Source organism: Alcaligenes sp. SJTW-7, assembly GCF_047716895.1.
Taxonomy (GTDB): Bacteria; Pseudomonadota; Gammaproteobacteria; order Burkholderiales; family Burkholderiaceae_B; genus Alcaligenes; species Alcaligenes ammonioxydans.
The window spans coordinates 3,551,915-3,782,600 of the sequence record NZ_CP136682.1; the positions used below are offsets into that span (position 1 = coordinate 3,551,915).

Annotated in this window: 199 protein-coding genes, 4 tRNA genes and 1 pseudogene (2 of these 204 cut by a window edge); 67 read left to right on the plus strand and 137 right to left on the minus strand. The window is 56.4% G+C overall.

The annotated features are described in order from the left end of the window. A protein-coding gene (gene proP / locus RSQ48_RS16100; protein WP_003805648.1) for a glycine betaine/L-proline transporter ProP crosses the window boundary here: on the plus strand, nucleotides 1–956 show its 3' portion. The gene continues 577 nt to the left of window position 1, outside the view; the window shows 956 of its 1,533 coding nt (coding positions 578–1,533); the start codon falls outside the window, past its left edge; its stop codon occupies nucleotides 954–956. 186 nt (nucleotides 957–1,142) lie between these two features. Here proP and fabG read toward each other — a convergent pair whose 3' ends face one another. The 3 genes from fabG to RSQ48_RS16115 form a co-directional block, all read right to left on the minus strand. Next, on the minus strand, nucleotides 1,143–1,883 hold the full coding sequence (fabG, locus tag RSQ48_RS16105) for a 3-oxoacyl-ACP reductase FabG (RefSeq protein ID WP_059318118.1): 741 nt from the start codon (nucleotides 1,881–1,883) through the stop codon (nucleotides 1,143–1,145). Nucleotides 1,884–2,117: 234 nt separating this feature from the next. Next, on the minus strand, nucleotides 2,118–2,744 hold the full coding sequence (gene ycaC, locus RSQ48_RS16110; RefSeq protein ID WP_240209097.1) for an isochorismate family cysteine hydrolase YcaC: 627 nt from the start codon (nucleotides 2,742–2,744) through the stop codon (nucleotides 2,118–2,120). Nucleotides 2,745–2,900: 156 nt separating this feature from the next. Then, nucleotides 2,901–3,779 (minus strand): pirin family protein, encoded by an 879-nt coding sequence (locus RSQ48_RS16115; RefSeq protein WP_003805643.1) that lies wholly within the window; start codon nucleotides 3,777–3,779, stop codon nucleotides 2,901–2,903. A 108-nt stretch (nucleotides 3,780–3,887) separates the two neighbouring features. Here RSQ48_RS16115 and RSQ48_RS16120 point away from each other — a divergent pair, with 108 nt between their 5' ends. After that, on the plus strand, nucleotides 3,888–4,793 hold the full coding sequence (locus RSQ48_RS16120; RefSeq protein ID WP_415301988.1) for a LysR family transcriptional regulator: 906 nt from the start codon (nucleotides 3,888–3,890) through the stop codon (nucleotides 4,791–4,793). A gap of 120 nt (nucleotides 4,794–4,913) precedes the next feature. On the opposite strand, the gene RSQ48_RS16125 is transcribed toward RSQ48_RS16120, so the two are convergent. The 6 genes from RSQ48_RS16125 to glmS form a co-directional block, all read right to left on the minus strand. Then, a complete protein-coding gene (locus RSQ48_RS16125) occupies nucleotides 4,914–5,111 on the minus strand; it encodes a CsbD family protein (protein WP_003805639.1) in 198 nt (65 codons plus the stop codon). 54 nt (nucleotides 5,112–5,165) lie between these two features. Continuing rightward, a complete protein-coding gene (locus RSQ48_RS16130; RefSeq protein WP_003805637.1) occupies nucleotides 5,166–5,510 on the minus strand; it encodes a BON domain-containing protein in 345 nt (114 codons plus the stop codon). 470 nt (nucleotides 5,511–5,980) lie between these two features. Next, nucleotides 5,981–7,798 (minus strand): NAD(P)/FAD-dependent oxidoreductase, encoded by a 1,818-nt coding sequence (locus RSQ48_RS16135; protein WP_003805635.1) that lies wholly within the window; start codon nucleotides 7,796–7,798, stop codon nucleotides 5,981–5,983. A 158-nt stretch (nucleotides 7,799–7,956) separates the two neighbouring features. Further along, nucleotides 7,957–9,909 (minus strand): sigma-54-dependent Fis family transcriptional regulator, encoded by a 1,953-nt coding sequence (locus RSQ48_RS16140; protein WP_003805634.1) that lies wholly within the window; start codon nucleotides 9,907–9,909, stop codon nucleotides 7,957–7,959. 250 nt (nucleotides 9,910–10,159) lie between these two features. After that, complete coding sequence (locus RSQ48_RS16145) at nucleotides 10,160–10,480, minus strand: DUF6616 family protein (protein WP_039944128.1); 321 nt, start codon at nucleotides 10,478–10,480, stop codon at nucleotides 10,160–10,162. 526 nt (nucleotides 10,481–11,006) lie between these two features. After that, complete coding sequence (gene glmS, locus RSQ48_RS16150) at nucleotides 11,007–12,833, minus strand: glutamine--fructose-6-phosphate transaminase (isomerizing) (RefSeq protein WP_003805630.1); 1,827 nt, start codon at nucleotides 12,831–12,833, stop codon at nucleotides 11,007–11,009. A gap of 201 nt (nucleotides 12,834–13,034) precedes the next feature. Here glmS and RSQ48_RS16155 point away from each other — a divergent pair, with 201 nt between their 5' ends. Next, on the plus strand, nucleotides 13,035–13,511 hold the full coding sequence (locus RSQ48_RS16155) for an Lrp/AsnC family transcriptional regulator (RefSeq protein WP_003805628.1): 477 nt from the start codon (nucleotides 13,035–13,037) through the stop codon (nucleotides 13,509–13,511). Nucleotides 13,512–13,695: 184 nt separating this feature from the next. Here RSQ48_RS16155 and RSQ48_RS16160 read toward each other — a convergent pair whose 3' ends face one another. The 4 genes from RSQ48_RS16160 to RSQ48_RS16175 form a co-directional block, all read right to left on the minus strand. Next, nucleotides 13,696–14,817, minus strand: a complete 1,122-nt coding sequence (locus RSQ48_RS16160; RefSeq protein WP_415301989.1) for a glycosyltransferase family 4 protein — start codon at nucleotides 14,815–14,817, stop codon at nucleotides 13,696–13,698. Between the two features lie 108 nt (nucleotides 14,818–14,925). Then, complete coding sequence (glmU, locus tag RSQ48_RS16165; RefSeq protein ID WP_003805147.1) at nucleotides 14,926–16,296, minus strand: bifunctional UDP-N-acetylglucosamine diphosphorylase/glucosamine-1-phosphate N-acetyltransferase GlmU; 1,371 nt, start codon at nucleotides 16,294–16,296, stop codon at nucleotides 14,926–14,928. A 26-nt stretch (nucleotides 16,297–16,322) separates the two neighbouring features. Continuing rightward, a complete protein-coding gene (locus RSQ48_RS16170; protein WP_301606097.1) occupies nucleotides 16,323–17,204 on the minus strand; it encodes a PhaM family polyhydroxyalkanoate granule multifunctional regulatory protein in 882 nt (293 codons plus the stop codon). Nucleotides 17,205–17,248: 44 nt separating this feature from the next. After that, complete coding sequence (locus RSQ48_RS16175) at nucleotides 17,249–18,076, minus strand: NUDIX hydrolase (RefSeq protein ID WP_003805151.1); 828 nt, start codon at nucleotides 18,074–18,076, stop codon at nucleotides 17,249–17,251. A 275-nt stretch (nucleotides 18,077–18,351) separates the two neighbouring features. Here RSQ48_RS16175 and coxB point away from each other — a divergent pair, with 275 nt between their 5' ends. From coxB to RSQ48_RS16200, 5 genes are all read left to right on the plus strand, one after another. Further along, nucleotides 18,352–19,512, plus strand: coding sequence for a cytochrome c oxidase subunit II (gene coxB, locus RSQ48_RS16180; RefSeq protein WP_301606100.1), 1,161 nt, complete (start codon nucleotides 18,352–18,354; stop codon nucleotides 19,510–19,512). Between the two features lie 75 nt (nucleotides 19,513–19,587). Next, complete coding sequence (gene ctaD / locus RSQ48_RS16185; protein WP_003805154.1) at nucleotides 19,588–21,195, plus strand: cytochrome c oxidase subunit I; 1,608 nt, start codon at nucleotides 19,588–19,590, stop codon at nucleotides 21,193–21,195. Nucleotides 21,196–21,211: 16 nt separating this feature from the next. Beyond that, nucleotides 21,212–21,325, plus strand: coding sequence for a cytochrome oxidase small assembly protein (locus tag RSQ48_RS16190; protein WP_219235321.1), 114 nt, complete (start codon nucleotides 21,212–21,214; stop codon nucleotides 21,323–21,325). A 1-nt stretch (nucleotide 21,326) separates the two neighbouring features. Next, a complete protein-coding gene (locus RSQ48_RS16195; RefSeq protein ID WP_003805158.1) occupies nucleotides 21,327–21,551 on the plus strand; it encodes a DUF2970 domain-containing protein in 225 nt (74 codons plus the stop codon). Nucleotides 21,552–21,602: 51 nt separating this feature from the next. Next, nucleotides 21,603–22,478, plus strand: a complete 876-nt coding sequence (locus RSQ48_RS16200) for a cytochrome c oxidase subunit 3 (protein ID WP_131071057.1) — start codon at nucleotides 21,603–21,605, stop codon at nucleotides 22,476–22,478. 44 nt (nucleotides 22,479–22,522) lie between these two features. Here the strand turns inward: RSQ48_RS16200 and RSQ48_RS16205 are convergent, their stop codons facing one another. Next, nucleotides 22,523–22,729 carry a twin transmembrane helix small protein gene (locus tag RSQ48_RS16205; protein ID WP_003805161.1) on the minus strand — a complete coding sequence of 69 codons (207 nt, stop codon included), beginning with the start codon at nucleotides 22,727–22,729 and terminating at the stop codon, nucleotides 22,523–22,525. Between the two features lie 28 nt (nucleotides 22,730–22,757). Here RSQ48_RS16205 and RSQ48_RS16210 point away from each other — a divergent pair, with 28 nt between their 5' ends. Genes RSQ48_RS16210 through cyoE form a run of 4 tightly spaced genes read left to right on the plus strand, consistent with a single transcriptional unit; the run spans nucleotide 22,758 to nucleotide 26,081 of the window. Then, nucleotides 22,758–23,540 (plus strand): SURF1 family protein, encoded by a 783-nt coding sequence (locus tag RSQ48_RS16210; RefSeq protein ID WP_131071058.1) that lies wholly within the window; start codon nucleotides 22,758–22,760, stop codon nucleotides 23,538–23,540. 1 nt (nucleotide 23,541) lies between these two features. Continuing rightward, entirely contained in the window at nucleotides 23,542–24,171 is a 630-nt protein-coding gene (locus RSQ48_RS16215) for an SCO family protein (protein ID WP_415301990.1), read from the plus strand. A gap of 4 nt (nucleotides 24,172–24,175) precedes the next feature. Beyond that, nucleotides 24,176–25,249 carry a COX15/CtaA family protein gene (locus RSQ48_RS16220; protein ID WP_336579987.1) on the plus strand — a complete coding sequence of 358 codons (1,074 nt, stop codon included), beginning with the start codon at nucleotides 24,176–24,178 and terminating at the stop codon, nucleotides 25,247–25,249. Further along, nucleotides 25,188–26,081, plus strand: coding sequence for a heme o synthase (cyoE, locus tag RSQ48_RS16225; RefSeq protein WP_059318100.1), 894 nt, complete (start codon nucleotides 25,188–25,190; stop codon nucleotides 26,079–26,081). The genes RSQ48_RS16220 and cyoE overlap by 62 nt, the downstream gene beginning before the upstream one ends. Nucleotides 26,082–26,126: 45 nt before the next feature. On the opposite strand, the gene RSQ48_RS16230 is transcribed toward cyoE, so the two are convergent. Then, nucleotides 26,127–28,736, minus strand: coding sequence for a cation:proton antiporter (locus RSQ48_RS16230; RefSeq protein ID WP_003805172.1), 2,610 nt, complete (start codon nucleotides 28,734–28,736; stop codon nucleotides 26,127–26,129). 271 nt (nucleotides 28,737–29,007) lie between these two features. Here RSQ48_RS16230 and RSQ48_RS16235 point away from each other — a divergent pair, with 271 nt between their 5' ends. Continuing rightward, a complete protein-coding gene (locus RSQ48_RS16235; RefSeq protein WP_003805177.1) occupies nucleotides 29,008–29,445 on the plus strand; it encodes a DUF2946 family protein in 438 nt (145 codons plus the stop codon). Nucleotides 29,446–29,543: 98 nt separating this feature from the next. Then, nucleotides 29,544–31,595 carry a TonB-dependent copper receptor gene (locus tag RSQ48_RS16240; RefSeq protein WP_336579989.1) on the plus strand — a complete coding sequence of 684 codons (2,052 nt, stop codon included), beginning with the start codon at nucleotides 29,544–29,546 and terminating at the stop codon, nucleotides 31,593–31,595. Nucleotides 31,596–31,852: 257 nt separating this feature from the next. On the opposite strand, the gene rpoH is transcribed toward RSQ48_RS16240, so the two are convergent. The 11 genes from rpoH to RSQ48_RS16295 all read right to left on the minus strand — a co-directional run bounded on the left by rpoH (nucleotide 31,853) and on the right by RSQ48_RS16295 (nucleotide 44,101). Further along, entirely contained in the window at nucleotides 31,853–32,749 is an 897-nt protein-coding gene (gene rpoH, locus RSQ48_RS16245; RefSeq protein ID WP_003805180.1) for an RNA polymerase sigma factor RpoH, read from the minus strand. A 286-nt stretch (nucleotides 32,750–33,035) separates the two neighbouring features. After that, complete coding sequence (fghA, locus tag RSQ48_RS16250; protein WP_003805182.1) at nucleotides 33,036–33,929, minus strand: S-formylglutathione hydrolase; 894 nt, start codon at nucleotides 33,927–33,929, stop codon at nucleotides 33,036–33,038. A gap of 125 nt (nucleotides 33,930–34,054) precedes the next feature. After that, entirely contained in the window at nucleotides 34,055–35,161 is a 1,107-nt protein-coding gene (locus RSQ48_RS16255; RefSeq protein WP_003805184.1) for an S-(hydroxymethyl)glutathione dehydrogenase/class III alcohol dehydrogenase, read from the minus strand. 154 nt (nucleotides 35,162–35,315) lie between these two features. After that, a complete protein-coding gene (clsB, locus tag RSQ48_RS16260; RefSeq protein ID WP_003805185.1) occupies nucleotides 35,316–36,557 on the minus strand; it encodes a cardiolipin synthase ClsB in 1,242 nt (413 codons plus the stop codon). Between the two features lie 47 nt (nucleotides 36,558–36,604). Next, entirely contained in the window at nucleotides 36,605–37,456 is an 852-nt protein-coding gene (locus RSQ48_RS16265) for an endonuclease/exonuclease/phosphatase family protein (RefSeq protein WP_003805186.1), read from the minus strand. Nucleotides 37,457–37,474: 18 nt separating this feature from the next. Next, nucleotides 37,475–39,262 (minus strand): aspartate--tRNA ligase, encoded by a 1,788-nt coding sequence (gene aspS / locus RSQ48_RS16270; protein WP_003805188.1) that lies wholly within the window; start codon nucleotides 39,260–39,262, stop codon nucleotides 37,475–37,477. Nucleotides 39,263–39,304: 42 nt separating this feature from the next. Then, nucleotides 39,305–39,964 (minus strand): DUF502 domain-containing protein, encoded by a 660-nt coding sequence (locus RSQ48_RS16275; RefSeq protein ID WP_003805190.1) that lies wholly within the window; start codon nucleotides 39,962–39,964, stop codon nucleotides 39,305–39,307. Nucleotides 39,965–39,975: 11 nt separating this feature from the next. After that, nucleotides 39,976–40,239: an FmdB family zinc ribbon protein gene (locus RSQ48_RS16280; RefSeq protein WP_003805193.1), complete on the minus strand. Its 264-nt coding sequence runs from the start codon at nucleotides 40,237–40,239 to the stop codon at nucleotides 39,976–39,978. 207 nt (nucleotides 40,240–40,446) lie between these two features. Beyond that, nucleotides 40,447–41,706, minus strand: a complete 1,260-nt coding sequence (locus tag RSQ48_RS16285) for a putative Na+/H+ antiporter (RefSeq protein ID WP_003805195.1) — start codon at nucleotides 41,704–41,706, stop codon at nucleotides 40,447–40,449. Between the two features lie 43 nt (nucleotides 41,707–41,749). Then, nucleotides 41,750–42,694 (minus strand): 4-hydroxybenzoate octaprenyltransferase, encoded by a 945-nt coding sequence (gene ubiA / locus RSQ48_RS16290; RefSeq protein WP_039944086.1) that lies wholly within the window; start codon nucleotides 42,692–42,694, stop codon nucleotides 41,750–41,752. Between the two features lie 210 nt (nucleotides 42,695–42,904). Continuing rightward, nucleotides 42,905–44,101 carry a PLP-dependent aminotransferase family protein gene (locus RSQ48_RS16295; protein WP_003805199.1) on the minus strand — a complete coding sequence of 399 codons (1,197 nt, stop codon included), beginning with the start codon at nucleotides 44,099–44,101 and terminating at the stop codon, nucleotides 42,905–42,907. 294 nt (nucleotides 44,102–44,395) lie between these two features. On the opposite strand from RSQ48_RS16295, the gene RSQ48_RS16300 reads away from it, so the two are divergent. Genes RSQ48_RS16300 through RSQ48_RS16310 form a run of 3 tightly spaced genes read left to right on the plus strand, consistent with a single transcriptional unit; the run spans nucleotide 44,396 to nucleotide 47,652 of the window. Beyond that, a complete protein-coding gene (locus tag RSQ48_RS16300) occupies nucleotides 44,396–45,001 on the plus strand; it encodes a HutD family protein (protein ID WP_240209098.1) in 606 nt (201 codons plus the stop codon). 3 nt (nucleotides 45,002–45,004) lie between these two features. After that, nucleotides 45,005–46,234 carry an imidazolonepropionase gene (gene hutI / locus RSQ48_RS16305; protein WP_240209099.1) on the plus strand — a complete coding sequence of 410 codons (1,230 nt, stop codon included), beginning with the start codon at nucleotides 45,005–45,007 and terminating at the stop codon, nucleotides 46,232–46,234. Further along, on the plus strand, nucleotides 46,231–47,652 hold the full coding sequence (locus tag RSQ48_RS16310; RefSeq protein WP_240209100.1) for a formimidoylglutamate deiminase: 1,422 nt from the start codon (nucleotides 46,231–46,233) through the stop codon (nucleotides 47,650–47,652). Before hutI ends, RSQ48_RS16310 begins: the two co-directional genes overlap by 4 nt. Nucleotides 47,653–47,859: 207 nt before the next feature. Here the strand turns inward: RSQ48_RS16310 and hutH are convergent, their stop codons facing one another. Then, the gene (hutH, locus tag RSQ48_RS16315) at nucleotides 47,860–49,395 is read right to left on the minus strand and encodes a histidine ammonia-lyase (protein ID WP_240209101.1); all 1,536 of its coding nucleotides are present in this window, start codon (nucleotides 49,393–49,395) and stop codon (nucleotides 47,860–47,862) included. An 18-nt stretch (nucleotides 49,396–49,413) separates the two neighbouring features. After that, a complete protein-coding gene (gene hutU / locus RSQ48_RS16320) occupies nucleotides 49,414–51,144 on the minus strand; it encodes a urocanate hydratase (protein ID WP_240209102.1) in 1,731 nt (576 codons plus the stop codon). A gap of 280 nt (nucleotides 51,145–51,424) precedes the next feature. Here hutU and hutC point away from each other — a divergent pair, with 280 nt between their 5' ends. Continuing rightward, nucleotides 51,425–52,156 (plus strand): histidine utilization repressor, encoded by a 732-nt coding sequence (gene hutC / locus RSQ48_RS16325; RefSeq protein WP_003805211.1) that lies wholly within the window; start codon nucleotides 51,425–51,427, stop codon nucleotides 52,154–52,156. 178 nt (nucleotides 52,157–52,334) lie between these two features. On the opposite strand, the gene RSQ48_RS16330 is transcribed toward hutC, so the two are convergent. Next, nucleotides 52,335–53,189 (minus strand): AraC family transcriptional regulator, encoded by an 855-nt coding sequence (locus RSQ48_RS16330; protein ID WP_003805212.1) that lies wholly within the window; start codon nucleotides 53,187–53,189, stop codon nucleotides 52,335–52,337. Nucleotides 53,190–53,321: 132 nt separating this feature from the next. Here RSQ48_RS16330 and RSQ48_RS16335 point away from each other — a divergent pair, with 132 nt between their 5' ends. Next, nucleotides 53,322–53,876 carry a GNAT family N-acetyltransferase gene (locus RSQ48_RS16335; protein ID WP_003805221.1) on the plus strand — a complete coding sequence of 185 codons (555 nt, stop codon included), beginning with the start codon at nucleotides 53,322–53,324 and terminating at the stop codon, nucleotides 53,874–53,876. Between the two features lie 256 nt (nucleotides 53,877–54,132). Here the strand turns inward: RSQ48_RS16335 and RSQ48_RS16340 are convergent, their stop codons facing one another. Next, a complete protein-coding gene (locus RSQ48_RS16340) occupies nucleotides 54,133–54,267 on the minus strand; it encodes a DUF2938 family protein (protein ID WP_003805223.1) in 135 nt (44 codons plus the stop codon). A gap of 410 nt (nucleotides 54,268–54,677) precedes the next feature. Between RSQ48_RS16340 and cml the strand changes: the two genes are divergently transcribed. Further along, entirely contained in the window at nucleotides 54,678–55,877 is a 1,200-nt protein-coding gene (gene cml, locus RSQ48_RS16345) for a CmlA/FloR family chloramphenicol efflux MFS transporter (protein ID WP_003805225.1), read from the plus strand. 173 nt (nucleotides 55,878–56,050) lie between these two features. Here cml and RSQ48_RS16350 read toward each other — a convergent pair whose 3' ends face one another. Genes RSQ48_RS16350 through RSQ48_RS16360 form a run of 3 tightly spaced genes read right to left on the minus strand, consistent with a single transcriptional unit; the run spans nucleotide 56,051 to nucleotide 58,226 of the window. Further along, complete coding sequence (locus RSQ48_RS16350) at nucleotides 56,051–56,539, minus strand: GNAT family N-acetyltransferase (RefSeq protein ID WP_003805227.1); 489 nt, start codon at nucleotides 56,537–56,539, stop codon at nucleotides 56,051–56,053. 19 nt (nucleotides 56,540–56,558) lie between these two features. Beyond that, nucleotides 56,559–57,590 (minus strand): LLM class oxidoreductase, encoded by a 1,032-nt coding sequence (locus tag RSQ48_RS16355; RefSeq protein WP_415301991.1) that lies wholly within the window; start codon nucleotides 57,588–57,590, stop codon nucleotides 56,559–56,561. A 12-nt stretch (nucleotides 57,591–57,602) separates the two neighbouring features. Further along, on the minus strand, nucleotides 57,603–58,226 hold the full coding sequence (locus tag RSQ48_RS16360; RefSeq protein ID WP_415301992.1) for a glutathione S-transferase family protein: 624 nt from the start codon (nucleotides 58,224–58,226) through the stop codon (nucleotides 57,603–57,605). A gap of 145 nt (nucleotides 58,227–58,371) precedes the next feature. Between RSQ48_RS16360 and gcvA the strand changes: the two genes are divergently transcribed. After that, nucleotides 58,372–59,256: a transcriptional regulator GcvA gene (gene gcvA / locus RSQ48_RS16365; RefSeq protein ID WP_131071074.1), complete on the plus strand. Its 885-nt coding sequence runs from the start codon at nucleotides 58,372–58,374 to the stop codon at nucleotides 59,254–59,256. A gap of 265 nt (nucleotides 59,257–59,521) precedes the next feature. Here the strand turns inward: gcvA and RSQ48_RS16370 are convergent, their stop codons facing one another. Together RSQ48_RS16370 and RSQ48_RS16375 are read right to left on the minus strand one after the other, a co-directional pair. After that, nucleotides 59,522–60,739, minus strand: coding sequence for an FAD-binding oxidoreductase (locus RSQ48_RS16370; RefSeq protein ID WP_131071075.1), 1,218 nt, complete (start codon nucleotides 60,737–60,739; stop codon nucleotides 59,522–59,524). Between the two features lie 5 nt (nucleotides 60,740–60,744). Next, the gene (locus tag RSQ48_RS16375; protein WP_003805239.1) at nucleotides 60,745–61,788 is read right to left on the minus strand and encodes an aromatic ring-hydroxylating dioxygenase subunit alpha; all 1,044 of its coding nucleotides are present in this window, start codon (nucleotides 61,786–61,788) and stop codon (nucleotides 60,745–60,747) included. Between the two features lie 184 nt (nucleotides 61,789–61,972). On the opposite strand from RSQ48_RS16375, the gene RSQ48_RS16380 reads away from it, so the two are divergent. Beyond that, nucleotides 61,973–62,923, plus strand: coding sequence for a LysR substrate-binding domain-containing protein (locus tag RSQ48_RS16380; protein ID WP_003805243.1), 951 nt, complete (start codon nucleotides 61,973–61,975; stop codon nucleotides 62,921–62,923). Nucleotides 62,924–63,161: 238 nt separating this feature from the next. Here the strand turns inward: RSQ48_RS16380 and RSQ48_RS16385 are convergent, their stop codons facing one another. After that, nucleotides 63,162–64,355 carry an aromatic amino acid transaminase gene (locus RSQ48_RS16385; protein WP_415301993.1) on the minus strand — a complete coding sequence of 398 codons (1,194 nt, stop codon included), beginning with the start codon at nucleotides 64,353–64,355 and terminating at the stop codon, nucleotides 63,162–63,164. 462 nt (nucleotides 64,356–64,817) lie between these two features. Between RSQ48_RS16385 and RSQ48_RS16390 the strand changes: the two genes are divergently transcribed. Next, nucleotides 64,818–65,567 carry a tyrosine-protein phosphatase gene (locus tag RSQ48_RS16390; RefSeq protein ID WP_003805247.1) on the plus strand — a complete coding sequence of 250 codons (750 nt, stop codon included), beginning with the start codon at nucleotides 64,818–64,820 and terminating at the stop codon, nucleotides 65,565–65,567. Here RSQ48_RS16390 and RSQ48_RS16395 read toward each other — a convergent pair. The 8 genes from RSQ48_RS16395 to RSQ48_RS16430 form a co-directional block, all read right to left on the minus strand. After that, nucleotides 65,564–66,664: an MBL fold metallo-hydrolase gene (locus tag RSQ48_RS16395; protein ID WP_415301994.1), complete on the minus strand. Its 1,101-nt coding sequence runs from the start codon at nucleotides 66,662–66,664 to the stop codon at nucleotides 65,564–65,566. The genes RSQ48_RS16390 and RSQ48_RS16395 overlap by 4 nt on opposite strands. 348 nt (nucleotides 66,665–67,012) lie before the next feature. Continuing rightward, a complete protein-coding gene (locus RSQ48_RS16400; protein WP_059318084.1) occupies nucleotides 67,013–68,119 on the minus strand; it encodes a hypothetical protein in 1,107 nt (368 codons plus the stop codon). Between the two features lie 26 nt (nucleotides 68,120–68,145). Next, a complete protein-coding gene (locus RSQ48_RS16405; RefSeq protein WP_059318325.1) occupies nucleotides 68,146–69,168 on the minus strand; it encodes a Nif3-like dinuclear metal center hexameric protein in 1,023 nt (340 codons plus the stop codon). Between the two features lie 249 nt (nucleotides 69,169–69,417). Continuing rightward, nucleotides 69,418–69,768, minus strand: a complete 351-nt coding sequence (locus tag RSQ48_RS16410) for a hypothetical protein (RefSeq protein ID WP_003805256.1) — start codon at nucleotides 69,766–69,768, stop codon at nucleotides 69,418–69,420. A 42-nt stretch (nucleotides 69,769–69,810) separates the two neighbouring features. Beyond that, complete coding sequence (locus tag RSQ48_RS16415; protein ID WP_219235340.1) at nucleotides 69,811–70,755, minus strand: ornithine cyclodeaminase family protein; 945 nt, start codon at nucleotides 70,753–70,755, stop codon at nucleotides 69,811–69,813. A 12-nt stretch (nucleotides 70,756–70,767) separates the two neighbouring features. Further along, the gene (locus RSQ48_RS16420) at nucleotides 70,768–71,046 is read right to left on the minus strand and encodes a 2Fe-2S iron-sulfur cluster-binding protein (protein WP_003805258.1); all 279 of its coding nucleotides are present in this window, start codon (nucleotides 71,044–71,046) and stop codon (nucleotides 70,768–70,770) included. A gap of 11 nt (nucleotides 71,047–71,057) precedes the next feature. Beyond that, nucleotides 71,058–71,402: a hypothetical protein gene (locus tag RSQ48_RS16425; RefSeq protein ID WP_059318082.1), complete on the minus strand. Its 345-nt coding sequence runs from the start codon at nucleotides 71,400–71,402 to the stop codon at nucleotides 71,058–71,060. Beyond that, entirely contained in the window at nucleotides 71,402–71,710 is a 309-nt protein-coding gene (locus tag RSQ48_RS16430; RefSeq protein ID WP_003805261.1) for a 2Fe-2S iron-sulfur cluster-binding protein, read from the minus strand. Before RSQ48_RS16430 ends, RSQ48_RS16425 begins: the two co-directional genes overlap by 1 nt. Before the next feature lie 200 nt (nucleotides 71,711–71,910). Between RSQ48_RS16430 and RSQ48_RS16435 the strand changes: the two genes are divergently transcribed. After that, on the plus strand, nucleotides 71,911–72,102 hold the full coding sequence (locus tag RSQ48_RS16435; protein WP_003805263.1) for a hypothetical protein: 192 nt from the start codon (nucleotides 71,911–71,913) through the stop codon (nucleotides 72,100–72,102). On the opposite strand, the gene RSQ48_RS16440 is transcribed toward RSQ48_RS16435, so the two are convergent. From RSQ48_RS16440 to RSQ48_RS16465, 6 genes are all read right to left on the minus strand, one after another. Further along, nucleotides 72,099–73,133: a 2Fe-2S iron-sulfur cluster-binding protein gene (locus RSQ48_RS16440; RefSeq protein ID WP_415301995.1), complete on the minus strand. Its 1,035-nt coding sequence runs from the start codon at nucleotides 73,131–73,133 to the stop codon at nucleotides 72,099–72,101. The two genes, RSQ48_RS16435 and RSQ48_RS16440, sit on opposite strands and share 4 nt — an antisense overlap. 20 nt (nucleotides 73,134–73,153) lie before the next feature. Then, nucleotides 73,154–73,633: a GlcG/HbpS family heme-binding protein gene (locus RSQ48_RS16445; protein ID WP_415301996.1), complete on the minus strand. Its 480-nt coding sequence runs from the start codon at nucleotides 73,631–73,633 to the stop codon at nucleotides 73,154–73,156. Nucleotides 73,634–73,664: 31 nt separating this feature from the next. Continuing rightward, nucleotides 73,665–75,125 carry an aldehyde dehydrogenase family protein gene (locus tag RSQ48_RS16450; RefSeq protein WP_059318080.1) on the minus strand — a complete coding sequence of 487 codons (1,461 nt, stop codon included), beginning with the start codon at nucleotides 75,123–75,125 and terminating at the stop codon, nucleotides 73,665–73,667. Nucleotides 75,126–75,185: 60 nt separating this feature from the next. Next, a complete protein-coding gene (locus RSQ48_RS16455) occupies nucleotides 75,186–75,920 on the minus strand; it encodes a TenA family transcriptional regulator (RefSeq protein ID WP_003805271.1) in 735 nt (244 codons plus the stop codon). Nucleotides 75,921–76,044: 124 nt separating this feature from the next. Continuing rightward, the gene (locus RSQ48_RS16460; RefSeq protein ID WP_301606159.1) at nucleotides 76,045–77,517 is read right to left on the minus strand and encodes a gamma-glutamyltransferase family protein; all 1,473 of its coding nucleotides are present in this window, start codon (nucleotides 77,515–77,517) and stop codon (nucleotides 76,045–76,047) included. 5 nt (nucleotides 77,518–77,522) lie between these two features. Further along, nucleotides 77,523–79,040, minus strand: coding sequence for a hypothetical protein (locus RSQ48_RS16465; protein ID WP_003805276.1), 1,518 nt, complete (start codon nucleotides 79,038–79,040; stop codon nucleotides 77,523–77,525). A gap of 170 nt (nucleotides 79,041–79,210) precedes the next feature. On the opposite strand from RSQ48_RS16465, the gene RSQ48_RS16470 reads away from it, so the two are divergent. Next, the gene (locus tag RSQ48_RS16470; protein WP_059318078.1) at nucleotides 79,211–79,951 is read left to right on the plus strand and encodes a TSUP family transporter; all 741 of its coding nucleotides are present in this window, start codon (nucleotides 79,211–79,213) and stop codon (nucleotides 79,949–79,951) included. Between the two features lie 95 nt (nucleotides 79,952–80,046). Further along, entirely contained in the window at nucleotides 80,047–80,754 is a 708-nt protein-coding gene (locus RSQ48_RS16475; protein ID WP_003805280.1) for a GntR family transcriptional regulator, read from the plus strand. 320 nt (nucleotides 80,755–81,074) lie between these two features. On the opposite strand, the gene RSQ48_RS16480 is transcribed toward RSQ48_RS16475, so the two are convergent. After that, the gene (locus RSQ48_RS16480; protein ID WP_059318077.1) at nucleotides 81,075–81,623 is read right to left on the minus strand and encodes a ferritin-like domain-containing protein; all 549 of its coding nucleotides are present in this window, start codon (nucleotides 81,621–81,623) and stop codon (nucleotides 81,075–81,077) included. Nucleotides 81,624–82,167: 544 nt separating this feature from the next. Here RSQ48_RS16480 and RSQ48_RS16485 point away from each other — a divergent pair. Together RSQ48_RS16485 and RSQ48_RS16490 are read left to right on the plus strand one after the other, a co-directional pair. Further along, entirely contained in the window at nucleotides 82,168–82,710 is a 543-nt protein-coding gene (locus tag RSQ48_RS16485; RefSeq protein ID WP_415301997.1) for a Chromate resistance protein ChrB, read from the plus strand. Further along, nucleotides 82,694–83,917 carry an MFS transporter gene (locus RSQ48_RS16490; RefSeq protein WP_003805288.1) on the plus strand — a complete coding sequence of 408 codons (1,224 nt, stop codon included), beginning with the start codon at nucleotides 82,694–82,696 and terminating at the stop codon, nucleotides 83,915–83,917. Before RSQ48_RS16485 ends, RSQ48_RS16490 begins: the two co-directional genes overlap by 17 nt. Before the next feature lie 250 nt (nucleotides 83,918–84,167). Here RSQ48_RS16490 and ssb read toward each other — a convergent pair whose 3' ends face one another. Beyond that, entirely contained in the window at nucleotides 84,168–84,680 is a 513-nt protein-coding gene (ssb, locus tag RSQ48_RS16495) for a single-stranded DNA-binding protein (RefSeq protein ID WP_059318076.1), read from the minus strand. A 258-nt stretch (nucleotides 84,681–84,938) separates the two neighbouring features. Continuing rightward, entirely contained in the window at nucleotides 84,939–86,150 is a 1,212-nt protein-coding gene (locus RSQ48_RS16500; protein ID WP_003805292.1) for an MFS transporter, read from the minus strand. Between the two features lie 111 nt (nucleotides 86,151–86,261). On the opposite strand from RSQ48_RS16500, the gene uvrA reads away from it, so the two are divergent. Further along, a complete protein-coding gene (gene uvrA, locus RSQ48_RS16505; RefSeq protein ID WP_415302362.1) occupies nucleotides 86,262–89,225 on the plus strand; it encodes an excinuclease ABC subunit UvrA in 2,964 nt (987 codons plus the stop codon). Nucleotides 89,226–89,347: 122 nt separating this feature from the next. Here uvrA and RSQ48_RS16510 read toward each other — a convergent pair whose 3' ends face one another. From RSQ48_RS16510 to RSQ48_RS16520, 3 genes are read right to left on the minus strand one after another with little or no spacing between them, the layout of a single operon-like run. Next, nucleotides 89,348–90,472: a deoxyguanosinetriphosphate triphosphohydrolase gene (locus RSQ48_RS16510; RefSeq protein ID WP_059318073.1), complete on the minus strand. Its 1,125-nt coding sequence runs from the start codon at nucleotides 90,470–90,472 to the stop codon at nucleotides 89,348–89,350. Between the two features lie 5 nt (nucleotides 90,473–90,477). Further along, the gene (gene aroB / locus RSQ48_RS16515) at nucleotides 90,478–91,566 is read right to left on the minus strand and encodes a 3-dehydroquinate synthase (RefSeq protein WP_003805299.1); all 1,089 of its coding nucleotides are present in this window, start codon (nucleotides 91,564–91,566) and stop codon (nucleotides 90,478–90,480) included. Then, entirely contained in the window at nucleotides 91,567–92,172 is a 606-nt protein-coding gene (locus RSQ48_RS16520; RefSeq protein ID WP_003805300.1) for a shikimate kinase, read from the minus strand. Between the two features lie 119 nt (nucleotides 92,173–92,291). On the opposite strand from RSQ48_RS16520, the gene RSQ48_RS16525 reads away from it, so the two are divergent. The 4 genes from RSQ48_RS16525 to RSQ48_RS16540 all read left to right on the plus strand — a co-directional run bounded on the left by RSQ48_RS16525 (nucleotide 92,292) and on the right by RSQ48_RS16540 (nucleotide 99,387). Beyond that, a complete protein-coding gene (locus RSQ48_RS16525; protein WP_003805303.1) occupies nucleotides 92,292–94,739 on the plus strand; it encodes a penicillin-binding protein 1A in 2,448 nt (815 codons plus the stop codon). A 96-nt stretch (nucleotides 94,740–94,835) separates the two neighbouring features. Further along, nucleotides 94,836–94,970: an LPS translocon maturation chaperone LptM gene (lptM, locus tag RSQ48_RS16530; RefSeq protein WP_003805306.1), complete on the plus strand. Its 135-nt coding sequence runs from the start codon at nucleotides 94,836–94,838 to the stop codon at nucleotides 94,968–94,970. A 41-nt stretch (nucleotides 94,971–95,011) separates the two neighbouring features. After that, nucleotides 95,012–96,280 (plus strand): diaminopimelate decarboxylase, encoded by a 1,269-nt coding sequence (gene lysA, locus RSQ48_RS16535; RefSeq protein WP_003805308.1) that lies wholly within the window; start codon nucleotides 95,012–95,014, stop codon nucleotides 96,278–96,280. Between the two features lie 194 nt (nucleotides 96,281–96,474). Then, nucleotides 96,475–99,387: a putative bifunctional diguanylate cyclase/phosphodiesterase gene (locus tag RSQ48_RS16540; protein WP_003805310.1), complete on the plus strand. Its 2,913-nt coding sequence runs from the start codon at nucleotides 96,475–96,477 to the stop codon at nucleotides 99,385–99,387. A gap of 564 nt (nucleotides 99,388–99,951) precedes the next feature. On the opposite strand, the gene ccsB is transcribed toward RSQ48_RS16540, so the two are convergent. The 3 genes from ccsB to RSQ48_RS16555 form a co-directional block, all read right to left on the minus strand. Next, on the minus strand, nucleotides 99,952–101,310 hold the full coding sequence (gene ccsB / locus RSQ48_RS16545; RefSeq protein WP_240209110.1) for a c-type cytochrome biogenesis protein CcsB: 1,359 nt from the start codon (nucleotides 101,308–101,310) through the stop codon (nucleotides 99,952–99,954). Between the two features lie 12 nt (nucleotides 101,311–101,322). Beyond that, entirely contained in the window at nucleotides 101,323–103,365 is a 2,043-nt protein-coding gene (locus RSQ48_RS16550) for a cytochrome c biogenesis protein ResB (protein ID WP_240209111.1), read from the minus strand. A 222-nt stretch (nucleotides 103,366–103,587) separates the two neighbouring features. Then, a complete protein-coding gene (locus RSQ48_RS16555) occupies nucleotides 103,588–104,292 on the minus strand; it encodes a c-type cytochrome (protein ID WP_051010476.1) in 705 nt (234 codons plus the stop codon). 157 nt (nucleotides 104,293–104,449) lie between these two features. Between RSQ48_RS16555 and yihA the strand changes: the two genes are divergently transcribed. After that, a complete protein-coding gene (yihA, locus tag RSQ48_RS16560) occupies nucleotides 104,450–105,073 on the plus strand; it encodes a ribosome biogenesis GTP-binding protein YihA/YsxC (RefSeq protein ID WP_003805318.1) in 624 nt (207 codons plus the stop codon). Further along, the gene (gene hemB / locus RSQ48_RS16565) at nucleotides 105,070–106,089 is read left to right on the plus strand and encodes a porphobilinogen synthase (RefSeq protein ID WP_003805319.1); all 1,020 of its coding nucleotides are present in this window, start codon (nucleotides 105,070–105,072) and stop codon (nucleotides 106,087–106,089) included. The genes yihA and hemB overlap by 4 nt, the downstream gene beginning before the upstream one ends. Before the next feature lie 118 nt (nucleotides 106,090–106,207). Here hemB and dsbD read toward each other — a convergent pair whose 3' ends face one another. The 31 genes from dsbD to RSQ48_RS16720 form a co-directional block, all read right to left on the minus strand. Continuing rightward, a complete protein-coding gene (dsbD, locus tag RSQ48_RS16570; RefSeq protein ID WP_336580011.1) occupies nucleotides 106,208–108,133 on the minus strand; it encodes a protein-disulfide reductase DsbD in 1,926 nt (641 codons plus the stop codon). A gap of 37 nt (nucleotides 108,134–108,170) precedes the next feature. Continuing rightward, entirely contained in the window at nucleotides 108,171–108,557 is a 387-nt protein-coding gene (gene cutA / locus RSQ48_RS16575; RefSeq protein ID WP_081050051.1) for a divalent-cation tolerance protein CutA, read from the minus strand. Between the two features lie 47 nt (nucleotides 108,558–108,604). Beyond that, complete coding sequence (locus tag RSQ48_RS16580) at nucleotides 108,605–109,579, minus strand: AraC family transcriptional regulator (RefSeq protein WP_003805326.1); 975 nt, start codon at nucleotides 109,577–109,579, stop codon at nucleotides 108,605–108,607. Nucleotides 109,580–109,702: 123 nt separating this feature from the next. Further along, a complete protein-coding gene (locus RSQ48_RS16585; protein WP_003805328.1) occupies nucleotides 109,703–110,248 on the minus strand; it encodes a flavin reductase family protein in 546 nt (181 codons plus the stop codon). Nucleotides 110,249–110,369: 121 nt separating this feature from the next. Then, entirely contained in the window at nucleotides 110,370–111,455 is a 1,086-nt protein-coding gene (locus RSQ48_RS16590; RefSeq protein ID WP_003805331.1) for an LLM class flavin-dependent oxidoreductase, read from the minus strand. A 532-nt stretch (nucleotides 111,456–111,987) separates the two neighbouring features. Next, the gene (rplQ, locus tag RSQ48_RS16595; RefSeq protein ID WP_003805334.1) at nucleotides 111,988–112,374 is read right to left on the minus strand and encodes a 50S ribosomal protein L17; all 387 of its coding nucleotides are present in this window, start codon (nucleotides 112,372–112,374) and stop codon (nucleotides 111,988–111,990) included. Between the two features lie 204 nt (nucleotides 112,375–112,578). Beyond that, nucleotides 112,579–113,562 carry a DNA-directed RNA polymerase subunit alpha gene (locus RSQ48_RS16600; RefSeq protein ID WP_003805337.1) on the minus strand — a complete coding sequence of 328 codons (984 nt, stop codon included), beginning with the start codon at nucleotides 113,560–113,562 and terminating at the stop codon, nucleotides 112,579–112,581. Nucleotides 113,563–113,714: 152 nt separating this feature from the next. Then, nucleotides 113,715–114,338 (minus strand): 30S ribosomal protein S4, encoded by a 624-nt coding sequence (gene rpsD / locus RSQ48_RS16605; RefSeq protein WP_003805341.1) that lies wholly within the window; start codon nucleotides 114,336–114,338, stop codon nucleotides 113,715–113,717. 11 nt (nucleotides 114,339–114,349) lie between these two features. Further along, entirely contained in the window at nucleotides 114,350–114,748 is a 399-nt protein-coding gene (gene rpsK, locus RSQ48_RS16610; RefSeq protein WP_003805343.1) for a 30S ribosomal protein S11, read from the minus strand. A 14-nt stretch (nucleotides 114,749–114,762) separates the two neighbouring features. Next, nucleotides 114,763–115,128, minus strand: coding sequence for a 30S ribosomal protein S13 (rpsM, locus tag RSQ48_RS16615; protein ID WP_003805346.1), 366 nt, complete (start codon nucleotides 115,126–115,128; stop codon nucleotides 114,763–114,765). 36 nt (nucleotides 115,129–115,164) lie between these two features. Next, complete coding sequence (rpmJ, locus tag RSQ48_RS16620; RefSeq protein WP_003805360.1) at nucleotides 115,165–115,278, minus strand: 50S ribosomal protein L36; 114 nt, start codon at nucleotides 115,276–115,278, stop codon at nucleotides 115,165–115,167. A 32-nt stretch (nucleotides 115,279–115,310) separates the two neighbouring features. Then, on the minus strand, nucleotides 115,311–115,529 hold the full coding sequence (infA, locus tag RSQ48_RS16625) for a translation initiation factor IF-1 (protein ID WP_003805361.1): 219 nt from the start codon (nucleotides 115,527–115,529) through the stop codon (nucleotides 115,311–115,313). 9 nt (nucleotides 115,530–115,538) lie between these two features. Next, the gene (gene secY, locus RSQ48_RS16630; RefSeq protein ID WP_003805363.1) at nucleotides 115,539–116,864 is read right to left on the minus strand and encodes a preprotein translocase subunit SecY; all 1,326 of its coding nucleotides are present in this window, start codon (nucleotides 116,862–116,864) and stop codon (nucleotides 115,539–115,541) included. Between the two features lie 12 nt (nucleotides 116,865–116,876). After that, the gene (rplO, locus tag RSQ48_RS16635; RefSeq protein WP_022983333.1) at nucleotides 116,877–117,317 is read right to left on the minus strand and encodes a 50S ribosomal protein L15; all 441 of its coding nucleotides are present in this window, start codon (nucleotides 117,315–117,317) and stop codon (nucleotides 116,877–116,879) included. A gap of 11 nt (nucleotides 117,318–117,328) precedes the next feature. After that, complete coding sequence (rpmD, locus tag RSQ48_RS16640) at nucleotides 117,329–117,514, minus strand: 50S ribosomal protein L30 (RefSeq protein WP_003805366.1); 186 nt, start codon at nucleotides 117,512–117,514, stop codon at nucleotides 117,329–117,331. A gap of 3 nt (nucleotides 117,515–117,517) precedes the next feature. Next, nucleotides 117,518–118,039: a 30S ribosomal protein S5 gene (gene rpsE / locus RSQ48_RS16645; protein WP_003805367.1), complete on the minus strand. Its 522-nt coding sequence runs from the start codon at nucleotides 118,037–118,039 to the stop codon at nucleotides 117,518–117,520. A gap of 12 nt (nucleotides 118,040–118,051) precedes the next feature. Then, nucleotides 118,052–118,405 carry a 50S ribosomal protein L18 gene (gene rplR / locus RSQ48_RS16650; protein WP_003805368.1) on the minus strand — a complete coding sequence of 118 codons (354 nt, stop codon included), beginning with the start codon at nucleotides 118,403–118,405 and terminating at the stop codon, nucleotides 118,052–118,054. Nucleotides 118,406–118,426: 21 nt separating this feature from the next. Next, nucleotides 118,427–118,960: a 50S ribosomal protein L6 gene (gene rplF / locus RSQ48_RS16655; RefSeq protein ID WP_003805369.1), complete on the minus strand. Its 534-nt coding sequence runs from the start codon at nucleotides 118,958–118,960 to the stop codon at nucleotides 118,427–118,429. 12 nt (nucleotides 118,961–118,972) lie between these two features. Further along, the gene (gene rpsH, locus RSQ48_RS16660; protein WP_003805370.1) at nucleotides 118,973–119,368 is read right to left on the minus strand and encodes a 30S ribosomal protein S8; all 396 of its coding nucleotides are present in this window, start codon (nucleotides 119,366–119,368) and stop codon (nucleotides 118,973–118,975) included. An 11-nt stretch (nucleotides 119,369–119,379) separates the two neighbouring features. After that, entirely contained in the window at nucleotides 119,380–119,685 is a 306-nt protein-coding gene (rpsN, locus tag RSQ48_RS16665; RefSeq protein WP_003805371.1) for a 30S ribosomal protein S14, read from the minus strand. 10 nt (nucleotides 119,686–119,695) lie between these two features. Continuing rightward, nucleotides 119,696–120,235 (minus strand): 50S ribosomal protein L5, encoded by a 540-nt coding sequence (rplE, locus tag RSQ48_RS16670; RefSeq protein WP_003805372.1) that lies wholly within the window; start codon nucleotides 120,233–120,235, stop codon nucleotides 119,696–119,698. Between the two features lie 12 nt (nucleotides 120,236–120,247). Next, nucleotides 120,248–120,568: a 50S ribosomal protein L24 gene (gene rplX / locus RSQ48_RS16675; RefSeq protein WP_003805373.1), complete on the minus strand. Its 321-nt coding sequence runs from the start codon at nucleotides 120,566–120,568 to the stop codon at nucleotides 120,248–120,250. A 13-nt stretch (nucleotides 120,569–120,581) separates the two neighbouring features. Beyond that, entirely contained in the window at nucleotides 120,582–120,950 is a 369-nt protein-coding gene (gene rplN, locus RSQ48_RS16680) for a 50S ribosomal protein L14 (protein ID WP_003805375.1), read from the minus strand. Nucleotides 120,951–121,229: 279 nt separating this feature from the next. Further along, nucleotides 121,230–123,170: a LapD/MoxY N-terminal periplasmic domain-containing protein gene (locus RSQ48_RS16685; RefSeq protein ID WP_131071089.1), complete on the minus strand. Its 1,941-nt coding sequence runs from the start codon at nucleotides 123,168–123,170 to the stop codon at nucleotides 121,230–121,232. A gap of 105 nt (nucleotides 123,171–123,275) precedes the next feature. Next, nucleotides 123,276–123,908 (minus strand): transglutaminase-like cysteine peptidase, encoded by a 633-nt coding sequence (locus RSQ48_RS16690; protein ID WP_219235345.1) that lies wholly within the window; start codon nucleotides 123,906–123,908, stop codon nucleotides 123,276–123,278. 455 nt (nucleotides 123,909–124,363) lie between these two features. After that, the gene (locus RSQ48_RS16695; protein WP_415301998.1) at nucleotides 124,364–134,395 is read right to left on the minus strand and encodes a retention module-containing protein; all 10,032 of its coding nucleotides are present in this window, start codon (nucleotides 134,393–134,395) and stop codon (nucleotides 124,364–124,366) included. A 175-nt stretch (nucleotides 134,396–134,570) separates the two neighbouring features. After that, a complete protein-coding gene (locus RSQ48_RS16700) occupies nucleotides 134,571–135,185 on the minus strand; it encodes a response regulator transcription factor (protein WP_003802989.1) in 615 nt (204 codons plus the stop codon). Between the two features lie 108 nt (nucleotides 135,186–135,293). Beyond that, nucleotides 135,294–136,580 (minus strand): HlyD family type I secretion periplasmic adaptor subunit, encoded by a 1,287-nt coding sequence (locus RSQ48_RS16705; RefSeq protein WP_230406343.1) that lies wholly within the window; start codon nucleotides 136,578–136,580, stop codon nucleotides 135,294–135,296. A 71-nt stretch (nucleotides 136,581–136,651) separates the two neighbouring features. After that, nucleotides 136,652–138,835 carry a type I secretion system permease/ATPase gene (locus tag RSQ48_RS16710; protein ID WP_240209116.1) on the minus strand — a complete coding sequence of 728 codons (2,184 nt, stop codon included), beginning with the start codon at nucleotides 138,833–138,835 and terminating at the stop codon, nucleotides 136,652–136,654. Continuing rightward, entirely contained in the window at nucleotides 138,819–139,040 is a 222-nt protein-coding gene (locus tag RSQ48_RS16715; RefSeq protein ID WP_003802992.1) for a hypothetical protein, read from the minus strand. The genes RSQ48_RS16710 and RSQ48_RS16715 overlap by 17 nt, the downstream gene beginning before the upstream one ends. A gap of 41 nt (nucleotides 139,041–139,081) precedes the next feature. After that, nucleotides 139,082–140,623 (minus strand): TolC family outer membrane protein, encoded by a 1,542-nt coding sequence (locus tag RSQ48_RS16720; protein WP_080584989.1) that lies wholly within the window; start codon nucleotides 140,621–140,623, stop codon nucleotides 139,082–139,084. Between the two features lie 825 nt (nucleotides 140,624–141,448). Between RSQ48_RS16720 and RSQ48_RS16725 the strand changes: the two genes are divergently transcribed. From RSQ48_RS16725 to cysG, 12 genes are all read left to right on the plus strand, one after another. Next, nucleotides 141,449–142,876, plus strand: coding sequence for an NAD-dependent succinate-semialdehyde dehydrogenase (locus tag RSQ48_RS16725; protein ID WP_415301999.1), 1,428 nt, complete (start codon nucleotides 141,449–141,451; stop codon nucleotides 142,874–142,876). Between the two features lie 106 nt (nucleotides 142,877–142,982). Continuing rightward, a complete protein-coding gene (locus RSQ48_RS16730; RefSeq protein ID WP_003802995.1) occupies nucleotides 142,983–143,636 on the plus strand; it encodes a TetR/AcrR family transcriptional regulator in 654 nt (217 codons plus the stop codon). Between the two features lie 270 nt (nucleotides 143,637–143,906). After that, complete coding sequence (locus tag RSQ48_RS16735) at nucleotides 143,907–146,252, plus strand: acyl-CoA dehydrogenase (RefSeq protein WP_415302000.1); 2,346 nt, start codon at nucleotides 143,907–143,909, stop codon at nucleotides 146,250–146,252. Beyond that, complete coding sequence (locus RSQ48_RS16740; protein WP_003802997.1) at nucleotides 146,249–147,544, plus strand: acetyl-CoA C-acetyltransferase; 1,296 nt, start codon at nucleotides 146,249–146,251, stop codon at nucleotides 147,542–147,544. Before RSQ48_RS16735 ends, RSQ48_RS16740 begins: the two co-directional genes overlap by 4 nt. Beyond that, nucleotides 147,541–149,484, plus strand: a complete 1,944-nt coding sequence (locus tag RSQ48_RS16745) for a 3-hydroxyacyl-CoA dehydrogenase NAD-binding domain-containing protein (protein ID WP_415302001.1) — start codon at nucleotides 147,541–147,543, stop codon at nucleotides 149,482–149,484. Before RSQ48_RS16740 ends, RSQ48_RS16745 begins: the two co-directional genes overlap by 4 nt. A 125-nt stretch (nucleotides 149,485–149,609) precedes the next feature. Continuing rightward, nucleotides 149,610–150,935, plus strand: coding sequence for an OmpP1/FadL family transporter (locus RSQ48_RS16750; RefSeq protein ID WP_003802999.1), 1,326 nt, complete (start codon nucleotides 149,610–149,612; stop codon nucleotides 150,933–150,935). A gap of 9 nt (nucleotides 150,936–150,944) precedes the next feature. Further along, complete coding sequence (locus RSQ48_RS16755) at nucleotides 150,945–151,463, plus strand: DUF4442 domain-containing protein (protein WP_003803000.1); 519 nt, start codon at nucleotides 150,945–150,947, stop codon at nucleotides 151,461–151,463. Between the two features lie 19 nt (nucleotides 151,464–151,482). After that, complete coding sequence (locus RSQ48_RS16760; RefSeq protein WP_003803002.1) at nucleotides 151,483–152,055, plus strand: chalcone isomerase family protein; 573 nt, start codon at nucleotides 151,483–151,485, stop codon at nucleotides 152,053–152,055. A 23-nt stretch (nucleotides 152,056–152,078) separates the two neighbouring features. Continuing rightward, on the plus strand, nucleotides 152,079–153,743 hold the full coding sequence (locus RSQ48_RS16765; protein ID WP_003803003.1) for an AMP-binding protein: 1,665 nt from the start codon (nucleotides 152,079–152,081) through the stop codon (nucleotides 153,741–153,743). 154 nt (nucleotides 153,744–153,897) lie between these two features. After that, a complete protein-coding gene (locus tag RSQ48_RS16770; protein WP_059318603.1) occupies nucleotides 153,898–155,730 on the plus strand; it encodes an assimilatory sulfite reductase (NADPH) flavoprotein subunit in 1,833 nt (610 codons plus the stop codon). A gap of 11 nt (nucleotides 155,731–155,741) precedes the next feature. Then, nucleotides 155,742–157,451, plus strand: coding sequence for an assimilatory sulfite reductase (NADPH) hemoprotein subunit (cysI, locus tag RSQ48_RS16775; protein ID WP_003803008.1), 1,710 nt, complete (start codon nucleotides 155,742–155,744; stop codon nucleotides 157,449–157,451). 1 nt (nucleotide 157,452) lies between these two features. Next, nucleotides 157,453–158,907, plus strand: coding sequence for a siroheme synthase CysG (gene cysG, locus RSQ48_RS16780; RefSeq protein WP_240209118.1), 1,455 nt, complete (start codon nucleotides 157,453–157,455; stop codon nucleotides 158,905–158,907). Nucleotides 158,908–159,282: 375 nt separating this feature from the next. Here the strand turns inward: cysG and RSQ48_RS16785 are convergent, their stop codons facing one another. The 5 genes and pseudogenes from RSQ48_RS16785 to RSQ48_RS16805 all read right to left on the minus strand — a co-directional run bounded on the left by RSQ48_RS16785 (nucleotide 159,283) and on the right by RSQ48_RS16805 (nucleotide 163,740). Then, nucleotides 159,283–160,032, minus strand: a complete 750-nt coding sequence (locus tag RSQ48_RS16785) for an ABC transporter permease (RefSeq protein ID WP_003803013.1) — start codon at nucleotides 160,030–160,032, stop codon at nucleotides 159,283–159,285. A 77-nt stretch (nucleotides 160,033–160,109) separates the two neighbouring features. Continuing rightward, nucleotides 160,110–161,306 carry an ABC transporter substrate-binding protein gene (locus RSQ48_RS16790; RefSeq protein WP_131071095.1) on the minus strand — a complete coding sequence of 399 codons (1,197 nt, stop codon included), beginning with the start codon at nucleotides 161,304–161,306 and terminating at the stop codon, nucleotides 160,110–160,112. Between the two features lie 10 nt (nucleotides 161,307–161,316). After that, entirely contained in the window at nucleotides 161,317–162,126 is an 810-nt protein-coding gene (locus RSQ48_RS16795) for an ABC transporter ATP-binding protein (protein WP_059318601.1), read from the minus strand. Then, the gene (locus tag RSQ48_RS16800) at nucleotides 162,123–163,214 is read right to left on the minus strand and encodes an acyl-CoA dehydrogenase family protein (protein ID WP_003803020.1); all 1,092 of its coding nucleotides are present in this window, start codon (nucleotides 163,212–163,214) and stop codon (nucleotides 162,123–162,125) included. Before RSQ48_RS16800 ends, RSQ48_RS16795 begins: the two co-directional genes overlap by 4 nt. Beyond that, nucleotides 163,199–163,740, minus strand: a pseudogene (locus RSQ48_RS16805) (carboxymuconolactone decarboxylase family protein). Before RSQ48_RS16805 ends, RSQ48_RS16800 begins: the two are co-directional and overlap by 16 nt. Before the next feature lie 129 nt (nucleotides 163,741–163,869). Here RSQ48_RS16805 and RSQ48_RS16810 point away from each other — a divergent pair. Continuing rightward, the gene (locus RSQ48_RS16810) at nucleotides 163,870–164,838 is read left to right on the plus strand and encodes a cupin domain-containing protein (protein ID WP_415302002.1); all 969 of its coding nucleotides are present in this window, start codon (nucleotides 163,870–163,872) and stop codon (nucleotides 164,836–164,838) included. Nucleotides 164,839–165,167: 329 nt separating this feature from the next. Here the strand turns inward: RSQ48_RS16810 and rpsQ are convergent, their stop codons facing one another. The 17 genes from rpsQ to rpsL form a co-directional block, all read right to left on the minus strand. Beyond that, on the minus strand, nucleotides 165,168–165,443 hold the full coding sequence (gene rpsQ, locus RSQ48_RS16815) for a 30S ribosomal protein S17 (RefSeq protein ID WP_003803027.1): 276 nt from the start codon (nucleotides 165,441–165,443) through the stop codon (nucleotides 165,168–165,170). Between the two features lies 1 nt (nucleotide 165,444). Further along, a complete protein-coding gene (gene rpmC, locus RSQ48_RS16820; protein ID WP_003803032.1) occupies nucleotides 165,445–165,636 on the minus strand; it encodes a 50S ribosomal protein L29 in 192 nt (63 codons plus the stop codon). A gap of 9 nt (nucleotides 165,637–165,645) precedes the next feature. Further along, nucleotides 165,646–166,062 carry a 50S ribosomal protein L16 gene (gene rplP / locus RSQ48_RS16825; protein ID WP_003803033.1) on the minus strand — a complete coding sequence of 139 codons (417 nt, stop codon included), beginning with the start codon at nucleotides 166,060–166,062 and terminating at the stop codon, nucleotides 165,646–165,648. 2 nt (nucleotides 166,063–166,064) lie between these two features. Continuing rightward, nucleotides 166,065–166,838: a 30S ribosomal protein S3 gene (gene rpsC, locus RSQ48_RS16830; protein WP_003803035.1), complete on the minus strand. Its 774-nt coding sequence runs from the start codon at nucleotides 166,836–166,838 to the stop codon at nucleotides 166,065–166,067. A 9-nt stretch (nucleotides 166,839–166,847) separates the two neighbouring features. After that, a complete protein-coding gene (gene rplV, locus RSQ48_RS16835) occupies nucleotides 166,848–167,177 on the minus strand; it encodes a 50S ribosomal protein L22 (RefSeq protein WP_003803038.1) in 330 nt (109 codons plus the stop codon). 3 nt (nucleotides 167,178–167,180) lie between these two features. Further along, nucleotides 167,181–167,456 (minus strand): 30S ribosomal protein S19, encoded by a 276-nt coding sequence (gene rpsS, locus RSQ48_RS16840; RefSeq protein WP_003803039.1) that lies wholly within the window; start codon nucleotides 167,454–167,456, stop codon nucleotides 167,181–167,183. 12 nt (nucleotides 167,457–167,468) lie between these two features. Further along, on the minus strand, nucleotides 167,469–168,296 hold the full coding sequence (gene rplB / locus RSQ48_RS16845) for a 50S ribosomal protein L2 (RefSeq protein ID WP_003803041.1): 828 nt from the start codon (nucleotides 168,294–168,296) through the stop codon (nucleotides 167,469–167,471). Between the two features lies 1 nt (nucleotide 168,297). After that, complete coding sequence (gene rplW / locus RSQ48_RS16850; protein WP_003803043.1) at nucleotides 168,298–168,594, minus strand: 50S ribosomal protein L23; 297 nt, start codon at nucleotides 168,592–168,594, stop codon at nucleotides 168,298–168,300. Beyond that, nucleotides 168,591–169,211: a 50S ribosomal protein L4 gene (gene rplD, locus RSQ48_RS16855; RefSeq protein WP_059318600.1), complete on the minus strand. Its 621-nt coding sequence runs from the start codon at nucleotides 169,209–169,211 to the stop codon at nucleotides 168,591–168,593. Before rplD ends, rplW begins: the two co-directional genes overlap by 4 nt. 3 nt (nucleotides 169,212–169,214) lie before the next feature. Continuing rightward, on the minus strand, nucleotides 169,215–169,889 hold the full coding sequence (gene rplC / locus RSQ48_RS16860) for a 50S ribosomal protein L3 (RefSeq protein ID WP_003803046.1): 675 nt from the start codon (nucleotides 169,887–169,889) through the stop codon (nucleotides 169,215–169,217). Between the two features lie 240 nt (nucleotides 169,890–170,129). Next, on the minus strand, nucleotides 170,130–170,972 hold the full coding sequence (locus RSQ48_RS16865; RefSeq protein WP_131071097.1) for a quaternary amine ABC transporter ATP-binding protein: 843 nt from the start codon (nucleotides 170,970–170,972) through the stop codon (nucleotides 170,130–170,132). Then, on the minus strand, nucleotides 170,969–172,903 hold the full coding sequence (locus RSQ48_RS16870; protein ID WP_415302003.1) for a glycine betaine ABC transporter substrate-binding protein: 1,935 nt from the start codon (nucleotides 172,901–172,903) through the stop codon (nucleotides 170,969–170,971). The genes RSQ48_RS16865 and RSQ48_RS16870 overlap by 4 nt, the downstream gene beginning before the upstream one ends. Before the next feature lie 272 nt (nucleotides 172,904–173,175). Further along, nucleotides 173,176–173,487 carry a 30S ribosomal protein S10 gene (gene rpsJ / locus RSQ48_RS16875; RefSeq protein ID WP_003803053.1) on the minus strand — a complete coding sequence of 104 codons (312 nt, stop codon included), beginning with the start codon at nucleotides 173,485–173,487 and terminating at the stop codon, nucleotides 173,176–173,178. A gap of 146 nt (nucleotides 173,488–173,633) precedes the next feature. After that, nucleotides 173,634–174,824: an elongation factor Tu gene (gene tuf / locus RSQ48_RS16880; RefSeq protein ID WP_059318443.1), complete on the minus strand. Its 1,191-nt coding sequence runs from the start codon at nucleotides 174,822–174,824 to the stop codon at nucleotides 173,634–173,636. Nucleotides 174,825–174,901: 77 nt separating this feature from the next. Continuing rightward, a complete protein-coding gene (fusA, locus tag RSQ48_RS16885) occupies nucleotides 174,902–177,004 on the minus strand; it encodes an elongation factor G (protein ID WP_003800876.1) in 2,103 nt (700 codons plus the stop codon). A gap of 17 nt (nucleotides 177,005–177,021) precedes the next feature. After that, nucleotides 177,022–177,492 carry a 30S ribosomal protein S7 gene (gene rpsG, locus RSQ48_RS16890; RefSeq protein WP_003800875.1) on the minus strand — a complete coding sequence of 157 codons (471 nt, stop codon included), beginning with the start codon at nucleotides 177,490–177,492 and terminating at the stop codon, nucleotides 177,022–177,024. Nucleotides 177,493–177,631: 139 nt separating this feature from the next. After that, nucleotides 177,632–178,003, minus strand: coding sequence for a 30S ribosomal protein S12 (gene rpsL, locus RSQ48_RS16895; RefSeq protein ID WP_003800872.1), 372 nt, complete (start codon nucleotides 178,001–178,003; stop codon nucleotides 177,632–177,634). 420 nt (nucleotides 178,004–178,423) lie between these two features. Between rpsL and RSQ48_RS16900 the strand changes: the two genes are divergently transcribed. From RSQ48_RS16900 to azu, 6 genes are all read left to right on the plus strand, one after another. Then, a complete protein-coding gene (locus RSQ48_RS16900) occupies nucleotides 178,424–179,128 on the plus strand; it encodes a response regulator transcription factor (protein WP_131071099.1) in 705 nt (234 codons plus the stop codon). A gap of 10 nt (nucleotides 179,129–179,138) precedes the next feature. Beyond that, the gene (locus RSQ48_RS16905) at nucleotides 179,139–180,230 is read left to right on the plus strand and encodes a FecR domain-containing protein (RefSeq protein ID WP_219235362.1); all 1,092 of its coding nucleotides are present in this window, start codon (nucleotides 179,139–179,141) and stop codon (nucleotides 180,228–180,230) included. Nucleotides 180,231–180,249: 19 nt separating this feature from the next. Continuing rightward, nucleotides 180,250–182,217 carry a CHASE2 domain-containing protein gene (locus tag RSQ48_RS16910; RefSeq protein ID WP_415302004.1) on the plus strand — a complete coding sequence of 656 codons (1,968 nt, stop codon included), beginning with the start codon at nucleotides 180,250–180,252 and terminating at the stop codon, nucleotides 182,215–182,217. Continuing rightward, a complete protein-coding gene (locus tag RSQ48_RS16915) occupies nucleotides 182,207–183,001 on the plus strand; it encodes an AraC family transcriptional regulator (protein WP_415302005.1) in 795 nt (264 codons plus the stop codon). Before RSQ48_RS16910 ends, RSQ48_RS16915 begins: the two co-directional genes overlap by 11 nt. A 103-nt stretch (nucleotides 183,002–183,104) precedes the next feature. Continuing rightward, the gene (locus RSQ48_RS16920) at nucleotides 183,105–183,743 is read left to right on the plus strand and encodes a LysE family translocator (protein ID WP_415302006.1); all 639 of its coding nucleotides are present in this window, start codon (nucleotides 183,105–183,107) and stop codon (nucleotides 183,741–183,743) included. Nucleotides 183,744–183,999: 256 nt separating this feature from the next. Then, on the plus strand, nucleotides 184,000–184,446 hold the full coding sequence (gene azu, locus RSQ48_RS16925) for an azurin (protein ID WP_003800857.1): 447 nt from the start codon (nucleotides 184,000–184,002) through the stop codon (nucleotides 184,444–184,446). Between the two features lie 153 nt (nucleotides 184,447–184,599). Here the strand turns inward: azu and rpoC are convergent, their stop codons facing one another. The 17 genes from rpoC to mnmG form a co-directional block, all read right to left on the minus strand. Beyond that, a complete protein-coding gene (gene rpoC, locus RSQ48_RS16930; RefSeq protein WP_003800854.1) occupies nucleotides 184,600–188,862 on the minus strand; it encodes a DNA-directed RNA polymerase subunit beta' in 4,263 nt (1,420 codons plus the stop codon). Then, the gene (gene rpoB, locus RSQ48_RS16935) at nucleotides 188,862–192,974 is read right to left on the minus strand and encodes a DNA-directed RNA polymerase subunit beta (protein ID WP_003800853.1); all 4,113 of its coding nucleotides are present in this window, start codon (nucleotides 192,972–192,974) and stop codon (nucleotides 188,862–188,864) included. The genes rpoC and rpoB overlap by 1 nt, the downstream gene beginning before the upstream one ends. Before the next feature lie 162 nt (nucleotides 192,975–193,136). Beyond that, nucleotides 193,137–193,514, minus strand: a complete 378-nt coding sequence (gene rplL / locus RSQ48_RS16940) for a 50S ribosomal protein L7/L12 (protein ID WP_003800851.1) — start codon at nucleotides 193,512–193,514, stop codon at nucleotides 193,137–193,139. Nucleotides 193,515–193,593: 79 nt separating this feature from the next. Continuing rightward, the gene (gene rplJ / locus RSQ48_RS16945) at nucleotides 193,594–194,118 is read right to left on the minus strand and encodes a 50S ribosomal protein L10 (protein ID WP_003800845.1); all 525 of its coding nucleotides are present in this window, start codon (nucleotides 194,116–194,118) and stop codon (nucleotides 193,594–193,596) included. Between the two features lie 230 nt (nucleotides 194,119–194,348). Then, nucleotides 194,349–195,044 carry a 50S ribosomal protein L1 gene (rplA, locus tag RSQ48_RS16950; protein ID WP_003800844.1) on the minus strand — a complete coding sequence of 232 codons (696 nt, stop codon included), beginning with the start codon at nucleotides 195,042–195,044 and terminating at the stop codon, nucleotides 194,349–194,351. Nucleotides 195,045–195,047: 3 nt separating this feature from the next. After that, complete coding sequence (gene rplK, locus RSQ48_RS16955; RefSeq protein WP_003800842.1) at nucleotides 195,048–195,482, minus strand: 50S ribosomal protein L11; 435 nt, start codon at nucleotides 195,480–195,482, stop codon at nucleotides 195,048–195,050. A gap of 67 nt (nucleotides 195,483–195,549) precedes the next feature. Next, nucleotides 195,550–196,083 carry a transcription termination/antitermination protein NusG gene (gene nusG, locus RSQ48_RS16960; protein WP_003800839.1) on the minus strand — a complete coding sequence of 178 codons (534 nt, stop codon included), beginning with the start codon at nucleotides 196,081–196,083 and terminating at the stop codon, nucleotides 195,550–195,552. A gap of 9 nt (nucleotides 196,084–196,092) precedes the next feature. Then, nucleotides 196,093–196,473, minus strand: coding sequence for a preprotein translocase subunit SecE (gene secE, locus RSQ48_RS16965; protein ID WP_003800836.1), 381 nt, complete (start codon nucleotides 196,471–196,473; stop codon nucleotides 196,093–196,095). Between the two features lie 45 nt (nucleotides 196,474–196,518). Further along, a tRNA-Trp gene (locus RSQ48_RS16970) sits at nucleotides 196,519–196,594 on the minus strand. A gap of 95 nt (nucleotides 196,595–196,689) precedes the next feature. Then, nucleotides 196,690–197,880 (minus strand): elongation factor Tu, encoded by a 1,191-nt coding sequence (tuf, locus tag RSQ48_RS16975; RefSeq protein WP_059318443.1) that lies wholly within the window; start codon nucleotides 197,878–197,880, stop codon nucleotides 196,690–196,692. A 43-nt stretch (nucleotides 197,881–197,923) separates the two neighbouring features. Further along, nucleotides 197,924–197,998: transfer RNA gene (locus RSQ48_RS16980), tRNA-Thr, on the minus strand. Nucleotides 197,999–198,036: 38 nt separating this feature from the next. Next, a tRNA-Gly gene (locus RSQ48_RS16985) sits at nucleotides 198,037–198,110 on the minus strand. A gap of 56 nt (nucleotides 198,111–198,166) precedes the next feature. Next, a tRNA-Tyr gene (locus tag RSQ48_RS16990) sits at nucleotides 198,167–198,253 on the minus strand. A gap of 529 nt (nucleotides 198,254–198,782) precedes the next feature. Then, complete coding sequence (locus RSQ48_RS16995; RefSeq protein ID WP_059318442.1) at nucleotides 198,783–199,721, minus strand: ParB/RepB/Spo0J family partition protein; 939 nt, start codon at nucleotides 199,719–199,721, stop codon at nucleotides 198,783–198,785. A 29-nt stretch (nucleotides 199,722–199,750) separates the two neighbouring features. Continuing rightward, nucleotides 199,751–200,566, minus strand: coding sequence for a ParA family protein (locus tag RSQ48_RS17000; RefSeq protein ID WP_003800818.1), 816 nt, complete (start codon nucleotides 200,564–200,566; stop codon nucleotides 199,751–199,753). A 2-nt stretch (nucleotides 200,567–200,568) separates the two neighbouring features. Beyond that, nucleotides 200,569–201,240: a 16S rRNA (guanine(527)-N(7))-methyltransferase RsmG gene (gene rsmG / locus RSQ48_RS17005; RefSeq protein ID WP_003800816.1), complete on the minus strand. Its 672-nt coding sequence runs from the start codon at nucleotides 201,238–201,240 to the stop codon at nucleotides 200,569–200,571. After that, nucleotides 201,237–203,153 (minus strand): tRNA uridine-5-carboxymethylaminomethyl(34) synthesis enzyme MnmG, encoded by a 1,917-nt coding sequence (mnmG, locus tag RSQ48_RS17010; RefSeq protein WP_415302007.1) that lies wholly within the window; start codon nucleotides 203,151–203,153, stop codon nucleotides 201,237–201,239. Before mnmG ends, rsmG begins: the two co-directional genes overlap by 4 nt. An 826-nt stretch (nucleotides 203,154–203,979) precedes the next feature. On the opposite strand from mnmG, the gene RSQ48_RS17015 reads away from it, so the two are divergent. Continuing rightward, complete coding sequence (locus RSQ48_RS17015) at nucleotides 203,980–205,149, plus strand: methionine aminotransferase (RefSeq protein ID WP_003800812.1); 1,170 nt, start codon at nucleotides 203,980–203,982, stop codon at nucleotides 205,147–205,149. A 1,167-nt stretch (nucleotides 205,150–206,316) separates the two neighbouring features. Here the strand turns inward: RSQ48_RS17015 and RSQ48_RS17020 are convergent. Further along, the gene (locus tag RSQ48_RS17020; protein ID WP_415302008.1) at nucleotides 206,317–207,375 is read right to left on the minus strand and encodes a metallophosphoesterase; all 1,059 of its coding nucleotides are present in this window, start codon (nucleotides 207,373–207,375) and stop codon (nucleotides 206,317–206,319) included. A 1,541-nt stretch (nucleotides 207,376–208,916) separates the two neighbouring features. On the opposite strand from RSQ48_RS17020, the gene RSQ48_RS17025 reads away from it, so the two are divergent. From RSQ48_RS17025 to RSQ48_RS17035, 3 genes are all read left to right on the plus strand, one after another. Then, nucleotides 208,917–210,284: a diguanylate cyclase gene (locus RSQ48_RS17025; protein ID WP_003800809.1), complete on the plus strand. Its 1,368-nt coding sequence runs from the start codon at nucleotides 208,917–208,919 to the stop codon at nucleotides 210,282–210,284. A gap of 219 nt (nucleotides 210,285–210,503) precedes the next feature. After that, entirely contained in the window at nucleotides 210,504–211,352 is an 849-nt protein-coding gene (asd, locus tag RSQ48_RS17030; RefSeq protein ID WP_415302009.1) for an archaetidylserine decarboxylase, read from the plus strand. 108 nt (nucleotides 211,353–211,460) lie between these two features. Further along, a complete protein-coding gene (locus RSQ48_RS17035; protein WP_039943142.1) occupies nucleotides 211,461–212,462 on the plus strand; it encodes a DUF4105 domain-containing protein in 1,002 nt (333 codons plus the stop codon). A 210-nt stretch (nucleotides 212,463–212,672) separates the two neighbouring features. Here the strand turns inward: RSQ48_RS17035 and RSQ48_RS17040 are convergent, their stop codons facing one another. Next, nucleotides 212,673–213,590, minus strand: coding sequence for a pyridoxal-phosphate dependent enzyme (locus RSQ48_RS17040; protein WP_059318439.1), 918 nt, complete (start codon nucleotides 213,588–213,590; stop codon nucleotides 212,673–212,675). A gap of 561 nt (nucleotides 213,591–214,151) precedes the next feature. Between RSQ48_RS17040 and RSQ48_RS17045 the strand changes: the two genes are divergently transcribed. From RSQ48_RS17045 to RSQ48_RS17060, 4 genes are all read left to right on the plus strand, one after another. Then, complete coding sequence (locus RSQ48_RS17045; RefSeq protein WP_003800802.1) at nucleotides 214,152–214,505, plus strand: hypothetical protein; 354 nt, start codon at nucleotides 214,152–214,154, stop codon at nucleotides 214,503–214,505. A 260-nt stretch (nucleotides 214,506–214,765) separates the two neighbouring features. Beyond that, nucleotides 214,766–215,554, plus strand: coding sequence for a PhzF family phenazine biosynthesis protein (locus tag RSQ48_RS17050; RefSeq protein ID WP_131071106.1), 789 nt, complete (start codon nucleotides 214,766–214,768; stop codon nucleotides 215,552–215,554). A 305-nt stretch (nucleotides 215,555–215,859) separates the two neighbouring features. After that, nucleotides 215,860–216,735, plus strand: coding sequence for a hypothetical protein (locus RSQ48_RS17055; RefSeq protein ID WP_415302010.1), 876 nt, complete (start codon nucleotides 215,860–215,862; stop codon nucleotides 216,733–216,735). Between the two features lie 279 nt (nucleotides 216,736–217,014). Continuing rightward, on the plus strand, nucleotides 217,015–217,764 hold the full coding sequence (locus RSQ48_RS17060; RefSeq protein ID WP_059318436.1) for a DUF4880 domain-containing protein: 750 nt from the start codon (nucleotides 217,015–217,017) through the stop codon (nucleotides 217,762–217,764). 27 nt (nucleotides 217,765–217,791) lie between these two features. On the opposite strand, the gene RSQ48_RS17065 is transcribed toward RSQ48_RS17060, so the two are convergent. Next, on the minus strand, nucleotides 217,792–221,094 hold the full coding sequence (locus RSQ48_RS17065; protein ID WP_415302011.1) for an autotransporter domain-containing protein: 3,303 nt from the start codon (nucleotides 221,092–221,094) through the stop codon (nucleotides 217,792–217,794). A 200-nt stretch (nucleotides 221,095–221,294) separates the two neighbouring features. Here RSQ48_RS17065 and RSQ48_RS17070 point away from each other — a divergent pair, with 200 nt between their 5' ends. Continuing rightward, nucleotides 221,295–221,795 carry a hypothetical protein gene (locus tag RSQ48_RS17070; RefSeq protein WP_301606231.1) on the plus strand — a complete coding sequence of 167 codons (501 nt, stop codon included), beginning with the start codon at nucleotides 221,295–221,297 and terminating at the stop codon, nucleotides 221,793–221,795. Nucleotides 221,796–221,918: 123 nt separating this feature from the next. On the opposite strand, the gene RSQ48_RS17075 is transcribed toward RSQ48_RS17070, so the two are convergent. From RSQ48_RS17075 to RSQ48_RS17085, 3 genes are all read right to left on the minus strand, one after another. Then, entirely contained in the window at nucleotides 221,919–222,308 is a 390-nt protein-coding gene (locus tag RSQ48_RS17075; protein ID WP_003800789.1) for a DUF6180 family protein, read from the minus strand. A 268-nt stretch (nucleotides 222,309–222,576) separates the two neighbouring features. After that, nucleotides 222,577–223,950, minus strand: coding sequence for a tRNA uridine-5-carboxymethylaminomethyl(34) synthesis GTPase MnmE (gene mnmE, locus RSQ48_RS17080; protein ID WP_003800786.1), 1,374 nt, complete (start codon nucleotides 223,948–223,950; stop codon nucleotides 222,577–222,579). Between the two features lie 290 nt (nucleotides 223,951–224,240). Further along, the gene (locus RSQ48_RS17085; RefSeq protein WP_230406229.1) at nucleotides 224,241–224,843 is read right to left on the minus strand and encodes a helix-turn-helix domain-containing protein; all 603 of its coding nucleotides are present in this window, start codon (nucleotides 224,841–224,843) and stop codon (nucleotides 224,241–224,243) included. Between the two features lie 108 nt (nucleotides 224,844–224,951). Here RSQ48_RS17085 and argE point away from each other — a divergent pair, with 108 nt between their 5' ends. The 4 genes from argE to RSQ48_RS17105 are packed head-to-tail and all read left to right on the plus strand — an operon-like array spanning nucleotide 224,952 to nucleotide 229,164. Next, nucleotides 224,952–226,148: an acetylornithine deacetylase gene (gene argE, locus RSQ48_RS17090; protein WP_003800783.1), complete on the plus strand. Its 1,197-nt coding sequence runs from the start codon at nucleotides 224,952–224,954 to the stop codon at nucleotides 226,146–226,148. A gap of 32 nt (nucleotides 226,149–226,180) precedes the next feature. After that, nucleotides 226,181–227,155, plus strand: coding sequence for a threonine/serine dehydratase (locus RSQ48_RS17095; protein WP_003800781.1), 975 nt, complete (start codon nucleotides 226,181–226,183; stop codon nucleotides 227,153–227,155). Between the two features lie 2 nt (nucleotides 227,156–227,157). Next, nucleotides 227,158–228,162 carry an ornithine cyclodeaminase family protein gene (locus RSQ48_RS17100; RefSeq protein ID WP_003800779.1) on the plus strand — a complete coding sequence of 335 codons (1,005 nt, stop codon included), beginning with the start codon at nucleotides 227,158–227,160 and terminating at the stop codon, nucleotides 228,160–228,162. 30 nt (nucleotides 228,163–228,192) lie between these two features. Beyond that, nucleotides 228,193–229,164 carry a tripartite tricarboxylate transporter substrate-binding protein gene (locus tag RSQ48_RS17105; protein WP_415302012.1) on the plus strand — a complete coding sequence of 324 codons (972 nt, stop codon included), beginning with the start codon at nucleotides 228,193–228,195 and terminating at the stop codon, nucleotides 229,162–229,164. A gap of 66 nt (nucleotides 229,165–229,230) precedes the next feature. On the opposite strand, the gene RSQ48_RS17110 is transcribed toward RSQ48_RS17105, so the two are convergent. Further along, a complete protein-coding gene (locus RSQ48_RS17110; RefSeq protein ID WP_003800776.1) occupies nucleotides 229,231–229,620 on the minus strand; it encodes a VOC family protein in 390 nt (129 codons plus the stop codon). A gap of 105 nt (nucleotides 229,621–229,725) precedes the next feature. After that, nucleotides 229,726–230,686, minus strand: the 3' portion of a protein-coding gene (locus RSQ48_RS17115; RefSeq protein ID WP_219235382.1) for a catalase. Its footprint extends 482 nt past the window's final position; only the last 961 of its 1,443 coding nucleotides appear in the window; the start codon falls outside the window, past its right edge — the gene reads right to left on this strand; it ends in the stop codon at nucleotides 229,726–229,728.

The window sequence follows — 230,686 nt, forward strand, 5'->3', positions numbered from 1 at the left end:
CCCTGAGCGAAGCCAGTTTTCAGGACTGGGGCTGGCGCATTCCCTTCCTGATAGCCGGCCCACTGGGCATTTTGGGCCTGTATCTGCGCCATGCGGCCGAAGAGACGCCAGCCTTTACCGAGCAACTGGAAAAGATGGAAAAAGAGGACCGTGCCGCCCTGCAAGAGCGCCCGACGATTTCCTTTGGCGAGATCTTCTCCAAATACCGTAAAGCCCTGCTGATCTGTATTGGCATGGTGCTGGTCACCAACATTACCTACTACATGTTGCTGACCTACATGCCGACCTATCTGTCCAGCAGTCTGGGCTATGCCGAAGAACACGGTGTCTTCATTATTGTGGTGGTGATGATCGGGATGCTGTTTGTGCAACCGGTGGTGGGCTTTGTCAGCGACAAGATCGGGCGCAAGCCCTTCTTGCTGGCCGGCAGTCTGGGACTGCTGATCTTTGCCATTCCCGCCTTCCACTTTATTGGCAGCGACAGCAATGTGCAGATCTTTCTGGGACTGCTGATTCTGGCCGTTTTACTGAACTGCCTGACCGGGGTCATGGCCTCTACCCTGCCCGCCCTGTTCCCGACCCGACTACGCTACAGTGCCCTGGCCGCCTCTTTCAATATTGCGATTATTGTGGCGGGCCTGACACCAACCATCGCTGCCTGGCTGGTGGAGCAAAGCAATAACCTTCTGATCCCTGCCTATTACCTGATGTTTGCCAGTGTCATCGGTTTGATTACGGCCGTGTTCCTGCCTGAAACGGCTAACCGCCCCTTGCGCGGCGATACGCCGACCGCCTCCAACCCCAAGGAAGCCAAAGAACTGCTCCAACAAGCCTACGATCACATCGAGCAAAGCGTCCAGGAGGTGGAAGAAGCCATTGCCAAGGCCGAGGCCGAGTTGGAAAGCCTGAAACAGAAACGCCAAGGTCTGGTGGACCGTCACCCCGAGTTGGATTAAATCCTGTCTCTGCTGCCAAGCCCGTTGGCGCGGGCCGGGAAATCGGCAAACAGTTCTCACGCCGCGGCATCCCCGCTGAAAGCCTGCATCAAAAAACCCGATCCCGTATCCAGGCGGGATCGGGCTTGTAACTTACGCTCCAGGCCTTGGCGGGGCCCCGATTCAGGCGCCGCTGCAGACGCAACATCAAATCGTCAGGCCACCTGATACTTCTAAGGTCGTGCCATTGATAAAGCTGGCCTCGTCCGAAGCCAGGAACGCGTATACATTGGCCACTTCCTCCGGCTTGCCCATACGGCGCAGCCAGCAATGATCGCGAAAGCCTTGCAGCACTTTTTCAGGGATGGATTTCAAAATGTCCGTCTCGATGAAACCAGGGCAAACGGCATTGACGCGAATCCCTTTGGGGCCCAGTTCACGGGCCCAGGTCTTGGTAAACCCAATCACACCAAACTTGCTAGCCGCGTAATTGGTCTGACCATAATTGCCATACAGCCCCACCACACTGGACGCATTGAGGATAGCGCCGCTTTCCTGCTCCAGCATCACCGCGGCCACTGCCTGAGTGAAATTGAATACCGCTTTCAAATTGACATCAATGACATCGTCAAACTGCTGTTCCGTCATGCGCAGCAGCTTGGCGTCTTTGGTGATCCCGGCATTGTTCACCAATACATCGATACGGCCGAACCGGTGCTTTACATCCGCCACCATCGCATCAATCTGGGCACGGTCGGTGACATCCACGGTATAGGCCACGACTGTCACGCCCGGGGCGTGCAAGGACTGTGCGGCCGACTCAAGGGCTTGGGCATCCCGGTCACACAAGACCACCACCGCGCCTTCCTGGGCAAACTTTCTGGCCGTTGCCAAACCTATACCGGCTGCCGATCCGGTTACAAGCGCCACCTTATCTTTCAATCGCATTCCAGCTACCTTTTAAAAATCGCTCCACGCTGTCATGCAAACCCAGGTTTTTACCGCATCCACACAGACCATGGTCTATTTACCCGTTCACACCAGCACCTGGTTTTTTACTCCGTTCGTCCGCCTTCCGCCAGTCAAGATGAGCAAATTTTATCCATGTCTGCCTGCTCCTCGCGGGCGACGAAAACGAAAGAAATGCTGCCCATCAAGCTGGGCAGCAGGGCAAACAAACGCTTACTTGCCAGAAGTAAACTTGCTGTGACTGTGGATCAGATTGCGATAGTCAGGAATATGGGCAGAGAACAAGGCACCCAGACCTTCCACATCGTTACGCCAATCGCGGTGTAGCTCGCAGGCCACCCCAAACCAGGTCATCAACTGCGCGCCAGCCGCCGACATGCGATCCCACGCTGAGTGGCGGGTAATTTCATTGAATGTCCCCGAGGCGTCAGTTACCACAAACACATCAAACCCGGCTTCCAGGGCCGACAGGGCCGGAAATGCCACGCACACTTCCGTGACAACTCCCGCAATAATCAGTTGCTTCTTGCCGCTTGCCTCGATAGCCTTGACGAACTCGTCGTTGTCCCAGGCGTTGATCTGACCAGGACGTGCGATGTAAGGCGCATCGGGAAAAATTTCTTTCAGTTCGGGAACCAAGGGGCCATTAGGGCCTTCTTCAAAGCTGGTAGTCAAAATCGTGGGCAGCTTGAAGTACTTGGCCAGATCAGCCAAAGCCAGCACATTGTTCTTGAACTTGTCCGGATCAATATCACGGACCAGAGACAGCAGCCCGGTTTGGTGATCGACCAGTAATACAGCGGCCTGGTCTTTATCAAGACGTTTATAAGGCGTAGTCATTTCAGTTCTCCTTAAGAATGAGTAAGAAAGGGTGGGTGCCAATCCGGCACCCGGCACGGCTAAAGCGCTTCTGGGAAATCGCGCTGCAAAAACAAAGCGTTGAGCTGTTTCAACCCAGCCAGTGAGAGCGGACCGGCCCGCCTTCACCGACCAGCCTTAGGAAGTCGCGCCAGAAGGCATGGAGCCAAAGCGGCCATTGTTAAAATCGTCCATCGCCTGCAAGATTTCCTGCTGGCTATTCATGACAAACGGCCCATGACCCACGATGGGCTCATCAATCGGTTGACCACTGATCAGCAAGACCACAGCATCGTTATTGGCTTCCACCATGAACTGGCTACCGGCGCGATCCAGCACTACCAATTGCCCTTCACGCGCCACACTTTGCCCATTGACCAGCACCGTGCCATGCAGGACCACCAAGGCGGCCGTCCAGCCTTGCGGACTTTCCAGCTCGACAATCCCCCCCTGATTCAGGCGCAAATCCCATACATTCATGGGGGTGAAGGTTCTGGCAGGGCCTGTAGCGCCGTCTTTTTCACCGGCAATAATGCGCACCTTGCCGGCAGCATCGGGCAGAGGCACGACAGGGATCTGCTTGTCAGTAATAGCCTGATAACCGGCAGGCGTGCCTTTGTCTTTGGCTGGCAGGTTGACCCACAACTGCACCATCTCCAAGGTGCCGCCCGAACGGGCAAAGGCATCAGAGTGGTACTCCTCGTGCAAGATGCCCGAACCCGCCGTCATCCACTGCACATCGCCCGGTCCGATCGTGCCCCCCTGGCCGGTGGAGTCGTGGTGCGACACTTCCCCCTTGTAGACGATGGTGACCGTTTCAAACCCCCGGTGCGGATGCTGACCTACACCGCGCTTGTGCTCGCTGGGCGCGAACTCGGCCGGGCCGGCATAGTCAAGCAACAGAAAAGGACTCAGCTGTTTTGCGTGCGTGTGGTACGAAAACAGGGAGCGAACGGGAAAGCCGTCGCCCACCCAATGGGGACGGGGCGCACTATAAATACCAAGAATGTTCTTCATGTCCATCTCCTTGTTTCAACATAGGAGACAGAATAAACTCGGAACGATGAAGTCAGTAGCCCCCTAAAACGGTCATCTCTGTTCCATTTATGGAACGATAAAAGCGCTATGCACGATTTAAATGACTTGTACTTTTATGTTCAGATTGTGGATCACGGCGGCTTTGCCCCGGCCGGTCGCGCACTGGGCTTGCCCAAATCCACCCTGAGCCGCCGACTGGCCGCTTTGGAAGAGCGCCTGGGGGTTCGGCTGATACAACGTTCTACCCGGCGCTTTACGGTGACCGAAATCGGCCAGACCTATTACGAACACTGCAAGGCCATGCTGGTAGAGGCTGAAGCGGCACAAGCCGCCATTGAAATGACGCATGACGAGCCACGTGGCGTGGTACGTCTCAGTTGCCCCATCACCTTGCTGAACGCGCATGTCAGCACGATGTTGGCTGATTTCATGGTCCGCTATCCGCATGTGACGGTTCAGCTGGAGGCCACCAACCGGAAGGTGGATCTCATCGGAGAAGCACTGGATATCGCAATCCGCGTCCGCCCCCCGCCCCTGCAGGACAGTGATCTGGTGATGCGTGTTTTATCCGATCGTAGCCAATGTCTGACAGCCAGCCCGGCGCTGATTGCCCGTTACGGAATGCCCGGTTCGCCGGCGGATCTGGCCGACTATCCCAGCCTGGGCCTGGGTGTGCCTCAGCAAACCCATACCTGGACCTTGTTCGGACCCAATGGAGCGCAAGCCGTACTGCACCACACACCCCGTCTGATCACGACGGACATGACCGCCCTGCGCGCCGCGGCCCTGGCTGGAGTGGGAATCGTCCAACTGCCTACACTGGTGGTTTGCGATCAATTGGCACAAGGCGCTTTAGTCAAACTGATCCCGGACTGGGCGCCGCGCCGCGAGATCATTCATGCGGTGTTTTCCTCGCGCCGTGGTCAAATGCCCGCCGTACGGGCCCTGCTGGACTATCTGGTCGAACGCTACCAAGCCATGGACGAGGACTAAGCGCCATTCTGAGCCTGGCAGGTTTAGAAACCCGGTCATGGAGTGTGCGATCGGTTTCAGAAAACAAAAACGCCCTGCATATGCAGGGCGTTTTCTCTGAACGGGCCATCAAGCCGGGGATCAGATGCCGCGATTAAAATCGTGAACCTGCTTTTCAGCCTCTTCACGTGCAATACCGTAGCGCTCCTGAATCTTACCGACCAGATACTCGGTATTGCCCTCGGCAACATCCATATCGTCATTGGTCAGCTTGCCCCATTTCGCCTGGATTTTACCAGTCAGCTGCTTCCATTTGCCTTTGATCGTATCTTCATTCATAGTCGTTCTCCTATTTACAAAGGAATTTCATTACAGAGATTGATCAGGGAATAATTATTCCGGCTTCACTTTCAATCCCGACGAGTCGACTTTCACAACACCTTTCACGCTTTCGGTGGCTGCCACCGCTTTTTTAAGCTCGATTTCGCTAGGCACGGTACCGGTCAATGTTGCAACCCCGTTATTGGTCTCAACAGAGATATCCGTGCTCTTCAAATCCTTGGTACTGGCCAGATCAGCCTTGATCTTGGTGGTAATCCAGGTATCGCTGACGGCTTCGCCCGCTGTTGCGGAATGATCCTGATTAACGGCAGGCTCATTAGCCAGTGCGCCGCCTTGCAGGCCAAAACTCAAAGCCGAGGCCATTAGAAAACTGGATAGGATGGCGGATTTTTTCATAGATTTTCTCCAATATCAGAAAGAGTATTTTTAGAATTAAAAATTCCCTTATCCCTGCTATTAAAAGGAGTCCAATTCAATCAACAAAAATTTCGTTGTTTGCAATGGATGGTTCCACCGTAACATTCCCGACCAGGGCGACAACTACGAAATGCTACAAGCAATTTCCTTATAATAATTTCCCTTCAAATTGCTCAAGGCAGCTTCTTCGACCTGAATAAGCAGATGTCCCTGACCCTGTTTTTCTGACCCTGTACCAGTTGGCCCCAAACCGCCCTACCCGGCATCGAGACTGGTTTTCACGTAGGGGACAACGTTGACCAGAAGGCTGTTCGCACGAGCAATAATTTACCCAAGGGCCGGGACGACCACAGACCCTGTCCTGCCCATGAAGAGGCAAGACAGGGCGGATACATAAGGTAAGAAATTTAGCAGTGCCACTAACAAACGCGACACCGTGAGCCGGTCAATTACCGCAAATGATGCACTTGCTGCAGCCCATAGACCTGCACCGGCAAACCCGCTTGACGCGCTTTCAGCTGCAAGGCCAGATATTGTGAGTAATGCCGCGACTGATGCAGGTTGCCGCCGTGAAACCACAGATTTGGCTGCTGGGTGGGTTTCCACATATTGCGCTGCTCGCCCTCCCATGGCCCCGGATCTTTCGTGGTTTCCGAACCCAGGCCCCAGCATTTACCCACCCGGTCCGCCATTTCCTGGCCGGCCAGATCCGCTACCCAGCCGTTCATGGAACCGTAGCCCGTGGCGTACACCACCAGATCCGCAGGCAATTGCGTGCCGTCTGTCAGTACCACAGCGTTCTCGGTCAGATGGCTGATGTCGGTCCGGGATTTCAGCTTGATGCTGCCGTCGATGATCAGCTCGCAAGCGCCTACGTCGATGTAGTAGCCCGAAGCACGTCGCAGGTATTTCATGAACAAGCCCGAACCATCGTCACCCCAATCCAGCATGAAGCCTGCCGCCTCCAGCTTCTGGTAGAACTCTGCATCACGCTCGCGGATCTTGTCGTACACAGGAATCTGGAAGTCCGCCATGATGCGATAGGGCAGGGACGCAAAGAGCAAGTCTGCCTTGCGCGTGGTGACTCCCGAAGCCAGCGCCCGTTCAGAATACAGATCTCCCAAGCCGATCTCCATCAAGGAGTCGGATCGCACAATATGGGTGGACGAACGTTGCACCATGGTGACGTCCGCCCCCGCCTCCCACAACGCCGCGCAAATATCGTGCGCCGAGTTATTGGCCCCGATCACGACTACTTTCTTGCCCGCATACGCTTGCGGCCCAGGGTGCTGCGAGGAGTGCTGCTGCTCACCCTTGAACACCTCCTGTCCCTTGATACTGGGCACATTCGCCTTGCCGGACATGCCCGTGGCAAAGACCAGTTGCTGTGGCCGTAGCGTCATGGGCTTGCCATCACGCTCGATCTCCACTTCCCAGGTCTGGCTGGGCTCGTCGTAGCGCACCTTCTTGCACACGGTGCTGCTCCAGTAATTCAGCTCCATCACCTTGACGTACATTTCCAGCCAGTCGCCAATCTTGTCCTTGGGCGCAAAGACAGGCCAGTTGTCGGGGAAAGGCATATAAGGCAGGTGGTCGTACCAGACGGGGTCATGCAGGCACAGAGACTTGTAACGCTTGCGCCAGCTATCGCCGGGTCGAGCATGTTGATCAATGATGAGCGTGGGCACATTCAACTGCCGCAAACGTGCGCCCAGGGCAATGCCGCCCTGTCCGCCCCCAATGATCAATACATAGGGCTGTTCAGACGTACCTAATGTTGCCTGCTCCTGTTGACGACGCTCCTGCCAGGTCTGACGGCCGCGCCGGATGCCGTGCTCGGCCCCCATGGGACGACGCACGCCTAACGGCTCCTCATAGCCTTTCAATTCAGACATGGTGGTCAGAAAGGTCCAGATCTTGCCGTCCTTGACGCGAATATGGCCATAGCCACGCGCCACATCGGTTTCCACATGGAACCAGCCCTCCACCAGACCTTGGCCATCGTCACTGACCGGCTCGGCACTGTCGCGCTCGAACCTGGCTGACACGGCACCTTGTTGCTGCTGCGTCAGCATGTCGCGGATCTGATCGCGCCCCTCCATGGTTCGGATATTCCAGGTGAACATGACCAGATCACGCCAAAAGCATTCTTCGGCAAACAGGGCTGCCGCATCGTCCGGTGCATTGCTGGCAAGCGCATGGGTCAACTGGTCAAGAACCGTGTCCAACTGTTGCGCAGACGGCTGCAGTTGCTGCTGTGTTTGCATGATTTGTCTCCATATCGTTTTAATGATGCGCCGGGCTTTTGCTGCCCAGCTATGGAATACATAGCAAACACCGTGCCAAACCGGGAACGGCTTGTTTTAAAGGGGTATCGCTTGTTTTAAAGCGGTGAAACTGTGCCAGTGGTGACACAGGTGGTGCATCAGGTGTCGCAGCCTGTGTCAGGGGCCGAGTCTTGCTGAGTCAGACCTGCTCGTTTGATATAACGATGCAAGGTGGACCGGCTGATTCCAAGCTGCCGCGCTGCCGCACTGACATTACCGTCGCAGGCCTGCAAAACCTGCCGCCAGGAGGGTTCCCCGGCGCAGATAACTGACGTCGGGCTACTTGTAGATGTGGCCAGACGCCGCTCGCGCAACGCCTCTGGTAAATCCTGTACCTCAATGCAGGAACCTTCCGCCAAGGCCAGTGCCAGCACCAGCGCATTGTCCAGTTCGCGCAAATTACCTGGCCACTCATACGCTTGCAACGCTTGCCAGGCCTCGGGAGACAAGCCGGGTACATCGCCTTTGTTACGCCGATGCAATATCTGCTGCACCAGCCACTCCAGATCACTGCGCTGACGCAAGGCAGGCAGGGTCAACACCGCCGCATTCAAGCGATACAGCAAATCCGCACGGAAGCGGCCTTGCTCTACCAGGGCGCTTAAATCATGGTGGCTGGCTGAAATCACGCGCAGGTCCACGCGCTTGCTTGTGCGTGCGCCCAAGGGCATGACCTCGGACTCGGCCAGCACTCGCAGCAAACGACTTTGCAAAGCCAGCGGCATGTCGCCAATCTCGTCCAGGAATAGAGTGCCTCCATCAGCCGCCTCGATCAAACCCGTGCGACCTCGTGCAGCACCGCCGGTATACGTGCCAGCTAAATAGCCGAACAATTCGCTTTCAATCAGACTCTCGGGCAAGGCCGCACAATTGACGGCCACAAAACTCCCGCGACGACCACTAGCCGTGTGAATCGCACGGGCCAGATATTCTTTGCCCGAACCCGTCTCGCCCTGCAACAGTACCGGCATTTCCCGCGTTGCCAAACGGGCAGCTTTCAGCAGCATGGACTGCATGGCCGCATCCGTGCCTGCCAAGCCTCGCAATGCCTGTGGCAAGGCCGCATCCACGGCTGCCCCATCCATCCCCACAGACCGATTGTTCAATACACGCCTGGGCTCAATGGCATGGGCAAACAGCACACTCCCATCCCGGGCCATGACGACTCGCTCCTGCGTGGGGCGATAGCGCATCAAGGTCGGTAACTGATCCACTTCCAGATGCAGAAAGCGCATCAAACTCTGCCCCAGCAAATCCGCAGGATTACGCCAGTCCACCCCCGCTGCCCGCGCCAGAATTCGGGCACCCGTATGCGTCATGCCCTTGATACGGCCAGAGCCATCAATCGCAATAGCCGCTTCCGGATCAATATCCAGAAACTCCGGCGACTGCGACAAACATAGAATCCATTCCTGACGGTGGCAGGCCATCAAATTAGCCAATTCAATACGACGGGTCGCCGCATTGGCAAGGTGCAGGGCCAAGCCCTGGCTGGCCTTGGCCTCCGGCGACTGCAACAAGGACAAATCCAGTACTGCGGCCAGCTTGCCGTCATAGTGATAGATAGGCGCCGCCGTGCAGGATAAAGGCGCATGCATATGATCGAAATGATCATTTTGATGAATGGTCAGGGCCTCGCCCGTGTGCAGGCAAGTGCCCACCGCGCACGTTCCCGCACGCTCTTCAGACCATTCCGAGCCCATATACAGGCCGGCCTGCCGCAAGGCATCGCGCTGGCCTTCCGAACCCAGAAAATCCACCGTAACGCCCTTGTTATCGGACAACAGCAGTACGTAATTGAGCCCGGACACCTGTTGATAAAGACGCTCCAGCCCGGAGCGCGCAATATTGATCAGGGCTTCGGACTGTTGACGGTGCTCACGCAGCTGGGAATCGGGCACGATATAGGCCTCGCAAGCCTGTGCCGGGTCCAGCCTGTGATGCTCAATACACCGCCGCCAGCTATGGACCACAGCCTGATCGCGCCGGGACAGGCTGCCCTGCCAAACAGCCGTGATCTCTTGGACGTGTGCCACATGTGAAGACTGCATAGTTGCGCTCATCCCGAAAACAGACCACCCCCGGGCGGGCGCGGCCTCTCTTCCAGTGTGCCGCCATGCTTAGCTGCCGTACATGGAGGTTTTCCTTGAGATGCGGTGCAGCAAATGAAGTGATTGCCTTCCTTTCTTTCCCGATCAAGCCATCAGTGGCATGGGCTCGTAACCAGGCTCCATGCCTACACCATATAAATAGCCAGCACCGAGGGCCGGAAAAATAAGCAACTCGTGCCCTACCACTCCATCAAACATTCGCCAGATCAAGCAGGTGTTGAGCAAACTCACCCTGCGCGCCCGCCGCGTTTATGTGATCGAAGTACTCATACCAACCGCTGGCTTGGATACCCGCCAGCAGAGCCTGGCAAGCCCGCTGATCCGGGAAGCGCCACACACCCATAAAGTGATGGCTGCTGGCTTGATCGATATGAGGCTCCGTAACGCTCAGGGTCAGAACCTCAATACCCTGGCTGGATAAACCAGCCATTGCCTCTTGCAGCCCGGCCAGAAAGTGTTGGCGCTGCTGCCCAGACATCGCTTTCCAAGACCTGCTCGCTAAGCTGAGCAGACAACACGACGCGGATGCATTACCACCCCAGCATCAGCACCTGCACACGCATCCGGGGCAAAGACTTTTCACGCTCGTAACTCTGAGCGCCAACCATTTAGTTAGATTACTAATCTTGTAGTTTGATTATAAATCCCGCAAGCAATTCAAAGCTGTGAAAAAGCCCGAATTCAGCTTTACGCCCAATCCGGGCCTTGAGTCTCACCTTGTCAGCCTGTACGACACCTTACAGCTTCCCCCGTGCATTCCTTGTAAACGAGATACGTCCCAGACACTGTTTGATCTTTTTGACTTTGCCGTGACTCACATCCTTCCGGAACACGTGCAAGGTATGTTCTGCCGGGATATAGACCCTGTTGTCAGGGGGCAGAGCCAGATCCATTATTTACAGCGGCTTAGCGGTAAAGCCTACTCTCACTCATGAGGCATGTTTCTCGATAAAAACCGACCACAAACGGCCATCCGAAACGAAATACCAAAAGAGCCGCCGCAGCGGCTCTTCATTTTTGGCACCTTGAATCAAGGTTTATTCGACGGTCACACTCTTGGCCAGATTACGTGGCTTATCCACGTCCGTGCCGCGCGAGCAAGCCGTGTGATAGGCCAGCAATTGCAGGGTCACGGTGTGCAGGATAGGGGACAGTTTGCCGTAGTGCTCTGGCATACGGATTACATGCACACGTTCACTGCTGCCGATACGGGTATCGGCGTCGGCAAACACATACAGCTCACCCCCACGAGCATGGACTTCTTCAATATTGGATTTCAGCTTTTCCAGCAACTCATCGCGTGGAGCGATAGTGACCACGGGCATGGCTTCGGTGACCAGGGCCAGCGGGCCATGTTTCAGTTCACCAGCCGGATAGCCTTCAGCGTGGATGTAGCTGATTTCTTTCAGCTTCAGCGCACCTTCCATGGCGATGGGGTAATGCATGCCACGGCCCAGGAACAAGGCGTTTTCCTTGCTGGCAAAACGGTCCGCCCAGGCCATGATTTGCGGCTCCAGAGCCAGCACGGCCGCGATAGCGGTAGGCAAGTGACGCAAGGCTTTCAGGTAGTCGCCTTCCTGCTCCTGATTCAGGTGGCCCTTGACCTGCGCCAGTGCGATGGTCAACAGAAACAAGGCCGTCAGCTGAGTCGTGAAGGCTTTGGTGGAAGCCACGCCAATTTCAACGCCAGCACGAGTGATATAGGACAGCTTGCACTCGCGCACCATGGCACTGGTGGCGACGTTGCAGATGGTCAAGGTCTGCTCCATGCCCAGACTGCGGGCATGCTTCAAGGCAGCCAGCGTGTCAGCCGTTTCGCCGGACTGGGAAATAGTCACGACCAGCGTGCGGGGATTAGGAACGCTGTCGCGGTAGCGGTATTCGCTGGCAATTTCCACGTTGACGGGGATTTTGGCCAGCGATTCGATCCAGTAACGAGCAGTCAGACCAGCATAGTAGCTGGTGCCACAAGCCAGAATCAGCACATTGTCAATGTCCTGGAACACCTTGTAGGCCTGATCGCCAAACAGCTCGGGGGTGACGCTTTCGATATCTTGCAAGGTGTCACCCACCGCGCGGGGCTGCTCAAAGATCTCCTTTTGCATAAAGTGACGATAGGGGCCCAATTCAGCCGCAGCGGTGTGCAAATGAACGGTGTGGACGGGACGGTCTACAGAGCGCCCCTCCTTGTCCATGATCCATACTTTACTGATTTGCAGATCAATCACGTCACCGTCTTCCAGATAAATGATCTGATCGGTCGTTCCGGCCAGTGCCAGCGCATCCGAGGCCAGAAAGTTCTCGTTCTGACCCACACCCACCACCAGGGGCGAGCCGTGGCGCGCGCCCACCACACGGTGCGGTTCATCCTGACAGAACACCGCAATCGCATAAGCGCCGGTCAAACGGCGAATAACCTGCTGCACAGCCTCGAACAGATCACCGTTGTACAGGTGGTCAATCAGGTGAGCGATCACTTCGGTGTCGGTCTGGCTCTCGAACACATAGCCTATGGCTTGCAGCTCGGCGCGCAGCTCGTCGTGGTTTTCAATGATGCCGTTATGCACCAGCGCAATGCGGGCCTTACCTTTGCCCGAAAAATGCGGGTGTGCATTATGAGTAGCCGGCGCGCCATGGGTTGCCCAACGGGTATGAGCAATACCGGTAAAGCCTTGCAGATGGTCTGCCTTAACCTGTTCTTGCAGCTCGGCCACGCGCTGAGTACTGCGCGCCCGCAACAACTGGCCCTGCGCATGAACAGCAACGCCACAAGAATCGTAGCCCCGGTACTCCAGACGTTTCAGACCTTCCAGCAGCACGGGAACAATATCGCGTTGCGCCACAGCGCCAACAATTCCACACATAGCCAACTCCTGTTCATGGCCCCTTTCGGTCGGCCGACTAATCAATGCAATCTGCTTATTCTGATCTGAAACACATAAAATTTTATGTCTATTTTTCTTTTGAAATGAATTAAAATTTCACTTAATAATAAAAACAAAATAAATAAATAAAAATTCTGATTTTCTGGAATTTTATTTCAATACGATTAGATAAACATTGTCATGATTGAACTAGACGAGCTGGATTTACGCATTCTGGAGCAGCTGCAAAATGATGCTTCCATCAGCAATCAGGAACTGGCTTTGCTCGTGCATGCCTCTCCCCCAACCTGTTTGCGGCGAGTGCGTCGTTTAAGTGAACAAGGGGTGATTCGCAGGCAGGTCGCCTTGCTGGACCCGGAGCAACTGGGCTCCAGTTTGACGGCGATTGTGGAGATTACGCTGGACCGTCAGGGTGAAGAATATTTGCAGCAGTTCGAGCGCCTGATGGCCCCCGAAGCGGCGGTGACGCAGTGCTATCGCGTCTCAACCGGGGTGGATTTCATTGTGATTTTGCAAGTCAGCGATATGACGGCCTATCACAAGCTGGCTCATGCCCTGTTCACCAGCCAGGCGAACATACGTAATATCCGCAGTTTTTTTTCCATTCATCAGGCCAAATTCGAAACACGTGTACCGTTGCCTGCACCCAAAATCTGAGCCAGACCAAGTTTTAGAGCCGAAACGCCACCAGCCGTGAATAAGATACGAACGGCGGGCGATGGCGATGGCGATGGCGATGGCGATGGCGATGGCGATGGCGATGGCAGGTATTAAAACATGCGTCAGGACCCGCACAAGCGCAGCGTGTGGAACGCGCAAAAACCGCGTGAATCAGCCGCGCTCAGGTTTGCACACGTTGCAGTACCAGTTGTTGATACAAACGCAAATAACGCTGCACCATAACGGCAGGGTCATGCTCCTGCTGCACCCAGCGTTGCGCCAGCGCGGCTTGTTGACGCGCTGCTGCCGGATTGCTCAAGGTGTCATCCAAAGCCTGAGCAATAGCCTGTGCGTCCCCGACCGCACATAACTTCCCACGTCCATTACCCAGCAACTCCGTCAAGCCGCCCGCCATCGTGGCAGTGACCGGCACGCCATACACGAACGCATCCAGCACACTGGACCCGAGCGCTTCATGCCGGGAACTGAGGACAAAGCCATCCATCAGACGGTAAGCCTGTTCGGGGCGGGCTTCAAAACCGCTCAGCTTATAGCAAGACTCCAGACCTAATTGCGCAATCAAATCCTGTGCCACCGCGGACTCGGAGCCGGGCGCACCAAAATGCAGAAACACAAAGTCCTGGCGACGCTGAGACAGGGCGTGAACCGCCCGAATCAGGGTCAAGGGGTCCTTCTCGGCCGACAATGCGGCCATCGTCCCCAGAACACGCAGTCCATTTGGGTTCCAGCGCTGACGCAAGTGGTTCACATAGGCCTCATCCGACGCCACATACTCAATGGCGCTGGGAATCACCTCGACAGACAAACCCAGACGTCGCGGCTCTGCCGCCGCTGCCTGGCTGATGGCAACCAGCCGGTCCGCCTTGCGCCATTTCCAGCGCGTCCGGCGCTCTTTCACGCTCAAGGGACTGTTTGACTGTCGCCCACCACTACGTTGTTCGATACGTTTGCGGTCAACGGGAAAAGCCGTGCGCCGTGTAAAAACAAGCCGCTTGGGCAGCCAGAAATGCAATAAGGCCAGCCAGCTCATGCAGGACGCGGTTTGGGAATGGACGATGTCAAAACCACGTCCATGCACCAGCAGATAGCGCAGCGCGGCACCCACAGAGGCGCATTCCACCACACTCAACCCCTGTTCCTTGGCCCGAGCAGCCAGTGCTTCACCGCGCCGGGCCAAGAGGCTGACCTGATGGCCTGCCTGCTGCATCTGCTGGACGCTCAGCAAGGTTTGCCGTTCGCCACCGCGCCAACCGCGCTCGAAATTAAGCTGCAAAATGCGCATGGCATTGATCCAGGGTCAATCCGTTGGAGCCGGGTATGCCCGACGTACGCCTTGCCTCCCTGCCCTTGTCAGGCAAAGCCAGGGAGGTCAAAGATAGGCTGACACCCATCAGGACTTACGAACGGGGCGCTTCCAGCCGGACACGCTGCGCTGTTCCGAACGCGACAAGGTCAGTTGATCATCCGGCGCATTGCGCACCAGGGTCGTACCCGCGCCAATTGTTGCGCCTCGGCCTACGGTCACCGGAGCCACCAACTGCGTATCCGAACCGATGAAGGCATCGTCACCAATCACGGTACGGAATTTGTTCACGCCGTCGTAATTGCAGGTGATGGTGCCTGCACCAATGTTCACGCGCTGGCCCACATCGGCATCACCGATATAGGCCAGATGATTGGCCTTGGAGCCCTCGCCCAGCTGGGTGTTCTTGATTTCCACGAAGTTGCCCACGTGGGTGCGATTGGCCAGAACAGCACCAGGACGCAGGCGGGCGTAAGGGCCGATACGGGCGTCTTCGCCTACCTGGGCTTGCTGCAGATGGCTGAAGGCCTCGATCTGGGTACCGGCGCCGATAGTCACGTCACGCAGCACGCTGTGCGGGCCCACGCGCACGCCATCCTGCAGCACAACCTTGCCTTCAAACACGCAACCCACATCAATGAACACATCACGACCGCATTCCAGGGTGCCGCGCACATCGAAGCGAGCCGGGTCAGCCAGTGTCACGCCTTTTTCCAGCAAGCGACGAGCCTGCTCGGCTTGCCACAAGCGTTCCAGTTCGGCTTGTTGAATACGGCTGTTCACCCCCAGGGTTTCCCACCCAGCCGCCGGCTGGGCCGCCTGCACCGACACGCCATCGGCCACCGCCAAGGCGATGATGTCGGTCAGGTAATACTCGCCCTGAGCGTTATCATTCGTAATACGGGTCAACCAGTCTTTCAGACGGGCCGTAGGAGCAACCAGAATACCGGTATTCACTTCTTTTACGGCACGTTCAGCTTCATTGGCATCCTTGTGTTCCACAATACGCTGCACGGAACCGTCCGCACCCCGAATGATGCGACCGTAGCCGGTGGAATCGGCCAGTGTTTCAGTCAACACGGCCACGCCTTGGCCACGTGCCTGCAGCAAGCGGCGCAAGGTGTCGGCCTGAACCAGAGGGACGTCGCCGTATAGCACCAGAGTGGCATCATCGTCCTTATCGCCACCGACTAGCTCCGGCACAGCCTGTTGCACCGCATGACCCGTACCGTGCTGGGGTTGCTGCAGGGCAAAGGCCAGCTCGGCCTGGGCGAAGGTTTGCTGAACGCGCTCGGCGCCATGACCTACCACGACCACAACTTTTTCCGGCTCCAATTCACGTGCGCTGTCGAGCACGTGGGCCAGCATGGATTTGCCGGCGATAGGATGCAGTACTTTGGGCAGGTCAGACTGCATACGCTTGCCCATGCCTGCTGCCAGAATCACGATATTAAGCATAAAAATTTACCTACTAGGTTGGTCGATCAGTTCTTTTTGGTACTGCGTGTAGTGCTGCGCGTGGCGGTTTTTTTAGCCGCCGTTTTGGTGGCCACCTTGGCCGCGCTTTTAGTGGCTGCTTTCGCGGACGGTTTTACGGTCCTGGCCGCGGCCGGAGCACTGGTTTTGGCAGAAGTATGGGCATTGGCAGCCGCCGGTTTAGCGGGCTTTGACGAACCAGCCGCTTTAGCCTTGCTTGCCTGCTGACGATAGTTTTCCACCTGCTGCATCGAGGCAGCGGTAGCCGTGGCCATGGCATCAAACTGCTGTTGCAACATGTTCCACCAGGCTTGGGCAGCGGGATTGCCTGCACCTGCGTCGGCGTCCTGCTGAGCGCCAGGCTGTTTGTCGCCGGGGCTGTTCTGGCTGGCAGCCGCTTCAGACTGGGGCGGCGAGGACGGTGACGGCATGGATGCAGGCTGCGCTGCCGTGTGCGAACCAGTCTCAGGTGGGCAGGCCTGCGCCTTGGCCTCTGCCACACTGCTCGCTACTCCCGCCGCTCCCGCAGCCAGAGGATTAAAAGCCATGAAGGCCTCAAAGGGATTTTTCCCGCCAGCCGCCTGCGTCCCTTGCTGGGCCATGGTCTTGATGGCCGCCAGGGTGGAGCGCTGAATCTCCAGGCCCTGAATGGTGGTGCTCAACATGGACAGGTTTAACTGCAACCAGCTTTCCACGGCACGCAAGTCACGAATGCGGCGGTCCAGATCATCGGGGGACAGACTGGGCATCATGCCCGAGCTCACGTCACCTGCCCCACCGCCTGCCATGTTTTTCCAGGCTTGGGCCATCATGTCCATGCTACGTAGCAAGGGGTTGTTGCTGCCGCCCAGGGCATTGAAATCAGGTATACCAAAAGGATTCGGGTTCATGCTTAGCTCCCATGGGGTTGATGGCTGCCCGGCGTATCCCAGGCTCAGGCCAGCTGTTCCAGATGCTGCTTGATGCTGTCAATCAGCACCACTTGCGCTTCCAGGGTGAACATGTCTGCTTCTATCATTTGCCAGGCTTCATCCAGCGTCAATAAGCGAAATTCACTAACCTCGCCGTCCATATTGCAGGGCCGTACCTCGTCAGCCAGCACGCAGTCACTGACCAGGGCATTTTCCACCTGATAGCCTTCAGGCAGCCGACGGTGCATGCGCAAGGACACACGCAAAGGGCTGCTATGGGCCAGCACCGACTCTGGCAAACCAGCCTCTTCGTAGCTTTCACGAATCAGGGATGACTGCAGCGACTCTCCACTGACCGCCAATCCGCCCACCAGCGTATCCCACATGTTCGGGTCTGTGGATTTGGTTGGGGAACGGCGCGCGGCCCAGATACGGCCATCCGTGGACCAGCCATTCAAATGCACTGCCTGCGTGAGAAACCCCAAGGGCCGCACCGCACCACGCTCAATACGGGACAGGCATTGCCCTTCACCGACCACATCCAGCAGCTCATCACGCCAGGCCCGGATGCAGCCGCCTTCCTGCAAACGCAAGGCAACCTGATCCAGGACCTGAGCCAGGCTCAGGTCCTGGCTCGGGCAATCGCTCAGACGCAAGACATCCTCTTCAATCGTCACCCCCGGCAGGGGCTCAATGCAACGGGCGGCCTTGGGCGTGATCCAGCCGGCAACACGCCCGTCAACCGTGACTGGGCGGCTGCCCGGCGGGGGCAGTTGTTGCAACTGACTGGTCAGGCTGAGCATGCGCTGTCGCAGGGCCTGAGTAAGCGATCGGTTTTGGAACAAAGTCATAGTCGGCGATTGTAATTCAAGCCTTGACCCATTACGGCTTTTGTAGCGTTTAGTCCAACCTTGTCTTCTAGGGACATACCCTGCCCTTGAAGGCTAAAGCAAGTTCTATATAATTTCCGTGAACAGATAAGCGACTAAAAACTTCGAGCGGGCCAGCACTTAGCTGCTACAAGCCCGCCACTGCAACACCGCAGTTTCTTCCAGCGTTGGATTTTTCGGAGCGTTGACGCAGCCGAACCCCGGTTTGGCATGGCAACACCAAAAGAGGGACAACAATGAAGATGTGGAGAAGTTTATTTGCTCTGACCGCCTGTTCGATGGCAGGTCCTAGCCTGGCTCAGACCACCAATATGGAAGGTGGACCCCGTGTCAATCAGCTCAATTTGCCCAATGGGGTCACCCCCATAGCCCAGGACATCGCCTGGCTGCACTGGATGATGCTGATTATCTGTACCATCATCTTCATTGGCGTGTTCGGCGTGATGTTCTACTCCATCATCCGGCACCGCAAGTCCAAGGGCGCCATTGCGGCACGCTTTCACGAGCATCTGGGTGTCGAGGTTGCCTGGACAGTCATTCCCTTTTTGATTGTGATCGGCATGGCCCTGCCCGCCACCAAAACCGTGGTGGCCATGAAAGACACCAGCAGTGCGGATCTGACCGTCAAGGTCACCGGCTATCAGTGGAAATGGGGCTACGAATATCTGGACGGCCCAGCCAGCGGCGTCAAATACCTGTCCAACCTGTCCACCCCCCGTGCCCAGATCGAAGGACGCGAGCCCATCGGGCCCAACTATTTGATGGAAGTAGACAAGCCCCTGGTCGTTCCTGTGAACAAGAAAGTGCGTGTCATGCTGACCGCAGAAGACGTCATTCACTCGTGGATGGTGCCCGAATTCGGTGTCAAGCAAGACGCCATTCCCGGCTTTTTGCGTGATACCTGGTTCCGTGCAGACAAGGTGGGTATTTACCGTGGCCAATGTGCCGAGCTGTGCGGCAAGGACCACGCCTATATGCCCATCGTCGTGCAAGTGATGGAGCAGGATGATTACAACCGGTGGGCCAAAGAGCAGACCGACCTGCTCACTGCCCAGGCCGATGACCCCAACAAGGACTGGAGCAAAGACGAGCTGATCGAACGTGGTCAACAAGTCTTTGCGCAAAACTGCGTCGCGTGTCACCAGGCCAATGGCAAAGGCGTACCCGGCACCTTCCCGGCGTTGGAGGGCAACACGAAGTTTGTGCTCGCTCCCATGAAAGGTCAGATAGACACCGTGCTCAATGGCCATCCCGGCACGGCTATGGCTGCCTTTCGCGATCAGCTCAATGATGTGCAGATTGCCGCGGTCATCACCTACACACGCAACGCCTGGGGCAACGCAGACAAAGGGCCGGACCCTGTCGTCACGCCCGCCGACGTCAAGGCACAGCGCTGATTTAGCGCCCGTCGCCCATCACACCATCAATCTATCCCTGACTACGGCCAGGGGGAGTGCAGCAAGGAGTCAAGCATGAGTAGCGTCACCGTCGACCATGTAGCGAACCCGAGCGGACATGAGGATCACCATCATGCCCATGCCACCCCTAGCGGCTGGCGTCGCTGGTTATTCGCCACCAACCACAAAGACATCGGGACCATGTACCTGATCTTCTCGTTTGTGATGTTGCTCGAAGGCGGCGTGCTGGCTCTGCTGCTGCGGACCGAACTATTTCAGCCCGGTCTCCAGTTTTTCCGGCCCGAGCTGTTCAATCAGTTCACCACCATGCACGGCCTGATCATGATTTTCGGCGCGATCATGCCGGCCTTTGTGGGCTTTGCCAACTGGATGATTCCGCTGCAGATTGGTGCTTCGGACATGGCCTTTGCCCGCATGAACAACTTTAGCTTCTGGCTTTTGCCAGTCGGCGCGATCCTGTTCACTGCTTCATTCTTTGTACCTGGCGGCGCCCCGGCCGGCGGCTGGACCATGTATGCCCCCCTGTCCTTGCAAATGGGTCCAGGCATGGACTTCACCATTTTTGCAGTCCACATTCTGGGGGCATCGTCCATCATGGGGGCCATCAATATTGTGGTGACGGTCCTGAACATGCGCGCCCCCGGCATGACCCTGATGAAAATGCCGCTGTTTTGCTGGACCTGGCTGATTACCGCTTATCTGCTGATTGCCGTCATGCCCGTACTGGCCGCAGCCGTGACCATGCTGCTGACCGATCGCCACTTTGGCACCCATTTCTTTAACGCGGCCGGCGGCGGCGACCCGGTTCTGTACCAGCACATCTTCTGGTTCTTTGGCCACCCCGAGGTCTACATCATGATCTTGCCGGCCTTCGGGATTGTGTCGGCCATTGTTCCGGCCTTCTCGCGCAAACCCTTGTTCGGCTATGCCTCCATGGTGTATGCCACGGCCGCCATCGCCATCTTGTCGTTTCTGGTGTGGGCTCACCACATGTTCACCACCGGAATGCCCGTGACCGGGCAACTGTATTTCATGTACGCCACTATGTTGATCTCCATCCCTACCGGGGTGAAGATCTTTAACTGGGTGGCTACCATGTGGCGTGGCTCGCTGTCCTTTGAAACGCCCATGCTGTTTGCCATCGGCTTTATCTTCGTGTTCACGATTGGCGGTTTTACAGGCCTGATCCTGGCCGTGGCGCCGATTGATATTGCGGTCCACGACACCTATTACGTAGTGGCTCATTTTCACTATGTGCTGGTTGCCGGATCGCTGTTTGCCTTGTTTGGCGGCGCCTACTACTGGCTGCCCAAGTGGACGGGCCGCATGTACAACGAACGCCTGGGCAAGATTCATTTCTGGTCCACCATGATCTCGTTCAACGTGACCTTCTTTCCCATGCATTTTCTGGGTCTGGCGGGCATGCCGCGTCGTTATGTGGACTACGCTGGCCAATTCACGGACTTTCACCAGATTGCCACCATTGGCGCCTTCTGGTTTGGGCTGTCGCAACTGCTGCTGATCTACATCGTGATTCAGGCGGCTCGCGGCAAAGGCGAAGCGGCCAGTGCCAAGCCCTGGGAAGGCGCGGAGGGGCTGGAGTGGACCGTTCCCTCGCCCGCACCGCATCACACGTTTGAAATCCCCCCTGTCGTCAAATGAGCTGGAGGAACGCCCTATGACTCCCGAACAACGCCGTCGCAACCGCCGTCTGGGACTGCTCCTGGCTGCGTTCGTCATTGCCATCATGGCCTGGACCTTTCTGAAAGGCAGTCAATTTTTAGGACAGTGATATGGATGACGATTTTCGGGACCTCACACGGCGCAAGCTCAGCTTTTTCCAGACCTTGAAAGCCATTGCCTGGGGTTTTTTTGGAGTCCGTCGTGGTCGCGACCATGAACAGGACATTGCCAAGATCAATCCGGTCTATCTGATTATTGCCGCCTTGATCGCCACGGTTGTTTTCGTTGTGGGCCTGATTATGGTGGCCCGCTGGTTCATTGGTCAGGCCAGCTGAACCCTGGCCGAAGACGGCGCCCCCCGGGCACCTGACCCGAAGGAGAACACTATGCATGTCGAGACTACGGCTCACCCGTCCAAGGCGCCGTATTACTACGTCCCCGGCTTGTCGGGACATCCGGTACGCGCCAGTCTTTCTCTGTGCCTGACACTACTGGGGGCGGCGACCTGGATCAATGACTGGCCAGGTGGCTTCTGGGTGTTTCTGGTCGGGATTCTCAGCTTCTTGCTGGTCCTGTATTTCTGGTTCAGTGATGCCATACGCGAATCCGAAACTGGCCTGAACAGTGCCCGTGTCGATGTCTCCTACCGCTGGAGCATGTCTTGGTTCATCTTTTCAGAAGTCATGTTTTTTGCGGCTTTTTTCGGGGCTCTTTGGTATACCCGTGAAATTGCCACCCCCCTGTTAAGTGACCTGGATCACCGCGCCCTGCTCTGGCCCGACTTCACGGGCACCTGGCCCAACCAGGGCCCGGCAGGCACCATTGCCCCCTTTCAGACCGTAGGCCCACTGTGGCTGCCCACCATCAACACGACCCTGCTGCTGACCTCGGGCGTGACGCTGACCATTGCTCATCATGCCTTGCGTGCCAGCAAGCGCAGCAGCGCGATTTTCTGGTTGTTCATGACCGTTGCCCTGGGGGTTGCGTTTGTGGCCTGCCAGGCATACGAATACCTGCACGCCTACGCTGAGCTGAACCTGAAGTTCACCTCCGGCGCCTACGGGGCCTTGTTCTACATGTTGACGGGCTTTCACGGGTTTCACGTGATTATCGGCGCCACCATGCTAACGGTGATGCTGATACGGTTGATACGCGGTCACTTTACTGCCGAGCATCATTTTGGCTTTGAGGGTGCCGCCTGGTACTGGCACTTTGTGGACGTGGTCTGGCTGGGTCTGTATCTGTACGTGTACTGGTTCTAGCAATGCATGCACCAGGCCTGTCTGTACGGGCCTGGTGTGTTCTTTCATGCCAAGGGTACGCCAGTGCTTTCAATCCAGCCCAGATAATGGGCCAGCAAGACAAACAGGAACAGGGCCACGGACAAACCCACACGCCAGGTCAGGGCATAAGCCATACGACTGGAATTGCCCCGGTCCCGCATCAGGTACACCAAGGCAGACCCCAACGAAACAATAATCCCCAGAAACACGATCAGGACTAGCACACGCATTACGTCTCCCCCGCTTCAGGTTGAATGGATGTCCAGCAACAATTCTCGTTCTTCTTCGACTCGTCCTCTGCTTGCCCTGCTCTGTCTGGGTTTGCTGATGCTGCTGTTCATGAACCTGGGACGCTGGCAATTGAGCCGCGCACAGGAGCGTCAAAACCTGGCACAACAAATCGCTCAAGGCCGCCAGCAAGCCCCTTTGCACATCGATTCCAAAGCCAGCCTGGACAAAGGCGCTTTGTGGCAGTCGGTCGCCGTGCACGGCTCCTGGCGCAGTGAGTTAACTGTACTCCTGGATAATCGCAATTTCAAAGGTAAGCCGGGCTACTGGGTGGCGACTCCTTTTGTACTGGATGAAGGCGATCTGACGGGCTCCAGTCTGCTGGTGCTACGCGGATGGCTGCCGCGCGAACCTGGTCAAGCCCCCGAGGTCCCACCTGCCCCCACTGGCTCCCAAACCCTTGTCGGCGAACTGCTGGAACGAGTGCCGCGTCTGTTCGAATTGGGCAACAGCCCCCTGCCCGAGCAGTTGCCCACCTCGTCGCGCACACCACCTGTCGTGCAAAACCTGAGCCTGGAGCAGTTGCGCAGCCGCATTGACGTGCCGTTGCTGCCGCGTGTACTGGCCCAGACCGCGCCCGCCTCCTCGCTGCAAACCCAATGGCCCGACCCCAATATCGATTTTGAGAAAAACCGCGGCTACGCCCTGCAATGGTTCGGCTTTGCCCTGATTGCCCTGTGTGCCTGGATCGGTGTAGCGTGGAAATGGCTGCGACGCTCCAGGCCCCATTTCGCCTCTACAAGGAAGACCTGACGTGGACACGACTCAAGCCCCTGCCCGCCCGCGTTCCCTGACTCCGCTGTACCTGCTGCTGGCGGTCAGCCTGGCACCCGTGCTGTTTGCACTGGCCGCCTATTACATTCCGGCCTTGGGACTGCGACCTGCTGAAAGCAATGCCTATGGTCAGTTGATCGAGCCACAACGCAGCGTGCCTGCGCAAGCCTTATTGCCGCTGCAGACGCTGGATGGTCAGGCCTTTGATCTGCAATCGCTGCGCGGCCGCTGGGTGCTGGTCAGTGCCGATGACAGCGCCTGTCCCGAAAGTTGCGTGCGCAAGCTGTTCATCCTGCGCAACTCCCACGCCAGCCAGGGCAAGAACGTGGATCGACTGGCCCGCGTCTGGTTTGTGACCGACTCCGGCCAACCCTCCGAGCAAATTCTGGAGGCTTATAAAGGCACCCACATGCTACGGGCCGACCCACAGCAACTGGCCCCGTTTCTGGCACCTGGCGCCCCAGGCCAGGCCCCCGAGCAAGCCGTCAAAAACGGCATGTGGATCATCGACCCCAATGGCAACCTGATGATGGCCTTTCCCGGTGATGCCGACCCACTCAAGGTTCGTACCGATATACGCAAACTGCTGAACAATTCACGCATCGGATAAACGCATGACCGATATCCGCCATCGCTACCGCAAGCTGGTCTACCTGACCTGGTTTCTGACCCTGGACCTGATCATGTTCGGCGCCTTTGTGCGCCTGACCGATTCCGGCCTGGGCTGCCCGGACTGGCCTGGCTGCTATGGCAAGCTCACGCCGCTGGGCGCAGGTGCACATATCGAACAAGCTTATCAAGCCATGCCCTATGGCCCAGTCAGCTGGGGCAAGGCGTGGATCGAGATGATTCACCGTTATGTAGGCGCGGCCTTGGGCATGCTGATTATTGCCATCGTCTGGATGGCTTGGCGACATCGTCACGCCCTGGGGCACTCCGCCCGGCTGGCTCTGTTCACCTTGCTGGCGGTGTGCGTGCAAGGAGCATTTGGCGCCTGGACGGTTACCCACAAGCTAATGCCCCTTATCGTCACCACCCATTTGCTGGGCGGCATGAGCGTACTGGCCTTGATGACCTGGCTGGCTGCCCGCGAGAATCCTGGCCCACCTGTCTTGTCGTCCACCCGTCGTTGGCGACCCTGGCTGATCGGTGCCTTTCTCCTTCTGACCATTCAGATTGGGCTGGGCGGCTGGGTCAGCACCAATTACGCGGCACTGGCCTGCATGGACTTTCCGCAATGCCACGGCCAATGGATTCCCGACATGGACCTGCACGGCGGATTTTCACTGTTTCGTGCGCTGGGCGAGCTGCCATCCGGTGAAATGATTTCCCAGGCCGCACTGACTGCCATTCACTGGGTTCATCGCAATATGGCCTTTCTTGTCTTTCTGGTTCTGGGATCGGTCGCCTGGAAATTGCGCGCCGATCCTGTCTTGCGTCGCCCCGCCACCGGGGTGCTGTTGCTCTTGCTGGCCCAGCTCGTCACGGGGTTAACCACGATCTTTTTTCAATGGCCTCTTTTGATTGCCGTCCTGCATAATGGGGGAGCTGCCGGTCTCGTTTTATGCTGCGTCACCCTGTTGGTACGGCTTTCCCGCAAGTCGACTGTCCCCCAAGGAATACAGTATGACAAACACCGCCACCCTGGCTCCCGCCTCGCTCCTGCGCCAATATCTGGTACTGACTAAACCGCGCGTCACCCAGTTGGCTGTTTTCTGTGCCGTTATCGGCATGTTTCTGGCTGCTCCCGGCCTGCCCGATCCCGGCACAGTCGTAGCCGGCACACTGGGCATATGGATGTTGGCTGCCGCCGCCTTTGCCATCAACTGCCTGATCGAAAGCCAGATTGATGCCCGCATGCTGCGCACTGCCCGTCGCGGTACTGCCCGCGGCACCATTACCCCACCTCAAGTCCTGGCCATGTCCGGTTTGCTGGGTGGCATAGGCATGCTGGTGCTGTATTACTGGGTGAATCCGCTGACCATGTGGCTGACCTTGGCCACCTTCATCGGTTACGCGGTGATTTATACCGTGATCCTCAAACCCCTGACCCCACAAAACATCGTGATCGGCGGTTTGTCCGGTGCCATGCCCCCCGCTCTGGGGTGGGCAGCGATTGCCAACGCCGTACCGGCAGAAGCCTGGCTGCTGGTGCTGATTATCTTCATCTGGACGCCCCCCCACTTCTGGGCATTGGCCTTGTATCGCCAGCACGACTACCAGCGTTCGGGGCTGCCCATGCTGCCCGTCACCCACGGCAAGACTTTTACGACGCTGCATGTGCTGCTCTACAGCTACATCCTGATGGCCTCCAGCCTGCTGCCCTTCGTCATCCGCATGAGCGGCGTGCTGTATCTGGTGGCTGCCATCGTGCTGGGCGCACGTTTCATTCAATATGCCCATCAACTGCACCGCAACTACAGCGATGAACTGTCCCGCAAGCTGTTCCGCTTCTCCATTATTTATCTGGCGGTTCTGTTTGGGGCCTTGCTGATAGATCATTGGGTGCGGCTTATTTAACCGTCCGCCAAAAAAACGGGTCACAGCAGACCCGTTTTTTTTCGACTAGGCTTCTGCCGGCCGTTCCCAATCAGGTGGCAAGGGCGGGCCCACAAAGTTTTCTGCCTCGCTCAAGGCATGCGCCAAACCAAACAAGGGTGGCAATTCTTCGTGCTGACGCTGGCCGGACTCGAATTCCTGCCAGACCTGATACGCGCGTTGGCGCTGTCGCACCACGGCCTCGATCTTTTCACTGAAGATGGGATCTTTGCCACGCAAGGTATCGAAATCACGCTCGGTCAGCATCAGCAGGCGGCTATAGCCCAGGGAGCGCACTTCACCAACGTGGTCGCTGTGCTCCACAACATTGACCTCACCAATCGTCTGCCCTGTCCCCAGTTCCACCAGGCTGCCATCAGGCAAGGTCAACTCCAGCGCCCCGGACGCCACAAAGAACATGGCACGCATGCCGCCATAGCGCAAATGGATCTTTTGATCTGGCAGCGCCAGACGTGGACGCAAGCGTCGAGCCAGCTCTTTTTTGGCTTGCTCGGAGATGCCGTCGAACATGGGCACCTGCGCAATCAGCTCCATGGCGCTCATGGTCATGTCCAGAGTGGGACGCTCATCCAGATAGCGCCAGCGTTGCGTAATCTGTTTGACCAGATCCGCATACATCTCGCTGGTAATCAGGGAATGCGACAGCATGGTGCGATAGTGCGCCCGCTCTTGCGAGGCTGCCACACGCGCCAGATAGGATTCCTGCAACCATTGCGCAAACACCGGGTATTGCAGGGTCAGGGAGTGCAGGGCCTCTTCCAGCTGAGACAAACGTAACTTATGGGCCTGCACAATCGTACCGGTCGCCTGTTTCCCCAATAAGGGCGCCAATTCAGTCTCGGCAAAACGAATCAGACGCTGCGCAACCGAGCGTTTGGCGATCAGATTGGAGAAGCGTTTATCCAGTTCGCGTACCAGCCAGCCTTGCAAACCAAACAGATAATGCAGACGCAAAGCGGTACGAAAACCACGCGAATAGCGCAAGTCTGTTGCAATCGCCGCCTCAAAACCGGCCAAACCGGCCAGCCTCACTGTATCGTTCATGCGTTCGGCCCGGCTCAATAGGGCCTCGGCTGTTTTCCAATCCACAATCTGCGATTTCAGCAGCTCGTAAAACAGCTCCACCTCGCGGGCCGATAAAATCGCCATGCCCATTTTGATTTTCTGTGCCTCGGTCAGGCTTTGAATCTGGCCCGACGCCACACCGGCCTGACTGGCCTCAAAAACCGTACAAAGGCGCTCGATCACTTGTGGCTTGATCTGCTCTTGCCGACCCAGTTCCTCGGTCTTGTCGCGCAGCTCTTCCAGCGCCAGACTCACCGCCTGATCGCGCAAATGGCGCTCCAGCGGTGTCAACTGATTCAAACCCAAACGACGAATCAAGGGCCGCAAGCTGATCCCGTTCACAAACAGGGTCAGCAGCACAAAGCCCGTGGTGGCCACACCGATGAACTGGCGCACATCATGCGGAATGGCGTGTTGTTCCGTAACCGCCAAGGCCAGCGCCAGGGAGACTGCTCCGCGCAGCCCGCCCCATAAAATCACCACCCGGTAAGGTCGACTGACCCGAGTGCCAAAGCGAGTACGGCCCAACAGAGGCAGCACGCCAAACACCATCGCAGCACGTGCCAGAAGCGTCACCCCAAACAGCAATACAACCAGACCAATCTGCATCCAGGTGATTTCTGCCATCAGGCGCGGAATCAACATGGCGGCGAACAGAAAAATTAGGGAATTGGCCAGAAACCCCATCTGGGTCCAGGAGCTGCTTAACAGTTCGAAAGTCGCGGGCGACATGCGGGTGCGACCCGTGGAACCCACCACCAAACCGGAAATGACGGTAGCGACCACTCCCGACACACCCAGATAGTGTTCGGATACAAAAAAGGCCAGGTACGCCAAGGCAATGGTCAGGGTTACTTCAGCAGCGGGCCAACCCCGCAAGAGCACAAACAGACCACTGGCCAGCCGTCCCATTAAGAAGCCCGAGATCCCCCCACCCAGAAAACTGAACAGGAAGCTGCCCAGCACCGTACTACCACTTAACTCACCACCTCCGGTCAGCACCGCCAGCAGCACGGAATACAGAGCAATGGAAGCGGCGTCGTTAAACAGGGCCTCCCCTTCGACCAGCGTGGACAACCGTTTGGGTGCGCCCACTTCACGGAAGATGCCCACCACGGCGACAGGGTCTGTCGTGGCCACAATCGCGCCCAACATCAAACAGACTACCAGTCCATAAGACGACGCCGCGTTCAAGGCGTAACCCACGGCAAAGGTACAGACCACCACGGCCACAATTGCCATCATCAAAATGGCACCGATATCATCGAGCAAGCGGCGCAAGTTCATGGCCAGCGATGTCTCGAACAACAAGATGGGCAAAAAGGCGTATAGAAAAGTCTCGGACGAGATGTCGAAGGCCTGCAGGGTATTGAGAAAGTCCGACACCATCTTGGGCGCCCAGGCATGCAAATGCAGCAGGATGCCCAGCGCAAAGCCGATCAAGGCCAGTAGTACGGAATACGGTAGTCGCAGGCGTCCAGCCAAAGGCGGCATAAAGGCGACCAACCCCAACAGGCCTGCCAGTCCAAAAACAAACTGCCCAATGTGCATCGCGACATCCTTTGTCATCGGCATTGACCCGATTGGCATGTGCCTACGCATTCAGACATGGGCAAGCCAGATCGGCACGGAAAATCCCCCCGCTTTCCGCAGGAATCAGAATAGCGCTTTTTCCCCGGCCCACAGCCGCCAAATTATCTTTTTCTCGCAAAATTTACGTTTTTTGGCCTGTGCCGGGGCACACACTCATCCGTAAAGCGGCAACTCAAAACCTGCGCCAGCGCAAATTCGCCCCTGACATAACTGGTTATACTTTCGCATCATGAGTTTTCCGCGCTCCTTCCTCGCCGCCCATGCCTGGCCCCATCGACTGGGCCTGTGTCTGTTGCTGCTGGCTGTGGTGTTGCGCGGAGTCGTGCCAACCGGCTATATGCCTAAACAGGGCGATCAAGGCTATGCCCTGGCCTTTTGTCTGCCTTCCGGACAGAGCCTGCCACCTGAAATGGCGCAACACTGGGCCGCCCTGTTAGGCGAGGACGCCACAGCGCACTCCGATCAGGCCACCACCAGCGCCACCTGCCCATTCTGCGTCATGCTGCAAGCGGCTCTGACACCCGCGCCTGTCGCGCTCGTGACGCCCTTGAGCCTGGGCCATTTCCGGCCCTTGTTGCTTCCGGCACTCCACCCGGCCCTGGCCCAAACCTTTATTCGCGGCCCACCCGTGGGGCCACGCGCTCCTCCCTTCCTTCTTCCTGCCTGATTCCTCGCGTTCGGCGCTGCCGCTACGCTTTCTCTGCCCTGCAGCTCTCGACCAAGCGGGTATGCCGCTGGACGATGGCTGCGCTTTGGAATTTAGTCATGAAGAACCTAGTAAGCCCCGGCCTGATCCGCGCCGGTGTTCTGGCCTGCCTGCCCTCTATGGCCCTGGCCCAAGCCACCGTTATTGATCAACTGAGCCCCATTGTGGTGACAGGTGTGGCCCCCGAGTCGCCCCTGCAATTTAGTACCAACCCCAAGCTGCCCCGCCTGCCCTTGCCGGCCAGCGACGGCACCGACTACCTGAAAACAATTCCGGGTTTTGCCGCCATCCGCAATGGCGGCAGCAATGGTGATCCAGTACTGCGCGGCATGTTTGGTTCGCGTCTGAACATACTGACCAACGGCAGCGCCATGCCCGGTGCCTGCCCGTCCCGGATGGATGCGCCTACCTCCTACATTTCGCCCCAGTCCTTTGATGAGCTGACCATCATCAAAGGCCCACAAAGCGTACGCTGGGGGCCGGGCGCTTCTGCCGGAACGATACGTTTCGAGCGCACAGCACCCGGTTTCACCGAGAACGATGCCACGCTGGAAGCCAGCCTGCTAGGCGGGTCGGCAGGACGCCACGCCGGAAACGTGGATTTCGCGGCCGGCAATGCCTCTTACTATGCCCGCCTGACCGCCAACCAGGACCGCGCGCAGGACTACAAGGATGGGGACGGCGAGCGCGTCCCCTCACGCTGGAAAAAATGGAATACCGATGTCGCCATTGGGCTGACACCCGATAGCGACACTTTACTGGAGCTTAGCGCCGGTACGGGCGACGGGTATGCCCGCTACGCAGGACGTGGCATGGACGGCACGAAGTTCAAGCGCGAAAACCTGGGGCTACGCTTCAAGAAAGAGATGCAGGAAGGGGCTGTGCGCCAGGTGGAGGCCCAGCTCTACTACAACTACGCCGATCACGTTATGGACAACTATGAGCTGCGCCCCTTCAAACCCAGCGCTGGCATGTCCATGCCCATGGCCTCCAATGTGGATCGCCTGACCTGGGGCGGACGCATCAGTGTGGATTGGGCGTTACGCGACGATTTGACCCTGACGACCGGTACCGATGTGATGCGCAGCCGCCATCGCAAGCGCAGCGGTATGGGTATGCAGGATTACCGTGATCAGGATTGGATAAAAGATGCGGAGTTCGACAATATCGGCCTCTTTACCGAGGCGCGTTGGGATCTGAACGATAACAGTCGTCTGATTGGTGGCGCACGTCTGGACTGGGCCAGCGCCCGGGACCTGCGTCCCAGTCTGGGCAGCGGCATGATGAGCAAGCCCAACCCCGGTGCCAACGAACGTCGCAAAGAAACCCTGCCCAGCGCCTTTATACGTATTGAGCATGATCTGCCAAGCCTGCCCTTGAGCCTGTACGCCGGTATCGGCCATGTACAGCGCATGCCAGACTACTGGGAGCTCATTTCTCCAGCCAGCGGCCCACAGGGAAGTCCCAGCGCCTTCCTGGGCATTCAACCAGAAAAAACCACGCAACTGGATATTGGCGCACAGTACAAGGATGACACGGTCTCGGCCTGGGCCTCAGCTTACCTCGGCCAGATTCAGGACTACATCCTGTTCGACTACCTGCCTGGCGGCATGATGGGCAGAAAAACGCAGGCTCGCAACGTCAATGCTCGTATTATGGGTGGCGAATTGGGTGCCGACTGGAAAGTCTCCCCCAGTTGGACGCTGGGCAGCAGCCTGGCCTATGCCTGGGGCAGCAACCGCACAGACAGTCGGGCTCTGCCACAAATGCCCCCTCTGGATCTGCGTTTAACGGCGGACTATGTACACGGCCCTTGGTCTGCAGGCGGTATCTGGCGCATTGTGGCCAAGCAGACGCGCTACGCTCAAGATCAGGGAAATGTGGTTGGTTATGACTTCGGGCCTACCGGAGGATTTAGCACGGTGTCGCTGTACGGAGGCTACAAAATCAACCGTAATCTGTCCCTGACAGCCGGTGTCGACAATCTGTTCAACAAAACCTATGGTGAACACTTGAATCTGGCCGGTAACAGCGGTTTTGGCTTTGGCGCCGCCACGCGCTTTAATGACCCTGGCCGCACCCTCTGGCTACGCGCAGCCCTGTCCTTCTGAGCCTTCCGTATAAGCCCTATCCGGGTCTGACCGACCCGGCTGGGCAAACGGCAGCAGCATCAGGACAAAAAAAGGGACACCTGGTCGGTGTCCCGTAAACATCCGCTTCAAAAGGGAGGGGAAGAGGAGAAGCCGAAGCGGACGTGCAAATGCCGATATGCGTAGGTGGCAAAAATCAGCAAATGTATTGTTTAGTCCGCGAAGATCAGCGTAAGTTCAGCCCTTTTCCCTGAAAAGTTGTAACTCTTTAAAACGGCTTACACGGCAGCAGACAGCGCCACGCGCAGCTTTTTGAACGCGGCCACTTCAATCTGACGGATACGCTCGGCCGACACGCCAAACTCAGCAGCCAGATCGTGCAAAGTGGCACCGCCATCATCCTGCAACCAGCGTGCGCGCACAATCCGCTGCGAACGCTCGTCCAACGTGTCGATCGCCTCTTCCAGGCCACTGCCTTCCAACATGTCCTGAGCGCGGCGCTCCAACACGCGGCTCGGCTCCTCGTGTCCTTCATCGGACAGATAGGAAATAGGCGCGAAATTGTCATCATCGTCGTTGGTCGGGGCCTCCAGAGCCATATCGTGACCCGACAGGCGCACTTCCATCTCGCTGACGTCCTGTGGGCGCACGTCCAACTCACGCGCAATCGCATCGACCTGCGCGGTATCCAAGGTTTGTCCGTCCGGACGCATACGACGCAGGTTGAAAAACAGTTTGCGTTGGGCTTTGGTCGTGGCCACTTTCACCATGCGCCAGTTGCGCACGACGTATTCATGAATCTCGGCCTTGATCCAATGCACGGCAAACGACACCAAACGCACCCCGCGATCGGGATCAAAGCGCTTGACGGCTTTCATCAGGCCCACATTGCCCTCCTGGATCAGGTCGGCATGGGGCAATCCATAACCCAGATATTGACGGGCAATGGAGACCACCAGACGCAGATGCGACAAAATCAATTCACGCGCGGCATCCAGATCATCCTGGTCGCGCAGGCGCTGACCCAGCTCGGTTTCGCGCTCGGCGCTGAGCATGGGCAGGCGGTTAACGGCAGAGATATACGCTTCGATCGTCCCCAGTGCGCCTGGATTAGACACGGCGGCGACCAGTTCATTACCAGACGCCAGGGCCAAAGCGTTCGCTTGTTGTGTCATGGAAAATCCTTAAAAAGTCAGCCGGCGAGAACACTGAGCAAGGCTCTCAAACCGCGGAAAACGCATTTCATCAATGATTGAGTTTAGCACTCGATGCTCTGGAGTGCTAAAAATTTCAGATACAGGAATAAGAGCGTCGCAGCAAGAAAAAGTTCACTCTTTAGCGTCAAACTGCAATAAATCGGTGGGCAGAACACCACAAACAAGCTGAAAACCGTGGCAGCCTGAGAGTAACGCCTTTACGCCCACCTGAAAACAACAAAGTGCGACCTGGTTTATCCGCCAATCACAGGCGCTCGGCGTGAAAGTCCAGGTGGTCCTGAATGAAGGTCGAAATGAAGTAGTAGCCGTGGTCATAGCCTTCGTGGCGACGCAAGGTCAAAGGCTGCTTGGCCTGTTCACAGGCCTGCTCAAAGACGTCCGGATACAGTTGCTCGGCCAGAAAGCCATCGCTCAAGCCCTGGTCCACCAAAATACCAGCCGGATAAGGGGTGCTGCGCTTGCTCATCAAGGCACTGGCGTCGTGCTGCTCCCAGGCCTGACGGTCCTGACCGAGATAGGCACCGAAGGCTTTTTCGCCCCACGGACAACGGCTGGGGGCCGCAATAGGAGCGAAAGCCGATACAGAGCGATATTTACCGGGATGGCGCAGGGCCAAGGTCAAGGCACCATGGCCCCCCATGGAGTGGCCAAAAATACCCACACGACTGGCATCGCCGGGCAAGAGGGTCGTGACCAGATCAAAGAGCTCCTGGCTCACATAGCTTTCCATGCGGTAATGCGTGCTCCAGCCAGGTTCTGTGGCATCCAGATAGAAACCGGCCCCGGTTCCCAGGTCCCAGCCATCGTTCTCTCCTTCCACGCCAGCGCCACGCGGGCTGGTGTCGGGAGCAACGAGCATGATGCCGTGCTCGGCAGCATAGCGCTGAGCACCGGCCTTGATCATGAAGGTTTCTTCTGTGCAGGTCAGCCCAGCCAGGAAAAACAGGACAGGCACACGGCCTTGGCCGACGGCCTCGGCCAGATTGGTCGCACCCTTTTGGGCATGGGCCTGCAACTGAGGCGGCAGGTACACAGAAAAACGCATGGGCAAACCGATCGTCTGCGACGCGTGTTGGTAGTAGCGCTGCCAACCATTAAAACAGCGATGTTCGTTAAGCAGTTCCAGTGTCTGAGTCATAGCCCCCTCGTGTTCTCAATAGCAAATCCGGCCCAGGATCAGTGAAAGCACCCGAAGGCCTCCCACCGCTCCTGGACCGGGATAAAGGGTGCGGGCGCACGCCTGCCCCCTCATGACGATCGCAATCAGTACATCACCACCGAACGAATGGACTTGCCTGCGTTCATCAGGTCAAAGCCTTCATTGATACGCTCCAGCGGCAAGGTGTGGGTGATCAGGTCGTCGATATTGATCTTGCCATCCATGTACCAGTCCACAATCTTGGGGACATCGGTACGACCACGAGCGCCGCCAAATGCAGAGCCTTTCCATTCACGGCCCGTCACCAGTTGGAACGGACGGGTAGCGATTTCAGCGCCGGCCTCGGCTACGCCGATAATGATGGACTGGCCCCAACCGCGGTGACAGCATTCCAGGGCTTGGCGCATGACCTTGGTGTTGCCGATACATTCAAACGAATAATCCGCACCGCCATCAGTCAGTTGAATAATGTGGTCCACCACGTTTTCAACGTCATTGGGGTTCACAAAATCCGTCATGCCGAACTGGCGGGCCATGGCTTCGCGCTCGGGGTTGATATCCACGCCAATGATCTTGTCCGCACCCACCATCTTGGCGCCCTGGATCACGTTCAGGCCAATTCCGCCCAAACCAAACACCACCACGTTGGCGCCCGCTTCCACCTTGGCAGTAAACAGGACAGCGCCCAGGCCGGTGGTCACGCCACAGCCGATGTAGCACACCTTGTCGAACGGAGCATCACTACGGATCTTGGCCAGCGCAATTTCAGGCACCACGATATGGTTGGCGAAGGTCGATGTGCCCATGTAATGGTGAACCGGTTTGCCGCCGATGGAGAAACGCGAGGTGCCATCGGGCATCAAACCCTTGCCCTGGGTAGAGCGAATGGCTGTACACAGATTGGTCTTGCGCGACAGGCAGGATTTGCACTGACGACATTCGGGCGTGTACAGGGGGATTACATGATCGCCAGGGCGCAGGCTGGTGACACCCGCGCCGACATCCAACACCACGCCTGCACCTTCATGGCCCAAAATGGCGGGAAACAAACCTTCCGGGTCAGCGCCCGACAGGGTGTAGTAATCAGTATGGCAAATGCCTGTCGCCTTGATCTCGACCAACACTTCGCCTGCTTTGGGGCCTGCCAGATCGACCTCTTCAATCGTTAGCGGCGCGCCCGCTTTCCAGGCAACAGCTGCACGTGTTTTCATGTGGTCCACCCTCCGGGTAAAAGTAATTATGGTTACGGTCAACTCGGTCCTTCGGGACCAAACTATTAAAGTATAAGAAATATTTTATAAGGCGCGGCCTGTCGGCCGACTCCTTGTATGGGTAAAGCCCCGCCTGAGCAAAGCCGCACCGACCTCAGTACAAGGACGATTTGCCCGTCAAGAGCACACCCAGACGCAACATACCATATGCCAGATAATCGACCAGCCTGCTCAGCCAACCCAGACGCTGATAGTGTTCCTGATGAACCCGCGTGGCATTGTGCTCGATTTCGTATTCCAGCTTGGCCTGCAAATCCCGGGTGAACGGCGCATCCTGAATCAGGACATTGGCCTCACGCGCCAGCAACAGGCTGAACGGGTCCAGATTGGATGAGCCCACCATGGAGTAATCATCAATGACCGCCACTTTGGCGTGCAAGTAACTGGCCTTGTACTCGTACAGCTCGATGCCGTGGTCCAGCAACTGCCCGTACATAAATCTACAGGCCCGATATTGCAGAAAATACTCGGCATGACCTTGCAGCAACAAACGCACCCGCACGCCCCGCTGTGCCGTCTGCTCAATGCGTCGCCGCAGGCTGCGGCCCGGGAAAAAGTAAGCATTGGCCAAAATCACCTGTTGCTGCGCCTTGCCCAGCAGGTGCAAGTAAGCCTGCTCAATCTGCTGACGATAGCGCACATTATCCCGCAGCAACAAGGTGGCCCGGACCCCCTCGAACACCTCTCCGGCCTGCTGCGCTTTCTTGCGAGCCTGACGCCGTTTGCGCCACTCGCGCCAGGTGGTGAAGCGTTGCGTAAAACTGTCCCAGTCCTTGCGTCTGCGCCAGGCCATGCGCAGCCACAAGGCCTGTTGGGCGCGCACCATATCATCGACGATCGGCCCCTCGCAGCGCACGGCAAAATCAAAACGTGGCCTGCCCTTCCCATCGATTAGCGGCACCTCATCAAAATCATCCAGGATATTGATGCCGCCCACAAAACCAATGCGCTCATCAACCACCAGCATCTTGCGGTGCAACCGGCGCAAACGTCGTAGGGATAGACGCGGCTCCCGCCATCCTTTGGGCTTGGGTCGGTAAATTCGATAACGCGCTCGCATGGCCTTTAACTGCTCAGCGATCTGCAAGGCATAGACATCACTGCCAAAGCCGTCGATCACCACACGCACGCGTACCCCTCGCTCACAGGCCCGACGCAAGGCGTCCAGAACACTGTGACCGCTATCATCCAGGTTGAAGATATAGGTTTCCAGATGCAGGCGCTTGGTGGCCTGATCGATCGCCTGACAAATAGCCGGAAAAAACTCCTGCCCATTTTGCAGCAAGGTGATCTGATTACCATCGTGCCAAAGTGGATCGCGCTTCAGACTCGGCATGTTTGCAAGGCCTATGCGTTAAGAAACCACTGAACGGCAAAGCTCCTTCAGGGCAGCTCCAGCTCAGTCAGGATAGGGGCATGATCAGACAACTGCTTCCAGGGGTCCCCCACCAGCACACGGGCATTACGGACCGCGAAACCACGCTGATAAACCCGATCCAGTCGTAGCCAGGGGAATGCCGCTGGGAACGTGCGGGGAGGAGGCGTCATGCGCGCTGCGCCGTTCACACCCAGTTGTATGCCCTGCTCAGGCACCACCAACCCGCTTTTACGCCGGGTACGCAGCCACTTGATGGGCTGGCGCAAGCGGAAACGGTTATCAACCTGTCCGCGAGGCGAGAAAGAAAACACTTCGTACAGGTTCAATTGCTGCACAAAAATCGGGGCCAGCCGGTTATTCCAGTCATTGAAGTCGCCCGCAATCAGCAACGGCTCATCGGCCGGGACAATGCGCTTGATGCGATCGAGCAGCGCCTGCACCTGACGAACCCGGCCACTGTTAAACAGTCCCAGGTGGACCACAATGCAATGCACCGGGCGGCCATCAATATCAATGACCGCATGGAGTAGACCACGCTGCTCCATGCGGTGATCCGAAATATCCTGGTTTTCATACTGCAGGATAGGAAAACGCGATAGCAAGGCATTGCCGTGGTCCGTATACGGACGAACCACATTGCAGCCATAGGCCGTATTCATGCGCAAGGCCGCAGCCAAAGACTCATGCTGGGCGTCCAGACTGCTTTGCAGCTGGTTGCGCCCCTGCACTTCCTGCAAAAACAGCAAGTCGGGAGACAGTCCGTACAGTCCCAGGCGCAAATCCGCCAAGGACTCTCGTTTGCCAGAAGCCGAGCGTCCTTTGTGAATGTTGTAGCTGACTACCCGAATCACTGACACGCCGTCCCCCGATTTGACTTATTTGTTGTCCACGGCCCGCAGACGGATATGCAACTCGCGCAGTTGCTGCTCATCCACCGCCGAGGGGGCCTGAGTCAGCAAACACTGAGCACGCTGCGTCTTGGGGAACGCGATCACGTCACGGATCGAATCCGCGCCCGCCATCAGGGTAACCAGTCGGTCCAGACCCATGGCCAGACCGCCGTGTGGAGGCGCACCGTATTGCAAGGCATCGAGCAGGAAGCCAAATTTGAGCTGAGCTTCTTCAGGGCCAATCTTCAAGGCATTGAATACTTTGCTTTGAACATCGGCGCGGTGGATACGGACCGAGCCGCCACCCACTTCCCAACCGTTCAGCACCATGTCGTAGGCCTTGGCAAAGGCCTTGCCGGGATCGGTTTCCAACAGATCTTCGTGACCATCTTTGGGGCTGGTGAACGGGTGGTGAGCGGCGAAGTAGCGGTTCTCGCCCTCGTCGTACTCGAACATGGGGAAGTCCACCACCCACAGAGGTTTCCAGCCTTCTTCGAATAGGCCGTTTTCCTTGCCGAACTCGCTGTGACCGATCTTGATACGCAGCGCGCCGATCGCGTCGTTGACGATCTTGGCCTTGTCGGCACCAAAGAAGATCAGGTCACCATTCTGAGCACCTGTGCGCTCCATCAACTGCTTCAGAACCTCTACATTGATGTTCTTGACGATGGGCGACTGCAGGCCCTCAGGAATCGAGGTCACATCGTTGACCTTGATGTAGGCCAGGCCCTTGGCGCCGTAAATACCGACAAACTTGGTGTAGGCGTCGATTTCGCTGCGGGGCATGGCGCCACCGCCAGGAATGCGCAAGGCAACCACACGGCAGCTTGGGTCGTTGGCCGGTGCGGAAAAGACCTTGAAATCCACTTCACGCATCAGGTCAGCCACATCCACGAACTCCAGCTTGACGCGCAGATCAGGCTTGTCCGAGCCGTAGCGCTGCATGGCTTCAGTCCAGCTCATGGTGGGGAACTTGGGCAGCTCCACATTTTGCACCGTGCGGAAAATATGTGTGACCATGCCCTCGAAAATCTCGCGAATCTGCTCTTCGTTCAGGAAAGAGGTTTCGCAGTCGATCTGGGTAAATTCGGGCTGGCGGTCCGCACGCAAGTCCTCATCGCGAAAGCACTTGGTGATCTGGTAGTAGCGGTCAAAGCCCGACACCATCAGCATCTGCTTGAACAGTTGGGGCGACTGGGGCAGCGCAAAAAATTCGCCGGCGTTCACACGCGAAGGCACCAGATAGTCGCGAGCGCCTTCGGGGGTGCTCTTGGTCAACATGGGCGTTTCAATATCGATGAACCCCAGGTCGTCCAGGTAGCGACGGGCCTGCATGGACACTTTGTAGCGCAGCATCAGGTTGTTCTGCATTTGCGGACGGCGCAAATCCAGGACACGGTGCGTCAAACGGGTGGTTTCGGACAGATTGTCATCATCAAGCTGGAAAGCGGGTGTGACCGAAGCGTTCAGGATCTCGATTTCGTCACAGACGATCTCGATTTCGCCCGAGCGCAGATCCGAATTGACCGTGCCTTCGGGACGAGCCTGAACGCGACCGGTAATGCGCAGGCAGTACTCATTACGGATGCGCTCAGCCACTTCAAAGGCCTGCACGTTGTCAGGATTGACCACAACCTGCGCCAGACCCTCACGGTCGCGCAGATCAATGAAAATCACACCCCCGTGGTCGCGGCGACGATGTACCCAGCCAAACAAATTGACCGTCTGGCCCAGGTATTCTTTGGAAACCTCGCCGGTATAACACGTACGCATCTAGGATGACTCCGAAATAGTAAAAACTGCAAATTGGAAAATTCAGGTTCCAGCCAAAGGGGGCGTCCCTTCAGGGCCCGCAGGCTGGTCAGAAACTGGGGGTAGGGCTATGGGCTCGACAGGGCTGACCACGCCCATGGATACGATGTATTTAAGCGCTGCATCCACCGTCATGTCGAGCTTGTGAACGTCCGCCCGAGGCATCATCAGGAAAAAACCGGAGGTCGGGTTGGGCGTCGTGGGCACGTAGACACTGACAAAGTCGTCTCCCAGTATCTGCGCCACTTGTCCGCCCGGTGTACCGGTTAAAAAGGCAATGGTCCAGGAGCCGGCCCTGGGATACTGCACCAAGACAGCCTCGCGAAAAGCCTGACCGTCGGGTGCCAACACCGTATCGCTGACTTGCTTGACCGAATTATAAATGGAACGAACCAAAGGAATACGCCCAAGTAGCAATTCCCAACGATCCACCATCGCACGGCCCAGGTAATTGGCCGCCAGCAAACCCGTGCCGAACAAGACCGCCAGCACCAGCAAAATTCTAAAGCCGGGAATCCGCAGGCCAAACAAGGCCTGCGAAGACAGGAACTCCGGCACAACGCTCTCCAGCGTCTCGATCAGCAAGGTCAGCACCCAGACTGTAATGACCAGGGGCACCCAAATGAGCAGACCAGTGACGAAATAACGCTTGAAGGGGCGCATAAGAAATAGTGTTAACTGGACGTTGAAGGCGCAGGCGCCGACGAAGCAGCTGGCGTGGATGCCGAGCCGCTGTCCGCAGGCTTGCTGCCACCCTGGTTACGGAAGTCCGTTACATACCAGCCCGTACCCTTGAGCTGGAACCCGGCCGCCGTTACCTGTTTGGTAAAGGTGGGCTGATTGCATTCTGGACAAACCTCTAAAACGGGGTCCGACATTTTTTGCAGCACATCTTTTTCGTATTGGCACGAGCTGCATTTATACGCATAGATTGGCACGACTCATCCTAACTAAAAAAAGCCGAAACAAATTTCGAGATACCAGTAAATGGGGACGGCACCTGCCCATTTCAAGCCGGCGCCCCGCTCAACGGGCCCCCGCAAACACGTCACGGGAGCGCTTCTGGCTTGATTTTAGCCCTTTTGGCGTTCAATCGCACTGAACTTGCACCCCGCCAGAGTCACCGCGCAAGGTGGGCACCAGGTTCAGATCAGAAACAGGCAGGCAGCAACCAGGGTGGGCGCGGCCGCACTGAGCAACAAGCGCAACGGCGAGATGGCGCCGTCCGGGAAACTGCCTTTCAAAATGGAGAAACCGGCTGGATTGGGCGCATTGGCGATCACTGTCAAACCGCCCCCTGTGACCGCACCCGCGACCAACATGTAACGCCAGATTTCCGAGGTCCCCTCAACCAGGGAGCCCAGGTAAGTCAAGGCCGCGTTGTCGGTGACAGCCGTCAAGGCGGTAGCCCCCCAGAACAGCACCGTGGGCGACAGACCACCCAGCAGATCCTGAAGCCACCATTTTTGTAGTCCACCCAGCACCACCAGCCCTGCCAGGAAAAAGCCGACCATCAAACCTTCACGCACCAGCAAGGGGCTTTGGTAGTGTTTGTACGAGTGGGCATAGCCGATGAACAGCATCAACAAGGCCATGAACACAATTGGATGATGCGCGCCCAAGACAATCGCAACCAGAAAAGCCACATGAATGGCCATGACGGTCACAGGCACGGAACGCTGCGTCTTGGCTTCCTGGGGCATGCCCTGGCCCATTTCCAGCAAGGCCTTGCGGCACACCAGCGTGACCAACGTGGCATTGATCAGCACCGCGACGACCGCACGCCACCCGAAGTGGGTGGACATATAGGCTGTATCCCAGCCAAAGGTACTGGCCACCATCAGGACGGGCGGGGCCGCATAGGCCGTCAGGACGCCGCCGATGGAGACGTTCACAAACAGAACACCCACGGTCAAATACTTGAAGCCGGCATGGCCTTGATGACGGAAATAGGCTTTATGCAGCAGGAGCGCCGCCAGGGTCATGGCGGCCGGCTCGGTAATCAGCGAACCGGCCAGAGGCACCACGGAAATCGTAATGAAATACGTGGAAATCTTGTCAGACATGGGAAGCGCACGGGCCAGGACGGACACCGTCTTGTTCACCAGCTCTAAAATGGGACGGCTGGCCGCGACCACCATGATCGCAAACACGAACATGGGTTCGGTAAAGTTGCGCCCTTCCAGATACTCAATCGCCGACTGTAAATCCACAAAAACAGCCATATAGGCCACCAGCACACAGGCCCACACGCCAAACACCGCCTCAACCTCGGACAACATGTGCCACAGCCCTGCATGGCTGCCGCCTTTATTGGCCAAGCGTGCAAACACCGGAACCGAAAAGGTGTGGACGATGGCAATGGCAAACAGCGCCGTTGCAACATACTCAAGAGGAGAGGCCATTTTTCAAACCTTTAAAACTTTACGTAAATTGCTTGAATACGTATCAAGCCAAACGGAGAGTGCCGGCCAAAGCAGCCACCACCAGCAAGACACCAACCCAGATGTTGGCACGGAAAAGGCGCAGGCCTCGTTCGGGATAGCGCACGTCAAAATGCCGCATTTGCCACAGCAGATGCAGCGCAATCAGCGCCATGACCGCGTAATACAGAATACGCTCGTTCAGCAGATAACCGCCGATCAGCCAGCACAACATGGCGGCAATGTAAAAACCGCTGATCCAGGTCTTGCCTGCCTCGCGAAAACGCAGCGCCGTGGAGTGCAGACCCAGCTTGGTATCGTCAGCCATGTCGATATAGGCATAGATGGAGTCGTAGCCAACCTGCCACAAAATCGCGCCCACCCACATCAGGATGGCACCAAAAGGCACCATGTTCTGGGTGTCCGACCAGGCCATCAACATGCCCCAGTTAAAGCAGATGCCCAGGACCACTTGCGGCCAATAGGTAAAACGCTTGCACAGGGGATAAATCATCACAATCGGGAACAAGGCCAGCGCCAGCCACCGGCTGTATTCATTGATCGCCAACAGCAGCAAGGCACACACGGCCATTTGCGCCAGCACGAAGAGCACGGCCTGACGCATGGTGATCTGGCCACTGGTCAAGGGACGAAAACGGGTACGCTCGACCTGATGGTCGAAATTGCGATCCGCCATATCGTTAAAGCAGCAGCCAATACCGCGCATCAGCAAAGCGCCCAGGGAAAAGATCACCAGACGCCACAAGGTGGGCAGTCCGTCCGCGGCCTGCACCAGAGCGGCAAGCGCGGGCAGCAGAGTCAACCAGGTGCCTACTGGCCTATCCAAGCGGCACAGCCGGGCATACGGCCCCCAGGAGGCAGGCAGATAGCGGGCTACCCAATCATTGTTGGGGCGCATATCCGACAGATCTGGACGCGGGGGGGCTTTCGAAGCGGATGGAGATGTCATAGAGGTAAAACCCAAATCCAGGCCCTGGGCCATAGACCGAAAACAAGCATACCCTCTGACAGAGGGTATGCGGTGGATTCCAGAAACCCGTTCACGCTCTGGGAGCCAAGAAAGTGCAATAAGCGGCGCTGAAAACCACAACGCTGGCTGAGCCAGCGCTTGAAAAGGCGCAAACCCGTCTGGCTGCGCCCCATGCCCGTCAGATAGCGATCAGGCTTCTTTGATGAGTTTACCCAAGATGGCAATGCCTTCGCGAATTTTTTCCTCGGGTACGGTCGCAAAGCTCAGGCGCAATGTGTTGCGCTTGACGCCATTGCCCGCGTAGAACGGCTCACCAGGCACAAAGGCCACCAGATTTTCAATGGCTTTTTGCAACAGGGCCGTGGCATCCACGTGCTCGGGCAAGGTCACCCAAATGAACATGCCACCCTCAGGACGGGTCCATTGGGCCGTGTCCGGGAAGTTCTTGTCCATGGCGTCCAGCATGATGGCGCACTGTTTCTGGTAAATATCGCGCACTTTGGGCAGGTGCTGTTCCAGGAAACCGTTATGTACGGCTTCGTAAACCGCCATCTGTGTCAGTGTGGACGTGTGCAAGTCCGTGGCCTGCTTGATCTGCACCAGTTTGTCGATGATTTTGGCAGGGGCCACGATGTAACCCAGGCGCAGGCCGGGAGCCAGCACTTTGGAGAACGTGCCCAAACGCACCACAGTCGCGCCTGCCTTGCGCCCCAGGGACAGCAGGCTGGGCAGGCGCTCGCCGGCATAACGCAACTCGCCGTAGGGATCGTCCTCGATAATAGGAATATGGGCCGCAGCGCAGCGCTCCACCAGATCCTGGCGGCGTTCCAACGGCAGACGCAAGCCAGTCGGATTCTGGAAATTGGGCAAGGCGTACAACAGACGAGCGCCCATGGCCTCCGGTGCCGAGACATATTCGGGAATCATGCCCTGACCGTCAGTCGGAATGGCGACGAAAGAAGGATCGTAGACCGACAAAGCTTGCAAAGCGCCCAGATAGGTCGGGGACTCCACCAATACCTTGCTACCCTCGTCAATGAACAGCTTGCCCAGCATGTCCAGCGCCTGCTGGGAACCGTTCACCAGCAAAATCTCATCGGCCTGAACGGGCGCGCCTTCGGCGCTCATTTGCTCGGCCAACCATTGGCGCAGCGGCAGATATCCTTCAGTCGTGGTGTATTGCAGCGCAGTCCGCCCCTGCTCGCTCAATACCTTGTTGAACGCGCTTTGCATTTCCTCGACAGGAAAGCCGACTGGAGTGGGCAGACCGCCCGCAAAGGAAATAATCTCGGGTCGCGCCGTGACCTTGAGAATTTCACGAATTGCGGAGCCACTCAGTTTCTGGGCACGTTGGGAAAAGGTAAAAGGCTGCGAGAGGGTATCCATGATTCGGAAAAGTCCTGAAGAAGAACGATTAAATACTTCATATGCAAACTTTATAGCTTGCAACAATGAACGCAGGATGCCGGAAAACCAGGCATCCTGCACCTTTGAATGAATTATGACGCGGGTTTATTAGCGTATACCTTGCCACCAAGCGGCTTGCAGCGCAAGTAGCCAACGCGCATCCGCTCCGGATTTACCCTGAAAAAACAAGCTCTCGGCCCAGACAAACGTCGCGCTTTATCTATACTTCGTTATTGTATATACAATTTAAAATCCGCATGGAGCCCTGCCACCATGAGCCAGCCCCACCCAAGCACTTTGTTTGGCCTGCTAACCATCAGCAAGCTGCCCGTGCAAAACTGGAAAAATGGGGGCGGCACCACACGCGAGATCCTGTGCCATCCCCCCCAAGCAGGATATGAAAGCTTTGACTGGCGCCTTAGCCTGGCCCATGTGCAAACCTCCGGTGATTTTTCCCGTTTTCCCGGTATAGAGCGCCATATCCTGCTCATCGAAGGCGAGCACATGCAGTTGATTCACAACGAACAGCGCCATGCACTGCATCCCTTCCAACCCTATGTCTTTGCGGGTGAGGACAAGGTTAGCTGCTTCTTGGCGCAGGGCCCTACCCAGGATTTGAATCTGATGGTGCGCCGGGGCCGGGCCCAGGGCCGTCTGCAGGCATGGGCGGGACGCGACACTCCTGTGCAGCTGGAGGCAGGCACGCACTTTCTGTACGCACCACGCGGCGGCTATACATGTCAGGCTGGAACCGCAAGCTGGGCTCTGACCGCAGAGCAGGCCCTGATCGGCTCCACCCCTGTCTCCGTCTCCTTGCAACTGACCGCCGATCATGCCGCGGCCCCGCTGGTCTACGCGTATATCGCCCCTACGGAATGACTGATGAACTACACACTCTGGACTGATTTACGTCTGGCTCCCCGCGCCGACCCCGAACACGTCATTGAGGATGCCTGCCTGGTCGAACAAGCGGGCCGCATCGTCTGGATGGGGCCCCGGCATGCACTCCCCCCCCAATGGCAACAGGCCAAACACGTACACAAGCTGGACAATCGCTGGGTCACCCCCGGCCTGATCGACTGTCACACTCACCTGGTTTACGGTGGCACCCGAGCCCAGGAATTCGCTTTGCGGCTGGCCGGAGCCTCCTATGAGGAAATAGCCCGCCAGGGAGGCGGTATTGTTTCAACGGTTCAGGCCACCCGTTGCCTGAGCGAGGAGCAACTGCTGGCCCAGTCCCTGCGTCGTCTGGATGCTTTGTTGGACGAAGGCGTGACCGCAATCGAAATCAAGTCGGGCTACGGCCTGGATCTGGACAGCGAGCGAAAAATGCTGCGCGTGGCCCGGCGTTTAGGAGAGTTGCGCCCGGTCACAGTGCGCACTACCTTTTTAGGTGCTCATGCCCTGCCCCCGGAGTTCGCAGGTCAAACCGACGCCTATGTGGATCAGGTCTGCAGCCAGATGATGCCCACCCTGGCACAAGAGGGGTTGATTGACGCTGTGGATGTATTTTGTGAACGCATCGCCTTTGATCTGAGACAGTCCGAGCACGTACTGAAAGCGGCCCAAGCCCTAAAACTACCTGTAAAAATGCATGCCGAGCAGCTCTCCAATCTAGGGGGCACGGCAATGGCGACACGCTACCGCGCCCTGTCCACCGATCATCTGGAGTATCTGGATGAAGCAGGGGTGATCGCCATGAAAGAAGCCGGAACGGTTGCCGTACTGCTGCCCGGCGCCTATTACTTCCTGCGTGAAACCCAGTTGCCCCCGATCGAGCTGCTGCGCAAGCACGGCGTACCCATGGCCTTGTCCACCGACAGCAACCCCGGCACCTCTCCCTGCACCTCCCTTCTGTTGATGCTGAACATGGGCAGCACCTTATTCAGGCTAACGGTGCCTGAGGCCCTGGCCGCCGTCACCCATCATGCCGCCCAGGCCCTGGGAGCCCCGGACATCACCGGCGAACTGAGCATTGGGTCCCGCGCCGATTTTGTCGCCTGGGATATCGAGTCACTGTCGGAACTGGTCTACTGGCTGGGCCTGCCCCGCTGCGCCCTGGTGGTGTACCAAGGCGCCATCAGCCGCGATCTGCGCAAGGAGTCATCATGAACCCTGTCCAACAGCATGAAGCCCTGTGGGCGCCCTGGGCCTATTTGGACGGCCACTGGCAAGCCGATGTGCTGATGCGCTGGGACATGCACGGCACGCTGACGCAGGTTCTGCCTGGAACCTGCCCGCCCGCCAAGGACGCGAGCGATAAGGTGTATCGGGCACAGGGCGCCGTGCTGCCAGGGATGCCCAATCTGCATTCGCACGCTTTTCAAAGTGCCATGGCAGGCTTGACGGAATTTCGGGGACAAGACCAGGACAGCTTTTGGAGCTGGCGCGACCTGATGTACCGTTTCGCCGCCCGTCTGGAGCCTGAACACCTGTATGCGATTGCCCACTGGCTTTACATACAAATGCTCAAGGCCGGCTATACCAGCGTCTGCGAGTTTCACTACCTGCATCACCCGCGTGAGGGAGGCCGATACAGGCCATCGGGTCTGCTGGCCCAAGGGATTCTGGAGGCGGCCAGCGCCAGCGGACTGGCGATCACCCTGCTGCCGGTGTTGTATCAGTACAGCGATTTCAGCCGCAAAGCACCGCGACCGGACCAAGCGCGCTTCCTGAACAGCCCCACGCAACTGCTGTACCTGCTGGAATCCTTGCACAGCAGCCACCCTTTGAACGTGGACCGGCGCTATGGCGTGGCGCCCCATTCCCTGCGTGCCACCGATGTGGGTTCCATCAGCACGCTGCTCGACGGCCTGCATAGCCTGCCCTCCCGCCATCCGATTCACATCCATATTGCCGAGCAGATGGCCGAAGTGCTGGCGTGCCAGGAGCTCAAGGGTTGCAGTCCGGTCGCCTACCTGTACGATAACTTCAATGTGGACGAGCGCTGGTGCCTGGTTCATGCCACTCACATTGGCGAGCCGGAGCGTCAGCAAATTGCCCGCAGTGGCGCAGTGGCGGGCCTATGCCCGACAACCGAAGCCAATCTGGGGGACGGCCTGTTTCCGGCCGCTGCTTTTCTGGCCGACCATGGCCACTTGGGCATCGGATCAGACAGCCACATCTGCGTGGACTGGCGCGCCGAACTGCGTCTGCTCGAATATGGCCAACGTTTAAGCCGTCAGCAACGCAACGTGTTGGCTTCGCCTCGACAGCCCTATGTCGCAGACTATTTATTTGGGACCTGCGCCCGCGGTGGGGCGCAGGCGTCAGGGCGGGCCACGGGGCAGCTTGCCCCCGAGCATCAGGCCGACCTGATGGTGATTGATCTGGCTCACCCCAGTTTGGCGGGACTGGATCAATCACATTGGCTCTCCGCCCTGGTCTTTTCAGAGCGCGCCCACACCAATCCGATTCGCGACGTATTCGTCAGTGGCAAAGCCTGTGTGATCGACGGCCAGCACCCCCAGGAGGAAACGGCGTTTGCCGCCTATCAAGACACACTGAGCCAGCTGTTGGACCGCGCCTGAAAAAACGAGCCTGAAAGCCTTACCCGGCAGGCCCTAGTCCGCGCTCGGCCCGACAGTCCTTGGCTCGCCATCGCGGTCAACAAAGCCTGGCGCAGTCGTTTTTCACTGGGTTGTCCGCCACGTCATTATGCAAAAAACCTGGCTCCGCCCATCCGGGCCAGGGCCACTGGCATGGAGACAACAAGGCTCGGGAGTACGCCCTGGACCCTAAAACAGGTCGGCCGCCGTGTCAGCCAGACTCTCGTCCAGCACCAGGGCTTTCAGGGCCTCGATATCGGGAGCCAGATAACGATCCTGATCGTAAAAAGGCACGGCCTGACGAATCGCGTCCTGCACCTTTCTCAAGCGCTCGGAAGTCAGCAAAGGAGCATGAAAATCAATGCCCTGCGCCGCACACAGCAATTCAATCGCCACAATTGCAGCGGTATTTTGTGCCATATCCTCCAGTCTGCGCGCTGCAAAGGTCGCCATGCTGACGTGGTCTTCCTGGTTAGCCGACGTAGGCAGGCTATCCACGCTGGCAGGATGTGCCAAGGACTTGTTTTCCGAAGCCAGCGCCGCCGCGGTCACATGGGCAATCATGAAGCCCGAATTCAAACCGGCAGAAGGCACCAGAAACGGTGGCAAACCGGAAATGCTGGCATCAATCAACAACGCGACTCGACGCTCTGCCAAGGCACCCATTTCGGCAATCGCCAGGGCCAGGCCGTCGGCGGCGAAGGCCACCGGCTCGGCGTGGAAGTTGCCGCCGGAAATCACCTGATCGGGCTCACCGTTCTTGCCGGGGAATACCAGCGGGTTGTCCGTGACGGCATTGGACTCGATCAGCAAGCTGCGCTCATTTTGCGTGATGAGATCGTGGATCGCGCCCATCACCTGGGGCTGGCAACGCAAGCTGTAGGGGTCCTGCACCTTGTTGTCATTGTCCCGATGCGACTGGCGAATCTGGCTGCCAGCCAGCAGCTCCCTATACAAGCGGGCCGCGTAAATCTGTCCTGGCTGTCCACGCACCTCATGGATACGCGCATCAAAAGGCGCATCACTGCCTTTGGCGGCGTCCACACTCAAGGCTCCGGCCAAAATCGCATTGCGGAACAAGGTCTGGGTGCGGAACAAGCCATGCAATGCCAGGGCCGTAGACACTTGCGTGCCATTGATCAGGGCTAGCCCCTCCTTGGCGGCCAGCACAATCGGGGTGATACCAGCCTTGGCCAAAGCCTGCTGGGCAGGCATCCATTCGCCGTGCCACTTGGCCTGCCCTTCCCCGATCAGCGTCAAGGTCATGTGCGACAAGGGTGCCAAATCACCCGATGCGCCCACCGAACCTTTGGACGGAATGAAAGGCACCACGCCCGCATTCAGAATATCCAGCAAGGTCGTGACCACATGCGAGCGTATGCCCGAAAAGCCACGCGCCAGACTGGCAATCTTCATGGCCATAATCAGCCGTGCCACCGCATCGGAAACCGGCTCACCCACCCCTACGGAATGCGACAGAATCAGGTTCTTTTGCAGCTGTTCCAGATCGTGGTCGGGAATGCGTTGCTGGGCCAGCTTGCCAAAGCCGGTATTGATGCCATAGGCAGGATGACCTGCACGGATGATCTTGGCCACAATGGCCGAGGACGCGTCCATCGCCCCCACCGCCTCTGCCGGCAGAGTCAGAACAGTCGGTTTCTGCCAGATCTGGCGCAGTTGCGCCAAAGTCAGTGCGCCGGGAGAAAGCTCGATACTCTTGCTCATTTATCTGTCCTGTTTTTCTTACTTGATCATGGGCAGTGTCAGCCCGAAATTCTTGGCCGTTTGAATCGCCAGCTCGTAACCTGCATCCGCATGACGCATCACACCACTGGCGCAATCGTTAATCAAGACCCGCTCCAGACGGGCCGCAGCCTGCTCGCTGCCATCGGCCACGATCACCATCCCCGCGTGCTGGCTGTAGCCCATGCCCACGCCGCCGCCGTGATGCAGCGACACCCAGCTGGCCCCCCCAGCTGTGTTCAAGAGCGCATTGAGCAAAGGCCAGTCCGACACGGCATCCGTGCCGTCCCGCATGCTTTCGGTTTCGCGGTTCGGACTGGCTACCGAACCGGTGTCCAGATGGTCACGTCCAATCACAATCGGCGCTTTCAGCTCGCCCTTGCGCACCATTTCGTTAAAGGCCAAACCGGCACGATGACGCTCGCCCAGCCCCAGCCAACAAATTCGAGCTGGCAGACCCTGGAAAGCGATACGTTCCTGTGCCATGTCCAGCCAGCGATGCACGTGCTCATTGTCGGGGAACAGCTCTTTGATTTTCTGGTCGGTTTTATAGATATCTTCCGGGTCGCCCGACAAGGCCACCCAACGGAACGGGCCTTTGCCCTCGCAAAACAAGGGGCGAATATAGGCAGGTACAAAACCGGGAAAATCGAAGGCATTGGCCACGCCTTCATCAAACGCGACCTGGCGAATGTTATTGCCGTAGTCCACAACCGGAATACCCATTTTCTGAAAATCCAGCATGGCTTGTACATGAACGGCGCAAGACTTGGCTGCGGCTTGCTGAATGCGGGCGTGTTGCGCCGGGTCTTTCTGCGCCGCCTGCCACTGCTCCACCGTCCACCCCGAAGGCAAATAGCCATTGAGCAGATCGTGGGCGGATGTCTGGTCCGTCACCAGATCAGGTTTCAAACCACCGGCTTGGGCGCGTCGCACCAGTTCGGGCAATATATCGGCGGCATTACCCAGCAAGCTAATCGACACAGCCTCCTTGGCGGCCGTGTGCTGGGCAATCAGCTCCAACGCATGGCCCAGATCGCGCGCCTGCTTATCCAGATAACGAGTCTGCAAACGGAAGTCGATACTGCTTTGCTTGCATTCAATCGTCAGCGATACCGCCCCGGCAAAGCTGGCAGCCAAGGGCTGTGCGCCACCCATGCCACCCAGGCCAGCAGTCAGAATCCAGCGCCCGGCCAGCGAACCACCAAAATGCTGACGACCTGCTTCAGCAAAAGTCTCGTACGTGCCTTGCACAATGCCCTGGCTGCCGATGTAGATCCAGCTGCCCGCCGTCATCTGTCCGTACATGAACAACCCGGCCTGATCCAGCTCGTGAAACTTCTCCCACGTGGCCCATTTGGGCACCAGATTCGAGTTGGCCAGCAGCACGCGCGGCGCATCACGGTGGGTACGGAACACGCCCACCGGCTTGCCGGACTGAATCAGCAAGGTCTGGTCATCCTCGAGTTGGCGCAGACTGGCCAGAATCTGGTCATAGCACGCCCAGTTTCGAGCCGCACGCCCGATGCCACCGTACACCACCAGATGTTGGGGGTTCTCGGCCACGGCCGGGTCCAGATTGTTCTGAATCATGCGGTACGCGGCTTCTGCCACCCAGTTCTTGCAACTGAGCTGTGTACCCGTGGGGGCATGAATCTCCCGCGCAGGATCGAAACGGGGGTCCTGGCTGGCCGTCGAAGTGTGATGATCAGGCATGGTGCTGTCCTCCATCTGAGGTGTCTCTGGATACGCGCTGGTTCTATCTGGCAGACTGTTTCCACCCAGGGAAGGCAGGTCCAAGCGCCGACAAAACAACGGTTTTCTTGTAAGCTTTTACCAATGTATAGTCATTTCCAATAGTTGTCTATACATATGCCTGCCCTGGCAGCGCCGCGAAAACAGACGGCCAGGGACACTGTCGGGGTATTAGAATCATGGCCGGTGCAGCACCCCCGATGGTTGCCTGCACAAACCCTTGAGTGTGAACACGTCCCTACAGGAAAGCATCAGCATGGTTGCCCCTTTGACGAGCAACTCGTCCTCCGAATCGGCTCTCCCCGTCTATGTACAGATCAAGAACTATGTCGTGGAAAAGATTCAGACCGGACAATGGCGGGAAGGCGATCTGATTCCCACAGAGCTAGCCTTATGTGAGCAGTTTGGCGTATCACGCATGACGGTCAACCGGGCCCTGCGCGAACTGACCAACGATGGACTGCTGATCCGCATCAAGGGTTCGGGCACGTATGTAGCCCAACCCAAATTCCAGTCCACGCTGATCGAGATACGCAGCATTGCACAAGACATACGCGAGCGCGGTCATCAACATAGCTGTCAAGTGCTGAGCATGGAGCGGCTGCAGGCCAGCCCGGCACAGGCACGCCTGTACGGCATTGCTCCGGGCGCGGCGCTGTTTCATTCCATTATTGTGCATGCCGAGAACGGCCTGCCTATCCAGTACGAAGATCGTCTGGTGGATGCGCGCATGGCACCCGACTATATGGAGCAGGACTGGAGTCAGATCACGCCTAACGAATATCTGGTGCGGGTCGCCCCCTTGCCAACCGGCTTTTACAGCATTGAAGTGCTGGTGCCACCCACCGGAATCGCACACGCCCTGCATATGAAAGAGCAGCAGCCCTGTTTGGTGATGGACCGCCGCACGTTTTCCAGTGAGCAGTTCACTACTCACGCTAGGCTCTGGCATCCTGGCGATCGCTACAAATTCACGGGACGGATGTAGGCCCCAAACCGGCGCCGCTTCGAGTTTGCTTCCCAAACATAACTCTCAAGCGCAGCGGCACCTCGCCTTCCGGGCCACACAACACCGCCATGTTCGTGCCGCACGGACCTGACACGACCCGCACCACTGGCCTGTTCGCTTGCGAACCACGCCAGAGCGGGCCTGCTCACACTCTCGATCAGCCCGGCGTGCGTTCACCTTGCGCATGCTGGCGATAACGGCTCAAAGACAGCCCGGTGTGGCGCTTGAAGTAGCGACACAGATACGAGGGGTCCCCAAAGTTGAGCTGATCGGCGATCTGCCCCATCGCCAACTGGCTGTAGGAAAGCAGCGCCTTGATTTCCAGCACCACTTGCCTGTCGATCAAGGCCTTGGGACTGTCGTTGAAAAACTCTTTGGTCAGCTGGGACAGGTAAAACGGGGTGATATTGAGCGCATCCGCGTAAAACTTGACCTCACGATGCTGCCTGCACTGCTGTCCAACCCGTTCCCAGAACCGCCAACTGATCTGCTCCTTGCGGCTGAACGTCTTTCCGCCTTGATACTCGGGCGGAATCTGATCGGCAATCCGCAGAAAGAAATTCTGCAACTGATTGCGCAGCATGATGTGCTGATACAGCGTGCGGGTTCGCACAATCTCGCGCAGTTGCACCAGCCAAGCCGCCAGCAAGGCCCGGTCTTGTTGCGGGGGCACGCACAGTGGATGGTCATGCAGGAACACAAACAAGGCATTAGGCAATTGATACGCCACTTCTGACGCCAGGCTCTTGGGCATCAACAGGAAAAACACCTTGAAACCGCGCGAACGCTTTTTCAGCAGCGCAATCGTGTCCTCCGCCAAAACCAGCACATCATGAGGCCGTACAGGCTGATCCTTGAAGTTCAGGCTGATCAGAGCGTGGCCCGACAGGCAGATCATCAAGGTCATATAGGCATGACCAAAAGACAACGGCATGCCCATGCTGTCAGCCAGCGTTGTCTCGCCCGTCAGCCAGCCGTCTTGGGTGCTGAGTAATTGTGGAGTGTGATGCATGATGTTGTCCTGCTCTTTAGCACTCGGCACCCTGCAAGACTTGCTAAAAGTACCGAAACTACCAAGGTCCTGCTCTGTTCGCTCACGCCGCCCGCTTCTATTCTGTTTTCTGCTTCATTGTGAGTAAAGAAAATGACACTTCAAACAGAAAGACTCATTTTACGCCCCTGGCAGAACAGCGACGCCGAGGATTTGTATGTATACGCCAAAGACGAGCGAGTCGGCCCGATTGCCGGTTGGCCTGCTCATACCAGCGTTGAGGAAAGTGCCGAAATTATCCGCACAGTTTTCAATATGCCCGAAGTGTATGCCGTCGAACACAGAGACAATGGCCGGGCTATTGGATGCATTGGCATACTGATCGGCAAGAACAGCAACTTCAAGCTCAGTGAAGAAGAAGGTGAAATTGCCTATTGGATTGGCGTCCCCTACTGGGGTCAGGGCTTGATCCCCGAGGCCGTGCGCGAAGTGATGCGACACGCGTTTGAAACGCTGAAACTGAACGCACTGTGGTGCGGCTACTTTGCCAACAATACCCAATCACACCGTGTGCAGGCCAAATGCGGGTTTCGCCATCACCGCACCGAGGAAAACAAATACAACCCGTTCCTGCGAGACTACCGGACTGAACACATCAGCCGCATTACGGCCCAGGAATGGCTGGCCTTGCCCAAACAACAGGCCTAATCCCAGCCACCACCCTCCGGTCAGCTGGAATCGGCATCCTGGGACTGACTTACACACGAGAACAGCTCCTGGACTTCTTCGATGCTCAATGTCAGACCCAATCGTGACTGCAAGCACTCAGCCCAGGATGTCGCCCATCAGAAACACGACACTGCCCATGGCAAACAGACTCAGGGCAAGCAGAGAGACAGCCGACGGGAAGGTGCCGGTAGTTTTCAGATTACTCATGACAGATGCCCCAACAAATTACATCGCCTTAGGCCACTTGCTGGGTCAGCAAGGCCGCAAGGTACATGCCCAAACCGAAAATCGCGTGTGTCAGCAAACTATGCAAACGATGGGTCCAAGGCGTAGGGGTACGCGACGCAGCCAATGCCCCGCCGCCAACCATACGCAATGTCCGACATTCCCGCGCTTGCTGAAAGCCGCTGCGATCCGGGTCAGGAAGAACAAGACCGGCAGCCCCAGCGAGGCAGTGTCGCGTCTGGCCAAACCTTTGCCGGGCAAAAAACCACCAGCCATCACAAGCTGAGGCTTCAAGACCGTAAAAGCCTCCCCCTATAATGAGCAACTGTCGCGCCACATCCCTTTCAACTGGGCAGATGCCGCCATGCAGCGTTTCCCCCGCGACACATCTTCAAGCTATTTCTGTGAGGAGCCGTCTGAATGACGAGCACAAAGTCAGCAACTGAGTAAGCCGCAACAAGCTCTTGTCTTGTTGCGGCGCTCTGTACTTCCAATCCCGCTGATTGATAACAAACAGACGCCGCCCGATTCCTTTTTTCGAGTGGTAATTTTGTTATGTCTTGCTCACGCTCTTCCTGGGCTCATACGCTGCCAGCCGCCTTGCTGTTGATGGCGCCTTTTGACATCCTCGCGTCCCTGGGGATGGATATCTACTTGCCCGTCGTACCGGCCATGCCGGAGCTTCTGGGCACGACCCCAGCCCTCATCCAGCTGACCCTTAGCCTGTACATGCTGCTATTGGGTGCGGGGCAACTGATCTTTGGCCCTCTGTCGGACCGCATAGGCCGACGACCAGTTTTGCTGGCCGGAGCCGCGCTGTTCGTGCTGGCCTCAATCGCCGCCGCCTTATCCAGCACCGCCTGGGCTTTTGTAGGTTTCAGAGTGCTGCAAGCACTGGGGGCCTCGGCCACCCTGGTGGCCTTGTTTGCCACCGTACGCGATGTCTACGCCGATCGTGCCGAAGGGGTGGTGATCTACGGCCTGTTTAGCGCCATCCTGGCATTCGTACCCGCCTTGGGGCCTATTGCAGGTGCTCTGATTGCCCGTGCGGGCGGGTGGCAGGCCATCTTCCTGAGCCTGGCCGGAATGGGTCTGCTGGCCTGGCTCCACGCGCTGTTCCGTTGGCAGGAAACTCGGCCTGCCAAACCACTGCATTCACAACAGTCCGCGCTGGCCGTCTTCAAAAGCCCAGCCTTTTGGGTCTATACCCTGGGTTTCTCCACCGGGATGGGGACATTTTTCGTCTACTTCTCCACGGCCCCACGCGTCCTGATCGGACAAGCGGGTTACTCAGAAATGAGCTTCAGCCTGGCCTTTGCCAGTGTTGCCCTGGTGATGATTGCCACCACCCGCCTGTCCAAAACCTTTGTGGCCCGCTGGGGAACCGCCGGGAGCCTGAAGCGCGGCATGGGCGTGATCCTTCTTGCCACCCTCTTGCTGGCAACCGGGCAGATCTTGCTGGAACCTTCCTTTGCCAGCTTTATCCTGCCCATGTGGCTGGCCGCCATCGGCATTGTGATGACCGTATCCGTCACCGCCAATGGCGCCTTGGCTCAATTCAACGACGTGGCCGGCTCCGCCGTGGCGATCTACTTTTGCGTGGAAAGCCTGATCGTTAGCGTGATCGGTACGTTGGCAGTGACCTTATTGGATGGGGATACGGCGTGGCCGCTGGTGGTGTTTGGACTAGGGATGAGCAGTGTGGTGTTGCTTGCTTTGATGTTGCTGGAGGCAAAGAGCAAACGCGAGGTTTGAAGATAAAAAAGGGAAGGTTTTCGGTATGCCTTCCCTCCATTTGGATCACCCGCCGCCACTGTTCATGAGTAATCTCAGGAGCGAGCTACGGCGGACAACAATGCAATCAAGCGTCCCCATGTCCGTAATCCCAGTTCCAAGAACACATAAGGACTGGGATTACGGGCATTAAGTCAGCAAGCCGTCCCCAAACTCAAGTCATACGTCACCCAAGCGGTTGCCTGAGCCAGACCATCGTATAGCCTTCGCGCCTGGGCATTGTCCTGCGCCGTAATCCAGCGCAGGAACGGCCAGCCTTGCTCCTTACCTGCCTGGGAGACTGCCTCAATCAAACGGCGGCCCAGCCCGCCGCCTCGCTGTTCCGGCAACACAAACAAGTCATCCAGAAAACCAGCCTCCTTGCCCAGCAAGGGCTCCGGGAAAGGACGGTAATGCGCCAAACCCAGCAGCACACCATTCGCCGTAGCTACCACCTTCCCCTGCAAAGGATGCTGCGCATCCAGCAGCCAGGACCAGGTACGAGCCAGGATCTCTTCATTCATGGGCTCTTTGTAAAACTCGGCGTACTGCCGATACAGTAGCTCCCAAGCGACCCGGTCTTGCGGCTGCAAATCCCGGATCTGAATACCACCGGCTATCGGCTGTTCTGCACGGCTAGTCATGCTTGTGTTCCCCTGTCGCTTACCATGCTGTTGCAAGGGCAGGCTGCGCCTGGTGAGAGGCAAAATGTGGCAGCACATACTCAGCCAACTCCTGGATAATTTCCGCCGCCGGTCGCTGCGCAAACTGAATACCCAAAGCAGCATGATTCACACCGGCTGCCTGCCATTCTTCCAGCAAGGTGATCAGCCCCTTGCGCCCGGTACGCAGTGTAAAACCACCGCGCAACGGTGTGCGTGGGTAATCGGGGTCATCCACCAAATCCAGCCATTCATTGGTCATGTGCGGACGGAAACCGCCATCTGGAATCCGGGCGCGCCAAGCCCGAATTTTGGCAGCCAGCTTTTGCGGACCTAGCGGTGTATGTGTGGCTTCCGGATAGGTCAGCCAGCCATCGGCATGTTCGGCGATCCATTCGGGCGACTGCCCCGAGGAGCTGGTGACAATCAAGGGAATGGAGCCATGCACAGGCTTGGGTAACAGCTCTGCGGTATCGAAGCGACCTAGCGGAGAGTCGATATCCAGTTGCCCCGCTTGCGTTAGCTGACGGAAATAGCTGACAGCCTGCGCAAAACGCTCTGCCCGTTCGGCCCGCTCCACGCCATAGGCGGGAAACTCCACGGGCCTGTCCCCGGAAGCAATACCCAGCACCAAGCGTCCACCGGACAACTGATCAATGGTGAAAGCGGATTTCGCCAGGTCGATCGGGTGACGCAGGGAGAAAATCGTGCTGCCCGTGGCCAAGGCCACCCGCTTGGTGCGAGCAGCCAGAAAAGCCAGGTAAGTAAAGGGATCGAACACCTGCCCCGCATCTCCGAAACTTGGATCATGCAAGGGCACATCACGTACCCACACCGCTGCAAAATCCTGGCGGTCTATCTCCTCTACCAGCGCTGCCTGCCCGGCCAGCACACTCATATCGCCTTGATAAAAACGCAGAGGCAGAAAGATCCCCATGGTCAGACGACCCGGCGCAAACATGCGGCTATAGCCAGGGTGATTGGCAAAGGCAGGGAAAGATGCGCCTTGAGTCAGGCTTGTTTCAATCGTCATGCTGTTTTCCCCTCAGGCGCCAGTAGCAGGTTCAGGCAAGGTGATGCCTTTACGGACTGCGGGGCGTTGGGCCACGCGATCATGCCAGGCACTCATGTGCGGGTACTGGCTGAAATCAAAGTCGATAATCCGCGCAATATGCATCCAGCCAAAATGCGCAATATCGGCAATGGAATAGTCCTGTCCCGCCAGATAAGGATGGTCTGCCAAGCGTGTATCCAGCACGGTGAACAGATCATTCACCAGACGGCGGTAGCGCTCGATGGCGGCCGGAATCTTCTCTTGCGCGAACAGCTCGAAATGCACGCGCTGGCCCAGAATCGGCCCCACGCTGGAGGAATGAAATTGCAGCCATTTGATCGTTTTCCAGCGCTGAACAGGATCTTTTGAAAGCAATTGGCCGGTTTTTCCCGCCAGATACAGCAGGATCGCGGCGGACTCGAACAGAACAACAGCTGTTTCATCATCCGTCATCACCGGGATACGCCCATGTGGATTCAGGGCCAGAAACTCCGGCTGCTTATGCTCATTCGCTTCGATACGCACGTGATGCAGGCGATACGGAAGTGCCAGCTCTTCCAGGGCGATGGTCACCTTAAAGCCGTTAGGCGAACTATCGGTGTACAGATCAATCATGGCGTGGCTCCCAAACAGAAAGTTCGCTCTTCTTTTTGATATAGATAAGCTAAACTTTAAAAATGATCCAGAAGCCCATTTTCCCCGTTTATATAGCCAAAGAAAAACGATTAAATCTGCTTGATAGATTTAGATAAACTAAACCATGAATCCTGTCTTTCCTTTACAAGCTCTGCGCGCCTTTACCGAAGTCGGACGCTACGGCAGCATCAAGCTGGCCGCCCAGGCACTAGGCGTAACCTCGGGCGCAGTCAGCCAGCAAATCCGGCTGCTGGAAGACCGCTTGGGCGTGACACTGTTTGTGCGCAGCCACCACAAAATGAGCCTGAGTCAAGCAGGTGAACAGGTCTACCCTGCCCTGCTGACGGCGTTTGACCAGATCGAACAGGCCATGCATACGCTGGAAGCCACCAAGCACAGGAAGACACTGACGATCAGCACCGTGCCTTCCTTTGCCGCTTCCTGGCTGATTCCCCGGCTGGCCGATTTCAAGCAACGCCATCCCGATATCGAAATCCGTGTGGAGGCGTCCCCCACGCTGGTGGACCTGCGTCGCGACAAAGTGGATATCGCCATTCGCCACGGCTTGGGCGTATACCCCGGCTTGCAGGCCGAGCCCTTGATGGCTCCTGTCTTGCTGCCTGTAGCCAGCCCTGCGTTGCTGCAAGACAAGCCAGTCATTCAGGAGCCAGCAGATTGTCTGGAGTGGCCACTGCTACAAGATGCCGACCGGGCCGACTGGGCGCTTTGGCTGTCTGCCCACGGGGTGGAGGACGATGCGCGCGCCGATAGAGGCACAGCTTTTGAGGATGATTACCTGCTGATACGCGGCGCGATTGCGGGCCTGGGACTGGCTTTGATACCGCAAGAATATGCGCAGGATGAAATAGCCGCAGGCCGCTTGGTGCAAGTGTTGGACAAGCCCTGGCCAGCCCGCTTTGCCTACTACCTGGTGACCTTGCCCGATACGAGGCAAAAAACAGAGGTCCGTGCCTTTAGTGATTGGATAAGCGAGCAAGCCCATTCATAGCAAGGTAACCAAGCTTCTTCCTGCTGCTGCTGTGGTGGTAACAATGACCGCTATCGCACAGCGGTAGGGAGATACAGACAGCACCTCATCGCTTCCCAATCCAGTCTCTGTAGGACCCCCACGTCAACAGCCCTCATGGCCACGTCCCCCGGCTCCAGACATTGAAAATCTGCCTGACTTCCAACAAGGAAGCATATGATTTTTTTTGAAAAAAAACCCCGTCCCAAAAGGACGGGGCCAACCTCAACAAGCAATTGAAAAACTCTTAAGGCAATTCCACGGCCACCGGACCACGGGGACGGGAACAGCACAGCAAGACTTTGCCCTCTGGCACAGGGTCCAGAGGCTCTTCAAAATAATCGACCTCGCCCGATACCAGGGTGCACATACAGGTATTGCACAGGCCGGCCCGGCAATTAAAGTCCGGACTCAAGCCCGTTTCCTCAGCCAGATCCAGCAGGGAAGGACAGTCCTCATGCCATTGGGCCTGACGACCGTCGGGCAGGAACGTCACGGTTTGCGTCGCATCCACGGCGGTTTCCGCACTGGTTTGCGCAGCAGCTTCAGTGATGGCGGGGAGCAACGCCTGCTCTGCGTTCACCCCTGCGGCGCTGGAGACCACGGCCGTTTGCCCCTCAGGCTGAACCGTGCTGGCGGCAGTATCGCCAGCCAGGGTGTTTTCCAGCACCGTGGCCGGGCCAAAAAACTCGTAGTGAATGCGCTCTCGCGTCACTCCCAGACTACGCAGAACGCCGTAATTGCTCTGCATGAAGGCACCAGGCCCACACAGGTAAAACTCGTAATCATCCAGCGGTAGCCAACGCTGCAAATGCTCACGGGTAATCAGTCCCGCCACATGGTGCAAACCGGCTTGTACGTCATCTTCAGTCGGGTTGCGATAGCAGAAGTAAAGTTGCACGCCGTCACGCTGTGTGGCCAGTTCACGCATTTCATCCGCAAAGGCATGAACCGAGCCGTTATCGCAGGCGTGAATCACGTAGACCTTACGCTGACTGCGTTTCAGCAAACGATGCAGCATGGCCAGCAAGGGAGTCTGGCCCACGCCGCCACTTAGCAGCACCACAGGCCGCTGGCTGCTCTCGTCCAGCACAAACTCGCCAAGTGGCCCTGCCGCGCTCAGCACATCACCTGGCTGCACCTGTTGATGCAGATAGGAGGAGGCCAGACCATCGGCCACGCTTAACCCTACCGGGGCCTTCTCGTGTTTGACGGAAATACGCAAGCGGTCCGTGCTGTCGGGGTCCCCCGACAGACTGTAATTACGCAACACGGTTTGTCCGTCAATTTCCAGACGAAACACCAGATACTGGCCTGGCTGATAAGGCGGCATCACACCGTCCACCGGGGCCAGCACAAAGGAGGTAATCACATCGCTTTCACGCTGTTTTTCCAGAACACGGTAATCCCGAAAACGGCGGCTGGCCGGGGATGCAGTGGACGCAGATGAGGCAGTCGGGCTCATGACGCTCAAGCCGCCGGGGTCTCGCTGGCGACCGTCTGCTCGGCCTGAATCAGCTGGCTGATCTTGCGACGGAAGCGCAAGGGGCCGGAATCCAACGGCAAGTCCAAGGCAGCGGGACGCTCTTTCAGGGCTTTATGCACCTCTTCCAGAACCACTTTGTCTTCCAGGAACGCATGGCGCACGTCTTCGTTGAAAATCTTGGAAATGGCCTCGTCATCCGGGCTGAAGTTGCGCAGCTGGAACCAGAAGTAGCGGGTGTGTTCCTCGTCGATAGGGGTCAGGAAGTTATAGGAGTCCATCAGGAAAACGTCTGGGTGGTACTCGCTGGGCTGCTCGGTGGCGGCACCGGCAGGCAGGAAGATGGCCTTGATAACGGCCAGCGACGGGAAGCGTACTTCGTATTGCTGCTTGCGGTCGCAATTGCCTTCAAATTTCACAAACTGCTTGTAAAACGGCGCAACTTCCACGTTTTTTGACCAGCGCGAGACCGTCACGCCATTGTCCTCAACCTTCACCGTCAGGGGCAGGCCGATGATGTCGGGGCTACCAAACGAGCTTTGGTGTACCCAGGATACGTGCGAGGGGTCCAGCAAATTGTCGGTGACGTACAAGTAATTGCAGTCCAGTTCCATGGCATCGCCACGATTCACGCCCCATTCGGGATTGTCCCACTCGGGGATATCAATCAATTTGGACGGGTCTGCCAGCGCAGGGTCCCCCATCCAGACCCAGACCAGACCATAACGCTCCGCACAAGGATAACTACGTACCACCGCACTTTTAGGAATTTGCGCCACGCCGGGCGCCTTGGTACAGGAGCCGCTGCAATCAAAGGTCAGGCCGTGATAGCCACACTCCACCTGATCACCAATCAAGCGACCTTTGGACAAGGGCAGACGACGGTGCGGACAGGAATCTTCCAAAGCAACCGGCTGGCCGTCTTCTCGACGGTACAGCACCAGATTTTCGCTAAGCATACGCACGGGCAGCAAGCTGCGGCCAAGCTGCGCAGCTAAAGCGCCAACATACCAAGCATTACGTACAAACATGGTTTACTCCCAACTCTGAATGCGACGCATGAAGGCGAAACGCATCCACCCATGCTCTATGTGTCTTTGAAGAATGCCGAGCCAAGGCCCAGGATCATCATAAACGCAATTAAATTCAGGCTACTATCCATTTCGTTTAGAATTTCTAAACCTAAATGACTGTTCTGAACGGGGCCTACCGATCATGGATACTTTGCCTCCCCTACGTGCCTTGCAAGTCTTTGAAACGCTGGGCCATAGCCAAAGCCTGCAAGAAGCCGCCCGACGTCTAAAAATTACACCCGGTGCGATCAGCCAGCAATTACGGTTGCTGGAACAGTCGCTGGGCTGCAGCTTGACCTACAAGGAAGGCAAGCGCCTGCGGCTGACGGCGGCCGGGGTACGCTTTCACGAAATTTGCACCCAGGCTTTTGAGCTCCTGCGTGACGGCCGGCAAGAAATGGAGCGGTCGCGCAATACCAGCCTGTTATCCATCAGCGCCCTGCCATCCATGCTGAAAACCTGGATGGCCCCGCTGGCATTTCGATGGCAAGAGCACTATGACCCAGAACTGACGCTGCATCTGAAAGGCAGCCATGCCGAGCCTGATCTGGAAGCAGAACAGATTGATTTTCGGATTACCTATGGGCAAGCAGCCGCCCGCCCCCGCAGCTTTACCGAACTGTATACCGATCGAGTCGTCCCCGCCTGCAGCCCGCTTCTGCTGCAAGGGCAGGCTCCGTTGCGGCATCCACGTGATCTGCTGAACTATCCGTTGCTGTCCTCGGACTGGCAGCCGCGCTTTACCTCGCCACCGTCCTGGCGAGACTGGTTTGAATCGCTGAGCGTCGACCCCGGCGAGCTGCCCTTGGATCGCTTCCGCGTTTTTTCGCTCTCGCATATGGCTTTGGAATGCGCTGTCGCCGGTCAAGGGTTTGTTTTAGCCCAATGCTCGATGATAGAAAAAGAAGTCCGCCACGGGCAGCTTATCCTGCCCTTCTCCCATTCCTTACCCCTGCCCTGGCCCTACGTGTTGACTCGACGGGCAGGCGCCTTTGAATCGCCCCATAGTCAGGACTTTCACCGCTATTTACTAAACCGGGCTCGACAACAGGAGCAGATCAATCAGGAGATTCTGTCCCGGGCGTTAGCCTAAGTCCGCCGCCGACAGACGGTTTCAAGAGGGCTGGGTTGAACCGGCCCAATATAGGCAAGCGACTTACCGGCCAGGATGCGGGGTGATCCAGCGGCCTGATCTGGATGGACGGGTCGGGCTGCGTTGCCGCTCAGTCTGGGTAGACTTCCTTTCCTCCAATTCACCGAAAAAAAACGTGTTGCCGGCCCCACAAAGGCTGGCAACACGTTCTTGGCTTCGTCAGCAACGACGGTACGGTTTAGGCCACGACTGCCGCCATCGACTCCGCAAAATAATCAACGTTGGACTGATTCAGGCCAGGCACGCTGATGCGGCCCGATTCCAGCACGTACACGCCATAATCGTCACGCAGCTTCTGAATCTGCTCTTTGCTCAGCCCGGTGTAGCAGAACATGCCTTGTTGTTTGACGAAATAGCTGCTGTCGTACTGGGGCGCCAGTTCTTTCAAACGCTCATGTACACGCTTGCGCATGGCAGCGATACGCTGACGCATGGTTTCCACGTCAGCCGACCATTCCGCCAGCAAGGTTTCATCCGACAAGACCGAGGCAATCGCCTGACCACCATGCGAGGGAGGATTGGAGTAAATGCGACGTACCACCGCTTTCAACTGCCCCAGAACACGATCTGCTTCATCGGCGCTCTGGCACACCACCGACAACCCGCCGCAACGCTCGGAGTAATAGGAAAAGTTCTTGGAAAACGAGTTTGCCAGCAGGAAGCTCAACCCGGCATCCACCATGGCACGTACGGCAAAGGCGTCTTCATCCAGACTACGACCAAACCCTTGATAGGCCATATCCAGGAAAGGAATCAGCTTGCGCTGCTGCAGCACAGGAATCAGTTGCAGCCACTGCTCATCGCTCAGATCGGCCCCGGTGGGGTTATGACAACAAGGATGCAACAAGACAATGCTGTACTCGGACAGCACGGAAATGTCCTCCATCAACCCAGTGAAGTCCAGACCGCGAGTGGCTGGATCGTAGTAGCGATAGGTATGGGTACGAATGCCCGATCCCCGGAAAATGGAGTGGTGGTTATCCCAGGCCGGGTCACTGATCCACATTTCACTCTCGGGGTAGGCTTCGTGCAAAAAGTCGCCCCCGACTTTCAAGGCGCCGGAGCCACCCAGTGTCTGAATGGTCGCCACACGTCCTTCCTGCAGCACCTTGCTGTCGGCACCAAACACCAGCTTCTGTACAGCGCTGCGGTAAGAAGCCAAGCCTTCAATAGGCAGATAGCCACGTGGCTGGCCCTTGGCGGCCCATTGCTCTTCAGCGCGGCGAGCCACGTCCAGCAGGGGCAGACGGCCTTGCTCGTCGTAATACAGACCAATGGTCAGGTTAACCTTGCGATCGCGCGGATCGGCGTGAAATGCCTCATTCAAGCGGAAAATCGGATCGCCACCATAGGCCTGCAAATGCTCAAACATGCTTGTTCCTTGAAAAATTACGGTTCTGGGCCGTCCGGTTGGTCGACGGTCTGTCCAAATATGCATTGACCTTATACCTTGGGCCTGCTTTAGCCACTATATCGGGGATCTTTTGGCAGCACCTGAACATGCGAGCGATGCGTGAATGCCTCATCAGACTTGTCCCCCCTGACCAGGCACCGCACCTGTTCTTGTCTAGTCGGTGCAGGCAACGCATCGCGCGCCTCCCTATCTCGCCTTGGGTCAGTCGGATTCAAGGGACATGAAGGCATGATGGCGGTCGCGTTGCCCGGGCCTTGCCAGCAAAGAATATACATGGCTTTTTCGCGATGCAGGAAGCCTCGTCAGCGCTGGGCGGGGTTTTGCCCGACCTGCCGTTCCTATGTCACCGTATTGTCATATGCAGATCCTGCTCAAGACCGTTAACATGAGACTTTCATCGTTTCCACACAGGAGTCCGCCGTGCCCGTATCGTCGCTGCCCAGTCCCGTATCCTGCCCTTTAAAAGGGGCCAGCAATTTCCGTGATATTGGCGGCTATGCCACGGACTCCGGCTCTTTTCGTAAAGGTCGTGTCTACCGCTCGGACCATCTGGCAGATTTAAGCCAGCAGGATCTGGACATCCTCAAGGAGCTGGGCATTGCGCGCTCCCTGGATTTTCGCGGGGCGCACGAGCGCAAACGTTCGCCTTACCAGTACAGCTTTTTGACCAGTCACGCCCTGACAGTCGAACCCACCGTCTTACCCGATTTTCTGGACATGCTGGCTCAAGGCCAGGGGGATGTGCAGGCTGCGCACGCCACGATGAACAAGACCTACACCGAGTTCGTAACCACCCATGCCCGCACCTTTGCCCAGGTCTTTGATCAACTGCTGCAAGCCGATACGCCCGTGGTGATGCACTGTACGGCCGGGAAAGACCGGACTGGCTTTGCCGTGGCCTTGTTGCACCGCGCCGCTGGCGTCCATCCAGATGATGTCATGCATGACTATCTGCTGACCAAGCAGTTCTTCCGCCGCCCCGATCTGCCTGATAACCGGGGTATCCGCGACGAAGTACTGGATATTCTGTGGGGTGTTCAGCCCGAGTTTTTGGAAACCGCCTTCAAGACGATTGATGCTACCCACGGCAGCCTGGATCGGTTTTTCCAGGATGCCTTACAGCTCAGCCCCGCCCGACGCGAGGCCCTGCTGGAACGCTACGTCGCCTAAACCACCCTCACGGAGGTCGCGGGCAGTTCCCAGTGACCTTCCAGACTCAAGGCCGGTCCCAGCACATTGCGCCAGGTTGGCAGATCATGCATTTGCGTGAACAAGGGCATGCAATAACGCGGCTGCACCATATCCACCAGCCAGCGCAAATCGGACAGACGGGGATGCACATTCCAGCACAAGGTGTGAGTGCCGCGCGGCGCGTGCGGGGCGACATAGCCGGTGTGTATCAGCAAGCGGCTGCCGGGCGCTGCCTCCGGGTCCAGGGAGTGCAGCCGATGCTCCCGGATCAGCTCGCCCGCTTTGCCCTGACACCCGTCCGGTTCGCCGGCCAGCACCAGGTGAGCATGCGGATCAAAGGCGGCAGCACGCGGCATGAGCTCGCGCAACGCCTGTTGCACCCCAGGCAATAACAGGTCACTGCTCTGACTGATCATGCGGGTCAGGTTTTCATAGCAGGACGCATCCATGCTCCAGTCCTCGTATCCTTGCTGCTGACGCCACAGGGCAATCTCTATTGCCCGGCCCGAAGGCGGCACCGGCAACAAGGCGGGATGAGACTGTAACAAGGATTCCAGAATGCTCCAGGCCACATGATGCGACTGGTCGTACAAACCGTAAGAGGCGTCCAGTAAAGCCAGATGCGCAGGTGGTGGCAAGTCAAACGGAAACAGCAGGGATTCGCAGGAAAAATCCCCGCTATAAAATAGCCCGCCCCCCACATCCAGATGCAGCCAGACACCTCCCAGCGCGTGGCCGGACAAGCCGGTACGCACAGCAATATCACCGATATAGGTCGTGCCGCGCGTGGGCAGCTCGCGCCAGGTTCGCCCGGCAGGCAAACTGCGTGCGGTGGAGGCGGTGGCATAGACAGGAATATGCTCGGGCAGCTGGGACAGCGCGCCGATATGGTCCTGGTGATCATGGGTGACCAGGATGGCATCCACCTCCAGTCCGTGATACCAGTCGCACGCCTGCCCGGGATACAGCGGGCCGCCTGCATCCAGCAGGAGTCGCAGGCCACAGGCCTGTACAAGGATAGCGGCGGGCGCCTTGCCTCCATAACCGCTCAACACCGTCACCTGGGTCTGGTTCATGGTCCTTCCCCCACAAGGCCGTGTGATCCACACATCGCCAAGCCACACCCGGCATCCTGCTGTGTCGCAGGGCTAAGCACCGGGCACACAGGCAAAGCATCGATTAGCGCAATAGGCCGCAGCACAGGCTGCCGGACAGAAAAAGGCATCAACTTAAAGAACCAGAGTCACCGAAGTGCCCTGCCTTAAAAAGACTACGACAGGCTCAGGTTAAACAAGAGTTCTTTCAGCCCTGTTACAGTTTTATGGCAGTTCGATGGCAGTGTGGGCTCGCGGACAAAACCGGCAAAAATAAAAAAAGAGCGCCAACATCAGCGCTCCGAAAGTGGGGGAACAACAAACAGGATTTCAGACAATCAAAGGCGTCAGGAACACAGCCAGCACCACCGCAGTCAGCAAGCGCATCACGATGCCCAAAACAGCCGCTACCATGACCTCCTTTTCATTCAGATCCGAGCATTCGGCCCAGACCACGGGAATCTGCCCAAAGACCGCAGACAAGGGCAAGCCGGAGGACGCCAGTACAAACGAGCCCACCACCAACGACGGGTCCAGGGTCGAGGCAATCGCCTGCAATTTGCCCATCGCCAGGGTAGGGCTGACCAGCATGGCCAGCAAACCGGTTTCAGGGTGAATGTTCAAGGCCAGCAAACCACGCTCAAGCACCGCACTGATCGGCGCCCAGACGCCGATATGCTCAAGCAGGCCAATGACGCAAAACACCAGAGCCACTGCCGGGATCAGAATCAACAGCAAGAGCTCTACCCCTTCCCGGGCCGCCTTGAACAACATGGGCGCAAAATCGATATTCGGCGTAAAGCGGGGGGCCGCGAGTAAATCCACCGAACGAACATTGCGGTAGACCAGGCGTGACAACAGCAGGGGGGACAGCAGCAAAGGACCGAAGATCGCAATCAGCACCACGGCAAAGACATTGACCCCCGCAAAGGTCAGCGCCATCATGCCCAACATGAAGGTCGAGAACGACTGTTGGGACTGCACCATCGTGGCCACTGCAATCTTCTGCTCGTCCTTGGTGGCTCCGGCCTGGCGCAACAAAGGTCCCGAGATACGGCCAGCCGCGTTGATGTCGCCAAAAATGTTGTACACACTGGGAATAATCACCGCTGGATTGATCCCGATAGCGCGCATGGCGGGCATAAAGACCCGCATCATGGCGTCGGTAAAACCCAGGCGCTCCAGCAGGCGTCCAATGATGACGCTGATAATGACCGCCACCCCCACCTGTCCGGTCAAGAACACATCCACCACGACCGGTTTGACCTTGTTGAGCACGGTATCAAAGGCACCGGACAAGGTAGCGGGATAGAAAAACAGCGTCAGCATGGCCAGGATCAACAAGCCCAGGCCGACTGCCTCAATACGCTCCAAAGGACGACGTCCCGCAGGCGCTACATGCACTACTTTGTCGATTTCTATTGTTTTGTTATCCATGTCTCTCTCCGTTCAGGAAGCTGGACCTACTGGAAGCTCAACACGTTCTTGCCCATCAGATGGGCGGTCGAAAAGTGCTGGGCGTAGTCGCGCAAGCGGGCGCCTCCTACCTGATGCACGGGTGTGGAGGTGACCCGGTCACGGAACATCACCACCTCGACACCCTCGAGCAAGGCGCTCAAGGCATAAGCCAGCGGCAGCCCATTTTCCAGAATTTCCAGCACATGACTGTTACCCACCAGGAAATTCAGGCCCAGCTCCCGAGCACACTCAATCAGTGCATGACCGTCATAAACCCGGCTGATCGACGCCAGTACCGTATCCACCCCCGGATTCTCGGCCACCGCCTGGCGCAAATGTTCGGGGCTGAAACCGGTATGGGGGAAAATATGCAAAATGCGACCCACCCGGCTGCTGCGTTCCCCCAGACGAATCGCGCCGCGGGTCAGGGTGCTGGTCTCCAGAATGCTCTCGTTGCCCTTGATGCGACGTTCCGCCTGCAATAGTTGATCCTCCAGATCCAGACCCATGAATCCGTCCAGGCGATCGAGCATATCGCCCAAGGTGCTGACCTCCTCCAAGGGTTCACCCACGAACATGACATTGCCATGAATGGCCCCGTAGGCGATATCGCTTTTTACGACTTTGTGACCATGCAGATACGCAATACCCGGATGCAGGCCGTGAAACGCCTCGTGGCATTCCAGCGCCGCCACGCCGTACAGGTCCAGATAATCCTTCAAGGTCACGCCCCCACAACTGGCCGCATCGGCAATCGGGTGGTGCGCGACAATGGCATCCACACCCGTAGCGCCAGCCAGCTCAATACTTAGCTCGGACATGGTCATGCACACTGCCACCTTGCGCACTTCCTTGTTGGGATCACCATGAATCAAGCCGGGTATCTCCAAGACTTCCTTACCGTAAATCCCCGAGGACTTCCAGATCACGAAGGGATGATGGCCGCACTTGACCTCATCCATACAGGACACCATGCGTCCCCCTGTGATTACATTCAATGCATCTAGCAAATCGGCTACATAGGCCATGATTTTGTCTCCAAATAAAAAGCCGGCCTCCGGCCCTGGGAATTCCCAGTGCCCGAGGCCGGCGGTATGCAAGCACTTCCTGTCGGCAACTTCCCCGAAGCAGGCCTGTCACGGCCTGAACCCGGCTCCACAGCCCGATGCACACAGAACATCCGGCTTCAGAAGGAAGGACAACAAGACTGTCTACCAGTCAGCTTCTTTTTATCGATTTGGAATTCAGGGCGGCAGCTCACACCACCGCCACTGCATTCACACTCCTTTTTGCAACAACACCATGGTGGAAGACAACTGCGCGACGGCATCGTAGTCCTTGAAGATGGCCACAACATCCAACCCGTACTCTTCCACCAAAACCTGCTTCATCTCCTTTTTGAAGGCCTTGATCAAATACAGATCGGCCAGATCCGCAATATGCGCATTTTCCCGGCTCAGGGTCTGCAAAGCGGGCTGACGCTTGTGCACCGCCAACATGCTGATCCTGTCATCCGTTACATCTATTTTCAGTGTCACGACACCAGATGCAAAAATACTGCTATTGATGCGGTTGTAATCCCGGGTCAGCGCCTGCTTGAATTCGCCTATAGAAGAAAAGCCTGCCATTCCCATTGCCTACCCCCAACATGCTTGAATTATTGTCGTTTTTCAGTGTGCAGCAACGACCTCCTGGGCCGCCTTGCCAAGCTGATAACGGCGATACGCCAGGCCAGCGACCGCAATATCCTCAATTGCCACACCCACTGATTTATACACGCAAATACCCTGTGCGTCGTAGCCCTGACCCGGGTCTAATTGCAACCAATCGCTGAGCTCGCACAACTTGCCGTGGATACCACAGTCCGGTGCCGCCAGAATCAAGTCTCCAGCCTCAGCCAGTGTCTGCTCCCCCCACTCCACCACAACCGTGCCCGCCCGCTCCAGACAGGCATCGTCCAGCTCCCGCGCAACCGGCAAACTGGAACCGACCGCCGCCACAAAGCAGCCGGGCTTGAGTGTGCGTCCATCAAACAGGGGCTCCCGACTCCGGCTGGCCGTCACCAGAATGTCCGCCTGTACGGCGATCTCCTCAGGACGCATGGCACGCACCGGTACACCGCATTCCAGCTCCAGCTTGCGACAACGCTCCTCGTTCACATTCGGGCTCCAGACCAGAAGCCGACGCACGTCAAAAGCCTGACAAAACTGCATGGCATGCGCGATCCCTTGAGCGCCCAGACCCAGCACGCCCAGGGTTTGGGCTTGAGGGTTGGCACCCCGACGCGCCGCCAACACCGAACAGGCTGCTGTGCGCCATTGCGTAATCGCACCGGCCTCCAGCGTGGCCAAGGCCTGACCACTGAGTGCATCAAACAACACGATGACAAAGTTGAACGCGCCCCGCACCGTCGTGTAGATCTTGGCCCCTGCCACCTGTTGGCTTGGTATGACCGCCCCCAGGGTGGACAGACGCGTCTCCCCCACCTGCGTGCGCACACGACGCTGCTGGGCCGCGCGCCCCTGTCCAAACTCCAGAAAGGCCTGCTCCAGCACACCCTGCACGGCGGCAGCGTCAAGCAGTTCATGGAGTTGCTGATCGGTCAAATGCAGCATGGGCGACTCCTCTTACCAGCTCACCGTGACATCGCCACGAACAAAGGTCTGGCACGCCATGCGAAAGCCCTCTGCCAGGTCCTGCTCCGACAAATGCTTGTGTTCTTTGGCCTTGACCTCATCCGTATTGTCCAGTCCTTCGGTAATACGGCATTTGCAAGTCCCGCAAATGCCTCCTCCGCACTTGAACGGTATACCGCCCCGCTCCCGGATTGAGACCCGCAGCAAGTTGCTGTTTTCTGCGGCGGACACCACTAAGTCATTGTTCGATGCAAATGTAATCTGAACCATATTCTGCTACCTCAGGATTGCTGCTGTGCCGGGGTCTGGTCCCCAGCCTGGTGACCGACGGCCTGACACTGACGCAACTCGGCCTGGATGCTGCCAAACTGCGTCAGCCCGGCCAGCTCTTCATAAGCCTGCTCGGCGGTTGCAAACTTTTCCATTTGCCGGGTAGGAATGTCATTGATCGTGCCGTTGGGCGTCTCTTCCACAATACGCACGCGCGACCCTTCCTGAATGCGCGCGATGGCAAACACCGCTTTGAAACGTCCCTGAAAATGGTATTCATACGCTGCCACCGTCTCCACACCCACACCCGGCTCCGTGCGATATTCCCCCGGCTTGCTGGTCAGTACCACATACATCACTGCACCTCCTGCATTTCAGCCTGCTCCAGAACAATGTCCTGCGTAATCCACAACTGGCAGGCCAGCCGCCAGCCCTGATCCAGGCGTTCACCCAATTGCTTTTTCTCTTTCCAGTTGGCGGCAGGCAGATGCTCGGCCCCGTCCAGCACACGACACGCGCATTTGGCGCACTTGCCCATGCCGCAACCGTAGGTCAAATGAGGAAAGGGGAATTGCTTGATGCCCGCCCTGACCACCAAATTCGTGTTCTCCTGCACTTCGCCCACATGAGTCTGGCCGTTTTTATGAAAAGTAATGGTTGGCATAAGACCTCCTGCTTGCTGCCAATGATGCGACCGGATTGCGAGCCCTGACCGCCTGAAAAACCAAGAACGGTATACCAAGTCAAAAAATGCGCTTTCTCCGCAACAGATTTCCTTAGTTTTAAACACAAATTTCTTTCAATTTGAGTAGAAACCCCTATTGCGGTATACTTAATTCAATTAAAACCTTAAACGAGATTGTCATGAAAACCCCCGTCGAACGTCGCTATTTGCAGCGTCCCGTCGGCGAGCAGTTGCTGCCTCATTTGGCTCAGCGCAAGCATCTGCGCCGTCGTATTCCACTCATCAATCTGCCCTCGCTCACTGAGCTGTTTGGTAGCCGAAAGAAGCGCGACCCCAAAGCGGCCCACGATCAGCTCCCGCACAGCGCCTAGGCAAGAGAAGGCTCTGCCGCACGGGTATCGGACTGAAAGTTGAAGGCATCGGCATACATGAACTGCTCATTGGCACCATGTTCCTTGAACAGGCCACGTGCCTGCTCAATCATCACGGGCGAGCCGCACAAGTAGATGGCATGCTCTGACAGGTCGGGTTCATCCCGGCATACCTGTTGTTGCACATAGCCCCGAGCGCCTTGCCAGCTCTCGTCAGCATGGGAGAGCACCGGGACAAAACGGAACTCGCACAAGCGGTCCGCCCAAGACTCGATTTCCTGGGCCAGATACAAATCCTCGGGTCGGTTCATCCCCCAGTACAGGCTCACGGGCGGGCAATCTTCCTTGTCCAGCAAGGACTCCAGAATTGCCTTGATCGGTGCAATACCCGTACCGGTGGCCACCATGACCATGGGCCTCCAATCTCGCTCACGCCAATAGAACACGCCCAAGGGCAGTTCCAGTCGCAGTTCGTCTCCAGCCTTCAAGGCTGGCAGATGCACCTGGGTAAAACGACCGCCTTCCACTTCCCGCACATGCAGTTCAATCCGACCCTGTGCCGCATCGGCATTGGCCATGGAAAAACTGCGCGCACGCCCGTCCTCGAGCAGGATGTTCAGATACTGACCCGGACGAAACTGCACTTGCACGTCCTGGGGCAACTGCAAGGTCAAGCGCCAGATTCCCTGGCACGCCCGCTCCACGCGATGAACCTGCGCCCTGACTTGCCGAGTTTCTGGCAGCTCATCACGATGGGCAGCCAGACTGATTTCAATATCGGCATCCAGTCGAGCCTGGCAGGCGGCGGCATGGCCCTGCTCGTGTTCTTCATCAGTAATGCTCATGGGCAGGCTGTCATCCTCGTAACACACCTTTCCGCGAGTGACCTGAATGCGGCATGTGCCACAGCCACCGAACTCGCAGTCGCTGTAAATACGTACGCCTTGGCGCTGGGCGGCCTGCAAGAGGGTCTCCTGCGGTTCTACCCAAAACTGCTCGCCCGTTTCCTTGATATCGACACGATGGGCCATGACCCGTCCTCCTGATGCCACTATTTCTTGATATCGGCCTGAACCAATACATCCAGACCCTCATCCTTCAAGGCCTCGGCCAGCGCCTGCAAGCCAGCAACCCCGGCTGCCGTGTCCTGCTCGCCATTACCACCACTCAGGCCTATGCCCCCAATCACTTCGCCATTGACCACAATGGGGTAGCCACCCACAAAGGCGGCAAAACGCCCCTCAAAGCTCAGCTGAATACCGAAAGCCTCATTGCCGGGCAAGGCCGGACCATTGGGCGCGGTAGTGAACAAATGGGTCGAGCGCTTATGGCCCGACGCTGTAAATGCCTTGTTCCAGGCAATCTGGGCACCCGTGATACGCGCGCCGTCCATGCGTTCCATCACAATGGGATAACCGCCCTCATCGACCACACACACTGTCTCCAGCACACCAATCTCTTTGGATTTGGCAATCGCCGCGTCCACCATCAAGCGCGCTTCGCGCTGTTCCAGACGTAGGATCTTTTTCATAATGCTTCTCGGTAAATCGGGTTAATAAAATTCAGATGCCGCGATACACGGTCTTGATCTGGGTGTAGAACTCCAGACCCGCACGACCGGATTCACGGAAGGTAGACGTGCTGGACTGTTTCAGCCCGCCAAACGGAGCATTGATCAGATTGCCGGTTGTCGTGCGGTTAATCTTGACGGTCCCGGCCTCGATATCATTGGCAAAGCGATGCGCATACTCGGCACTGCGTGTCACGATGGCAGCCGACAAGCCGTATTCGGTATCGTTGGCCATGGCCAACGCCTGCTCATAGGAATCGATTTCCAGCAAGGCAATCACGGGTCCAAAAATTTCTTCACGGGCAATACGCATCTGCTGGGTCACGTCCGTAAACAAAGCCGGGCGCATGAACAGGCCGCGTGCGTAGTCGCCTTCGGTCAAACGTTCGCCGCCCAGTAAATGGGTGGCTTCCTGCTTGCCAATGGCCACATATTCCAGAATGCTTTCCAACTGGCTTTCGGTGGCAATAGGCCCCAGATCGGGATTGCTATTCAAACCATTACCCACGGTCAAGGCGCTGACTTTCTCTACCAAGCGCCGCGTGAATTCTGCTTTGACCTGACGATGCACCAGCACACGGCTGGTCCCTGTGCAGGCTTGCCCACTCAGAGAAAAGCCACCCTGCACCACCAGCTTGACGGCCAGATCCAGGTCGGCGTCCTCCATGACAATCAAGGGGTTCTTGCCACCCAGCTCCATTTGGGTCCGGGTGCTCATACGTGCCTGACGACAAATGTCTTCACCCGCCTGGGTCGAGCCAGTAAACGAAATAGCGCGTACCTGAGGGGATTGCACCAGCGTGGGCCCTACTTCACTGGCCCTGCCATGCACCAGATTCAGCACACCAGCCGGAATCCCCGCTTGTGCAAAGGCTTCACACAGGTAGTAGCCGGTCAAGGGCGTATCAGACGACGGCTTGAACACAACGGTATTCCCGGTGATCAGAGCGGGGGCAATCTTGCGTGCCGGGATGGAGATGGGGAAATTCCAGGGCGCAATCACTGACACCACACCCAATGGCTCGCGCTGGGTATAGACCAGTTGCTGCGCATCATCCTGGGGAAATGTCTCGCCGGTGTAAGTCTGGCCTTCAACCGCATAAAAGCGCAGGGTCTGGGCCGAGCGCCCGACTTCCATCTTGCTTTGCGCCAGCGTCTTGCCTTCTTCCCGCGTCAAGCCTTGCGCAATGCGCTCCACATTGGCATCGAGCCACGTGGCCGCTGCATTCAAGATACGTGCCCGAGTGGTGATCGGCGTGGCCCGCCATCCGGCAAAGGCAGCCTGGGCAGCAGCCACGGCGGCCTGCGCATCCTGCGCTGTGGACAGCGGGAAAATGCCCACTACATCGTCCCGATCAGCCGGATTCAGATTGGGCTGCGTACGTCCGCTCTGGCTGGGTTGCCATTGCCCATCAATAAAATTGTCGAAAACGACGTCCTTGAGATTTTCCACCGCTGTACTTCCTTGTCTCTAGATTGGCGGGCAGCCCATCTGCCCGCCCGACTTTCCGGCTCAGGCCGCTTCCAGTTGCAATTCCTGCAGGCTGATCTCGTCTTTGACGTAGTCGTTGTACAAGGAAGTTGTATACAGTAGACGCATTTCGGCGCCAATTTCACAGATACGCAGGCAGCGCTGCTGCAGTTCCACGGTGTTGGCGTGCTCCAGCACGATCTGGTAGCCGCGTTCGCCATGAATCTCGTCGGACACGATATGCAGGTCGAAAAACTCCACCTCTTCGTCGGTAAAGCCGTACTTTTCGCGCAATGTGGGCGTTTGCTTGCGATAAATCGAAGGCACCTGGGACTCCAGGCCCACCACCAGACCAGCAACCGCCACCACCGGATCTTCACGCATGGCAATGGCGTAGCACCAGGCCTGCAGCGCACGCGTGGTGGCATTCATATTGTCAGGGTTTTCAATACGGGCCCGTGTCGTGCCGCAAGCCTCGCCAAAGCGGATCAGCAGATCGGTGTGGCGGTCACCACCAATTTCCTCTTCGTACATATTGGCCAGCAAGAAGTCTTTGGCTTCCACGTATTCGGCGGGAGTGCGGGCATACAGATAACCCAGGTAATCGGCAAAAGGGCCCACATAGTGATAGTGGTTTTCAGCCCAGCGAGCCAGATGCTCACGGCTTAATTTGCCAGTTGCCCAGGCAATGCTGAAAGGAGAGGTGTTGGCACTTTTACCCTTGATGGCGGTTTCCAGTGCGGTGCGAAATTCATCGCGATTCAGCAGTTTTTCCATGACTGTTTCCTTGTTGAAAGACGTCGCCCTTTGCTGCAGTCGACGAAAGATGAGGTTTGGACTATTTAAGTATATTGTATACCGTCTACTATTTTAGAAAGTAGGGAATAACCCTGCCTGGCTCTCAGCCCAGCGCGACACAACCATCTTTGCGCGGATCGGAAACGGCCTTCAAACGGCCGTCCGCCAAACGTTCGACCGCCTGGGCGCCACCGAAATCGCTGCGACCTGCCAGCTCGCCGACTCCCTTATCAGGCGGTCCATACGCCGAACCACGCAAGAAAGCGGCGCAATGTGCATCAAACCCCTCTTCCAAAGCCAGTCTGCCCGCTGCCTCCAGACGCCAGCGTGGGGCAAACAAAGCGCGCTCTAGCGGCCAGCCGTCGCGCAGCACACGTGTCCAGATCTGGATCTGGCCCTGCGGCTGCATCAAACCGCCCACCACACCCAAGCCCATATGAAAGCGGCCGGAGCGCAAAGCTACGGAAGGCACGACGGTGTGATAAGGCCGTTTTCCTGGCCCTGGCCCATTGACATGCCCCGGCCCGGAAAACCCGAACCCCCGGTTTTGCAACACAAATCCACAACCGGGCACCGCATAGCCCGAGCCAAACCGTTTGAAAATACTGGACATGAACGTGACCGCCAGACCCTGTCCATCCACCACTACCGTGCAGACGGTGTTGCCTGCCGGATCGCACACCACCCGGGAAGCCTGAGCCATGGCCGCTTCAGTGGCTTGAACCAGCGCCAGTTCAGCAGCCGCCTCGTCGGCCGGCCGATGCCAGGCAGCCTGAACCGCCTCCAGCACGGCGACGCCATGTGTATTGGGAGGACACTCAAAAAGACTGAATTCACCAAGAGCCGTGCTCACCGGTTCACAGAAAAAGCCCTGATGCCGCTGAAAGTCCTGGGCACGCAATAAGCCCCGTACCTGCTTCATGGCCCGTTCCGCCTGCTGGGCGGGACGCCCCAGATAAAAAGCATCTGGCCCCTGCTCGGCAATCTCTTGGAGCACAAGCGCCAACTCGGGATTCACATAGCGCTCACCCGCCTTGGGGGGATTGCCAGCACGATATAAGGCGGCACAGGCCGGATCACGGTGTAGAACAAAGTCAAAGATGTGCCATTCCCGGGCTGCCACGGGCGCCACGGCAAAACCCTCCCGCGCGGCCTCGATAGCCGGCTGGAACAGGCTTGCCCAAGCCAGGCGCCCATAACGCTGATGCATATCCCACCAACCCCGCACCAGTCCCGGCGTGGTGATCGACAAGACATGGCGCTCGGGAATACGTTCTCCTGGCAAGGCCTGAACCTGCTGAGCCGTCAGCAGCAAAGGGGCTGCTCCGCTGCCGTTATAGGCCACAGGCGTACTGTCTGGCGGCGCAATCATGGCCAACAGATCGCCCCCTATACCCGTGGCCATGGGTTCGACCACCCCCATCACGGCATCGGCAGCAATCGCGGCATCGACCGCAGTGCCCTTGAGCTCCAGCATGCGCTGCGCTGCCCGTACAGCCAGAGGATGACCCGCCGCCACCGCCCACTGCTGTCCCAGCCCTTGCTTTTCGCCCGCACGATAGGCTGTCGTCTCCATATCGCTCATCCAAATATCAGCACTGCGCAGATCGTCGAGAGCGCCATCCCACTTAGCACGGGTATCGTCAACGCGCGCACCAGATCCAGAATGTGTACACGGGCGAAACCCGCCACGGCAATCAATGACGACCAGGCAATCAGAGTGCCTCCTCCCGTCCAGATAGCGCCGATCTGTCCTACTGCAGCCAAGGTTTCCACTTCCAGGCCGGAGACCGGGCTCAAAGCCGAGGCCAGGGTGCCGGTCAAAGGCAAGCCCGAAAAGCCCGAACCATCAATGCCCGAGATCATACCGACCAGCAGCACACCAAAAGCCACCAGGAAATGATTGTCCGGAATCAGGTGCTGACCGGCTGAAATCAGCTCGAACAGCAAGCTGGGCGTCTGATCCAGCGGCGTACCCAAAATAGCGGACGTTGCTTCACTAGCCCCCAGAAAGAAGAAGCCGGCAATGGGCAAGACCGAACCCATGGCGCGAAACGCGAACACAAAACCATCGGTCATATGATCCGGGCAGGTATCCAGCATACGTCGCGGGCCTTCGGCCATACAGGTGGCAATCATCATCAGCACAAAGGCCACGCCACCCACCAGACCGGCAGCATCCCCGCCCCGCAGCACCGGCAGGGATGGAATAAAGCGCGGCAAAAGCATGATGCCAATGACACCCAGAAAGGCCAGCGGCGTGGCCCAGGCGAGGATGCGCGAATAACGCTCTTCCTTGGCTGTCAGCCCCACATGCACCGTATGCTCATTCCCGGCGGTGCCACGGGCAATCTCTGCCTTGTCATACGTTCCTTGGGACTCGACCTCATCCAAGGTACTGTCCGGGGCCTGTCGCATCCAGGCATCCAGCAAACGACTGTCTGCCGGTTTGAAATGACGCCGCATCAGCAAAAACGCCAGACTCAGGGCGACCCCACCCGTAATCCAGGACAAGACCAGCGCACGATCTGCCAGGACAGCCACATCCGCACCGACACCGGCCGCCTTGGCGCTGATACCGGGAGCCACGCCGATAATGTAATCTGACGACAAGGCCATACCCTGCCCGCAAATGGCAATGGCCATGGCCCCCACCAGGGGCGGCAGGCCTGCGGCGATGGCAGCGGGAAGCAGAATGGCCGAGACCAGTGGCACCGCAGGTGTAGGCCAGAAAAACAAGGAAATGAAATAGGTAGCCGCCGCAATCATCAAAAACGACGATCCACTATTGACCATGACCTTACGAAAGGGGGCCACCATCTTTACATCGGCTTCCAGGCGCTTCAAGGAATTGAGCAGCGCCGTCATGAAGGTAATTACCAGGAAAATATTGAACAGTTCCTGGGCCGCCACAAAACTGGCTGAAAAAATGCTGATGAAGCCCTGAATCGGGCTGCCTGTTATGGCGGTAACAACGGCCAAGGTGCCAATCACGGATGGCACCACCACGTTGGCCCGGAAGATCATCGTAATGATGATCACCAGAACGCTGATCAAATAAGCCCAGTGCGCCGCACTGAGCACCACGTCGCTTTGCATGTATCCCCCTTTCCTTCTCTTTTTTCTGACTATCGAGCACACCTGAAACGGTATACTATCTTCAATCTTTATTTCATATCAGAAAAATCTACCGGAAATTGGGGAAAACTCTGAGAGTTTGAAGAGTAAAACTTCCGGATTGAATACCTTATACAAATAAAAGGATGGGTATGGCGGCTTTAATCGATCTTGTGGACCCGCTATCCTGGTTGCTGATGGCGTGTCTGGTGGTTCTGGCCGCTTTTCTGCAAGGAGTAGGCGGGATTGGCTTTGCCATGCTGGTGGCCCCCATTGCAGCACTGATCTTCCCGCAACTGGTTCCTGGCCCCTTACTGGCTCTGGGTGGCAGTGTCTCCTTGCTGGCCGCGCTGCGAGAGCGCACCTATATCGTGCCGCATGTCGTGACCTGCGCGCTAGGGGGACGTGCTGTGGGTTCGGTCATCGCCGTACTGGGCATGACACAGCTGCCTCTGGAAGCCGTTAACCTGGGTTTTGCGGTCGCTATCCTGGCCGCCGTCGCACTGAGCGCCTGGGGCCTGCGCATCCTGCCCTCCCTGCGCAACATGATTCTGGCCGGCATTGCATCGGGCATCATGGGCACACTGACCTCGGTGGGCGCCCCTGCCCTGGCCATGGCCATGCAAAATCTGGCTCCTGCACAGCTACGCGCTTCTCTGGGTCTGATTTTATTTTTAGGCGCCAGCCTGTCACTGCTACTGCTTATTCTGGCAGGCCTGTTCACCCTGCAGCAGGCCATGCTCAGCATCGTGCTGTATCCGTTCATGCTGCTGGGCTTTGCGTTGTCAGGACAGCTACGCCATAAAGTCAGCCTGAGCTTGATGCGCAGGCTGCTGTTGGGCATCTGCTCGCTCAGCGCACTCGCGTTGATTGCACGGACTTTATGGAATTGATTGCTTAGGGGCCAAACTGTATACCATATTCAGAAAAGCACGCTCACGCCGTATAATCATGCCTGGCCCTTTTGCCCGATTGCACAGGTCGTACCATGAATATCCCCAGCTTCAGCCTTCCTCATTCCTTGACCGGCTCAGACAACCGTCGTCTGGGTGATCAGCATGCGTCATTGTTTGCCGTCATCCGTGATCAATTACGCGAACGCATTCTGAGTGGCGAATTTCACCCCGGTGACCGACTGGTGGAGGGCAAGCTGGCTACCGAGCTGGGCGTCTCGCGCATACCGGTACGAGAAGCCCTGCGAGAACTGGCCTCAGAAGGGCTGGTCACTATTGAGCCACGCCGTGGTGCCTCGGTGGCCGTGCTGTCGGCAGAGATCGCCTACAACATGGCTGAAGTACGCGCCACCTTGGAAGGCCTCAACGCAAAGCTGGCTGCCCAGCGTCGCGATCCCGCCAATATCGAGAAGCTGCAAGCTATTCTGACCCAAGGCCACGACGCGATGGACGCCGGCAATCTGGACTTGCTCAAATCCCTGAACCGGCAATTTCATGAAACCCTGGCCACCATGTCGGGCAATATCGTGCTAACCGAACTGATGCGCTCCTTGCGTGATCGCACCGCATTGCTCTTTGCGCCCAGCAATTTGCAACGCATCCGCCAAAACTGGGAAGATCACGCTCAGATTCTGAATGCCGTCGTAGCCGGCAATGGTGATCTGGCCAACCTGCTGGCCACCCAGCATGTCCATAATGCGGCCAAAGCGTATCAGGACGCCCAAAGCGGCGAGAAACCCTGATCGATCAAGTCGGCGTGCTCCACCTCCAGCGCTGGACCTGAGCCCGTGCACAGGGTTCGTCGACCCTGAAAGACGCGTGCCCCAGCGTCCGCATTGATTTGACTGTTGAAAGTCGCAGCGCGCGTGCCGTGGGCAGCCTGCACGCCCTACTCTTGAGTCACACGACGTGCCAGGCTGGCCTTGCACAGGGGCTTCGTCACGACGGTGCCCACCTCCCCGGCCATGGCTCGCCACTCGCCCCATCGCTGCCTTGCTTTTTCAGAATTAGACAATAAAAACCCCGGCAATGACCGGGGTTGGCTGGGCTATGATCAGCTCAGTTAAATGTCCAGCAGATCTCCCATATCATCTGCGTGTTCTTCCTCAACAGCCATAATCTCAATCAGCATCTGGCGGGTCGTGGGGTCGGTGTCGCCGATACGTTCAATCATCTGCCGGTAGGACTCAATGGCAATACGCTCGGCAATCAGATTGGCACGGATCATGGATTTAATATCACTGCTGTCGTCATATTCCGCGTGGCTGCGTTCAACCAGATTCTGAGGATTGAAGTCTGGCTCGCCGTTCAGTTGTACGATCCGCTCGGCAATACGGTCGGCATGCTCGGCTTCTTGCCGGGCATGCTCCAGAAACTCGGCTTTGATAGGTTCATTGTTCAAACCGGTGGCGGTGAAATAGTGGCGCTTGTAGCGCATCACACAGACTAGCTCGGTGGCCAGAGCTTCATTGAGCATCTGAATGATTTCTTCGCGATTGCCCTTATAGCCGGACGCCACCGCCCCATCGTCCACAAACTTCTTGGCAGCCGCGCGAATAGCGGCAACATCAAAGGGACCGTGGTTTGGTGTCACAACTTTATGCTTACTCATTGCATTCCTCCGTATTGATTCCCACCGCGAACGCGCGGCGCCGTATCACGCAACAACCGGAAACGAACACACGGACTTCAGAACCAACCAGAGCTTGCGTTAAGAACAAGCACGTTACCTAAGCCTGGGTTTGAAGTCTGCACGCTGCTTGTGGTTGAGACCGGTCGTGCAAGAAACTGAACAAAGTGGATAGGCTGTTTCATAGTAGCGACTGCTCTCGCGCTTGAAAAGCTGAAAACGGCGGCAGGCGTCAGCCGACACACAGGCAGATTTACGCAGCAGGGCTGGCAAGCACTCACCCCTAAAACACGGAAAACTGACGAGCCATGCGGCTTAGCCAGGACATGGGGTGCCGGCACAAGAGGCCGGAACACGCCCTCATTGTGTTCAAGCCGAGATACAAGACCAAACACTTGGATACAGGCGCACGCTGTTTTCAGGGTGGAAGCGTCCCTTGGCCTCGTGGGCCAGATAAGGCCGATGCCTATTTTAAGAATCAATGGATTCTATTAATATGAATCGACCGTTACTTTTATTGCGGACAATGACTTCAAGAAGCTGGATACTACTGATTTACAAAGTCCCTGCGGAACCCAGTGCCAAACGTCTGGCACTGTGGCGACGCTTGAAAAGCCTGGGGGCGGTTTATCTGCAAAACGGTGTGTGCGTCCTGCCCAAAACGGATGAGCATGTGCGTCGCCTGAAAGTGCTGGAAAATGACATCGCGACCATGCAAGGCGAGTGTGTCCTGCTAGAGACGGTTGCCCTGGACAAAGCCCAGGAGGATAAAGTGATCGCCCGCTTCACGCACGAGCGCAACGATCAATACCAGGAACTGCTGGGTCGCTGCCGGGACTTCGAAGCCGAGATCGACAAGGAAATATCGATTCAGAAATTCACCTATGCCGAGCTCGACGAAGAGGAAACCGACCTGAAGAAACTGGAGAGCTGGTACGAAAAAATCCAGAAACTGGATTTTTATGGCGCTCCCCTGGCACAGATTGCTCAAGAGCGTCTGCAAGCGTGCAGGGCCCGACTGGAAGCCTATGCCCAAATGGTCTACGACGCCCATGAAGAAAACCGCTGATCCCATGCCTGCCCAGGCCCTCGCCTCCCGAGCCAACATTCACCGTAGCGTCTGGGCGCTGGGTTTCGTGTCCATGTTCATGGACATTTCCTCCGAGCTGATCCATGCCCTGCTGCCTATCTACATGGTTACGGTCCTTGGCACCTCGGTACTGGCAGTGGGCCTGATCGAAGGTATTGCCGAAGCCACAGCCTCCATCATGAAAGTGTTTTCCGGCGCCCTCAGCGACCGTTTTGGCAAGCGCAAGCTGCTGGCCGTCATTGGCTATGGCCTGGCTGCCCTGACCAAACCGATTTTCCCCCTGGCGAACTCCTTGGACTGGCTGGTCGGCGCCCGTTTTGTCGATCGCATTGGCAAAGGCATACGCGGCGCCCCCCGCGACGCTCTGGTTGCCGATGTCACTCCACCCGAACTGCGCGGCGCAGCCTATGGCCTACGGCAAACGCTCGATACCATTGGCGCATTTATCGGCCCTTTACTGGCAATCGGACTGATGTGGTGGACGGCCAATAACTACCAGCTAATCTTCTGGGTCGCAGTCCTGCCCGCCTTTACGGCCCTTGCTATTTTGGTGTTCTTTGTACGCGAACCCAAACTACCCGCCACAAACCGCCCCCGCACACTGCCGCTGAACCGGCAAGAGTTAGGCCGCCTGGGCTCCCGTTACTGGTGGGTAATCGTGATTGGTCTGGCCTTTACCCTGGCCCGTTTTAGCGAAGCCTTCCTGATTCTGCGCGGCGAATCCAGCGGACTGCCACCCATGTGGGCCCCAGCCGTGCTGGTCCTGATGAGTGTGGCCTTCTCGCTGTCTGCCTACCCTGCCGGTGTCCTGTCCGACCGCATGCGTAAAACCGATCTGCTCCTGATCGGCGTGGCCTTGCTGATTGCAGCAGACCTGATTCTAGCCTTCGTCCCCGGCCTGTTTGGCCTCGGTTTAGGGGTAGCGCTGTGGGGGCTGCACATGGGATTTACTCAGGGCCTGTTCAATGTACTGATCGCTGACAGCGCCCCCGCCGAACTACGCGGCACTGCCTTTGGCCTGTTCCACCTGCTAACCGGCATTGCACTGCTGCTGGCCAGTGTGATTGCGGGCCTGCTGTGGGACTCCATCGGCTTTCAGGGGACATTTGCCGCTGGCGCACTCTTTGCCGTCTTGACGGGAGCTGGTCTGATCGCCCTACGGCGCTCTGCCCAAGGACACTTTTAAAACGCCGCCTGAGACGATGCAGCAAACGCAGACTCGGGTTCTGCCCACCGTGCCGCCCAACGGGTTGGAGCTAGCTACCTACCCTCAACGGCTCACTGGTTTTCGCCACGCGAGTCGGGACTGCGCAGCCAGGGCGTCAAACGGGGCCCTGCCTCATTGCGAACCGTCGACCTCGTCGACGACGACCCACAAAAAAACCCTGGCCCGCACGCTGCTAACCAGGGTTTCTGAGCCTGAAGGCTGCTGGGAATTAGAACGGAATGTCGTCATCCATATCGGCCAGATTATCCGACATGGGTGCGGGGTTGCGGGGGGCCTGTTGCGGTGCCTGCTGCGCAGGAGCAGGACGCTGAGCGCGCTGAGGAGCCGGCGCACCACCGCCATATTCGCCACCGCCCATGCTGCCACCACCCATCTCGCCGCCACCATCACGACCACCCAGCATTTGCATTTGCTCGGCAATGATTTCAGTCGTGAAGCGTTCCTGTCCGTCCTGACCCGTCCATTTACGGGTACGCAGACGACCTTCCACGTAGACGGGACGGCCTTTGCGAAGGTACTCACCGGCAATTTCAGCCAGGCGGTTGTAGAACACCACGCGGTGCCATTCCGTTTCCTCGCGGCGTTCGCCGGAGGTACGGTCTTTCCACTGCGAAGTCGTGGCAATGGAAATATTGCAGATGGCCGAACCTTCCGCGCTGTAGCGTACTTCTGGGTCACGGCCAAGATTGCCCACCAGAATGACTTTATTTACCGATGCCATGAAAAAATCCTGTAGTCAAAATTTCAATATCAAGCCGTATTATCGTGGATTCGTGCCTTAATTAACACTCCCACGCGGCTGCCGGCGAGACTGTTTTGCCCATGCCGACCATCCCCGTACGACACCTTGAAAGGCCTGTCAGGCTCTGCAGCCCAACCCTGTCGCTGCCATGCCCAGCTCTTGCTACCTGGGCCCATCCGGTCACCTTACAGGCGCCTGCCCGCCCGCTTGTTGCACAGGCGTAACCAACACCGCCTTTCAGTATTTGTCTTTGAACCCACGCGCCGTCAGTAGCCAGAGCACGGCCAGGGCGGCACCCGTCCACAACACCCATTGGATTTGCCCACGACCCGCCAGGACGCCCCCGACCAGCCCACCCGCAAATACGCCCAGGGACTGAGAGGTGTTGTAAAAACCCAGCGCCAAGCCCTTATATTCGGGCGGTGCCACACGCGAGACCAAAGACGGCTGCAAGGCTTCCAGCACGTTAAAACCAATGAAAAACAAGGTCAATGCAGCCACCATGGGCACCAACGCATCGCGTGCCCACGGCATGACAGCCAGTACCACGATCAACAGCAACACAGCCAGTTCCAACGCTTGCTTATGGCGCTTGCGAGTCTCGGTCCAGAACACCGCCGGCACCATCAGTACAAAGGACACCAGGATGACGGGCAGGTACACCTTCCATAAATCCTGCGTTCCATAACCGCCCAAGGTAGCCAGAATACCCGGCACCACGATGAACAAAGACATCAGGATAAAGTGCAGACAGAACACCCCAAAATTCAGGCGTAACAAATCCATATGACGCAAGACCTGCCCAGCCGTGACCCGCACAATCGAAGCGGGCGCTTTAGGGGCGCTGGGCACAGCAAAAGCCGCGATCAACAGACAGACAAAACCCAGCAAACTGATCGCCCAGAACAAGCCTGACAGTCCGAATTGTCCCACCAGAACTGGGGAAAGAACCAGCGATACGGCAAAAGACAGACCAATCGAGCCGCCCACCATGGCCATTGCACGCGTCCGTACCTCAGGGCGCGTGGAGTCAGCCACCCAAGCGGAAATAGCGGCCGAAACCGCCCCCAAACCCTGGATACACCGCCCGACTGTCACCCAGTCGATATGTTGCGCCAGGGCCGAGATCACCCCGCCAATCACAAACAGCGCCATGCCAATGACAATCACCGGACGACGGCCAAAGCGGTCCGAAGCCATGCCCAAGGGAATCTGCAACACGGCCTGTGTCAGGCCATAGGCCCCCAGAGCAAGGCCGACGCGGGCGGCATCATTGCCGCCTGGCAACGCGTGCGCGGCAACAGCGAACACGGGGGTAAGCAAAAACAGGCCCAGCATCCGAGAGGCAAACAACAAAGCAAGCAGGATGCTGGCCTTGCGTTCCTGCCGGGTCAGACTCAGGCGTGCTGGGCGCGAGCCGGCCGTATTCATGGTTTGATGTGTACTCATTTAATACTCTGTCACAACTGGGCTGCCAAGGAGCCCCGTTACCCATTCACATAAATTCTGACGCAACGCGCTATAGTAGCAAGTTGCCTTTTGACAAGCCTAAATAAAGCGATGGAAGCCATCCGCATTCGTGGTGCCCGTACCCACAACCTGAAAAATGTCTCCGTAGACCTGCCACGCCACCAGTTGGTCGTGCTGACGGGGCTGTCCGGTTCTGGGAAATCCTCTCTTGCCTTCGACACTTTGTATGCCGAGGGCCAGCGGCGCTATGTGGAAAGCCTGTCCGCTTATGCACGCCAGTTTCTGCAACTGATGGACAAACCCGATGTCGACCTGATCGAAGGCTTATCGCCGGCCATTGCCATCGAACAAAAGGCGGCGGGCCATAACCCGCGCTCGACAGTCGGTACCACAACCGAGATCCACGATTATTTGCGCCTATTGTACGCGCGCGTCGGCACACCTTACTGCCCGGACCACCATCTGGCACTGCAGGCCCATAGCGTGAGCCAGATGGTAGACCAGATTCTGCAATGGGAACCAGAAACCCGTATCGCTGTGCTGGCTCCCCTGCACCGCGCCCGGGTAGGCGATTTGCAACTGGAACTGCGTGGCTTGCAGGCCCAAGGCTTTGTGCGGGTACGGGTCGATGGGGAAATCTCCAGCATTGAAGATCTGCCGGCGCTCGATGCTGAGCAGGCTCATGATCTGGACCTGGTGATAGACCGGCTGCGTATCCGGCCCGACAGCCAGCAACGTCTGGCAGAAAGCCTGGAAACCGCCCTGTCCACCAGCAATGGGCGCTGCCTGGTGGTCAATCTGGACACCGGTCGGGAACAGCCCTATTCCAGCCACTACGCCTGCCCGGTCTGTGTTTACTCCCTGCCCGAGCTGGAACCGCGCCTGTTCAGCTTCAACAATCCGGCCGGCGCCTGCCCGGAATGCAACGGTTTGGGTCAAGTCGATGTGTTCGACCCGGAACGCGTTGTCGCTTTCCCGGAACTGAGCCTGGCCGGCGGTGCGATAGCGGGCTGGGATAGACGCAATGCCTTTACCTATACCCTGCTGACCAGCCTGGCAGCCCATTATCACTTTGATATCGACGCACCCTTCGAGTCCCTGCCCGACGAACTGCGCCACACCGTGCTGTATGGCTCCGGCGCTGAGGAAATTCCTTTTCTCTATTTGAACGAGAAAGGTCGCACCACGGTGAAAACTCACCCCTTTGAAGGTGTGATTCCCAATCTGCAACGTCGCTGGGCGGAAACCGATTCCAGCGCTGTGCGCGAGGAACTGAACAAGCTGCGTCGCACCCAGACCTGCCCAGCCTGCCATGGTGCACGCCTGCGTCTGGAAGCGCGTCACGTCCGTATTGGGGACGACCCGGTTCACCATCCCACAGAATGCAAGCATCAGGCAGGCGCCGCGCCTGCCAGCCCAGCAGCCCGCAACGTCGACAAATTGCCTGAAAATACTGCGCAGTGCGCACAGGCAAGCGCCACAACTCAAGGACAGGCCAAGGGTCTGGCCATCTATGAAGTCGAAGCCCTGGCTTTGTCTGACTGCCTGGCCTGGTTCGAGCACCTTTCGTTAACAGGGGCAAAAAAAGAGATTGCCGACCGTATCGTGCGTGAAATCCGCCTGCGGCTGGAGTTTCTGAACAATGTGGGTCTGAACTACCTGTCTCTGGACCGCAGTGCCGACACCATCTCGGGTGGCGAGGCGCAGCGTATTCGTCTGGCCAGCCAGATCGGCTCCGGCCTGACCGGGGTAATGTACGTTTTGGATGAGCCCTCGATTGGCCTGCATCAGCGCGATAACGACAAGCTGATCCAGACCCTGCAACACCTGCGGGACCTGGGCAATAGCGTGATTGTGGTCGAACACGACGAGGACATGATCCGCAGCGCCGACTACGTCATTGATATGGGCCCGGGCGCAGGCGAACACGGCGGACAGATCACCGCTCAGGGCTCTCCCACAGAGCTGGCCAGCAACCCGGCCTCGATGACCGGGCAGTACCTGTCCGGGCAACGGAAAATTGCCATTCCCAAACGCCGTCCAGTGGATGACAGCCTGAACTGGCTGCGCTTGTACGGCGCCAGCGGCAATAATCTGAAATCGGTGGATCTGGCGATTCCTGCAGGCCGGCTGGTTTGCATTACCGGGGTATCCGGCTCCGGCAAATCCACCCTCATCAACGACACCCTGGCCACGGCTTTCTCGCATCTGCTGCATCGCGCCCACGCCGAACCTGCCCCCTATGACCGCATGGAAGGGCTGGAACATTTCGACAAGATCATCACGGTGGACCAAACACCGATTGGCCGTACTCCGCGCAGTAACCCAGCCACGTACACCGGCATGTTCACCGCTATTCGCGAGCTGTTTGCCAGTGTGCCCGAGGCTCGCCTGCGCGGCTACGACCCGGGTCGCTTCTCTTTTAACGTCAAGGGCGGTCGCTGCGAGGCTTGCCAGGGCGATGGCGTGGTCAAGGTCGAGATGCACTTTCTGCCCGACGTCTACGTGCCTTGTGATGTCTGCCAGGGCCGTCGCTACAACCGCGAAACCCTGGATATCCGCTACCGGGGTCGCAATATCAGCGAAGTGCTGGATCTGACCGTTGAGCAGGCGCTGGAGTATTTTGATGCGGTCCCCGCAGTGGCCCGCAAACTAAGCACTCTGATCGATGTAGGGCTGTCCTATATACGTCTGGGTCAAAGCGCGACCACTCTGTCCGGGGGTGAGGCTCAACGAGTGAAATTGTCACTGGAGCTGTCCAAACGCAGTACCGGCCAAACCTTGTACGTGCTGGACGAGCCGACCACCGGCCTGCACTTTCAGGATATTGCCGTCTTGTTGGACGTGTTGGACAAGCTGGTCGAGTCTGGCAATAGCGTGGTTGTCATTGAACACAACCTGGATGTCATCAAGACCGCTGACTGGCTTGTGGACATGGGGCCGGAAGGCGGCCAGGGCGGTGGACAGATTGTGGTGCAAGGCACCCCGGAAACGGTTGCCGCCTGTGAACAAAGCCATACCGGGCGCTATCTGAAGCCTTTGTTGCAGCGCTAAGGTCCTGCTTCGCAGGACGCTACCACCAGAGATCCAGGCTTAAAGACCGCTCATTCGCCGCATCCTGGGCCATTAAAGCGGTTTCTACGGCCGTGCCTCCTGGTGAGGTCGATCTATCAGGCCTACATCTTGAATATCGCGTCATGTTCGCGAATGGCATGGCGGTCCGTCATCCCCGCAATGTAGTCGGCGATGGCCCGGGCCTGGGCAATGGGGTCTTCACGACGATGCTCGGCCGCCAGCAGGCGCGGATCATCCAAAAAAGCGTGAAACAGTTCGCGCACAATATTCTGTGCCTTGCTCATCATGCGCACCACTTTGTAATGACGGTATAAGTTGGCATGCAAAAACCGCTTGAGCTCATCAGCCTGAGCGCGTAGTTCCGGCGAGAACCCAGCCAGGCGCGGTAACTGACGAATCGCCTCCACACTATCAGGACGGTGCTCCTCCAGCCTGGCACGCGTGGTTTCGGTTAAATCGACCACCAGGGTATTGATCATGCCACGGATAATTTCAGCTACCAGACGCTGACCACTCAAGCCCGGGTACTGAGTCTGCACATGCTCGTAATGATCACGAAACAGACGCAGCTCCAGCAATTGCTCCAGACGAATCAGGCCGGAGCGCAAACCGTCATCAATATCATGATTGTTGTAAGCAATTTCATCAGCCAGATTGGCCATTTGCGCTTCCAACGACGGCTGGGTGCGATCAATGAAGCGCTGGCCGACCTCGCCCAATTCCCGCGCATGTTTTAGTGAGCAGTGCTTCAAAATCCCTTCGCGGGTTTCAAAGCACAGGTTCAGACCATTGAAGGCGGCATAGCGCTCTTCGAGCTCGTCCACTACCCGCAGGCTTTGCAGATTGTGCTCAAAGCCCCCGGCCTCGGGCCGCAGGCTTTGCATGCAACTATTCAAGGTATCCTGACCCGCATGGCCAAAAGGGGTATGGCCCAGATCATGAGCCAGGGAGATCGCTTCAATCAGGTCTTCGTGCAAGCCCAGATTGCGGGCGATGGCCCGCGCCAGCTGGGCCACTTCCAGACTATGCGTCAAACGTGTCCGAAACAAATCACCTTCGTGGTTAATGAAAACCTGGGTCTTGTATTCCAGCAAACGAAACGCATTGCAGTGAATAATCCGGTCGCGGTCCCGCTGAAAGGCATTCCGGCCTTGGGGCGCTGCCTCTGCATAACGCCGACCGCGGGACTGTTCAGGGTGACAGGCATAAGCGGCAAGCATTTGCATGGGTTTTACTCCTGTTCCACCGTTGTAAAGCGGGCCAAGGCCTGGCGCACCACATCAGGCGCTACCGCCTGAACCTTGGCATGAGCTAATTTATCCAGCAGCACAAAGCGCAGCTGGCCACCTTCATTTTTCTTGTCCACCTGCATCAGCTGCAGCCAACGGTCCGCAGGCCATTGTGGTGGCGTGACCGGACATCCGCTGGCTTGAACCAGGGCCTTGATACGGGCCACATCCTGAGCCGGCAGGCCACAAACTAAATGGGACAGTTCAGCGGCCATGATCATGCCGCAGCCGACGGCTTCACCATGCAGCCATTGACCATAGCCCATACCGGACTCAATTGCGTGACCAAAAGTGTGGCCAAAGTTCAAGATAGCGCGCAGACCAGACTCGCGTTCGTCCTGCGAGACCACCTCGGCCTTCACTTCGCAGGAGCGGCGGATCGCATGAGCAATCTGCTCCTGATCCAGACGGCGCATGGCGGCGATCTGCTCCTCACACCAGTTGAAGAAATCCAGATCGTAAATCATGCCGTACTTGATGACTTCAGCCAGACCGGCGGAAATTTCGCGAGCGGGCAGCGTCCTGAGTACATCGGTGTCTATTTCCACCGCGATGGGCTGGTAGAAGGCGCCCACCATATTCTTGCCCAGCGGATGGTTGATGGCTGTCTTGCCACCGACTGAAGAATCCACCTGCGCCAGCAAGGTCGTGGGGACCTGCACAAAGCGCACGCCCCGCATAAAGCAAGCTGCGGCAAAACCGGCCATATCACCAATAACCCCGCCACCCAATGCCACGATCAGAGCTTTGCGATCCAGATGACTGCCCAGCAGTGCGTCAAAAATCAGGTTCAGGGACTCCCAGGTCTTGTAAGCTTCGCCATCGGGCAGTTCAATCACGTGAACCGGTTTGCCAGTGGTGACCAGAGCTTCCTTGACCGGCGCCAGATACAAGGCCGCTACGGTAGGATTGGTGACAATTGCAATGGCGGAGGTATCAGCGGGCACGGTGTCTGCAAGCTGCGCCAGACGTCCGGCAGCGATATGGATGGGATAAGCGCCACCCTGGGCGTCAACATGCACTACGGACATTTAGCAACCTCGTTCTTTCAACAGAGACAATAAATGGCGCACCGCATGATGCACCGGCGCCGAGCCGGTCTCAAAGCGGATGTCGGCCACTTCTTCATAGAGGGGTTCGCGCGCCTGCAGCAACTCCTGAATGCGAGCCCGAGGGTCCGCCGTTTGCAGCAGTGGCCGGTTACGATCTCGGGCCACGCGACGGTACAGTTCATCTACAGTGGCGCACAAGTACACTACGATACCGCGATCTTTGATGATCTGGCGATTGGCCTCGGACAAAATAGCCCCACCACCCGTTGCCAGCACAATTCCGCTCTGGCGCGAACAAATATCGAGCACTGCAGATTCACGTTTGCGGAACCCTTGCTCACCTTCGAACTCAAAGATAGTGGACACTCGCACCCCGCTTCGGGCTTCCAGCTCGTGGTCCAGGTCCATAAACTCGCGTTTGAGTTCCCGCGCCAATTGACGGCCAATGGTCGTTTTACCGGCCCCCATCATGCCCACCAAAATAATGGGTCGAGGGCCAGTTTGTTGTAAATGGAGCAGCTCGGCGTCTGTTAAGGGATCAGGATGTTCTACAGGCATCAGCTCGGCGGGTAAAGAGTGGTTCATTTGTGTATTATCCCATTAGCCTTCCCTAAGCACAGTCCGCTTGCTTAGTATTATTTTGTTACATTGATACTTGGTATGAGGCCCAGTCCTGCTGCGTTTGGACTTTAAAATCAGCCCTAATGAGTTCTTCTTCCCGCTCCCCCAATTCTAAGCCCGAGCAAAGCTCCGGTTCCTGGCTTGCCCGCCTCATCATCAAGACCTCGGTCTTTTTTGTGGGGCTTGGTCTGTGTGCCGCCCTGCTCGGGTCACTTGCGCTAGCTCTGGCTTGGCCCAACCTGCCCGATCTTAGCGCCATGATCGACTACCGCCCCCGAGTGCCGCTGCGCATTTATACGGCGGACAAGGTCTTGATCGGTGAATTTGGCGAAGAACGCCGCAATGTGCTGCGTTTTGACGAAATCCCCGATGTCATGAAATCGGCCATTCTGGCGGCCGAGGACGACCGTTTCTACCAGCACGGTGGTATTGACTGGATGGGGGTCGGTCGCGCGGCCCTGGCCAACATGACCCATATGTCCAAGACACAAGGGGCCAGTACGATCACCATGCAGGTGGCCCGCAACTTCTACCTGTCTTCGGAAAAAACCTATACCCGCAAGTTCTATGAACTGCTGCTGACCTTCAAGATTGAAGCGACGCTGACTAAAGACCAGATTCTGGATCTGTACATGAACCAGATTTATCTGGGTCATCGTGCCTACGGATTTGCGGCGGCGTCACGAACCTATCTGGGCAAGCCCCTGGGTGAGATCACCACCGCTGAAGCCGCCATGCTAGCCGGCATTCCCAAAGCGCCTTCGCGCTTTAACCCGATCGCCAACTTTGAACGCGCCAAAACTCGCCAGGCCTACGTGCTGGGCCGCATGCGCTCACTGGGCTACATCACGGAGCAGGAATACCAGGATGCGATGGCACAGGAAATCGTGGTGAAGTCAGCCTTGGGCACCCCTGCTGGCGGTTACGCCATTCATGGCGAATACGCGGCTGAACTGGCCCGCCAACTGCTGTACGGTGTCTATCAGGACAATGTGTATTCGCGCGGCTTCAACATCTACACCACCATCAACTCCACCGACCAGGAAGCTGCCTACCTGGCTGTGCGCAACGGTATTTTGGATTACACCCGTCGCGCCCCCTACACAGGCCCGCAAGGTCAGGTGGATCTGCCTGCAGGCATTGAAAACGACCATGCCCAGTTGGATGCCATTTTGGACGACTTGCAGGACAAGTACCCCGATACCGGCGATCTGTTGACCGGTGTGGTGCTCGATGCCAACCCCAATCTGATCCGGGTTGCCCGGACCGCCCAGCAAATTATTGATGTCAACGACAAACGTGCCTTGAAGATCGTTGCGCGGGGCCTGGTGAACAATGCCAAGGCAGACGTGCGCATTCAGCGCGGCTCGGTAGTCTATCTGTTCCGCAATGGCGATTACTGGGAAGTAATCAATATGCCGGCGGTACAAGCGGCTTTTGTGTCGGTCCGCCCGCAAGACGGCGCGATTCAGGCCATGGTGGGCGGCTTTCACTTCTCCGATGGGAAGTTCAACCGCGTCACCCAAGCCTGGCGTCAGCCTGGCTCGGCCTTCAAGCCCTTCATCTACGCGTCCTCGCTGGAGCGCGGCCTGACCCCCGCCACCCAGATTTCAGATGAGCCTTTTGTGCTGACCGCGGCCCAGACCGGCTCCAAGCCCTGGACGCCCAAGAACTACGGGCGCACGTACGAGCCCATGTTGACCATGCGTCAAGGTTTGTACAAATCCAAAAACATGGTGTCTATCCGTATCATGCAGGCCGTCGGGCCCAAGTATGTACAGGAGTATGTGACCCGCTTTGGTTTCGACAAGGCACGCCAACCCGCCGTTCTACCTTTGGCTCTGGGCGCGGGCAGCGTAACGCCCTTGCAAATGGCGGGTGCCTACTCGGTCTTTGCCAATGGTGGTTACCGTGTCGAGCCTTACCTGATCGACTACGTCACTGACAGCAGCAACAAGGTCATCATGCGCGCCAAGCCAGTGGTGGCCGGCGATGCCGCCGCCCGGGCTATTGATGCCCGTACGGCTTACGTCATGAACGATCTGCTGCGTGGCGTGGCGACCTCCGGGACGGGTGCGCGCGCGTCACGCGAATTGAAGCGTACCGATATTGGCGGTAAAACAGGCACTACCAACGATTCTCAGGATGCCTGGTTTGCTGGCTACACCCCCGAGCTGGTCGGCATCGCCTGGATGGGCTTTGACAAACCGCGCAGTCTGGGCTCCGGGGAAACCGGCGGCGGTGCCTCCATGCCCATCTGGATCAATTACATGCGCACTGCCCTCAAAGACAAGCCTGTGGTGCCTCCTGGCCCTGTGCCCTCTGGCCTGTCACGCATCAATGGGGACTTTTACTTTGACGAGTTCCCACCCGGTCAGGCCATTGCTCGCGTTGGTTTACCTGCTCCCGGTGACGGCGCCTTGCAACAGGGCGGCGGGGATCAGAACGATGGAATTGGTGACCTGCTGCGGCAGCTGGATTCTGATGCCAGCCCCTCGGGCGCTGCCGCGCAACCCTTTGTTCCCTTTTAAATCACCTACCCAAACGCCGGCCTAGCCGGCGTTTTTTTGCTTTGTCCTTCACAATGGCATAATGCTCTGCATTGTCCGCACTGGTTTCATACCTACATGAACAAACTACGTTCCTCCCGTTTGCTGGCCTTGTTGGCACTGAGCGCCTTGCTGGGCGCCTGCGGTTACAAAGGCCCCTTGTACCATCCCCCAGCGCAGGAATCAGCGGACGCCCAGACAGCGCCGCGCTGATTCCCGCCCTGCTCGCCTAACCTCTGTTATTTGTCGACACCATGACCGTTGCACCTCACTTTCAATTTCAGAACAACACGCTACACGCCGAGCAAATTCCCCTGAGCAAGCTGGCTGAAGAATTCGGCACCCCTCTGTATGTGTATTCCCGCCAAGCCTTGCGCGATGCTTGGGAGTCCTACCGAGTGGCTGGCCAGGACCGCAAGTTGTTGGTGTGCTATGGCATGAAGGCCAACTCCAATCTGGCCATTTTGCAAGAATTTGCCCGCTTGGGTACCGGTTTTGATATCGTCTCGGGCGGCGAGCTGGCCCGTGTCATCGCTGCCGGCGGCGACCCTGGCAAAGTGGTGTTCTCAGGTGTGGGCAAACAGGTTTGGGAAATCGAAGCGGCTCTGAAAGCAGGCGTGAAGTGTTTTAACGTCGAGTCCGAAGCGGAGCTGGAACGTGTAGCACAGGTTGCGGAACGCATGAATGTGAAAGCGCCTGTTTCCTTGCGCGTCAATCCAGACGTGGACGCACGCACCCACCCTTACATCTCCACGGGCCTGAAAGACAACAAGTTCGGCGTGCCCATTGACCAGGCTCCCCGCATCTACGCACGCGCCCAAGCGCTGCCTAGCCTGAACATTGTGGGTGTGGACTGTCATATCGGCTCGCAGATTACCGAAGTCAGCCCCTATCTGGATGCGCTGGACAAACTGATCAAGCTGATCTTGGCCCTGAAGGAACAAGGGGTGAACCTGACTCATCTGGATTTGGGCGGTGGTCTGGGGATTCGCTATACCGACGAGACACTGGTGACCCCCACCCAACTGCTGACCGAAGTCTTTTCCGCCCTGGACACCAATGGCCTGGGCCATCTGGAGATCGTGCTGGAACCCGGCCGCTCCATGGTGGGTAATGCAGGGGTGCTGCTAAGCCGCGTGGAATATCTCAAGCATGGCGAGACTAAAAATTTCGCCATTATTGATGCCGCCATGAACGACCTGATTCGCCCCACGCTGTACGATGCCTGGCACAGCGTGGAAGCGGTAGAGCCTCGCCCAGTGACCGAGACCACTCCCCGCTATGATCTGGTTGGCCCTATCTGCGAAAGCGGCGACTGGCTGGCCCGCGACCGCCAGCTGGAACTGAAACAGGGCGATTTAATTGCCATCATGTCCGCTGGCGCCTATGCCTTTACGATGGCCAGCCAGTACAACACCCGCCCCCGCGCGGCTGAGATTCTGGTCGATGGCGATCAGGTTCACCTGATCCGCCCCCGTGAGACCGTGGACAGTTTGTTTGCCACCGAACGTTTACTTCCCTAAGTCGGGTCTGGATGGCAGATCATAACCATTCAGCCTTAAAGAACTCTCGAATCTGACCGTAAAACAGGCCGGGACTGTACTGCCCTTATCAGGCGCAGCAGTCCCGGCCTGTTGCATCCTTGCCGGGAAAGCACAGATTTCGCTGTCAGTGGCCAGACAGTTCGATGGTAAGCGCTGGAGACTGTACCACCATCATGACCACCCCCGGGATACCGACACACGGCTTCGAGCCGGTTACTTCGGCCAGCGAACGCCTGATTCGCGGCTTAAGTCTTTACGTCATCCCTTTGTTTCTGATCATGCTCACGGTATGGGCATTACTGTTCCTGCCGAATCGCTACCCTTCCGTGCCCGGTCAAAGTTTGAGCATTCAGGCACTGGCCAGCCAGCAAGAGCAGGCGGACGCAGAGTTACTGACGCAATTGGAGAACGCTCCGTCCCGGCAGCGGCTTCACCTGAGCGAGCCCCATTGGCTCCTGTTGACCTTGCCTGCTCCCTTCCCCCAGCAGGAGCAGGTCCTGCACTTTCCTGCCTCTCCCATTTCCTCGCTGCACTGCGTGGATGCTCGCAGTGGACGGCCCCTGCGCAACAGCGAGCTGGACCCGCCGACGCCTCTATCACCAGCGCCGGTCAAAAGCTATACCCTGGAGCTGGGTCAGGTCGACCACCCTGACAGCGTGCTATGCCGCGTCGAGACTTCGCGACCTGCCCTCTTGCAAGCCCAGCTTTGGGCCAGTGCTGACATCAGCCATTCCTCGATTCGACTCAGCCGGGGCATCGGGCTACTGGAGGGCGGCTTACTGACCATGGCCATGTTCATGCTGGTTCTGGCAGCCACCAACCGTGCCTGGATCTATCTGCTGCTATCGGTCTGGCTGATTGGCAACCTGCGCCTGGGCGCGATGGCCATGGGTTGGGATACGCAATGGCTAGGGCAGATCCTGCCCGCCCAGTACATGCCCGTACTGCGCCAGCTCACGATTGCCTGCTACTTCATTCTGAGCTATTCCCTGTTTACCGTCCTGCTGGGCAACTCCATCACTACTGCCCGCCTGCAGCGCCTGCTCCCTACCGTCGGCATCCTGGGTCTGATCCTGCTGCCGGTCTCCCTGCTGGCGCCGGCCTCGATATTCCAGCCCCTCATGTGGATCAGCACTATCTACGCACTGTGCTGCGTATCCGCCGTGCTGCTGTCCATTCTCCTGCACACCCGCTCGCGCATCTTGCTCTGGCAACTGGTGCTGCTGAGCATGGCGCTGTGCATGCTGATTTCAGCCATTTTTCTGGTGGCGTTTGGCCGCTCCAGCTTTGTCGAGAATTTCAACGGCGTCATCGCTTTCCTGTTGTCCAATCTGATGGTGGCCCTGGCGGTAGGCGAGCGCCTGCGTGAAGACCGTAGTGAATCCCTGCGCGCCCGCAATGAATTGATGGCGCATTATCTGCTTACCCCCGTTGGCATGTTCACCCTCAATGAAGCGGGGATGTTCTTGCGCATCAGCCCCATTCTGGCCCGCATGTTGAACATCGATGCCGATCCGAGCGAGAGCCCCATCCACTGGACCAACTTTTTTCCCGAGCAAGACTGGAAAGCGGTCGCACAAAGCACCCAGAACGGTCAGGATGTGACCATCACTTATTACGACGCAGACGCTCAACCATGTCAGTTCGCCTTGCGTGTAGCGATTGTCAATCAATGTATTGAAGGATCCTTGCAAGATATCACCGCCCGGGCCGAGACGTACCGTCAACTGCGCCTGATGGCTGACAACGATCCGGTCACCAATGTGCTGAACCAGCGCGGTATCGAAAAGGCACTGGAAGGTCTGCTCAATCGTAGCCAGAACGACAAGCCCTGTCTGCTGGCCTATCTGGACCTGAACCACATCAAGTACGTAAACGGCACCTTCGGACACTCGTCAGGGGATGCGCTGCTGCTGAAAGTATGCGAACAGCTGGAATCGGTTCTGCGCAGTAAAGACAAAATAGGCCGCATCGGCAGCGACGAATTCGTAATTATCTTTGAAGACTGCGAGCCAGAGCAGGCGCGCGTGCTGGCCAATGGCGTACTCGAATCACTGAACAAAAGCCCCCTGCTGGCCGGAAACCGCAGCTTTAACCTGCGCAGTACACTGGGTCTGGTCGAAGTCGCTCCCGGCATGGCGCCTCAGGAAGCCATCTCCGCTGCCAGCCGTGCAGCCCGCGATGCCCGCCGCCTGCATCAGGACATGATTATCTACGGGCAGGACTCCAATGCCCTGCAGGAACACGCTGAAGAACTGCGCCTGTTTGAAGAGCTGGAAGGGGGCTCCTCGCGCGCCCTGTACCTGGAAATGCAACCGATTGCGGCCTTGCGCCGCCCCATGGACAGCCTGAACTTCGAGGCTCTGCTACGCGTGCGGGACTCCTCCGGTCAATTGATTCCCACTGGCCGCATTATTGCCGCCGCCGAAGAAAGCGGCACCATCACCATCATCGACAAATGGGTGTTCTCGGCCACGCTGGAGTGGATGGCCAAGCATGAGGCCCAGTTAAGCAAAACCCAGTGGGTCACCATCAACCTGAGCGGTGTGTCCCTGAATGACGACACTTTCATTCAATGGTTCTTTGACATCCTGGCGCGTTTTGAACATCTGGCCCGCCGCCTGTGCGTGGAAATCACTGAGGGCGTAGCACTGGACGACCTGGAGCATACCCGCAACTTCATGCGGCGACTGCAAAAAATGGGTGTGCGCATCGCGCTGGACGACTTTGGAGCGGGCTACACGTCTTTTTCTTACCTGCGCGAATTACCCGCCGACGCCATCAAGATCGATGGTGCGCTGATTTGCGACATGCTAAAGAAAGAAACCAACGTCGCGATCGTACGCACCATCGTCGAGCTTGCCAACAACCTGGGCATGATCAGCATTGCCGAATGGGTAGAAGACGTCCCGACGCTCAGAGCCCTACAGGAATTAGGCGTAGATTACGTACAAGGCTTCATCATTTCCAAAGCCTGCACTCCGGCAGAGCTGCTCAAAGCCAAATCCATGCCGGACCTGGTCCATGACGCCGCCGCCCGACAGTTTCTACTGGACTCCCAGGAAAAATTCCCGCCAACCATGTAAACCAATAGCCACCCAAGGCCCGCAGAGAGCCTGGGTGGCAAATGACAGGGCCTGCCACCACCTGTGGACGCGCACTCGTCTCAAATGCCATGGGGAAGCTATGAGTGCTTTCCTGACACCATCGCCGTCACGCACATACCCAGCCAAGCCCTGTCGCACCCCTTATTACGGCGTGATACCCAGCTCTAAAATTTGCACTTCGGAGCGGATACTGCTGCAGGTGCAGGCGCGTATCTAAGACAGAAACAGTAAATAGAACGGATAGACCTGAAGGTCGATACAGACATCCCGCTAGCTTTGGCTTTGATGGTCTGGGTCTGGGGCCTAAGTCCTGACCTGAGTCTGGCTATGGCTCAATCGAGTCATCTCGATACAACAGGCTTCCGATCAACACCTGGCCCGGAACATCAGCGGCGCCCCCAGAGACTACTTCCCTGCAAAGAACGCCTCACCAAACAGTCTGGTCACAAAAAAACCCGAGTCCGGCATCCAGCCAAACTCGGGTTTCCCATTCTCAAGCTCGCATTCTGAGACCGATCCCCCAGCCTCAGAACAAGAAAAAACTTATAGTTCCCCGTAGGAGTGCAGCCCCGACAGGAACATATTCACGCCCAGGAAGGCAAAGCTGGTAATGAGCAAACCCGCCAGAGCCCAGTACGCTGCCATCGTGCCACGCAGACCTTTGAGCAAACGCAAGTGCAACCAGGCCGCATAATTCAGCCACACGATCAGGGCCCAGGTCTCTTTCGGGTCCCACTGCCAATACGTACCCCAGGCGTCAGCAGCCCACAAAGCGCCCAGCACGGTTGCTACCGTAAAGAAGGCAAAACCCACCGCAATCGCGCGGTACATGATGTCATCGAGCACTTCCAGCGACGGCAGCTTGCGTGAAATCGGACCCCGGAAATACAGAATCGTGCCCACGATCACGCTACCGATACCGAAATACAGCATCCAGGTCGGCGAGAGCTCCCGAGAACCAAAAATCATGGGCTCGGCACACAGAATGGCACCCAGCAAAAACACCGGAATCAGCTTGGCACGCGAACGGGTTTCGCCATTTTCCTTGACCAGATACGCAAACCCGACCATGGCTGCCAAGGAGAACGTACCGTAACCAATAAAGTTGGCAGGCACGTGCAACTTCATCCACCAGCTTTTGAGTGCTGGCACCAGCGGTTGAATCTGATGGGCATCACGCGTAAAGGAGTACCACAGCAAAAAGATCACCAGCGAACTGATTGCCAGCAGCACAAAGCCACCCAAGGCACGGGTGTTGTAACGACGTTCGTAGTACAGATAGAACAAGGCAGTAACCAGCGCCAGCAACACGAACACTTCGTACAAATTACTGACTGGAATATGGCCGATATCCGGGCCCAGCAAATGGCCTTCGCGCCAGCGCACCAGCAACCCCGTCGTACCTGCATACACGGCCGCCCACGTCAGCCCAGAACCCATCCAGGCTGCTGTATTACTGAAAAAGCCCGCCCAATACATGACGGTGGCCAGAATAAACAGCGCACACATCCACAAGATGGCAGACTGGGACGAAAACAGATATTTCAGCAGGAAAACCGAATCGGCTTTTTCAATGTCGCCGGTGCCAAGGCCATTACCGGTGCTGTAGAGCCAGATCGCCAGCAAAGCTGTCACGCCACATGCCAGTGTCAAGGTACGCAGCGGACGCCACAGCCACCCCAACCAGGCCACAAAAGGCACGAAAGCGACCAGAATGATCTTCTCGTAGTAATCCATGCTGGTGCTGTAGACGTTAAGCGCATAAGCCGCGCCCAAGGCCAGTACCACCAGATACAACACATCCGTCCAGTCAGGACGACCACGAATGCCTCGCCGGTCACCGCTGGAAGCGATATTGTCTTGCCACATCGTTGGAGTGGCCGAAGAAAGGGTCTGCGCCATAGCTACACCTTGTCAGACAGATAGCCGATTGAACGCCGCTTTCAGGCGTTCAAACTCGAGGTTAAAGTCCAAGTTGCGACGTTGAGAAGTCATGGCAGCCATTACGCGACTGCCTTGGTTGTGAGGGCGAATCCAAACCCACACGCGGCGATCCCGGATATAGAACATCGAGAACACGCCAATAATCAAAAACAGACAACCCAAGTACACAATGTACATGCCTGGGCTGCGTGCCACCTGGAATACACTGGCCTGAACCTGTTCAAAACTGTCCAGGGTCAACATCACCGGTGCCGGGTAATCCGGCAGATTGGCAAACGCCAGCACGGCAGATTGAATCCAACGGTTGGCCTCATTATTTTCCTGGCTGTAATCCAGTTCTGGCAAGCCTTGTTGCTGCCTGACCAAATCACGCAATTCCGACAAGGTGAACTGAATCATGGGGATAGCAAAACCCAGGATACGTTCCCGTTCAGCTTCGGGGACACGGCTGATCAAACCATCAAAACCAGCACGTACAAAGGTTTGCAATGCCGTTTTGGACGCCGACAACATCAACTCTTTTTGCTCGGGTGACGAGGAGTTGCGCTCGGCAAAGCGTTCAGCCGCCTGGCTGACCAAGGCCTCATTCTGCGTGGCCGCCCGCAAATCCATGAATTCTTTTAAAGAACCCTTGTCGTCAGCCGGCAGACGCACATAACGAAACGGCTCGGCGGGCGAAAAACGCATCCCGGCCAGAAACACCAGGGTGTCATCCAGTTCCACCGGCAGCATGTAATTCACAAACTCGCGAGACTGCCCCTGGTCGTCAATCAAACGATAGTTCACACTGGGGCCGACGTTCTTCAAATTCTGGTCTTTCTTGTTGGCAGCGCTACCGGTGACCGCCGCCACGTGCTCAATCATGGCCTTGGGCTGAGGGTCGCCCTCGGACAGGTTTTCCACATTAATGGGACGCAGTTCAGTCAACTGAACAGTCAGAGCATGCTCGCTGGGACTTTGCTGGGCAGTAATGCCCATGCTCTCACCCACTTTCCCATTCAACTCAAAGGGTGCGGCACTCGGACCCACCAGCGGATAGCCCTTCAGACTCAACATACTGCCGCCATCGTCAAAACCGGACTGGTAAACCGTCACACCCTTGTAGCGTAACGGTTCGTTGACCTCGATCGTGCGCTCGAAGGTATCGCCCGTCACGGGATCGGTTACTTCCACTTCGCTCTTGAAACTGCTGGGCATCCCCGTGGAGTAGTACTCCACCAGAAAACGCTTCAACTCCAAGGCGAACGGCAACGGCTGAATCAGCACCCCTTCACCGGAATTGACTACTGCTGTCGCCGTGCGCGCCCCTTCTGGCACCAGCATGTTGGCACGGAAGCTGGGATTGCCCAGACCCAGTCGTCCCGACTCGGGCACCTGGGAAATCAGCATATTTTCGGTAATCGGTTGTTTGCCACCCAACCACACCTGCAAACGCACGGGCAATTCGCTGTCAAGCAAACCGCCGACACAAATCACCACGATGGCCAGGTGCGCAAAAATGTATCCCAGCTTGTTGGCGCTCCCTTTTTTGGCCGCCATCATCATGCTGCCGTCATTATCATGACGCACACGCACCGCATAGCCTTGCGACTGCAGCCAGCCCTGAACCTGTTCACGATTATGCTCAGGGCCACCTGCGCTCTCCAGCTCGACGCGGTGAGGGAAGGCTTTCAGGCTGCCACCGCGCACGTGCTCCTTGAACGTGCGCATTTCACGGATCATCTTGGGCGCATTGCGGATGACGCACAGCGTGGTCGATACCACCAGAAACGCCATAATGACCATGAACCATCCACTGTTGTAGACAGACCAGATCGAGAAATGATCGAACAACTCAAACCAGTAAGGTCCAAATTGATCAATATAGGTATTGGCAGGCTGATTTTGTGCCAGAACGGTGCCGATCAGACTGGCTACGCAAATGAACATCAGCAAGCTGATGGCAAAGCGCATCGAACCGAGCAATTCCAGGAAATCGGCCGCAAAGCGACGCACGGGAGATACTTTTTTCACAAGGGCTAGCTTAGGAGGTGTGGGGGGTTCACCGGAAACATCCAGACTTGGAACGCAGAACACGCCCAAAGTTCGATTACTGGACAAAACACCAACACGAGACCTGGCCTGAAGCGGCACTGCCCGTTGTTACGGCACCCAAACACTGCGGCCGTCAGGACTCGAAGCCGCAGCGAATACAGGTTTCAGACAGTCAGGGGGCCATTGGCCCCCTTTGACGGATTAACGCAGGCCAGCTGCGAAATCGGATACGGCCGCAATGTCGGCATCCGACAAACGGTCTGCGATGTCATACATCATCGGGCTGTTGGCACGGTCGCCACTACGGAACAACTTGAGCTGATCCGCAATATAGGCGGGGTGCTGACCGGCCAGACGGGGGTACTGGCCGGGCATGCCGGCGCCATCGGGCGAATGGCAAGCCGCACAGGCAGGAACACCGCGCTCGGGCAAACCACCCCGCCAGATCTTCTGGCCACGTACCATGGTGTCTTCCTTGGTCGCGTTAGCGGCCTGGTCCCAGTTCACCGCTTGCTGAGACAGGTAAAACGCCACGTTCTTGATATCGTCTTCAGTCATACCGGCAGCAATGGCAGTCATCAGGCTGTTCGCGCCATCAGGACCACGGCGGGCAGGAACGGACTTCTCGTCCTTGGCACGGAAGTCGTGCAGCTGCTTGACCAGGTACTCGTACGGCTGGTGAGCCAGCGACGGGTTGACCGGAATAATACTGTTGCCGCCATCCCCGTGACAGGTCACACAGGCCAGCACGCCACGCGACATCTCACCTTGCAGGTAGAGCTGCTCGCCTTTGGCGGCATCTGGCTCGGGCAGACCAGCTGCATTGGCCACGTTAGCGGTAAAAACCACAGAGCAAGCCATCGTCAGGCTGCTTGCGATAACGACTCGGGAAAGCGCACGCTTCATTTGGACCTCGATAATCGCGAATCAATCGGGGTGCCGCATGCGCCCCGCAAAAGCCACCGTAAGCCGCTGGTCAGTACCCAGTGGACTACGACATTACTGTTTCAAATCGAGAGATTATACAATAGGCGCTGAACCAATATGGAATTACGCTGCAACCATGTCGATACTGCACCGCGCTCACTTCACGATTTCAGCTGCTCAGATCGATCAGCTGCCTCCTCCCGGACCGCCAGAGGTCTGTTTTGTGGGGCGCTCCAATGCGGGCAAATCCTCCGCCATCAATGTGTTGGCCAACCAACGAAAACTGGCTTTTTCCAGTAAAACGCCAGGGCGAACACGTCTGATCAACATGTTCGGCATCCCCGATCCGCTCTCGCCGGGCGACTATCTGGGCCACCTGGTGGACTTGCCCGGCTATGGCTACGCCGCCGTGGCCCGCCACGAAAAGCAGGACTGGGCCGAGATTCTGGGCGACTACCTGGCCACCCGTCCCTCGATTGCCGGCATTGTGTTGCTGATCGACATCCGGCGCGGCGTGACCGACCTGGACTTGCGCCTGGTCGATTGGATTGCACCGACTGGCAAGCCCGTACTGGTGCTTTTGACCAAGGCCGACAAACTGCCTTATGGTCAACGTATCAAGGCGGTAGCCGAAGTACGTCGCCAGCTCCGGGAAATTGGCGCCCTTCACGCGCTGCCCTTCTCCTCCACTGATCGTATCGGCTTGCCCGAAGCGACCGAATGCATCGAAAACTGGATTTCTCCGAAGGTTGTTCCATGACTCGTTTTATTCCTCCTGCCGACTTTCCTAATACTCGCCTGCGCCGTAACCGCCGCGACGAGTTTTCCCGCCGTCTGGTGCGCGAAAACCGCCTGTCCACTGACGACCTGATCTATCCGGTCTTTGTGCGTGAAGGCGAGAAAGTGCAGGAGCAGGTCGGCTCCATGCCGGGCGTCATGCGCTACTCGCCTGACGAACTGATGCGCGTGGCCGAACAGTGTCTGGAACTGGGCATCCCCGTGCTGTCCCTGTTCCCTTCCATCGACCCGTCGCTGAAAACGCCCGATGGCAGCGAGGCCGCCAACCCGAATGGCCTGATCCCCCGGGTGGTGGGCATGCTCAAGCAGCAGTTTCCCGAGCTGGGCGTGCTGACTGATGTCGCTCTGGACCCCTATACCAGCCACGGCCAGGACGGCATTTTGGACGATGCTGGCCACATCCTGAATGACGAGACGGTGGCCATGCTGATCCGTCAGGCTCACACGCAGGCTCAGGCAGGCGTAGACATTGTGGCTCCCAGCGACATGATGGATGGCCGTATCGGCTCCATCCGCGCCGCCTTGGACAAGGACCAGTTCATCCACACCCGCATCATGGCCTACTCGGCCAAGTACGCCAGTGCCTTCTACGGCCCGTTCCGCGAGGCGGTGGGTTCAGCGGCCAATCTGGGCCGCTCCAACAAGAACACCTACCAGATGGACCCGGCCAACCGTAATGAAGCGCTGCGCGAAGTGGCGGCCGACATCCGCGAAGGTGCCGATATGGTCATGGTCAAGCCCGGCCTGCCTTATCTGGACATTCTGCGCGACGTCAAAGACGCGTTTGGCATGCCGACCTACGCCTACCAAGTCAGTGGCGAATACGCGATGATCAAGGCCGCTGCCCAGAACGGCTGGCTGGATCACGACAAGGTCATGATGGAATCGCTGCTGGCATTCAAGCGTGCCGGTGGGGATGGCATTCTGACCTATTTCGCCATCGAAGCGGCCAAGCTGATGCGCGAACAGAACTGCTGATTCACATCAATCAGAACGCAAAAAACGCAGCCCATGAGCTGCGTTTTTTGTTGCTTGTACGCGACGATCTACCGACTGTTAGGCACCGATAAGCCCGGTTTCGAAAAAATCAACGTCTTCAAGCACCGGCCAGAGCCTCATCCAACACTTTGGAAAAGCGGCTGGCATCCTGAAAACCAATCACGCGCAATTGCTCCAGCTGTTTCCCTTTGGAATCAAAAAACAGGATGCCGGGAGGTCCAAACAAGCGGAAATGTTTCAGCAATGCCCGATCCTCAGGGGTGTTGGCCGTCACATCCACCTGCAGCAACTCAAACTGCGCCATGCGTTGCGCAACGGCGGGATCGCTAAACGTGAAATTCTCCATTTCAATGCAGGACACACACCAGTCTGCGTAGAAATCCAGCATTACGGGGCGAGTGGTCTTGGCCAGACGCCCTTCCAGCTCCTGCAGGGTCAGTACGCGCTGGAACTCAACCTGGCTTTGGGCTGCCGTCACCGTACCCGAGGATTTCAGCCCTTCCAAAGGACGAATCACGCTGGGGCGACCCAGGGCAATGCTGATCATCATCATGATGGCCCAGACCGCCAGCATCATGCCCACACCCTGTCGCAAGCCCGACCACGGCGTACGTGCAGCCGTGCCGCGCCCAAACGCGCCCAGCAAGGCAGCCGCCCACAAAGCCAGGACAACCCAGCCAAAGACAGCCATCGTGCCAGACATCAGGGGCGAGACCATCCACCAGGCGGTAGCCAGCAACAAGACACCAAAAGCGGTCTTGACGCTTTCCATCCAGGCGCCGGCCTTGGGCAAGACACTGCCCGAACCCGCACCCACAATCAGCAGCAAGACGCCTGAACCCCAGGCCAAGGCAAACAGGGCCGAACCACCCAGGACCACATCCCCCGTCTGCGAGATAAACAGCAGCACGCCCGCCAGAGGCGCTGCCACGCAAGGACCGACAATCAGCGCAGACAGCATGCCCATCAGGAACACGCCACCCATCTGCCCGCCCGGCAAACGGTTCATGGTTTTATTCAAACGATTTTGCAGCGCCGCCGGAGCCTGTACCGTGAAGACATCCAGCATGGACAAGGCCAGCACCACCAGGATCAAGGCGAACAGACCCAATACCCACGGGTTCTGCAACCAGCTCGCCAAACCGGCTCCCAGCAAGCCGGCGGCCACACCCAGCAAGGTGTAGACCAGGGACAGACCCAGCACAAAGGCAAACGCCATCTTCAGGCCGTGCCAGCGCGATGGCGCAGGCTGATTCCGTCCAGCAATGATGGACAGCAAAATCGGCACCATCGGCAGGACGCAGGGCGTAAAGGACAGCAGCAAGCCAAACACAAAGCTCAGCAGCACGATCTGACCCCACCCAGCCTGCTTGAGGTAGTCGGCCAGACCCACATCACTCAGGCTCAATGCCGAGGCCACCCCCGCACTACGGGAAGGGGCGACCGTGGAATCGGGGTTCGCCTGGGCCGGATTCTGGCTTGCCCCCTCTCCTGGGGCCGGCACCGACACCACGCCAAAAGGCCCGGCCACTTCCCAGCCCTGCCCGGTGGGGATCAAGGTCAGCGTTTGAGTCGACGGGGAATAGCATAGACCTGCGTCGGCACAACCCTGACTGACCACATCGACCGTCAGATCGTGTCCTATGGAGCTGTCTGCCAGGACCGGTACGCGCAACGTAACCGAATGGCGGTAGACCTCCATGACCTCGTCAAAGGTAGGATCGTAAACCCGCTCTCCTTCGGGCAGTTGAAGCTTGCCTACCTGCTCCGCCTTCTCGGTCGAGACGGCGAAACGCTTGCGATACATATAGTATTCAGGCGCAATCTGAAAGTGGATATCCAGCTGATCGGGCTGACTCATGGCCGCCGTCAACACAAACGCCTGCTCAGGGTTCAGAAACTCTTCTTCTGCCTGCGCCGCCAAGGGCGTTGCCAGCCAGGCCAGCATCAGGGCAAAAAAAACAGCAAACCAGGCCCCAGGGCCATGGGCGGAAAATGGAGAACGCTTTAAAGACAAAGGCACAAATCTATTCCGATTTATTAGGCTGGGCTATCTGCACTCACGCAGGGCGTGTCTGGGTACGAACCCAATCCAGATAAGCGGTGAAACCACCAACAACCGGAAGCACAATCAATTCAGGCAGCTCGTAAGGATGCTGCTCACGCAAGCGATCTGCCAATTCCGGTAGCCGGGCCACTGTGGTTTTGAAAGTCAGCGTGATTTCCTCATCGCCTTGCAACTCCCCTTGCCACATGTACATGGACAAGCTGCTGGGCGCAAGGTTCGCACAAGCGGCAATTCCGTCCTCAACCAGATGATGAGCCAGATATTTGGCCAGCATCATATCCGGCACCGTGGTTTGCGCCAGCACCAGCTGCTGCGCGTCCAGATCGGACAAGGTCAAGGCTAAGGGCGTTTTGGAATTAGGGGGAGTATCAGCGGACATGCGGGGCTCCTAGTCAGAGCCCTTAGTGTAGCGCCGGATGGCAATGCTTAGCTGCCAGCCCGGGGACGACTCAAGCCGCTCAATGTTTCAGACGGGCGCTCGCCAAAGCTATGCCGGTAATCCGCGGAAAACTGCCCCAAATGCGTAAAACCGCAAGCCAAGGCAACCTCGGTGACCGACATCCCGCCTTGTTGCAAGTAACGCCGGGCTGCCTCCAAACGCATTTGTTTCAAACGTGCCATGGGTGCTACGCCCAGATGCTCCCGGAACCCTGCGTACAGACTGCGCACGCTCACACCGGCCGCCTGGGCAATATCGCCAATGGTGATAGGCTGACCGGCCTGGCTTTCCATGAAGTCTAGGGCACGCCGCAAAACATGGGGCAAAGCGGCCGGCGTCTTGTGCGCAGGCTGATTGTGCTGATGCAGTTCGAACAAGGCATAAATCAGGGTCTGCTCAAACTGGCGCACCTGACGGGGCTGGTCGAACAAGGTGCCATCGGACACTTCGGCAAACTGCCAGTCCAGCAGGCGACGCAGGCTGGCACCACCGGGCGCATCAAAAGGAATGGAGGGCTGAAACTCCAATGGGCCACGCACGGGCTGCGCAAAATAGTCCTGATAATGACGCTCCAGCCCTTGGCGACCTATACGGACGAACAACTTGTCGGCTTCCAGGCTGTGTTCCATGCTGAAAGCTTGCGTCGGGCTGATGATGGAAGCCAGACGTGATGTGGAGGCAAAGCGTCCATGTTCCGTATGGATCTGCTCTTGCCCCGACAGGGGAATCTGCAAGAGATAGAAGTCATCCAGCGGCTGAGGCTCAATCTGCACCTGCGCCCCATAGCGCAAACGGCCATAGGCCACATCCTGGCCTTGGCGTAAATACAGTCGGGCGTTCAGGCGCTGACGCGTATCCGCCAGGGTCAGGCTGTGCGGACAGAAAACCTGGGAGATATAGTGCTGAACGCAGTCCACATCCTGCGAATGCAGCTGGGCATAGCGATTCAGTATGGTGGTCATGAGCGTCGCAACAAGCGATAAAAAAAGCTGTGCCCTAGTGTGACACAGCCTCCCGCACTGCAACATCGAGACAATCCCTAGGCCGGGCTCACAGGGCCGGCCAAAGGTCGCTACGTCGACGAGCTACTGCCCCTGAAACCGTCCAAACCGCCCCTGCCAATACAGCAGGGGCGAATCCTGCTCTTGCTCGGCATGATGCACCTGCAGCACACGGCCCAGCACCAAGGCGTGGCTGTGACGCTCGATGACCTCCACAATCTGGCAAGCCAAAGCGGCAGGGGCCTGTCGAGCCAGCCAAATACCATGCTCGGTACACAGCCAATCGTGCCCGGCATAACGTGCATCACCTTGCTCGCCTTTGAAACCGGCAAACTGCAGAGCCAGGTCAGCCTGTTGGGCACCCAGCATATTTACACCAAACAAACCGCTGTCGCGCATCAAAGGCCAGGACGAGGAGCTTTGATTGACGCAAACCAGCACCTCTGCAGGATCCGCCGCTACCGAGGTCACCGAGGTCGCCGTCAGACCACTGCGCTGACCTTGATGTTCAACCGTAATCACACTGGCTGTGCCGCCCAGATGGCGCATAGCACGTTTGAACTGATCGGCAGAAACTCCCGGCGCCTCAAGCGCTTGTTCTGTCGGTAAGAAAGCCAATTCCACAGGCATGATTCACCTTTTCTAATCGTAGGGGCAGCGCTGTCATCCGAACAGCGCCGCCTGCAGGGCGCACATGTACTGGCTATTCCCCCGGCAAGTCAGCCCCTGCCCGATAGCCAGCCGATCGCTCTTAGCGAATGCCGCGCTGCTGCAACAAAGGCAGCACAGTATCACGGAAATACGGGAATTCCTGAACATAGTCCACAAAGGACAAGGTTGTTCCCCGGAAACCGGCCGCGTGCAGTGCACACAAACCATCAGCCACTTGCTCGGGCGTACCCACCAGCGGGAAGCCGCCATGACCGGCTGCCATACGTTCGCGAATCTGTTCCAGCAGCTCATGCGGGAAGGAGTGCGCATGGGCAAACTGCAGGCGCATCAGATTGTCGACCGCGCCATTGTCGATGTTGCCCATGATGCGCTCCCACTCAGCCTTGGCTTCAGCTTCGGTGGGACGGCACACCACATGCGAAAAGGTCATCACATCGACCTTGCGACCTTGCGACTCGCCCAACGCCTTCAGTTCAGCCACTTCCTTGGCGGAACGGTCCAGCTCCATGGCCGGGGTGAACAGGAAATTGGCATTACGACTGGCGAACTCACGTCCCTGACCGGAACCGGCAGCATTAAAGATAGGCGGGTCAAACTCAGGGCGAGGATTGCCATACACTCCCTTGGCCTGGAAATACTTGCCGTCCCAATCGAAACGGCCATCGTGGTGCCAGATCTTCTTGATCAGGTCGAACCATTCCTGAGCATAGCCATACCGGGTTTCATGATCGTCCGGCAACGTGACTCCCAAGGCGTCGTATTCAGGCTTGTTCCAGCCCGCCACAATATTTAGACCAACCCGATTGCCACTCATCTGCGCCATGGTGGCGATCTGTTTGGCAATCACCACGGGGTGGTTGGCAACGGTATGCACAGTGGCAAACACGCTGATATTGCGAGTGTTAGCCAGCAAGGCCGTCGCCCAGGTCACGGTTTCCAGCACATAACCATGAAAATCGGTTTCGCCGCCGTAACCGATCCAACGGGCAATGGGCAGCATGAAGTCGATGCCAGCCTCATCCAGCAGCTTGCCCAGCTTCAGATTGTTTTCCCAAGTAGCCTGCCAGCGATCCGGCAAGGTCGATACCGTCATGCCGCCGCCACAATTGGTGGCAAACGTACCCAGCAGAAACTTATCGTGTGTCAGCAATGTATTCTGTGCCATCGCCAGTCTCCTGAAAAATCGTCGTTCTTTGCAGCCCGCCACCATGGCAAAGCTGATATAGCGCAGATTTTAGGGAGCGGCCGTCAGCCCTACTATCGAATCACTGCGGGTTCTATCAATTGCCTGCAATTATTTGAACCATAAAGCGATACACAGCACCCATATCAGTAAAAACCCTTACATAACAGCGCCTTGCTGTCAATCGAAGCAGCGTTCTCCGTATCACGAAACCAGTAAGCAGGCCTTTACGCTGAACGTGTGATCAATGGGTTCAGGAATTTGAAAACAGTCTCGGAAAGCTTGCGAAGGCAGGCGGGGCACCGAATGAGCATCAGGCTGGGCCTCAAACTTCCTGGTCTAAAGGGGGGCTGCTGCGCGGGCAAACTAAAAACAAATACGGGTGAGGCCGGAACCCCATGCCCGCGTCTGGAACATCCAGAGCCTTCTTCTCAGGGTGCAAGAAAGACCGTGGGAATAAAAAAACGGACTCCTGAGAGTCCGTTTTCAATACTACGAGAGAAACAAGCGATGCTTATTCAGCAGCGGCTTCTTCCTGAACTTCTGGACGATCCACCAGCTCCATGAATGCCATAGGAGCGTTGTCGCCCTGACGGAAACCCATTTTCAGGATGCGGGTGTAGCCACCGTTACGCTCTTGGTAACGTGGGCCGAAAACTTCAAACAGCTTGGTCACTGCATCGCGGTCGCGCAGACGGGCGAAAGCCAGACGACGGTTTGCCAAGGTTGGGTTTTTAGCCAAAGTGATCAGGGGCTCAACCACGCGGCGCAGCTCTTTAGCTTTAGGCAGGGTGGTTTTGATGGCTTCGTGGGTCAGCAGGGACACGGACATGTTGCGGAACATGGCCAAACGGTGGCTGCTGGTACGATTCAGTTTACGTAGACCGTGACGGTGACGCATGATGATTTTCCTAAATAATGAATCTTAGTTGGCACGCCGCGTATGCGACATGCGTAAATCCGGCTCTTCTATCAGCTAAGCTGCGGACCAGATGGACAGCGCAAAACAATAGCACATTTTTAGCCGCCACCTACACTTTTTGCAGGTGTACCACACCAGAAAAAGTGTAAGCAGCGTCTAAGAAATGACTGTCTTGCTTACTACTTATGGACGCTCAAGACCCAGTGGCGGCCAGTTTTCGAGCTTCATGCCCAAAGTCAGACCACGTGCGGCCAACACTTCCTTGATTTCGTTCAAGGACTTGCGGCCCAGGTTTGGTGTCTTCAACAGTTCGTTTTCGGTACGCTGGATCAGATCGCCGATGTAGTAAATATTTTCGGCTTTCAGGCAGTTGGCGGAACGAACCGTCAGTTCCAGATCGTCGACAGGACGCAGCAACACGGGATCGATCTGTGGAGCGCCACGCACTGGAGCTTCGTAGGCATCGCCCACACCTTCCAGAGCAGCAAACACAGAGATCTGATCCATCAGGATACGAGCAGACTGGCGCACGGCTTCCTCGGGCGAGATCACGCCGTTGGTTTCGATGTCCAGAACCAGCTTGTCCAGGTCAGTACGCTGTTCCACACGGGCGTTTTCGACCGCGTAGCTCACACGACGCACGGGGCTGTAAGATGCGTCCAGCACGATACGACCGATCGTGTGGGTGCGATCATCGGCCAGGGCGCGCACGTTACCAGGAACGTAGCCACGGCCTTGCTCAACCTTGATTTGCATTTCCAGCTTGCCGTCGTCGGTCAAGGTGGCAATCACATGATTGGGGTTGATGATTTCAACGTCGTGCGGCAATTCAATGTCGCTGGCCAGAACTTGACCCGCGCCTTCTTTGCGCAGGATCAGCGTAACTTCTTCACGGCTGTGCAGCTTGAAGACCACGCCCTTCAGGTTCATCAAGATATCAACCACGTCCTCGCCCACGCCTGGCAGCGTGGAGTACTCGTGCACCACACCGGTAATCTGCACTTCAGTCGGTGCATAGCCGGTCATGGAGGACAGCAAGATACGACGCAGTGCGTTGCCCAGAGTGTGGCCGTAGCCGCGCTCGAAAGGCTCCATGATCACCTTGGCGTGATTTTTGCTGATCGGTTCAACTTCGATGGAACGGGGTTTCAAAAAACCTTGAGACATTCGATTTCCTTTTCAATACCCTCGGCTCGTTACACCGATAAGGCTGACGGAAACTGGCCTAAGCCAGCAGAAAGTATCGCAAAGCCCACTTGCCGAAAAACGGGAAGTGGGCCTGCTTTACTGCATTGTATAAGTGGTCTTCGCGTAAAAAATTAACGCGAGTACAACTCAACAACCAGCGATTCGTTAACGTCTTGAGCGACGTCAGCGCGGTCAGGAACTTGCTTGAACACGCCGGACAGCTTGGCAGCGTCCACTTCCACCCACTGAGGCAGGCCAATACCGGTCGCCAGTTCCAAGGATTCCTTGATACGGCTTTGGGATTTGGCTTTCTCACGCACGGCAACCACGTCACCGGCTTTGATCAGCATGGAAGCGATGTCAGCGGTGTGACCGTTGACTTCGATAGCACGGTGGTTAACCAGCTGGCGAGCTTCGGCACGTGTGGAGCCGAAACCCATGCGGTACACCACGTTGTCCAGACGCGATTCCAGCAATTGAATCAGCGTTTCACCGGTGTTGCCACGGCGGCGGTCAGCTTCAACGTAGTATTTGCGGAATTGCTTTTCCAGCACGCCGTACATGCGCTTGAGCTTTTGCTTTTCGCGCAGCTGCAGACCGAAGTCAGACGTACGGGCACCCGAGGTGCGGCCGTGCTGACCAGGACGCGATTCCAGTTTGCACTTGGAATCCAGCGAACGACGAGCGCTCTTCAAAAACAGATCGGTACCCTCGCGACGCGAGAGCTTGCATTTTGGTCCAATATAACGAGCCACTTCGCTTCCCCTTAGATGCGACGACGCTTGGGCGGACGGCAGCCGTTATGCGGAACCGGTGTGATGTCTGCAATGCTGGTGATCTTGATACCCAGAGCATTCAGAGCACGCACAGACGATTCACGGCCTGGACCGGGGCCCTTGATGCGAACTTCAAGATTTTTAATACCGTATTCCATGGCAGTACGGCCGGCTGTTTCAGCGGCAACCTGCGCGGCAAACGGCGTGGATTTACGCGAGCCTTTAAAGCCAGCGCCACCCGACGTAGCCCAGGACAATGCGTTGCCCTGACGGTCAGTAATGGTGATGATCGTGTTGTTAAAAGAAGCGTGGACGTGAGCAATCCCGTCCGACACGCTTTTTTTGACTTTCTTGCGTGCGCGTGAAGCGCTGCTAGAAGCTTTGGCCATCTTCTATTCCTCGATTATTTCTTCAGGGACGCGGCGGCGCGACGCGGACCTTTACGGGTGCGAGCGTTAGTGCGTGTACGTTGGCCGCGCACTGGCAGACCGCGACGATGACGCATGCCACGGTAAGTTCCCAAGTCAGCCAAACGCTTGATCGAGAGCTGAACTTCACGACGCAGGTCACCTTCAACGGTGAACAAGCCGATCTGTTCGCGAATGCGCTCGAGTTCCGCGTCGGTCAGATCTTTGACCTTCTTGGAGTATTCAATACCCGATGCTTCGCAAATCTTGCGAGCGCGGGTGCGACCGATGCCGAAAATCGCGGTAAGACCGATTTCGGCGTGTTGATGCGGCGGGATGTTAATGCCGGCAATACGGGCCATGGTTATTCCTTGTTAAATCGGTTGCGTTTCGGCAACTTAGCCTTGACGCTGCTTATGGCGTGGATCGGTGCAGATGACACGCACCACGCCATGACGTTTAATGATTTTGCAGTTGCGGCAGATCCGCTTTACTGATGCCATTACCTTCATGGTTTGACTCCTAGTTTCCTGTAACCGGCCGCTTATTTGGAGCGGAACACAATTCGTGCTCGGGATAGATCATAGGGCGTGAGCTCCACAGTGACCTTATCGCCCGGCAGAATCCGGATATAGTGCATACGCATTTTGCCTGAAATGTATCCGAGCACTACGTGACCATTTTCCAGCTTGACGCGAAAAGTTGCGTTGGGAAGGTTCTCAAGAACCTGTCCCTGCATTTGAATGACGTCGTCCTTTGCCATTTTCGTGAATTACCGCATCGGCAAGCTCGAGCCTTTGAAGTTAGCCTTCTTGAGCAGCGAGTCGTATTGTTGTGACATGACATAGGCCTGGGCCTGCGCCATGAAGTCCATGGTTACTACAACAATAATCAGCAAGGATGTGCCGCCAAAATAGAACGGTACATTCCAGCGCATTTGCAAGAACTCTGGTACCAGACACACCAAGGTAATATAGATCGCACCGGCCAAGGTCAAACGCATCAAGATCTTGTCGATATAACGCGCTGTTTGGTCACCGGGACGAATACCTGGTACGAAAGCTCCACTCTTTTTCAGGTTGTCTGCAGTTTCGCGGCTGTTAAACACCAGGGCCGTGTAGAAAAAGCAGAACAAGATGATCAGCGCGGAGAACAAAGTAATGTAAAGCGGCTGACGCGGCGACAAAGCAGCCTCGATTTCACGCAACCAACCCAAACCGGGCGTGCTGGAGAACCAATTAGCAATTGTCGCTGGCAACAGAATGATGGACGAAGCGAAGATCGGAGGGATCACGCCAGCCATGTTCAGTTTCAGCGGCAAATGCGAGCTTTGACCACCATAGATACGGTTGCCTACTTGCCGTTTGGCGTAGTTCACCGTGATACGACGCTGACCACGCTCGACAAAGACGACGAAGTACGTGACGGCGGCTACTAAAACGAGGATAAACAGTGCCGATAGAATCGACATGGAATCCGTACGCACCAGATCAAGCATACCGCCCAAAGCATTAGGCAGACCCGCTACGATACCGGCGAAGATCAGTATGGAAATACCATTGCCCAATCCACGTTCAGTAATCTGCTCACCGAGCCACATGACGAACATGGTGCCAGTGACCAGTGTTACCACTGTCGTGAAGCGAAACAGCATCCCTGGGTCGATAACCAGACCGGGCTGCGATTCTAGAGCGATGGAAATCCCAACTCCCTGGAACAAAGCCAAAAAGACCGTTCCGTAACGGGTGTATTGCGTGATCTTGCGACGACCCGACTCACCCTCTTTCTTGATTGCTTCCAGCGTGGGCACCACAGCGGTCATCAATTGCATGATGATGGACGCAGAGATGTAGGGCATGATTCCCAGTGCGAACACTGAGAATCGCTCTAAAGCACCACCGGAGAACATATTAAACAAACCCAGAATACCACTCTGGTTTTGAGTAAACAGTTCGGACAAGGCATCAGGATTGATGCCTGGTACCGGAATGTGCGTACCCAAGCGGTAGACAATCAGGGCGAGCAACAGGAAAACGAGACGACGTTTTAAATCGCCGTAGCGCGGACCCGACTTACTCTGTGCCTGAGCTTTTGCCACCGTGACCCCTTTTTATTCCAGCGAGCCGCCGGCTGCTTCGATCGCGGCGCGAGCGCCGGCCGTTGCATTAATGCCTTTCAGCGCAACTTTACGGGAAAGCTCACCGGACTTGATGACTTTAGCGTAACGCACCATTTGGCCAACCACGCCAGCCTGCTTCAGTGCCTGGACGTCGATAACTTCGGCATCCATTTTTTGCAGTTCGGACAGACGTACTTCTGCGTACAGGTGGTCGTCCAGGGTGGTGAAACCACGCTTGGGCAAACGACGTTGCAAAGGCATTTGACCGCCTTCGAAACCGACTTTATGAAAACCACCCGAGCGCGATTTCTGGCCTTTATGACCACGTCCGCCGGTTTTACCCAAGCCGGAACCGACACCGCGACCAACACGGCGTGCTGCGTGTTTGGCGCCAGCGGCGGGCTTGAGATTGTTCAATTGCAATTCAGACATCCCGATTCCTTTCAGGCTTCCGAGACCGTAACCAGATAATCCACCTTGCGGATCATCCCACGAACCTCAGGAGTATCAACCAATACACGGCTGGTGTTGACTCGGCGCAGACCCAGGCCGCGAACGGTGTCGCGGTGGCTTTGCTTTGTGCCGATGACCGAACGCACCAACGTAACTTTGATTTGTTTCTGTGCCATGACTTACCCCAGAATTTCTTCAACTGTCTTGCCGCGCTTGGCAGCAATGTCAGCAGGTGTCGAGCAAGCACGCAAACCGTTCAATGTAGCGCGAACCATGTTGTATGGGTTGCTGGAACCCAGGCTCTTGGCTACGACGTTGCGCACGCCCATCACTTCGAAGATAGCGCGCATTGGGCCACCGGCGATAACACCAGTACCTTCAGCTGCGGGAGAGATCAGAACGGTGGCTGCACCGTGCTTACCAACTACGGTGTGATGCAAGGTGCCGTTTTTCAGAGGCACTTTGATCAGGCCGCGACGGGCCTGTTCCATTGCCTTCTGAACAGCAACGGGTACTTCGCGGGCTTTGCCCTTACCCATGCCGATACGACCATCGCCGTCACCGACCACGGCCAGCGAAGCAAAGCTCATGGTGCGACCACCCTTAACCACTTTGCTGACGCGGTTGACCGCAATCATTTTTTCTTTCAGGCCATCATCGCGCTCTTGCTCTGGAGCCTGTCTGCCTTGTGCTTTAGCCATTTGATAATTCCTTTAGAATTTCAAGCCGGCTTCACGCGCGGCCTCGGCCAGCGCTTTCACGCGGCCATGGTAACGGAAGCCCGAGCGGTCGAAAGCAACCGTCTCGATGCCCGCAGCCTTCGCCTTTTCGGCGACGCGCTTGCCAACCAGGCTGGCTGCCGCTACGTTGCTGCCAACGGCCAATTCTTTGCGAACTTCGCTCTCGACAGTGGAAGCACTGACCAGAACGCGGTCGCCTTCGGGCGAGATGATGCTCGCGTAAATATGCGTATTCGTGCGATGCACCGACAGGCGGTGTACGCGCAGTTCGGCGATCTTGCGGCGAGTAGCCACTGCACGACGCATACGGGATTGTTTCTTGTCCATGATTCGTCCTTGCCTGCGGGCTTATTTCTTCTTGGTTTCCTTGAGGATGACGCGTTCGCCGACGTAACGTACACCCTTGCCTTTGTAAGGCTCTGGTGGACGATAGCCACGAATTTCAGCGGCAACCTGACCAACCACCTGTTTGTTCGAGCCCTTGATCACGATTTCAGTCGGAGTAGGACACTCGGCTTTGATGCCTTCAGGCAGGTCGTGCACGATGTCGTGCGAGAAACCCAGTTGCAACTTCAAGGCATTACCCTGGACGGAGGCACGGAAACCCACGCCAACCAGACTCAGCTTGCGTTCGAAACCGGCGCTCACGCCAACAACCATGTTGTTGACCAGTTGGCGCACGGTGCCGGACATTGCGTTTGCGTGACGAGTTTCGTTCGCAGCGGCAAAAGACAGCTGACCGTCTTGAAGTTCGATGGTGACGTCGCCAGTCAGAGATTGAACCAAAGTGCCCAGAGGGCCTTTGACAGTGATCTGATCAGCGGCAATAGTCGTTTCTACGCCCTTGGGCAAGGAAACGGGATACTTAGCGATACGTGACATATGATGTTCTCCTTATGCCACGTAGCACAGCACTTCGCCACCGACGCCAGCTGCACGTGCTTTGCGATCGGTCATCACGCCGCGAGACGTGGACACGATGGCAACACCCAAGCCGTTCATGACTTGAGGGATGCTTGTGCTGCTTTTGTAGATGCGCAGTCCAGGACGCGAAACGCGGTCGATGCGCTCGATGACTGGCTGGCCGGCATAGTATTTCAGGGTGACTTCCAGTTCTGGCTTGGCTTTTTCGCCAACGATACGGAAATCTTCGATGTAGCCTTCGTCTTTCAGCACAGCAGCAATAGCTGCTTTCAGCTTCGAGGAGGGCATGCTAACCGATGTCTTGTTGACCATTTGCGCGTTACGCACGCGGGTCAACATATCGGCGATTGGATCGCTCATGCTCATGTGTATTTCTCCTACCAGCTGGCCTTGGTCATACCGGGGATCTCGCCGCGCATTGCCATTTCGCGCACTTTATGGCGAGTCAAACCGAATTTCTTGAAAACACCACGGGGGCGACCGGTGATAACGCAACGGTTGCGTTGACGGGTCGGGTTCGCGTTGCGTGGCAATTGTTGCAACTGCAAACGAGCCTCGTAGCGCTCTTCGTCAGACTTGGACTGGTCGTCAATGATCGCTTTCAGTGCTGCACGCTTGGCGGCGAATTTCTCAGCCAGCTTGGCGCGCTTGATGTCGCGATTGATGAGGGAAAGTTTAGCCACGTTGCGCCCCTTAGTTGCGGAACGGGAAGCTGAACGCGCTAAGCAGCGCCTTGGCCTCTTCGTCCGTCTTGGCAGTTGTAGTGATGCTGATGTTCAGACCACGCACTGCGTCGATTTTGTCGTACTCGATTTCGGGGAAAATGATTTGCTCTTTAACCCCCATGTTGTAGTTGCCACGGCCGTCAAACGCACGACCCGACACACCACGGAAGTCACGTACGCGTGGCAGAGCCACAGCGACCAGACGATCCAGGAATTCGTACATGCGTTGACCGCGCAGGGTCACCATACAACCGATCGGGTAATCTTCGCGAATCTTAAAACCGGCAATAGCTTTGCGGGTTTTCGTGATAACGGGTTTTTGACCAGCAATTTTGGTCATGTCCGATACCGCGTTCTCGATAATCTTCTTGTCAGCAACCGCTTCCGAGACACCCATGTTCAGAGTGATCTTGGTGATGCGCGGTACTTCCATGATGCTCTTGTACTCGAACTGCTTTTGCAGGTCGGCAACCACTTTTTCGCGGTAGAAATCTTGTAAACGTGCCATGTTATCCGCCCCTTAAGCCTTGGCGCCAACGGCCTTGCCGCTGGAACGATAAACACGCGTTTTCTGACCGTCGATCACCTGGATACCAACGCGGTCGCCCTTGCCGGTTTCTGGGTTGAACAGTGCAACGTTCGAGATGTGGATAGGCATGGTCTTGTCGACGATACCACCCTGCGTGCCAGCCATAGGATTGGCTTTAACGTGTTTTTTGACTACGTTGATGCCTTCCACGATAACGTGGTCTGCATCGACGCGTTGCAGTACTGTGCCACGGCGTTTTTTATCACGGCCGGTCAGCACAATAACTTCGTCGCCTTTACGAATTTTTTGCATTTTTTCGCGCTCCTTACAGCACTTCGGGAGCCAAGGACACGATCTTCATGAACTTCTCGGTACGCAGTTCACGCGTAACGGGTCCGAAGATACGGGTGCCGATGGGTTCCAGCTTGGCATTGAGCAATACGGCAGCATTGCCACCGAAACGAATCAGCGAACCGTCTTTACGGCGCACGCCCTTAGCGGTACGAACCACTACAGCGTTGTAGATTTCGCCTTTTTTGACGCGTCCGCGCGGGGCCGCTTCTTTAACGGTAACTTTGATGATGTCACCAATTGCGGCATAACGGCGCTTCGAGCCGCCCAGCACCTTGATGCACATTACGGAACGCGCACCTGTGTTGTCGGCCACGTCCAGCGTGGTCTGCATTTGAATCATGATTTTTCCTGTTCCAACTTAATTGCAACGATCCAGCCAAAATGACTGGGTCACACAACCAGTTTTGGTCCCGTCAGATTCGGATCCAGCCAGTTCGATACCGTAAACCCGATCTCGATCTGGTCCGGCAAGCCGAACCCTAGGTTGAAATCTTGCGAGAGACAAAACGTTGTATTACCAACTTCAATCCGGATAGGCGACTAAAGCCTCTCCGGTCAAAATAAAGAGGTAAGCCACATATACTAGCAAATAAGCCCCAGAAAAACAAGGATTTATTTGCTAAGGCCTTGGCAGCACGGCGTTTTCGCGCAACAACTCGTCCAGTTGGGCGCTATTGCTGGCACGTGTAACCCGACGCAAGCCAATACCCAGTTCCTGCAAGCTTTGCAGAAACGCCATCAGCAAATGACGTCCTCCCACCTCAGCCTGCAAGGTCTGTGCCCGTTCGTCATCCAGAACGATGTACTTGAGGGCCATCATGTGCAACCACAAAATGGATTCGGGCTGCTCCAGAACGCGACGCAAGCCAAACTGCACGCCCAAAGGACGCAACTTATCCACAAACGCGACCGTTTCCGCATCGTGTTCACTGAGACAGTAGGCATCCAGTTCAATGATCAGACGCTGGGCCTTGTCACCCGTCTTGGACAGCACATCGGCCACCTGCTGCGCAAAGTCCGGCTTGACCACGGAGGCCCATGACACTCGCACGCTCAGACTGCCTTCATGCGTGGCCAGCCAGTCGCTGGCCAATTGCATGGTACGCAAATCACATTGCGCCGAAAGACCCAGGCGCACCGCCACGGGAATGAAGAGATAAGCGGGCAAACTGGCCTGCCCTGGCTGCTCGGGCAGCAAGTTCAGGGTGGCATCGTAAATCTGGCCTGCCTGACCCCAGACTTCGACACCCGGTTTCACGCTCAGCTCAATACGCCCCTGCTCCAGGCCGCGTTCAATGCGTGAATGCCACTCCTGCTCGCCGATTGAAGAACCCGCCTCGTGATGCCCCCCTTCCGAAGGTCGGTACTCCACCTCCTGGTGCCCCGCCCCTTCAGCGCGCATCAGCGCATTATCCAGGCGTGTCATCACAGCGCTGAGCGAATCGTGAGCCTCATAGTTCGTCATCGCCATGGACCAGCGACACAGGCTGCCGTCCGGCAAGGGTTGGCGCAATTCCTGCAAGGCCGTGCGTAGCTCCTGGGCAAAACCCATCACCTGAGGGCCCGTCTGCCCCTTGAGCAGCACAATAAAGTCAGAGCCATTCAAGCGCGCCAGATCACCCACGTCCATACCATTTTCCCGCAACAGCTCAGCGCAACGCTGGGTCACCAATTTCAACCAGGCATCCACTGCATCGCGCGACAAGGAGGTATTCAATGGCAACAAATCTCGCTGTCGAAACAGCAAGACATGACCACCCTGCTCTTGCTGCAGCACTTGCCGGAACAGATTGACAAAGTACTTACGGTTAGCCAGACCAGTGACGGGGTCGCAATTGAGCTCCAGCTGCAACTGTTCGATCCGGGCATTTTGTTCCTGACTGCTGACCCGTATCCGCTTTTGCACGGTACTTAAAGTATGGGCGACCTCTTCCAACTCAGGAATGAGACGTACTTTCTTGCGACCGGGCGCAGAGTCACTTTGATCCATCTGCTGCAATTCGAACTGCACATGGTCACGCAAGGCCCGACGCAACCAGGCCATGACCATCAATACAAACACGCCCCACGCAATCCCAGCGCCCAGCACCAGCAAGGTCACGCGCACAAAGCTTTTCCATAAACTGGCGCGGGCATACTCATCGGCAGGCTTGACCTCAACCGTACCAATCTGGTTCCAGCCATTACTGACATGCGCTAGCGCCACAGGCACCTCAATGGGCAAGGAGTTGGCAAACCATGCCGGTGAGGACGTGCTGACCTGCGTTTCCTGCTGCGTGCTGCGCTCAACCAATACGGCGTTGGCGGTATCAGAGAAGCGGATACGCTCAAACTGCCCGGTGTCGTACAAAGCAGCAATCAACAGCTCTTGGGTGACCGGGTCCTGGTTGCTGGGCTGCGACAAGGTCAAGGCCAGCGAAGTCGCCGCCGACTCTGCCTGGGCCTGCAACTGGCTGCTCAGGTATTGACGTGCCGAATCGACGCTAAACCACAGCGTGCCCACCAAAATAGCAAGAATCGCGCACGAGACACTTAGCAGTAGCTGTTTAAGTAAAGACATAGCGCTTCCGTATATTCCATAAATTCTTGTCTAGTCCGCCTTGAAAGGCCACCCTGGTCGTTGTTTCTGATCGGCGCCCCGACCCGCACAGCCTGGGGCTCATCATCATGGCACAAAGCCTTCCTTACGCATTTTGTCCAGCAAGCCACGCCAACGACTGATGCTGTCTACCGAGCCCTTTTGGGCATTACCGACATACACGCCTTGCGAGTTAAAACTGAACACAGGCGTTAAATCGGGACGCTGGCTGGCGGGACGGATCGAGCCGCTTAAGTTGTCCAGCAGCAAAGGCTCGGACTGCGGCGTAGGGTAATAGCCCAACACCATATGGGCAATGCTTTGGCCACCCACTTGCGCCCTGACATAAATCAATCGGAGTTTTTCATTGGGCACACCCAGATGCAACAAGGAAAAATATTTGCCAATCACAAAGTCTTCACAATCAGCGGCCCCTTTTCCCAGAGTCTCGACGGGGGTTGCCCAATAATCGAGTTGTCCCCAAATATGGATGTCCTCACCTGCCATTGCCGTCATGTTCCAGAAATCATTGACGGCATCGAGCTGGCGGCGCTCGCTTAAGCCCCGCGCAGACTCCAGATTAGCCATCCACCGGTCAATCGCTGTTCCGGCCCGGGCACCAAAGCGGGCGACCGCCGTCTGTCGAATCTTGCTGGCCTCGAACTGCAAGGCTGGCACTGACAAAGGCAGCCACACTCCAACCAGCAGTGTGACCAGCACAAGCAGCGCAACCCTAGATCGAAGAAAAAGGCGTAGCCAGGCAAAAGACAAGAACACGTCAGTCCCAAATAAGCAAACCCTTATAACGGCCTTACAGCTTGCCTATTTAGCGAGAGCCTGGCAATTGCCATAACACCTGAATACCGCATCGGCAGCGTATTTCGGACGCAAAATCAGTCTACCTGCCCCGTCATACTATCGAATCAGGAAGCAAGTCGGCAAACCGGTCGGACGACCACGCACAGACAGGCATACAAAAGGATCTGAAGCGACCAGGGGCTTCATCCCGTCTGATTTCACTGGCTGATTCGCTCGATACTCCAGGATCATAGGCAGAAAAGTCAGACATCTGCTATTGGCGCTGACGACAAGCCACAGACAAAAAACCCCACAAACCCATGCGGATTTGTGGGGCGTAGCGCTATCGATGAGATAGCGCCGTGTCAGCTAACGATTTAGAAATCGGATGACTTCAAAGTACCGTCTTTCAGCGAGTTGGCAATTTGGGCTGCCTTCTCTGCGTCAAAGGCGATATTGTCCAGAATGATCTTCTGATCAATCTGACCGTTGCCTTGAGAGCTGATACCGATCTCCATCTTGCCGCTATCCGAACGGCCTACCGTCAAGTACTGGCTCAAATCACCATTATTGAGGTTATGGCCCGACAACAGATCGGTGATATCCAGCGTATCGGTGCCGGAGTCACCGAAGTCCATCACGTAATCCACAGCCGGCTTGCTGACAGTGCCTTCATCCCCCTTGTTCCACACGAAGGTGTCATTGCCCTCGCCGCCGAACAGGATGTCGTCACCCGCACCGCCGATCAGGGTGTCGGTGCCACCTTGGCCGTACAGGATGTCATTGCCTTTACCGCCATCCAGCGTATCGTCGCCGCCACGCTGGTCACCTGCCACATTAAAGGCGGTGTGATTCTGCTTGATGTACTCGTACAACTCAACGCCGGTTGCGGGTGTACCGCCGTTTTTCATCTGCAGGAACACTTCCAGTGCCTTCAGGCCGGAACCTTCTGGCAGATTATCCGGACGACCACCCACTTCATCCCATGGCAAGACGGAACCATCGGTGTTAATCGTGTCACCGAAGATGATGTCATTACCATCACCGCCCAGAATGGTGTCATTACCTACTGGTGCTGGATCGTTCGTTACCGAACCACCCTTCAGGGCAGCATCCAGGTCTTCCTTGGTATTGACGATGTCGACCTTGTTAACCTCTGTCCAATCCTGAGGATTGCCGGAGGACAACAGCGTTACGTCATCAATGTAGACCTTGTAGTTACTGCTGCTGGAACGATCGTCCACCAGGAACTCGAAGCGGTATTGGCCTTCGCCCACGGGCTTGGTCGTGATGGTGCCGGAGCTACCTGGACGACCGCCTTCCTGCACAACTTCCCAGTTACCTGTCTTCTCGTTGTACTTCTGCAACTGCCACTTAAACACATCTTGGCTGTTACGACCGTCTTCCGAGTAATAAAAGCTCAGTTTGCCGTAGTGTCCAGCAGCCACAGTCATGCCTGGGCCACGAATCGTCGTAGAGGTATCGTTCCCCTTGCTGTAAGTATCGGTAATTTCCAGACGCTTGTCGGCTTCCCAGCGCTGATTCCATGGCCAGCCTACATATTTACCCAAATCTTTGACTTGGACTGTGCCTTGACCATTAACCTTAGCCCAACCGTCGTGACGGCCATTCTCAAAGTCAGTAACGGCCCGGGTACCACCTAACACATCAATGACCTCGGTACCGGTATTGTCATACTTACGCAGAATATCCACGCTGACATCATTACCAATACCGACAGCGTAAACCTTGCTGCCTGAAGAACTCACCAGGCTGTCATACGCACTCTTACCACGCGCATCAGCAGTGGCGTCGTAACTATTGCCAGCACCCTGTGCATTACCATACTGAGTAGGATTCCCGTCAGTCAGGAAGTAGGTGACGTTTTCATACGCGTTGCCGTTCTTGTCCACAGCAGGCGCATCGCTCGTCTTGAACCATGCTTCGGCCGCTTTAAAGGCGGCTTCATAGTTGGTACCACCCTGCTTCGCACTCCAGTCCGCGTTGTAACCGTTCAAGGTGTCGATCGAATTGATCAGGCTCAACAAATCAGCATGAGTCAGATCCTTAAATATCATAGGCTGATCCGCGTAGGTACCAAAGCCGATGATGCTCAGGTTCACCGTACCACCTTCGTGGTTGGCCAGGCTGGTAGCCAACGTCGTCAGCGCAGCCTTGAGCAACTGCATACGGTTCAGACCATCCGTACCAGAGGCTTCCTTCATGCTGTTGGAACGGTCAACCAGAATGGCAATGTTGTAGCTCTGCCCATGAACGATATTTTCCTGGACACCGCCGCGGTCACCAATAATGACATCATCACCCACGCCACCGTTCGGGTTGCCACCGCCGTTACCGTCAACAATCAGTTGATCCAAATCCAGGGTGTAAGCACCTGAATCTTCTGCGGACGCGCTGTTGCCAGCGGAGTCTGTGATCGTTACTTTGGCATCAACCTTATCGTTATTCAGCAGATCCTTCACAGGCACAGGAATCTTGAAGGTCAAGTCGCTACCAACGGTGCCGGGGTACTCCTTACCGCCAATCGTCAGAATAACGGTGTCGCCAGGTTGAACATCCTTGCCAACCGTACCGGTCATATTGATCGTACCTGTACCATCACCTGCCTCATCGTGATCAATCACATTGTTGCCTGCGATCGGGTCCAAAGTGATCTCAGCCTCGGGCGGCGTGGTCTGGACATCAAACTCTACGACATCATCCGCTTCGTACGCATTACCGTACTGATCCTTACCCGTCACCTCGGCCGTGATATCGCCCGGCTGCAGATCTTTCACCGCATCGGCAGGCACCGTCACACTCCAGGTGTTACCTGGCTGCACGGTCGCGGGGTACTCTTTACCGCCAATCGTCACGACAACAGCATCGCCTGCTTTCGCGGCACCGCCCACGCTACCGGTGATCGTCTGCTCAACCTTGGACTCGTCCTGATTCAGAACACCGTCAACAAACGGCTGATCAATCTCGATCGTGGCCACTGGCGTCTCGGTCTGAACATCATAGTCACGGCTCGTATCGGCGTCGTACGCATTACCGTACTGATCCTTACCCGTCACCTCGGCCGTGATATCGCCCGGCTGCAGATCTTTCACCGCATCGGCAGGCACCGTCACACTCCAGGTGTTACCTGGCTGCACGGTCGCGGGGTATTCTTTACCGCCAATCGTCACGACAACAGCATCGCCTGCTTTCGCGGCACCGCCCACGCTACCGGTGATCGTCTGCTCAACCTTGGACTCGTCCTGATTCAGAACACCGTCAACAAACGGCTGATCAATCTCGATCGTGGCCACGGGCGTCTCGGTCTGAACATCATAGTCACGGCTCGTATCGGCGTCGTACGCATTACCGTACTGATCCTTACCCGTCACCTCGGCCGTGATATCGCCCGGCTGCAGATCTTTCACCGCATCGGCAGGCACCGTCACACTCCAGGTGTTACCTGGCTGCACGGTCGCGGGGTACTCTTTACCGCCAATCGTCACGACAACAGCATCGCCTGCTTTCGCGGCACCGCCCACGCTACCGGTGATCGTCTGCTCAACCTTGGACTCGTCCTGATTCAGAACACCGTCAACAAACGGCTGATCAATCTCGATCGTGGCCACGGGCGTCTCGGTCTGAACATCATAGTCACGGCTCGTATCGGCGTCATACGCATTACCGTACTGATCCTTACCCGTCACCTCGGCCGTGATATCGCCCGGCTGCAGATCTTTCACCGCATCGGCAGGCACCGTCACACTCCAGGTGTTACCTGGCTGCACGGTCGCGGGGTACTCTTTACCGCCAATCGTCACGACAACAGCATCGCCTACTTGTGCGGCACCGCCCACGCTACCGGTGATCGTCTGCTCAACCTTGGACTCGTCCTGATTCAGAACACCGTCAACAAACGGCTGATCAATCTCGATCGTGGCCACGGGCGTCTCGGTCTGAACATCATAGTCACGGCTCGTATCGGCGTCGTACGCATTACCGTACTGATCCTTACCCGTCACCTCGGCCGTGATATCGCCCGGCTGCAGATCTTTCACCGCATCGGCAGGCACCGTCACACTCCAGGTGTTACCTGGCTGCACGGTCGCGGGGTACTCTTTACCGCCAATCGTCACGACAACAGCATCGCCTACTTGTGCGGCACCGCCCACGCTACCGGTGATCGTCTGCTCAACCTTGGACTCGTCCTGATTCAGAACACCGTCAACAAACGGCTGATCAATCTCGATCGTGGCCACGGGCGTCTCGGTCTGAACATCATAGTCACGGCTCGTATCGGCGTCGTACGCATTACCGTACTGATCCTTACCCGTCACCTCGGCCGTGATATCGCCCGGCTGCAGATCTTTCACCGCATCGGCAGGCACCGTCACACTCCAGGTGTTACCTGGCTGCACGGTCGCGGGGTACTCTTTACCGCCAATCGTCACGACAACCGCATCGCCTGCTTTCGCGGCACCGCCCACGCTACCGGTGATCGTCTGCTCAACCTTGGACTCGTCCTGATTCAGAACACCGTCAACAAACGGCTGATCAATCTCGATCGTGGCCACGGGCGTCTCGGTCTGAACATCATAGTCACGGCTCGTATCGGCGTCGTACGCATTACCGTACTGATCCTTACCCGTCACCTCGGCCGTGATATCGCCCGGCTGCAGATCTTTCACCGCATCGGCAGGCACCGTCACACTCCAGGTGTTACCTGGCTGCACGGTCGCGGGGTACTCTTTACCGCCAATCGTCACGACAACAGCATCGCCTACTTGTGCGGCACCGCCCACGCTACCGGTGATCGTCTGCTCAACCTTGGACTCGTCCTGATTCAGAACACCGTCAACAAACGGCTGATCAATCTCGATCGTGGCCACGGGCGTCTCGGTCTGAACATCATAGTCACGGCTCGTATCGGCGTCGTACGCATTACCGTACTGATCCTTACCCGTCACCTCGGCCGTGATATCGCCCGGCTGCAGATCTTTCACCGCATCGGCAGGCACCGTCACACTCCAGGTGTTACCTGGCTGCACGGTCGCGGGGTACTCTTTACCGCCAATCGTCACGACAACCGCATCGCCTGCTTTCGCGGCACCGCCCACGCTACCGGTGATCGTCTGCTCAACCTTGGACTCGTCCTGATTCAGAACACCGTCAACAAACGGCTGATCAATCTCGATCGTGGCCACTGGCGTCTCGGTCTGAACATCATAGTCACGGCTCGTATCGGCGTCGTACGCATTACCGTACTGATCCTTACCCGTCACCTCGGCCGTGATATCGCCCGGCTGCAGATCTTTCACCGCATCGGCAGGCACCGTCACACTCCAGGTGTTACCTGGCTGCACGGTCGCGGGGTATTCTTTACCGCCAATCGTCACGACAACCGCATCGCCTGCTTTCGCGGCACCGCCCACGCTACCGGTGATCGTCTGCTCAACCTTGGACTCGTCCTGATTCAGAACACCGTCAACAAACGGCTGATCAATCTCGATCGTGGCCACGGGCGTCTCGGTCTGAACATCATAGTCACGGCTCGTATCGGCGTCGTACGCATTACCGTACTGATCCTTACCCGTCACCTCGGCCGTGATATCGCCCGGCTGCAGATCTTTCACCGCATCGGCAGGCACCGTCACACTCCAGGTGTTACCTGGCTGCACGGTCGCGGGGTACTCTTTACCGCCAATCGTCACGACAACCGCATCGCCTGCTTTCGCGGCACCGCCCACGCTACCGGTGATCGTCTGCTCAACCTTGGACTCGTCCTGATTCAGAACACCGTCAACAAACGGCTGATCAATCTCGATCGTGGCCACGGGCGTCTCGGTCTGAACATCATAGTCACGGCTCGTATCGGCGTCGTACGCATTACCGTACTGATCCTTACCCGTCACCTCGGCCGTGATATCGCCCGGCTGCAGATCTTTCACCGCATCGGCAGGCACCGTCACACTCCAGGTGTTACCTGGCTGCACGGTCGCGGGGTACTCTTTACCGCCAATCGTCACGACAACAGCATCGCCTGCTTTCGCGGCACCGCCCACGCTACCGGTGATCGTCTGCTCAACCTTGGACTCGTCCTGATTCAGAACACCGTCAACAAACGGCTGATCAATCTCGATCGTGGCCACGGGCGTCTCGGTCTGAACATCATAGTCACGGCTCGTATCGGCGTCATACGCATTACCGTACTGATCCTTACCCGTCACCTCGGCCGTGATATCGCCCGGCTGCAGATCTTTCACCGCATCGGCAGGCACCGTCACACTCCAGGTGTTACCTGGCTGCACGGTCGCGGGGTACTCTTTACCGCCAATCGTCACGACAACCGCATCGCCTGCTTTCGCGGCACCGCCCACGCTACCGGTGATCGTCTGCTCAACCTTGGACTCGTCCTGATTCAGAACACCGTCAACAAACGGCTGATCAATCTCGATCGTGGCCACGGGCGTCTCGGTCTGAACATCATAGTCACGGCTCGTATCGGCGTCGTACGCATTACCGTACTGATCCTTACCCGTCACCTCGGCCGTGATATCGCCCGGCTGCAGATCTTTCACCGCATCGGCAGGCACCGTCACACTCCAGGTGTTACCTGGCTGCACGGTCGCGGGGTACTCTTTACCGCCAATCGTCACGACAACAGCATCGCCTGCTTTCGCGGCACCGCCCACGCTACCGGTGATCGTCTGCTCAACCTTGGACTCGTCCTGATTCAGAACACCGTCAACAAACGGCTGATCAATCTCGATCGTGGCCACGGGCGTCTCGGTCTGAACATCATAGTCACGGCTCGTATCGGCGTCGTACGCATTACCGTACTGATCCTTACCCGTCACCTCGGCCGTGATATCGCCCGGCTGCAGATCTTTCACCGCATCGGCAGGCACCGTCACACTCCAGGTGTTACCTGGCTGCACGGTCGCGGGGTACTCTTTACCGCCAATCGTCACGACAACAGCATCGCCTACTTGTGCGGCACCGCCCACGCTACCGGTGATCGTCTGCTCAACCTTGGACTCGTCCTGATTCAGAACACCGTCAACAAACGGCTGATCAATCTCGATCGTGGCCACGGGCGTCTCGGTCTGAACATCATAGTCACGGCTCGTATCGGCGTCGTACGCATTACCGTACTGATCCTTACCCGTCACCTCGGCCGTGATATCGCCCGGCTGCAGATCTTTCACCGCATCGGCAGGCACCGTCACACTCCAGGTGTTACCTGGCTGCACGGTCGCGGGGTACTCTTTACCGCCAATCGTCACGACAACAGCATCGCCTACTTGTGCGGCACCGCCCACGCTACCGGTGATCGTCTGCTCAACCTTGGACTCGTCCTGATTCAGAACACCGTCAACAAACGGCTGATCAATCTCGATCGTGGCCACGGGCGTCTCGGTCTGAACATCATAGTCACGGCTCGTATCGGCGTCGTACGCATTACCGTACTGATCCTTACCCGTCACCTCGGCCGTGATATCGCCCGGCTGCAGATCTTTCACCGCATCGGCAGGCACCGTCACACTCCAGGTGTTACCTGGCTGCACGGTCGCGGGGTACTCTTTACCGCCAATCGTCACGACAACCGCATCGCCTGCTTTCGCGGCACCGCCCACGCTACCGGTGATCGTCTGCTCAACCTTGGACTCGTCCTGATTCAGAACACCGTCAACAAACGGCTGATCAATCTCGATCGTGGCCACTGGCGTCTCGGTCTGAACATCATAGTCACGGCTCGTATCGGCGTCGTACGCATTACCGTACTGATCCTTACCCGTCACCTCGGCCGTGATATCGCCCGGCTGCAGATCTTTCACCGCATCGGCAGGCACCGTCACACTCCAGGTGTTACCTGGCTGCACGGTCGCGGGGTACTCTTTACCGCCAATCGTCACGACAACAGCATCGCCTGCTTTCGCGGCACCGCCCACGCTACCGGTGATCGTCTGCTCAACCTTGGACTCGTCCTGATTCAGAACACCGTCAACAAACGGCTGATCAATCTCGATCGTGGCCACGGGCGTCTCGGTCTGAACATCATAGTCACGGCTCGTATCGGCGTCGTACGCATTACCGTACTGATCCTTACCCGTCACCTCGGCCGTGATATCGCCCGGCTGCAGATCTTTCACCGCATCGGCAGGCACCGTCACACTCCAGGTGTTACCTGGCTGCACGGTCGCGGGGTACTCTTTACCGCCAATCGTCACGACAACAGCATCGCCTGCTTTCGCGGCACCGCCCACGCTACCGGTGATCGTCTGCTCAACCTTGGACTCGTCCTGATTCAGAACACCGTCAACAAACGGCTGATCAATCTCGATCGTGGCCACGGGCGTCTCGGTCTGAACATCATAGTCACGGCTCGTATCGGCGTCATACGCATTACCGTACTGATCCTTACCCGTCACCTCGGCCGTGATATCGCCCGGCTGCAGATCTTTCACCGCATCGGCAGGCACCGTCACACTCCAGGTGTTACCTGGCTGCACGGTCGCGGGGTATTCTTTACCGCCAATCGTCACGACAACAGCATCGCCTGCTTTCGCGGCACCGCCCACGCTACCGGTGATCGTCTGCTCAACCTTGGACTCGTCCTGATTCAGAACACCGTCAACAAACGGCTGATCAATCTCGATCGTGGCCACTGGCGTCTCGGTCTGAACATCATAGTCACGGCTCGTATCGGCGTCATACGCATTACCGTACTGATCCTTACCCGTCACCTCGGCCGTGATATCGCCCGGCTGCAGATCTTTCACCGCATCGGCAGGCACCGTCACACTCCAGGTGTTACCTGGCTGCACGGTCGCGGGGTACTCTTTACCGCCAATCGTCACGACAACAGCATCGCCTGCTTTCGCGGCACCGCCCACGCTACCGGTGATCGTCTGCTCAACCTTGGACTCGTCCTGATTCAGAACACCGTCAACAAACGGCTGATCAATCTCGATCGTGGCCACGGGCGTCTCGGTCTGAACATCATAGTCACGCTCAGTACCCACGGTAACAGTGTTCCCTGCGTCGTCCGTGGTGGTGACCTTGGCCTCAACCTTGTCGTTGTTGACCAGCTCGGAGCCTGGAACGTCCACGTTCCAGGTCTTACCGTCCGGATTAACCGTGGTTTCGTATTCTTTGCCGCCAACCGTAACGGTGACTTTGTCACCGGGTTTAACGTCTTTACCAACCGTACCGGTGATCGTGACGTCACCGCCCGATTCATCCTTGTTGATCACATCGTCATCCGTAATCGGATCAATCGTGATCTCGGCTTCAGGAGATGTGACGTCTACGCCGTAAGGCTTCTCGTCAGTCGCAGTTGTCGTGTTCCCTGCGTCGTCCGTGGTGGTGACCTTGGCCTCAACCTTGTCGTTGTTGACCAGCTCGGAGCCAGGAACGTCCACGCTCCAGGTCTTACCGTCCGGATTAACCGTGGTTTCGTATTCTTTGCCGCCAACCGTAACGGTGACTTTGTCACCCGGTTTAACGTCTTTACCAACGGTGCCAGTGATGGTTACGTCGCCGTCAGACTCCTCTTTATTAACCACGCCGTCGCCCGTGATGGGGTCGAGCGTGATTTCAGCCTCGGGAGGCAGAGTGTCAACCGTCGTCGTGTCCTGACCGCCGTTACCAGGGGTCCCAGCTTCGTTGGTGTAGCTGCCATCAGGCACTGTGATGGTAATGTCGCCTTCGTAGTTCGGTGGAGGAACCAGCGTACCCGTCCAGTTTTTTGGATCATTGTTATCGGGCGTCAGGCCTTCAATGCGACCGCCGCCAGTGACCACAATGTCTCCAACATCGAAGCCAAATGGCACTTCAGTGAAGGTGAAGGTAACCGTGCCGTCATCATTGATCTTGACCGTAACAGAGGGAGGAACCAGGGGGCCGGCTTCCTCTTCGCCTGTACCGCTGTAACCGCCCAAGCGCACGTTTTCAACAGTGGGCACGCCAGGACGTGGATATTCCAACGCCAAGGGACGGGTAGTTTCCACAATGCTGACCAGACGGGTAAAGCTGCTGCCACCGCCTTCGCCACCACCGGTCAAGACCGCAGCGGTAGGATCAAGTTGGGAAAATGGGTCATCGCCGGCTTCCAAAGCGGCCAACACAGCCGTAATGGCTGGATCGTCGGGATTGGCCAAGGCGGCTGCAACAGGGTCTACATCCGTTTCTGCAATATCGCCGCTCACCAGGAAGGAGCGGTTGTCAGAAATAGTCATGGGCGGGCTGCCCGGAATTTCTAGTTCAACGGTCGCACCGGTCTCGGTGATGATCTCGGCATTCACAGGGACGCGCATCCCTTCTTTAACAGCTACTTTGGAGCCATCGCTGGTACGAATCCATGCCGTACCTTCAACTCGTGTCACTAAAACTGTATCCAGTGCCATGACTGTCTGATTCCTAAAAAAAGACTGCCGCAACGCAGCAGTCAGAAATGGACTTTCTTTGTTTAGAGAATAGCGAGTTGGGTCGCTACTCGGTATTGGCGTCGCCGCCAGTTCGCTGTTTTATTTATAGTTATTGACTGAACTTAACAATGCGAACAAGACGGCAAGCAGCTTGTTAGGCTATGCCGTGTACTTTTAGCGCCAACATCAAACGATCTGTTACATTTAGTTTTTCGAAAACAGCCTGAAGGTGGGCACGAACCGTCCTTTCAGTGATACCCAGATCATCTGCAATCAATTGATTGGAATGGCCCAGAGAGGCACGTTGCGCAACCTCGATTTCCCGACTGGTCAGCGAGCTTTCCCAGCCCGACTTGGGTTCCAGACGGCGGGTCACGTCACTGAGCAAACGGCTCAACAGCGACTCGCCCACCCAGACCTGACCGCTTGCAACATGATCCAAAGCCTGAATCAGTAAAGGCGACGAGCTGTAAGCGTGAATATAGCCACGAGCGCCCTGAGCCAGAACGGCCTGACCTTCGGTATCCGAAGGACGGGGGCTGGCGACAATAATTTTCATGCCCTGCACCGCCTGAGCCCATTGTGGATGGTTCCACAATGCCAAGGCGCTATCGACCACCACCAGATCTCGATGCTGTTGTTTCCAACGCAACAAATCGTCCATCCCGTGTCCTCTGGCAGGCAGCCAGGTGACGGAATCCAGATGACGCCAATGCTGCCACAACGCCTCATCGGCCGTCAGAAATAAAACCGAATTTACTTGTCGCATACCGCTTTTCCCTTACTGGTAACACGAGCTATAAGCCATCAGCTCTTGGTCTGACTCGGGTGTTACACCTCTATCGTCAGCGCTACTCCCCCAACGGACCAATCGGCCTTAACGCTCCCTGAATGCGTTGGATCTGGCCCTGAGAATAGGTTTGAGTAAGTACTGCATAACGGTCCGCTTACCCGTCAGAATGTGCACTTCGGCCACCATGCCAGGCAGGATCGGACGGTTATCGTCACCGACATACACCGTGTCAGTACGTACTTTAGCTATATAAAATGAATTGCCTTTTTCATCGGTAATGGTGTCAGCACTGGTCTGCTCCAGCACGCCGGGCAGCCCGCCGTAAATGGCAAAGTCATAGGCAGTGAACTTCACTTCGGCACTTTGACCAGCGTGCAAAAACCCGATATCGCGTGGGTTGATGCGCACTTCCAGCAACAAGGTGTCATCGGTAGGCACGATCTCCAGGATGTCCTTGCCAGGTTGAACCACTCCACCTACGGTATTGGCCGACAAGGTTTTGATGGTGCCACGCACGGGCGAACGCACTTCAGCCAGTCGTACCCGATCGGCCAAGGCACGTTGGCCCTGTTCCAAAGAAGCCAGCTTGGCGCGTGTTTCCGCCAGCTCGGTACGAGCCTGATTGCGGAACGTAATTTCCACCTCACCGATCCGGTTTTGAGCTTCCTGAATCGAAGCCTGAATACGACTGATCTGAGCCGTGGCCGCTTTTTGCTCACCACAGTAACGAGCCACATCGCGCTGAAGGCGCAGCAAATCCACCTCGGACACCGCTCCGCTTTTGAGCAAAGGACGGGTCATTTGCAACTCTTGCGAGGTCAAACCGCAACTGGACGCCGCCTGATCACGATTAGCTTGTGTTTCGCGCAATTCCTGCTGGCGCTGATTCAACTGTTCCTGAGCCACGGAAATATTGGAACGCAGCTCCTCAGTGCGAGCCAGCCAGACGCGGCGCTCCCCCTCGGCCAGATCCGGGGCCTTTTCCAGAACTTCGGCAGGCATGTCCAGGGGCTGGTCGGCGGCAATGGCTTCCAAACGAGCCGCCTTGGCCTTCAAGGACAAGGATTCTGCTTCGTTCTCCCCCAACGAGGAGGAGGCGCGCGTGGGGTCAATACGCAACAGCACCTCACCGGCTTCCACAGACTGGCCGGGGCGCACCAGAATTTCTTCTACTACCCCGCCATCCAGACTCTGCACGACCTGAACCTGGCGAGATGGGACCACTTTACCCTCGCCACGTACCACTTCATCAATACTGGCCAGACTTGCCCAGACGATCAGCAAGCAGATGGCCAGCAAGGTCAGCCAGATCAGCAGCGTGGAACCTCTGACGTCCTGGTATCGGGCGGTCCACGATGCATTTTTGAGCATATTGCTGCCCGGCGGCGGCGAAGTGGTATCTTGAAGCTGCGCACGCACCCAATTGATCAGGTTCTGTATCTTCATGCTGCACTCCGGGCCTTGCCAATCTGCCCGCTACGCAAAGCGGCAATCACCTGATCTTTAGGGCCATCCGCCACAATGCGCCCCATATCCATCACGATCAGACGATCGACCAATTCCAGCAACGCTGTGCGGTGTGTCACCAGCACCACGGTCTTGCCTTCACATTCCTTCTGCAAGCTGCGACGCAAGGCAGACTCGCTCTGGTTATCCATATTGCTGCTGGGCTCATCGAGCAGCAATATGGACGGGTTGCCGATCAAGGCACGGGCCACGGCAATGGCCTGACGCTGGCCTCCAGACAGGGAATCACCCCGCTCGCCAATCATCATGTCGTATCCATCGGGATGGAGTCGGGCGAAATCATCTACCCCTGCCTGGCGGGCGGCCGCCAGCATCTGATCATCGGTCGCGTAAGGAGTACCCATCATCAGATTGTGTTTGAGGCTACCGTAAAACAGCATGGGATCCTGCGAGACATAACCCATGGAGCGACGTACGTCTGCCGGGTCGATCTGCTGGCTATCGATACCATCCAGCACCACGGTCCCACCCGTAGGCTTGTACAAGCCCAGAATCAGCTTGGACAAGGTGGTTTTACCAGAGCCGATGCGACCAATAATGCCGACCTTCTCGCCCGCCTTCAAAGAGAAGCTGACTTTATCAAGCACGTTCTGGCTTGCACCCGGATACGCAAAACTGACGCTACGAAACTCGATAGAACCTTCCAGGTAAGGCCGCGGCACAAAATGTCGATCTTCCGGATGCTCGATGGGCATCGTCATGTAGGTATCCACCGACCCCAATGACGTTCGGGCATTCTGGTATTGCATCATCAGGCCGGCGACCTGCCCCAAGGGGGCAAGGCAGCGTCCCGCAATCATGGACGCAGCAATGATGCCCCCCATGGACAATTTCGTCTCCTGAACCAGATACACACCAATAATGACCACGCTGATAGTGACCATTTGCTGCAGCATCTGTACCGTGTTGACGGTCAAGGTCGAAGTCATCTTGATGCGTGCGCCCTGTCGCGCCAGATACTCGGTGGACTGTTCCCAATCGCGCTGGGCATTGCTTTGCGCGTTCAGAACCTTCAGAGTTTCCATACCGGCCAGGGATTCGATGAGGCCGGCGTTACGCTGGGCAGCTGCCTGAAAGGTTTGCTTGGTCAGACGTTCCATACGCGCCTGAGCAAACCAGGAGATGCCCAAGATGACCACAATGGCCACCACGGGCGGGATCAGCATCCAAGGCGAAATCCAGGCCAGCACCGCCAAAAACAGCAGCACAAACGGCAAGTCGACCAGCGTGGTCAGACTGGCCGAAGCGATAAAGTCGCGCACTGATTCAAAAGAGCGCAGATTGGCCGCGAAAGAGCCCACCGACGGCGGCCGGTTTTCCATCCGCAAGTCCAGCACCCGCTCCATAATCCGCGCGGACAGCTGGATGTCCACCCGTTTACTCGCGACATCGACCACGTAGGCACGCACTGTACTGAGCACCATGTTCATGATCAGCACCAGTCCGATCCCGATCGACAGCACCCACAAGGTTTCAAGCGCCTTGTTGGGAACCACCCGGTCGTACACGTTCATGGTATAGAGCGGAAGGGCCAAGGCAAACAGATTGATCAACAAGGCAGCGCCAAGCGCATCGCGATACAGTCGCCAGTTCTGCACCACGGCGGTCCAGAACCAGTGCTTGCCCTTCATAGGGGCTACACCATCCTTGGCACGCGCCTCAACCCGGAAATCGGGTTTGACAACGACCAACAGCCCGGAATACTGCGCTTGCAGATCATCCAGACTGATTTCGCTGGGGCTCCCGCTTTCGGGGAAATGCACGTGCGCACGGTCTTCTTCCAGCCCCAGCAAGACACATGCCCGGTTGTTCTTCAACAACAAAATGACCGGGAACAAGCTGGCGTCCAGCTCGGTAAATACCCGGCGCCAGATCCGCGCCGTGCAATGACCGCGTGCCGCCGCCCGATTCAACAGTGCAGGCGTCAAGCGCCCCCGCTGCAAAGGCAAGCCCGCAGACAAGTGCTGGGGCGTGCAGGGATTACCGTGTATACGGGTAATCTCCGCCAGGCAGGTTAGAAGGGGATCATCATGAGTCAGATGAGGCGGGACACTGAATTCCCCGCTTGTTGGTGCCGTGCTATCAGATGAGTGGTTCATCGTCATTAATCAAATCCAACGAATCCCGCAGGCGCTGGCGGGTCAGTTTGCGCTCATTCAACTTGGCCAAAGCCTGGGGAGGCAGATCAGTCATGCGAAGCACACCGTTTGCAACCAGTGCGTCAATCAAATCTTCCAGTACCCGGATAAAACTCGCATCCGAGGCCGAAAGCTCTTGTTTGTAATCGTCTTCGTTCTGACTCATCCATGCCTCCTTTTTCTATCTAGTACGCCATCAGGCAGATATTAAAGTCCGGCTGCCTTCTCGCGCAGGACAGGCGGGGCCATGCCGTCGCGATAATCAACAGAGACTGGCGTCAGGTTAGACGTATCTGGAACCGGTGTCATACATGCCTTGAACGCTTCTTCAGGAAAATCGAGCTTGGCCGCTTCTTCAGGTTGCTCCGAGTAGGGCTGGGACAGGCCTACGGACGACACCAGGCGGTGCGACAAAGTCAACCAACGGTATTCAGCTTGCTGGAGATCGTAAGTGGCATTGGCCAGCGCGCGACGGGCATCAAACAGCTCGTTTTCCGTATCCAGCAAGTCCAGCAAAGAGCGTTGACCAATCTGGAACTGCTGCATATAGGCAACTCGCACCTTGGAGGTCGCCAGTTCGTGCTGCTTCAGGAAAGGCAACTGGGCACGCAGACGCTCGATATTGTTCCAAGCCACTGCCAGATCCTGCTGTACGTTGCGGCAGGTGTAGTCGCGCACATCGCGGGCAGCATACTGTTGAGCCGTGGTTTGACGGATGCGGGCGGCATCAGCACCACCTCGGAACAGGTTGTACGACAGCATCAACTGCACATTGCTGCTTTGTGAATCACGGTAGGCAGATGCACCTGGGGGGTCAGTCTTGTCTTTACCAGTGGCAGCGCGCAACTCCAGCGTTGGCGACAGACGACCTTGGGCTACATGCTTGCCCGACTCGGCGGCCTGGTACAAAGCTTGTTTAGCCAGAATTACCGGGCTGGTACGCAAAGAAGGCAGGAAGTCCACGGTCTTGGCAGGGATGGACTCGCTCAGGCTGGGTGCGGCCTGCAATACTTCCGGCGCAGGCACGCCCACAATACGACGGTAACGCTGCAACACGTCATTCAGATTGCCCGCTTCGGTCATCATATTGCTTTGGGCCAGGGCTTGGCGACCATAGGCCTGTTCCAGATCCACACCACGGCCTACGCCCGATTCGGAGCGCTCCTGAATCTGGCTCAGAATGTTCAGGTGCATGCCATAGTTTTCACGGGCAAGCTTTTCCATTTCGCGGTAACGCAACACATCAATGTGCGCATTGGCCGCTTCCAGGGCCAGCGAATCTACCGACGCCAGCAACTCATAGTAAGTAGCCAGTTTTTCGTAGCCCAATTGACGCACTTGATTGATCGAGGAGAAACCATCAAAGATCAATTGACGCAATTGCAGGCTGTAGCCATTACGGGTCCAGTTGACCGATGGCGCACTCGATGTACCGCCCCGCCATTCTTTACCGACCCAGCCCTGAGCATTGATTTCGGGCATCAAGGCACCCCGGCCCACATTCTGGCCTTCCAGCGCCGACTGGAAATCCTGAAAGCGAGCGCCAAGTTCAGGATTGGACATAATTGCCCGCTCAATACTGTCCTTGAAGCTCAAGCTGTTTTCCTGCTGGGCAAGCGCTGGCTGCGCCAGTAGTAACGCTGTCAGCAGCGAACTTACCGTTAGAGTTTTCTTACCACGCACGTCGGCCTCCGTAAGATCCTGAGCCGCGTCCGCAACAGACGTCCTCGCGTCAGCGTTGCAACGCATGGCCGGATCATATTTAAGTACAAAAATGAAAGAAGAGTGGGATCGGTGTGCCACTTAAGATAAGCGAAAGGAACACCACCCGAGGGCCCAACACCTATGTATTGCACATAGGATTTACATCTAAGGCTGGCAAACCTGACGCCAGCCGCAGCAGTATGTTCATAATGGACCGGGGCAAGACAAGGCGGAGCTACAGGCTTCTGACCTGTATTCTTGGAGCATAACCTTGTGTCTATTTGTGACTTTTCGTGTAGAGAAAGGTGAAACTCTCTACGTCGATCACAGGACAAATTGTATCTTAAATTACAAAGCTCTTCGTCGATCACAATGTTAAAAATGATAAATAGCCTGTGACAAAATCAGCAATAACGCCATGAAATTAAACGACTCCAAGATATTAGGCGCTTAACGACAAACCATTGTGTCATAAGTCACGCTCAGCACCGTTGGTAATAATCTACAAAAAACTTTCACCTTAATAAGCATTTGGGTTACATCGTCTGCCGATCTAAATCTCATCTGTCGGTAAAAGGAATTTACGGGGCCAACATATAACTTTCTTTATTGTCGACAATAACTCACTTGTAACCGTTTCCCATTGCAGTTTGGTTTCTTTTTACTTCCTTGTACAAGGAATTGAAAAAAATACTTGTAATCAAAAACTTATAGCAATCGCGCGTTCCCCCCTGTGCCAGGCCCCTTTGGTCGCTTCTTAGAACCATCGCTTACCAGTTGTCCACTCCCTGGCGCTTGTCCCACCTCTGCCTGCCCGATACCATCGGAAGATACGTATTCAGTGAGCAACACTCAACTTGGAGGCCGCACATGTATCAACACCTGGCCCTGTATATCAATGGTCAATTTCTGGATGGACAAGGTCGCCAGACCCAGGCCGTCATCAACCCGGCCAACGGCAGCACGCTAGGCCAACTGCCGCTGGCGTCACAGGCCGATCTGGATGCCGCACTGAGCGCCGCCCAAGCCGCATTCAAAAGCTGGCGTCACAGTTCCCCGATGGACCGCAGTGCCATCTTGCGCAAGGTGGCGGAACTGTCCCGTGAACGCGCGCAGGAGATTGGCCGCAATTTGACGCTGGATCAAGGCAAGCCTTTGGCCGAGGCCGTCGGCGAGATCATGTCCTGCGCCGACCATGCGGATTGGCACGCCGAAGAGTGCCGCCGGATTTATGGTCGCGTCATCCCTGCCCGCAATTCAAAAGTGCAGCAACTGGTGCTGCGCGAGCCTATCGGTGTCTGCGCTGCGTTCACACCCTGGAACTTCCCCTATAACCAGGCCATTCGGAAAATCTGCGCCGCCATCGGAGCGGGCTGCACCATTATTCTGAAAGGCCCGGAGGACTCCCCCAGCGCAGTCATGGCCATTGCCCAGGCCTTTCACGATGCGGGCTTGCCACCGGGCGTATTGAATATTGTCTGGGGCATTCCACAAGAGGTCTCGGATTATCTGATCCGCTCCCCCATCGTGCGTAAAGTCTCGTTTACCGGCTCAGTCCCCGTTGGCAAGCAGTTGGCAGCGCTGGCCGGCGCTCATATGAAACGCATCACCATGGAACTGGGAGGGCACTCGCCCGTTCTGGTCCTGCCCGATGCCGATGTCGCCCGCGCTGCTCGTCAGCTCGCCCGGTTCAAAATACGCAATGCCGGGCAGGTGTGCATTTCACCCACACGCTTTTATATTCACGACGACATCTATACCCAGTTCGTGGACCGCTTTACCGAAGAATTGGCGAATGTGAAGGTGGGAGACGGCCTGGACCCGGATACACAGATGGGCCCCTTGGCCCACGAACGCCGTATTCCCATGATGCAAAAGTTTGTCGACAACGCCCGTTCGCTGGGCGGCAAAGTCGTGCTGGGAGGCGAGCAGATCAAACGCGACGGTTTCTTTTTCTCGCCTACGGTACTGACCGACTTACCTGACGATGCACTGGTCATGACCGAAGAGCCCTTCGGCCCCATCGCCCCCCTGACCCGCTATCATGATCTGGACGATGCCATCGCCCGCGCCAACAGCCTGCCTTACGGTTTATCGGCCTACGCCTTTACGCAATCCTTACAGGCTGCGCATCGCTTGGGCACAGAACTGGAATCGGGTATGGTCAACATCAATCACTTTGGCAGCTCTTTGCCCGAAACTCCCTTCGGAGGAGTCAAAGACAGTGGCATTGGCAGTGAAGGCGGGACTGAAACCTTTGACGGATACTTAGTCACCAAATTTGTGACACAGATCTAAGAATGGCTCCTGGCCCCGCTTTACGGGGCTAGGGTGAACCCCTACTGTACTAATTGTGTATTCCCGTTAAATTATTCAAACACTCGTTTGAAATTAGGAAATAACGGTGAAACGCTCTGATCGGACACAGTCCGCCATTCTCGACGCAGCCGAGCATCTTTTCGCGCTGTATGGCCACGAAAACACCTCCATGCGCCAGATTACAGCGCAGGCCAAGGTGAACCTGTCGGCTGTCAATTATCACTTCGGCAGTAAAGACGGACTGACACAGGCTGTATTTCAACGCCGCCTGAACAGCATCAATCAAGAGCGGCTGGAAAAGCTGGCTTTTTATCGCCAGCAAGCCGGTGATGGACCGTTGAAAGCATCTCAGGTGGTCGATGCCTTTTTTGGCCCGCTGATACGTCTAGCCGGTTCAGGCAAGGGCGCTCCACGCTCGTTCATTCCTTTGCCAGGACAGGATCGTCCAGCGCCACAAGACTTCATTCAGTCCATCTGCTGGGACGAACAAGTCGCCATCTTTCTTCCTTTCAAGCAGGCTTTGCACGAGGCGCTGCCCACCGTACCGGAAGAAGAAATCATCTGGCGATTCCATTTCATGCTGGGTGCTACTTCGTATGCCCTGATGGGCACCCAATCATTGCGTCGGGCCTTGCAATTGCCCCTTAACGACTCTCCTGAAAGTGAGCAGCAATTGCAACAGCGTCTGATGAGTTTTCTGCTGGGTGGATTACGGGCCCCTTTGCCGGCCAGCAGCTGATCTGCGAGGTCCTGGCAGTCGGGCTGCACCGAGGCGAACCGTACTGTTAGGGAACGACAAGCCTCAGGTAAGCATGAAGGTGTTTTTGCCGCTGAGCCGTCCCGAGGGACAAAACGCCCCCCAAGGGGGCAACAAGCCAGCGGCGCAGCATGGGGGTAATTTTCCTACCGCCAAGCCGTCCCACGGTACAAAGCGCCCCCTCAGGGGGCAGCACGCTGAAGGGGCTGCATGGGGGCATTCTTTTTCTTTTTGAGCTAGTCCGGAGTTGCTATGTTTCTGACCTTGCTATTGATACTGCTGGTGCTTGGCTGCGTCTACGTTCTCAAAAACCGGAATCTACGCACTAAGTGGCTCAGTCGCCCAATTTACCGTGCCTTTTCCAGTGTTTTGCCCGCCATGTCCCAAACTGAGCGCGATGCGCTGGAGGCAGGGACAGTCTGGTGGGAAAGTGAGCTGTTTCGTGGAAAACCCAACTGGAATACCTTGAGCGCTTACCCCGCCTATCGGCTCACCGAGGAAGAGCGTCAGTTTCTGGACAATGAAGTCAATGTGGCCTGCGCCATGATTGATGACTGGCAAGTCAGCCAGGAAGACTTCGACATGCCCGTCGAAGTCTGGAACTACCTGAAAGAAAACCGCTTTTTCAGTCTGATTATTCCCAAGGAATACGGTGGTCGCGGTTTCTCGGCACAGGCGCACTCGGCCGTGGTGGCCAAGCTCTCGACACGCAACTCGGCCCTGTCCGTGTCGGTCATGGTGCCCAACTCACTAGGCCCGGCCGAGCTGCTACTGCATTACGGCACCGATGAGCAAAAGCAACACTATCTGCCCCGTCTGGCTGATGGCCGTGACATCCCCGCTTTCGCCCTGACCAGCCCATGGGCCGGTTCCGATGCGGCGGCCATTCCCGATGTAGGGATTGTCTGCAAAGGCGAATGGGAAGGTCAGGAAGTACTGGGCATGCGCGTCACCTGGGACAAGCGCTACATCACTCTGGCCCCGGTATGCACCTTGCTGGGACTGGCCTTTCGCCTCTATGACCCGGACGGCTTGCTCGGGGGAGAGAAAGACATTGGCATCACCTGCGCCCTGGTCCCCAGCGATCACCCAGGGGTAGAGACCGGTCGTCGTCACTTCCCTTTGAACGCCATGTTCATGAATGGCCCGACCCGCGGTAACGATGTCTTCATGCCACTGGAATTCATTATTGGTGGCCCTGCCATGGCCGGGCAAGGCTGGCGCATGCTGATGGAGTGTCTGGCGGCAGGGCGCTCCATCTCCTTGCCCTCCTCGTTTACCGGCATGGCCAAGTTAACCAGCCGCGCGGTAGGCGGGTATTCCGCCGTACGCACCCAGTTTCGCAGCGCCATCAGCAAGTTTGAAGGTGTGGAAGAAGCGCTGGCTCGCATTGCTGGCCACACCTATGCCATGGATGCCGCCCGCACCATGACAGCCGCGGCGGTGGACCTGGGCGAAAAGCCATCCGTCGTCTCAGCCATCGTCAAATACCATGTGACCGAGCGGGGCCGCATGGTGGTTAACGACGGGATGGATGTGATCGGCGGCAAAGGCATTTGCCTTGGCCCCTCCAATTTCCTGGGTCGCGCCTACCAACAAATACCAGTCGGCATCACGGTAGAAGGCGCCAATATTCTGACGCGCAGCCTGATTATTTTTGGTCAGGGCGCGATCCGTTGCCATCCTTTCATTCTGGAAGAAATGACTGCTGCGCTGGACCCGGATCGTGAAGCTGGACTGCGCAAGTTTGACCAAGCCTTCTGGGCTCACGTTCGTTACACTCTGGCCAACACGGGCCGTTCTTTCTGGCTAGGCCTGGGTGGCTGGCGTTTGCTAAGTGGCCCCACGGGCACAGCCAAGTCCATGCATCCCTACTACGGTCAGGCCAGCCGTTACAGCGCAGCCTTTTCCTTGTTGGCCGATGCTTCCATGCTGGTGCTGGGCGGCTCTCTGAAAATGCGCGAGCGCCTGTCATCTCGTCTGGGAGATGCACTGTCCGAACTCTATATGCTCAGCGCGGTCCTCAAGCGTTACCAGGACGAAGGCCGTCAACAAGAAGATGCGCCTTTAGCTCACTGGGCGGCCCAGGATGCCTTGATGCGCACACAGCATGCCCTGGACAAGGTGCTGAAAAACTTTCCGAACCGACCTTTGGCTGGCCTGCTGCGCCTGCTGGTCTTTCCGCTAGGCCTGCGCCGCCTGGGGCCCAATGACAAGCTGGATCATGCCGTCGCCAAACTGTTGACCCGACCCGGCCCCACTCGTGACCGCCTGACCTACGACACCTATCTGCCCAACGATGACAAGGAGCCCGTGGGCGCTATCGAAGCGGCATTGCTGGCGGCTCTGAATACTCGCGATATTGACGCGAAAATCCGTCAGTTCGAAAAGAGCGGTCAGTTGCAGGACAACCCCAAGGCCAACGTACGTGATATAGCCGAAGCGGTCTTCCAGGCAGGCGGAATCAGCGCTCAAGAGTTCGAGCAAATTCAGGCGCGCGATGTCCTGCGCGACCGAGTGATCGCCGTGGACGATTTCCCTTTCGATCTGCGCCGGGAACGCGCCGCCACTGAAACCACCAGTGGGAGCCAAGCATGAGTTTTCAACCGGTCTATATTATTGACGGCGCACGCAGCCCGTTTCTGAAAGCGCGTAACGCGCCCGGCCCGTTCTCAGCGGGAGACCTGGCGGTACAAACCGGCCGCGAGCTTTTGCTACGCCAACCCTTTGAGGCGTCGCAGCTCAGCGAAGTCATTCTGGGTTGCGCGGCTCCGTCGCCCGATGAAACCAATATTGGCCGGGTGCTGGGTCTGCGTCTGGGCACCGGCCACAAAGTGCCGGGCTGGACCGTGATGCGCAACTGCGCTTCGGGCATGCAAGCGCTCGATTCAGGTGTGCAGGCCATCCAAACCGGTCGCTCGCAACTGGTACTGGCCGGCGGCGTAGATGCCCTGTCTCACGCCCCCATCCTGTTCAGCGACGATATGGTTCGCTGGCTGGCAGGCTGGGGCAAAGCTCGCAGCATGGGCGCACGTCTGAAAGCACTGGGCAGCCTGCGGCTGTCTTACCTGAAACCCGTCATCGGATTGCTCAAGGGGCTGACAGACCCCGTAGTCGGCTTATCCATGGGGCAGACCGCAGAAATTCTGGCCCATCAATTTGGCATCAGCCGTCAGGACATGGACGAATTTGCCGCTCGCAGCCATCGTCTGGCTCTGCGTGCGCAACACGAACACGCGTTTGAAGAAATCGTGCCGCTCAGCGATACGCGCGGCAACAGCTACCCGAACGATGATGGCGTACGTGCGGACTCCACACCTGACAAGCTGGCCAAGCTGCGTCCGGTCTTTGACCCGCCCTGGGGCAACATCACAGCGGGCAACAGCTCACAGGTCACCGATGGCGCTGCGTTGTTGATTCTGGCCAGCGAGACAGCCGTCAAAGAGCACCAGCTCAAACCGATAGGCCGAATTGTGGATGCCCAGTGGGCGGGACTGGACCCGGCCACCATGGGTTTGGGGCCGGTATTTGCGGCCACACCGATTCTGGAACGCAATCGTTTGGCCTTGAATGGCCCGGACTTGTGGGAAATCAACGAAGCCTTTGCGGCGCAAGTGCTGGCATGTCGCGCTGCATGGGACGATCAGCAATGGTGCCAGACGCATCTGGGACGTGATGCCCTGGGCTTGCTGGACATGGACAAGCTCAACGTGGACGGTGGCGCAATTGCGATCGGCCACCCGGTGGGCGCCTCTGGCGCCCGAATCGTACTGCATTGCCTGCATGCCCTGCGTCGTCGCAACTTGCGTCTGGGCATGGCCGCCATTTGTATTGGCGGTGGCCAGGGCGGCGCCATGTTGATCGAATCGCTGCAAGGAACTGAATCATGATGCCTGTCGCTACCTTGGATTTGCAAAACTTCACCCTGCATACGGACGATCAGCACATTGCCTGGCTGAAAATCGACTGTGTGGGCAGTTCGGTCAATCGACTCTCTGCACTCGTGTTGCAAGAACTGAATCAGGCCCTGGATTACCTGAGCGGCCATCCCCCAAAAGCGTTGATCATTTACTCAGGCAAAGCCGCCGGATTTATCGCGGGGGCTGATATCGACGAGTTTTCCGAACACGGCAACAATCCTGAAAAGGGTCTGGCATTGGTCACGCGCGGCTGGACGGTGTTCAACAAACTGGCCAAGCAAACCTATCCGACCCTGGCACTGGTACAAGGCCACTGCCTGGGCGGGGGACTGGAGCTGGCCCTGGCGTGTCGCTATTCCCTGGCCGTGGATCAGGACGACACGCGCCTGGCTCTGCCCGAAGTCATGCTGGGTATCTTCCCAGGCTGGGGAGGAATGTTGCGCCTGCCTGAATACATCGGCCCGGCTGCCGCCATGGACCTGATGCTCAGTGGCAAAAGCGTCGATGCGCGCAAGGCAGCCCGTATGGGCATCGTCGATGCCTGCGTCCCGGTGCGTCTGGCCCGGCAAGCGGCCGTCAAGCAGGTTCTCAGCGGTAAAAAACCTCGTCGTGCCCAGGGCTTGCCCCGTCTGATGAACAGCAAGCTGCTACGTCCCCTGGTGGCTCGCCAGGTACGCCAGCAACTGGAAAAACGTGATCCGTATCAACACTATCAAGCCCCTCGCGCCATTTTGGAAATTTGGGAGAAACACAATGGCAACGCGCTGAAAGCACCCGAGCTGATTGAACAGATCACCCGCTCTGACACCGCAGCCAACCTGCTGCGTGTCTTTCACCTGCAGGAGCGGCTAAAGAGCATCGGAAAACACGCCTCATCACAAGTGCTCAGTCATATTCATGTCGTAGGTGCGGGCGTCATGGGCGGCGATATTGCTGCAGTATGTGCTCTCAAAGGCCTGCGAGTGACCTTGCAGGATCAGGACCGAGAGCGGATCGCACAGGCTCAGGGGCGGGCCGCCAAGTTGTTCCAGCGCCGTCTGAAAGACCGCAAGCTGGTGCAGGCGGCGCTGGATCGTTTGATCCCGGACCCGAACGGTCATGGCATCGCTTCAGCGGATCTGGTGCTCGAGGCAATCTTCGAGAACGCCGACGCCAAGCGCAGCCTGTACACCACGATAGAGCCGTTGTTGAAGCCGGGGGCCATTCTGGCGACCAATACCTCCAGTTTGCCTTTGTCCGAACTCAGCCTGAATCTGATCAATCCGCAGCGGCTGGTGGGCATTCACTTCTTTAACCCGGTCTCTCGCATGCCGTTGGTTGAGGTCGTGGAAAGCGAATTGCTCGCACCTGACGTACGCAGCACCGCCTACGCCTTTGTGAACCAGATCGGCAAGTTGCCTTTGCCCGTCAAAGACAGCCCGGGGTTTTTAGTCAATGCCGTCTTGGCGCCCTACATGCTCGAGGCCATGCGCTGTGTGGACGAAGGACTGGAGCCGGCCACCGTGGACAAAGCCATGGTCCAGTTCGGCATGCCGATGGGACCACTTGAACTGGCCGACACGGTAGGTCTGGACATTGCCCGGGATGCCGGTGCGCAACTTAGCCAGCAGGCCGTCATGCCCGCCTGCCTGAAAAGCCATTTGGATCGCCAGGAGCTGGGTCGTAAAACGGGCCAGGGTTTCTATACCTGGAAAGATGGCAAAGCCCAGAAGCCACCCGCAGGAACGATACCCAGCGGTCTGGCAGATCGCCTGATCAAGCCCCTGATCGAACAGACGGAGCACCAGGTGCGCATCGGGGTGGTGCAAAACGAAGATCTGGCCGATGCAGGCGTCATTTTCGGTACAGGCTTTGCCCCCTTCCGGGGAGGGCCACTGCATTACAAAGCAACACAAAAACAACGCAATTAGCTCGAATTGGCACAAATACCTATACGCCGATTGGCCTAGGTCATGCACCATAGAAAACAAACAGGTGTTTTAAAACTTGTCATAAGCCTCTGTCAGACGTCGCACCTATACCTTGGAGAAGAGACATGAAAAAGACGGTTGTAGCTTTGCGTACCATTCCTGCCTTGCTCATTCCTCTGGGAATGAGCGTGGGCATGGGCCAGGCCCATGCGGCTGGTTTCAACTTGCTCGAACAAAATGCGAGCGGCCTGGGCAATGCCTACGCAGGCTCGGCTGCCATTGGTGAAAATGCCAGCACGATCTACTTCAACCCGGCTGGCATGACCCTGCTGCCCGACAACAACTTCTCGGCCGGCTTGAATGTCATCAAACCCACGTTCAAATTCTCCGATAAAGGCAGTACCGATCCCCTGGCCCTGACCGGTGGCGCCAGCCGTCCGGCAACCGGCGGCTCGGGCGGCGATGCGGGTAAAGTAGCGGCAGTTCCCAATATTTATCTGTCTCACCAGCTCTCGCCCAAATGGTGGGTGGGTCTGGGGATTGGCGTACCGTTTGGTCTGACTACCGAATACGATGAAGGCTGGATTGGTCGTTATCACTCCGAAAAATTCGCCATTGAAACCGTCAACGTCAACCCTTCGGTGGCCTACAAGGTCAACGACCAATTGTCGTTCGGTGTGGGGGTGAACTGGCTGCACATTGACGCGGACTACCGCCTGGCCACGCCGGTCGGCTACCATCCTGCACTGGGCCCCCTGGATATGGACACCCGCGTCAAGATGAAGGGCGACGCATGGGGTTGGAACGCCGGCTTACTCTATCAACTGACCCCCAGCACACGTTTGGGCGTGTCCTACCGCTCCCAGATTAAGATCACGGCTGATGGTGACACCAAGCTGCGCAATCGCAATGTCCCCGCCGGCATTCCTGCACCCAATATCAACTGGGATGCCGAAGCCACCATCAAGCTGCCTGACACTGCCATTGTCAGTCTGGTACACGACCTGAACTCGCGCTGGCAATTGTTGGCCGACGTATCCTGGACCGGCTGGAGCAGCATTCCGCGCCTGACTATCGAAAACAGCGGCCCCGGCGCCCGGGATTCCGGTCTGGAACTGAAATTCAAGGACGCCTGGCGCGTCGCCCTGGGCGCCAATTACCATTACAACGAGCAATGGACCCTCAAAGGGGGGGTGGCCTGGGACCAATCGCCAGTACGTGATGAAAACTACCGCCCCACTGCGTTGCCTGACAGCGATCGTTACTGGGTGTCTCTGGGTGCGCAATACCGCCCCAGCAAAAACGCCACCTGGGATATCGGCTACACCCACTTGTTCCTGAAAAATACAGATATGAACAACAACACCGATGTCGTCAATCGCGGCCTGACTCGCGGTACCTATAAAAACAGTGGCGACATTCTGGGCGTGCAGTTCACCTACCGCTTCTAAGGATGCACCATGGCCCGCAGTCGCCGCATGGAGCTGCTCGCACGCCTGCCTCCCACCTGGCGTGCCCGCTTTTTGCAGCTGGGCTTTAACTGGCACCCCGCCTTCCGGGCAACCGGGGGGCGGGTCCATAAAGTTTCCCCAAACCTGCAGCACATCGTCGTACGCCTGCCATTGCGTCGACGCACCCGCAATATCAATGGCTCCTTATTTGGCGGTTCCCTGTTTGCCATCACGGACGGCGTACACGCCACCATGCTGCTGGCCGGCCTGCAACGCCCTGTGATCGTGTGGGACAAAAATGCAGAGATCCAGTATCGCCGTCCCGGTTATCAGACTCTGTATGCCGATTTTCAAATCCGTCCGGAAGAACTGGACGCAATACGAGGACAGCTAGACCAGTATCACGAGGCTGAAGCCACCTTCACCGTACACATCCAGGACCCGCAAGGACAGGTCTACACCACGGTGGAACGCACCATCTACATTGCCGACGCCCACTTTTACAAGCAGAAATCACAATCACGCTAATTTGCAGGAGGACCGCTTCATGTTTACCCCCCGCTGTGCCGCCCTGATTTTAAGTCTGTCCCTTGGGCTACCCGCCGTTCAGGCGGCCACCGTCGCGCAGGTCTCCGTGCCTGATGCCGTCATGGTGGACCAACAAAGCCTGACACTCAATGGGGCAGGCCTGCGCAAGAAAGTTGTTTTTGATGTGTACGTCGCCGCCTTGTATACCGCCTCCCCGTCGCAGGATGCCCAAGCCATCATCCAGTCCCCCGGGCCGCATCAGGTTCGCTTGGTTCTCAAACGCGATCTGGATGCCCAAACCCTGATCGATGCACTGAAAGAAGGCATTCACAACAACCTGACCGATCCTGAAAAACAGGACCTGGACCCGGTCCTTAAACAGTTTGAGGATCTGATGCGCCAGGTGGGGCAAGCCAAAGAGGGCGATATCGTGATTCTGGACATGAACTCCCCCCAGGTCAGAATCCTGTTTAACGACAAAATGCTGGGCGAGCTCTCTCACCCGGGGCTGACCCCTGCCTTGTTGAAAATCTGGTTAGGCAAGAAACCTGCCCAAGAATCGCTCAAAAAGGCCCTGCTGGGATTGTCTTGAACCTACACGCCTCGGAGCGCTTCATGGATAAAGTCTGGCTGCAGAGCTACCCCGCCGGTATTCCTGCCACGATCGAAGATCAGGCCCAGCAGTACTCATCCCTGCTGGATGTATTTGAACAAAGCTGCACCGAGTTCGCGCAGCGCACGGCCTATATCAGCATGGGCAAGCGCATGAGCTTTCGTGAACTGTCTGAAAATGCCCTGGCGCTGGCCAGTTGGCTGCAAAGCCAGGGTGTGAAAAAAGGCGACCGAGTCGCCCTGATGATGCCCAATATGCTGCAGTACCCCATCAGCCTGTATGGCGTATTGCGCAGCGGGGCCACCATTATCAATACCAACCCACTGTATACCGCCCGGGAGTTGCGTCACCAACTGCAGGACAGCGGCGCAGAGACCATCATCATTGCTGAAAACTTTGCGCACGTACTGCAAGAAATCCTGCACGAGACTCCCATCAAGCGAATTATTGTGACCAGTGTGGGAGACTGCCTGGGCAGCGTTAAAGGGTGGCTGGTCAACCAAGTGGTGCGCCATATCAAGAAGGGGGTGCCTGCCTGGTCCTTGCCCGGTTCCCTGTCCTTTAAATCGGTGCTGGCAAAGGGCCGTACCCGCCCCCCTGCCCCGGTCACCCTGACCCATGACGACATTGCATGTCTGCAGTACACCGGTGGCACCACGGGCGTAGCCAAAGGCGCCATTCTGACGCACGGTAATCTGGTCTCGAACCTGAGCCAGGCCCTGGCCTGGATTCGCCCCTACCTCAAAGAAGGCCAGATCGACTGCGTGGTGACCGCCCTGCCGCTCTACCATATCTTCGCCTTCACCGCGAACCTGCTGGTGTTTCTTCGCCTGGGGGCGGAGAACCTGCTGATCATCAATGCACGCGATATTCCGTCCATGATCAAGGACATGGCCAAGCTGCGCTTTACCGCCATTACCGGCGTAAATACCTTGTTCAACGCCATGCTGAACAATGCCGAGTTCCGCAAACTGGATTTTTCCTCGCTTCGCTTTACGCTGGGCGGCGGTATGGCAGTACAGGAAGTCGTCGCCAAGCGTTGGCTGGAAGCAACCGGTAAACCCCTGGCACAGGCGTATGGCCTGACAGAAACTTCGCCAGCCGCCACCATCAACCCCCTGGATAAGCTGGAATTTACCGGATCAATTGGTCTGCCCGTACCCTCGACCGACATCCGCATCCGTGATGAAAACCAGAACGACCTGCCTTTGGGAGAAACAGGCGAACTGTGCATTCGCGGCCCGCAAGTGACCCCTGGCTATTGGCAGCGCCCCGATGAGACCGCCAAGGTCTTTGACCGGGACGGCTTTTTGCGCACGGGTGACATCGGCTATATGGATGAGCACGGATACGTGTTTTTGCTTGACCGTAAAAAAGACATGATTTTGGTTTCGGGCTTTAATGTCTATCCCAATGAAGTCGAAGCGGTTGCCGCGCAGCACCCGGATATTGTCGAGGCTGCCGCCGTTGGGGTTCCCGACGAGAAAGCCGGAGAAGTGGTCAAGCTCTATGTCATCAGCCGTAATCCCGCGCTGACTGAAAAAGAGGTCATTGCCTTTTGCCGCAAGAACCTGACCGGGTACAAGGCGCCACGCTATGTTGAATTCCGCGACGACTTGCCACGCACCAACGTTGGCAAAATCCTGCGACGGGAACTGCGTCCCTAGCACGTATTTGGCGCAGGCTTAGACGAAGATGAAAGGGGCTTATGCCCCTTTTTCATTAACCGGCGTATTCATAAACAAATAAGAATCAGATCGTTCGTCACCCTGATACCGCTCTTTAGAATGGGACAAACTATTCATATAAGCGAGTGTCAGAATGCACGCCCTGTCCCGCCTCTCGGAAACGAATCGCACCGCGATTGCCCAAATCACCGAAGAGCTCGATCCGCTGTCCCTGAACTGGCTGTCCGGTTATCTCGCAGGGGTCGCACAAATACGCCATAACGGGCTTCCCGTTCAGGTGCCGGCCGCTCCTGAACTGTCTTTGGTACCGGCCGCCGCTGCCCCCGCCCAACGTCCTGCCACCATTGTGTTTGGCAGTCAAACGGGCAATGCTCAACGCGTCGCCGAAGCTTTTGCTCAACGGTGTGAGGCGGCCGGTATTGCCGTGCGCCTGCTGCGCGCCGACCGCTACCCCACGCGCGAGCTGAAAGAAGAGCGTTTGCTGTATGTCATTATCAGCACGCAGGGCGAAGGCGACCCGCCCGACGACTCCATCGGATTTTTCGAATTCCTCTCCGGTGCCCGCGCTCCCAAGCTGCCCGGATTGAAGTTTGGCGTGCTGGGTCTGGGCGACTCCAGCTACCCCTTGTTCTGTGGAATCGCGGAAAAAATCGATCAACGTCTGGTCGCTCTGGGGGCAGAGCGCATCCTGGATACTGGCCTGGCCGATCTGGATATTGATACGGTAGCCGCCCCGTGGCAGGACAAGGCTTTTGCTTTTCTGGAAACGGATCACCAGGCCCACGCTGCAGCAGCCTCGCCTGCTGCGCAATCGAGTAACGTCACCGTACTGGAAACCCCAGCGCGTAGCAGCTATACCCGTGATAATCCCTTCCAGGCCACCATCCTGCAAAGTCAAAGCATCACGGGCCGTGACAGCACCCGCACTATCTATCACTATGAGCTGTCATTGGAAGGCAGTGGCCTGCAGTACCAACCCGGTGATGCCCTGGGTGTCTGGCCTACACAAAATGCCAAGCTGGTTGAAGCCGTCATTCAAACCTTGAAGCTGGACCCGACGGAAACCGTCACCATTCAGGGCACCTCGCACACGCTGCAAGCATGGCTCAGCCACTACCGCGAACTCACCCAACTGACCAAACCTTTCCTGGTGGAACTGGCCAAACGCAACAGCGATACCGTGCTGCAAACAGCCGTGGGCCCAGACGGTTTGAACACCTTGCAAGCGTTGCTGAAGACCCACCAAGTGCTGGACGTACTGGAACGCTTCCCGGCCACCTGGAGCGCCGCCGAGCTGGTACAAGCCTTGCGCCCTTTGGCACCGCGCATGTACTCCATCGCATCAAGCCAGTCCGAAGTGGACGAGGAAGTACATCTGACCGTCGCCAATGTGCACTACCAGTTCAACGGACAGGATCGGTGGGGCGTCGCCTCGGACTATCTGGCCAGCCGCAGCGAAGGCGATACCGTGCCGGTCTTTATCGATCCCAATACGCGTTTTCGCCTGCCTGAGGACAACGACCGGGACGTCATCATGATTGGCCCCGGCACTGGGGTTGCTCCCTTCCGGGCCTTTGTACAGGAACGCGGCATCCAGGGCGGTAAAGGCCGCAACTGGCTCTTTTTTGGCAATCCGCACTTTCACTCTGATTTCCTCTATCAGACCGAATGGCAGCGCGCCTTGCAGGATGGGCAGTTGCAGCACCTGGATCTGGCTTTCTCGCGGGATCAGGAAAACAAGATATACGTTCAACATCGCCTGCTGGAAAAAGCGGCCGAAGTCTATGCCTGGATTCAGGGCGGTGCCCATATTTATGTATGCGGCGATGCCACACAAATGGCTAAAGACGTTCACCAGACCCTGCAAAAAATAGCGCAGCAGGAAGGCGGACTGGATGCAGACCAGGCTCGCAGCTGGTTGGAAGAACTCTCGGCGCAGGGCCGCTACGCCCGCGACGTTTACTGAGAAGCAAGGACATGACAACAAAGAAAATCGCCGCTATCGAACAGGTCAAGATTGATAGCCACTATCTGCGCGGTAGCATTACCGAGGGTTTGGCCGATCCCATTACCGGCGCCATCAGCGAAGACGACAACAAACTGCTGAAATTTCACGGCAGCTATCAGCAAGACGATCGCGACCAGCGCGAAGAACGCCGCAAGCAAAAGCTGGAGCCGGCCTTTAGCTTCATGATTCGCGCCCGCTTGCCCGGTGGCGTGGTGACGCCTGCCCAGTGGCTGGCATTTGACAAGATCGCCTGTGACTGGGCCCAGTTCGGCCTGCGCATTACCACCCGTCAGACCTTTCAATGGCACGGCGTACGCAAGCCATTTTTAAAACCCACCCTGCGCGCCATTAACGACGCCTTGTCCACCACCCTGGCAACCTGCGGCGATGTGAACCGCCAGGTTGTCAGCGCAACCAACCCCCTGCTGTCCGAGCAGCACGGCCTGGTACAAGAGTGGGCTGACAAGATTTCTGAAACCTTCCTGCCCAAAACCCGCGCGTACGCCGAAATCTGGCTGGATGGCAAAAAAGTCGAAGACGCCATTGACGGCGAGGATTTCGAGCCGCTTTACGGCAAAACCTACCTGCCTCGCAAGTTCAAGATTGGTATTGCCGTGCCGCCTTTGAATGATGTGGACGTATTTGCGCAGGACATCGGCCTGATCGCCATTATCGACAACAATCAATTGCAGGGCTTTAACGTGGCGATCGGCGGCGGTATGGGCGCCACCCACGGAGATGAAACCACGTATCCGCGCCTGGGCAGCGTGATCGGCTTTGCGCGCCCCGAACAGATATTGGCGGTATGCGAGGCCATCATCACCACCCAACGGGACCACGGTAATCGAGATGAACGTCGTCATGCCCGTCTCAAGTACACCGTGGACAAGCTGGGGGCAGACTGGTTTCTGGAAGAGGTACAAAACCGCAGTGGTCATACTCTGGAGCCTTCAAGGCCCTATCACTTTGACCACAATGGCGACCGTTTTGGCTGGATTCAAGGCAACAATGGCCGCTGGCACCTGACCCTGCGGGTGGATTCGGGACGCCTCATGGATACCGAAACAGGTCCCTGGCTAAGCGGCATGCGTGAAATCGCCAAGATTCATCAAGGCCATTTCCGGCTGACCTGCAACCAGAACCTGATTATTGCCGACGTTCCCGAGGCGGATAAAACCGCTATCGACAAACTGGTGGCCGACCACAAGCTGGACGTATATCAAACGCAAAGTGGCATACGCAGCAGCACGATTGCCTGCGTCTCTTTGCCCACCTGCGGTCTGGCCATGGCCGAAAGCGAACGCTACGCCCCCATCCTGTTGCCCAAGCTGGAAACCCTGCTGGACAAATACCAGCTGCGTAATGAGCGCATTGTGCTGCGCATTTCCGGTTGCCCCAACGGCTGCGCCCGCCCTTACCTGGGTGAAATTGCACTGGTTGGACGCGCACTGGGCCGCTATGACTTGCGCCTGGGAGCCAACTTCAGCGGCGAACGTCTGAACGTGATCTATCGTCAGAATATTGCCGAACCGGAAATCCTGAGCATTCTGGACGAGCTGTTTGGCCGTTTCGCAGCCGAGCGTCTGCCAGATGAGCACTTCGGAGATTTCCTGGTGCGCGTCGGCGTCATTGCCGAACCCACGAGCCGTCTGATTCCCCTGGTTTTACAGCCGGCCTGACATGAACCTCTTTCCTCTATTCGCCAACTTGAAACAACGTGCAGTACTGGTGATCGGCGGTGGCGAAATTGCCGAGCGCAAAGTACGTCTGGTCCTGGCTGCCGGAGCTCAGGTCACGCTAGTCGCCCCTTATGTGGTGGACAGCCTGGAAGCTCTGGCTCGTCAGGGACGCATTACCCTGATCCGGGAACGCTACCAGGCCCTGCACCTGCAGGGGGCTTGGTTGATCATTGCCGCAACCGACAAGCGGGAAGTAAACCAGGTGATCGCCCAGGACGCCCAGGAAGCGCGCATTCTGGTCAATGTGGTGGACGACCCCGAGCTGTCCAGCTTTCAAGTGCCTGCTATCGTGGATCGTTCCCCCCTGATTATTGCCATTTCCTCGGCCGGTTCGGCCCCCATGCTGGCACGACGAGTCAGGGAGCAATTGGAAACCATGTTGGACCACAGTCTGGGGGCGATCAGCCGTCTGGCGCAAGAGTACCGCAGCGCCATTCGACGCGCCCGCCCCGAGCTGGGTGCGCGCCGCCGGTTTTACGACTGGTTGCTGGATGGCCCGGTGGGCGCCGCCCTTCGCAGCCACCAGGATGAACAGGCACGTCTTAGCCTGGAAAACGCGCTGCAAGAGCCTGAAGCCCCCCGTGCCTCTCAAGGTCGTGTCATTCTGGTGGGCGCCGGCCCAGGCGATCCCGGACTGTTGACCCTGCACGCCTTGCGCGCGCTGAACCGTGCCGACGTGATTCTGTACGATCGCCTGGTATCCGATCAGGTGATGGAACTGGCCCGCCGTGACGCCCATCGTATTTTTGTGGGCAAACAGTTGGGCGAGGACCATCATCAAACCCAGCACCGCATTCATCAGCTGATGATTGACTACGCCCGCGCTGGCCAGACCGTCGTGCGCCTGAAAGGCGGCGATGGCTTTATTTTTGGCCGGGGCGGCGAAGAACTGGAGCATCTGGCCGAGCATGGTATCGCGTTTGAGGTGGTGCCCGGCATCACGGCTGCCATCGCATGTGCCGCCTATAGCGGCATCCCGCTGACGCACCGTGAGCACGCACAGTCCGTGCAGTTCGTAACGGCACATCGCAAAAGCGGGCACGGAATCGAGGATTGGAATCCCTTGCTCGATACTAGCCAAACAGTCGCTGTCTACATGGGCTTGCAGCAAATCCTGGGCTTTAGCCATGAGCTGGTACAGCGTGGCCGCAGTGCCTCCACACCCTGCGCCCTGATTGAAAACGGCTCACGCCCGGAGCAGCGCACCTTGTTGTCCACCCTGGACACCATTGCCCAAGATGCCCAGCAACATCAGTTTGCCAGTCCGTGCATTTTGGTAATTGGTCAGGTCGTGACCCTGGGCAGTACCTTGTCCTGGTATGGCGAGTTGATTGATCAATTAAGTCCCCGTGCCGTCATTGAACCAACGTTGGACAAGGCGCTTGCCGCAGCCTGATTGCCAGCCCAGACACGGGCCTCGATCTCAAAGCAGGTTTTCTCGCCGCGCCGGGCCGTTATGGCGAGCAATTCAGACACAAGGTTACGTCTCTGAACAGGGAATCACCAGCAAGACAGGCAGAAGGACGACAAACTCAACCGGCGGCGCTCGCGGCTGACGAGGTCACTGACCGGCATGGTTTGAGAAAAAAATCGCCAAAGCCCTCAACATTCAAAAACGTTGAGGGCTTTTTTCTTAAGGCTCTTGGCTTGAGAGATGCTGACAGTCTGGAAACACTCATCACTGAGCAATTCCTCATGCTTCTGCACACACCAAAGGCGGGAGCACGCGGATAGACTCAAGCCCTTGGCCAGCCTTGAAGGGCCTGATCATTCAGCGCTGCGCAACAGCCGAAAACAGGGCACGCAAGGCGCTATCGAGCAAATAGCCAATCAGGCCAATCAGAACGATCACCGCCATCAGTTCGGAATAAGCCATACGATCACGCGTATCCAGAATCAGGTAACCCAAACCAGCGGACACACCCAGCATTTCGCACGGCACCAGCACAATCCATAACACACCAATAGCCAGTCGGCTGCCTGTCAGCACAGACCCGACAATACCCGGCAAAATCAGATACAACAGCGTCTCCAGCCTGGTCGCGGCCAAACTACGGCCCAACATCAACCAGCGCGGATTCAAATGCCGTACACCCGAAGCGGTATTGAGCAGGACCGGCCAAACACCGGCCACCCCCAGCAGAAAATAAATCGGTGCGTCCCCAATCCCGAAAGCCATCACGGCAATCGGCATCCAGGACAGGGGCGAGATCATGCGCAGGAACTGAAATAAGGGCGTCAAGGCGGCATGGGCACGGGCAGACAAACCCAGCAGCAGACCCGCGGGCACACCCACGCCCAGGGAGATAGCCAGACCAACAAAGATACGCTGCAAGCTGGCACCCACATGCATCCAGGTCTCTGACCAGCCCAGTATCTCCAGCAGGCTATGAAACGCAGCCGCAGGCCCGAACTGCTGCATAAGGGGGCTGCTGGACCACGCGGTGGCCAACCACCACAGCAGGACCCCGGCGGCCAGACCGCCCAGGCCCCACAAGGTGCTGGCTACCCAGGCGTTCATTTTGGGCCTGACAGTCGCTCGCTGAGGGGGCTGCGTCAAAGACGGCACGCTGGATGGGGGGGCAGACGCAGTCAAACTCATACCACGATGCTCTCATTGCGGGTGTATTGCTCGGACAAGCCAAACTGGGTCAGCCCGCCCTGCTTTTCCAAGGCCGCACGCACAAAGCGGTCGTCCACAAGATCTTTAGCCACCTGTTGTGGCGACAAACCCTCCAGAAAACCACGCTCGCCCTGAATCAGCGTGCCCTGCAACAGGTGCACCAGGGATTCGGTATAGCTGGGGAATGGGTAAGGCTGGAAGTCAATGCGCTGGTCATCCCAGTCCGGATGACGAATGACGCCGGACTTCACATACTGGGCACGGTCGCTCGAGTCCGGAGCCAAAACTTTCAACAGATTTTCCTGGGTGTGCGGGGTATAGCGATTCCCACCCTCACGCGACAGGATACGAGCCGCGTCGGCACGGTTATCCCGAATCCAGATCTGCGCCTTGACCAAGCCATCGACGACCGCCTGCGACCACTGCGGTCGCGCCTGCAAATCCTGCTCATGCATAAAGGCCACGCAACAGGCATGATCGCGCCAGACATCGCCGGTAAAGCGCAAGATGCGGCCCATGCCCTGGGTCTCCGCCAACGCATTGAACGGTTCAGCGACAGTGAAACCCGCAATCCGTCCTGATGCCAGCGCCGGCGGCATGTCGGCCGGCGCCATCACCACCAGATTGACCTCGTTGGGAGCCAGCGCGCCCGAGTTCTTCACCACCGGCGTCAGGCCATGGGCCTTGAGCACATGCTGCAAAACCACATTATGGATGGAATACCAGAAGGGAATCGCTACCGTCTGCCCACCCAGTTGCTCAGCAGAACTGATATTTTGCGCCACGGTAATGGCCGAGCCACTCATATGATTCCAGGCGACCACTTTGGCAGGCACCTTGCTGCCATAACGTGCCCACACCGTCATGGGCGAGAGCAAATGCACCAGATTGACCTGCCCGGAGATAAAGGCTTCGATCAACTGGGCCCAGCTACGCACCATGACAGGCTTTTCAACAGCAATGCCCGCTTCTTCAAAGTACCCATTGTGATGCGCCACCAACATGGCGGTAGCATCCGTGATTGGCAAGTAGCCGATACGCAAAGGCGCATTTGACTCACTTTGCGCACGGGCAGCCCCTTGGGCCAGCAAAGGTGCAGCGCCCGCGACTGTCAGCAGGGATGCCAGTTTCAGCAAGTCACGACGGGTACGGGAGGTAGGAGATTCAATCATGAAGTGCACCTTACAAAACAGAAGCGTGAACCGCCTGGGAGAGGCTTTGCTCCAGGCTGGCCACAATTTCCAGGCGTATGGCCTGAAGCCAGTTATCCAAATGAGATCGGGGATGTGCCGGGCAGCTCCACTCACGCTGCAGTCCGGCCGGACGGCCGCCTAAGAGCAGCACACGGTCAGCCAGCAACAGCGCCTCATCGATATCGTGAGTGACCAGAACAATGGCGCAGCCGGTCTGACCGCGAATCGACAGAATCAACTCCTGCATCTGACGACGAGTTACCTCATCCAGCGCCCCAAAGGGTTCATCCATCAACAAGACCTGTGGACGTCGTGCCAGACAGCGGGCAATCGCCACACGCTGTGCCATACCGCCCGACAAGGCACCGGGACGCTGGTGGCGGCTGTCATATAAACCGACCTGACGCAGTGCTTGTTCCACTCGCAGGCGGCGCTCTGCTGCAGAGACGCAGGGCTGACGAGCAAAGCCCAAACCAAAACCCGTATTGGCCTGCACGTTCAGCCACGGCAAGAGGATGGCCTCCTGGAAGGCCATGGCCAAGGCAGGGTGAACCCCTCGCACAGCCTGCCCTAGAAATGACACCTCACCCTGCGTAGGCCTTTGCAAACCCGCCAGCACCCGCAGCAACGAGGATTTACCGACTCCGCTGGGACCGAGCAGCGCGACGATCTCGCCCGCGCCTACGTTCAGGTCCAGGTTCTGCAAGATAGTCTGGCCACCGTAGGCCAGACTGATACCCCGCGCGGACAAGAGCGCGACCCCTTCAGAATCAGACGGCAAGGGGGTGGCGGAACTCATAGGGCATCCTGTCCAAGTTCAGCTTTCAGTTGCGCTACAGTAGGCGATATCAAAGGCACCAACATGGCTTCGCGGTAACGGCGCAGCAGTTGGGGGTGCTTGCCTTGCATATAGGTCGCCCCGCCAATCGCGGAGCTTTCCAAGGCCACGGCCTGCAACGCCAGACTGCTGAGCTCGATACGAACTTTGAACAGATCAGGCGGCGTGGCCGAGTCTGGCTTGCGCACGGCATCCAGCAGCACATCCGACAATTCCTGCACGCGATCCAACAAGCGGCGGGCGGGCTGTTCCTGCACCCATTGGCAGCGTGGCGCCTTGAGTACCTGCTTTAAGGAGCGACGCGCCAGCCCCATCGCCATGCCGCACTGCAACGCCATGAATCGAGGTCGCACCGAACGCACAAACAGGCCGGCATCAGGATGCAACAAACGCTCTTGTTCCAGGCGCACGGCATTAAAGGTCAAGGCGGCGGTATTGCTGCCGCGCAAGCCGACCAAATCCAGGTCCTCCGAACGCTCCAGCCCTGAATCACCCAACTGGGCCACCCATATACCCGCCTGATCGCCGGGCATGGCGGCCACAATAGCAACCAGACAATTACCGGGACGCAGATTGGTAATCCACGGTAAACGGCCATCAAACTGCCACTGACCTTGCTCGGGCCGGGCGCGCACTTGCAGCTCTTCAATGCCACCCAGGAACTTGATGGCATTGGACAGTCCGGTCGCACCTGCAATACTGCCGTCCAGCAAACCGGGCAGGTAACGCTCTCGCATGGCAGGGTCCTGAACCTCACGCAGATATTCAATAAAGGTGCGCTGACTCCACAGGACAAAACCCGCCGTCAGCGAATGCTCAGCCACTTCCACAATAGACTGAACGGCATCACCAAAATCGGAAAAGTCCGCTTGCAGACCCAGGCTCAACAAACCGTCTTGCGCCAGGCGAGGCAACAAGGCCTGCGACTGGGAGGCCTCACTATCCAGCGACAGGGCGTGCTCTTCGAGCCACTGGGCCAGAGCAGGCGATAAAACCGAACGCTCTGAGGCCAGCACAGCCTGTTCGGCGCGTGTTAAGGCGTTTCCCATGCGTAGGCCTCCAACTGGCTATTGAGCGGCGTACGAGCCAGATTATTGGCAAAGTTGCAGATGGTCGCCAAACCAATGCCGGTAATGACCTCCAGAGCCTGCTGATCGCCATAGCCCGCAGCACGGAAGGCGGCCAGATCCTGATCCGATACCTGACCACGGGTGTCAATCACCGCGCGGCTGAACAGGGCCAGGGCCTGGAGACGTTCATCATTGATCTGATCAAAACCACGAGCACGCAAGGCGGCCAGAATCTCGGGGTCCAGCTTGGCTTTGTTCGTCGCGATGGCGGTATGACCGGCCACGCAGAAGCGGCAACCAGCTGCACCACCTCGCGCTCGACCAGCGACAGGCTGGCGGTGGCATTCAAGGCAGACATGTCCTGGTAGGCTTGCAAGGCAACGGGGGCGTTCGCCAAAATAGCCAGCAGGTTAGAGAGAAAGCCACTACCACGCACAGCTTTTTCCAGGGCTGGTTTGACGGCCTCAGGGGCGGAGTCCACAGTATGCAACGTTAAGCGGGTCATGATCGCGACAATTCCTTAGTTAATCCGAGAAGGTTTTATTGTCGATTGACTGGCGCCTGATCTCCATGTGCGAACATAGCGGTATTCATATTAAAAATATCCACGAAAAGAAATAAGCATATTTTCCACATGAGTGATTCTGCCTTTCCTGACGGCCATTGCGCCCTCAACTCCCACGACACAGGGCGCCCTGTGGAAGAGCTGCTCTTGTCGGGGCTGGAGATCTCGGCCAGCCTGTTTCATTTGGGCCAGTATTGCAATCAATGGGAAAGCAGCCTGCACGGGCATCAACGGGCCGGCTTTCATGTGGTCTTGCATGGACCGTGCTGGCTACACATCCCGCATCAGGACACCCTGGCCCTGCAAGCAGGCGACGCCGTGTTTTTTCTGCGTGACATTCCTCACCGGCTGAGCTCATCGCCACAGCCCCCAAACTGGAATGCGGCGTTGCAGCGGCAAAACATGCAAGGTCTGGAGCCTCAAGTGCCCCAGAGCACCGGCCTGCTCTGCGGCTTTCTGAATTTGGGTCGGGGTTTGAGTGAATTGCTTCTGGCAACGGTGCCTGATGTTTTGCTGATTGACGGTTCGCAGGCTGATGCCGATACGGGCCGTCCTTTGCTGGACTTGATCCAGGCGGAAATGCAGCGCCACCCACAGGCCAACCCCAGCCTGTTGGAGAAACTGGTGGAGCTTTTGCTGTTCTACACTTTGCGGCGGCAAATTGGTCAAACGCCCTCCGAAGGAGCCTTGCCAGCGGGCCTGATCCATCTTGCCAGCGACTCTGCTTTTGGTGGTCTGATCGAACAACTGCTGCGGGAACCGGCCAAGGCCTGGTCAGTCGATGACATGGCGGCCTATCTGAACATGTCACGCGCCGCCTTTCACCGACGCTTTACCCTGCTATGCGGGATGGCACCGGCCCAGATACTGTTGCAACTACGCATGCAACTGGCCAAACGGCAGCTGGAACAGGGGCTCACCATGGAACAGATCGCCGAGCGCATCGGCTACAGTTCCGCGGCGGCATTCAGTGCGGCATTCAGGCGCAGTGTCGGTGTCAGCCCGGCTCAATGGCGTAAGCAAGAGCCACGCACCTGAGCGGCCACACCGCCAGCCACGAACGACAGTCCAACCCTGTCATCACGCGGCTCATCCGTGCAGACAATCAGCCCCAAGGTGATCATTGTGATGCCGCGAGCGGCCTACCACGCCGGTCAGACAAAAGGCTTGTCCCACCCGTTCAGACTCAAATACGGACTCTGGTAATCATCCTGAGCCCTGTTCGCCCCTTACCTCCCTGATTTCCCAGCCTTCTCCCGCCACAGAGGGGCAGACAGCGGGGCATAAAAAAAACCCCAATCTGTAAACAGATTGGGGTTTTTTTGACCTACCAGAGCCAGGCCAAGGCCTGACATCTGAGCAAGCGTTTAGATCACGCGGGCTGCTTCGATCAGACGCACAACAGTCCAGGACTTGCTGCGGCTGATAGGACGGCCTTCGGAAATCTCAACGGTATCGCCTTCGTTGTACTGGTTGGTCTCGTCGTGTGCTTTGTATTTATTGGAGCGCACGATGATCTTGCCATACAGAGGATGTTTAACGCGGCGTTCAACCAGAACGACGACAGTTTTGTCCATCTTGTTGCTGACAACTTGACCAATCAGGGTACGTTGACGTTTTTCGGTAGTTTGAGTTTCGCTCATCTTACTTTCCTGCGGTCTCAGCCATGACAGTGCGCACGCGAGCGATGTCGCGGCGTACTTTGCCCAATTGGCTGGTGTTGGAAAGCTGTTGAGTAGCACGCTGCATGCGCAGGTTAAATTGTGCTTTCAACAGGCTCTCGAGCTCTTTCTGGAGCTCGGCGGCATCTTTAGTACGGAGTTCGCTGGCTTTCATGACGTCTCCTTAAGCACCGATCTGACGCGTTACGAACGTCGTCGAGATAGGCAGCTTGGCAGCGGCCAGACGGAATGCCTCGCGTGCCAGCTCTTCGCTAACACCTTCCATTTCGTACAGGACCTTGCCTGGTTGAATCTCAGCGACCCAGAACTCTGGATTACCCTTACCGTTACCCATACGAACTTCGGCAGGTTTCTGCGAAATTGGCTTATCGGGGAAGATACGGATCCAGATGCGGCCACCACGTTTGATGTGACGGTTAATTGCACGACGTGCTGCTTCGATCTGGCGAGCAGTCAGACGGCCACGGTCAGTGGCTTTCAGACCAAATTCGCCAAACGAAACTTGCGCACCGCGAGTCGCCAGACCGGTATTACGGCCTTTGTGCTCTTTGCGATACTTTCTGCGAGAAGGTTGCAGCATGTTTATTCTCCTTCGGACGCAGCAGGAGCAGCGTCTTTACGAGGACCGCGACCACGACCACCTGGACGGCGGTTTTCAGGGCGGTCACCACGTGGACGACGTGGGCGGCGCTCTTCAGGGGCTACGGTGTCAACAGGCATTTCGCCGTTAGGCAGCATGTCGCCCTTGTAGACCCAGACCTTGATACCGATGATCCCGTACGTCGTGTGCGCTTCGGAAGTACCGTAATCGATGTTAGCGCGCAGGGTGTGCAGAGGCACACGGCCTTCGCGGTACCATTCGGTACGAGCGATTTCGATGCCGTTCAAGCGACCCGAGCTCATGATCTTGATGCCTTGGGCACCCAGACGCATGGCGTTTTGCATGGAACGCTTCATCGCACGACGGAACATGATGCGCTTTTCCAATTGCTGGGCAATGGAATCGGCGATCAGTTGAGCGTCGGTTTCAGGTTTGCGAATTTCTTCGATGTTAACGTGCACGGGCACGCCCAACAGGCGCTGCAGGTCAGCCTTCAGGCTTTCGATATCCTCACCGCGCTTGCCGATCACCACACCTGGACGAGCCGAGTAAATGGTGATGCGAGCATTTTTGGCAGGACGCTCGATGACCACACGGCCAACGGACGCGCTTTTCAGCTTGCGTTTCAGGTATTCGCGCACACGGATGTCGTCAGCCAACATCGTACCGAACTCAGCACCGTCAGCGTACCAACGCGAGCTCCAGTTACGGTTAACAGCCAGGCGGAACCCAATTGGGTGGATTTTCTGTCCCATTGTGACTCCTTAAGCGCCGACTTTGACCACAATGTGGCAAGTCTGCTTCTCAATACGGTTACCGCGGCCTTTGGCTCGTGCAGAAAAACGCTTCAACGACTGAGCCTTGTCCACGTAAATGGACGTAACTTTCAGTTCGTCGATATCGGCGCCGTCATTGTGCTCAGCGTTGGCAATAGCCGATTCCAGAGCTTTCTTGATGATGCCAGCGGCTTTCTTGGGAGTGAAAGTCAGCGTATTCAGAGCGTGAGCAACGGACTTGCCGCGGATCATATCCGCAACCAGACGTGCTTTTTGCGCCGAAATATGGACTCCACGAATAATTGCTGTAGTTTCCATCACTTATCTCCGGGCCTTTTTGTCCGCAGCGTGACCCTTGAAAGTACGGGTCAAGGCGAACTCGCCGAGCTTGTGGCCAACCATGTTCTCGTTAATGTAAACGGGAATATGTTGACGACCATTGTGAACGGCAATCGTCAGCCCAATGAACTCGGGCAGGATGGTCGAGCGGCGCGACCAGGTCTTGATTGGTCGCTTGTCGTTACCCACAACGGCTGCATCAACCTTTTTGATCAGGTGAGCATCAACGAATGGGCCTTTTTTGATCGAACGTGACATAGTGTTCGCCCCTTACTTGCGCTTACGGCGCGAAACAATCATGTTGTCTGTGCGCTTGTTACGACGGGTGCGGTAGCCCTTGGCAGGCGTACCCCATGGGCTGACTGGCTCACGGCCTTCACCCGTACGACCTTCACCACCACCGTGCGGGTGATCGACTGGGTTCATCGCCACACCGCGAACGGTAGGACGAATACCACGCCAGCGAACAGCACCGGCTTTACCGATCTGACGCAGGCTGTGATCGTGGTTGCTGACTTCGCCAATCGTGGCGCGGCAGTCGATGTGAATGCGGCGAACTTCACCGGAACGCAGACGCACTTGAGCGTACGTGCCTTCACGAGCCAGCAACACAGCGGAACCACCAGCGGAACGAGCGATTTGAGCACCCTTACCAGGCAGCATCTCGATGCAGTGAATGGTTTGACCCACAGGAATGTTGCGGATAGGCAAAGTGTTGCCGGAACGGATAGGAGCTTCCGCGCCAGACACAACCGTTGCACCCACTTCCAGACCACGAGGGGCGATGATGTAACGACGCTCGCCGTCCGCGTAGCACACCAATGCGATGTGAGCGCTGCGGTTAGGGTCGTATTCCAGACGTTCTACTTTCGCAGGAATACCGTCCTTGTTGCGACGGAAGTCGACAATACGGTAATGCTGCTTGTGACCGCCGCCACGGTGACGAACCGTGATGTGGCCGTTGTTGTTACGGCCAGCACTGCTGGATTTCTTTTCCAGCAAAGCCGCGTAAGGAGCGCCTTTGTGCAGTTCAGGGTGAACCACTTTGATCATGCCACGGCGACCTGGCGACGTTGGTTTTACTTTTACCAATGCCATATTAGTTCACCTCAGAAAAGTCGAGTTCCTGACCGGGCTTGAGCGAGACATATGCCTTGCGCACACTGCGGCGGCGACCCATGAAACGGCCAAAGCGCTTTTCTTTGCCCTTCTGATTGAGCACCTGAACCGACTCAACTTCTACCTTGAACAGCAGTTCAATAGCAGCTTTGATTTCGGGCTTGGTGGCATCAGGAGCGACGCGGAAAGCGATTTGCTGATTTTTTTCGGCAACGTACGTGGCTTTTTCAGTCACGACAGGTGCCAGAATGACTTGCAATAGACGTTCGGCGTTCATCCCAACATCTCCTCAAACTGAGCGACAGCCGCTTTGGTGACCAACACTTTTTTGTAGTGGATCAGGGACAGCGGGTCGGCGTAGCGTGGCTCAACCACAGCAACGTGAGGCAGGTTACGCGTAGCCAGGTACACGTTCTCGTCCAGCGCGTCGGTGATGATCAACACGGATTCCAGGCCCAGGTCTTTCAGCTTGTTGGCTGCCAGACGGGTCTTGGGTGCTTCCAGAGTGAAGGAATCAACAACCAACAGACGCTCGTCGCGGACCAACTGAGACAGAATCGCGCTGATACCGGCGCGGTACATCTTCTTGTTGACCTTGTGTGCGTAGTTTTCTTCACCGGTGTTGGGGAATGCACGACCGCCTCCACGCCACACGGGCGAGGATGTCATACCAGCACGAGCGCGACCGGTGCCTTTTTGGCGCCATGGCTTTTTGGTGCTGTGGTTGACTTCAGCGCGTGTCAATTGCTTGCTGTTGCCGCTGCGAGCATTGGCTTGGTAAGCAACAACGATCTGGTGAACCAGAGCTTCGTTGAATTCACGACCGAAAACGTTTTCGTTGGCCTGCAATGTGGATGCAGCTTGGCCTTGTTCGTTCAGGAGCTTCAGTTCCATGGTTTAGGCTCCTTTCACAGCAGGGCGCACAACGATATTGGCGTTCTTGTGACCTGGGACAGCGCCCCGGACCAACAACAAGCCACGCTCGGCGTCGACGCGGATCACGTCAAGATTCTGAACCGTACGGGTAACGTCACCCATATGGCCCGACATTTTTTTACCTTTGAACACACGGCCTGGATCCTGGGCTTGACCAATGGAACCGGGTACGCGGTGCGAGCGCGAGTTACCGTGGCTGTTACGCTGGCCGCCAAAATTGTGGCGTTTGATGGTACCGGCAAAGCCTTTACCGATCGTGGTGCCCGTAACGTCAACCTTCTGACCCGCTTCGAAAATGCTTTCCACAGCAACTACGGAACCGGCGGAAAGCTCGGCGATAGCAGCGGGGTCGAGGCGGAATTCTTTCAGGATGCTGCCAGCTTCAACGCCAGCTTTTGCATAATGCCCTGCCTGGGGCTTGGTAACGCGTGTTGCACGACGGGTGCCAAAGGCAACCTGTACAGCAGCGTAACCGTCAACTGCGGGCGTCTTGACCTGGGTGATGCGGTTGTTGGACACGTCCAGCACGGTCACAGGGATGGACTCGCCTTCCTCTGTAAACACACGGGTCATGCCAACTTTACGCCCAACAAGGCCCAGCCGCCACGCGGCAGGCGTAGGTGTCGAGTTCGACATCGTTTTCTCCATTCCTGACTACGATTGGTCAGGGCTAACTGAGAGTACACGCAATAATTTGCGCGACGACCATAGCCAAAACTTTTTGGCTAAGCTAGTAAATATAGCACGGTGCTGTAAAGCCAAGCAAGATTTACTGCAAAAAATGGCCCGAAACTGCTTGATTGACAACAGTTTTTTCCCATTTGCCCCTGCACGCCATCAGGGCGCCATCAAGAAAACGGATTCCACCCCCGCCATTTATTGATGTGCCTTATTCACGAATCGAGCGACGTACTCATTGACCGGTTCATCCCGAATTTGCGCCGGCGTCCCGCTTTGCTCCACCCTCCCCTCACGCAACACCACAATATGCTGCCCCAGCCGCAATGCCTCATCGATATCGTGCGTAATGAAGATAATGGTTTTGTTCAGGCTGCTCTGCAAACGCAAAAGCTCATCCTGCATCTCGTAGCGAATCAAGGGGTCCAGGGCCGAGAAGGCCTCGTCCATCAGCAAAATATCGGCATCGACAGCCAACGCTCGCGCCAGGCCTACGCGTTGCTGCATCCCGCCTGACAATTCGTCAGGGTAGTTATCGGCATAATCATGCAGACCCACGCGCTCCAGCCATTGCCGAGCTTGCTCCCGGGCTTGCGAACGCTTGTCTCCACGCACCTCAAGACCGAAGGCGACATTCTCCAACACGGTCAAATGGGGCAGCAAGCCAAAGGCCTGGAAGACCATGCTGATTCCATAGCGGCGGAATTGTCGCAGGCTGGCCATGTCCAGCTGCAAGATGTCCTGCCCATCCACCAGCACCTGTCCGGCGCTGGGGTCGATCAAACGGTTGATGTGGCGCACCAGCGTGGATTTGCCCGAACCGGACAAGCCCATCACGCAGGATATCTGCTGCGCGGGAAAGCAGGCATCTACCCCCGCCAGCCCCACAATGCAGTCCGTCTGCTTTTGCACGGCCTGCTTGTCGACCCCCTGCTTTAGCAAATCGATGGCTTCGGTCGCCCGATTACCAAAAACCTTATACACATCCCGCAGCTCGATCTTGCAGTCGGAGTCATGGTGGGAAGTAGGTATCGTCGTCATGCTTGCCTCCTGACCTTACGACGGTGACGCTGAGAACGACCAAAGGATTGAGTGATCCGATCAATGACAATCGCCAGGATCACAATCGCTACCCCTGCCTGCAAGCCACGACCGATATCCAGGGTCTGAATCCCCGCCAGCACGTCTTCACCCAAACCCTGAGCCCCAATCATGGAGGCCACCACCACCATGGACAAGGCCATCATGGTGGTTTGATTAATGCCCGCCATGATGCTGGGACGGGCCAGAGGCAAGGTGACCTTGGTCAACATTTGCCAGCGCGTGACCCCATACGCCTGTGCCGCTTCCATCACATGCTTGTCCACCTGTCGCAGTCCCAGACTGGTCAGGCGAATCAAGGGAGGGACAGCATAGACAACGGTGGCCAGGACGGCGGGGACTTTACCCAGGCCAAACAGCATCAGCACCGGAATCAGGTACACAAAGCTAGGCATGGTTTGCATCACATCCAGCACGGGCGTCAGCACTTTTCTAAGCAGACGACTTCGGGCGCTAAGAATGCCAAGCGGGACACCGATCAGAATCGAAAAAACGGTGGCCACCAGCACCAGAGTGAAGGTTTGCATCAGCTTGTCCCACAAACCCATGGCGCCTATCAGGTACAGACCGGCCACATAGAGCAGGACCGGCAGGAAACGTCGCTGTCCCCACCAGGCCAGCAAACCGGTCAAGGCCAGGATGACCCAGGCGGGCACCTGCTGCAAGACCCGCTCCACCGGCAAGATGGCGTTCGTCAGAATCCAGGCGCTGATCTGACGAAAACCTGTGCCCCAATCCCGCACGGCTACCAGCAATTGGCGATTCACCCAATCCGCCGCCGACCACTGTGCAAAAAATGACGGCTGCGAGACAGCGACCTTCCCTGTTGACTGCGGCTCCAGGGAGGCCAGCAGCCGCTCTGCCTGTGCCGCAGGCATCCACTGGCGCCATTGCTCAGGGTTCTCTTTCAAGAATTTCTGCACCTGTGTACGGGCATTCTGTCCGCCTTCCGTCATACCCAGAATGATCTTGTTCATCTGCTCAGGCTCAAGCTGGATTTTTTCGAACAGATCCACCAGATCAGGATGCGACTGTACGAAAGGCGTGGAGGCCGCCACACCAATATGGGCCAGGATGAAGTCTGTGGGGCAAACCTGGCCTTTGCCAGACACCGCCGCTTCCCAGCAGCGTTCATTGAAAGGCGCGCTGGCCAGCTTTTTGAAGGAATACTTGGCCATGAGGCCTGCTGGCTGCCAGTAATAGAACAGGATAGGCTCACGCCTGTCATAAGCAGCACTGATGGCCGCATCCAGAGCCGCACCCGTACCGGGTCGGAAATTCTGATAGTGTTCGCCCAGACCATAGAGATCGAACAGACGGCTATTGAAGGTTTCACAGACCCAACCGGAGGGACAGTTATAGAAGCGACCTTTATGGGGCTGTTCCGGGTCGCTGAAAATAGGGGCGTAGCGCCCCAAATCTTCAACTTTCTGGAGATCGGGGGCAATTGGCTTGATTCCCTTGTCAGGATCACCCTCGACCACATAGTCCGGAACGTACCACCCCTGCTCGGCCCCACCCTTCAGCGTACTGCCCAGAACCTGAACCTGTCCGGCTTCAATGGCTTTCTCGATGATCTCGGTACGCCCGGACCAGATCTCGCCGATTACCTGGATATCATTCTGTGCCAACGCACTTTCCAAGGCAGCCGAGGAGCCCGGCACCCGTTCAGTCTTGCAGCCATACGCCCTTTCCAGAATCTGTTGATACAGCTCCGTGCTGAACGCGGCACTCTCCCAGCTCAAGTCAGCCAGACGTATTGGTTTGTCCGGCTGACAAGCTTGCGCGTATGCATGACCTCCCCACAGGCAAAGCCATAGGCCCAGGCAGTACCACAGGGCCAGAAATGGCTTTCGTATCTGATTTTTCATTCTCGTCCTCCTTCACCCCGCTCATCGTCGCATTTGTTTCCGGGTGAAAGTGTGTCCGGTCGTAAAAACAAACTAAAAACAGGTTTTACTCCACGGCGGCATCAGCGTGCATCGCTCACAACAGGGTCAAGGACGAGAGACAAAACCCCTGCTCAGAAAAAATGGCGGCTAGTCACCCTATCGTCTGAGTCAGACCGCTGCTTACGGACGAAAAAAAACGCCATGCAGTTGCATGGCGTTTCTTTCGATGAAGCTCGAACTGCTAGGCAGAATTACTGCAGAGCGATTTCGACGTCAACACCGGCTGGCAAATCCAGACGCATCAGAGCGTCGACGGTCTTGTCGGTAGGATCGACAATGTCCATCAAGCGCTGGTGGGTACGCATTTCAAACTGATCGCGCGATGTCTTGTTGACGTGCGGCGAACGCAGAATGTCGTAGCGACGGATACGTGTTGGCAGTGGTACTGGACCACGAACAACAGCGCCGGTGCGCTTGGCGGTTTCTACGATCTCAGCAGCAGACTGATCGATCAACTTGTAATCGTAAGCCTTCAGACGGATGCGGATTTTCTGGTTTTTCATGGGTAATCCTAAAGAACGATATAAGTGGGGGCTTTTTGACTGGGCTTACCGATTGCTCGAAGAAACTCTGACTAAAAAGCACCCCTTTTGGGGGTAGCAAAGACGCGGCGGGAAGGTTTGCACCTTCACACCGCGATCAAGGCTTATTACTTGATGATTTTTGCCACCACGCCAGCGCCAACGGTACGGCCGCCTTCGCGAATAGCGAAGCGCAGACCTTCTTCCATGGCGATAGGAGCGATCAGGGACACTTTCATCGAAATGTTGTCGCCTGGCAGAACCATTTCCTTGTCTTCTGGCAGCTCGATCGTGCCGGTCACGTCAGTTGTACGGAAGTAGAACTGAGGACGGTAGCCCTTGAAGAAAGGCGTGTGACGACCACCTTCTTCTTTGGACAGAATGTACACCTCGGCGTCGAAGTCCGTGTGTGGCTTGATCGAACCGGGCTTGGCCAGAACTTGACCACGTTCCACGTCTTCACGCTTGGTACCACGCAGCAGCAGACCGACGTTATCGCCAGCTTCGCCTTGGTCCAGCAGTTTGCGGAACATTTCAACGCCGGTACAAATGGTCTTGACCGTGTCTTTGATACCCACGATTTCGATTTCTTCGCCGACTTTGATGATGCCGCGCTCAATACGACCGGTCACAACCGTACCACGGCCGGAGATCGAGAACACGTCTTCAACAGGCATCAAGAAGGTACCGTCAACGGCACGCTCAGGCGTAGGAATGTAGGTGTCCAACGCTTCGGCCAGAGCCAGAACAGCTTGGCTGCCCAGTGGGCCTTCGTCGCCTTCCAGAGCCAGTTTGGCCGAACCCTTGATGATCGGGGTGTCGTCGCCAGGGAAGTCGTACTTGGACAACAGCTCACGAACTTCCATTTCAACCAGTTCGATCAGCTCTTCGTCATCAACCATGTCGGCCTTGTTCAGGAACACGATGATGTAAGGAACGCCAACCTGACGGCTCAGCAGGATGTGCTCGCGAGTCTGGGGCATTGGGCCGTCAGCGGCCGAGCAAACCAAGATAGCGCCGTCCATCTGGGCAGCACCGGTAATCATGTTCTTGACGTAGTCAGCGTGGCCGGGGCAGTCAACGTGAGCGTAGTGACGGTTAGGCGTTTCGTACTCAACGTGCGACGTGCTGATGGTGATACCACGTGCTTTTTCTTCAGGGGCGTTGTCGATCTGCGAGTAATCGCGTGCTTCGCCGCCGTATGCCTTGGACAGAACCGTGCAGATTGCAGCGGTCAGAGTGGTTTTACCGTGGTCAACGTGACCGATAGTACCGACGTTGACGTGCGGTTTAGTCCGTTCAAACTTACCTTTTGCCATGATTTATCCCAATTATGTTTTACAGGAAAACAAAAAAATTGTTGAGCAGCCCGCCATGAGGCGGGCTGATATTGCTATTACTTACCGCGAGCGCTGATCACTTCTTCCGCTACGTTCTTTGGAGCTTCAGCATATTGCTTGAATTCCATCGTGTACGTAGCGCGACCTTGTGTTTGCGAACGCAGGCTGGTCGAGTAACCGAACATCTCGGCCAGAGGAACCTCGGCCTTGATGATCTTGCCACCACCAACGATATCGTCCATGCCCTGAACCATACCGCGACGAGAGGACAAGTCACCCATCACAGTACCGGCGTATTCCTCAGGAGTTTCAACCTCAACAGCCATGGTTGGCTCCAGCAGAACAGGGGCAGCCTTACGCATACCATCCTTGAAGGCCATCGAAGCGGCCATGCGGAAGGCGTTTTCGTTCGAGTCCACATCGTGGTACGAACCGAAGAACAGCGTAGCTTTGACGTCCACCACTGGGTAACCAGCGACCACACCTGCGGACAGGGTTTCGCGAATACCTTTTTCAACAGCAGGAATGTATTCGCGAGGAACCACACCGCCCTTGATGGCGTCAACGAACTCAAAGCCACCGCCTGCTTCCAGGGGCTCCAGCTTGAGGACCACGTGACCGTACTGACCACGACCACCGGACTGTTTGACGAACTTACCTTCGATTTCGTCGCAAGTCTTGCGGATGGTTTCGCGGTAAGCCACTTGGGGTTTGCCCACGTTGGCTTCCACGCCGAATTCACGGCGCATGCGGTCGACCAGAACTTCCAGGTGCAGCTCGCCCATACCGGAAATAATGGTCTGGCCGGACTCTTCGTCGCTGCTGACGCGGAAAGATGGATCTTCCTGAGCCAGACGGGACAAGGCCACGCCCATTTTTTCCTGGTCGGACTTGGTCTTTGGTTCCACAGCCTGCGAAATCACGGGCTCGGGGAACTCCATGCGTTCCAGAATGATGTGCTGGCTGGCGTCACACAGGGTTTCACCCGTGGTCACGTCTTTCAAGCCCACCACGGAGGCGATGTCACCGGCCACCAGCTCTTTCAGTTCGGCACGGTTGTTTGCGTGCATCTGCAAAATACGGCCAATACGCTCTTTCTTGCCCTTGATAGGGTTGTAGACCGTATCGCCCGAACGCAGAACGCCCGAGTAAACGCGCACGAAGGTCAATTGACCAACAAAGGGGTCAGTCATTAGCTTGAACGCCAGAGCGGACATCGGCTCTTCGTCGTTGGCTTTACGATGAATGACATTACCTTCGTCATCCGAACCTTCGACAGGAGGAATATCCACTGGCGATGGCAGGTAGTCGATCACGGCGTCCAGCATACGCTGCACACCTTTGTTCTTGAACGCGGTACCGCACAGCATTGGCTGAATTTCGCAGGCAATGGTACGTGTACGCAGACCCAGGTTGATGTCCTCTTCGGAGAGGTCACCGTTTTCCAGGTACTTGTTCATCAGGTCTTCGCTGGCTTCGGCAGCCGACTCGACCATTTTTTCACGCCATTCTTCAGCCGAAGCTTGCAGCTCAGCAGGAATGTCGGTGTATTCAAATTTCACGCCGTTGCTGGCTTGATCCCAGATGATGGCTTTCATCTTGATCAGGTCAACCACGCCTTGGAAATCTTCTTCAGCACCAATCGGGATAACGACAGGCACAGGATGGGCTTTCAGACGCAGCTTGAGCTGGTCGTAAACCTTGAAGAAGTTTGCGCCCGTGCGGTCCATCTTGTTGATGAAGGCCAGACGAGGCACACCGTACTTGTTGGCTTGACGCCATACGGTTTCCGACTGAGGCTGAACACCACCCACCGCGCAGTAAACCATGCAAGCGCCGTCCAGCACACGCATGGAACGCTCAACTTCAATGGTGAAGTCAACGTGGCCGGGGGTATCAATGATGTTGATACGGTGCTCTGGATAATTGCCCGCCATACCACGCCAGAAAGCAGTGGTAGCAGCCGAGGTAATGGTGATCCCGCGCTCTTGCTCTTGCTCCATCCAGTCCATGGTGGCCGAACCTTCGTGGGTTTCGCCCAGCTTGTGGTTCACACCGGTGTAGAACAGGATGCGCTCGGTAGTGGTCGTTTTCCCGGCGTCGATGTGAGCCGAGATACCGATGTTGCGATAGCGCTGAATAGGGGTTTTGCGGGCCATGATTATATGTCCTCAGATTACCAACGGAAATGGCTGAATGCTTTGTTAGCATCGGCCATCTTGTGCGTGTCTTCACGCTTTTTCATTGCACCGCCACGGCCTTCAGCCGCATCGGACAATTCGCCGGCCAGGCGCAAGTCCATCGATTTTTCACCGCGTTTCTTGGCGGCTTCACGCACCCAGCGCATGGCCAGAGCCAAACGACGCACGGGACGCACTTCGACAGGTACCTGGTAGTTAGCGCCACCAACACGGCGGCTCTTCACTTCAACAACAGGTTTTACATTATTGATGGCAGCATTAAACACTTCGAGCGGATCTTTGCCGGTTTTCTGCGCAATTTGTTCCAGCGCGCCATAAACAATACGTTCGGCAACAGCTTTCTTGCCGGACAGCATGACCACGTTCATGAACTTGGCCAGCTCAACGCTGCCAAATTTTGGGTCAGGTAGGATTTCACGTTTGGGTACTTCGCGACGGCGAGGCATTTTTATTTCCTTGTGACTATTCAGTTGAACCGCGTTATGCGGTCTCGGCCATTCATGACAAATGACCACTTACCTACCATGGCGCTCAGGCCACGGTTGCACGGATCCAGATCAGAGAACTGATCAATGGATACATGGATTACTTGGGACGCTTGGCGCCGTACTTGGAGCGGGCTTGCTTACGGTCCTTGACGCCTTGCAGGTCAAGAGCACCGCGAACAATGTGGTAACGCACACCTGGCAAGTCTTTAACACGACCACCGCGGACGAGAACGACCGAGTGCTCTTGCAGGTTGTGGCCTTCACCACCGATGTAAGAAATGACTTCGAAGCCGTTGGTCAGGCGCACTTTGGCGACTTTACGCAGAGCGGAGTTAGGCTTCTTGGGGGTCGTGGTGTATACACGTGTGCAAACACCGCGGCGCTGTGGGCAGTTCTCGAGCGCGGGGCTCTTGCTGCTAACGCGGCTGACTTCGCGCGGTTTACGCACGAGCTGGCTAATGGTTGGCATGACCTTTACGTATCCTATAACGTACTTTACGTACTGGTTGACGTATATGTTTTGAAAAACGCCGTCCAGTTGGCGGGTATTGAAACCCCGGACCGGAAGCGGCATTGCGCAATACCACTCCCCATAAAACACGAAAAAGAGCGGTCTTGCACATGGCTTGGGCTTGATTTCAGACACCAAAAAAGTGCCCGCAGCCCCTAAATTCAGGGCTGCCATCAAATTACTGCAAGGTGTACCGGCAAAGGATCCTTAAAGTAAGCTCTAAAATTTACCACAGTAAACCCTTATAGGTCAACGATTTGGGCGCCAATCCGGCTCTTTCCCGTTGTCAGGGCACACGCATGGAAGCACTTGGTCACTCGCTATCTACATATCGTTATACTGCAGGGCTATTGCACTTCTGCGACAAGGACAATACCCATGATCATCGCTTCCCTGGAAGACGACCTCGTCCAGGCTGAACTGATTGCCCGGATCTTGACCGAGGCTGGCTATGAGTGTCGCTCCTTTCATCAAGGAAAAGACCTGCTGGCCGCCCTGGCCAAGCCACACGATTTCGGTTTACTGCTGCTGGACTGGGAACTGCCGGATGTCAGCGGCCTAGATGTGTTGCGTTGGGTTCGCACCACACTGGGTCATGCTATGCCCGTTCTGTTTCTGACCAGCCGTACCCAGGAAGAGGATCTGGTCACCGGCTTGCAAGCCGGTGCCGACGACTATATTAATAAGCCCGTGCGCAAGGGAGAGCTGGTGGCGCGCGTCAACGCCGCTGTACGACGTCTGGATTTGAACACCACCGTCACACAGGACAGCCGCTTCTCGTTTGCCGGTTACGATATTTTCCCCGAGCAAGGTCAGATCATGCTGGCCGGTGAGACTGTTACCCTGGCCCCCAAAGAGTTCGAGTTGGCTCTTTTGCTGTTTCGCAATCCTGGCCGTTTGTTCTCGCGTGATGTTTTAAGCTCCGCCGTCTGGAATCGGGAGATTCCGGCCACCTCCCGTACGCTGGACACGCATTTGTCCAATATACGCCGCAAGCTCCAGCTGCGCCCTGAAAACGGGGTACGCCTGACCGCGTCCTACGCCCTGGGCTATCGCCTTGAACTTTTGACCGACCCTAGCTAGTCCACTTTTTATGATTAATCTGCGTATCGCCGCCCCCCTTGTCTGCGGCTTGATCTGGGGCGGTCTTGTGTCCGCCCAGCCTTCGGGCGCTCGTGGCGAAAATTTTGTCTACAAAGTTCTGGCCGGAGACACCCTGCTGGACATTTCCCAGACATACACACGCCAAGGGCGCAACTGGTCCGAGATCCAGCGCTTGAATGCGGTGGCCGATCCGTATCGCCTACCCATTGGCAAGGAGCTGCATATTCCGTTTCGCATGATCCCGGAAGTGGACGCCCCAGCCCGCATCACCCATCAGACCGGCCATATCCTGGTCAATGGTCAGACTCTGGCCGCGGGGACCACGCATTTACAGGAAGGAGATCTGATCCAGACGGGCAGCAATGGCTACCTGACACTGGAACTGCAAGATGGCAGTCAACTCAGTGTGCCTGCTCAGGCTTCACTAAATGTGACGCGTCTGCGGGCCTTTGAGGGGACGGGCCTGACCGATTCGATCATTGCCCTGGACGACGGCGATGTGGAATCGCGGGTTTCACCTGAAAAAAATGGAGTGGGCCGCTTTGAAGTGCGCACCCCAGTCAGCATTACGGGGGTACGTGGGACCGAGATGCGCGTTCGCACCCAGCGTGGCATGGCACACAGCGAAGTGCTGACGGGCCGTGCCGAGCTGGGCACGCAGCAGCGCGACACTCCCACAAGTTTGAAACAGAATCAGGGTGCTGCAGTGGGCACGGACGGCAGTATTCTGGCATTGCAGCCGTTGTTGCCTGCCCCGCAGATTTCCAAGCCTGAGCGTCGCGGTGGTCAATGGAACAGTACGATTCAAGCTGTGCCCGGTGCTCAGGCCTATCTGGTCCAGACCTCCACCGACCCGCAAGGCGCCAAGCTGCTGTGGCGCGACATTACAACAGATACGGAGATACAGTTCGGTGCCTCACGCCCCGGCACCTACTACGTCACCGTACGTGCCATTGACCGCCACGGGCTGATGGGCCCGGACACGATCGAAAGCTTTGAAGGCGCCGCCAGCCTGACCAGCTCGGATGGCCAAGCCGTGGTCAACCGTTTTGGCGACCCCATTCTCTTGACGCAGTTCTAGAACCTGAACGGCAGACGGCATGAGCAGCCCGGCCCCTGAAAACAACAAGCTCCTCTCGGACCGGATTCGGAAAGAGTGGCATCTGGTGTCGGGTTTGCTCATGTTACTGACCCTGCTGTTCAGCGTCGTGCGTGATGATGGTGCGCTGGGCAAACTTAATAACCTGATCTACGACTTCACCATGGCGGCTGCATTCACGCAGCCCGCCCCGTCAGATATTGTTATCGTCGCCATCGACGACTACAGCATTTCCCAACTGGGATTCTGGCCTTGGCGACGTATCCATCATGCGCAACTGCTCGGCCGTCTTGCACAGGCACGCGCGGTTGGCATCGATCTGGTGTTTCAGGAACCCAACCCTGTCTACCCCAGTGATGACCGTGCCTTGGCCCAAGCGATTGAGCAACACGGGCGCGTTGTACTGCCCTTGATTTATGACACCCAGCGCCAGGAAGTCAATACCGCGATTCCTATGCTGAGCCTGGCCGCAAAAGCGGCAGGCTACATCAACATCGAACCCGATTCGGATGGGGTGGTACGACGCGTCGCCCTGCAGCGACTCACCCCTTCTGACCAGATTCTGCCGCACTTCACGATCGCCATGTTGATGACGGGCGACGATGTGGATCTGGCCCTGCACGCCCTGAACGCCAGCCAATCCGACACGCCCCACATTCCTTTCCTGGGCCGCAGCGGGCACTTTCAAACCGTCCCTTACTTTAATGTCCTCAATGGCGATATCCCGCCCTCCTTTTTCAAGGACAAATATGTATTGGTTGGAGCATGGGGGAGTGGGCTGGGCGACACCTTCCCCACTCCCTTATCCAAAGCCGGCCTGAGCAGCATGTCCGGGGTGGAAATTCTAGCCAATACCTTACAGGCCGTCCGCAGCGACAACTGGATACGCACTCCCCCGGCCTGGTTCATCGCCCTGGCCAGTTGCCTGCCCGTTCTGCTGGCTTGTCAGGTGCTGTTTTATCTGTCACCGCGCGCAACCTTGCTGGGCCTGATCGGCTTGGTCATTGCCATTTTGCTGGTGAACTGGGTGGCCATGCACACCTTTGATCTGTGGATTCCACCCTTGGCCAGTCTGATGACTGTCCTGCTGGCCTATCCCCTTTGGCACTGGCGCAGTCAGGAAGCGGCGCTCAATCAGGTGACCGAGGAACTGAACAAGCTGCAACTGGAGTACCCCGATGTCAGGACAGCGCTGAACGAGCGCCTGTCCGGTCTAAGTACGCGCAACCTTCCCCATCGACTGACCCAGCTGCACAAGTCCATTAATTTGTTGCGTCAGGCACAAACCAAGCGGGAAGAGACATTGCGCTTCATTTCACATGATATGCGGGCGCCTCAAAACTCTATTCTGGCCTTGACCAGCTTACAGCGTCAGGATGAAAGTAAACTGCCACCCGATCAATTCCTGCACAAGATGGAAGGTTATGCCGAGCAGACCCTGGAACTGGTCGACAACTTCATCAGCCTGGCGCGAGCCGAAGCCATGGAAATGGTGCTGAGCCCCTTGAGCCTGCCTGATTTGCTGGCAGACTGTCTGGATGATGCCTGGGCCAGCGCCAACAAACGCTCCATCAGTCTGAATCTGAATGATTCGGATCTGATATGGATAAAGGGCAATGCTCCCATGCTGCGCCGCGCTTTTACCAATCTGATTCAAAACGCCATCAAATACGGGCCAGACGGCAATCGGATCGACATAGACCTGATTGCCGAACCGCAAACCGTGCAGGTCCGGGTCATGGACCAAGGCTGGGGTGTACCGGCAGATAAACGGGCAAGTATTTTTGAGCCTTATCACCGGGCCCATGAAAATACAGCAGGCGCCCCTTCGGGTAGCGGACTGGGCCTGGCGTTTGTAAAAACCGTAATCAACAAACATGATGGCGATATCGTGCTCGATAGCACGCGTGAACAGGGCTGTACCTTTATCGTCTCCCTGCCCCGCCTGGATAGTAGCGATGAAGGCTGAGTTCTGGCGTGACCCGGCCTTGCCTTATGTGGAAAGTCGCCGTGCCTGCGACAGCCGGGTCTGTTACCAGCAACACAGCCACCCCACCTATTCGATTGGCGCAGTCGACGCAGGTGGCAGTATCTTTAGCGGAGCACCTGGCGGCCCCGTGCCGCTTGCTCCGGGTTCAGTCGTCTTGATCCCGGCCCATCGCAGCCACGCCTGCAACCCTAGACCTGACCAGACCTGGAGCTACCAGATGCTGCACCTGGACGCGACATGGCTGGAACAGTTATGGCAAGAAAGCACAGGGTTCAGGCCCAAGACCGCAGAGCCTGTTCGTGTCAGTCACCAGCCCTCGCTTTATGCCGCCTACTGTGAGCTGAACACAGTCTTGTTCTCTGAGGCCCCCGTACTGAACAAAGAGGCGGCACTGATCGACTTTTTGCTCCATCACTGGCCAGATCAGGCCCAACTCCTGGTGCCTTCTCCTCCGCCCAGCCCCCTGTTGCAAAAAACCCTGAAACGCTGGATTGAAGGCCAGCTAGCCACTGTGCCCCTGCACGAGCTGGCTCAGGAAACAGGGCTGAGCCGCTATCAGCTCATTCGAGCCTTTCGTCGCCACACGGGTCTGACGCCGCAGCGCTGGCAACTGAATCAACGTGTCAATCTGGCTCGCCATGCCTTACGGGAAGGGGACGGGCTGGCAGACATTGCCTATCGTCTGGGTTTTGCCGATCAAAGCCATTTTCAGCGCGTTTTCAAACTCTATACCGGCGTCACCCCCGGGCAATATCGCGGCTAATTCCGCTCTTCCCGCCACCGCAACGAGGAGACAGACGCACTTTTATTCAATACGGCGCCTTTCCTGTCCGGGCACACTGCATTTTTTGTATGGATATACCGCCGTGTCCCTGTTCTTGCTGATCGCCAGCACCCATTTTCTGGCACTTCTTTCGCCAGGCCCAGATTTTTTCCTGATTACCCACAGTACCTTGACCCATGGACGACGAGTCGCAAGCGGTGTCTGCGCCGGCGTCGCCCTGGCTAATGGGATTTATATCGCTCTGGCCCTGACCGGCTTTGCCCGACTCAGCCTCAACAGTCCGCTCTTTTTGCTGATGCAAACCACCGGTGGACTGTATCTGCTGTATTTAGGCGTGAAATTTCTGCAGGCAGCCCGTCGCCCCTCGTCGCGGCATCGGCTCCCCGCCACGGCTTCTTGCCCAGGCGGGTGGTGGCGCCAAGCTCTGCTAGGTCTGCTATCAGGGCTACTGAACTCAAAGAACGCCCTGTTCTATGCCAGCCTGGCCTCCGTGCTGGCCAGTCGCCATACCGACACCCATGTGCAGATGCTACTGGGTTTGTGGATGTTTCTGACCGTGCTGATCTGGGACTTGTTCCTGACCCTACTAATCGGACATCCCCATTGGCAACACCACATTGAAAAATATCTTCCCTATGTGCAACGGCTCTGCGGCCTGCTGCTGTGCCTGATTGCAGCAGCCGCATTGCTAAATGTCATTACGCACTTGGGTGGAGCCTGAGCTTGCAAAAAGCACAAGCCAGTCCACGCCAGCCGTCAAGCACCCAGGAGGCGATAGAGCAAAGCTGTTAGAGCCACATCAAACGATGAGAAAACAAATCATTTGCGAGCTCTGACGGAGCAACATAAGCCGGTAAAATAGTCCGGGTCTACGTTTTGTTAAGCACCTTGAGTGCGCGACAGTCTATGCTGTAAGACCGGAACAACACTTGGGTGTCCCGTTCCATTTTTAAGTCTGTTTTCGAGGAGTTACTAGAATGTTTGCCAAAATCGCTTTTACAGCCGTTCTTGGATTGGCTAGCGTGCCTGCTTTTGCTGCGTGCGACGTCAGCATTGAAGGCAATGACTCCATGCAGTTCAACACCAAGAGCATCGTTGTTGACAAGACATGCAAGGAATTCACGATCAACCTGAAACACACCGGCAAGCTGCCCAAAGCAGCCATGGGCCACAACGTGGTTGTCTCGAAAAAATCCGACGAAAGCGCAGTTGCCACTGACGGGATGAAAGCCGGCCTGGACAACAACTACGTCAAAGCGGGTGACGAGCGCGTTATCGCTCACACCGACGTGATCGGTGGTGGCGAAAGCACCTCCGTCACTTTTGACGTCTCCAAGCTGAAAGAAGGCGAAGACTACGCGTTCTTCTGCTCTTTCCCCGGCCACTGGAGCATCATGACTGGCGAAATCAAGCTGGGCAGCTAATAAATACGTTGCTTGCAGCCGCTAGACGGCCATAAAAAAACCCCACGTGGCAAAGCCACGTGGGGTTTTTTACTGGGCGATCCAGTTATATGCCGACTATCCTGCTGGTTCCCCACCCCCTGTGTAAGCCGGGTGGGAATCCTGCATGGTCGTTTATTCCTGTTCGCCTTCAGGGGCTTGAGGCTGCTGCTCAGGCTCGGTCGCACCCGACACAAAGACGGGATCGTCCGAAGGCTCAGGAGCCGACGCGAATGGGTTCTCCAGTTCACGGGCTGCTTTGCGCTCTGCCATTTCAAAGGCTTCTTTTTCCTTGCGAGCGGAATGGAAAGCCATACCGGTACCAGCAGGAATCAGACGGCCCACGATCACGTTTTCTTTCAGACCACGCAGATCGTCGGTTTTGCCCATAATGGCCGCTTCGGTCAACACGCGAGTGGTTTCCTGGAAGGAAGCCGCCGAGATGAAGGAGTCGGTCGACAGCGAAGCCTTGGTAATACCCAGCAGTACGTTTTCGTACGTAGCAGGGATACCGTTTTCAGCCAGGACGCGATCGTTCTCGTTCAGCAGTTCGGAGCGTTCAACCTGTTCACCCGTGATGAAGTTGGTATCACCGGCATCCACAATGTTCACGCGGCGCAGCATCTGACGAACAATCACTTCAATGTGCTTGTCGTTGATCTTCACACCTTGCAGACGGTAGACGTCCTGCACTTCGTTAACAATGTAGTTAGCCAGCTTCTCGATACCCTTCAAGCGCAGGATGTCGTGCGGATCGGCTGGGCCGTCCACAATCATCTCGCCCTTGTTCACCACTTGACCGTCGTGAGCCAGGACCTGTTTTTCCTTCGGAATCAGGAACTCGTGGCTGACGCCGTCCAGGTCGGTAATGACCAGACGCTGTTTGCCCTTGGTGTCTTTACCGAAGGAAACCGTACCCGTAACTTCAGCCAGCAGACCGGCGTCCTTGGGCGAACGAGCTTCGAACAGTTCGGCCACACGTGGCAGACCACCGGTAATATCCCGAGTCTTTTGCGATTCCTGAGGAATACGCGCCAGAATCTCACCCACGGACACTTGCTGACCGTCGCGAACGGTAATCAGCGCGCCCACCGGGAAGGAGATATTGACCATGTGATCGGTACCCGCGATCTTGATCTCCTGACCTTGCTCATTCAGCAGCTTGATCTGTGGACGCATGGTGATCTTGCCACCACGTGTCTTGGGAGTGATCACAACCAGAGTCGACAGACCGGTTACTTCGTCCACCTGACGAGCCACGGTCACGCCTTCTTCGATGTTCTCGAAGCGAACGGTACCTGTGTACTCGGACACGATAGGACGGGTCAGCGGGTCCCAGCTAGCCAGGCGCTGACCAGCCTTGATCGCTTCGCCATCGCCCACCGTAATGGTGGCACCGTAAGGCACTTTGTGGCGTTCGCGCTCGCGGCGGTTGTCGTCAAAAATGACGATTTCACCGGAACGGGAGATCGCAACACGTTCGCCCTTGGCGTTGGTCACGTAGCGCAGACCGATTTCAAAGCCGACCGTACCAGCCGTCTTGGTTTCCACCGAGCTTGCCAGCGCTGCACGCGAAGCCGCACCACCAATGTGGAACGTACGCATGGTCAGCTGGGTACCCGGTTCACCGATGGACTGAGCAGCAATAACACCGATAGCTTCACCACGGTTAACCAGCATACCGCGGCCCAGATCACGACCGTAGCAGCTTGCGCACAAACCGTGACGGGTTTCGCAAGTCAGCGGAGTACGGATCTTGACTTCATCAATACCCAGATTGTCGATCAGGTCGACCAGGTCCTCGTTCAGCAAGGTGCCGGCGGGGATGACCAGTTCCTGATTGTCAGGATTGACGATATCGGTCGAAGCGACACGGCCCAGAATCAGATCGCGCAGGGGCTCGATAACCTCACCACCATCCAGGATGGCTTTCATGGTGTAGCCGCCCTTGGTGCCGCAATCGTCTTCGGTAATGACCAGATCTTGCGTCACGTCGACCAGACGACGCGTCAGGTAACCGGAGTTAGCCGTCTTCAAGGCCGTGTCGGCCAGACCCTTACGCGCACCGTGAGTCGAAATAAAGTACTGCAGTACGTTCAGACCTTCACGGAAGTTCGCGGTAATAGGCGTTTCAATAATGGAGCCATCAGGCTTGGCCATCAGACCACGCATACCGGCCAGCTGACGAATCTGTGCAGCCGAACCACGAGCACCGGAGTCCGCCATCATGTAGATGGAGTTGAAGGACTCTTGACGTACTTCTTCACCAAAACGGTTGATCACTGGCTCGGAAGCCAGTTGCTCCATCATGGCCTTGCCCACGCGGTCACCGGCTTTACCCCAGATGTCCACCACGTTGTTGTAGCGTTCCTGAGCGGTCACCAGACCCGAGGAGTACTGCTTGTCAATTTCTTTGACCTCGTTGCTCGCCTGGGCCAGGATGCTTTCCTTGACAGCAGGCACCACCATGTCGTTCATGGCGATGGAAATGCCGCCACGGGTTGCCAGACGGAAACCGGACTGCATCAACTTGTCGGCAAAAATCACAGTGGCACGCAGGCCGCAGCGACGGAAAGACTGGTTGATCAGGCGCGAAATTTCTTTCTTTTTCAACGCACGATTCAAGGCGCTGAAAGGCATGCCCTTGGGCAGAATTTCGGACAGCAAGGCACGGCCAGCCGTCGTCTCGTAACGCTTGATGGTCTTGACCCACTCACCGTCTTCGCCCTTCTCGAATTCTTCGATACGGACGGTCAGACGAGTTTGCAGCTCGACTTCCTTGTTGTCATAGGCGCGCTGAACTTCAGCCACGTCGGCCATGAACAAGCCTTCGCCCTTGCCGTTCACCAGTTCGCGGGTCGCATAGTACAGACCCAACACGATATCCTGGGAAGGAACAATGGAAGGTTCGCCGTTGGCGGGGAACAGCACATTGTTGGAGGCCAGCATCAGGGTGCGCGCTTCCAGCTGGGCTTCCAGCGACAGCGGCACGTGAACGGCCATCTGGTCACCGTCAAAGTCAGCGTTAAAGGCGGCACACACCAGGGGGTGCAGCTGAATCGCTTTACCTTCAATCAGGACCGGTTCAAAAGCCTGAATACCCAAACGGTGCAGCGTAGGCGCACGGTTCAGCATCACGGGATGCTCGCGGATCACCTCTTCGAGGATGTCCCACACGACCGGTTCCTGGCTTTCCACCAGCTTCTTGGCTGCCTTGATGGTCGTAGCCAGACCCATCAATTCCAGACGATTGAAAATGAAAGGCTTGAACAGTTCCAGCGCCATCAGCTTGGGCAGACCGCACTGGTGCAGCTTCAACTGAGGACCCACCACAATCACGGAACGACCGGAGTAGTCCACGCGCTTGCCCAGCAGGTTCTGACGGAAACGACCGCTCTTGCCCTTGATCATGTCGGCCAGGGACTTGAGTTGACGCTTGTTGGCGCCGGTCATGGCTTTGCCGCGACGACCGTTATCCAGCAAGGAGTCAACGGACTCTTGCAGCATACGTTTTTCGTTGCGCAAGATGATGTCCGGAGCCTTCAGTTCCAGCAGACGCTTCAAACGGTTATTACGGTTGATGACGCGGCGGTACAGATCGTTCAGGTCGGAAGTCGCAAAACGGCCGCCGTCCAGTGGTACCAGCGGACGCAGGTCCGGTGGCAGCACGGGCAGCACTTCCATGATCATCCAGTCTGGCTTGATGCCGGATTTCTGGAAGCCTTCCAGCACTTTCAGACGCTTGGAGATCTTCTTGATCTTGGCATCCGAGCCAGTGGCTTTCAGTTCGGCACGCAGGCGCTCGACTTCGCGATCGATGTCGATGGTACGCAGCAGTTCGCGCACGGCTTCCGCACCCATCAGGGCGTGGAAGTCGTCACCGTATTCTTCGGTCTTGGCCAGGAAATCGTCGTCGGACATGATCTGACCGCGCTTGAGCGGGGTCATACCAGGTTCGATCACGCACCAGGCTTCAAAGTACAGCACGCGCTCGATGTCACGCAGGGTCATGTCCAGCACCATGCCCAGACGGGATGGCAGGCTCTTCAGGAACCAGATGTGAGCAACCGGGCAGGCCAGTTCAATGTGACCCATACGCTCGCGACGTACTTTGGAGACGGTGACTTCAACGCCACACTTCTCGCAAATGACGCCACGATGCTTCAGACGCTTGTACTTGCCGCACAAACATTCGTAGTCCTTGATGGGACCAAAAATCTTGGCGCAAAACAGACCATCACGCTCAGGTTTGAAAGTGCGATAGTTGATGGTCTCTGGCTTGCGGACTTCGCCGAAAGACCAGGACCGGATTTTCTCGGGCGAGGCGATGCCGATCTTGATGGCATCGAACTGCTCGTCCTGAGTGACTTGTTTAAAGAGATCGAGTAGCGCTTTCATTATTTACGCTCCAAATCCATGTCCAGGGACAAGGAACGGATTTCCTTGACCAGAACGTTAAAGGACTCCGGCATACCGGCGTCGATCACGTGGTCACCCTTGACAATATTCTCGTAGACCTTGGTACGGCCGGCGATGTCGTCGGATTTAACCGTGAGCATTTCCTGCAGGGTGTAGGCGGCGCCATAAGCTTCCAGCGCCCAGACTTCCATCTCCCCGAAGCGCTGACCACCAAACTGCGCCTTACCACCCAGCGGCTGCTGAGTAACCAGCGAGTATGGGCCGGTGGAACGGGCGTGCATCTTGTCATCGACCAGGTGATGCAGCTTCAGGTAGTGCATGTAGCCTACGGTGACCATGCGTTCAAAGGCTTCGCCGGTACGACCGTCAAACAGGCGGACCTGGGTGCGGTGGGGTGCCAGCTGCAGCTTCTCGGCGATATCGTCAGGATAGGCCAGACGCAACATCTGGTCGATTTCCTGTTCGGTGGCACCGTCGAACACAGGGGTGGCCAGAGGCAGACCTTTTTGCAAGTTGGTGGCCAGGTTCATCACTTCCTCGTCAGTCAACTCGTTAATACGAGTTTTCTTGCCGGTCGTGTTGTAGACCTTGTCCAGGAACGCACGCAGTTCGGAAACCTGCACGTTCTTTTCCTCTTGCATCATGTCGTTGATGCGGTGGCCAATACCCTTGGCAGCCCAACCCAGGTGCACTTCCAGAACCTGACCCACGTTCATACGCGAAGGCACGCCCAGCGGGTTCAGCACGATGTCCACGGGGGTACCGTCAGCCATGTGCGGCATGTCTTCCACGGGAACGATGCGGGAAACCACACCCTTGTTACCGTGACGACCGGCCATCTTGTCACCAGGCTGCAGACGACGCTTCACAGCCAGGTATACCTTGACCATTTTCAGCACGCCAGGAGGCAGTTCGTCGCCTTGGGTCAGCTTCTTGCGCTTTTCTTCAAAAGCCAAGTCGAACTGGTGACGCTTCTGCTCCAAGGATTCCTTGGTGTGCTCCAGCACCAGTGCATGCTGCTCGTCAGCCAGACGGATGTCGAACCACTGCCAGCGATCCAGATCGTTCAGGTATTCAGCGGTCAGCTCAGTGCCCTTGGGCAGCTTGCGGGGACCACCGTTGACGGTTTTACCGACCAGGAACTTCAAGGCACGGTCAAAGGCGTCGTCTTCAACGATTTGCAGCTGGTCGTTCAGGTCCTGACGGTAGCGACGCAGTTCATCGTCAATGATGGACTGGGCGCGCTTGTCACGCTCGATACCTTCACGGGTAAAGACTTGGACGTCGATCACCGTACCGACCATACCCGAAGGCACGCGCAGGGAGGTGTCTTTAACGTCGGAGGCTTTTTCACCAAAAATGGCGCGCAGCAGCTTTTCTTCTGGGGTCAGCTGAGTTTCACCCTTGGGTGTCACTTTACCGACCAGCACGTCGTCGGCACGCACTTCGGCGCCGATGTACACAATGCCGGAATCGTCCAGACGGTTCAGCTGAATTTCGGACAGGTTGCTGATATCGCGAGTGATATCCTCAGGTCCCAGCTTCGTGTCACGGGCAACCACCGTCAGTTCTTCAATGTGAACCGACGTGTAGCGATCGTCAGCCACGACCTTCTCGGAGATCAGAATCGAGTCCTCGAAGTTGTAGCCGTTCCAGGGCATAAAGGCGATCAGCATGTTCTGACCCAGCGCCAATTCGCCCAGGTCAGTCGATGCGCCGTCAGCCAGCACGTCACCACGCGCCACGATATCGCCACGTTTGACGATAGGACGCTGGTTGATGTTGGTGTTCTGGTTGGAACGGGTGTATTTGGTCATGTTGTAGATATCTACACCGACTTCACCTGCCACGTTCTCGTCATCGTGCACGCGAATAACCACGCGTTGTGCATCAACGTCCACCACCACACCGCCACGACGGGCTTGTACGGTCGTACCCGAGTCAACTGCTACCGTACGTTCGATACCGGTACCGACCAGAGGCTTCTCAGGGCGCAGGCAAGGAACTGCCTGACGCTGCATGTTGGCGCCCATCAGTGCTCGGTTGGCGTCATCGTGCTCCAGGAACGGAATCAGCGACGCAGCCACAGACACGATCTGCGACGGAGCCACATCCATGTAATGGATGTTCTCTGGCGCCGTCATCATGGTTTCACCCGCCTCACGGCAGGCAACCAGATCATCTGCAAAAGCACCGTCTTCGGTCAACTCGGCGTTAGCCTGAGCGATAACGTAATTGCTTTCTTCAATGGCCGACAGGTAATCGATCTGCTCACTGACCTTACCGTCAACAATCTTGCGGTACGGTGTTTCCAGAAAGCCGTACTCGTTCAGACGAGCGTACAGCGCCATGGAGTTGATCAGACCAATGTTTGGACCTTCAGGCGTTTCAATCGGGCACACGCGACCGTAGTGGGTGGGGTGCACGTCGCGCACCTCAAAGCCCGCACGTTCACGCGTCAGACCACCAGGGCCCAGAGCCGAAACACGACGCTTGTGCGTGATTTCGGACAGCGGGTTGGTTTGGTCCATAAATTGCGACAGCTGGCTGGAACCGAAGAACTCCTTGACGGCCGCAGAGATAGGCTTGGAGTTGATCAGATCGTGCGGCATCAGGTTTTCGGTCTCGGCCTGGCCCAGACGTTCCTTAACAGCACGCTCCACACGCACCAGACCGGCGCGGAACTGGTTCTCGGCCAATTCGCCCACGCAACGAACACGACGGTTACCCAGGTGATCGATATCGTCGATCTGACCGCGGCCGTTACGCAGATTCACCAGCACCTGAATGGTGTCCAGAATATCTTCGTCGGTCAGGGTCATGGGACCTTCAATGCTGTCACCACGACCCAGACGGCTGTTGACCTTCATGCGACCCACACGCGACAAGTCGTAGGACTCTTCGCTGTAGAACAGACGGTTGAACAGGGCCTCAACCGCTTCTTCGGTTGGTGGCTCGCCGGGACGCATCATGCGATAGATCGCGATACGGGCTGCATTGGAATCCGCCGTCTCGTCAGTGCGCAGGGTCAGGGAGATAAAGCCGCCCTGATCCAGTTCATTGATGTACAGGGTCTCGAAGTCACGCACATTGGCTGCGCGCATTTCGGCCAGAATGGATTCGGTGATTTCGTCGTTGGCGTTGGCAATCACCTCGCCGGTTTCGGCGTTGATGATGTTCTTGGCCAGCACACGACCCAGAAGGAAATCTTCCGGGATGGAAATGTATTCGATCTTGGCTGCTTGCAGGTCGCGCAAATGCTTGGCATTGATGCGCTTGTCCTTTTCAACCAGTACGCGACCATCACGATCGGTAATGTCGAAACGGGCAACCTCGCCCTTCCAGTGTTCTGGAACGAATTGCAGCTTGCCGCCTTCCTGATGCAGTTCGATGTGATCGAACTCGAAGAAGTGCGCCAGGATCTGTTCTGGCGTCAGGCCAATGGCCTTTAGCAAGATGGTCACAGGCATTTTGCGACGACGGTCGATACGGAAGAACAGAATGTCCTTAGGATCGAACTCGAAGTCCAGCCAGGAACCACGGTAAGGAATCACGCGAGCCGAGAACAGCAACTTGCCCGAGCTGTGCGTTTTACCGCGGTCGTGTTCAAAGAACACACCGGGAGAACGGTGCAGCTGGGAAACGATGACTCGTTCGGTACCGTTGATCACAAAAGAGCCGTTATCGGTCATCAGGGGCATTTCGCCCATGTAGACCTCTTGCTCTTTTACTTCCTTGACGGTAGGCTTGCTCACCTCGCGGTCCATCAGGACCAGACGAACCTTCGCCCGCAAGGGGGAGGCATAGGTCAAACCACGAAGTTGACACTCTTTGACGTCGAACACCGGTTCGCCGAGCGTATAGCTCACGAACTCTAGCCGCGCCATTTGGTTATGGCTTACTATTGGAAATATGGAACTGAAAGCTTCCTGCAGGCCTTCAACCTTACGCTGCGAAGGCGGCGTGTCCTTCTGCAAGAAGGTTCTGAAAGAATGCAGCTGGGTAGCCAACAGGTAAGGAACCTGCTGTACGTCTTCACGTTTGGCGAAGCTCTTGCGTATGCGCTTTTTTTCGGTGTACGAATAAGGCATGAGCACTCCGACTCAAGGGTTACACGGACCGTCAACCACGGCCCTGGTTTACGACTCTAAAAAACCCGACTTTCTACAATACTAATTAAAAATCGTGGGTTTTCTGGAAACGCAAAAGCCCGGGAAGGCTTGAAACGCATTCCCGGGCATCTATCGATACTCTTACTTGAGCTCGATCTTGGCGCCAGCTTCTTCCAGCTTCTTCTGAGCGTCTTCAGCATCAGCTTTGGACAGGCCTTCTTTAACAGCCTTAGGAGCACCGTCAACCAGATCTTTGGCTTCTTTCAGGCCCAGACCGGTGATTTCGCGCACGACTTTAATGACGCTAACTTTGTTTGCGCCAACGTCAGCCAGGAACACGGTAAATTCGGTTTGCTCTTCAGCGGCAGCAGCAGCGCCACCAGCAGCAGGAGCTGCAACAGCAACAGCGGCGGCAGCAGCCGACACACCGAATTTTTCTTCCATTTCTTTGATCAGCTCGGACAGTTCGAGCACGGACATTGCGCCGATGGCGTCAAGGATTTCAGCTTTAGTAGCCATTTTTAAGAACTCCAGATATTAGGTAAATGCCAGGTTTGGTTGTCGTTCGCAACGACGAAGTTTCCTGAAAGAAAACAGCTTACGCAGCTTCTTTCTGATCGCGCACAGCCGCCAGGCCGCGAACAAACTTGGTGGGAACTTCGTTAAGCGTACGCACAAAAGTAGCGATAGGTGCTTGCATGGTGCCCAGCAGTTTCGCCAGCAATTCGTCACGCGAGGGCATTGTGGCCAGAGCCTTAACACCATCAGCACTCAGAACGCTATTGGGCAGCGCACCGCCCATGATGACCAATTTGTCATTGGTCTTGGCAAAATCTGCAACGACTTTCGCCGCAGCCACAGGATCTTCACTGATGGCGTACATCAGAGGACCCACGAGCTGGCTGGAGATACCGTCAAACGAGGTACCTGTCAGCGAACGACGAACCAGCGTGTTTTTCAACACACGCAGGTACACGCCAGACTCACGCGCTTTTTTGCGCAATACGGTAGCAGAAGCGACGTCCAGACCACGGTACTCGGCGATAATGATCGATTGGGCCTTTGCCAGTTCGGCAGTGACTTCTTCGATGACTACCGCTTTCTCTTCACGATTGAGACTCACGGTTGAACACTCCTTCAAACGATGTCGGGAAGGCTTCCCAACATCAACCGAATGCGGCGCACCTGGACGAGTTCTATAACGAATTCTTCCACGGGCGCCGTCTACGCTGGATAGGACATTTGCCCTGATTAAGTAGCCAGCTATGTCAGCCTGACTGCTCCAACGGTCTTTGACAGCAATGACCCTGTAAACAGGGTCACAGCCCAAAGTTCTTTTTTTCTAACTGTGGATTAAGCAGTCAGAGATGCAATTTCAACACGTGCACCGCCACCCATGGTGGAGGACACGGCAACCTTGCGCAGGTAAACACCCTTGGCAGCGGCTGGACGAGCCTTGTTCAAGGCATCAACCAGAGCAACCAGGTTGGTCTGCAGCTGTTCAACATTGAACGAGGCACGACCGATGGTGCTGTGAATGATACCGGCCTTGTCAGTACGGTACTGAACCTGACCAGCCTTGGCATTCTTGACAGCGGTAGCAACGTCAGGCGTTACCGTACCCACTTTGGGGTTTGGCATCAGGCCGCGAGGACCCAGAACCTGACCCAGGGTACCCACAACACGCATCGTGTCGGGCGAGGCGATCACAACATCAAAGTCCATTTGACCGGCTTTGATCTGTTCGGCCAGGTCGTCCAGACCGACGATGTCGGCGCCAGCTTCACGAGCGGCGTCAGCTTTTTCACCTTGGGCGAAAACGGCAACACGAACGGTCTTGCCGGTACCAGCAGGCAGAACCACCGAGCCACGAACCAGTTGGTCGGACTTACGGGGATCGATGCCCAGCTGAACAGCGATATCGATGGACTCGTCAAACTTGGCAGTGGCCGTTTCTTTTACCAGGGCCAGAGCTTCGGCCACAGGGTAGAACTTGTTGCGGTCGATCTTGGCAGCAATAGCGGCTGCGCGTTTGCTTACTTTAGCCATGATTTACACCACCCCTTCAACGTTGATGCCCATGCTGCGAGCGCTGCCAGCGATGGTACGCACAGCGGCGTCCAGATCGGCGGCGGTCAGGTCGGGTTGTTTGGTCTTGGCGATTTCTTCAGCCTGAGCGCGAGTCAGCGTACCGACTTTGTCCGCGTTAGGACGTGCAGAACCGGATTTGATGCCAGCAGCCTTTTTGATCAGGATGGTTGCTGGAGGAGTCTTCATGATGAACGTGAAGCTCTTGTCAGCAAAAGCGGTGATCACCACAGGAATAGGCAGACCGGGTTCCAGACCCTGTGTCTGGGCGTTGAACGCCTTGCAGAATTCCATGATGTTCAGACCGCGCTGACCCAGCGCTGGACCGATTGGAGGGGATGGGTTTGCCTTACCAGCTGGGACTTGCAGCTTGATAAAGCCGACGATTTTCTTCGCCATGCTTAGCTCCTTGCGGGTGATGACGCCTGACGCAGGCTGCGACAGGCTTCCCGGGGGTTGTAATTAATCAGGTCTTTTCGACTTGATCGAAATCGAGTTCGACAGGGGTAGCGCGGCCGAAAATGGTAACGGTGACACGAACCTTGTTTTTCTCGTAGTTAACTTCTTCGACGTTACCGTTGAAATCTGCAAACGGACCGTCCTTGACGCGTACCAGTTCGCCAACCTCAAACAGCACTTTGTGCCGTGGCTTCTCAACGCCCTCTTCCATTTGCGACAGGATTTTTTCCACTTCGCGCTCGGAGATAGGAGCGGGACGGTTACCGGAACCGCCCAAAAAGCCGGTGACTCGCGGCGTACTTTTTACCAAGTGCCAGGTTTCGTCGGTCAAGGCCATCTCGACCAGGACGTAACCAGGGTAAATACGTCGCTCTGTAATTGATTTCTTGCCGTTCTTTACTTCAACGACTTCTTCCGATGGAACCAGAATGCGACCAAACGCTTCTTGGAGTTCAGCGCGTTCAATGCGCTCCACCAGAGCTTTGTGCACGCTTTTTTCCATGCCGGAATAAACGTGAACCACATACCAGCGTTTGCTCATGTGTGCCCTTTATTTCCAGCCCAGCAACAGGCCATAAATGATCCAGCCGAGCCCTTTGTCAATCAGCCACAACAAAATGGCCATAACGGAAACAAACACAAAGACGATGCCCGTCATTTGCGTTGCTTCTTTACGAGATGGCCAGTGGACGCGTCGCACTTCCGTGTAGGCATCACGAGAAAAAGCGACCAGACGACGGCCTGTATCGCTAAACCAGATGATCAATGCGGCAACGATTAAGCTGGCTACAAATACCCCAGCGCGAACCAGTGAATTTTGGCCATCCAGAACGGAATAGCCAACAATACCGGCGGCGACGACTAGGACCGCTAGGCCCAGCTTGATGCGCTCGGAACCTCGGTTAACGGTTTCTACGTTGGTATTCGACATATTCCGACGAGTGACGCCACGCGAGATGGTGGCGAGTGACTGTGGTGGCAGGGGCAGAAGGAATCGAACCCTCAACCTTCGGTTTTGGAGACCGACGCTCTGCCAATTGAGCTATACCCCTATACCGTGACAAATCATAGCGCGTTAAATTGCTATGTTTGGCTTTTAGGCAAAAGAGGATATTAACCTCTTTCGCCCAAAATTACTACTCTTTTTTTACTTGATGATTTTTGCCACCACGCCAGCGCCAACGGTACGGCCGCCTTCGCGAATAGCGAAGCGCAGACCTTCTTCCATGGCGATAGGAGCGATCAGGGACACTTTCATCGAAATGTTGTCGCCTGGCAGAACCATTTCCTTGTCTTCTGGCAGCTCGATCGTGCCGGTCACGTCAGTTGTACGGAAGTAGAACTGAGGACGGTAGCCCTTGAAGAAAGGCGTGTGACGACCACCTTCTTCTTTGGACAGAATGTACACCTCGGCGTCGAAGTCCGTGTGTGGCTTGATCGAACCAGGTTTGGCCAGAACTTGACCACGTTCCACGTCTTCACGCTTGGTACCACGCAGCAACAGACCGACGTTATCGCCAGCTTCGCCTTGGTCCAGCAGTTTGCGGAACATTTCAACGCCGGTACAAATGGTCTTGACCGTGTCTTTGATACCCACGATTTCGATTTCTTCGCCGACTTTGATGATGCCGCGCTCAATACGACCGGTCACAACCGTACCACGGCCGGAGATCGAGAACACGTCTTCAACAGGCATCAAGAAGGTACCGTCAACGGCACGCTCAGGCGTAGGAATGTAGGTGTCCAGCGCTTCGGCCAGAGCCAGAACAGCTTGGCTGCCCAGTGGGCCTTCGTCGCCTTCCAGAGCCAGTTTGGCCGAACCCTTGATGATCGGGGTGTCGTCGCCAGGGAAGTCGTACTTGGACAACAGCTCACGAACTTCCATTTCAACCAGTTCGATCAGCTCTTCGTCATCAACCATGTCGGCCTTGTTCAGGAACACGATGATGTAAGGAACGCCAACCTGACGGCTCAGCAGGATGTGCTCGCGAGTCTGGGGCATTGGGCCGTCAGCGGCCGAGCAAACCAAGATAGCGCCGTCCATCTGGGCAGCACCGGTAATCATGTTCTTGACGTAGTCAGCGTGGCCGGGGCAGTCAACGTGAGCGTAGTGACGGTTAGGCGTTTCGTACTCAACGTGCGACGTGCTGATGGTGATACCACGTGCTTTTTCTTCAGGGGCGTTATCGATCTGCGAGTAATCGCGTGCTTCGCCGCCGTATGCCTTGGACAGAACCGTGCAGATTGCAGCGGTCAGAGTGGTTTTACCGTGGTCAACGTGACCGATAGTACCGACGTTGACGTGCGGTTTAGTCCGTTCAAACTTGCCTTTAGCCATGGCAGACTCCTGAAGGGATAGAACGATAGAGAGAAGAGAGATGTGGTGCCCATGACGCGGATCGAACGCGTGACCTCTCCCTTACCAAGGGAGTGCTCTACCACTGAGCCACATGGGCATTCAACTTCAGCCGAGCGTGGCTAAAGATTTTAAACCTGGAGCGGGTGAAGGGGATCGAACCCTCGTCTTAAGCTTGGAAGGCTTCTGCTCTACCATTGAGCTACACCCGCAGACTTTTCTTCACCCTCTCCTAAAGTTGCCTTGCTGGCTAACTTTAGAAAAGTGCTGGTGGTGGGAGTTGGATTCGAACCAACGTAGGCGCAGGGCCAACAGATTTACAGTCTGCCTCCTTTAACCACTCGGACATCCCACCCGAAGCGAAAATCGAATTATGGACATGTTTTAGGATGTCGTCAAGTCTTTTGACAAGAAAACTGAATAATTCACGGAATTTTTTTAAAAAATGGCGATTCAAGTCCCTTTTCCTCTGGTTCTGCTCCGTTTTCAGGGTGACTTTTCGGCTCATTTCGAGCGTATTGGAAAAAGGGAAATCGGTGTGAAATCCGGGTAAACACCGCATTTTCTTCGTATTTTTACTCTTTTTTTTGTAAGCAAAAGATACTGTAGCCTGTTTTTAGATTTTTAGTTCCAACTACCGCTGCGCCCAAGCTTTTGGACTCAGCGCTGTCTGCGCTCTGCAAGCAGTTGCCCCTGGCATTGGATAAGTCACCTGGTCTGTCAGCAGTTCCACGGCCCTTCCAACCTCATCGTCCTTGAATAGCCCTTTCCGACAAAAGCGTGCTGCCATTGATCCGGCAAGACAGGAGCAAACGACATACAAGACAAAGAAAAAGCCGACCTGCGGTCGGCTTTTAAATATGGCGACATTGCCCGGGCCAGACTTAATCGTCAGTCTGATCCAACAAGGACGACAAGCCCTGCTTTTCCAGCAAGGCATTCAAATGCTCCCAGCCATGAAAAGCGATTTGCAGTTGACCCTTATCCTTGGCCCCCACCTTCAGGGTCACTTTTGTGCCCAGGTGGTCCGACAACACCTTTTCAAACCGCTGAACATCGCCACTGCGACTTGCTTTGTTGTTCGCCTGCTTGCTGGCCGGCTCATCATCCTCATGCAAGGCGCGCGCGACCAGCTTCTCGGTTTCACGCACCGACAGTCGTCGAGCGATCACTTCATTGGCCAGCATGATCTGTCGTGCTGCATCCACCGCCAGCAAGGCACGAGCATGCCCCATGTCAATATCCCCTGCCAGCAACATGATCTGAACAGGTTCGGCCAGGTTGATCAGGCGCAACAGATTGCTGGTCGTCGAACGCGATCGACCAATGGCCTGGGCGGCCTGCTCATGGGTCAACCCGAACTCATCCAGCAGACGCTTCACACCTTGTGCTTCTTCAAGCGGATTAAGGTCTTCACGCTGAATGTTCTCGATCAGGGCCATGATAGCGGCGTTTTCATCGCCCACTTCCCGAACCAGAACCGGCACTTCTTCCAAGCCCGCAATCTGGGAGGCCCGAAAACGGCGTTCACCGGCGATGATCTCGTACTTGCCTTTGTCCTTACCGGATAAAGGACGCACCAAAATAGGTTGCATCACGCCTTGTGCGCGAATGGATTCAGCCAGCTCATTCAGGGCGCCTTCGTCCATGCGGGTACGTGGCTGATACACCCCGGCCTTGAGCAGCTTGACCGGCAACGTGGAAGGCGGGCCATCGCTCACTGCCGCTTCGCCTTTCTTTCCTATGCTTGCGATAGCGCCTGCGTCTGCGCCGAGCAAGGCATCCAAGCCTCGACCTAGACCTTTGGGTTTTCGTGTAGCCATGCTTACATTCCTATTGATTCTTATGTGCCTTATGCCTTGTCGCTGCGGGATTCTTTTTTCAAGCGTTTGATCAGCTCTTTGCCAAAATCCATATAGGCCTTGGCGCCCCGGGAATTCTTGTCATAAACAATACCTGGCATGCCGTGACTTGGCGCTTCCGCCAAACGCACGTTACGTGGCACTACTGTCTTGAACACCTTATCGCCAAAGTGTGTCTCGATCTGGTTGGACACCTGCTGCTGCAAGGTAACGCGCCCATCAAACATCACTCGCAGCAAACCAATCAACTGCAAATCCGGGTTGATATTGCGATAGACCCGCTTGACCGTATTGACCAGGTCCGACAGCCCTTCCAATGCAAAGTACTCACACTGCATGGGGATAATCACGCCGTGCGCGCTGGCCAGACCATTCAGTGTCAGCAGCGACAAGGTAGGCGGGCAGTCAATCAACACAAAATCATAATCGTCCAGGACCTGTGCCAGCGCTTGTTTGAGCTGTTGCTCACGCTCTTGCATCTGAATCAGGTCAATTTCAGCCCCCGAGAGCTCCCTGTTGGAAGGCAGGACATCGTAACCACCTGTTTCTGAATGTATCTTTACATTAGCAATGCTTTCATCGCCAATCAGCACTTGATACAAATTACCCGATAGGCTGTTTTTATCAATGCCGCTGCCCATGGTGGCGTTGCCTTGGGGGTCCAGGTCGATCAATAAAACTTTTTTCTTCAAGGCAGCAAGTGCAGCGGCCAAGTTAATGGCTGTGGTTGTCTTGCCTACCCCACCTTTCTGGTTTGCAATACAAAACACATAGGCACGGGGAGTTTTTACGTCGTTTTTACTCATGATTATCCTTGCTGCACCAACCACACTAGACAACGCTGTGCCTCTAGCTCCGGTACGGTTAATGATTCAATTCGTTCGACCTGCCAGTTGCTTTCGGATTGCAAGGCAGCTATCTCCAGATCGGGTTCTTTACCCTTCATAGCCGCAATGCGCCCACCTGGACGAACATGCCTACCTGCCAAATTCACAAAATCAAGCAGCGAAGAAAAAGCTCGGGAAACTACGATATCTGCTTGCAAAGGTTCCTGCTGCTCTACCCGTACATGCATGGCTGATAAATTGGGCAAACCCAATGCCCCAACCATTTGCTGGACAAATGCCATTTTTTTCTCGACCGCATCAATGCAGGTAATGTTCCACGTGGAACATGAGGCAGCCAAAACTACCCCTGGCAAGCCTGCCCCCGATCCCACATCTACAATCCGAACCGCTTCCTGAGTCGGAAGATTTTTACTGGCCAGATAATTCTGAAACGGTCGAACAATCGACAGGCTATCAAAAATATGTTGCACCAGCATTTGATCTGGGTCACGCAAGGCGGTCAGATTATAGGTACGGTTCCAGCGCTGCAATTGCTTGATGTAGTCGAGCAGCTTGCGCACCAGTACGGGGTCCTGATCAAGCCCCAGATCTACCAGGGCCTGATTCAGACGTTTTGAATACATATCACTCATGCCGATTGCTTGCTTTTCTGCTTGCGTTTCAGGTGTACCAACAATAATGAAACCGCGGCGGGAGTCACACCTTGAACCCGTCCGGCCTGTCCAATCGTCAATGGCTTAGCCGCCTTCAACCGTTGGCGAACTTCGATCGACAAGCCTTTGATATCGTCATAATCCAGATCCTCTGGAATACCCTGCTCTTCCAGGGCTGCCTGTCGCGTCACCTCATCCTGCTGGCGCGCTACATAGCCGGCGTACTTAACCTGAATCTCCACCTGTTCAATATGAACTGGATCTTCTAAGCCTGGTCCCGCTACGGGTAGTCCTTGGTCGTTCAGTACGGCCATCAACTTCCCATAGTCCACTTCAGGCCGCTTGAGCAAATCAAAAAAGGAATATTCCCGTTCGATATTTTTACCTAACAGTGCTTGGGCTTGCTCAGAAGGCAGACTGCGAGGGTTCACCCAAGTTCCCTTCAAACGCTCAATTTCACGTGCGACAGCGTCACGCTTGCGGTTGAAATGGTCCCACCGAGCATCATCCACCAGGCCCAGTTCACGACCAATTTCGGTCAGCCGCTGGTCGGCATTATCTTCCCGTAAGCTCAACCGGTATTCAGCACGTGAAGTGAACATGCGGTAAGGCTCGGTGACACCGCGAGTGATCAGGTCGTCAACCAAGACGCCAAGATAAGCCTCATTACGACGAGGGTACCATTGCTCTTTATCCTGGGCTAAACGGGCCGCGTTCACCCCCGCCAACAAGCCCTGAGCGGCGGCTTCCTCGTAACCTGTCGTACCATTGATCTGACCGGCAAAGAACAAGCCACGAATCTGCTTGGTCTCCAGCGTGGGATACAGGGATCGAGGGTCGAAATAATCGTACTCAATCGCGTAGCCTGGGCGCATGATGCGGGCATTCTCCAAGCCAGGCAGACTGCGCACCATAGCTAACTGAATATCAAATGGCAAGCTAGTTGAAACACCATTTGGATAAATCTCGGTGGTGCTCAGCCCTTCGGGCTCCAGAAATACTTGATGACTGCTTTTGTCCGCAAAGCGATGAATTTTGTCTTCGATCGATGGACAGTAGCGTGGACCAATTCCCTCAATCGTTCCCTGGTCGCTATACATAGGCGAACGATCCAGACCCGAGCGAATAATGTCGTGAGTACGCTCGTTGGTATGCGTAATCCAGCACGGCATCTGTTGGGGATGCATGGAAACATCCCCCATATAAGAGAACACCGGAATGGGATCACTATCGCCGGGCTGAACTTCCAGACGGGAAAAATCGATGGTATTGGCATCAATACGCGGAGGGGTTCCTGTCTTCAATCGCCCTTGGGGCAGTTGCAGTTCCTGCAAGCGATGCGCCAGGCTGATGGAAGGGGGGTCCCCTGCCCGACCGGCAGAATAGTTATTCAGGCCCACATGGACCAGACCATTCAAAAAAGTACCTGCCGTCAGAACCACGGACTTGGCCTTGAACTCCAAGCCAATCTTGGTCACGGCACCGACCACCCGATCTCCTTCCACAATCAGGTCCTCGACCGACTGTTGGAACACCATCAAATTGGGTTGATTCTGCAGAACCTCCCGAATAGCCTTGCGGTACAGGGAACGATCCGCCTGTGCACGAGTAGCACGCACCGCTGGGCCTTTGGAGCTATTCAGGGTGCGAAATTGAATACCTGCGCGGTCGGTAGCCAAAGCCATTGCCCCGCCCAATGCATCTACTTCCTTAACCAAATGGCCCTTACCAATCCCGCCGATGGAAGGATTGCAGGACATCTGTCCCAAGGTATCCATATTATGGGTTAGCAATAAGGTAGACACGCCGGTTCGAGCTGCCGCTAAAGCCGCTTCGGTACCAGCATGTCCGCCGCCTATGACAATAACGTCAAACTCTTCGGGATAAATCATGTCAGAACAGCTAAAAAATAAAAATCAATTATACGATTACCAGCGAGGTATGTTCCACGTGAAACACATGGAATCTGGATCTGTTCCACGTGGAACACACTTTTTTGCGTAAATACCACTGTGGATAACTTTGTGGAGAAAGAGGCCGTTTTTTCAAGTCGGACTTGACCAAGAGACGCGGAGCAACGCTCCAAAGCCAATCCTCGAGGGGATGACGCTATGGAGCGAAGCCATAAAAGGCGGGCTTGTCACTCTTAAATCTCTTAAAAGTAGCTATCTGAGCAGCTACTCCAGCTCATGGGTATAGAAGCTTGACTGTCAGGTGGCAAAATTGTGGATAACAGAACCCTAAGATGAAATATCGCCTGATGTCTTCCTAAGTGCTTCCAACGTGAAACAACCATAAAATCTCGGCAATTGTTGAACGAAACGGCACTACCGCTACTCCCTTTCTCCCGCTCCAACAGCTCACTGTGAAACGTCCTATGAGCAAGCAAAAAGGGAAACAGACAAAGCGGGTACACAGATTTATTCTCCTTGTCATATCCGTGGGGCACGGCGATGCTGAAAAAATCCCAAAAAAAAAGGAGCGTTATCTAGGACTTTGCAAGAGGCAGTAAAAACGTGAAGAAGCGAAAAGCAGGGCCTATATAGGCACCCGCTATATTCATGTGTAAAAACAGCTCAGCCAAGCCGTTCCACGATCAACGGAACCATACGAAATCTGTGGTATTTTCCTCAGGAATTCGTCTGATACGTCGCCACCCCACTTTTTCCAGAAAATTTAAAGGGCGGGTGCATTCTTATTATTTATATCAGTAGACCCATGCAGATTACCTCCAAGCTCCCCTCTGTGGGCACCACTATCTTCACCACCATGAGTCAGCTGGCTCTGGAACATAAGGCTATCAATCTGGGACAAGGTTTTCCAGATTTCAATCCTGATCCCGCGCTTATTGAGGCCGTCCACCAGGCCATGCTCGATGGTCTTAACCAATACCCTGCAATGGCAGGTTACCTGCCTTTACGCAACGCTATCGCCAGCAAGACGCAATCACGCTATGGCCGTCGCTATGACGTAGAGACAGAAATTACCGTTACCAGCGGTGCCACCGAAGCATTGATGGCCAGTTTCCAGGCTTTCGTACACCCTGGCGACGAAGTCATTGTGATCGAGCCGTTCTACGATCTCTATATCCCTGCCATTGAACTAGCGGGAGGGATTCCTGTCGCCGTCCCCATGACACCACCAAGTGAAGCTGTACCTTACTACCGGGTAGATTGGGATCGCGTCGAATCTGCAATCAGCAGTAAGACACGCATGTTGGTGATCAACTTTCCACACAATCCCACTTGCACTATTTTGCGAGCAGAGGATCTGGATGCTCTGGAGCAGATTGTAGAAAAGCATCCTTTGATTATTTTGTCTGATGAGGTTTATGAGCACCTGACCTTTGATCAGAGAGAACATTTAAGCTTGGCGACCCGTCCCTCTCTGGCCGAACGAGCAGTGATCGTCTCTTCCTTTGGCAAGACCTTCCATGCCACAGGCTGGAAGGTTGGCTATTGCTGCGCCCCAGCCAAACTAAGTGCAGAGATTAGAAAAATCCATCAATACACAGTTTTTACCGTTCCCAGCCCTTTACAGGCGGGTCTAGCGACTTATATGCAAGAACCTGCTACCTGGGAGAGCCTGCCCTCTTTCTACCAGGAAAAACGCGACCATTTACACCAAGGCTTACAGCACACCCGTTTCAAACCCATGCCCAGCGAAGGTACGTTTTTTCTGTTGGCCAGCTATGACAATATTTCAGATCTACCTGAGTTGGATTTTGCCAAATACTTGAACCAACACTATGGTGTAGGCGCAATACCGGTCTCTGCCTTTTACCTGAATCCACACTCCGAACAGGCTAATCATCGTTTGCTGCGCTTTTGCTTTGCCAAACAGCCCAGCACCCTGGACCAAGCAATCGAACGATTAAAGAAGGTCTAGCACTCCGTTAACTATTCCGTACCACCAACCGCCGCCAGGCGGTTTTTTTTATCCCATTTTTGTGGACAAGTACACATCAGTAAATCTCATCTCTTCAAATGCAGAGGAGCGGCTCAGGCCTTGTGAAACATGCTTCCCCACTTGAAGCACAAAACCTCGTGCGCGCAACACAAAATCACCGCTTTGTGGCACATGCATAAAGAAACGTAAAACAGCCCTCTCAGCCTTCAAACGAGCCCCCTGTTGATAACTTTGGGGGTAAACCTGATTTTTTCTCCAGTTATGGCCTTTCTTTCACCGAGAAAAAAGCAAACTAAGCTATACAGTCGCTTTTTCGTGTCGAGTCCAAGCTTTACGAATGAAACCGGAGCAATAAACACAAAAAAGAAAAATATAGATATAAAACAATGACTTATTTCGATATTGAAAGAACATTCACAACTACGTAACTGTGTAAAAAAACAGCCTACTGACCTCAAGCGAACACAGGTGACAAGTGACAAACCGCCACTGACGCTTTACCCACAAATTGTGGATAAGTCAAAAGTCTAAACACGATTGACCTAGTACAAGCTCCAGGCACAACAACTCCCTAAGCCAAAGCAAATACTTGGCTAAACAATTTTTATCGGTAGAACAGGTCTTTTTGCTGCCAACACCCTTTCCTTGAGCTTTTCTCATACTGCAGTAAAGCCTCAGAAGGCAACAACAAAGCCGATCCTCAACAGGCTTGAAAAATATTTTTCAGCCCTGTTGGCTCAGTTTTCTGTATGCAAAACATGCATAAGCCAGTCTTGAGCGAGATCGTGATTTTTATTCATGGACTGCATCTTAGTCGAGAACTTTTGACTTGCAAAGGGTAAGAGCCTGGTCAGGGTACCGCTGAACTTATCTTATATAACAAGCACTTAAATTTTTTATTAAGATGATTGGATGAAAGCCTGTTGATAAGTCGAACAAGTGCTTTTAAGAGTGGTAAAACAAGTACTTAGCCTGTTTTTTAACGGGGATAGATCTGACGCTTGTCAGTGGATGGTTTAGGAACAACTTTTAGAGAGCGCGAAGAAGTACCTACTTATGCCTTATGTATCCACACGCTGTGCACAATCACCTTCCTAGAGCTTATCCACAGAAAAGAAAATTGTAACAGCGCACGGAAAGCCTTATTTATCGCGTGGGGTAAGTAAAACCGGTGTCGGTCATGATGATTTTTTCAGGCCAGCGCAACGCTGCCAGATGAAAAGCGGAGTCTTCAGGCGCCTGGGCTTTATGCCGATCGCGCCAGCGTGCCCCTACGGAGTAATCGATGCAAAACGTATTTTTCTTCGCTCCGTGCCATGAAAAAGGATCTATATCTTTGAATAATAAGGAATATTTAGACATTTTCGCAACTGGCTGAGGAAACAGCTGACGCCAGTAATGGCCAAAAACCACAGGAACGTCGTCCAGGTAGCTGTCCCACCAGGCGGTACGATCCGAAAAACGCCATCGATTTCCTGCAAAAAAAGCTTGTTTAGCAGGGCCTTCGGTTCCGGAGGTCAGCAAACGGATGGGGTTGAACTCATTTTTGAGCAAATCGTAGTCAATATAGGACTGCAATAAGGGCATCAAAACGTGTGGATCTTCAATTTTTTCTTTCCAGTCCTGTTTTGCACGCAGATATTTATCTAGAATTCCTTTTTTTTCTGCATAATTATCCGCTTTATGTTCGCATTCAAAGAAATAATCAAGAAAATCGTCACTTTTTACGGCTCTAAGAGTATCAATTGCTGGATTACTCCACGCTGCATGCACGATTCTAAGATCATCTCTCTCCAAAACAATGGGTAATGTACGTAGAAATTCTTTAATTTCGTCTCTATTTTCAGGTTTTACCCGTTTGAATGGAGAGTAATTTCTTAAGTCTGATCGGTACCGTTCTTCAAAAAACCATCCAGAACCATCTTTTGCATCATCAATCAGCAGGTTGATCTCATGATTACCTAAAATTCCTTTTGCTTTTTTATTTGTAATCAATGACTTAAGATAATCAATTACGGCTGGGCTATCTGGCCCTCTGTCACAATAATCTCCAACGAATATTAAATGACGGTTTTCAGGATGAGAGCCATCAGGCTCATAACCTAAATTTTCGATCAGTTGCAGTAGAGCCTGGAACTCTCCATGTACATCACCAATGATGTCTAAGGAACCAGTAGGTAAAGTTTGTACAAGAAAGTTGGGCATGGGCGAAAGCTTCTTTATTTAACAATAACTATATATATAACTGGTAATGGATAATGGGTGTCTGTGGATAAGTGGCATAGCCTAAAATTTATCTTTAATTTCATCCACTTAGCGACTGTTTTTACCTGTGCACCATCCCGAGGAAGACGGTGGAGCGAAACTGGACAACATTTGGGGTCTGGAAAAACAGGCGACTTATCCCCCTTTCATCCACAGCGCGTCCACAGCAACCCCTCTTGGAGCTTATCCACAGGGGCCAGACGCCTGTCCCAGCCTTAAATATAGCTTTTTTGTTCAGTCCTCGACCGGTTTTCTAAGCAGAATCCACCCTGGCGAGAAGTGCCGGGGTGAACGAGACCACCCCCATCAACAGCATCATGTTCTGGGACTGATTAAGCCTTTATAATATCCACAAACTATTCACTTTCTTATTAACCGACCATTTTGTCGGAAACGATATTTTCATTTTTGGTTTAATCGAATTTGTTAATAAGATTGTGAATTACTTTTTAATCCCATTCTGTGGATAAGTTCATATATCACGATTGTTATTGGTTTTGTTCAAAACAAGATCGTTGTTTTGTTAATCAAACCGAAGTTCTTGTGCGGTCTTTTTTTATTGAACCGGTATCGTCTTTTGTTATTTTTCTTCAGCTTTATTTTTATTAATCGACTTCTTTTAGGTCAAGAATCTTATTTCCCGTGTTATGAAAGTGAATGTTCTTGCTAATCAATAAGAAGGATTTTTATAGATGTCTTCATGTTTTCTATTTTTTTATAGAAAACGAATTTTTATTTTTTAATTTTCAAAATTTCAAAATTTCAAATTTTTAATGAGAGCACCTGTTCTCATTAGCAAAAATTCTGAAGTACAAATAAAAATGTTGGAAGGCTGGGTTTTGCGCAGGAAACTACTTGCCGACCCGACCCGACCCGACCCGACCCGACCCGACCCGACCCGACCCGACCCGACCCGACCCGACCCGACCCGACCCGACCTGACCTGACCCGACCCGAGAGGACCGATCTGATAAGTTGTCGAGGAACAGGCTATTTTGCCGTATAAATCTGTTTATTTATTCAGTGCTGATTATAAAATCAGTGTTTGTTCTGGGCAGGCAGTCCTAATCCTGGCGTTTTTTTATTGCGTGATCCGGACCAGGGCAGTAACCGTGGCTTTTTGGCGAAAGTGGCAATTTCGTTTGGTCGACGCTCTACTTTGATAGGACAATCTGTCCATGTTGGAACTTTCAAGATGTTTCAGCCAACAAACTCTTGAGTTTGAATCGCAGATCGCCGTCAAGGTAAGGCGAAACAGGCGATTGCCCGAGTGCGTGAACAGGTGGCGTCCCTCTTGCTCGGCGGAATCACCCACTTATCTTTAAGGGGTATGTTTTTTCCTTGAACCAGGCAAGGGTATTCTCCTGCTGGCCAGGAGCCCAGACCGCTATAAGAAATAGCGCGAAATCTGCCCTCATGTAACAATTGCCGCCAAGGCTGTTTAATCCTTAAGTATCGTCTCGCTACTCTTCCCGTACTTCATGTCTCAACCGAATATCGAAGAAGCCGCTCAGGATTGGCACGGCTTGCTCCAGAAAGTGCCCCCGGCGGTTCGCGCTCACGTACTGACTATCACCCAAGATAACCAGGACGAGCTTGCGACCCACTTTTATACCCATATGCTCAAGCACCCTGCCGCGCAGGTGTACCTGTCGCATGATCAGGTACACAAGCGTTTGCATCGCTCCTTGCGCAGTTGGTTGGTGCAGCTGTTCTCCGTAGATGAACACAGTGACATGCAAGATCAGGTCAAGCTGCAGAACCAGGTGGGGGAGGTCCATGCCCGGGTCGGGGTGCCCGTGCACCTGGTGTTGCGGGGAGCCCGTTTGCTCAAGGGGCGCTATGCCCGCTTTTTGTTTGAGTCCTCGGACATCAGCTCCGAGCAGGCCTGGGAGTGTTTTCGGTACGTACAGAACTTTATTGATCTGGCGATGGAGCTGATGAGCCATGCCTACGCCAACTCACGTGAGCGCAAGTCTCGCGCGGAGGAGTCGTACCGTTTGTTTGCGATTGTGCAGAACGTAGCCGCCGAGCGCGGTCGACAGCGGGCTGCCCTGCTGGATTGGGAGAACCTGTTCATGTTCGCAATGGCGGTCAACAATGGCGTCACCCCTGCCCCGCGAATCGGGGACTCGGATTTCGGTATCTGGTTCAAACATAAAGGCGCCCATGCATTTCAGGGTACGGTAGAGAGCCGCGAGATCCTGGATCTGATGAATTTGATTGATACACAGCTGATGCCGGCCTTTGAGAAAGGTGATGCGAAGGGTCAGGTACTGCTTTTGCATGAGCTGCGTGATCGAACCCGAGCAATTGGTTTGCACCTGGATCGTCTGTTTGAGCAGCAAAATGAACTGGAGTCGGGGCGGGATGTGCTTACCCGCCTGCTTAGCCGCAAGTATCTGCCCGTCGTACTGAGCCGTGAGGTGGGCTATGCCCAGCAACGTGGATCACGATTCGCGTTGTTGGCAGTTGATATTGACTACTTCAAACGGGTCAATGACACGCATGGGCATGATGCCGGCGATCGTGTCTTGCGTCAGTTTGCTGAATTACTCAGCAATAGTGCCCGAGCTGGTGATTATGTATTTCGTCTCGGCGGCGAGGAGTTTCTCCTGGTGCTGGTGGACGTGGATGCGGACGGGGCGATGCGTGCTGCCCGTAATTTGCGTCTTCGCATTCATGCTGAGACCTTTCGGGTCGTGGATGGGGAGAGCATGGCTATTACCGCCAGCATCGGCGTGGCCTTGTACGATGGTCATCCGGATTATGAACGTACACTGCGCCGTGTTGATCGTGCCTTGTATCAGGCTAAAGAGGAAGGGCGCGACCGGGTCGTGTACGTTTGACAGGACAAGCCTGTCCGCTCTTTTATGTCGTATGGCGGCAACCTGTGCTACAAGTGCGTATTGTTTTGTTTTTGCCTACGTTTTGTGGCTTGCTGTTGACCTAAGGCTGTTTCATGAGGACGCCGCTCCGGCTTAAGAGCGGCCTCGGGTCCCACTACATTGAATGGCATAAACGCGTTGGCTGATGGCCAAGGCAAGATTTGTTTGCGAGCTGATTTTATGCATCCCCGTTTGGCTGTTTTCCCCCAGTATCTACTTCCTAAACAGGCATTGACCGAGTTTTTGGGCGGCCTGGCCTCCAGGCCCATGGGCGGACGTACGACCTGGGTCATCAAGCGTTTTATTGATCGTTACCAGGTCGATATGAGCGAGGCAGAAAACTCCGATCCAGCCAGCTATGCGACGTTTAACGAGTTCTTTGGCCGAGCGTTGCGCCCCGGGGCCCGACCTATTGCCGATGCGGCACTGGTCAGCCCTGTTGATGGAGCCATTAGCCAACTGGGCGTGATCCAGGGCGCGGAAGTGTTCCAGGCCAAGGGCCATAGCTACTCGACGACGGCCTTGATTGGGGGCGATGTCCAAGAGGCTGCCCGTTATCAGGATGGGCTGTTTGCGACCCTGTACCTAAGCCCCAGCGACTATCATCGGGTGCATATGCCTTGTCAGGGTGTACTCAAGCGCATGATTCATGTGCCGGGCGATTTGTTCTCGGTCAATCCTACGACTGCGCGTGGTGTGCCAGGACTGTTTGCTCGTAACGAACGGGTGGTTTGTTTTTTCGACTCTGAGCAGGGCCCATTTGTGCTGGTGCTGGTAGGAGCGACCGTGGTGGGCAGCATGGTTACGGTCTGGCATGGCGTTGTCAATGCGGCGCGTGACGGCAAGATTCGCGAATGGAATTATGAGGGCCAGAATATTGTTCTGGAAAAAGGACAGGAAATGGGCCGCTTTCTGCTAGGTTCCACTGTGGTCATGCTGTTTCCCAAGGAAAGCGGATATCGTTTTGAGCCGAGCTGGCAGCCGCAAGGGGTCATTCGTCAGGGGCAGGCCATGGGCTATCAGGGCTAAACCCTGTTTTCTTGAGAGTAGAACCTGTGTTCAAGTGGGCACAGGTTTTTTTTTACCCCTTTTTTCAGGGTAAGCGTGATTTGAAATCAGGTGGTTTGTGGAGTGTGTATGAAAAGGTGGGGGGCGAGGGTGATCAAGATACTGATTCTGTTATTGGTCTTGATGGTGACTGTCTGGGGGGCGTTGGCGCTGCTGTTTCAATGGCCGGCAGGCGCAGGACGCTGGATGCTCGTGTCTGTTTGGGTGGGGATGGCCTTGCTGAGCCTGTATGCCTTGAGCAACGGCAAGAACGTTTTTTTTGTGCCCCAGGGCCTGGGACTGGTGCTATTGCTTGGCTGGTGGGGCAGTATCGTCCCGAGCAATGAGCGACTGTGGGCCACCGATGTAAACAGAATGAGCTATGGCGAGATCCATGGTTCGGTGGTGACTTTGCATAATGTGCGGGATTTTAATTGGCGCAGTGAAACCGATTTCGATGAGCGCTGGATTACGCAGGACTATGACCTGCAAACGCTTAAATCGGTTGATATGTTTCTTTCCTACTGGATGGGACCGGTCATAGCACATACTTTGGTGTCGTTTGGCTTTGAGGATGGTCGCCATGTGGTGTTCTCGGTAGAGATTCGCAAAGAGCGAGGTGAAGCCTTTTCTGCGATAGGCGGATTTTTCAAAGAGTTTGAGTTGAGCCTGATCGCTGCAACAGAGCAGGATATTGTCCGCACACGCAGCAATGTTCGAGGCGAGGACGTGTACATGTACAGTGTGGAATTGGCCAAGCCGGCCATGCAGGCACTTTTCCTGTCTTACGTGGAGCAGGGCCGACAACTGCAAACCGCGCCCCGCTTCTACAACACCTTGACGGCTAACTGCACCACGATTGTTTATGACATGGTGTCCAAGATTGTGGATGGGGTGCCATGGGACTGGCGGGTGTTGGCTTCGGGCTATCTGGCACAGTATGTGTATGGTTTGAATGCCCTGGCTCCAGGCCATACTTTCAAGGAATTGCAGCAATTGGGTTATATCAACCCCCGGGCGTTGGCTGAACAGCCCGGAGAAGATTTTTCTGCTCTGATTCGACGGGGTTTACCCCTTGTAAGCCCTATTTAAGGCTGTTTTTGACGTTTTTGTTCCACGTGAAACATACGTTTTATTCATTTCGATCTTAAAATTAGAGCGAATTTGTAAATTGCCTAAAAAATAAAATCCCACTCTGCGAGAAATCATGGAGTGGGATTTTTTTATAAAAAAATGATTGTTTTTTAAATGGGCTCTTCTTGTCCTCGTTCTAATACTTTTTTGAGGGTGCTTGGTGCCGGCTCAGGGGGTTGCTCGCCATTGCACCAGTTGCTCCAGCGTCATGGTGTTCCCGCCGCATACCACCACCAGAATGTTGTTGTAAGGAGCCAGTGCTTCGTGGTCCAGATACAGCGTGGACAGGGCCGCGCCACATGCTGGTTCCACCAGGACCCGATGGTCAGTCAGAAAGCGCAGGCACGCGCTGACAGCCTGTGCGTCACTGACCTGGACGCAGGTGGTGGGATGGGATTGGCTGACGGCATAGGCCTGATCGCAGACCCTGGGGGCGGCTAGCGAGGTCGCTACACCACTTACTTCATTTAGGGTGATGTGTTGACGTTGTCGCACGGACTCTCCTAGGCTTGCTGTGCCCTGAGTTTCGACTGCAATGATCGTGGTCTTGTCCCAGCCTTGTTCCTGCAGGCCCTGAGCAACCCCGCTTAGCAGGCCACCGCCGCCTACGGCCAGCAACACGGCATCGGGCTGTATACCCATCTGCGCCACCTCTGCGATCATGCTGGCGTGTCCCTGCCACAGTAAAGGATCGTCGAAGGGATGTATAAATGCGTCGCCTTCTTGAGCCAGGGTCAAGGCGTAGTCATGAGCTTCCTGCCAGTTCTTGCCCACGACATGCAGCTCGGCTTTTTCCCGTTGAATCAACCGTCTGGCGTGTTCACTGGTGCTTTCTGGGACGATGACCAGCGTGGGGATGGTCAGCCTACGCCCGGCATAAGCTACCGCAATGCCCGCATTGCCACCAGAGGCAATGACGAAGCGTTGTTTGCCTTGTTGGGCGTGGTGCTGGCATAAATGACCGATACCCCGAATCTTGAAAGATCCACTCGGCTGCAAGGCGTCCATTTTTAACCAGATCTGCTTGCCGAGCTGATCGCTTAAGGCGTGTGAATAAATAAGGGGCGTCTCAAGGTGAAGAATCATTTCTTATCGTTCCAGATTTTATAGTGATCTGAGGGGGCACGGGAGGCGCTCAGCAGCCTGCTCGTCCCATTTTATCGGTCTGAAAGTTTTGTGGCCAAAGATCTTGGCTACTGTCTGTGGGCGGTCCACTCACGGGAGGAGAAGTAGGTTTGAAATCGAGGTTTATATCGCCAGCTCTGTATTTTGTAACTATCTTTATCTGTGAAGTTAAGTCTCTTAATGCCGTTTAATGTGAGGCGGCTTACGAAGTTCATACTCGACTGCACCTTCTTACAATTTCGTGTGCTCCGTCCTTGCTCGTTCAGGCTAAATCAAAGGCTGATCTGATAAAATTCCTGTTAAATCGCCCGACTCAAGACCTTTTTCCGGCTGAAGCTCCGGTTCGGTCTTAAGCGTTTAATTTTATGTGCGTGATAAGCACGGAAACTCATTCCAATCATTCGGGCCATAAAGCAGGCTTGTTTTTTGCTTTGCCTGATCGGAATAAAAACAATAATAACCAGAACTTATTTCTAGAAAAGACGCTGTGGTAGCGGCTCTTAAAGGAATAACGATTTTGTTATGAAAACTGCCACCAGACCTGCTGATATTTATATGCGTTTTTTGCAGCTCGCCGATTCGCTGCATACCTTGCCCTGCCTGCCCTGCCTGGACCCGCTCGAAGAGCGTATTCTGGTGCTGGTTGCCAAGGCATCCAAAGACTCTTTGCGCTTGTCGGTGCGCGATGTCATGGCCGTAGAAAGGCTGGGTTCGCCCGCGACCATTCACACACGCCTTAAGTCCATGCGCGAGAAGGGCTGGATCGTCCTGAGTGACACCGAGGATACGCGTCGCAAGCAAGTGGATTTGAGCCAGGCTGCTTTATTGCACTTTGATCGCCTTTCCGCCTGCCTGCTGGAAGCGGCAAATGTTTAAGGGATCAGGTGAGGTTGTGTCGCAGTCTGCGCGATACAGCTCGATAACAAAAAATAGGCTGGCAATAGCGAACCGCTAAGTTTTTTGGCTAGTGTGTTCCGCTTATGGAACCCAAACAGCTGCAGGTCTCAGGGTCAGTACATCAATAAGAGAAATAGACGGTTTAAAAACAATATCCCTATTGCTTGTCCTGCCCAGCTTCCAAGAAGCCCTTTTTTCTATACAGTAAGCTCATTGTCGATTCCATGACTGGAGGCGGGATGCGCTTACCCATATATCAGCTTGATGCTTTTACCGACACATTGTTTGCGGGTAACCCCGCTGCCGTGGTGTTGCTCTCTGAGTTTCCCGACGACGCCCTGCTGCAGTCGATTGCGCAGGAAAACAATCTGGCTGAAACCGCTTTTTTGGCGCCACAAGGCGAGGATTTCCGTTTGCGCTGGTTTACTCCTACGGTAGAGGTGCCTTTATGTGGGCACGCCACTTTGGCCAGTGCGGCGGTTGTGCTGCGCAGTCTGCGTCCAAATGACAGCCAGGTCGTGTTTCATACTCAAAGTGGTGCGTTGACCGTGCGTCGTGATGCGTCCAGCTATGTGATGGATTTGCCAGCACGCCCGGTCACCCGTGTGCCAGATAGCCCTGATTTGGAGCGGGCATTGGGAGCCAGGGTTATCGAGTTATGGCGCAATGACTTTACCCATTTGGCTGTTCTTGAGTCCGAGGAGCAGGTTCGCCAATTGCAGGTGGATGCTGGTGCTCTGCTCGCTTGCGGATTGGACGGCTGTATTGTGACCGCAAAAGGGTCGGGGCGATTTGATATTGTCAGCCGCTTTTTCGCCCCAGGTCATGGCATTGATGAGGACCCGGTGACGGGTTCGGCTCACTGCGCCCTGTTGCCCTATTGGGCGCCTATCCTGGGTAAAACGCAGTTGATGGCTTACCAGGCTTCTGCACGCGGTGGGGTACTCGATTGCTCCTTGAATGGAGATCGTGTGTTTTTGAAAGGTCAGGCCGTTATGTATCTGGAAGGGCATATTAATGTGGCCTGAAGGAAAGTAAGTGGCCGTCTCGTGGCATGAGCTTATTCGACCGGCCTGTTGGAGCGCCGGTCGAATGTCTGTTGAGCTGGTATTGTGCTTATCAGCATAAGGTCCCCTATTTCGTAGACCGCCTTGAGGGGCGGCTTTTATATTTCTGAGCTCTTATGATTCCTGTTGCACCAATTTCTCTATTTCTTTTGGTGATTATTACGCTCGGGCCGCTTGCGTGGGGGATCGTACTGGTTTGGGGTGTTTTGCTCGTAGTCCAGCCCCGGCGTCGGGTTAATTTCAAAAGTAATCCCTGGCCGCGCCTTTTGTGCTGGATCGCCCTGATAGCCTTGGCCGCTTACTACGGTTTTTTCCAATGGACGGTGTATCAATACAAAAAAGAGCAGGAACGTGAGCTGGCCAGCCGTCAACATGTTTTAAAAGAGACCGGTCGCTTTGCTGGTCTTCTGATGCCTGCTGGTACCCAGTTGGAGCTGGCGGTATGGGGAGACCCGGATAGCGTGGCCTGGGCCCGTTTCCCGGAGGCGGTGGGGGTGGCCAAGGCTCCCGTCCTGTCTTTTGAGCGCCCCCGACCGGATCTGGCTGATTCCCATTGGCATATGCAGCTGGCGCGGGACGTGGAGTTGGAGGGGTGGCTTTGTGACAGTAGCCAAGTCGTTGAAATGCAACAAGATCCACTGGCTGAGGATGGGTTTCGACTTGCTAGTTGTGCCTTGGCCGAAGGTAACCGGATTACTGCCTGGAGTCCCTACGCCGCCGCGTCCAATCTGAGTTCAGCGCCGGATTTGGTTCTGGCTTTGCCCAAGGGGACTCGGGTGCAAGCCAGACCTGAAGGGACACGGTATACCAATGGAGAGCGAGATCAGGATCGCTGGTTGCTTCGTGTGGAGGCGGAAGGGTTGCAGCTCAGCGCCTGGAGTCTGCCCCTGGAGCGTGCCTACTTGGCAGTCGATGAACATCAAAAACTGCTTTATTTGTCGCATGCCCAATTGGCACAGGAAACACAATGGGGTGGTTTCACCTATCCGGTGGGAACGCAGTTTTCCAGCCCCAACTATCGGCTTTTTCCGCAATGGCCGCTTTTATTGAAGGCGGTAGTGCCCGCCCAAGGGGATTCAGTCCCGACACAGGAGCGCATTCATGCGTTGCCGGGTGGAGAAATTTTGGACGAATTTCATTAAGTAACGGCAGCAGTTCGATTTTTTTTAGCTTTAAGTGTCATTTTTTCGGCTGTCAGTGCAATTAAATAAGGCGAATTCGTTTTGCCTGCCTCAAATTTGAGTTACTGTAAGCTTTTGAAGCGTTTGTATAAAATAAAAACGTATCGTTTTCAAAATGAACAGTCACAGAGGTGGTGACGATTGTTTCGCTTTGGCGGTCGTGGTGTTTTGAGCAGGAGCGAATCTGCCGACCCCGGCCCACCCTATTGCTGGCTTAACTGGACAAGGTTAGATGCCGCTATGACGACATATCAGGGAGATCTGCTGGAGCATACGCAGGCTCACGCCCAAGCTGCTTACTGGTTTACTCGCTTGAACTCGGGTGAAGCGACGGCGGCCGAATTACGTGAGTTTGAGGATTGGCGCCGTGACAATCCAGAAAACGAACGTTCTTATCGCTATATTTGTTACTTTTGTGACGCCAGTCTGGATGCCCCTGAGCATGAAATCCGTCGTTTATTGGCAAGCTCGGCGGATAAGGTCATCGTACTCAAGCCCTATCACCGGGTCTTACTGAGCGCTTTGCTATTGTTGGCGCTGGTGTTGACGGTCTTTTTTTCCTGGCCCGAGCGGGTGCTGCGACAAGCGCATCTGGTGTCGGGCGAGCAAGCGCTGGAGCAGCGTGCGGATGGACTGGTGCTGTTATTGGGGCCCGACTCCGCACTTGAGCTGCGAGAGTATGAGGACCGCTTGAATGTGCAGTTGCTGCGTGGTCAGCTCACCTTGCAATTGGCGGATCAAGCCCAGAAAAGTGTAACGGTATTTACCAGTTTTGCGCAGGCACGTAGTAATCAGGCGCAGTTTTCTGCCTGGCTGGATAATAATCAGATGAAGTTTACGGTCATGGCTGGATCGATCGAGGTGTCCAGCGGGACCTGGTGGCGTCGCCAGACGCGGGTGCTGATTCCCGGTCAACATGTCTTTGTGGATCGATGGTCTGGGATGAAACGGGTTCAACCCGCTCCCATAGCGTTGAATAAGGCCGACTAATAGTCGGCCTCTTACATTTTGGCGAGCCTAGAACATCCAGTTCAGGAACAGTTTGCCGTTTATATCGGCACGGCTGTCACCCCATAAACGGGTCTGGGCCGACAGTCCTACACGCAAGCGTTCGGTTTGCTGCAGGCTGACGCTGGCTCCCAGTGACAAGGCATGGCGATCCACCCGTGCATAGCGACCCTCAAAGTCGACGGCCGGAGCACTGGCAAAAGCGGCCTGCTGGGTTTGATGGCGGTGCAGCAAGGCCTGTTCCCAGGCCAGCGAGACGGACGTGTGCAGTTGGCGATCCTGTCTGAGGTCCCAGTTTTGACGCAAGGTCAGCCCGATTGAGGCCTGCAAGGCTTGCTGACGGCTGGAATCCAGACGTAGACGGCTGGCGGCATCCCCCTCTTCTTCCAGACCGGGACGACGGTAATGGATGTAATCCAGGGCCAGAACGGGGCCGATGCTGCCGCTCTCGCCCAGAGCCCAGTTGTATCCGGTCTGTATGCCTGCCGAGAGGGCATGACCGGTCCAATCCGCCGCGGGGCGCGCTTGATAGCCCGCAACGCTGATAGTGCGGTTCATCTTGCCCTGCTCCATGCCCACTCGTACGTTAGCCAGGCCGTTCCAGCCTGGCTGAGTATCGTCACGGTAGCGGGCATGGATGCCCAGACCCAGGCCGGTCAACTTGCTCTTGGCTTGGAAGGGGGCGTCGATATTCACGTGTTGCTCGTTGGCATTGCCGTGTATGCCCAGGCTCCAGTCACTGCCTTCAGCACGATGTTCAGCCCCCAGCATGACGCCATAGGTTTCGCTGCGGTGGTCCACATCGTTGCTGCCTAATTGCCAGTGATAGCGACCGCCGTACGTGTGGATGAAGCTTTGCCAGCCACTGTGGGTGTTGCCCCTGGTTTGACGCAGTTGTTCGGACACCAGCTGTTCACGGCGCAAGGAGGCAGCGGTTTGAGCGGCGTAGGCACCTGCGCTTAACTGATCCAATGCCAGTCCAATATCGCTGCCATCTGCACGCGAGAAGTCCATGGCCTGATACACGGCTGCTAGAGCTTGCGTGTCTGAGGAGGCCTGTGCCAGGCTGAGGCCCACTGCGGCAGCATTGGGCGAGGCTGCATATTGCGAATAGGCATCTTGATGACGGCTGACGGTCCAGCCCGTGTCGGTGCTTTGTACCTGCAAGGAGGGAGAGGCCAGGGTTGCGCTGTACACGGCAAACTGCCCTTGCGTCTGACTGGCGGTGAACACCTTGTTCTGATCCAGCGTCCAGCCGTTCTGATACCAGTCCGGTTGCAAGTCCACCTGCAGTTCACCATCGAGCTGAGCCACACCCTGTACGTTAATACGGTCGTTCTGGGTGGTGGATGCTTCCGCCAGAATCCGGCCCTGGGCACCTTGGACAAAATTGCCCTTGATCGTCATGGTCCCGTAAGAGTTACCTGGACTGAGCGTGCCGTTATTCGTGAAGTTGTATTCGGGATTGAGGATAAATTGGCTATGGCCGTACAAGGTCGCACCTTGATCGACACGCAGGCCATACAGCTCATGTTCTCCATTCAAGGATGTGGCGCCCCCGGCGATGACGACCGCCAGATTGTTCAGGCCTTTGATATTGCCGTCATAGCGCATCTGGAAATCGGGGTCGGCATTGGCGGTAGCGCGGCCGTTCTCATCGGCCTTCTGTCCAAAGCTGATACGGGTCAGCAACAGGTCCCCATTGGCGTCACGGCGATTGTAATCAGAAGTAATGTCGCCTGTAATGGTTGCGCCCTGCAGAACATGGATGTTTTGCACCCAGGCATTGTCCGCGATATGGATGGCCGCCTTCCGGCCCGACAAGGTGCCCGACAGGTCATACCGCTTAATCAACGCGCCTTGCAAAATCGTTGGTACAGCAAGACCTTGCCCTTCCGACTCGACGAGCCAGGAGCCGTGATACTCATCGTCGCTTCCCATGGCATTCTGGCCAAAATCAAACAAGGTCCCGATGCCATCCTGACCGTCTGCCCGGACTTCGCCTTTCTGGACAATATGGTGATGACGTCCATAGCTAAATTGCAGGCCACGCCCATACGCTCCCAGCGCATGAATTCGGGTAGCGTCCGGGATGATAAGGGTGTTTTCGCTGCCATCGACACGTACACCTACGCCCCCGGGTCCCGCACTGAGCAGGTCCGCTGCCTGGGTGATGGTGTTGCGTTCGCCATAAATATGCAGGCCCAGACCCTGCGTGGCCCTGTTGTATTGGCCAGGCAGGTAGGCAGTGCCTGCTTGGTTACGTGCAAAGTAGCCCTGCGTGTTGGTCAGGGTGATGTCGTTGCCGTAGACCGAATAACCAAAGAAATTGCGGCGATCAATATTCAAACCAATATCCTGCAAGGCAGCGATTTCGGCTTCCATCAGATTCACGTAGTTGCGATAAGTCTGGTGGCTCATCAGGCTGTTGCGCAGCTCCGTGTGGCTCATGTAGTTGCGGTCTACCCCGTACTGCGGTTTGTCATGGTAGTTCAGGATGCTGACGGGGATGCCCGGCATAGCGCCGTTGAGCACCTCTTGCACATGGCTGCCGGTGAAATACCCGTTGTCCTGGCGCAGATCAAAGGCATCGGGCTCGTAAGGATTGCTGCACACGGAGCACAGGATTTTTTGCCCTGGGGTGGGTGCGCGGCCCTGATCGTCGCGCAAACCCAAGGCCCATGGGCTCAGATCGTTCAGAAAATAGGGGTCGGGCGGGTCGTTGCTGTTTTCAGCCAAGTTGTCCGCCACCGTGTTGCTGATCCCTAAAGCGTGGGCCAACTCGTGGAAAATCACGGCGTTGTAGTCCACTTTGCCCGTGATGGGCAATTGGCTGGGGGTGACGGGGGCGGTATCCAGATCCAGTTCTCCAACACCGATAACAGCGTCGGGGTTGTCGGGAGAGCCCGGGAAGATGCCTTGTAAGCGTGCCTGCAAGGCCGATAAGGTGAAATGAGGGTTGGAGGGGCTGGTCAGAGATGCGCCATATGCGTTGGCGTTCTTGCCGTTCATGGTGCCAAGATTGATGACTGCTGGCGTGTAGTTGGCCGGCAGATCGATGATCTCAGCCCAGCGTTCCAGCGCAGCCCGGATTTTCAGTCTGCCATTCTCGTCAATATCGCGGGGGGAAACACGGGGGTCTGTTTGTTCAGTCGTATCGTAGCCCCCATCATCAGGCCCGTAGATTCGTAACTCAAAGGCCTGCTGGCCTTGCTTGTTCAAAATGAATTCTGTTTCGTAGGCATGCGTGCTGCTGGCCCAGCTCAAGGCCAACAGGGTGTGGCCCAGTAGTGCTTTGATTTTGAAGTTCATTGGATCCAAGGAAAGGGGGACGAAAGGTAGAAGGCACTTTCCGTATAAAAGTAAATAAAAGTGTCTTGTTTTGCTACTTATTTCGCTGACGACGGAGGCGATTGAGTAAATGGCGCAACATCTGATTGGACCCTGACGGTAAAGATTTACGCTCGGTCAGCCGTAACCTCTAAGGGATAAAGTGTTAAAGAGAGGAAACTATGTCGATAGAAATCAGTGGGCAGGGGTTGATACATCAACAAACTATGCCTGTGACCGAGCCTTTGCACGCGACCGCCATGACGCCCCCGGCAGTATCCGGGCAGAATGAAAATGCAGCTGTAGACTCATCGGTGCGTATTACTGTGAGCTTGTCACCTTTGGGAAAAGAGCTGTCCCTGACGAGTCAGCAGGCCAGCAAGATAGAGCGCGACAAAGATATTGATGACAGCTCCCTGCCCGATGGCATTAAAGAGATTCTTAAACGAATTCGTGATTTGAAAGAGCAGATTCAACAAAAATTGATGGAGCTGCAGCGAATTCAGGCCAATGACAAATTGAGCGAAGCGCAGAAAAAACAGGAATTGGAACGTGTGCAAGCGGAGCTGACCAGCCTGAACGGTGCCTTGTCCAGTGCGCATGCCATGTTGAACAAGGTCATGGACGACATTGAGCTAGGTGGCGAAGCTCGTATGGAGGTCGGGGATTTATTGATGAAATAAAGGTCAATCCACTGGCTCTGGGGGGCGGCTTGAAGCGCCACCCGCAGTGCCAGTGGAACAGCATGATCCCGTTGCTGCATTCTTCACGGGTTCCGAGCATCGGTGACCCGGCCCAGCACGTGTTCAGGGCTGGGCCGCTACCGTCAATGCCTGTGCGATCTTGTGATTGAGCTGGTGAGGCGACATGAGTTCGGCGCTGACCTGAGCCCGGGTATGAATGATGTAGGCGGTCGACGGTTTCAGGTCAATGCAATACACGACCAGCGAGCCGCCTCCTAAAGGGGCAGCGCCAATATACACGCCCAATTCGTCGCTGATGCTCGGATCAGTGCGCTGATGGTACCCCTCCCCTGCAGCCGTCTGTCTGACGGTATCCACACACTGGGCTACGCTTAGGCGGGAGATGGAGCGCTGCTCGGCCTCCAGCTCCAGAGGGTGCAGGTGCTGGGCGTGTGCCGTCCAGGCGCCCTGCAGTAATGCGGCCATCAAAACCCATTTGCTGACTGTGCACATGATGTCCTCCCGCAGGAGACGATGGAACGTTCAGCATAGACCTGATTGATAAGGACAGGCTTTGACAGCGTGTAATTCAGCGGGAAAGTCGGGTTTTTACTGAGGCAAAAACGGGACGTTCAGTGACAGGGATGGAACAAGACCGTTGCAGGTGTTTCGCCCCTGTGCCCTGCTGGGGTGGCTCAAGCGGACCAAGATGCTTCGTACAGCGCTGAGTTCGCAGGCTGATGCCAGATAGGGACAGGAGCGACCGGGGGCAGGTCCAGTATTACTTCCCGATGCAGAAACTGGAAAAAATCTCCCCTAGCAAATCGTCGCTGCTGAACTCGCCGGTAATCGAGCACAGGTCCAGGTGGGCCAGACGCAGTTCCTCTGCAAACAGATCCAGCACCTGATCGCTGTGGGTGGCATGTTCTGCGGCCAGGCTCAGGTGGTACTCCGCCCGTTCCAGGGCCCGCAGATGTCGTTCACGTGCCAGCCAGGGGGATTCACTGCCGGGGTTCCAGCCTGCGATATCCAGCAAGGTGCGGCGCAGTGTGTCCAGACCGACATCTTTACGGGCAGAAATGGGCAGCACGGTGGCGCCGCTTTCCTGGGCAGGCAAGGCAGCCTGTTGCTCGGCGCTCAGCAGGTCTATCTTGTTATAGACGCGCAGCACGGGTACGTGCGATGGCAGACGAGTGGTAATGGCACTATCCAGTTCGTCTTGTGGGTTGCGTGCATCGAGCAGATGCACGATCACGTTGGCCTTGGCGATTTCATCCCAGGTTCGGGCAATGCCGATGCGCTCGACCGTATCCTCGGTTTCACGCAGACCGGCGGTATCCACGATATGCAGGGGAATGCCATCAATGTGGATCAACTGCATGACGCGGTCGCGGGTGGTGCCCGCAATATCGGTCACGATGGCCACGTCTTCGCCTGCCAGCGCATTGAGCAGGCTGGATTTGCCCACATTGGGCTGGCCTGCCAGTACGACGTGCAGGCCCTCGCGCAGAATCGCCCCCTGGCGCGAATGCTGCAGGATGCTTTCCAGCTCGTCCTGAATGCCTTGCAGCGTGGCGGCGGCCTGGTATTTTTCCAGAAAGTCGATTTCTTCCTCGGGAAAATCCAGGGTGGCTTCCACCAGCATGCGAAGATGGATAATCCGGTCGGCCAGGGCGTTGACCTTGTTGGAGAACACGCCGGACAGTGAGGCCACCGCACTGCGGGCAGCGGCTTCCGAAGAGGCGTCAATCAGGTCTGCCACGGCTTCAGCCTGGGCCAGATCCAGTCTGTCGTTCAGGAAAGCGCGCTGGGTAAACTCGCCGGGTTCGGCCAGTCGCAGGCCCATCTCCTTGCCGGCTTCCAGGCAGCGATCCAGCAAGCGGCGCAGTACAGCGGGTCCGCCATGTCCTTGCAGTTCCAAGACGTCTTCACCGGTGTAGGAGTGCGGGCCTTTGAAAAAAAGCGCGATGCCCTCGTCGATGGCCTGGCCTTGTGCATCCTTGAAGGGCAAAAAGTGCGCATGACGCGCTTGCAGCGTACGACCAAACAAGGTTTGAATCAGCGTATCAAGCTCCTTGCCGGATACACGGATAACACCAATACCACCCCGGCCGGGGGCGGTGGCAATAGCCACAATAGGGGAAGAGCTGGACATGGTCAGATCGATCAAAGAGGCGGAACAGAACCGTATTGTAATGGAGGCGACGGACGGTTCGGGCTTGGAGCTAAGGCCTGTGCAGGTGGTTGAAATACGTGCGTTTAGGGGGAGTGGCCTAGGCTCTTGAGAATCAGGCAATCAGGCAATCAGGCAATCAGGCAATCAGGCAATCAGGCAATCAGGCAATCAGGCCACTATTGGGATCACTTGGCAGAGCTCAAGGCCATTGAAAAAGCGATGGGCAGTGTCATCACCGCGGCTGTGGCCTGTCGTCTGCGCCTGGGTCCTTAATGGTTGTTGACACACACCACCAGAATTTCCACGCTTTCTCCGTGTTCACACAAGTACAGGTGTCCCAGGTTGCTCTTGAAGTAGATACTGTCGCGCGCTTGCAGTACATGACGGCGACCGTCCTGAAACTGCATGGTCAACTGCCCTTCAATGACAAAAATAAACTCTTCGCCTTCGTGCTGACTGAAGTCACTGGCATCACGAGGTTTGCCGGCGAGCACGCGCCCATGCATGGGTGTCATTTTCTTGTTGATCCATTCTGAGGCCAGCATGCCGTATTCATAGCGGTGTGCATGGTAGGTGACCGTGCGCGAAGCCCGTCCTACCAAAATATCCATCCCCGATTCGTTCTGGTCGCGCGGCGTTTTGAACAAATCCGACAGATCCATTTTCAAGGCCCGGCTGACGGCCAGAAACTTCTCGTAGCTCAGACCAATCAGGCCACGTTCTGCCTTGGATAGGGTGGATAGGGATACATTGGACAATCGTGCCAACATAAGCAGGGTCAAACCCTGTCGTTTGCGTTCATCGCGTATGCGAGCCCCCATGGCGGTTTTGCTTAATAAATTGGGAGCGGGGTTGGCTAAGTCTTTTGTCATAACCTAAAGAAGTAATAAACGGTTTTCTTATAGATATTATTAATTTTCTTATAAGAAAACTCTGTCCTATTGTATAGAACTACACGCTTTACGCTGGAGAAAGAAGGCATGACTGCGATGTTTGATCCTACTGCTTATCCCTCTACCTCGGTGGAATGGATAAAAAAACTGATTGCTTATGATACGACAAGCCGGGAATCTAACCTGGAACTGATTCACGACGTGCAAGCTTATTTGCAGCAGCAAGGCTTGGAAACGGTGCTGACGCATGACGCCAGTGGTCGCAAGGCCAATCTGTTTGCCACCATTGCCGCCGCCGATGGCACCCGCACCGGCGGCATTGTTTTGTCCGGCCATACGGATGTGGTGCCGGTAGATGGGCAGAACTGGAGCAGCGATCCTTTCAAGGCCGAAGTGCGTGATGGGCGGCTGTATGGTCGTGGCACCTGCGACATGAAGGGTTTTGTCGGCGTCACCCTGCAACTGGTTCCCGAGATGCTGGCGACCAGGCTGTCCAAGCCGATTCACCTTGCGTACTCCTATGATGAGGAGGTGGGTTGCGTAGGCGCCCCGGTGATGATTGACGATCTGGTGCGTCGTGGAGTCAATCCCGAAGGTTGCGTGGTGGGGGAGCCAACCAGCATGCGTACCATCGTTGCGCATAAAGGCATTAATGCCTATCGTTGCCGTGTGCATGGTCGCGCCGCGCATTCTTCGCTCACTCCCAAGGGCGTGAACGCGATTGAGCATGCGGCGCGCATCATTACCGCTATCCGCGATCTGGCCGATGATTACAAAAGTATGGGTCCGTACGATCATGATTTCGATGTGCCTTTCACGACCTTGCAAACCAGCATGATTCGCGGCGGTATTGCATTGAACACCGTGCCCGATTTGTGTGAGTTTGAATTTGAATATCGCAACCTGCCTGGCGTAGACCCCGAGCCGATCCTGCAGGAAATCCGTGAGTTTATCGATCTGAAGGTTTTGCCTGCCATGCGCCGCGAGCATCCGGATGCCTTGGTAGAGCTGGAAAAGCTGGCCAGCGCCCCCGGGCTGAATCCCGAGGAGCAAGCGGCCATTACCAAGCTGGTACGGGAACTGACACGTGATGACACCGTGCGCAAAGTAGCCTATGGCACCGAGGCAGGCCTGTTTCAACAGGCCGGTATTCCTTCGATTATTTGTGGGCCCGGCAATATTGAGCAGGCTCACCGCCCGGATGAGTACGTGGAACTGGCTCAAGTGGAGCAGTGCGAGCAGTTTTTGCGCGCCTTGATCCGCAGCCAGGCCGTCGCTTCTTAAAAAAACAGACAAACCGGTTTCAACGACAATCCATGACAACAGACAAAGTTACCCAGGAAAACGTGGTGCAGGCGCATGAGCGTCTGCGCCCCTATGTGCGCCAGACGCCCGTGTTCGATTATCAGACCGGGCGTCTGGAGAGCGGCGTTAATTTCAAATTTGAGCATTTGCAGGCCTCGGGCACGTTCAAAGCACGGGGGGCGTTCAACAATTTGCTGAGCCTGTCCGAAGACGCACGCCAGCAAGGAGTGACCTGCGTGTCGGCCGGCAACCATGCGGTGGCGGTGGCCTATGCGGCCCATCAAATGGGTGTGAAAGCTAAGACCGTCATGATCAAGACAGCCAGCCCGGCGCGCGTAGCCCTGTGCCGCGAATATGGGGCCGAGATTGTCTTTGCCGATAACGGCGAGCAGGCGTTCGAGCTGGTGCGCCAGATTGAAAGGGACGAACAAAAGACCTTCATTCATCCCTTCAGCACCTACCCGACGGTACTGGGAACTGCGACGCTGGGCTATGAGTGGTTGCAGCAAGCGGGCAAGCTGGATGCGGTCCTGGTGCCGATTGGTGGTGGTGGGTTGGCCGCGGGTGTCTCGGCCGCCGTCAAGCTATGGCAGCCTGATTGTGTGGTTTATGGCATTGAACCTGTGGGTGCGAACGTTATGGCACTTAGTCGCCAGGCGGGCGAGCCGCAAAAAATTGGCGCGATGCACTCCATCGCAGATAGTCTGATGGCTCCGCATACTGACGAATTCAGCTTCCGCGTGTGTCAGGACAATATCGATACGCTGGTCACCGTCAACGACGACCAGATCCGCGCTGGAATGCACTTTCTGTTCAATGAGTTCAAAATGGCCACCGAGCCGGCCTGTGCCGTGGCAACCGCCGCCTTGATGTTTCCCTTGCGCAAACATCTGGCCGGGCAACGGGTGGGCGTGCTGTTTTGCGGCTCCAATACGGATACCGACACCTTTGTCCGCCACATCACTACGCCTGTGGCTCAAGGTTAATCATGACGCTGAATGTGTATGTCGCAAAAGCTCAGGAAGTGTATGAGGGGCTGGAGATGGGCGCTGCCATTGACCTGATGCGCCAAGGCTTTATTGCCCTGCAGCAAGGGCGTATTGATCAGCCTTTACGCACCATTGTGCGCAGCGATTTGTCCTGTGGGTTTCTGGGCATGATGCCCGCCTGCATCAATATGCCCGAGATCTATCCCGAGCCCTTGTACGGCGCCAAGATGGGTACGCTGTTTCCTGACAATGTTCGCCTGGGCAAAGACCCTCATCAAGGCTGTGTACTTTTGATGAGCGGTTTGACCGGCGAGACGCGTGCCATTGTCGATGCCAGCAGCGTAACGGCGTTACGGACTGCAGCGGTCAGCGGCCTGGCAACCGATTTGCTGGCGCGCCCCGATGCCAGCGTGCTGACTTTGTTTGGCGGCGGCCATCAGGCTTTATGGCAGTTGCGAGCCGTCGCGCAGGTGCGCCGTCTGAGCAAGGTCTTTGTGATTACGCGTTCGCCCCAGTCGGCCCAGCATTTTATTGAAGAGGCCCAGGCTTATCTGGACTGTCCCTTGATTGCTGAGGTGTCGGCCGCGCAAGCCGTCTCCCAGTCTGATCTGGTGCTGACGGCCACCAGTTCGGCCACACCTGTTTTGCAGCGTGAATGGCTGCGCCCCGGCACTCATGTCACCGCCATGGGCTCCAGTACGCCGGCCAGCAGTGAGCTGGATGGCCCCACCATGACGGCAGGACGCTTGTTTGTGGACCGCGCCCAATCGACCCGTAATGAATCGGGTGAATTTTTGAATGCCTGCAAGCAGGGTTATCTGTCCGCGGATACAGAGTTGAACGAGCTGGGTGCTGTCTTGCAGGGAGAAGCCGCCGGGCGCATGAACGATGAAGAGATCACGATTTTCAAGTCTTTGGGACTGGCATTTGAGGATGTGCTGACGGCAGCTGCTTTGCTAAGCCGCCATGCCGCCCAGGGCAAGGGACGAGTAGTAGCACTTTAATAGCGTCAACTAGAGGTAGGGAGACAAGTGATGAAAAAGCAATGGGCGCAGGTTTTGCTGGGAACAGCGTTGGCATTGGCGTCAGGCCTGTCGGTGGCCAGCAAGTTGCCCGACACCATACGTTTGGTCGTGGGTTACCCGGCCGGAGGAACGGCAGATGCCGTGGCTCGTGTATATGCCGAACAACTGCGTGAAAAACTGGGTGTCAATGTGGTGGTGGACAACCGCGCAGGCGCGGGTGGGCAGGTTGCGGCTCAAGGCTTCTTGCGCTCGCCCACGGATGGTTCGGTGCTTTTGGTGGCGAACAATCACATGATGACCACCCTGCCCCTGACCGTGAAAACAGTCAGCTACGATCCCATGAAGGATTTTGTGCCGGTAGCCGTGATCGCCAAATTCGAGCATATCTTTGTGGTGGGCAAAACCACGCCCGCCAATACCTTGGCAGAGTATGTAGAGCTGGTGCGCAAGGAGCCGGAAAAATACGGCCACTACGGTATTCCCGCCCCTGGCAGTGCCCCCCAGTTCATGGGTTACAGCATCGCCAAAAAGAATGATATCCAGATGTCTCCTGTGCCTTATAAAGGCGGCGCCCCTTTGATTAATGACCTGCTGGGCGATCATATCCCTGCTGGGGTGGATGCCGTGGGCATGATTACTGAACATGTTGCCGCCGGTTCAGTTCGCGTGTTGGGAATTACAGGCGAGCAACGTCTGCCTATTCTCAAGGATGTGCCTACCTTTGCAGAAATGGGCTACGGAGACCTGAAGGCTTCGGGCTGGATGGGAATCTTTGCGCCCCTGGGTATGGAGCCGGAAATGGTCAAGCAGTTCCAGGATGCGTTCAATGAAGTGGCCAAGCTGCCTAAAATTGAAAGCGCGATTGTGCCGATCGGCTTTCGACCCGAGTCGGGCGATGCGCAGGAACTGGCCCGTACGGTTCAGGCGGATCTGGATACCTGGGGACCGATCATCAAGGAGTCGGGGTATTTGCAGCAGTAAGGTGCCAGACCAGGCACAACAAAAAACGCCCTGCCTTTGTGTAGGGCGTTTTTGCGTGCAACGGGTTTATTTCACCGGCGTACACAACTCCACCACGATGCGCTCGGGCGTCTGTACGTAAGACACCATCTGCCCCCAAGGCTTTTCCTGTGGTGGCGCCAGTTCTGTGCCCCCTTCTGCCAGCGCTTTGGCATGAGCGGCAGGTACGTCGTCACACACCAGGGCGATTTCGATACCCAGCGGTACTTCTGACGCGTGCGGTGATAAATGACCCTTTGGATAATTCATGTACGCCAGCATTTCCGCCGCAAAGGACAAGGTCGTTTGGCCGGTTTCCAGCTCGCCGTACAGCCCGGTCTCATGCAACATTTTGGTGGACAGGCCAAAGGCGCGATTAAAGTAGTCCAGTGCCTGGCCGACGTCAGGAACATAGATGATGGTGTAGCCAAATTTCATGGTGGGACTCGGTAGGAAAACGCAGGGCCAGTGCAAATAAGATCGGCCCCCCGATTGTAGAGCGGGGGGCCAATCTTTTTAGGGCTTTACAGACCCGGCCAGGGTTTAAAGCTGTCCGCGTCTGCTCAGTTCCGCTCGCACACCTGCGCCATAGGCGGGGTCTGCCTTGGTGAAGTGGCCCAGCTGACGCTCGATGATTTCTGTCGGCACGCCTGCCATGGCATCGGCAATATTGCTGAACAGACGTTGCTTTTCCTCGTCGTTGAACAGGCGAAACAGATTGCCAGGCTGCGAGTAGTAATCGTCGTCTACCCGGTGATCCCAGTGGTCTGCAGGCTGGCCGTCCAGCGCCAGGGGCGGTTCGCTGCGGGGAGCCTGTTGCCATTCACCTTGGCTGTTGGGCTCGTAGTTGATCGTGCCGCCGTTATTGTCGCCAGTACGCATGGCGCCATCGCGGTGGTAGCTGTGAAACGGGCAACGGGGGGCGTTCACCGGCAGCAGGCCGTGGTTTACGCCCAAGCGGTAGCGCTGGGTGTCGCCGTAGGAAAAGATACGGCCTTGCAGCATGCGGTCAGGCGAGTGCCCAATGCCGGGGACCAGATTGGCCGGCGTAAAGGCGGCTTGTTCAACCTGGGCGAAGTAGTTGGTGGGGTTCTCGTTCAGTTCCAGCATGCCCACATCGATGAGCGGGAAGTCGCCATGTGGCCAGACCTTGGTCACGTCAAAAGGGTTGATGTGGTAGTTGCGCGCCTGCTCTTCGGTCATGACCTGAATACGCAGCGCCCAGCGTGGGAAGTTGCCCTTTTCGATGTTCTCGTACAGATCGCGTTGCGAGCTTTCACGATCCTGGCCCACTACCTTGGCCGCTTCTTCATTGGTGTAGTTGGCAATGCCTTGCTGGGATTTGAAGTGGAACTTCACCCAGTGGCGCACACCCTTGTCATTGATCAGGCTGTAGGTGTGGGAACCAAAACCGTGTTGTTGGCGAAGGTTACAGGGCAGGCCCCGATCGCTCATCAAAATAGTGACCTGATGCAAGGATTCAGGCGACAAGGACCAGAAATCC

Excerpts from the sequence above, each read along its gene's own strand:
- RSQ48_RS16295 (WP_003805199.1), bottom strand. The coding sequence starts at position 44,101 with ATGGATACCCTCTCGCAGCCTTTTACCTTTTCCCAACGTGCCCAGAAA.
- RSQ48_RS17000 (WP_003800818.1), bottom strand. The coding sequence starts at position 200,566 with ATGAGTAAAAACGACGTAAAAACTCCCCGTGCCTATGTGTTTTGTATT.
- RSQ48_RS16400 (WP_059318084.1), bottom strand. The coding sequence starts at position 68,119 with ATGGATAACAAAACAATAGAAATCGACAAAGTAGTGCATGTAGCGCCT.
- RSQ48_RS16710 (WP_240209116.1), bottom strand. The coding sequence starts at position 138,835 with ATGAACCACTCATCTGATAGCACGGCACCAACAAGCGGGGAATTCAGT.
- aspS (WP_003805188.1), bottom strand. The coding sequence starts at position 39,262 with ATGCGTACGTGTTATACCGGCGAGGTTTCCAAAGAATACCTGGGCCAG.
- RSQ48_RS16255 (WP_003805184.1), bottom strand. The coding sequence starts at position 35,161 with ATGAAAACACGTGCAGCTGTTGCCTGGAAAGCGGGCGCGCCGCTAACG.
- RSQ48_RS16995 (WP_059318442.1), bottom strand. The coding sequence starts at position 199,721 with ATGGCTACACGAAAACCCAAAGGTCTAGGTCGAGGCTTGGATGCCTTG.
- RSQ48_RS16695 (WP_415301998.1), bottom strand. The coding sequence starts at position 134,395 with ATGGCACTGGATACAGTTTTAGTGACACGAGTTGAAGGTACGGCATGG.
- mnmG (WP_415302007.1), bottom strand. The coding sequence starts at position 203,153 with ATGATTTATCCCGAAGAGTTTGACGTTATTGTCATAGGCGGCGGACAT.
- RSQ48_RS16205 (WP_003805161.1), bottom strand. The coding sequence starts at position 22,729 with ATGCGTGTGCTAGTCCTGATCGTGTTTCTGGGGATTATTGTTTCGTTG.
- RSQ48_RS16500 (WP_003805292.1), bottom strand. The coding sequence starts at position 86,150 with ATGAGTACACATCAAACCATGAATACGGCCGGCTCGCGCCCAGCACGC.
- rplP (WP_003803033.1), bottom strand. The coding sequence starts at position 166,062 with ATGCTGCAACCTTCTCGCAGAAAGTATCGCAAAGAGCACAAAGGCCGT.
- rplB (WP_003803041.1), bottom strand. The coding sequence starts at position 168,296 with ATGGCATTGGTAAAAGTAAAACCAACGTCGCCAGGTCGCCGTGGCATG.
- RSQ48_RS16870 (WP_415302003.1), bottom strand. The coding sequence starts at position 172,903 with ATGAAAAATCAGATACGAAAGCCATTTCTGGCCCTGTGGTACTGCCTG.
- RSQ48_RS16405 (WP_059318325.1), bottom strand. The coding sequence starts at position 69,168 with ATGGCCTATGTAGCCGATTTGCTAGATGCATTGAATGTAATCACAGGG.
- rpsL (WP_003800872.1), bottom strand. The coding sequence starts at position 178,003 with ATGCCAACCATTAGCCAGCTCGTGCGTAAACCGCGCGAAGTCAGCCGC.
- rpoB (WP_003800853.1), bottom strand. The coding sequence starts at position 192,974 with ATGCCTTATTCGTACACCGAAAAAAAGCGCATACGCAAGAGCTTCGCC.
- RSQ48_RS16800 (WP_003803020.1), bottom strand. The coding sequence starts at position 163,214 with ATGGGAAACGCCTTAACACGCGCCGAACAGGCTGTGCTGGCCTCAGAG.
- azu (WP_003800857.1), top strand. The coding sequence starts at position 184,000 with ATGTTTGCCAAAATCGCTTTTACAGCCGTTCTTGGATTGGCTAGCGTG.
- RSQ48_RS16125 (WP_003805639.1), bottom strand. The coding sequence starts at position 5,111 with ATGAATGAAGATACGATCAAAGGCAAATGGAAGCAGCTGACTGGTAAA.
- RSQ48_RS16200 (WP_131071057.1), top strand. The coding sequence starts at position 21,603 with ATGCATGTCGAGACTACGGCTCACCCGTCCAAGGCGCCGTATTACTAC.
- clsB (WP_003805185.1), bottom strand. The coding sequence starts at position 36,557 with ATGCCGAGTCTGAAGCGCGATCCACTTTGGCACGATGGTAATCAGATC.
- RSQ48_RS16135 (WP_003805635.1), bottom strand. The coding sequence starts at position 7,798 with ATGCAAACACAGCAGCAACTGCAGCCGTCTGCGCAACAGTTGGACACG.
- RSQ48_RS16590 (WP_003805331.1), bottom strand. The coding sequence starts at position 111,455 with ATGGCACAGAATACATTGCTGACACACGATAAGTTTCTGCTGGGTACG.
- rpmJ (WP_003805360.1), bottom strand. The coding sequence starts at position 115,278 with ATGAAGGTAATGGCATCAGTAAAGCGGATCTGCCGCAACTGCAAAATC.
- rplO (WP_022983333.1), bottom strand. The coding sequence starts at position 117,317 with ATGTCTGAATTGCAATTGAACAATCTCAAGCCCGCCGCTGGCGCCAAA.
- rpsK (WP_003805343.1), bottom strand. The coding sequence starts at position 114,748 with ATGGCCAAAGCTTCTAGCAGCGCTTCACGCGCACGCAAGAAAGTCAAA.
- RSQ48_RS16115 (WP_003805643.1), bottom strand. The coding sequence starts at position 3,779 with ATGAAGAACATTCTTGGTATTTATAGTGCGCCCCGTCCCCATTGGGTG.
- RSQ48_RS16795 (WP_059318601.1), bottom strand. The coding sequence starts at position 162,126 with ATGAGTTCCGCCACCCCCTTGCCGTCTGATTCTGAAGGGGTCGCGCTC.
- RSQ48_RS16555 (WP_051010476.1), bottom strand. The coding sequence starts at position 104,292 with ATGAAGCGTGCGCTTTCCCGAGTCGTTATCGCAAGCAGCCTGACGATG.
- RSQ48_RS16905 (WP_219235362.1), top strand. The coding sequence starts at position 179,139 with ATGATTAATCTGCGTATCGCCGCCCCCCTTGTCTGCGGCTTGATCTGG.
- cml (WP_003805225.1), top strand. The coding sequence starts at position 54,678 with ATGTCTTGCTCACGCTCTTCCTGGGCTCATACGCTGCCAGCCGCCTTG.
- RSQ48_RS16715 (WP_003802992.1), bottom strand. The coding sequence starts at position 139,040 with ATGAGTCAGAACGAAGACGATTACAAACAAGAGCTTTCGGCCTCGGAT.
- coxB (WP_301606100.1), top strand. The coding sequence starts at position 18,352 with ATGAAGATGTGGAGAAGTTTATTTGCTCTGACCGCCTGTTCGATGGCA.
- RSQ48_RS16485 (WP_415301997.1), top strand. The coding sequence starts at position 82,168 with ATGACTTCAAGAAGCTGGATACTACTGATTTACAAAGTCCCTGCGGAA.
- RSQ48_RS16210 (WP_131071058.1), top strand. The coding sequence starts at position 22,758 with ATGTCCAGCAACAATTCTCGTTCTTCTTCGACTCGTCCTCTGCTTGCC.
- RSQ48_RS16785 (WP_003803013.1), bottom strand. The coding sequence starts at position 160,032 with ATGAACGCCTGGGTAGCCAGCACCTTGTGGGGCCTGGGCGGTCTGGCC.
- rplQ (WP_003805334.1), bottom strand. The coding sequence starts at position 112,374 with ATGCGTCACCGTCACGGTCTACGTAAACTGAATCGTACCAGCAGCCAC.
- RSQ48_RS16425 (WP_059318082.1), bottom strand. The coding sequence starts at position 71,402 with ATGTATGTGGTACTGACCAGCAAGCCGGGGGAATATCGCACGGAGCCG.
- hutI (WP_240209099.1), top strand. The coding sequence starts at position 45,005 with ATGAACTACACACTCTGGACTGATTTACGTCTGGCTCCCCGCGCCGAC.
- fghA (WP_003805182.1), bottom strand. The coding sequence starts at position 33,929 with ATGACTCAGACACTGGAACTGCTTAACGAACATCGCTGTTTTAATGGT.
- rpsC (WP_003803035.1), bottom strand. The coding sequence starts at position 166,838 with ATGGGACAGAAAATCCACCCAATTGGGTTCCGCCTGGCTGTTAACCGT.
- RSQ48_RS17075 (WP_003800789.1), bottom strand. The coding sequence starts at position 222,308 with ATGTGCACAGTCAGCAAATGGGTTTTGATGGCCGCATTACTGCAGGGC.
- RSQ48_RS16310 (WP_240209100.1), top strand. The coding sequence starts at position 46,231 with ATGAACCCTGTCCAACAGCATGAAGCCCTGTGGGCGCCCTGGGCCTAT.
- ubiA (WP_039944086.1), bottom strand. The coding sequence starts at position 42,694 with ATGACATCTCCATCCGCTTCGAAAGCCCCCCCGCGTCCAGATCTGTCG.
- RSQ48_RS16490 (WP_003805288.1), top strand. The coding sequence starts at position 82,694 with ATGAAGAAAACCGCTGATCCCATGCCTGCCCAGGCCCTCGCCTCCCGA.
- RSQ48_RS16370 (WP_131071075.1), bottom strand. The coding sequence starts at position 60,739 with ATGAGCCCGACTGCCTCATCTGCGTCCACTGCATCCCCGGCCAGCCGC.
- ycaC (WP_240209097.1), bottom strand. The coding sequence starts at position 2,744 with ATGACTACGCCTTATAAACGTCTTGATAAAGACCAGGCCGCTGTATTA.
- rpsJ (WP_003803053.1), bottom strand. The coding sequence starts at position 173,487 with ATGAAAAACCAGAAAATCCGCATCCGTCTGAAGGCTTACGATTACAAG.
- RSQ48_RS16685 (WP_131071089.1), bottom strand. The coding sequence starts at position 123,170 with ATGTCTTTACTTAAACAGCTACTGCTAAGTGTCTCGTGCGCGATTCTT.
- rpsH (WP_003805370.1), bottom strand. The coding sequence starts at position 119,368 with ATGAGCATGAGCGATCCAATCGCCGATATGTTGACCCGCGTGCGTAAC.
- hutC (WP_003805211.1), top strand. The coding sequence starts at position 51,425 with ATGGTTGCCCCTTTGACGAGCAACTCGTCCTCCGAATCGGCTCTCCCC.
- RSQ48_RS16350 (WP_003805227.1), bottom strand. The coding sequence starts at position 56,539 with ATGACTAGCCGTGCAGAACAGCCGATAGCCGGTGGTATTCAGATCCGG.
- rpmD (WP_003805366.1), bottom strand. The coding sequence starts at position 117,514 with ATGGCACAGAAACAAATCAAAGTTACGTTGGTGCGTTCGGTCATCGGC.
- RSQ48_RS17105 (WP_415302012.1), top strand. The coding sequence starts at position 228,193 with ATGAAAAAGCAATGGGCGCAGGTTTTGCTGGGAACAGCGTTGGCATTG.
- RSQ48_RS17085 (WP_230406229.1), bottom strand. The coding sequence starts at position 224,843 with ATGACAAAAGACTTAGCCAACCCCGCTCCCAATTTATTAAGCAAAACC.
- rplX (WP_003805373.1), bottom strand. The coding sequence starts at position 120,568 with ATGCAAAAAATTCGTAAAGGCGACGAAGTTATTGTGCTGACCGGCCGT.
- RSQ48_RS16340 (WP_003805223.1), bottom strand. The coding sequence starts at position 54,267 with ATGGTTGGCGGCGGGGCATTGGCTGCGTCGCGTACCCCTACGCCTTGG.
- RSQ48_RS16130 (WP_003805637.1), bottom strand. The coding sequence starts at position 5,510 with ATGAAAAAATCCGCCATCCTATCCAGTTTTCTAATGGCCTCGGCTTTG.
- rpoC (WP_003800854.1), bottom strand. The coding sequence starts at position 188,862 with ATGAAAGCGCTACTCGATCTCTTTAAACAAGTCACTCAGGACGAGCAG.
- RSQ48_RS16440 (WP_415301995.1), bottom strand. The coding sequence starts at position 73,133 with ATGGCCCATCGTGTCGATATCAAGGAAACGGGCGAGCAGTTTTGGGTA.
- rplR (WP_003805368.1), bottom strand. The coding sequence starts at position 118,405 with ATGGACAAGAAACAATCCCGTATGCGTCGTGCAGTGGCTACTCGCCGC.
- RSQ48_RS16190 (WP_219235321.1), top strand. The coding sequence starts at position 21,212 with ATGACTCCCGAACAACGCCGTCGCAACCGCCGTCTGGGACTGCTCCTG.
- RSQ48_RS16300 (WP_240209098.1), top strand. The coding sequence starts at position 44,396 with ATGAGCCAGCCCCACCCAAGCACTTTGTTTGGCCTGCTAACCATCAGC.
- RSQ48_RS17020 (WP_415302008.1), bottom strand. The coding sequence starts at position 207,375 with ATGCCCAACTTTCTTGTACAAACTTTACCTACTGGTTCCTTAGACATC.
- RSQ48_RS16460 (WP_301606159.1), bottom strand. The coding sequence starts at position 77,517 with ATGGAGACGACAGCCTATCGTGCGGGCGAAAAGCAAGGGCTGGGACAG.
- RSQ48_RS17040 (WP_059318439.1), bottom strand. The coding sequence starts at position 213,590 with ATGATTCTTCACCTTGAGACGCCCCTTATTTATTCACACGCCTTAAGC.
- RSQ48_RS17050 (WP_131071106.1), top strand. The coding sequence starts at position 214,766 with ATGCGCTTACCCATATATCAGCTTGATGCTTTTACCGACACATTGTTT.
- RSQ48_RS16580 (WP_003805326.1), bottom strand. The coding sequence starts at position 109,579 with ATGACCACCATACTGAATCGCTATGCCCAGCTGCATTCGCAGGATGTG.
- RSQ48_RS16725 (WP_415301999.1), top strand. The coding sequence starts at position 141,449 with ATGTATCAACACCTGGCCCTGTATATCAATGGTCAATTTCTGGATGGA.
- rpsS (WP_003803039.1), bottom strand. The coding sequence starts at position 167,456 with ATGTCACGTTCGATCAAAAAAGGCCCATTCGTTGATGCTCACCTGATC.
- RSQ48_RS16240 (WP_336579989.1), top strand. The coding sequence starts at position 29,544 with ATGAAGAACCTAGTAAGCCCCGGCCTGATCCGCGCCGGTGTTCTGGCC.
- RSQ48_RS16470 (WP_059318078.1), top strand. The coding sequence starts at position 79,211 with ATGGCGGCTTTAATCGATCTTGTGGACCCGCTATCCTGGTTGCTGATG.
- rplC (WP_003803046.1), bottom strand. The coding sequence starts at position 169,889 with ATGTCGAACTCGACACCTACGCCTGCCGCGTGGCGGCTGGGCCTTGTT.
- yihA (WP_003805318.1), top strand. The coding sequence starts at position 104,450 with ATGTCGATACTGCACCGCGCTCACTTCACGATTTCAGCTGCTCAGATC.
- RSQ48_RS16915 (WP_415302005.1), top strand. The coding sequence starts at position 182,207 with ATGAAGGCTGAGTTCTGGCGTGACCCGGCCTTGCCTTATGTGGAAAGT.
- RSQ48_RS16275 (WP_003805190.1), bottom strand. The coding sequence starts at position 39,964 with ATGCGCCCCTTCAAGCGTTATTTCGTCACTGGTCTGCTCATTTGGGTG.
- RSQ48_RS16410 (WP_003805256.1), bottom strand. The coding sequence starts at position 69,768 with ATGGCAGGCTTTTCTTCTATAGGCGAATTCAAGCAGGCGCTGACCCGG.
- mnmE (WP_003800786.1), bottom strand. The coding sequence starts at position 223,950 with ATGTCCAGCTCTTCCCCTATTGTGGCTATTGCCACCGCCCCCGGCCGG.
- rplL (WP_003800851.1), bottom strand. The coding sequence starts at position 193,514 with ATGGCTACTAAAGCTGAAATCCTTGACGCCATCGGCGCAATGTCCGTG.
- RSQ48_RS16735 (WP_415302000.1), top strand. The coding sequence starts at position 143,907 with ATGTTTCTGACCTTGCTATTGATACTGCTGGTGCTTGGCTGCGTCTAC.
- RSQ48_RS16760 (WP_003803002.1), top strand. The coding sequence starts at position 151,483 with ATGTTTACCCCCCGCTGTGCCGCCCTGATTTTAAGTCTGTCCCTTGGG.
- RSQ48_RS16740 (WP_003802997.1), top strand. The coding sequence starts at position 146,249 with ATGAGTTTTCAACCGGTCTATATTATTGACGGCGCACGCAGCCCGTTT.
- hutU (WP_240209102.1), bottom strand. The coding sequence starts at position 51,144 with ATGGAGGACAGCACCATGCCTGATCATCACACTTCGACGGCCAGCCAG.
- RSQ48_RS16195 (WP_003805158.1), top strand. The coding sequence starts at position 21,327 with ATGGATGACGATTTTCGGGACCTCACACGGCGCAAGCTCAGCTTTTTC.
- lysA (WP_003805308.1), top strand. The coding sequence starts at position 95,012 with ATGACCGTTGCACCTCACTTTCAATTTCAGAACAACACGCTACACGCC.
- RSQ48_RS16600 (WP_003805337.1), bottom strand. The coding sequence starts at position 113,562 with ATGTCTCAAGGTTTTTTGAAACCCCGTTCCATCGAAGTTGAACCGATC.
- cysG (WP_240209118.1), top strand. The coding sequence starts at position 157,453 with ATGAACCTCTTTCCTCTATTCGCCAACTTGAAACAACGTGCAGTACTG.
- RSQ48_RS16355 (WP_415301991.1), bottom strand. The coding sequence starts at position 57,590 with ATGACGATTGAAACAAGCCTGACTCAAGGCGCATCTTTCCCTGCCTTT.
- rpsG (WP_003800875.1), bottom strand. The coding sequence starts at position 177,492 with ATGCCTCGCCGTCGCGAAGTACCCAAACGTGAAATCCTACCTGACCCA.
- RSQ48_RS16700 (WP_003802989.1), bottom strand. The coding sequence starts at position 135,185 with ATGCGACAAGTAAATTCGGTTTTATTTCTGACGGCCGATGAGGCGTTG.
- ccsB (WP_240209110.1), bottom strand. The coding sequence starts at position 101,310 with ATGGCGCAGACCCTTTCTTCGGCCACTCCAACGATGTGGCAAGACAAT.
- rpsQ (WP_003803027.1), bottom strand. The coding sequence starts at position 165,443 with ATGAGCGAAACTCAAACTACCGAAAAACGTCAACGTACCCTGATTGGT.
- cutA (WP_081050051.1), bottom strand. The coding sequence starts at position 108,557 with ATGTCCGCTGATACTCCCCCTAATTCCAAAACGCCCTTAGCCTTGACC.
- RSQ48_RS16585 (WP_003805328.1), bottom strand. The coding sequence starts at position 110,248 with ATGCCTGTGGAATTGGCTTTCTTACCGACAGAACAAGCGCTTGAGGCG.
- rpoH (WP_003805180.1), bottom strand. The coding sequence starts at position 32,749 with ATGACACAACAAGCGAACGCTTTGGCCCTGGCGTCTGGTAATGAACTG.
- RSQ48_RS16155 (WP_003805628.1), top strand. The coding sequence starts at position 13,035 with ATGATTGAACTAGACGAGCTGGATTTACGCATTCTGGAGCAGCTGCAA.
- RSQ48_RS17110 (WP_003800776.1), bottom strand. The coding sequence starts at position 229,620 with ATGAAATTTGGCTACACCATCATCTATGTTCCTGACGTCGGCCAGGCA.
- RSQ48_RS16475 (WP_003805280.1), top strand. The coding sequence starts at position 80,047 with ATGAATATCCCCAGCTTCAGCCTTCCTCATTCCTTGACCGGCTCAGAC.
- RSQ48_RS16900 (WP_131071099.1), top strand. The coding sequence starts at position 178,424 with ATGATCATCGCTTCCCTGGAAGACGACCTCGTCCAGGCTGAACTGATT.
- cyoE (WP_059318100.1), top strand. The coding sequence starts at position 25,188 with ATGACAAACACCGCCACCCTGGCTCCCGCCTCGCTCCTGCGCCAATAT.
- asd (WP_415302009.1), top strand. The coding sequence starts at position 210,504 with ATGCATCCCCGTTTGGCTGTTTTCCCCCAGTATCTACTTCCTAAACAG.
- rplE (WP_003805372.1), bottom strand. The coding sequence starts at position 120,235 with ATGGCACGTTTACAAGATTTCTACCGCGAAAAAGTGGTTGCCGACCTG.
- RSQ48_RS16395 (WP_415301994.1), bottom strand. The coding sequence starts at position 66,664 with ATGAACCAGACCCAGGTGACGGTGTTGAGCGGTTATGGAGGCAAGGCG.
- RSQ48_RS16430 (WP_003805261.1), bottom strand. The coding sequence starts at position 71,710 with ATGCCAACCATTACTTTTCATAAAAACGGCCAGACTCATGTGGGCGAA.
- secE (WP_003800836.1), bottom strand. The coding sequence starts at position 196,473 with ATGTCGAATACCAACGTAGAAACCGTTAACCGAGGTTCCGAGCGCATC.
- RSQ48_RS17060 (WP_059318436.1), top strand. The coding sequence starts at position 217,015 with ATGACGACATATCAGGGAGATCTGCTGGAGCATACGCAGGCTCACGCC.
- RSQ48_RS16330 (WP_003805212.1), bottom strand. The coding sequence starts at position 53,189 with ATGCATCACACTCCACAATTACTCAGCACCCAAGACGGCTGGCTGACG.
- RSQ48_RS17070 (WP_301606231.1), top strand. The coding sequence starts at position 221,295 with ATGTCGATAGAAATCAGTGGGCAGGGGTTGATACATCAACAAACTATG.
- RSQ48_RS16420 (WP_003805258.1), bottom strand. The coding sequence starts at position 71,046 with ATGGTTCAGATTACATTTGCATCGAACAATGACTTAGTGGTGTCCGCC.
- RSQ48_RS16435 (WP_003805263.1), top strand. The coding sequence starts at position 71,911 with ATGAAAACCCCCGTCGAACGTCGCTATTTGCAGCGTCCCGTCGGCGAG.
- RSQ48_RS16790 (WP_131071095.1), bottom strand. The coding sequence starts at position 161,306 with ATGATTGAATCTCCTACCTCCCGTACCCGTCGTGACTTGCTGAAACTG.
- ssb (WP_059318076.1), bottom strand. The coding sequence starts at position 84,680 with ATGGCATCGGTAAATAAAGTCATTCTGGTGGGCAATCTTGGCCGTGAC.
- rpsE (WP_003805367.1), bottom strand. The coding sequence starts at position 118,039 with ATGGCTAAAGCACAAGGCAGACAGGCTCCAGAGCAAGAGCGCGATGAT.
- RSQ48_RS16415 (WP_219235340.1), bottom strand. The coding sequence starts at position 70,755 with ATGCTGCATTTGACCGATCAGCAACTCCATGAACTGCTTGACGCTGCC.
- RSQ48_RS16480 (WP_059318077.1), bottom strand. The coding sequence starts at position 81,623 with ATGAGTAAGCATAAAGTTGTGACACCAAACCACGGTCCCTTTGATGTT.
- tuf (WP_059318443.1), bottom strand. The coding sequence starts at position 174,824 with ATGGCAAAAGGTAAGTTTGAACGGACTAAACCGCACGTCAACGTCGGT.
- RSQ48_RS16865 (WP_131071097.1), bottom strand. The coding sequence starts at position 170,972 with ATGACGACGATACCTACTTCCCACCATGACTCCGACTGCAAGATCGAG.
- rplN (WP_003805375.1), bottom strand. The coding sequence starts at position 120,950 with ATGATTCAAATGCAGACCACGCTGGACGTGGCCGACAACACAGGTGCG.
- RSQ48_RS16160 (WP_415301989.1), bottom strand. The coding sequence starts at position 14,817 with ATGCGCATTTTGCAGCTTAATTTCGAGCGCGGTTGGCGCGGTGGCGAA.
- tuf (WP_059318443.1), bottom strand. The coding sequence starts at position 197,880 with ATGGCTAAAGGCAAGTTTGAACGGACTAAACCGCACGTCAACGTCGGT.
- RSQ48_RS16720 (WP_080584989.1), bottom strand. The coding sequence starts at position 140,623 with ATGCGTTGCAACGCTGACGCGAGGACGTCTGTTGCGGACGCGGCTCAG.
- glmS (WP_003805630.1), bottom strand. The coding sequence starts at position 12,833 with ATGTGTGGAATTGTTGGCGCTGTGGCGCAACGCGATATTGTTCCCGTG.
- rplD (WP_059318600.1), bottom strand. The coding sequence starts at position 169,211 with ATGGAACTGAAGCTCCTGAACGAACAAGGCCAAGCTGCATCCACATTG.
- RSQ48_RS16335 (WP_003805221.1), top strand. The coding sequence starts at position 53,322 with ATGACACTTCAAACAGAAAGACTCATTTTACGCCCCTGGCAGAACAGC.
- RSQ48_RS16745 (WP_415302001.1), top strand. The coding sequence starts at position 147,541 with ATGATGCCTGTCGCTACCTTGGATTTGCAAAACTTCACCCTGCATACG.
- RSQ48_RS16525 (WP_003805303.1), top strand. The coding sequence starts at position 92,292 with ATGAGTTCTTCTTCCCGCTCCCCCAATTCTAAGCCCGAGCAAAGCTCC.
- RSQ48_RS17100 (WP_003800779.1), top strand. The coding sequence starts at position 227,158 with ATGACGCTGAATGTGTATGTCGCAAAAGCTCAGGAAGTGTATGAGGGG.
- rpmC (WP_003803032.1), bottom strand. The coding sequence starts at position 165,636 with ATGAAAGCCAGCGAACTCCGTACTAAAGATGCCGCCGAGCTCCAGAAA.
- glmU (WP_003805147.1), bottom strand. The coding sequence starts at position 16,296 with ATGCTTAATATCGTGATTCTGGCAGCAGGCATGGGCAAGCGTATGCAG.
- RSQ48_RS16380 (WP_003805243.1), top strand. The coding sequence starts at position 61,973 with ATGGATACTTTGCCTCCCCTACGTGCCTTGCAAGTCTTTGAAACGCTG.
- RSQ48_RS16230 (WP_003805172.1), bottom strand. The coding sequence starts at position 28,736 with ATGCACATTGGGCAGTTTGTTTTTGGACTGGCAGGCCTGTTGGGGTTG.
- RSQ48_RS16170 (WP_301606097.1), bottom strand. The coding sequence starts at position 17,204 with ATGAACCCGAATCCTTTTGGTATACCTGATTTCAATGCCCTGGGCGGC.
- RSQ48_RS16445 (WP_415301996.1), bottom strand. The coding sequence starts at position 73,633 with ATGAAAAAGATCCTACGTCTGGAACAGCGCGAAGCGCGCTTGATGGTG.
- RSQ48_RS16220 (WP_336579987.1), top strand. The coding sequence starts at position 24,176 with ATGACCGATATCCGCCATCGCTACCGCAAGCTGGTCTACCTGACCTGG.
- RSQ48_RS16235 (WP_003805177.1), top strand. The coding sequence starts at position 29,008 with ATGAGTTTTCCGCGCTCCTTCCTCGCCGCCCATGCCTGGCCCCATCGA.
- hemB (WP_003805319.1), top strand. The coding sequence starts at position 105,070 with ATGACTCGTTTTATTCCTCCTGCCGACTTTCCTAATACTCGCCTGCGC.
- RSQ48_RS16910 (WP_415302004.1), top strand. The coding sequence starts at position 180,250 with ATGAGCAGCCCGGCCCCTGAAAACAACAAGCTCCTCTCGGACCGGATT.
- aroB (WP_003805299.1), bottom strand. The coding sequence starts at position 91,566 with ATGTCCGTAGTGCATGTTGACGCCCAGGGTGGCGCTTATCCCATCCAT.
- rplV (WP_003803038.1), bottom strand. The coding sequence starts at position 167,177 with ATGGAAACTACAGCAATTATTCGTGGAGTCCATATTTCGGCGCAAAAA.
- RSQ48_RS17065 (WP_415302011.1), bottom strand. The coding sequence starts at position 221,094 with ATGAACTTCAAAATCAAAGCACTACTGGGCCACACCCTGTTGGCCTTG.
- RSQ48_RS16765 (WP_003803003.1), top strand. The coding sequence starts at position 152,079 with ATGGATAAAGTCTGGCTGCAGAGCTACCCCGCCGGTATTCCTGCCACG.
- RSQ48_RS17035 (WP_039943142.1), top strand. The coding sequence starts at position 211,461 with ATGAAAAGGTGGGGGGCGAGGGTGATCAAGATACTGATTCTGTTATTG.
- RSQ48_RS16140 (WP_003805634.1), bottom strand. The coding sequence starts at position 9,909 with ATGCAGTCTTCACATGTGGCACACGTCCAAGAGATCACGGCTGTTTGG.
- rpsM (WP_003805346.1), bottom strand. The coding sequence starts at position 115,128 with ATGGCCCGTATTGCCGGCATTAACATCCCGCCGCATCAACACGCCGAA.
- fusA (WP_003800876.1), bottom strand. The coding sequence starts at position 177,004 with ATGGCCCGCAAAACCCCTATTCAGCGCTATCGCAACATCGGTATCTCG.
- RSQ48_RS17015 (WP_003800812.1), top strand. The coding sequence starts at position 203,980 with ATGCAGATTACCTCCAAGCTCCCCTCTGTGGGCACCACTATCTTCACC.
- rsmG (WP_003800816.1), bottom strand. The coding sequence starts at position 201,240 with ATGAGTGATATGTATTCAAAACGTCTGAATCAGGCCCTGGTAGATCTG.
- rplW (WP_003803043.1), bottom strand. The coding sequence starts at position 168,594 with ATGAACGCCGAACGTCTATTGCAAGTCATTCTGGCACCTGTCGTGACT.
- argE (WP_003800783.1), top strand. The coding sequence starts at position 224,952 with ATGACTGCGATGTTTGATCCTACTGCTTATCCCTCTACCTCGGTGGAA.
- RSQ48_RS16175 (WP_003805151.1), bottom strand. The coding sequence starts at position 18,076 with ATGACTTTGTTCCAAAACCGATCGCTTACTCAGGCCCTGCGACAGCGC.
- RSQ48_RS17045 (WP_003800802.1), top strand. The coding sequence starts at position 214,152 with ATGAAAACTGCCACCAGACCTGCTGATATTTATATGCGTTTTTTGCAG.
- rplK (WP_003800842.1), bottom strand. The coding sequence starts at position 195,482 with ATGGCGAAGAAAATCGTCGGCTTTATCAAGCTGCAAGTCCCAGCTGGT.
- RSQ48_RS16520 (WP_003805300.1), bottom strand. The coding sequence starts at position 92,172 with ATGAACCACTCTTTACCCGCCGAGCTGATGCCTGTAGAACATCCTGAT.
- RSQ48_RS16455 (WP_003805271.1), bottom strand. The coding sequence starts at position 75,920 with ATGGAAAAACTGCTGAATCGCGATGAATTTCGCACCGCACTGGAAACC.
- RSQ48_RS16360 (WP_415301992.1), bottom strand. The coding sequence starts at position 58,226 with ATGATTGATCTGTACACCGATAGTTCGCCTAACGGCTTTAAGGTGACC.
- gcvA (WP_131071074.1), top strand. The coding sequence starts at position 58,372 with ATGAATCCTGTCTTTCCTTTACAAGCTCTGCGCGCCTTTACCGAAGTC.
- RSQ48_RS17025 (WP_003800809.1), top strand. The coding sequence starts at position 208,917 with ATGTCTCAACCGAATATCGAAGAAGCCGCTCAGGATTGGCACGGCTTG.
- RSQ48_RS16385 (WP_415301993.1), bottom strand. The coding sequence starts at position 64,355 with ATGTTTGAGCATTTGCAGGCCTATGGTGGCGATCCGATTTTCCGCTTG.
- RSQ48_RS16540 (WP_003805310.1), top strand. The coding sequence starts at position 96,475 with ATGACCACCCCCGGGATACCGACACACGGCTTCGAGCCGGTTACTTCG.
- cysI (WP_003803008.1), top strand. The coding sequence starts at position 155,742 with ATGACAACAAAGAAAATCGCCGCTATCGAACAGGTCAAGATTGATAGC.
- RSQ48_RS16750 (WP_003802999.1), top strand. The coding sequence starts at position 149,610 with ATGAAAAAGACGGTTGTAGCTTTGCGTACCATTCCTGCCTTGCTCATT.
- RSQ48_RS16465 (WP_003805276.1), bottom strand. The coding sequence starts at position 79,040 with ATGCAAAGCGACGTGGTGCTCAGTGCGGCGCACTGGGCTTATTTGATC.
- uvrA (WP_415302362.1), top strand. The coding sequence starts at position 86,262 with ATGGAAGCCATCCGCATTCGTGGTGCCCGTACCCACAACCTGAAAAAT.
- RSQ48_RS16285 (WP_003805195.1), bottom strand. The coding sequence starts at position 41,706 with ATGGCCTCTCCTCTTGAGTATGTTGCAACGGCGCTGTTTGCCATTGCC.
- RSQ48_RS16770 (WP_059318603.1), top strand. The coding sequence starts at position 153,898 with ATGCACGCCCTGTCCCGCCTCTCGGAAACGAATCGCACCGCGATTGCC.
- nusG (WP_003800839.1), bottom strand. The coding sequence starts at position 196,083 with ATGAGCAAACGCTGGTATGTGGTTCACGTTTATTCCGGCATGGAAAAA.
- RSQ48_RS17095 (WP_003800781.1), top strand. The coding sequence starts at position 226,181 with ATGACAACAGACAAAGTTACCCAGGAAAACGTGGTGCAGGCGCATGAG.
- rplF (WP_003805369.1), bottom strand. The coding sequence starts at position 118,960 with ATGTCACGTATCGCTAAGTATCCCGTTTCCTTGCCCAAGGGCGTAGAA.
- fabG (WP_059318118.1), bottom strand. The coding sequence starts at position 1,883 with ATGCGATTGAAAGATAAGGTGGCGCTTGTAACCGGATCGGCAGCCGGT.
- rplA (WP_003800844.1), bottom strand. The coding sequence starts at position 195,044 with ATGGCTAAAGTAAGCAAACGCGCAGCCGCTATTGCTGCCAAGATCGAC.
- RSQ48_RS16375 (WP_003805239.1), bottom strand. The coding sequence starts at position 61,788 with ATGTTTGTACGTAATGCTTGGTATGTTGGCGCTTTAGCTGCGCAGCTT.
- ctaD (WP_003805154.1), top strand. The coding sequence starts at position 19,588 with ATGAGTAGCGTCACCGTCGACCATGTAGCGAACCCGAGCGGACATGAG.
- lptM (WP_003805306.1), top strand. The coding sequence starts at position 94,836 with ATGAACAAACTACGTTCCTCCCGTTTGCTGGCCTTGTTGGCACTGAGC.
- RSQ48_RS16810 (WP_415302002.1), top strand. The coding sequence starts at position 163,870 with ATGAGTGATTCTGCCTTTCCTGACGGCCATTGCGCCCTCAACTCCCAC.
- RSQ48_RS16120 (WP_415301988.1), top strand. The coding sequence starts at position 3,888 with ATGCACGATTTAAATGACTTGTACTTTTATGTTCAGATTGTGGATCAC.
- RSQ48_RS16510 (WP_059318073.1), bottom strand. The coding sequence starts at position 90,472 with ATGCAAATGCTTGCCGCTTATGCCTGTCACCCTGAACAGTCCCGCGGT.
- infA (WP_003805361.1), bottom strand. The coding sequence starts at position 115,529 with ATGGCAAAGGACGACGTCATTCAAATGCAGGGACAGGTTCTTGAGAAC.
- RSQ48_RS16705 (WP_230406343.1), bottom strand. The coding sequence starts at position 136,580 with ATGCTCAAAAATGCATCGTGGACCGCCCGATACCAGGACGTCAGAGGT.
- RSQ48_RS16755 (WP_003803000.1), top strand. The coding sequence starts at position 150,945 with ATGGCCCGCAGTCGCCGCATGGAGCTGCTCGCACGCCTGCCTCCCACC.
- hutH (WP_240209101.1), bottom strand. The coding sequence starts at position 49,395 with ATGAGCAAGAGTATCGAGCTTTCTCCCGGCGCACTGACTTTGGCGCAA.